This window comes from Paenibacillus anseongensis (assembly GCF_009757995.1).
Taxonomy (GTDB): domain Bacteria; phylum Bacillota; class Bacilli; order Paenibacillales; family NBRC-103111; genus Paenibacillus_E; species Paenibacillus_E chondroitinus.
The window spans coordinates 1-181,104 of record NZ_WSEM01000030.1; the positions used below are offsets into that span (position 1 = coordinate 1).

The 181,104-nt window shown below is 49.1% G+C and carries 157 protein-coding genes and 4 riboswitches; of the genes, 46 read left to right on the forward strand and 111 right to left on the reverse strand.

Going from position 1 to position 181,104, the window contains the following annotated elements; all coding sequences use genetic code 11:
- Positions 1 to 96: 96 nt before the first annotated feature.
- The 3 genes from GON05_RS28685 to GON05_RS28695 all read right to left on the reverse strand — a co-directional run bounded on the left by GON05_RS28685 (position 97) and on the right by GON05_RS28695 (position 2,761).
- Entirely contained in the window at positions 97 to 528 is a 432-nt protein-coding gene (locus GON05_RS28685; RefSeq protein WP_157324024.1) for a DUF1284 domain-containing protein, read from the reverse strand.
- A complete protein-coding gene (locus GON05_RS28690) occupies positions 525 to 1,097 on the reverse strand; it encodes an NUDIX hydrolase (RefSeq protein WP_157324026.1) in 573 nt (190 codons plus the stop codon). Before GON05_RS28690 ends, GON05_RS28685 begins: the two co-directional genes overlap by 4 nt.
- Positions 1,098 to 1,348: 251 nt before the next feature.
- Positions 1,349 to 2,761 carry a hypothetical protein gene (locus GON05_RS28695; RefSeq protein ID WP_157324029.1) on the reverse strand — a complete coding sequence of 471 codons (1,413 nt, stop codon included), beginning with the start codon at positions 2,759 to 2,761 and terminating at the stop codon, positions 1,349 to 1,351.
- A 186-nt stretch (positions 2,762 to 2,947) separates the two neighbouring features.
- Here GON05_RS28695 and GON05_RS28700 point away from each other — a divergent pair, with 186 nt between their 5' ends.
- Complete coding sequence (locus GON05_RS28700) at positions 2,948 to 3,163, forward strand: hypothetical protein (protein ID WP_157324031.1); 216 nt, start codon at positions 2,948 to 2,950, stop codon at positions 3,161 to 3,163.
- A gap of 8 nt (positions 3,164 to 3,171) precedes the next feature.
- Here GON05_RS28700 and GON05_RS28705 read toward each other — a convergent pair whose 3' ends face one another.
- The 4 genes from GON05_RS28705 to GON05_RS28720 all read right to left on the reverse strand — a co-directional run bounded on the left by GON05_RS28705 (position 3,172) and on the right by GON05_RS28720 (position 7,944).
- Complete coding sequence (locus tag GON05_RS28705; protein ID WP_157324033.1) at positions 3,172 to 4,041, reverse strand: polysaccharide deacetylase family protein; 870 nt, start codon at positions 4,039 to 4,041, stop codon at positions 3,172 to 3,174.
- A 77-nt stretch (positions 4,042 to 4,118) separates the two neighbouring features.
- Positions 4,119 to 4,379 (reverse strand): YqkE family protein, encoded by a 261-nt coding sequence (locus GON05_RS28710; protein ID WP_127458519.1) that lies wholly within the window; start codon positions 4,377 to 4,379, stop codon positions 4,119 to 4,121.
- Positions 4,380 to 4,435: 56 nt separating this feature from the next.
- A complete protein-coding gene (locus tag GON05_RS28715; protein ID WP_157324035.1) occupies positions 4,436 to 6,271 on the reverse strand; it encodes an APC family permease in 1,836 nt (611 codons plus the stop codon).
- Positions 6,272 to 6,368: 97 nt separating this feature from the next.
- Positions 6,369 to 6,529, reverse strand: a riboswitch (cyclic di-AMP (ydaO/yuaA leader).
- 185 nt (positions 6,530 to 6,714) lie between these two features.
- Positions 6,715 to 7,944 carry an NAD(P)/FAD-dependent oxidoreductase gene (locus GON05_RS28720; protein WP_157324037.1) on the reverse strand — a complete coding sequence of 410 codons (1,230 nt, stop codon included), beginning with the start codon at positions 7,942 to 7,944 and terminating at the stop codon, positions 6,715 to 6,717.
- 300 nt (positions 7,945 to 8,244) lie between these two features.
- Here GON05_RS28720 and GON05_RS28725 point away from each other — a divergent pair, with 300 nt between their 5' ends.
- Positions 8,245 to 8,397, forward strand: a complete 153-nt coding sequence (locus GON05_RS28725; RefSeq protein WP_157324039.1) for a hypothetical protein — start codon at positions 8,245 to 8,247, stop codon at positions 8,395 to 8,397.
- A 315-nt stretch (positions 8,398 to 8,712) separates the two neighbouring features.
- Here GON05_RS28725 and GON05_RS28730 read toward each other — a convergent pair whose 3' ends face one another.
- The 3 genes from GON05_RS28730 to GON05_RS28740 form a co-directional block, all read right to left on the reverse strand.
- The gene (locus GON05_RS28730) at positions 8,713 to 9,495 is read right to left on the reverse strand and encodes an EcsC family protein (protein ID WP_157324041.1); all 783 of its coding nucleotides are present in this window, start codon (positions 9,493 to 9,495) and stop codon (positions 8,713 to 8,715) included.
- Positions 9,496 to 9,628: 133 nt separating this feature from the next.
- Positions 9,629 to 11,293, reverse strand: a complete 1,665-nt coding sequence (locus GON05_RS28735) for an ATP-binding cassette domain-containing protein (protein WP_157324043.1) — start codon at positions 11,291 to 11,293, stop codon at positions 9,629 to 9,631.
- Positions 11,284 to 12,120 carry an ATP-binding cassette domain-containing protein gene (locus GON05_RS28740; RefSeq protein WP_157324045.1) on the reverse strand — a complete coding sequence of 279 codons (837 nt, stop codon included), beginning with the start codon at positions 12,118 to 12,120 and terminating at the stop codon, positions 11,284 to 11,286. The genes GON05_RS28735 and GON05_RS28740 overlap by 10 nt, the downstream gene beginning before the upstream one ends.
- A 124-nt stretch (positions 12,121 to 12,244) precedes the next feature.
- Between GON05_RS28740 and GON05_RS28745 the strand changes: the two genes are divergently transcribed.
- The 3 genes from GON05_RS28745 (at position 12,245) to GON05_RS28755 (ending at position 15,839) form a co-directional block, all read left to right on the forward strand.
- Positions 12,245 to 12,847 carry a biotin transporter BioY gene (locus GON05_RS28745; protein WP_157324047.1) on the forward strand — a complete coding sequence of 201 codons (603 nt, stop codon included), beginning with the start codon at positions 12,245 to 12,247 and terminating at the stop codon, positions 12,845 to 12,847.
- Positions 12,848 to 13,094: 247 nt separating this feature from the next.
- Positions 13,095 to 14,570: an S-layer homology domain-containing protein gene (locus GON05_RS28750; protein ID WP_157324049.1), complete on the forward strand. Its 1,476-nt coding sequence runs from the start codon at positions 13,095 to 13,097 to the stop codon at positions 14,568 to 14,570.
- Between the two features lie 87 nt (positions 14,571 to 14,657).
- Positions 14,658 to 15,839 (forward strand): YncE family protein, encoded by a 1,182-nt coding sequence (locus tag GON05_RS28755; RefSeq protein ID WP_157324051.1) that lies wholly within the window; start codon positions 14,658 to 14,660, stop codon positions 15,837 to 15,839.
- A gap of 871 nt (positions 15,840 to 16,710) precedes the next feature.
- On the opposite strand, the gene GON05_RS28760 is transcribed toward GON05_RS28755, so the two are convergent.
- Together GON05_RS28760 and GON05_RS28765 are read right to left on the reverse strand one after the other, a co-directional pair.
- Positions 16,711 to 17,412 (reverse strand): response regulator transcription factor, encoded by a 702-nt coding sequence (locus tag GON05_RS28760; protein ID WP_157324053.1) that lies wholly within the window; start codon positions 17,410 to 17,412, stop codon positions 16,711 to 16,713.
- Positions 17,381 to 19,630, reverse strand: a complete 2,250-nt coding sequence (locus GON05_RS28765) for a sensor histidine kinase (RefSeq protein ID WP_181646371.1) — start codon at positions 19,628 to 19,630, stop codon at positions 17,381 to 17,383. The genes GON05_RS28760 and GON05_RS28765 overlap by 32 nt, the downstream gene beginning before the upstream one ends.
- Before the next feature lie 248 nt (positions 19,631 to 19,878).
- Between GON05_RS28765 and GON05_RS28770 the strand changes: the two genes are divergently transcribed.
- Positions 19,879 to 20,289 carry a MarR family winged helix-turn-helix transcriptional regulator gene (locus tag GON05_RS28770; RefSeq protein WP_157324056.1) on the forward strand — a complete coding sequence of 137 codons (411 nt, stop codon included), beginning with the start codon at positions 19,879 to 19,881 and terminating at the stop codon, positions 20,287 to 20,289.
- 118 nt (positions 20,290 to 20,407) lie between these two features.
- Complete coding sequence (locus GON05_RS28775) at positions 20,408 to 21,253, forward strand: SDR family oxidoreductase (protein WP_157324058.1); 846 nt, start codon at positions 20,408 to 20,410, stop codon at positions 21,251 to 21,253.
- Between the two features lie 53 nt (positions 21,254 to 21,306).
- Here GON05_RS28775 and GON05_RS28780 read toward each other — a convergent pair whose 3' ends face one another.
- Positions 21,307 to 21,603, reverse strand: a complete 297-nt coding sequence (locus tag GON05_RS28780) for a Rieske (2Fe-2S) protein (RefSeq protein WP_127456847.1) — start codon at positions 21,601 to 21,603, stop codon at positions 21,307 to 21,309.
- 414 nt (positions 21,604 to 22,017) lie between these two features.
- Here GON05_RS28780 and GON05_RS28785 point away from each other — a divergent pair, with 414 nt between their 5' ends.
- The 3 genes from GON05_RS28785 to GON05_RS28795 all read left to right on the forward strand — a co-directional run bounded on the left by GON05_RS28785 (position 22,018) and on the right by GON05_RS28795 (position 25,229).
- On the forward strand, positions 22,018 to 22,809 hold the full coding sequence (locus GON05_RS28785) for a hypothetical protein (RefSeq protein WP_157324059.1): 792 nt from the start codon (positions 22,018 to 22,020) through the stop codon (positions 22,807 to 22,809).
- 111 nt (positions 22,810 to 22,920) lie between these two features.
- Entirely contained in the window at positions 22,921 to 23,616 is a 696-nt protein-coding gene (locus tag GON05_RS28790) for a response regulator transcription factor (protein WP_127456849.1), read from the forward strand.
- Positions 23,613 to 25,229, forward strand: a complete 1,617-nt coding sequence (locus tag GON05_RS28795) for a HAMP domain-containing sensor histidine kinase (RefSeq protein ID WP_157324061.1) — start codon at positions 23,613 to 23,615, stop codon at positions 25,227 to 25,229. The genes GON05_RS28790 and GON05_RS28795 overlap by 4 nt, the downstream gene beginning before the upstream one ends.
- Positions 25,230 to 25,318: 89 nt before the next feature.
- Here the strand turns inward: GON05_RS28795 and GON05_RS28800 are convergent, their stop codons facing one another.
- The gene (locus GON05_RS28800) at positions 25,319 to 26,248 is read right to left on the reverse strand and encodes a DMT family transporter (RefSeq protein WP_309491817.1); all 930 of its coding nucleotides are present in this window, start codon (positions 26,246 to 26,248) and stop codon (positions 25,319 to 25,321) included.
- A gap of 163 nt (positions 26,249 to 26,411) precedes the next feature.
- A riboswitch (FMN riboswitch) is annotated at positions 26,412 to 26,561 on the reverse strand.
- Between the two features lie 176 nt (positions 26,562 to 26,737).
- On the opposite strand from GON05_RS28800, the gene GON05_RS28805 reads away from it, so the two are divergent.
- Positions 26,738 to 26,914: a YjfB family protein gene (locus GON05_RS28805; protein ID WP_157324065.1), complete on the forward strand. Its 177-nt coding sequence runs from the start codon at positions 26,738 to 26,740 to the stop codon at positions 26,912 to 26,914.
- Positions 26,915 to 27,000: 86 nt separating this feature from the next.
- Here the strand turns inward: GON05_RS28805 and GON05_RS28810 are convergent, their stop codons facing one another.
- Positions 27,001 to 27,549: a CBO0543 family protein gene (locus GON05_RS28810; protein ID WP_157324067.1), complete on the reverse strand. Its 549-nt coding sequence runs from the start codon at positions 27,547 to 27,549 to the stop codon at positions 27,001 to 27,003.
- Positions 27,550 to 27,674: 125 nt separating this feature from the next.
- Entirely contained in the window at positions 27,675 to 28,580 is a 906-nt protein-coding gene (locus tag GON05_RS28815) for a DMT family transporter (RefSeq protein ID WP_157324069.1), read from the reverse strand.
- Between the two features lie 118 nt (positions 28,581 to 28,698).
- Between GON05_RS28815 and GON05_RS28820 the strand changes: the two genes are divergently transcribed.
- A complete protein-coding gene (locus GON05_RS28820) occupies positions 28,699 to 30,147 on the forward strand; it encodes an aminotransferase-like domain-containing protein (protein ID WP_157324071.1) in 1,449 nt (482 codons plus the stop codon).
- Between the two features lie 290 nt (positions 30,148 to 30,437).
- Complete coding sequence (locus GON05_RS28825; protein ID WP_157324073.1) at positions 30,438 to 30,944, forward strand: CBO0543 family protein; 507 nt, start codon at positions 30,438 to 30,440, stop codon at positions 30,942 to 30,944.
- A gap of 82 nt (positions 30,945 to 31,026) precedes the next feature.
- Here the strand turns inward: GON05_RS28825 and GON05_RS28830 are convergent, their stop codons facing one another.
- A complete protein-coding gene (locus tag GON05_RS28830; protein ID WP_127456857.1) occupies positions 31,027 to 31,764 on the reverse strand; it encodes a ThuA domain-containing protein in 738 nt (245 codons plus the stop codon).
- A gap of 213 nt (positions 31,765 to 31,977) precedes the next feature.
- Between GON05_RS28830 and GON05_RS28835 the strand changes: the two genes are divergently transcribed.
- On the forward strand, positions 31,978 to 32,919 hold the full coding sequence (locus GON05_RS28835) for a helix-turn-helix domain-containing protein (protein ID WP_157324075.1): 942 nt from the start codon (positions 31,978 to 31,980) through the stop codon (positions 32,917 to 32,919).
- Between the two features lie 2 nt (positions 32,920 to 32,921).
- On the opposite strand, the gene GON05_RS28840 is transcribed toward GON05_RS28835, so the two are convergent.
- The 3 genes from GON05_RS28840 to GON05_RS28850 are packed head-to-tail and all read right to left on the reverse strand — an operon-like array spanning position 32,922 to position 34,902.
- Positions 32,922 to 33,743: an SPL family radical SAM protein gene (locus GON05_RS28840; protein WP_157324077.1), complete on the reverse strand. Its 822-nt coding sequence runs from the start codon at positions 33,741 to 33,743 to the stop codon at positions 32,922 to 32,924.
- 26 nt (positions 33,744 to 33,769) lie between these two features.
- Positions 33,770 to 34,333, reverse strand: a complete 564-nt coding sequence (locus GON05_RS28845) for a methylated-DNA--[protein]-cysteine S-methyltransferase (RefSeq protein WP_157324079.1) — start codon at positions 34,331 to 34,333, stop codon at positions 33,770 to 33,772.
- Between the two features lie 23 nt (positions 34,334 to 34,356).
- Complete coding sequence (locus tag GON05_RS28850) at positions 34,357 to 34,902, reverse strand: bifunctional transcriptional activator/DNA repair enzyme AdaA (protein WP_157324081.1); 546 nt, start codon at positions 34,900 to 34,902, stop codon at positions 34,357 to 34,359.
- A gap of 155 nt (positions 34,903 to 35,057) precedes the next feature.
- Between GON05_RS28850 and GON05_RS28855 the strand changes: the two genes are divergently transcribed.
- Together GON05_RS28855 and GON05_RS28860 are read left to right on the forward strand one after the other, a co-directional pair.
- On the forward strand, positions 35,058 to 35,999 hold the full coding sequence (locus GON05_RS28855; protein ID WP_157324082.1) for a DNA-3-methyladenine glycosylase family protein: 942 nt from the start codon (positions 35,058 to 35,060) through the stop codon (positions 35,997 to 35,999).
- 28 nt (positions 36,000 to 36,027) lie between these two features.
- Positions 36,028 to 36,639 carry a DedA family protein gene (locus GON05_RS28860; protein ID WP_181646372.1) on the forward strand — a complete coding sequence of 204 codons (612 nt, stop codon included), beginning with the start codon at positions 36,028 to 36,030 and terminating at the stop codon, positions 36,637 to 36,639.
- A gap of 58 nt (positions 36,640 to 36,697) precedes the next feature.
- Here the strand turns inward: GON05_RS28860 and GON05_RS28865 are convergent, their stop codons facing one another.
- From GON05_RS28865 to GON05_RS28910, 10 genes are all read right to left on the reverse strand, one after another.
- On the reverse strand, positions 36,698 to 37,546 hold the full coding sequence (locus tag GON05_RS28865) for a hypothetical protein (RefSeq protein ID WP_157324084.1): 849 nt from the start codon (positions 37,544 to 37,546) through the stop codon (positions 36,698 to 36,700).
- A 99-nt stretch (positions 37,547 to 37,645) separates the two neighbouring features.
- The gene (locus GON05_RS28870; protein ID WP_157324279.1) at positions 37,646 to 38,869 is read right to left on the reverse strand and encodes a multidrug effflux MFS transporter; all 1,224 of its coding nucleotides are present in this window, start codon (positions 38,867 to 38,869) and stop codon (positions 37,646 to 37,648) included.
- Positions 38,870 to 39,541: 672 nt separating this feature from the next.
- On the reverse strand, positions 39,542 to 43,114 hold the full coding sequence (locus GON05_RS28875; RefSeq protein WP_157324086.1) for an OmpL47-type beta-barrel domain-containing protein: 3,573 nt from the start codon (positions 43,112 to 43,114) through the stop codon (positions 39,542 to 39,544).
- A 543-nt stretch (positions 43,115 to 43,657) separates the two neighbouring features.
- Positions 43,658 to 45,286, reverse strand: coding sequence for a helix-turn-helix domain-containing protein (locus tag GON05_RS28880; protein WP_157324088.1), 1,629 nt, complete (start codon positions 45,284 to 45,286; stop codon positions 43,658 to 43,660).
- A 2-nt stretch (positions 45,287 to 45,288) separates the two neighbouring features.
- On the reverse strand, positions 45,289 to 47,076 hold the full coding sequence (locus GON05_RS28885; RefSeq protein WP_157324090.1) for a cache domain-containing sensor histidine kinase: 1,788 nt from the start codon (positions 47,074 to 47,076) through the stop codon (positions 45,289 to 45,291).
- 103 nt (positions 47,077 to 47,179) lie between these two features.
- Positions 47,180 to 48,517, reverse strand: a complete 1,338-nt coding sequence (locus tag GON05_RS28890) for an ABC transporter substrate-binding protein (RefSeq protein WP_157324092.1) — start codon at positions 48,515 to 48,517, stop codon at positions 47,180 to 47,182.
- A 123-nt stretch (positions 48,518 to 48,640) separates the two neighbouring features.
- Positions 48,641 to 49,468 carry a carbohydrate ABC transporter permease gene (locus GON05_RS28895; RefSeq protein WP_157324094.1) on the reverse strand — a complete coding sequence of 276 codons (828 nt, stop codon included), beginning with the start codon at positions 49,466 to 49,468 and terminating at the stop codon, positions 48,641 to 48,643.
- Positions 49,469 to 49,487: 19 nt separating this feature from the next.
- Positions 49,488 to 50,432 carry a carbohydrate ABC transporter permease gene (locus GON05_RS28900; protein ID WP_157324096.1) on the reverse strand — a complete coding sequence of 315 codons (945 nt, stop codon included), beginning with the start codon at positions 50,430 to 50,432 and terminating at the stop codon, positions 49,488 to 49,490.
- Between the two features lie 178 nt (positions 50,433 to 50,610).
- Positions 50,611 to 52,056, reverse strand: a complete 1,446-nt coding sequence (locus GON05_RS28905) for a DEAD/DEAH box helicase (protein WP_181646373.1) — start codon at positions 52,054 to 52,056, stop codon at positions 50,611 to 50,613.
- A 165-nt stretch (positions 52,057 to 52,221) separates the two neighbouring features.
- The gene (locus tag GON05_RS28910) at positions 52,222 to 53,373 is read right to left on the reverse strand and encodes a serine hydrolase domain-containing protein (RefSeq protein WP_157324100.1); all 1,152 of its coding nucleotides are present in this window, start codon (positions 53,371 to 53,373) and stop codon (positions 52,222 to 52,224) included.
- Between the two features lie 200 nt (positions 53,374 to 53,573).
- On the opposite strand from GON05_RS28910, the gene GON05_RS28915 reads away from it, so the two are divergent.
- From GON05_RS28915 to GON05_RS28930, 4 genes are all read left to right on the forward strand, one after another.
- Positions 53,574 to 54,164 carry a P-loop nucleotide/nucleoside kinase family protein gene (locus tag GON05_RS28915; protein ID WP_157324102.1) on the forward strand — a complete coding sequence of 197 codons (591 nt, stop codon included), beginning with the start codon at positions 53,574 to 53,576 and terminating at the stop codon, positions 54,162 to 54,164.
- 112 nt (positions 54,165 to 54,276) lie between these two features.
- Entirely contained in the window at positions 54,277 to 55,299 is a 1,023-nt protein-coding gene (locus GON05_RS28920; protein WP_157324104.1) for a LacI family DNA-binding transcriptional regulator, read from the forward strand.
- Positions 55,300 to 55,440: 141 nt separating this feature from the next.
- Positions 55,441 to 56,106, forward strand: a complete 666-nt coding sequence (locus GON05_RS28925) for a PDDEXK family nuclease (protein ID WP_157324281.1) — start codon at positions 55,441 to 55,443, stop codon at positions 56,104 to 56,106.
- Positions 56,107 to 57,220: 1,114 nt separating this feature from the next.
- Complete coding sequence (locus GON05_RS28930; protein ID WP_157324106.1) at positions 57,221 to 58,129, forward strand: ArsR/SmtB family transcription factor; 909 nt, start codon at positions 57,221 to 57,223, stop codon at positions 58,127 to 58,129.
- A gap of 196 nt (positions 58,130 to 58,325) precedes the next feature.
- Here the strand turns inward: GON05_RS28930 and GON05_RS28935 are convergent, their stop codons facing one another.
- Together GON05_RS28935 and GON05_RS28940 are read right to left on the reverse strand one after the other, a co-directional pair.
- Entirely contained in the window at positions 58,326 to 59,507 is a 1,182-nt protein-coding gene (locus tag GON05_RS28935; RefSeq protein ID WP_157324108.1) for an MGDG synthase family glycosyltransferase, read from the reverse strand.
- Positions 59,504 to 60,187 (reverse strand): phosphatase PAP2 family protein, encoded by a 684-nt coding sequence (locus GON05_RS28940; RefSeq protein ID WP_157324110.1) that lies wholly within the window; start codon positions 60,185 to 60,187, stop codon positions 59,504 to 59,506. Before GON05_RS28940 ends, GON05_RS28935 begins: the two co-directional genes overlap by 4 nt.
- Before the next feature lie 251 nt (positions 60,188 to 60,438).
- Here GON05_RS28940 and GON05_RS28945 point away from each other — a divergent pair, with 251 nt between their 5' ends.
- Positions 60,439 to 60,708: an AbrB/MazE/SpoVT family DNA-binding domain-containing protein gene (locus GON05_RS28945; RefSeq protein ID WP_157324112.1), complete on the forward strand. Its 270-nt coding sequence runs from the start codon at positions 60,439 to 60,441 to the stop codon at positions 60,706 to 60,708.
- A complete protein-coding gene (locus GON05_RS28950; RefSeq protein ID WP_157324114.1) occupies positions 60,705 to 61,040 on the forward strand; it encodes a type II toxin-antitoxin system PemK/MazF family toxin in 336 nt (111 codons plus the stop codon). Before GON05_RS28945 ends, GON05_RS28950 begins: the two co-directional genes overlap by 4 nt.
- Before the next feature lie 40 nt (positions 61,041 to 61,080).
- On the opposite strand, the gene GON05_RS28955 is transcribed toward GON05_RS28950, so the two are convergent.
- The 8 genes from GON05_RS28955 to GON05_RS28990 all read right to left on the reverse strand — a co-directional run bounded on the left by GON05_RS28955 (position 61,081) and on the right by GON05_RS28990 (position 73,075).
- Entirely contained in the window at positions 61,081 to 61,602 is a 522-nt protein-coding gene (locus GON05_RS28955) for a hypothetical protein (protein WP_157324116.1), read from the reverse strand.
- A 69-nt stretch (positions 61,603 to 61,671) separates the two neighbouring features.
- Positions 61,672 to 64,347, reverse strand: a complete 2,676-nt coding sequence (locus tag GON05_RS28960; protein ID WP_157324118.1) for a YhgE/Pip domain-containing protein — start codon at positions 64,345 to 64,347, stop codon at positions 61,672 to 61,674.
- Between the two features lie 671 nt (positions 64,348 to 65,018).
- Positions 65,019 to 65,471, reverse strand: a complete 453-nt coding sequence (locus tag GON05_RS28965) for an SRPBCC domain-containing protein (RefSeq protein ID WP_157324121.1) — start codon at positions 65,469 to 65,471, stop codon at positions 65,019 to 65,021.
- Positions 65,452 to 65,778 (reverse strand): ArsR/SmtB family transcription factor, encoded by a 327-nt coding sequence (locus GON05_RS28970; RefSeq protein WP_157324123.1) that lies wholly within the window; start codon positions 65,776 to 65,778, stop codon positions 65,452 to 65,454. The genes GON05_RS28965 and GON05_RS28970 overlap by 20 nt, the downstream gene beginning before the upstream one ends.
- 409 nt (positions 65,779 to 66,187) lie before the next feature.
- Complete coding sequence (gene atzF / locus GON05_RS28975; RefSeq protein ID WP_157324126.1) at positions 66,188 to 68,026, reverse strand: allophanate hydrolase; 1,839 nt, start codon at positions 68,024 to 68,026, stop codon at positions 66,188 to 66,190.
- Between the two features lie 16 nt (positions 68,027 to 68,042).
- Complete coding sequence (gene uca, locus GON05_RS28980; protein ID WP_157324128.1) at positions 68,043 to 71,663, reverse strand: urea carboxylase; 3,621 nt, start codon at positions 71,661 to 71,663, stop codon at positions 68,043 to 68,045.
- Positions 71,664 to 71,686: 23 nt separating this feature from the next.
- On the reverse strand, positions 71,687 to 72,337 hold the full coding sequence (locus GON05_RS28985) for an urea amidolyase associated protein UAAP2 (protein WP_127456886.1): 651 nt from the start codon (positions 72,335 to 72,337) through the stop codon (positions 71,687 to 71,689).
- Between the two features lie 21 nt (positions 72,338 to 72,358).
- Positions 72,359 to 73,075: an urea amidolyase associated protein UAAP1 gene (locus GON05_RS28990; protein ID WP_157324130.1), complete on the reverse strand. Its 717-nt coding sequence runs from the start codon at positions 73,073 to 73,075 to the stop codon at positions 72,359 to 72,361.
- Between the two features lie 71 nt (positions 73,076 to 73,146).
- Positions 73,147 to 73,248, reverse strand: a riboswitch (guanidine-I (ykkC/yxkD leader).
- Positions 73,249 to 73,439: 191 nt separating this feature from the next.
- A riboswitch (guanidine-I (ykkC/yxkD leader) is annotated at positions 73,440 to 73,542 on the forward strand.
- An 87-nt stretch (positions 73,543 to 73,629) separates the two neighbouring features.
- Between GON05_RS28990 and GON05_RS28995 the strand changes: the two genes are divergently transcribed.
- Complete coding sequence (locus tag GON05_RS28995) at positions 73,630 to 74,988, forward strand: APC family permease (RefSeq protein WP_157324132.1); 1,359 nt, start codon at positions 73,630 to 73,632, stop codon at positions 74,986 to 74,988.
- Between the two features lie 59 nt (positions 74,989 to 75,047).
- On the opposite strand, the gene GON05_RS29000 is transcribed toward GON05_RS28995, so the two are convergent.
- The 3 genes from GON05_RS29000 to nadX all read right to left on the reverse strand — a co-directional run bounded on the left by GON05_RS29000 (position 75,048) and on the right by nadX (position 78,367).
- Positions 75,048 to 76,034: a Gfo/Idh/MocA family protein gene (locus GON05_RS29000; protein ID WP_157324134.1), complete on the reverse strand. Its 987-nt coding sequence runs from the start codon at positions 76,032 to 76,034 to the stop codon at positions 75,048 to 75,050.
- 94 nt (positions 76,035 to 76,128) lie between these two features.
- Positions 76,129 to 77,535: an NAD-dependent malic enzyme gene (locus GON05_RS29005; protein WP_157324136.1), complete on the reverse strand. Its 1,407-nt coding sequence runs from the start codon at positions 77,533 to 77,535 to the stop codon at positions 76,129 to 76,131.
- A gap of 25 nt (positions 77,536 to 77,560) precedes the next feature.
- Positions 77,561 to 78,367: an aspartate dehydrogenase gene (gene nadX / locus GON05_RS29010; protein ID WP_157324138.1), complete on the reverse strand. Its 807-nt coding sequence runs from the start codon at positions 78,365 to 78,367 to the stop codon at positions 77,561 to 77,563.
- 136 nt (positions 78,368 to 78,503) lie between these two features.
- Between nadX and GON05_RS29015 the strand changes: the two genes are divergently transcribed.
- The gene (locus GON05_RS29015) at positions 78,504 to 78,839 is read left to right on the forward strand and encodes a 2Fe-2S iron-sulfur cluster-binding protein (RefSeq protein WP_127456892.1); all 336 of its coding nucleotides are present in this window, start codon (positions 78,504 to 78,506) and stop codon (positions 78,837 to 78,839) included.
- A 265-nt stretch (positions 78,840 to 79,104) separates the two neighbouring features.
- Here GON05_RS29015 and GON05_RS29020 read toward each other — a convergent pair whose 3' ends face one another.
- The 12 genes from GON05_RS29020 to GON05_RS29075 all read right to left on the reverse strand — a co-directional run bounded on the left by GON05_RS29020 (position 79,105) and on the right by GON05_RS29075 (position 88,071).
- Entirely contained in the window at positions 79,105 to 79,662 is a 558-nt protein-coding gene (locus GON05_RS29020; RefSeq protein WP_157324142.1) for a stalk domain-containing protein, read from the reverse strand.
- 205 nt (positions 79,663 to 79,867) lie between these two features.
- On the reverse strand, positions 79,868 to 80,167 hold the full coding sequence (locus GON05_RS29025; protein ID WP_127456893.1) for a hypothetical protein: 300 nt from the start codon (positions 80,165 to 80,167) through the stop codon (positions 79,868 to 79,870).
- 23 nt (positions 80,168 to 80,190) lie between these two features.
- The gene (locus GON05_RS29030) at positions 80,191 to 80,661 is read right to left on the reverse strand and encodes a RidA family protein (protein WP_181646375.1); all 471 of its coding nucleotides are present in this window, start codon (positions 80,659 to 80,661) and stop codon (positions 80,191 to 80,193) included.
- 38 nt (positions 80,662 to 80,699) lie between these two features.
- Complete coding sequence (locus GON05_RS29035) at positions 80,700 to 80,984, reverse strand: 2Fe-2S iron-sulfur cluster-binding protein (RefSeq protein WP_127456895.1); 285 nt, start codon at positions 80,982 to 80,984, stop codon at positions 80,700 to 80,702.
- Positions 80,985 to 81,029: 45 nt separating this feature from the next.
- A complete protein-coding gene (locus GON05_RS29040) occupies positions 81,030 to 81,707 on the reverse strand; it encodes a GntR family transcriptional regulator (protein ID WP_157324152.1) in 678 nt (225 codons plus the stop codon).
- A 90-nt stretch (positions 81,708 to 81,797) separates the two neighbouring features.
- Positions 81,798 to 82,328: a chromate transporter gene (locus GON05_RS29045; protein ID WP_127456897.1), complete on the reverse strand. Its 531-nt coding sequence runs from the start codon at positions 82,326 to 82,328 to the stop codon at positions 81,798 to 81,800.
- Complete coding sequence (locus GON05_RS29050; RefSeq protein ID WP_127456898.1) at positions 82,325 to 82,918, reverse strand: chromate transporter; 594 nt, start codon at positions 82,916 to 82,918, stop codon at positions 82,325 to 82,327. Before GON05_RS29050 ends, GON05_RS29045 begins: the two co-directional genes overlap by 4 nt.
- Positions 82,919 to 82,970: 52 nt before the next feature.
- Positions 82,971 to 83,444: a GlcG/HbpS family heme-binding protein gene (locus GON05_RS29055; protein WP_157324154.1), complete on the reverse strand. Its 474-nt coding sequence runs from the start codon at positions 83,442 to 83,444 to the stop codon at positions 82,971 to 82,973.
- A gap of 28 nt (positions 83,445 to 83,472) precedes the next feature.
- The gene (locus GON05_RS29060; RefSeq protein ID WP_157324156.1) at positions 83,473 to 84,942 is read right to left on the reverse strand and encodes an aldehyde dehydrogenase family protein; all 1,470 of its coding nucleotides are present in this window, start codon (positions 84,940 to 84,942) and stop codon (positions 83,473 to 83,475) included.
- Positions 84,943 to 85,080: 138 nt separating this feature from the next.
- Positions 85,081 to 85,791: an iron-containing redox enzyme family protein gene (locus tag GON05_RS29065; protein ID WP_127456901.1), complete on the reverse strand. Its 711-nt coding sequence runs from the start codon at positions 85,789 to 85,791 to the stop codon at positions 85,081 to 85,083.
- Between the two features lie 125 nt (positions 85,792 to 85,916).
- The gene (locus tag GON05_RS29070; RefSeq protein WP_157324158.1) at positions 85,917 to 87,320 is read right to left on the reverse strand and encodes a hypothetical protein; all 1,404 of its coding nucleotides are present in this window, start codon (positions 87,318 to 87,320) and stop codon (positions 85,917 to 85,919) included.
- A gap of 4 nt (positions 87,321 to 87,324) precedes the next feature.
- Positions 87,325 to 88,071: a creatininase family protein gene (locus GON05_RS29075; RefSeq protein ID WP_157324160.1), complete on the reverse strand. Its 747-nt coding sequence runs from the start codon at positions 88,069 to 88,071 to the stop codon at positions 87,325 to 87,327.
- Positions 88,072 to 88,226: 155 nt separating this feature from the next.
- Between GON05_RS29075 and yyaC the strand changes: the two genes are divergently transcribed.
- Positions 88,227 to 88,832: a spore protease YyaC gene (gene yyaC / locus GON05_RS29080; RefSeq protein WP_157324162.1), complete on the forward strand. Its 606-nt coding sequence runs from the start codon at positions 88,227 to 88,229 to the stop codon at positions 88,830 to 88,832.
- A gap of 24 nt (positions 88,833 to 88,856) precedes the next feature.
- On the opposite strand, the gene GON05_RS29085 is transcribed toward yyaC, so the two are convergent.
- Complete coding sequence (locus tag GON05_RS29085) at positions 88,857 to 90,320, reverse strand: hypothetical protein (protein ID WP_157324164.1); 1,464 nt, start codon at positions 90,318 to 90,320, stop codon at positions 88,857 to 88,859.
- Positions 90,321 to 90,867: 547 nt separating this feature from the next.
- Here GON05_RS29085 and GON05_RS29090 point away from each other — a divergent pair.
- The 7 genes from GON05_RS29090 (at position 90,868) to GON05_RS29120 (ending at position 95,690) form a co-directional block, all read left to right on the forward strand.
- Positions 90,868 to 91,845 (forward strand): aldo/keto reductase, encoded by a 978-nt coding sequence (locus GON05_RS29090; protein ID WP_157324166.1) that lies wholly within the window; start codon positions 90,868 to 90,870, stop codon positions 91,843 to 91,845.
- Between the two features lie 172 nt (positions 91,846 to 92,017).
- Positions 92,018 to 92,398, forward strand: a complete 381-nt coding sequence (locus GON05_RS29095; protein WP_157324168.1) for a hypothetical protein — start codon at positions 92,018 to 92,020, stop codon at positions 92,396 to 92,398.
- Between the two features lie 79 nt (positions 92,399 to 92,477).
- A complete protein-coding gene (locus tag GON05_RS29100) occupies positions 92,478 to 92,900 on the forward strand; it encodes an SRPBCC family protein (protein WP_127456908.1) in 423 nt (140 codons plus the stop codon).
- Position 92,901: 1 nt separating this feature from the next.
- Positions 92,902 to 93,282: an ArsR/SmtB family transcription factor gene (locus tag GON05_RS29105; protein WP_157324169.1), complete on the forward strand. Its 381-nt coding sequence runs from the start codon at positions 92,902 to 92,904 to the stop codon at positions 93,280 to 93,282.
- A 797-nt stretch (positions 93,283 to 94,079) separates the two neighbouring features.
- Positions 94,080 to 94,259, forward strand: coding sequence for a hypothetical protein (locus tag GON05_RS29110; protein ID WP_157324171.1), 180 nt, complete (start codon positions 94,080 to 94,082; stop codon positions 94,257 to 94,259).
- Between the two features lie 108 nt (positions 94,260 to 94,367).
- Complete coding sequence (locus GON05_RS29115; protein WP_157324173.1) at positions 94,368 to 94,514, forward strand: hypothetical protein; 147 nt, start codon at positions 94,368 to 94,370, stop codon at positions 94,512 to 94,514.
- A 408-nt stretch (positions 94,515 to 94,922) separates the two neighbouring features.
- The gene (locus GON05_RS29120) at positions 94,923 to 95,690 is read left to right on the forward strand and encodes a DODA-type extradiol aromatic ring-opening family dioxygenase (protein WP_157324174.1); all 768 of its coding nucleotides are present in this window, start codon (positions 94,923 to 94,925) and stop codon (positions 95,688 to 95,690) included.
- 160 nt (positions 95,691 to 95,850) lie between these two features.
- Here GON05_RS29120 and GON05_RS29125 read toward each other — a convergent pair whose 3' ends face one another.
- The 9 genes from GON05_RS29125 to GON05_RS29165 form a co-directional block, all read right to left on the reverse strand.
- Positions 95,851 to 96,762 carry an AraC family transcriptional regulator gene (locus tag GON05_RS29125; protein WP_157324176.1) on the reverse strand — a complete coding sequence of 304 codons (912 nt, stop codon included), beginning with the start codon at positions 96,760 to 96,762 and terminating at the stop codon, positions 95,851 to 95,853.
- A 140-nt stretch (positions 96,763 to 96,902) separates the two neighbouring features.
- Complete coding sequence (locus GON05_RS29130) at positions 96,903 to 97,613, reverse strand: metallophosphoesterase family protein (protein WP_127458685.1); 711 nt, start codon at positions 97,611 to 97,613, stop codon at positions 96,903 to 96,905.
- A 394-nt stretch (positions 97,614 to 98,007) separates the two neighbouring features.
- Positions 98,008 to 103,167, reverse strand: coding sequence for a bacterial Ig-like domain-containing protein (locus tag GON05_RS29135; protein ID WP_157324177.1), 5,160 nt, complete (start codon positions 103,165 to 103,167; stop codon positions 98,008 to 98,010).
- A gap of 115 nt (positions 103,168 to 103,282) precedes the next feature.
- Positions 103,283 to 104,386, reverse strand: a complete 1,104-nt coding sequence (locus GON05_RS29140; protein ID WP_157324179.1) for a glycoside hydrolase family 88/105 protein — start codon at positions 104,384 to 104,386, stop codon at positions 103,283 to 103,285.
- 31 nt (positions 104,387 to 104,417) lie between these two features.
- Entirely contained in the window at positions 104,418 to 105,500 is a 1,083-nt protein-coding gene (locus GON05_RS29145) for a hypothetical protein (protein ID WP_246239549.1), read from the reverse strand.
- A gap of 16 nt (positions 105,501 to 105,516) precedes the next feature.
- Complete coding sequence (locus tag GON05_RS29150) at positions 105,517 to 106,392, reverse strand: carbohydrate ABC transporter permease (RefSeq protein ID WP_157324180.1); 876 nt, start codon at positions 106,390 to 106,392, stop codon at positions 105,517 to 105,519.
- Between the two features lie 30 nt (positions 106,393 to 106,422).
- The gene (locus GON05_RS29155) at positions 106,423 to 107,373 is read right to left on the reverse strand and encodes an ABC transporter permease (protein ID WP_157324182.1); all 951 of its coding nucleotides are present in this window, start codon (positions 107,371 to 107,373) and stop codon (positions 106,423 to 106,425) included.
- A 108-nt stretch (positions 107,374 to 107,481) separates the two neighbouring features.
- The gene (locus GON05_RS29160; protein ID WP_157324184.1) at positions 107,482 to 109,020 is read right to left on the reverse strand and encodes an extracellular solute-binding protein; all 1,539 of its coding nucleotides are present in this window, start codon (positions 109,018 to 109,020) and stop codon (positions 107,482 to 107,484) included.
- Between the two features lie 643 nt (positions 109,021 to 109,663).
- The gene (locus GON05_RS29165; RefSeq protein ID WP_157324186.1) at positions 109,664 to 111,181 is read right to left on the reverse strand and encodes an extracellular solute-binding protein; all 1,518 of its coding nucleotides are present in this window, start codon (positions 111,179 to 111,181) and stop codon (positions 109,664 to 109,666) included.
- Between the two features lie 162 nt (positions 111,182 to 111,343).
- On the opposite strand from GON05_RS29165, the gene GON05_RS29170 reads away from it, so the two are divergent.
- Positions 111,344 to 113,659, forward strand: coding sequence for a helix-turn-helix domain-containing protein (locus tag GON05_RS29170; protein ID WP_157324188.1), 2,316 nt, complete (start codon positions 111,344 to 111,346; stop codon positions 113,657 to 113,659).
- Between the two features lie 112 nt (positions 113,660 to 113,771).
- On the opposite strand, the gene GON05_RS29175 is transcribed toward GON05_RS29170, so the two are convergent.
- From GON05_RS29175 to GON05_RS29185, 3 genes are all read right to left on the reverse strand, one after another.
- A complete protein-coding gene (locus tag GON05_RS29175) occupies positions 113,772 to 114,056 on the reverse strand; it encodes a hypothetical protein (RefSeq protein WP_127456634.1) in 285 nt (94 codons plus the stop codon).
- Between the two features lie 249 nt (positions 114,057 to 114,305).
- On the reverse strand, positions 114,306 to 115,142 hold the full coding sequence (locus tag GON05_RS29180; protein WP_157324190.1) for a sugar phosphate isomerase/epimerase family protein: 837 nt from the start codon (positions 115,140 to 115,142) through the stop codon (positions 114,306 to 114,308).
- Between the two features lie 17 nt (positions 115,143 to 115,159).
- Positions 115,160 to 116,233, reverse strand: a complete 1,074-nt coding sequence (locus GON05_RS29185; RefSeq protein ID WP_181646376.1) for a Gfo/Idh/MocA family protein — start codon at positions 116,231 to 116,233, stop codon at positions 115,160 to 115,162.
- A 121-nt stretch (positions 116,234 to 116,354) separates the two neighbouring features.
- Between GON05_RS29185 and GON05_RS29190 the strand changes: the two genes are divergently transcribed.
- The 6 genes from GON05_RS29190 (at position 116,355) to GON05_RS29215 (ending at position 122,385) form a co-directional block, all read left to right on the forward strand.
- Positions 116,355 to 117,242: an AraC family transcriptional regulator gene (locus GON05_RS29190; protein ID WP_157324192.1), complete on the forward strand. Its 888-nt coding sequence runs from the start codon at positions 116,355 to 116,357 to the stop codon at positions 117,240 to 117,242.
- 107 nt (positions 117,243 to 117,349) lie between these two features.
- A complete protein-coding gene (locus GON05_RS29195) occupies positions 117,350 to 118,153 on the forward strand; it encodes a DUF2935 domain-containing protein (RefSeq protein ID WP_181646377.1) in 804 nt (267 codons plus the stop codon).
- Positions 118,154 to 118,556: 403 nt separating this feature from the next.
- Positions 118,557 to 118,892 (forward strand): ArsR/SmtB family transcription factor, encoded by a 336-nt coding sequence (locus GON05_RS29200; RefSeq protein WP_157324194.1) that lies wholly within the window; start codon positions 118,557 to 118,559, stop codon positions 118,890 to 118,892.
- 86 nt (positions 118,893 to 118,978) lie between these two features.
- Positions 118,979 to 119,485, forward strand: a complete 507-nt coding sequence (locus GON05_RS29205) for an SRPBCC family protein (protein ID WP_157324196.1) — start codon at positions 118,979 to 118,981, stop codon at positions 119,483 to 119,485.
- Between the two features lie 212 nt (positions 119,486 to 119,697).
- On the forward strand, positions 119,698 to 121,152 hold the full coding sequence (locus tag GON05_RS29210; RefSeq protein WP_157324198.1) for a stalk domain-containing protein: 1,455 nt from the start codon (positions 119,698 to 119,700) through the stop codon (positions 121,150 to 121,152).
- 129 nt (positions 121,153 to 121,281) lie between these two features.
- Positions 121,282 to 122,385 (forward strand): GerAB/ArcD/ProY family transporter, encoded by a 1,104-nt coding sequence (locus GON05_RS29215; protein WP_157324200.1) that lies wholly within the window; start codon positions 121,282 to 121,284, stop codon positions 122,383 to 122,385.
- Between the two features lie 18 nt (positions 122,386 to 122,403).
- Here the strand turns inward: GON05_RS29215 and GON05_RS29220 are convergent, their stop codons facing one another.
- The 3 genes from GON05_RS29220 to GON05_RS29230 are packed head-to-tail and all read right to left on the reverse strand — an operon-like array spanning position 122,404 to position 125,405.
- Positions 122,404 to 122,637 (reverse strand): hypothetical protein, encoded by a 234-nt coding sequence (locus GON05_RS29220; RefSeq protein WP_181646378.1) that lies wholly within the window; start codon positions 122,635 to 122,637, stop codon positions 122,404 to 122,406.
- 7 nt (positions 122,638 to 122,644) lie between these two features.
- Positions 122,645 to 123,853 (reverse strand): Ger(x)C family spore germination protein, encoded by a 1,209-nt coding sequence (locus tag GON05_RS29225; protein WP_157324202.1) that lies wholly within the window; start codon positions 123,851 to 123,853, stop codon positions 122,645 to 122,647.
- Between the two features lie 31 nt (positions 123,854 to 123,884).
- The gene (locus GON05_RS29230; protein ID WP_157324204.1) at positions 123,885 to 125,405 is read right to left on the reverse strand and encodes a spore germination protein; all 1,521 of its coding nucleotides are present in this window, start codon (positions 125,403 to 125,405) and stop codon (positions 123,885 to 123,887) included.
- Positions 125,406 to 125,567: 162 nt separating this feature from the next.
- On the opposite strand from GON05_RS29230, the gene GON05_RS29235 reads away from it, so the two are divergent.
- Positions 125,568 to 127,124 carry an ABC-F family ATP-binding cassette domain-containing protein gene (locus GON05_RS29235; RefSeq protein ID WP_157324206.1) on the forward strand — a complete coding sequence of 519 codons (1,557 nt, stop codon included), beginning with the start codon at positions 125,568 to 125,570 and terminating at the stop codon, positions 127,122 to 127,124.
- Between the two features lie 32 nt (positions 127,125 to 127,156).
- On the opposite strand, the gene GON05_RS39095 is transcribed toward GON05_RS29235, so the two are convergent.
- Entirely contained in the window at positions 127,157 to 127,408 is a 252-nt protein-coding gene (locus GON05_RS39095) for a hypothetical protein (protein WP_157324208.1), read from the reverse strand.
- 185 nt (positions 127,409 to 127,593) lie between these two features.
- Here GON05_RS39095 and GON05_RS40145 point away from each other — a divergent pair, with 185 nt between their 5' ends.
- Entirely contained in the window at positions 127,594 to 127,926 is a 333-nt protein-coding gene (locus GON05_RS40145) for a DUF5658 family protein (protein WP_220138862.1), read from the forward strand.
- A 58-nt stretch (positions 127,927 to 127,984) separates the two neighbouring features.
- On the opposite strand, the gene GON05_RS29245 is transcribed toward GON05_RS40145, so the two are convergent.
- A complete protein-coding gene (locus GON05_RS29245; RefSeq protein WP_157324210.1) occupies positions 127,985 to 131,224 on the reverse strand; it encodes a response regulator in 3,240 nt (1,079 codons plus the stop codon).
- Between the two features lie 10 nt (positions 131,225 to 131,234).
- Positions 131,235 to 132,533 (reverse strand): EAL domain-containing protein, encoded by a 1,299-nt coding sequence (locus GON05_RS29250; RefSeq protein WP_181646379.1) that lies wholly within the window; start codon positions 132,531 to 132,533, stop codon positions 131,235 to 131,237.
- A gap of 286 nt (positions 132,534 to 132,819) precedes the next feature.
- On the opposite strand from GON05_RS29250, the gene GON05_RS29255 reads away from it, so the two are divergent.
- The 3 genes from GON05_RS29255 (at position 132,820) to GON05_RS29265 (ending at position 135,773) form a co-directional block, all read left to right on the forward strand.
- Entirely contained in the window at positions 132,820 to 133,509 is a 690-nt protein-coding gene (locus GON05_RS29255) for a response regulator transcription factor (protein WP_307719948.1), read from the forward strand.
- 301 nt (positions 133,510 to 133,810) lie between these two features.
- Positions 133,811 to 134,641: a Ppx/GppA phosphatase family protein gene (locus GON05_RS29260; RefSeq protein WP_157324213.1), complete on the forward strand. Its 831-nt coding sequence runs from the start codon at positions 133,811 to 133,813 to the stop codon at positions 134,639 to 134,641.
- Positions 134,642 to 134,780: 139 nt separating this feature from the next.
- Positions 134,781 to 135,773 carry a zinc-binding dehydrogenase gene (locus GON05_RS29265; protein ID WP_157324215.1) on the forward strand — a complete coding sequence of 331 codons (993 nt, stop codon included), beginning with the start codon at positions 134,781 to 134,783 and terminating at the stop codon, positions 135,771 to 135,773.
- 191 nt (positions 135,774 to 135,964) lie between these two features.
- Here the strand turns inward: GON05_RS29265 and GON05_RS29270 are convergent, their stop codons facing one another.
- The 11 genes from GON05_RS29270 to GON05_RS29320 all read right to left on the reverse strand — a co-directional run bounded on the left by GON05_RS29270 (position 135,965) and on the right by GON05_RS29320 (position 148,041).
- Positions 135,965 to 136,105 (reverse strand): hypothetical protein, encoded by a 141-nt coding sequence (locus GON05_RS29270; protein ID WP_157324217.1) that lies wholly within the window; start codon positions 136,103 to 136,105, stop codon positions 135,965 to 135,967.
- A 19-nt stretch (positions 136,106 to 136,124) separates the two neighbouring features.
- Positions 136,125 to 137,798, reverse strand: coding sequence for a ribonuclease J (locus tag GON05_RS29275; protein WP_397369905.1), 1,674 nt, complete (start codon positions 137,796 to 137,798; stop codon positions 136,125 to 136,127).
- A 72-nt stretch (positions 137,799 to 137,870) separates the two neighbouring features.
- The gene (locus GON05_RS29280; RefSeq protein WP_157324221.1) at positions 137,871 to 138,566 is read right to left on the reverse strand and encodes a response regulator; all 696 of its coding nucleotides are present in this window, start codon (positions 138,564 to 138,566) and stop codon (positions 137,871 to 137,873) included.
- Positions 138,563 to 140,071, reverse strand: a complete 1,509-nt coding sequence (locus GON05_RS29285) for an ATP-binding protein (RefSeq protein ID WP_246239551.1) — start codon at positions 140,069 to 140,071, stop codon at positions 138,563 to 138,565. Before GON05_RS29285 ends, GON05_RS29280 begins: the two co-directional genes overlap by 4 nt.
- A 28-nt stretch (positions 140,072 to 140,099) precedes the next feature.
- Positions 140,100 to 142,400, reverse strand: a complete 2,301-nt coding sequence (locus GON05_RS29290; protein WP_157324225.1) for a histidine kinase — start codon at positions 142,398 to 142,400, stop codon at positions 140,100 to 140,102.
- Between the two features lie 74 nt (positions 142,401 to 142,474).
- Entirely contained in the window at positions 142,475 to 143,038 is a 564-nt protein-coding gene (gene kdpC, locus GON05_RS29295; protein WP_157324226.1) for a potassium-transporting ATPase subunit KdpC, read from the reverse strand.
- A 28-nt stretch (positions 143,039 to 143,066) separates the two neighbouring features.
- Positions 143,067 to 145,109 carry a potassium-transporting ATPase subunit KdpB gene (gene kdpB / locus GON05_RS29300; RefSeq protein WP_157324227.1) on the reverse strand — a complete coding sequence of 681 codons (2,043 nt, stop codon included), beginning with the start codon at positions 145,107 to 145,109 and terminating at the stop codon, positions 143,067 to 143,069.
- Between the two features lie 30 nt (positions 145,110 to 145,139).
- Positions 145,140 to 146,810: a potassium-transporting ATPase subunit KdpA gene (gene kdpA / locus GON05_RS29305; RefSeq protein ID WP_157324290.1), complete on the reverse strand. Its 1,671-nt coding sequence runs from the start codon at positions 146,808 to 146,810 to the stop codon at positions 145,140 to 145,142.
- A 48-nt stretch (positions 146,811 to 146,858) separates the two neighbouring features.
- Positions 146,859 to 146,936 carry a potassium-transporting ATPase subunit F gene (locus GON05_RS40150; RefSeq protein ID WP_379171775.1) on the reverse strand — a complete coding sequence of 26 codons (78 nt, stop codon included), beginning with the start codon at positions 146,934 to 146,936 and terminating at the stop codon, positions 146,859 to 146,861.
- 157 nt (positions 146,937 to 147,093) lie between these two features.
- Entirely contained in the window at positions 147,094 to 147,597 is a 504-nt protein-coding gene (locus GON05_RS29315; protein WP_246239553.1) for a hypothetical protein, read from the reverse strand.
- Between the two features lie 27 nt (positions 147,598 to 147,624).
- On the reverse strand, positions 147,625 to 148,041 hold the full coding sequence (locus GON05_RS29320; protein WP_157324233.1) for a hypothetical protein: 417 nt from the start codon (positions 148,039 to 148,041) through the stop codon (positions 147,625 to 147,627).
- A 295-nt stretch (positions 148,042 to 148,336) separates the two neighbouring features.
- Between GON05_RS29320 and GON05_RS29325 the strand changes: the two genes are divergently transcribed.
- On the forward strand, positions 148,337 to 148,858 hold the full coding sequence (locus tag GON05_RS29325; RefSeq protein ID WP_157324235.1) for a hypothetical protein: 522 nt from the start codon (positions 148,337 to 148,339) through the stop codon (positions 148,856 to 148,858).
- Positions 148,859 to 149,297: 439 nt separating this feature from the next.
- Here the strand turns inward: GON05_RS29325 and GON05_RS29330 are convergent, their stop codons facing one another.
- Positions 149,298 to 151,124: an APC family permease gene (locus GON05_RS29330; RefSeq protein ID WP_157324292.1), complete on the reverse strand. Its 1,827-nt coding sequence runs from the start codon at positions 151,122 to 151,124 to the stop codon at positions 149,298 to 149,300.
- A gap of 109 nt (positions 151,125 to 151,233) precedes the next feature.
- Between GON05_RS29330 and GON05_RS29335 the strand changes: the two genes are divergently transcribed.
- Complete coding sequence (locus tag GON05_RS29335; RefSeq protein WP_157324237.1) at positions 151,234 to 152,178, forward strand: helix-turn-helix transcriptional regulator; 945 nt, start codon at positions 151,234 to 151,236, stop codon at positions 152,176 to 152,178.
- Here the strand turns inward: GON05_RS29335 and GON05_RS29340 are convergent, their stop codons facing one another.
- The 25 genes from GON05_RS29340 to cdaA all read right to left on the reverse strand — a co-directional run bounded on the left by GON05_RS29340 (position 152,179) and on the right by cdaA (position 180,915).
- On the reverse strand, positions 152,179 to 153,681 hold the full coding sequence (locus GON05_RS29340; protein ID WP_157324239.1) for a response regulator: 1,503 nt from the start codon (positions 153,679 to 153,681) through the stop codon (positions 152,179 to 152,181).
- Complete coding sequence (locus GON05_RS29345; protein WP_221435274.1) at positions 153,678 to 155,459, reverse strand: cache domain-containing sensor histidine kinase; 1,782 nt, start codon at positions 155,457 to 155,459, stop codon at positions 153,678 to 153,680. The genes GON05_RS29340 and GON05_RS29345 overlap by 4 nt, the downstream gene beginning before the upstream one ends.
- Positions 155,434 to 156,252, reverse strand: coding sequence for a carbohydrate ABC transporter permease (locus GON05_RS29350; RefSeq protein WP_127456665.1), 819 nt, complete (start codon positions 156,250 to 156,252; stop codon positions 155,434 to 155,436). Before GON05_RS29350 ends, GON05_RS29345 begins: the two co-directional genes overlap by 26 nt.
- Complete coding sequence (locus GON05_RS29355; protein WP_157324243.1) at positions 156,249 to 157,187, reverse strand: carbohydrate ABC transporter permease; 939 nt, start codon at positions 157,185 to 157,187, stop codon at positions 156,249 to 156,251. Before GON05_RS29355 ends, GON05_RS29350 begins: the two co-directional genes overlap by 4 nt.
- A gap of 68 nt (positions 157,188 to 157,255) precedes the next feature.
- Complete coding sequence (locus tag GON05_RS29360; protein ID WP_157324245.1) at positions 157,256 to 158,593, reverse strand: ABC transporter substrate-binding protein; 1,338 nt, start codon at positions 158,591 to 158,593, stop codon at positions 157,256 to 157,258.
- Positions 158,594 to 158,760: 167 nt separating this feature from the next.
- On the reverse strand, positions 158,761 to 160,083 hold the full coding sequence (gene melA / locus GON05_RS29365) for an alpha-galactosidase (protein WP_157324246.1): 1,323 nt from the start codon (positions 160,081 to 160,083) through the stop codon (positions 158,761 to 158,763).
- Between the two features lie 32 nt (positions 160,084 to 160,115).
- The gene (locus tag GON05_RS29370) at positions 160,116 to 160,889 is read right to left on the reverse strand and encodes an SDR family NAD(P)-dependent oxidoreductase (RefSeq protein ID WP_157324248.1); all 774 of its coding nucleotides are present in this window, start codon (positions 160,887 to 160,889) and stop codon (positions 160,116 to 160,118) included.
- 36 nt (positions 160,890 to 160,925) lie between these two features.
- Positions 160,926 to 161,735, reverse strand: coding sequence for an SDR family NAD(P)-dependent oxidoreductase (locus tag GON05_RS29375; protein ID WP_157324250.1), 810 nt, complete (start codon positions 161,733 to 161,735; stop codon positions 160,926 to 160,928).
- Between the two features lie 20 nt (positions 161,736 to 161,755).
- A complete protein-coding gene (locus GON05_RS29380; RefSeq protein WP_157324252.1) occupies positions 161,756 to 162,745 on the reverse strand; it encodes a sugar phosphate isomerase/epimerase family protein in 990 nt (329 codons plus the stop codon).
- A 19-nt stretch (positions 162,746 to 162,764) separates the two neighbouring features.
- Positions 162,765 to 163,532 (reverse strand): SDR family NAD(P)-dependent oxidoreductase, encoded by a 768-nt coding sequence (locus GON05_RS29385; protein ID WP_157324254.1) that lies wholly within the window; start codon positions 163,530 to 163,532, stop codon positions 162,765 to 162,767.
- A complete protein-coding gene (locus GON05_RS29390) occupies positions 163,529 to 164,551 on the reverse strand; it encodes a zinc-dependent alcohol dehydrogenase (RefSeq protein WP_157324255.1) in 1,023 nt (340 codons plus the stop codon). Before GON05_RS29390 ends, GON05_RS29385 begins: the two co-directional genes overlap by 4 nt.
- 40 nt (positions 164,552 to 164,591) lie before the next feature.
- Positions 164,592 to 165,737, reverse strand: coding sequence for a mandelate racemase/muconate lactonizing enzyme family protein (locus tag GON05_RS29395; RefSeq protein ID WP_181646381.1), 1,146 nt, complete (start codon positions 165,735 to 165,737; stop codon positions 164,592 to 164,594).
- Positions 165,738 to 165,952: 215 nt separating this feature from the next.
- Positions 165,953 to 166,471 carry a TetR/AcrR family transcriptional regulator gene (locus GON05_RS29400; protein ID WP_127456675.1) on the reverse strand — a complete coding sequence of 173 codons (519 nt, stop codon included), beginning with the start codon at positions 166,469 to 166,471 and terminating at the stop codon, positions 165,953 to 165,955.
- Positions 166,472 to 166,580: 109 nt separating this feature from the next.
- Positions 166,581 to 167,321 (reverse strand): SDR family oxidoreductase, encoded by a 741-nt coding sequence (locus GON05_RS29405; RefSeq protein WP_157324259.1) that lies wholly within the window; start codon positions 167,319 to 167,321, stop codon positions 166,581 to 166,583.
- Between the two features lie 176 nt (positions 167,322 to 167,497).
- Entirely contained in the window at positions 167,498 to 168,085 is a 588-nt protein-coding gene (locus GON05_RS29410; RefSeq protein ID WP_157324294.1) for a TetR/AcrR family transcriptional regulator, read from the reverse strand.
- A 99-nt stretch (positions 168,086 to 168,184) separates the two neighbouring features.
- Positions 168,185 to 168,757, reverse strand: coding sequence for a TetR/AcrR family transcriptional regulator (locus GON05_RS29415; protein ID WP_157324261.1), 573 nt, complete (start codon positions 168,755 to 168,757; stop codon positions 168,185 to 168,187).
- Positions 168,758 to 168,818: 61 nt separating this feature from the next.
- Positions 168,819 to 169,922, reverse strand: a complete 1,104-nt coding sequence (locus GON05_RS29420; protein WP_157324263.1) for an NADH:flavin oxidoreductase — start codon at positions 169,920 to 169,922, stop codon at positions 168,819 to 168,821.
- A gap of 73 nt (positions 169,923 to 169,995) precedes the next feature.
- The gene (locus GON05_RS29425) at positions 169,996 to 171,264 is read right to left on the reverse strand and encodes an MFS transporter (RefSeq protein ID WP_157324266.1); all 1,269 of its coding nucleotides are present in this window, start codon (positions 171,262 to 171,264) and stop codon (positions 169,996 to 169,998) included.
- Positions 171,265 to 171,397: 133 nt separating this feature from the next.
- Positions 171,398 to 171,925 (reverse strand): CBO0543 family protein, encoded by a 528-nt coding sequence (locus tag GON05_RS29430; protein ID WP_246239555.1) that lies wholly within the window; start codon positions 171,923 to 171,925, stop codon positions 171,398 to 171,400.
- Between the two features lie 98 nt (positions 171,926 to 172,023).
- A complete protein-coding gene (locus GON05_RS29435) occupies positions 172,024 to 173,196 on the reverse strand; it encodes an MFS transporter (protein ID WP_157324268.1) in 1,173 nt (390 codons plus the stop codon).
- A gap of 248 nt (positions 173,197 to 173,444) precedes the next feature.
- Positions 173,445 to 174,944 (reverse strand): MDR family MFS transporter, encoded by a 1,500-nt coding sequence (locus GON05_RS29440; protein ID WP_157324270.1) that lies wholly within the window; start codon positions 174,942 to 174,944, stop codon positions 173,445 to 173,447.
- A gap of 210 nt (positions 174,945 to 175,154) precedes the next feature.
- Entirely contained in the window at positions 175,155 to 176,984 is a 1,830-nt protein-coding gene (gene glmS, locus GON05_RS29445) for a glutamine--fructose-6-phosphate transaminase (isomerizing) (protein ID WP_157324272.1), read from the reverse strand.
- A gap of 459 nt (positions 176,985 to 177,443) precedes the next feature.
- Positions 177,444 to 178,784 (reverse strand): phosphoglucosamine mutase, encoded by a 1,341-nt coding sequence (gene glmM, locus GON05_RS29450; RefSeq protein ID WP_157324274.1) that lies wholly within the window; start codon positions 178,782 to 178,784, stop codon positions 177,444 to 177,446.
- 27 nt (positions 178,785 to 178,811) lie between these two features.
- Positions 178,812 to 180,107 carry a CdaR family protein gene (locus GON05_RS29455; protein ID WP_157324276.1) on the reverse strand — a complete coding sequence of 432 codons (1,296 nt, stop codon included), beginning with the start codon at positions 180,105 to 180,107 and terminating at the stop codon, positions 178,812 to 178,814.
- A complete protein-coding gene (gene cdaA / locus GON05_RS29460) occupies positions 180,100 to 180,915 on the reverse strand; it encodes a diadenylate cyclase CdaA (protein WP_127456697.1) in 816 nt (271 codons plus the stop codon). The genes GON05_RS29455 and cdaA overlap by 8 nt, the downstream gene beginning before the upstream one ends.
- Positions 180,916 to 181,104: the final 189 nt, after the last annotated feature.

Below are 181,104 nucleotides of genomic sequence, written 5' to 3' on the forward strand. Positions count from 1 at the left end.
CGTTAAGTCTATTATTGGGGTCACTTAACGATGTGTCCACTTCTAATTCTAGCCGCAGTGGTTCCTCTAACTCTGGGTTTAGGTTCGGAAACCCCGTTATTTCGTAGCAACAGGCGGCAGCTCGCCGCCCTCCCCAATCAAACGCACGCCTTGGGCACATACGCCATAAGGCTCCCAGCGGCATGTGGCGCACAGCTGGCCAATGTCTTCCGGCTTCACATAACCAGCTACTTTGGAGCAGATCTCGGACCAACTTAGCTCCATCCCCACTTGCAAGCCAAGCTTGGCTACGATTTCTGCATCGCGATCATAGACTGTTCTGTTTTCGCAATGCGGCACCTCATCCGTCGGATAGGCTGCGCATAGATCATCGGGTCCAAGGACGACACGAATGGTCGTCTCCGGCTGCTCCCGCAGTGTCTCGTATACTTGCGTCATATTTTCACAGAATTCCTTGGAATATCCCATTCCCCGGTACCCTAACAAACAAAGCAGGTGATGCCCCCGGAGACCGATCGGCTTCGTCATACTTGGACCTTGGGGATGCGGTACAATCCGTACCCGTCCATTTTTACAATAGGCTCTTTATCTTCAACAAGACCAACGGTCTTAGAGTGCAGCGCAACATCGATCAACCAGCGCGTGAAATCCGCTACAGGCATCGTTTCCATCTCTTGAAGGCTGTAAAAGCCTGCTGCATCCACCTCTACCCCATCAGGAACAGGTTCACCGCTGACATAATCCAATTCAAAAGCTATGTACACATTATGAATGTTTCTAGGCAAATCTCGCACAGCGACCAGACGAGTAACCTTGGCTGTAATGCCGCACTCTTCCATCACTTCGCGCTCAATGGTATCCTGGATCAGCTCATGCTGCTCAATATAGCCTCCTGGATTCGTCCATCTCCCTTTTCCGGGCTCTTGCGCTCTGCGTACAAGCAATATTTTCTCATCCTTGGTAACGAGTGCACCTACACCAATACTGTAGTTGCCCCAGTGTACAAAGCTGCACGCCGTGCAAGCTCTTCTTATCGTACCATCCACATCGCGCGTCTCCATCGGAGCTCCACATGTCATACAAAACTTTGCTTCCATTCGTCTCATCTCCAAATTCATGTAGTCATCTGTATGTAAGCTTACTGCTTCCGATGAGGGATAGGCAAATCCGATCCCGTTCGTTCTGAGTTCATTGTAACCGCTTTAGGAGATACTATCTGCGCTAGTCTTGTGATATCTCCCAATTGGGCTAATTCATCCGTGTTAAAAAGCAGAAAAAAGCCCCCAACTGGACAATGTCATTTAAGCTAGGCTTAAATACATTCCCAAATGGAGGCTCTTGCTGCAATCTACACCAAAAACATAGCGACAATCGTCGTTACGGCGAGGCCAATTAACACAGGCAGCAGGTTCCGTCGCGCCAGCTCGAACGGACTAACCCCACAGATGGCCGCTGCCGGAATGAGCGCCCACGGAATCAACGTACCGCCGCCGACCCAGATGGCGGCTACTTGCCCGAGCGCGGTCAGCACTGCCGCACCGGAACCGATGGCGGTTGCGAAGAGCTGCGCAATCGAGCCCGCGAGGGAGATGCCGGAGAAGCCAGAGCCGTCTAGGCCGGTAATCGCGCCCACGACGGTGAGCGTCACGGCGCCGACCGCGCCGTTCAGTGGCACGACGCCTGCGAGCGCGACGCCGAGGTCGTTCACGATGCCGTGCGAGCCTGCCGGCAGTATTTTACCGAACAGGTCCGTGAAAGCAGCATCGCCGAGATAAAAGAACGCGGCGATTGGAATCACGGGACCGAAGACTTTGAACCCGAAGACGAAGCCTTCGATGAGGTAGGAAGTCGTTTGCTCCAGCCCTTGACTGCGGTGGGCCAGCAGCGTAACGCCGATGAGAATGAACACGGCGGTTCCACCGACAAGCGCGGTCGCATCCCCACCTTGAAGATTGAGGACGAACATCGCAACTACATCTAACGCGAACAGGATCGGAATGATCACCGCGAGTGTTTTTCTCATTTTAGAAGACAGATTGGACTTGGCATCTTGCTCGGAGGAGAGCAGCGAATCCTTATCCCCGTTACCGCTCGTCACAAGACCGTCGCGCCATGTCCCGTTTTTGATATCCCGACGCATCATCCAGAATGCGGTTACCGTAGTCACAAGCCCCATGACAATAACAAGCGGTACGCTTGCCTCCATCACCGCAGTTACCGGCAATCCGGCAGCATCGGCAGTTAATTTAGGCGCCCCTTGAATAATATAATCTCCTGACAGCGCAATCCCGTGTCCGAACAAGTTCATTGCCATGGCTGCGCCTAAGGCTGGTAAACCCACACGCACTGCCACAGGCAGCAGTACCGCTCCTATGAGCGCAACACCGGGAGACGGCCAGAAGAACCAGGAAGTTACCATCATGATAATCCCGATGCCCCAGAAAGCAAGCGCCGGCGTCCTTAGAAAATGAGTCAATGGAGCAACCATCGTTTCATTGATGCCCGTGCGAATAAGCACACGGCTCATCGCTACGATGATTGAGATAATCATAATCGTTCCCATCAACTCTTTGGTTGCATAAATAAAACTGTTGAACACCCCGGATACGGAACCGCTTAAGGTTTCCGTCGCTAGTAAACCCAACGCAAAAATCCCAACCACACAAATCATCGTGGTGTCTCTGCGTTTAATTAAAAAGGTAAGAATAAAACCAATAAATACTAGATATACCCAATGAATCGGCAGTAATTGAATGTCCATCGGGATCACGCATCCTCTCTGCCTATGCAGCATTTGGGAGTCCATTTCGTCAATTGCAAGAAATAGACTCTTTGGTGCTACATTCTATGCTGGGCGAAGAGTAGGCGTTCGTGGAGAACGGGAGTTTGTTGGCGCGTTGTGGTACAATTGAAGAATTATTTTACACATGCAAGGAGAATGCTGAGTATGGCCGGTAACCAACGATTAGTAACGGATTCCGATTTTCAGGAGGCTGTGGAAAAAGGTGTTTTTGTCCGTGTTTTCAAAGACGATCATATTGTCGACTCGAATGCGATCGTCCTTCGTTTCAGCGAAACGACCGTGGTTTTGCAATCTCGTGTTGCTGATTTAGCTTACTATGATCGGAATGAGTGCGAGTTTTTTGAGATGAAAAAAAGGTGATGTTTATTTCACTCTACGGGATAGGCTGACAGATGAACAAATCGAAAGCCCGCCTTCTGCATAACAGGTATGGCCTTCATGACACCTTCAGCCGTGTCTTTCTCCGGGTGGTTCATATGTGCCAAAACAATGGAGCCACTCCGAGCCTTAATAAGCGCATGGTAGACCTGCTCCGTGTTAAAAGTAGCTCCAGCGTCTCCAAGTACGTTGTAGCCCGCCAACTGGAAGCCCAGGTCGTGGGCAATGTCGACGGCGATATCGTCGTAGAAGGCCGTGCCTGAGCGGAAAAACAGCGGCCGCCTCCCTGTCCGCTTCTCGATCTCATCCGCATTTTCCGTTACTTCGCGAATCGCATCGCTCACATCTTTGGTTCCTGCGATGCCATATGCGGCTCTGCCATTCACAGAGAGCGGCCGATGCTCGGTCCCGTGGTTTTCGATTTCGAACAGCGGATTCGCCGCCAGCTTGGCAAAAATGTCCGGATTCGCAGCAAGCCATCTCGCATTAACAAACAAGGTCGCTGGAATTTGCTCCTTGATCAAATAATCGACCAACTTCTCATCGTAACCGCTGCCTTCTTTGCCGCCGCAAGCATCAAAGGTCAGGGCGATCACCTTATCCTGCGTCACAAGATGTGTCCGCACGCCAGGGATGTTCTCGCCCCACTTTGTCGGAACTGCCTTATGGTACCGTTCCACTAAGGTCTGGGCAAGCGAAGGCGACTTGGCAGGTGAGAGCGGTGCGTCTGTTGGTGCTGATATGTCTGTCGGCATCACTTTCGAAGAGGGAACTGGAGTGACGGTGCCTTGCACAACCGGCGTTGCAGATGCAACAGAATCCGGCCTTTCCGACACAGCCGCTTCGTTTGCAAGCTTCATCGACCCTCTCTCCACCCCACAACCTGTAAGCGTTATCAACGCACTCGAAAGAAAAAGGAAGCACACCAAGCGCTTCCTCATTTGTGTTTTCTCCAATCCAGCTTGCTCTTCTCGAGCAGGTGGCCAAAGTCATTCTCCAGCCGCTTCTCCTCCGCCTTGCGCGCAGCCTCTGCTTCAGCTCTGGCAGCATCTTTACGAGCCTGTTCCTCAGCTTTCATCGCATCCGCCTGTGCTTTCAGCCCGGCTACGATATCAGGGCTCAGCAAATCTTTGAGTGTCGCAGGTTTATCTTGCGCGCTAGGTTCAGCGGTTGTGTTTGACCATTTCTTTTTTGCCATAAAGGGTTCACCTCTGTTCCATTTCTACATCCGGTATACCCCTTTATTGTACACTTCTACTCATGCAAATGATAGGGCACCGTCGCAACGACGATATCTTTATCGGCTTGCAGCTTCGAGCGAATACGTGCGGCAGACTGGTTGTGGAGCAAGCGGTGCCACCATTTTTTCGGCATGAACTGGGGCAGGATCACCATGATCGATTGCTTTTCCGAAACATGGGTATCGACTCTTTCAATAAACTCAGCCAGCGGCTTCAAAATAGTCCGGTAACGGGATTTGAACACAACAAGCCGAACACCCGGATCCCACTTATCCCACTTCTCCTGCATCGCTTCTTCATCCTCATCCGAAAACGAGACGTAGAAGGCAATGACATTGGGAGATAACGATTTGGCATAGTTCAAAGACTGCGCCACTACGCGATGAATACCCGCTACAGGTACAATGATCACAGGTTCCTTAACGCATACCCGTTCTTGCGTGATATCAATGCGCAGTTGTTTGGCTACATCATCATAGTGATTGCTGATTTTGGTTATTCCCCAAAGCAATAGCGGCGTCACAATAATAACAATCCAAGCGCCTTCGCTAAATTTGGTGATACAGAAAATAATAAGAACGGCAAGGGAAACGATTCCCCCTAACCCATTAATAACGAACTTGCCGATCCAGCCGGCTGGACGTTCTCTGAACCATTTGCGGACCAAACCGCTTTGGGCCAGGGTAAAAGATAAAAAGACGCCAATTGCATAAAGTGGAATAAGTGCATCGGTTTTTCCTTTGAAAATGACGAGCAAAATACTTGCCAAAACACCTAACGTTACGATTCCGTAGTGAAACGACAACCGGTCTCCCCGGTACGAGAACATGCGCGGGAAGTTTTTATCCTGGGCCATAATGGACGCCAAGATCGGAAATCCGTTGAAGCTCGTATTCGCAGCCAATACCAGAATCAGCATGGTGCCAATCTGTGTGGCATAATACATGGCGCCACGGCCAAACGCCTGCTCCGTAACCATCGACAAGACCGAAGTGTGCCCATGCGGGTCAGGTGCAATTCCATAACCCAAGCTCAGCAAGGTGACGCCCCCGAAGACAATCGCCAGTAACGTACCGAGCGAAGCCAAGGTTTTCTTGGCATTCTTGACAGATGGCGTACGGAAATGCGGCACCGCATCGGAAATCGCCTCGATCCCTGTCACGGCCGAGCAGCCTGATGAAAAAGCTTTTAGAATTACAAACAAAGTCAATGAACTCGTCATCGAGCTGGGAACAACTTGGAATTCATGCATATTCATGGATCCTGTCAGCATATCGAAGATCCCTTTGCCGATCAGCAGCAAGATACACAGGATAAAAAAGTACGTTGGAATCGCGAACACCGTTCCGGATTCAGAAGTACCCCGCAAATTCAGCCAAACCATCAACCAGACCAGCACTAAGGCTATGGGGACAATGTAAGGCACCGTAACTGGGAAAGCCGACGTTATCGCCTGCACGCCTGCCGAAATCGAAACGGCAACGGTTAACGTGTAATCAATCAGCAGTGAAACCCCAGTGAGCCTTCCCGACATCATGCCCAAATTTTCCTTGGCCACCATGTAAGCTCCGCCGCCCATTGGATAGGCCTCGATCACTTGGCGATAACTTAAAACAAGAAGCATGATTAAAGCAATAATCGAGATTGCAATCGGCAATGAGAACGCAAAAGCAGCAACCCCAACAGTTGCAAGCTCTAGCAAAATTTGCTCCGTGCCATAGGCTACCGAAGACAGGGCATCTGATGACAGGATGGGCAGAGCCTTCCATACCTGCATTTTCTCAGATTCCAGCTCCGCTGATTTCAGCGGTTTGCCGAATACAATCTTTTTCAATGAGTCACTTGTCATGCTGTGAAATTCCTCCAAATAACCTAGTTTTCAGCTTGATTTCCCTTTTTTAGGCGCAAAAAAACACAAGGATAGACCTTGTGCTTAGCCACATGTTCTCCTTTCTCACGACCGCTTACGAGGTTAGCTGACGGGTTCGGGCTGCGAGAAATCTGCCCTAAAGGTAGCTGCCGCATGCGACAAAACACACCTTACTCACCCCGTTGAAACCTATGGTTCCCCCGCTTTTCTGATAAGAAAATTAAGCGAAATATTCAACTGTTAACGTACGAGTTGATACTACTCTCTTATTGGCTCATAGTAAAGGAGAGAATAATCTTAAAAAAGATTATTCCCTCCCCGCATTCATTTGATAATCCGCTTACAATGGTGTAATCCTTTCAGTATCTCTGTTTTACTAGCTTATTGTCTGATTCATTAGATTTTAGGGTGTTTTAGCAAAATTAATTTCTCACATGACGCTTTCTAGTGGCTTGTTTTTGCTTGAAAATCATCTTTTTGAAGATGAGTGGGATACCGCCAATGAGAAATAAATAGCGGGCATCGATTATTTTTTTGAGGAATGCGGCCAGCCTGCCTTTCACTTTTTTGACCTTTAGGATGCCAATCGCTTCTCCGCGACCCAGCGAGGCGACCGTGCCTTTGTAATCGTAGGCGAAAGGTCGTAATGGTTTTCCAGTCAGTGAATAGAGCAAATTTTTTGCTGTATTATAACCTTGTTGGACTGCGATTTGGGCATTGGCGGGGTATGGCGTGCCTTCCGGGCTCATGACAATCGAGCAATCTCCCGTAATAAAAACATCGGGAAACTGCAACGAACGCAAGTAGTCATCCACTTTGACTCTGCCGCGTTGGACGTGGAAGCCCGCATCTTGCAGCAAGGAATTCCCACGGACACCTCCCGACCAAATAACCGTGCCGGCAGGAATGAATTGGCCGTCTCCTAGCAGTACGCCGCCGGGCTCGCATGCCTTGATGGCGGTAGACAATTTATATTGAACCCCTTTACGGCGCATCACGTCCATGCCGTATTCCACGAGATCATTCGGCAGTCCGGGCGGCAAAGCAGTAGGCGATGCTTCGATATTGATGATCTGAACCAAGGAAGGATCGACGTCAAACATTTGGCAAAGATCAGGAATCCGGTCCGCCAACTCTCCAACAAACTCCGTGCCTGTGAAACCTGCGCCACCAACAACGATTGTCAAATATTCTTGATGCTTGGAATCCAATTTATATTTAGCGAACATATACTGTGTATGCTGACGAATGAAGCGAACACTGTTAATGCTGTTAATTGTCATCGCATACTCGCGCAATCCCGGAATACCAAAGGTTTCCGTCTCACTCCCAAGCCCCACGACCAAATAATCGTAGGTGAGGACTTCGTCCGACAGGACCACCTTTTTTTCCTCAGGTACAATCTGTTGAACCGTCGCTTTGATGAAATGAATTTTCCGCTCATCGATCAGATCCTTAATGTCTACACGCGCATTTTCATGATGATCCGTGCCAGCTGCCGGCATATGCAGATGTGTCGTCATGTAGTGATAGTCGTGTTTGTTCACCAGTGTGACCGCCACTTCATCTGCTTTGATCAGCTTCTGCAGCCTTATTGCCGTTACAAGCCCACCGTACCCCGCTCCCAGAATAACCACCTTCGGTTTACTCATCCGAATCCTCTCCTCCGATTACATCAACTTTTTTCTCTACCATCGTTGGTGAAAAAGATCGACCAAACCATTCACAGGTTGTCATGTGAAAAAAATCACATAGTCATTCAGGGCGTACACATGGTTTGGCTCATCATTAGTATATGTGCCTCTTTCTTAAAAATCACTGGAACATTGCCTAGCTTGGTCAAAAAGGGCTGCGGGGTGTGGAGTGGCATATCTGCGTGGGAGCGATGCGGGACGTAGGGCAAGAGCGCGGGGCGGGATTAAGGGAGCTCGATCGCGCGGCGGAGGCACGCTATGCGGAAACAGAGCGTTGTAGCGCCGTGGTGGGGGCGAGATGCGGGACTAAGGGAGCTGGATCGCGCGGCGGGTAGGCGCTATGCGGCACTTAGGGCGCTGGATTGCGGTGGTGGCGGGCGCGGGGGCATCAGTGCGCGGGGCTGGGGGTGATCCGGAACGTATGGCGAGAGCGCGAGGCGGGACTAAGGGAGCTGGATCGCGCGGCGGGTGCACGCTATGCAGGTCCAGGACGTTGGGCCGTGGGCGCGCGAAGCCTTGCCCCTTCTCATTGGATGAATTCCAATGGGAACGCCTTTATGAGGCCGGATTCCCGCGCTCCGTTGGATAAAATCCAACGAGGCACACCAAAATCAGCCCACAGGACGCCAATTTCCCCCTATGCATTGGATTTCGTCCAACCAAATCAGCATTTTAACGTGGAAATTGGCACTTCCATTGGATTTTCTCCAACGGGAATCCACCCGTTCACTGCTCACCCTTACCCTCAGCCTCCAACCTGGCTTTATCCTCTAAACGGCGCAAGCGAAAGCTGTTCATGCCCGCCACGCCCAACTCTTCCAGCAAGCCAAAATTCGCCCATGCGCCTACGACAGCTCCAATGCCGGGGACAAGCTGAAGCATTTTACGGAAATCAATGGTGTCCCGATATTCCTGCTGCAGCTGCTGCCAATCCACTTGATTCATATAGGCATCAGAAGGCGGAAAGCCGCTTGCGATCTTGTGCCAATTTTTGATCGTGTCTAGTAGAGCAGGCTTTTTCGCCGGACTGGAGAACGCGATTTGAAACACATACAAAATGAACAAGCGCTCTCTATAGTCCTTCGTGGAATAGCCATAGGCGTGCGCAAGCTCGAACAGAAATTTCAGCTTGATCCCGATGAGAATCGGGAAGTCCGCCAAGCCGAGCAGAATCCCACCCGCTCCCGTACCTGCTCCCTCGGCAGCGGCAATCTTTTTATAAAGTGACAGCAATTCCTCAGCTTTAGCATCACTTTCAGCCAGAGAAGCGCCTACAAGCGGGTCGTTCTGAGGGATATAATTCATCCCGAACAATGTCGTCTGAAACATCCCCTTGACAGTGGCCGTGATCGTTTTGTGCACCTTTTCCGGGATGAGCTTATTGATGTTTGTGGAGACGGTTTTCGAGGTTCTTTCGAGCAAATTCGGGGTCTTCTGTTGGCGTATTTCCCAGAGCTTCACTTTACGCAGCATTTGCTGCTCATAGAGGGTGTAATCAGAAAATTTCATGCTTGTCACCGCCGGTCGAGGTTCTTAGTTAAAGTATAGTATACGGGGTTTGCATCCTCAAGATTCCCCCTCCACCTACAGCCGCAGAGCACAAAAAGAGCAGCTCTTCCAAATTGAGCTGCCCTCCCTCCTATTAGTCACGCATAACGATCAGCACGCCAAAAACAACTACACTCCAAATGACGATCAGCGTATCCTTGGGCTGCCAGCTCAAGGTGCTTTTTTTCAGCAGCTGCTGCTTGCCGTCGATTTTTTTCATCTCCATCGCTACGGTCATTTGCTCAGCTTTGTGAAACATGGCGAGGAGGAGCGGTACAACCAGCGCCGGAATATCTCGCATGCGTACCATGCCAGGCCTGATCGCTGCTTTGCCTCTAGCCCTCACAATCGCCGAAAACCGCTGCCACTCCCGCAAAATAAGCGGGATGAACCGAAACAAGAGCGAGACCGCTAAAGCAAATGACTCCACGGGCAGCTTCATTTTGCGGAAAAAAGACAGCGCCCAGTTCAGTCCCTGCACAAGCTGGCCATACGGCGTAGACACGACCAGCCAATAGCCGGCCATCAGGATCAGGAACAGGCGCGTGAGTACGAAGCCCGCACTCCACGCGCGCTCGGTCGCGAAGCCAAGCGGGAACTGCCCGTCAGCAGGCCTCCACTCCAAGCCGCCCAGCAAGATGGAGAGGAACATGAAGATCAGGAACGGCACGGCGATCTTCCAACTGCCGCGAATCGCGGCGCGCGGAAGGCCAAGACACGAAAGGCCCAAGAGCAGCGCAGAAGCCGCGAGGCCGCTCCACACCTGCAGCTGCATCGTTCCGATGACCAGCAGCAGGTAGAGCAGCCACTTCGCGCGCGGATCCCGCGCTAGCCACGCGGCCTGTGGCGGCGCGGCTGGCGCAACGCGCGCGGGCTTCGGCGCTGCTGCTTGCGGCGCCGGCCCTGGGCTTGCGCTGCTGCTGCGCTCGCGCAGCGCTTGCAAGATCGCCGGCGCAGCCAGCTCCGGCGCAAGCAAGTCCGGCGCGATGGCGATGCCGCGGCGCGCAAGGGCTTGAGCGGCCTCCACGCAGCTCGGGAGGCCGACCCCCGCGCGCGTGAGCAGCTCCGGCGCGCGGCATAGCGCTTCCGGCGACCCGTCGAAGACGAGCTCGCCGTGGTCTAACACAAGGACACGGTCTGCCAGCGGCAGGAACGTGTCTAGGTCGTGTGTGGCGATGACGTAGCCGCCACGCTCTCTTTCGCGAATAATGCGCAGCAATTCGCGGACGGCTGCCGCCTCGAGGCCGGCGGTTGGCTCATCCATGAGGAGCCAATCCGGCGCCGTGGCGAAGGTGGTCGCCAGCGCGAGCCGGCGCTGCTCGCCGCCGCTTAAGCCAAACGGCGAGCGCTCCAGGGCGAAGGCGCCGCGCGGATCGAGGTCGGCGCAAGCAGCGCGGATGCGGTTCTCGCGCTCGTCCGCTGCGAGCCGATAAGGGCGCAGCGAGTAGGCGAATTCTCCGCGGATGCTGCTGGCGAATAGCTGCTGCTCCGGGAATTGAAAAATCAAACCCAGCCGCAAAAGATGCGCTTGGTCTACCTTTCTTTTATGCCACAAAGGCTGGTCATCAAGTGTGATTACTCCTGAGGCCGGCTCCAAAATACCTGCCATCACCTGAAGGAGCGTCGACTTTCCCGAACCCGAATGTCCGATTAATACCGTGACGGAATCGTCTGAAAGCTCGAAACCGATATCTTTCAATAGCTGCTGACCGGGATTGTCCGGGGCGTTGATTTGAATATTTTGCAGGACTATTGACATGAATTTGCCACCGCCTCGGCCAGCTCATCCATATCCAAGGGAAGCAGGCGAAGCTCGCAGCCGTACTTCAGCAGGCCGAAAGCTGTCTTCACCACATAGGGCGAGTCGAGCCCTAACTCGGTACAAGGCGACGTCTCCAGCGACTTATCTTCACTTTCTCCATAAAAGAAAGCCCGAGGTCCCCCATCAAACGTGATCCGTCCGTCACCAAACCCGATGACGCGCGTCGCATCCGCCACTTCTTCCAGCCGATGCGTAATCCATACAATGGTCGTGCCTCGCTGATGAGCTTCGCGCACAGCCTGTCGGACTCCCTGTCTTGCCGCAGGATCCAGCATCGCCGTCGGTTCGTCCAGCACCAGGATTTCAGGCTGAAGCGCAAGGGCAGCCGCCAAATTAACCAACTGCTTTTGCCCCCCGGATAAGGTGGAAAGCGTTCGTTCGAGCGGGAGCGACAAGCCCACAGCTGACAAGCTTTCGAGATACCAGGCTTTGCGTCCTTCTTGTGTTAAATCCTGTTTACCCGGTAGATAATCGAATTCTTCTTGAATCGTTTCTCCTATAAACTGAGCATCCGGCAATTGAAGCACGCCTCTAATTTGCCCAGATTCATTGCGGATCAGTTCACCGCTTGAGAGGGGGCTCAAGCCCAATAAACTGCTGGCTAAGGTGCTTTTGCCGCTGCCATTTGGCCCGATGACGACCATCCATTCGCCTTTATAAATATCTAATGTGACGTCCGACCATACCCGCCTTCCTTCTTCCGATTGTGTTCGATAGACGACGGAGGCATTCCGCAAAGAAGCCACAATTTCTCGATTTGCCATATATAAAATGTCCTTCCACTTTCATAAAAGATATGCTATGATCTGAATGATTTATTGTTAACCATTGATATAAATTGAAGTTGACAATACATAAACAATAACAGAAACAGGAGCGATGGACAATATGAAACTCACTTTGCGCGGCGTTGTTTTCAGTGCACTTTTTGCAGCAATTCTTGTCTTATTCAGCTTTGCAAGCATTTCACTCCCTTTTACACCTGTTCCTATTACTCTGCAAACGCTGGCGGTTATGCTTGCCGGCGGCTTGCTCGGAGCGCGTTACGGCTTCTTCAGTATGGCTCTCGTTGTGATCCTGACGGCTATCGGGTTTCCACTGCTTCATGGAAATGGCGGTTTAGGCATCGTGCTCGGACCTACGGGTGGTTTTATTATGATCTATCCGTTCTCCGCTATGCTGGTTGGTATGATCCTGCCGCGTGTTCGTGTGAGAGGCTTTATGGGCTACCTGGCTGCCTTCCTCGTGCTTGAAATTTTCGGATCTTTGCTTCTCTATCTTGCCGGAGTACCATGGTTGATGTACAGAGTGCCTTCTTATACGTTTGCAAAAGCGATGATTGCCGCTTGTTACCCCTTCCTCTTAGGGGACGCGATCAAAGCTGCGGTTGCGGTGCTCATCATCGTGCCGGTTCGACAAGTGTTTTCCCCAGAGCGGCTTACTGGTTCCTCTTCGCACAGCGTTGTGCAGCGTACGGATGTCAGAATGTAATTTTATTTTCAGCCTTACTGCTCATTCCTTGAGTAGTAGGGCTTTTTTGTGCTTGCTTGATAGATTGCCAGGAGATTTTTACGTTTTTGTAATGTGCAGGTCTGTTTTTTTATTCGATTGTAATGCTCTGACGTGTAAGCTTGATCTTGTAAGCAGGCACGACACAAGGAACACCATGCAAATGCATGAGGCATAAGGAAACTATGTAAACCTAGCAACGCCATTATAATGAACAGGAGTGTTATAGATGAAAAACAACAAAAAAGTAATCGCCGCTTTAACCATTACAGCAACTGTAGGCTTGTCCGCAATTCTACCTTTCAATGCTTTGGCCGCGAACCCTTTCGCTGATGCCGCTAATTCCTCCAAAGTACAAGCTGCTATTGAACAATTAGCTCAGCAACAAGTGCTATCCGGATATGAGGATCACAGCTTTCTTCCTGATCAGGCGGTAACTCGCGCTGAAATCGCCAAAATGGCCGCACTCGCTCTACACGTTAACGTGGACACAGCGGCAACGACGACATTTAGCGATGTAGCAAAAGGAGATTGGTTCTACGCTTACGCTGCTGCTCTTGAATCTGTAAGAGCTATCTCTGCCTCTAACGGTCAGTTCCAAGGTAGCTCAACAATCTCTTCCGAGCAGTTGGCAGACGTTATTGCGAAGGTGTTAAAAGTTGATGCAGCCGCAGTTCAGCAACTACCGAGTTATGCGTCTTTGACAGGTAGCTCCGTGACACGTGGTCAGGCCGCTCTACTCATTTTCGAAGCGCAGCAATTAGCTCCAATCCATGTGACTAAGCTGGAGGTTTTGAATGCAATTACCTTGCAAGTCACCTTCTCGGCACCGATCCCTACGGCAGAATTAGAACTTGAACCTGCTTCCAAAAACTTTGTTTTTGACAATGGTTTGGCTATAAATAACGTTCCACGTTTAAAAACAGGTTCCACTTCGACTTACATCGTTCCTGTTCCAACACAAAAAGCAGGCACGACCTACACGCTAACTTATAAAGGCGAGCTTGCCGGAACTTTTACCGCGAGCACAGAGAAAATTGCGTTGGCTTCGACGCAGCAAGTAGCAAATGACGTTTTTGAGGTTGAGTCTCATTTGACGGATGGCGTAGCGGACTACGGTTACGTTATTGCAGCCTATGCCAAAGGACGTCCAGGCTCCTTTATCGTGAATGACAAGAACGAATACAAAGGCATGACGTATCAAATTCTTTCTTCGATGCGGAACCGTGTGGTACAAATTACACCTGAAGGCGGTGCTCCAATGACTGCCACATATTTGCCTTTCACACAGGCAACCGATGGTCGTCAAGCTCCTAAATTCCTGCTGCCTAACGGCGAAACGTTGAAGCCAGGTGTGACTTACACGGTTTCTGCGGACTGGGCTACTTTGAAAAATGCTACATTTACAGCGAAAGACATCGCACCGCTGACGATCCAATCCGCTTCTACAGTGGATGCGAAAACGATTAATGTGACCCTTTCCCAGGATCCAAAGGATGAAATCTTCGTTTCACGCCGTGTTACTTTGACAGCGACAGACGGTACTGTTCTGACAGCTGAATACACGATTACCACGCGTAAAGGTGCTGTAGGTACTTTTGCTCTGCTAAATAACGGCCAACTTGTGCCGGGTATGACTTATACTGTCGCTCCAGAAGGCAAGTGGGCTACGGCTGCGGGAGTAAATTTGACTGCAGCGAAATAAATTTATGAAGTAAAAGCGTTGGGAAGGAGTGCCTTGAATGAGGTGCTCCTTTTGTTCTACCATTCATTCCAATGAGGTGATTGATCTATGCTTTTCAAAAATCGTGCGCTATTCTCCATGCTGACGATAGTTCTTTTCATGGTTGGCTGCAGTTCGCGTCCTGCGCCTGTTGCGATGCCAACGGCAACTGCAACGCCAACATCTACATCTACAGCTACAACAGCACCTACACAAACACCAACACCTACAACAGTGCCTGCTCCTGAAGCGACTGTGTCAAAAGCAAAATCGACCTTACTCGTAACTCATTCCAAAAGTGATTATATGTCTTTCCTTGATCCAGCCACGGGTCAATTCGAAAAGCTGACGGTTGGCAAGGCTCCTTTTGCCATTGCTGAAGGTCCTAATCATCGCGCGTATATTTCTACCGCGGAAGGTGTTGCTGTCGTAGATACGCAGCAGCGCAAACGTATTGCGTTAGTGCCTTATATGGCTGCTGACGCTATCGGCAAGCCTCAATTTGGTGAGTACCGTCCCGGCGGTATGGGAATTGCCATATCCCCTGACGGCAAATTCGTCTATGTCGGTGTGTACTTAACTGGTGGTGGCAGAGGTATGAAAAGCCAACTTGAGATCATGGATGCAGAGAAACTCGCCATGACTGGCAGTGTCTCTGTTGGCGTTCGACCGTTCGATGTGGTCACCAGCCTCGACGGCCGTGAGGTCTACACTATCGATCACGATTCCTACTCCGTGACCGCTGTCGATCCTGTGCAGCTCAAGGCTCGCACGCTGGAAGCAGCTCCCTTCGGCAAAGGCGGCTTCGAGAAGCCGCACTACGCGGCGGTTCGTGCCGATGGCCGCCTGCTCCTGCCGTATCAGGGGCGAGGCCTGGTCGTGCTTGACCCAACTAGCGGCAAGTACGAGACGAAGCCGTTGACAGGCAACACGCACCAAGAGGGCGTAGCATTGACTACGGATGGCAAGCAGCTGCTCATCATCGGGATTGGAGCAGCAGGAAGCGCAACCGGCAAGCCTAACTTGACAGTGCTCGACGTCGAAACGTACGCCGAGAAAATAATCCCGCTAGAGCGGATGCACCAGATGGTCGCCGCGAGCGCGGATGGGCGTTACGCCTACCTCACCGGCGGCGTCACTTATGCAGATACTGGCTGGAACGGGATGACTATGGTGGACCTCGTCTCTGGCGCTGTTCGCGATTTCGAGGTGCCGGATTATCCGCTTGATGTGCAGTTGCTTTCGGAGTGAGACTCTTAGCCAGTTTGCTGCACCACTCACACTTTCTTCTCCCGAGACGGCCTAAACGGCTGTCTCGATCATATCTAGTTACTTTTCTCGTGGTGAGACAGCCTTTTTGTGCTCTCTCGGCCAACTTTTGCTGCAACACCCACACTTTCTCCCCCCGAGACGGCCTAATCGGCTGTCTCGATCATATCTAGTTACTTTTCTTGAGGTGAGACAGCCTTTTGTGCTCTCTCGGCCAACTTTTGCTGCAACACCCACACTTTCTTCTTCCGAGACGGCCTATTCGGCTGTCTCGGCCGTATGTAGCTACTTTTCTTGAGGTGAGACAGCCTTTTGTGCTCTCTCGGCTCTTTTGCTGCAACACCCACACTTTCTTCCCCCGAGACGGCCTAATCGGCTGTCTCGACCCTATCTAGCTACTTTTCTTGAGGTGAGACAGCCTTTTGTGCGCTCTCAGCCAACTTTTGCTGCCACTTCCACACTTTCTTCCACCCAGACGGCCTAAACGGCTGTCTCGATCACATCTAGCTACTTTTCTCGTGGTAAGACAGCCTTTTGTGCACTCTCAGCTAACTTTTGCTGCCACGCCTGTACCCAAGTTCAACGAGACGGCCTCCCGGATGGGAACTACAGGGCACTATTTCTTCCAAAAGCACTCTTTTTCGAACTGAGGGGAACTACAGTCCGCTATTTGCACACTTCTGGTGGGAAACCCAGAAATTCCATGCAAATAAGACCCTCTAGTTCCTCTCCCTGCTCCAAACCCTCGATATTCGCCAAAATAGAGGACCATAGTTCCCTAACTCCTCGGCGACTTGCCGCTCTCAAACAAAAAACCCCCTCGTCTAGAAATCAGACAAGGGGGCTTCCGCGTTCACTCCTGCTTCGCCATATAACCTACCCCCGGGTAGGTTACAATGAGCTCGGCTGCAGCGCCTTCCGCTGCGCTTTTGATCTTCTGGCGAATGCGGGCGATGGTGACCCGCAGGTACTCGACCTCATCGCGGTACTCGCTTCCCCAAACCTCGCTGAGCAGCTGCTCATGGGTCATGACTTTCCCCGCATGCTGCAAAAGCAGTGCAAACAGGTTGTACTCGGTCTCTGTGAACTTCACCTCGGTGTCGCCCAGCCAAATACGGCGCTGGGCGAGGTTCGCGGTCACAGGGCCGAGCGAGATCTCGCTCGTGGTGACCGGCGGCGACATGCGGCCATCCATGCGCCGCAGCACGGCATTCACTCGCGCGAAGAGCTCGTCTAATGAGAATGGCTTGGTCAAATAATCGTCCGCTCCGAGATTAAGCCCCTGCACTTTGTCCGCTCCATTGCTGCGCGCGGTCAGCATGATGACCGGAACGCTGGAGTAGGAGCGCAGCCTTTTTAACACATCGAATCCGTCCATGCCCGGCATCATCAAATCGAGTAAAATTAAATCCGGATCGAACTCCTCGGTTTTCTCCAGCGCTTCTGCCCCGCTTTGGCAGGTCAAGGTTTCAAAATCCAATGATTTAAGATTCGCCGCGACAAAACGCACAATTTTCGGTTCATCATCGACGATCATGATTTTCTTCTTGTTCATGTCCGTTCTCCTCCCCTAGAAACCTCGGTATGGAGAGAGTAAATGTGCTTCCCTCACCAAGCTTGCTTGCCACATGAACTTCTCCGCCGTGCGCATCCATAATGCCTTTGCAGATCGCCAGCCCCAGCCCTGTTCCTCCGGATTGGCTCCTCGAAGAAACATCCACCCGGTAGAACCGGTCAAATAGCTTGTCCACGTGCTCCGCAGCGATGCCAATGCCATTGTCCTGCACGTCTAAATACACAAAATGCTCATCCACATGAGCCGTAATCCGGATAATCGGATGCTGCGTATTGTACCGAACGGCATTAGTGAACAAGTTCACGAGCACCTGCTCCATGCGCAGTTTATCCGCATAGATTAGCGGCGTATCCTCCGCCACGTTCACCTCAAATTGGGTATGCATGTCGTTCGCCTGCTGCGGAAGTCTTCGCATCGCGCTTTCGACAACGGCCTCCACACGAAGCGGCAGCGGGTTGATTCTCATCGCGCCGGAATCGATTTTGGAGATGTCTAGCCAGTCGTCAATCAGATCCTGAATGCGGCCGATATCTTCGTGAATGCCCTCTAACAGCTCCTGCTTAAAGCTTTCTTCCCACTTCGCATCGACTCGAAGCAGCGTTTCTACACTGCCGCGTATGCTGGTGATGGGCGTTTTGAACTCATGAGAGGCTAGTGAGATCAAATCATTTTTCAAAGCATCGATTTCATGCTCCTTCGTCATATCCCGCCACACATAACCTCGGCCAAAAACCCGCCCTTCTCTAGCCACCTGAAAAGCCGATACCATCATAAACCGTTCTTTGCCCTGACCGCTTTTTACCGTAAAAGTCCCCTGCACCCTCGGCCCCGCCGTCAACTTCTCCAGTTCATCCTGACGTTCAGGCAGCAGCAGCTCAATACGATCGAACAATGCCGATTCCTGCATAATCGCCAGTTCCGGCATCGGAATAGCGAAAATTTCAGCCATCCGATGATTGGCATACACCACTTGATGCGCCATATCGATCAATACGACGGCATCGGACATGCTCTCCAGCACCGCATTCAAAGTCGCATGCTCATCCTGCAGCCGCTGGGTCCTCTCCTCGACGCGGTCTTCCAGCTCACTGTTGAGCTGCAGCAGCGCGCCTTGATTCTCTTTGATCTGCTCCGCCATCTGGAAGAAATCGTCCGCCAGCAATTGCAGCTCCAATGGCGCTCCTTGCGGAACGACCTTGCTATCCGGCTCTACGAAGGTTCCTCCTGCCAGGCGCTGGGTGTATCCAACCAAAGCATGGATGGTACCATTCAACCTTTTGGCTAAGAAACTGCCTAGCAGCACCGTCAAAATAAGCGTAACCACCAACAGGAAAATCGTAATGCTTAGCGACTCTGTAAAAGCGGCATTAACCGCTGCTTTGGATTTGCTCACCCAAACGATCCAGTCGATGTCGGGGATGGCTTTGTAAGTAATCAGTTCTTTTTGCTTGGAATTGCTTAGCGCATAGGTTCCTTCGCCTTGCTTTTGACTCCGTGCGTCTGCAACGACAGGCTCTTGCGATAAATCCGCCAACGTTGCGGTCAATGTCTCATTCGGATGATAGATCGGCTTGCCCGCATGATCCAGTACAACCGGATACGCTTCTTTGCCGTAATCGTACTTCGTCACGAGCTCCTTGATCGGCGTAAGCTCCAGCACAGCGAGCACAAACCCATCGGGCTGTTTATTGCCTTTATAAATGGGTACCGCAATGGCGACAGCCGGCTGATTCAGCCCCTCCGGTCCTAGGAAAAGCGACGAGATGATGGTGTTTTGGGCGGTCTGCACCCGTTTGGTGTAGTCCCGATCTTTCACGTCTGTGCCGATCAGCGAATCATTGGCTGTGGTATGCGTAGCCTTGATAAAGCCATTTTGATCTACCACATATATGCCTGAGAAGCCCGCCAAATTCATCTGCAGCGATTGCAGCTTCAACGTCAAGCTCTCGCGCGTCCGAAAAGCCGCATCCGAGGCTGAAATCGTGGCCGCCAGTGTTTCAACCGCATTGCGGTGATAGTACATATAATCCTGCACAGCGTCCCCGAGACGATAGGTCGTCAGCTCCTGGTTCCTATTGGACTCCTGCGTAATATGGGTAATTTGATAAACCTGAAAGGTGCCAAGAATCAGAACCGGAATCATTGCCATGATAGCAAACGTTACCGTCAAATGTGATCGCATGGAATAATGCTTCATAAGCGTTCCCCCGCCCTTCCTTGATCTCTCTATTTTATCATTAGAAAAAATGTAATGAAAATGAAATGTGTTTTTCATCTGCTTTTAATGAACTGGGCCTATAATAAGTCTCAACCCCCCTTTAAAATATATATACTTAAGACCTGCAGCCCGTTGCTGTGGGTCTCTTTTTTTACTTCCAGCAGCTTGGATCCCGTGTATGACCTTGCTATAATGTATAGATACTAAACAAAAAGGGCGGCTAAACCATGAACCAAGATCTCCTCATCACGTACAAATTTCGCGAAATTAAAAATGCCCTCTCCTCCTATTTGACGCAGGTGCTTCCCCATTTTCATATTTCACCGATCATGATGTATGCGTTAGAGTTTCTTCGCAAGCATCCGGACTGCATCGCCGTTGATATAGCGAATGAATTTGGCCTGACTCGGGGAGCGATTACGCAACTGCTGGATAAATTAGAGGAGCAGGAGTTAGTGATTCGCAAGCCTCATCCTACTAGCCGCAGAAGCCTAATGCTGCAAGTAACGGACAAAGGAAATAAGCTTATAAACGATATCTTGGAAGCATATAATAACAAAATTGAACAACTCTTCACGCCCTATACTGAAGATGAGCTTGCGCAGCTCAAAAAGCTATTGGAGAAGCTGCCGCTATAGCATGAAAATCCCGACACGCCCGCGTTGGGATTTTTTAAATGTCTTGACTAATCAGTTGAATTAACATACTGTATAGTCATTAAACAGTTTAATAATTTAACATTCGGAGTGATAAATGATGAGCAAAAGCAAAGTTATCGCGATTACCGGCGCCTCCTCTGGCATCGGATTAGCGACCGCCCAGAAATTTGCAAAGTTAGGCTGGACGGTGTATGCCGGAACACGCCATGTGGACCGTGATCGGGAGCAGCATGGGCACCTTGCCAATCTTCATTTTATAGAAATGGAAGTAACAAGCCCTGAGTCGCTGGAAAAAGCATTTGCTGAGATCGACCGTAATCACGGTTACTTGGACGTCCTGTTCTGCAATGCCGGTTTTGGTTTTTTAAGGGCATTAGGACAAGCAACGATGGAAGATATTCATCGGGTTTATGACACAAATGTATATGGGGTTATGCATACGATCCGCGCTGGCCTTCCGCTTTTGCGTAAATCAGATGCCGGACATTTGGTAGCAACAACAAGCGTTGGCGGGCTGGTGGGACAACCTTTCAATGAAATTTACTGCTCGGCTAAATTTGCCGTTGAAGGCTTATTAGAAAGCTTAGCCACCTACTACAAGCCTACCTTCAACATTGATGTTACGCTGCTTGAGCCCGGCGCCATTGCCACTAATTTTAACCAAACGGTCCTTGGGCATGTTCAAGAAACCGGGGGCATTCTGGAAGATGAATATAAACCGATCATCACGCAATATTTGGACGCCTTCTCCAAACGGAACTCGGTGCCCCAAACGTCGGAGTCGGTCGCCGAAGTCATGGTGAAGCTGATGGACATGGAGCCGAAACCGCTGCGCATTCGCACCTCAGAGGCGGCGGAAGCTTTTGTAAAATATAAGGTCAGCCAAGACCCTACCGGTTTGGACGGGATGCTGAACACACGCAAGCTGCATTTGAATTTATAAAAAAATCAGGACCCGCCTAACCGTTCGACGGATAAGGCAGGTCCTTTTGTTTTTTACACATGCGCAATAAGCTGGCCTTCTTTGACGGTAACGTCATAAGCCGTAAGGCTTTTGGTCGGAACATTCAGGCATGCGCCTGAGTGTAGATCGAATGTCCAGCCATGCATCGAACAGACGAACTCCCCCTTTTCAGCCTCCACAATAGCGCCGGCATGCGGACATCGGCTGGATACGAGCCGGTACGTCGCTTGATCCTCGGCTTGAATTAACCAATACAAGTTCTTATCGAACACAACTTCTGCGGGCAGCTTGGTGAAACTCTCTACAGGCCCTAGCAGCACTTCTTTCATGTAGACACCCCTCTGTTCATTCTATTCCAGCATACAGTTTACTACATTTTCGACATGACATTTAACACCTTATTGGATGAAATCCAACGAATCGGCCAATTAAGCCGCAAAATATTACTTTTCATTGGATGAATTCCAATGGAACCACCTAATCCTACTTGATTTTGCCCCCTTCCATGCCATCTCGTTGGAATTTATCCAATGACATAACCAATAGGAATCTCCAAATACGAATTACATTGGATTACGTCCAATGAACCCCTGCACGCTCCATATCAAAGCTTCAGCACCCATAAAAGCAACACATAATTTCCCACAATGTTACGATAGGATGTCCATAATCTTACGGTACATTTAGGTTGTAAGGGAGAGGCACTCACCTACATACCCCAAAATTGAGAGGAGTTTTCTACAATGAAAACACAATGGAAACGTCGCGCAAGTCAAGCTAGTCTGCTAGCTTTTATGGTAACAATGGCTTTCGGAGCAGTAGGCAGCGCATCAGCGGCTGACACGACTACAACAGATACCAAAGCAAGCACTGCAATCACATCAGCAACACCGATAATGGCAACCAGTGCGGTTCAACTAGGCACAAGCTCAAGCGGCCTATTGCTGCAACCAGCTCATGAGCGCAACTATTTGAAGCTGCTAGTCAGCAACTATGCTCCTGAGAGCTTGGCCGACTGGAAACAAGCGTTAGAGGATCGGAAACAAGCGGAAAGCGAGATGCCGAAACCTGCTTTTTCCAAAACAATGGTAATTAAAAGCGCCGCTACGATTCAGCCGGCTACCCAAGGTACATTGGAAACTAAAATGTTCAAACTCGATCCTGCTCAGCCGGCTCCAACTTTACCTGACGGCGAAGCGGCTCAATTAGTCCCGAGTAAAGAACTTAAGACGTTCACCATTATCAAAAAAGACGGCGCGGACGCTACCGCGACCATCCAAGCACTTCCACTTGAGGGAACAGCTATCTCTGGTGATATAATTAAAGCGGAACCATCTGAAGCGTTCAAGCGCCAGCAAAAACTAGCGGAAGCTGTCGAAGTTGACGATGCAGCAACTATTCAAAGCCTGCTGCCTGAGCTGCTCACGGATTACAAGAAAGAAACAGAATCGCTGCGCAGCCTTGCAAAAACATTGAAAGAACAAGCTGCAAAGGCTGATGAGAAGTCAACAGAGAAAACGGAAGAATCGAACTAACTTTCCATATAGATAAAAAAACAAGTTGACCTTTCCGGTGGACCGAACGCAGAAATTGTGCGAACGGCTCCACCTTTTCCCCATCGCTGATTAGAAAGAAGGAGAAACTGCATGTATCGCATTCATTTAGTAGAAGACGAAGAGCATCTCAGGGGCGTTCTGGCCGCCTATTTGGAGAAAGAGGGGTGGCAAGTGCGTTCGTTCGCTGACGGGACCTCGGCAAGATCCGCCATATCCGAGCGGCCGGACTTGTGGGTCCTCGATATCATGCTCCCCGGCGTAGACGGCTATCAACTCATGCGCGAGATTAAGGCGGATCAGCCGGCACAGCCCGTTATTTTCATATCGGCGCGAGACGCGGATATTGATCGGATCGTTGGCCTGGAGATGGGTAGCGATGACTACTTGGCCAAGCCTTTTTTACCTCGCGAGCTCGTCATTCGCACTCGTAAGCTGCTGGAGCGCGTGTACGGCGGACACCCTGCCGGCCTGATGCCTGCGCAGCTGGAACGCCGCTCGAAGCTGAATGTGGCTCCTTATCTGATCGATGAGCAAGCACGCACCGTAACTGCTGAGGATGGCAGCAAGCTGGAGCTTACCTCCAAGGAATTTGAGCTGCTGCTCTATTTGGTAAGCCATCATGGGCAAGTGCTGGAGCGTGAACAAGTGCTCCAAGCTGTTTGGGGAATCGACTACTTCGGAACAGACCGGGTCGTGGATGATTTGGTGCGCAGGCTTCGCCGCAAGCTGCCGGAGCTGCGACTAGAAACCGTATACGGATACGGATACAGGATGGTGAAAGCATGACGTTCCGATTAGGACAATGGCCGCTGGCCATGAAGCTTTGGGGAGCATTCGCGGCTTTAACGCTGCTCATTTTTACACTGCTTGCCGTTCTGCTGCCTTGGACGTTGAAGGGATTTTTTACAGAGCAGCTGTATGATATTTTATTGGATACACAAAGCGGGCTTCGTATGGAAGCAACGACGTTGACGACACCGACCCTAACCCTGGCTACAAAGGGTACAACCACGCAAATGACGAATATCATAACGGACGTAAAAGCATTAACACCTATCAATCAGGCTGTCCCTGATGCTGATGCCTTACAAGCGGAAACAATGCCGGAGGCGACTAGCATACAAATGGGCAACGCTATGCCTATTATTCCATTGGAAGCCTCTATTGCAACGAAGGTGATGTCTCCCTTTACAGCAACTTTGAGCGCTCCGGCGATCCGGCATTTTACGATTAGCGGAACCCAAGAGTCACTGGCCCTTAGCAAGGCGTTCACGAGCGGCGAGCCGTTCATGCAAGCGATGGAACAGGATGCTTTTGCCCAAAAACAGCCCGTTGCCAAATATACGACCATTATTGATAAAAAAAGTATCTTTTACGTGATTCGCAAAGAGCTTGTTCAAGGCCAACCCAGCTTTATCGTTTCTTATGCCTGGGGCAATTATCGCAACGATCTGGTCATGACCATGTTCGGCAGACTTATGCTGATGATGGTCGGTCTCATCGTGATTTCATGGCTGCCTTGTCTGATCATCGCCCGCTACTTCACTCGTCCGCTCGTTCAGATGGAGCAGCACGTTGGACGTATGGCTGAACGAGATTGGCATGACCCGATTGAAACCGGGCGCAAAGATGAAGTGGGACGACTGGCCAAAGCGATTGAAGCGATGCGGCAGCGTCTCGTGCGCCAGGACAAGGCGCAGCAGTTCTTCCTCCAGCACACTTCTCACGAGCTGAAAACCCCGGTCATGGTGATCCGCAGCTATGCCCAGTCCATTCTCGACGGCGTTTTTCCGAAAGGGACCTTAGGCGAAAGCTTGGGCGTCATTCTGAAGGAGGGCGAGCGCCTCGAGAAGCGAATTCGCGACCTGCTGCTGCTCAACAAACTGAACTATGTCACCGCTCGCGAGAAGCCGTTCCGCCCTTTCGAGCTGCACGAGGTCATCGAAGATGTGGTTGAACGGCTGCGCTATCGCCGCCCTGAAATCGAGTGGGAGATAGAGCTCCCCCCTGCTACCTTGCACGGCGATCCCGATCAGTGGAAAATCGCCTTGGAGAACATGCTCGACAATCAGCTCCGCTATGCCAAAAGCGGCATCCGGATTCTCCTCACGCCGCCATCCCATGGCGATGGTAAGGAAGCTGCAGCCGGATTCTCGCGGCTGCAGATCAGTAACGATGGTCCGCCGCTCGATCAGGCGATTGCGGACAGCCTCTTTGAGCCCTTCCGCTCTGGCGGGGACGGCCAGTTCGGGCTTGGTCTTGCCATCGTGAAGCAGATCATGGACCATCACGGTATGATGGTGCGCGCCGCGAACGAGCGAGGCGGGGTTTCCTTTTACCTTGAGCCTGGTGAAACAGCGCAAGTGGATCGTAAACTCAAGGTTCCGAAGGTTTCTTGAGGTGCTTGGGTTTGAGAGGCAGGCAAATAAAAGAGGCTTCCCAAGGTCAAGGTCGTCATGTGACCGAGGGAGAGCCTCTTTTTCGAGCTTTATGCCGCCGTTTTGCTCTGATTGCGGCTCATGACCCACAGGGTGAGCCAAATCACGATGAAGCCGGCTAGCTGTCCTACCGTTAGCTTTTGGCCGAAAACAAGCCAGTTCACGCAGACGCCAACCGCTGGAAACGCAAGCTCCGCCAACGTTGCGAAAAACGCCTTGGTCGAGGTCAGCCCTTTATAATAGAGGAGCATGGAGAGCAAGCCCGGGAAAAACGCCTGGAACAAAAGGTTAACGGCAATAAGTATCAAACCTCCGCTAGTTCCGGTTACATGCCAAGCATCGCCGCTAGCCACAAGTACGACCGTCAGCAACGGGATGGCAAGCAGGAAGCGCAGCGAAGTAACAATGGGGAAGTCGAGCTTTTTCTGCAGCAAGTACTTACCCATGACCGTCGAGCCGCCCCATAAGCCTGCTGCAAGAATAGAGAATAAGCAGCTTATGGTTCCTAGATCTTTGAGGCCCATCTCTGGCGACGAAAAGCCGAATGTCAGCAAATACGTGCCTAGCAGCGCCACCGCAATATAAGCAAAAAATTTAGAAGGCAACGTCTCTTTGAGCATTACGCGAGCTAAAATAATAGCGAATAAGGGCTGTAATTTTTGTAAAAGCAGTATCGCGTTCGCATTACCATGCGAGAAAGCAGCAGTAAACAAGATCGTTGCTATCGCCGATCCGCCCCAGGAGATGAACAGCAGCGCGCCGATGACGCCCAGCGAAAGCTTACCGATCAAGGTTTTCCGGTACTTCACGAGTATTGGCACCGCATAGCAGGCAAGGAGCAGGTGCTCAATAAATACGATTTGCGCTGATGAAAAGCTTTTTAACAGCAAGATCCGAAATAGCGGGTCGAGCCCCCAAAGCGTAGCTCCTAACGCCACATACCAAACTCCGCTGATGCCCCCTGAGCGCGCTGAAACCACATTCGCGTGCTTTGTTCCTAACTTAACTACATTTTCCAATTCAAAAACCTCCTAAGGATTTTTTGAATTGAACCCTCTGAAAAGAGACAATGCCCCCGCTTCATGATCAGCGGGGGCATTGACAAACAGACCTGTCAAATACCTAAGTTTTTGACAAGCTGTTTTTCACCTTCTCCCATCCGGACTATAACCGTCGGCCCTGGATTCTCACCAAGTCAGTCCCAGCCTAACAGGCCGGGAGTCGCGGGCTTGAGATACATCTGCACGTATCCTCACCGCCGGTAGGGAATTGCACCCTGCCCCGAAGGTTCAATTATTCAATTTGTGGTCACTTACAAAACATAAGTGATATTTATTCCTGAATATTAGCACCATAAAATAAAAAAAGCAAGGATTTTTCATCCGTGCTTCCTTGCTTTAAGCTAAGCAATTGCCACTCATTTTCCGATATATAACGTGTTAGCCCATTAATCATAAAGGAGGAAACTCATGGATGTTCCTGCACTTTCCATGTCCGTAGCTCAGGGCAGCTTAGCTCAAGCTGTACAAATACGGGTTCTTAGCATGGCTAAAGATCAATCCACGCAACAAGCCCAGCAAATGGTTCAAATGATGCAACAAAGCGTTCAGCCAAATTTGGGTGGGAATCTGGACATTCGTGTCTAGTTTTACCCTTTGGAGAAGGAGAATGAAGAATTCTCCTTCTTTTTTGCTGTTGATGCTGTATAATCGTGACATCAAGCATGCTGCCTTTACTTCATTTTAGCAATCGGAATATGGAAATAGAGAATCAAGAAAACCACACCAGCCACACACAGCAGCCACGCCCATAACGGCCTCGTAAAATGCAATCGCAACCCGATGAACATGAAAACCCAGACCGCAATTGACCACCAAAAATTCCAGTTGTTATGATAGGTAAGCATTTTTATTAACAGAAATAGTCCTTCAACGCAGGTAAATACAGCCGACCAAATGGCGATATAAATGACTTGTCTCAGTGGACGCGACTTGAGAGGATATTTGTGCAAGTACACCATCACTATGCAAGGAAGATTACTAAAAGCAATCATAAAATCTGCGATTGTATGATTAGGCGTTACCGCGGATTTATGAAAAACCCATAATGAATAATTATAGCTTAGAAGGCTAACGAGAAAATCCACGCAGATGGCAAAAAGAATCGTTGGATAATAGGTCTTCCAATTTCTCCAATCCCCAAAAAGCCAAGCTGCAATCAAGCATAACAAGGCCATGATTACAGGTAAATATGAAACAATCAACTCTGTTATGTGACCCATCACTTAGCTCCATTCCATCATCAAACTTGTGCTGCCTCCATTCAACCCTGCGATCCTGTGGTTATTATTTCTATAAATGTTGTTTCGTATGAAGCAAAAAGCAATTAACTTACCTTTTTTCGCACTCACGCCGTTTTTCGTCGTTGCAGCAATGCTTTCAAACTATCCAAATTCGCACAAATTGTCCCGGCAATGACGGTTACCACACCTACAGCTGTGAGCCAAGTGATGCTCTCTTTATAAAACACGACCCCCACCGCCAAGGCAATCAATGGAGAAATATAAAGCCATGTCGCTGGAAATACAGGATTCGTTTTGGCCACTAACCAATAGAATAGACTGTGTCCCACCATGGAGCCAATCACGATTAAATACAGCAAAGAGCCGGCTGCTTTTGGAGAAAATAAACTCTGAACGTTCACAGGTTCTGTAAAAAATGAAAGAATCAGCAGCAGCAACCCTCCGCATATCATCTGCGCCGCGTTCAGGGCAATCGGCGACGACTCAGGAAATTGCTGAATAACCTTTTTGGAATATAGAGCTCCCATACAATAGAACAGTTCTCCGACCAGAATCGCCACGCTCCCGATCACCCAAATGATGTTTGCGGATACCGCAAGTTGTGGCAGCAGAAGGATGATAATACCTACAAAGCCGAGTATGCAGCCAAATACAGAGAGCCTTGTCGTCTCCAGACGCAATACGAAGGTTTGGAGCACGAGAATCATAATCGGCCCAGTAGCCGATAAGACGGCCGCAATCCCGGAAGACACATATTGCTCCGCCCAGTACAAGGTTGAGAATGTGCCGAATGTGAGACCGATGCCCGTAAGCAGCATCTCTTTGCGAAATAAAAGAGTCAGGGTCGCTTTTTTCCGCCACACTAACCAACAGAACAATAGCATTCCTGCAATAAAAAACCTCAAGCCTGCTGAGAAAAATGGCGGTGCTGAAGCATCCACCCCAACCTTAATCGCCAGAAATGTCGTACCAAAAATTAGACAGATAAGTAGATAATTAAAAATGATCATGACTGTTCTCCCCCTCTTGGTATGTATCATACTAGGTAAGCAACAGAACAGATGCATGACACTAGAACAGTTTTCCAATGATTGTTGTATCATAGAGTAAACAAAGGGGGAAAATCGGATGAAGACGCAAGGAACATCTGGAAAGGAAGCTACTCTGCTTTTCAGACAAACTTATGAGTATATGGTTACCCGCATGGATCGCGGCGAGTGGCAAGCCCATGACAAGCTCCCCTCCATCCGGCGTCTTGCCGAAGAGCTGCAGGTGCACAGGCTGACCGTTTTTCGCGCTTATCAGATGTTGAAACAGCATGAGAAAGTTTACGTCAAAGAGAAATCCGGTTATTACGTAAGCCCCTGCAAGACAGAGGAGCAGTCCCATACAGAGCATGCGGAAAAAGGTCGTTCGTTCACCGTGTCCAACGCTCTAAAAAACTCCCTGTCCGAAATTCAGCAAATCCCTGTCACGTACCAATTCTCACAGGCTTTGATCGATCCCAACTTGCTGCCGAATCTTTTTTTGTCCGAACATGTGAAAAAAGTTTTCGACATTTATCCAAAGCTCATGGGCACCTACTCCAACGCACAAGGGGATGAGGAGCTTCGCGAGTATCTCTGCCGATACATGGTTCGGCATCATAACCTTCAGCTCGCTGCAAGCGATCTTTTGATTACCACAGGCGGTCAGCAGGCCATCGACCTCATCTCGCGGATCTATATCCGCCCCATGGATCCGATCTTGGTTGAGCGGCCGACGTATAGTGCAGCGCTTGATATTTTCCGCCAGCAGGGAGCGCGGTTTATTCCTGTCGAGATCAGCCCGGACGGCTATGATCTGGCGAAACTCGAGAAGCTTATGGAGAAGCATAAACCACGGCTGTTTTATATGAATCCTACCTTTCATAATCCTACCGGGTACACGGTTCCGGCCGCACAGCGCAAGCAGCTCGTTGATCTGGCTGAACGCTATCGCTGTCTGCTGATCGAAGATGACGCCATTCACGAGATGTACTTGGACCAACCTCCTCCTTCGCCTATGCTGACTTATGACACGGAAGGCTGGGTCGTGTATCTCCGCAGTTTTAGCAAATATATCGCGCCTGGGCTGCGAATTTGCGCCGTCATGGGAGGCACGCATGTCATCCAATCACTCATTACGGCCAAATCATTAGCTGACAACGGCACACCGCTCGTCAATCAGAAAATGTTCCTGCATTATTTCGAATCTCCTAGAATGCAGCAGCATTTGGAGAAACTGCGTATTGCCCTGCAGATCCGAAAAGAAATTGTAGAGCAGGAGCTAGCCTCTACCGGATGGCGCTGGGTCAGCCCTCAAGGCGGCTTCAACCTGTGGCTCCAGCTCCCGGACCATATCCCGGCCCAGCAGCTGCTAGAGGAGTGCCTCCGGCAATCGGTCTCCTTCGTACCTGGTGTGATCTGCGATCCGCTCAGAGAGATGAGCTCCTGGATCAGGTTAAGCTATTCCTTCATAAATGAGGAGCATTTACGGGATGGCGTTAGACGGCTTATCGCTATCGCGGGGCGTTATGCGAGCGATGGGGAGTGTTAGTGTGAGGTTAGCATGAAAATCCAGAACGCAGAGGAACTACGGGGCGCTATTTGTTCCAGAAACCACTATTTGGCATATCTAAAGGAACTACGATCCTCTATTTTGCTAATAATGGCACTAATTCAGCTTGGTGATGAGAAATAAGACCCTGCAGTTCCATCAAAACAGGAAAAAGGATGGCTATAGCCAAAATAGCGCCCCATAGTTCCCCTGCCCCAGCACGTGTAAAATTTTACACTATTGCAGAAACTAACCCTACATTTACGACTCATGTCTAGGGGCCTTTTAACGTGATTTTAATTACGAATCTACTTTTCGTTATAGCAGCAATTGTTTCACGAGCCTATAAGCAGTGGAATAAATACTACGACGTCATGCTTTTTGTCTCTTTTTGCAATTTGCTTTACAATTTTCTGTGTCATGATCACATGATCTGGTCGTTTCACCCTGATTTATTGTTAAACCACAAAACGGCCGACCTTGTTAACACTTTCCTGCTGCTCCCAAGTACAACACTGCTATATCTAGCTTTCTTTCCTGCCGCCAAACGCACCCAGGTAATTTACTATTTCCTGTGGGTAATCGGTTTTTCGGCGCTTGAATATCTGTGGTATGCTTACGGCCGGATCACTTATCAGCATGGGTGGCACTTTATATGGTCGATTGCTTTTTACTTCTTCATGTTCTTGGCCATCAGACTGCTTCATAGTCATCGAGCTGCCGGGCTGCTTCTTTCTGTTGTGACCGCCACATTTTTGATCATTTATTTTCATATCCCTATCTGGAAACAAGAATAAACGTCTTCACCATCCTTCAAAAATACAAAAAAGGGGTGCCCCGCGAGTCTGCAAAAAGACCAACTGGGCACCCCTATTCGTATTAAGCTTTAACTTTCGCTTTAATTTCTTCAAGCGGCTTATGATTGCCGTATTTCGGATACTCACGTGTGGACGGAGCAGCCCACTGAACCGCATTGGAGATTACGCGGCGGATTTGCTCATTGTAGTAAGTACGGTAAGTCTCATGACCTGGACGGAAGTAGAAAATCTTCCCGTTTCCACGGTTAAACGTGCAACCGCTGCGGAATACTTCTCCGCCTTCGAACCAGGAAACCATGATCAACTCATCCGGCTGAGGAATATCGAAGTGTTCCCCGTACATTTCCTCAGCTTCAAGATCGATGTACTCCCCAATGCCTTCCACGATTGGATGACCTGGCGCAACAACCCAAATGCGCTCTTTTTCGTCCGCTTCACGCCATTTGAGGTCACAGGATGTGCCCATCAGCTTCTTGAACACTTTGGAGAAGTGTCCGGAGTGCAGCACGATTAGCCCCATGCCTTGCCATACGCGCTTTTGAACGCGCTCTACGATTTCGTCTTGCACTTGATCGTGCGCTTTATGTCCCCACCAGATAAGAACATCGGTGTTGTTCAAAACCTCTTCGGTCAAACCGTGCTCAGCATCGTCTAGAGTCGCATAAGTGACTTCTACATTCCCGCTGATGCCTTCGCCAATTGCTGTATGAATGCCGTCTGGATAGGCGGCGCGTACAATTTCACTTTCTTTTTCATGACGGTATTCGTTCCAAACCGTTACTTTAAGCTTTTGACTCATTGCTTATTCCCTCCAGGATCAAGATAGCGTATTCATTCATAATGTGAGTATAGTCCGTCCCTTCCCGAAATGAAAGGCAAGATTGTGCCTATTTATTATTCAATAGTGTCCTCGTTAAGTAAACAATGTTATACTTTCTCTTGATAAACCTTAACTGCTACGTCGTTTTACATATTCAAAAATGTCCTACCCTATAGCGAGGTATACGAAACCATGGAATCCGCACATAGTGCTTTCTCCGAAATTGTCAATGAAGAAGTCATTTATCAGAACCCGCTGCTTTTCCTAAAAATATGGGAGCTTGGCTCCGACTCCGCTCACTTCGGCGTCCCAACGCCTTGGCTTTGGCATTCGCATAAGCAGGTTGAGTTTCTGGTCGTCATGGAAGGCCTGCTGGCTATTCAAACCAAGCATGAACTTGCCGTGTTATCCGCAGGAGATGTGATCGTGTTGGGTTCCTCCCAGCCCCATCGGACGTACAAATACTCCGCCGGCCCCTTGCGGCAGATCGTTTTCCAGATTGATCTCAAGCAGCATTTTGACCTGAGTACGATGCCTTACCTGCATTGCTTCTCGGAGCTGACGCATCCGCTTGAGCAGTTCAACGAGCTTTTCCGGAGCAATCCGGGCGTGAAGCAAGCCGCTTATGACTTTATTCTTCAGATTTTCGAAGAGTCGCAGTCCCGCAAAATTGGCTACGAGCTGGCCATCAGCGCGGCGATCAAGAACTTGCTCCTGCTTATGTTACGCAATGACAATCGTGATTTGTCCGCACTTGCGGAGGATTCAGGCATCGCTCGCTTGCGCCCGGCGCTTGATCATATCGACAATCATCTTGGCGAGCGAATTACAGTTGAAGACGTCTGCTCCTTGCTCAATTTAAGCTATCATTACTTTATTAAGTATTTCAAAAAAGTGATGGGGATATCCTTCGTGGATTACGTGAATTACAAGCGCATCAAAAAAGCCGAGCGCCTCCTGCTAACAGGAGACCTCAGCATGATGGAAGTCAGTTTTGAGGTCGGCATCCTCAATATGGCGCAGTTCTACAAGCTGTTCAAGCGGCATAATCAATGCTCGCCCAAAGAATTCAAACAACGCATGCGCAGCCAAACGGGGGTCACCCCCGCCCCCCTGCTGGCGCAAGCGGATTAACGTCAGCCAGGCAGAAAACCCTGCTGGCTGACCAACACACGCTCCTGCGGAAAATGCCGCAGGAGCTGTTCGTGCACGCGCTTGTACGCATCCGGACTGTACCAGTCCGAAAGCCCCAGCGCGTCATAGATCGCGCGCACGCCGATGCGTGCCGTGCGCCGGCCCCCACTGCCATCGCCCATGAAGTAATCGTCGATGCACACCCGCTCCACGATGCCCGCCAGCCGCTCGGCGAACTGCTCCGAGCTCGGCAGCGCCGGCGCTATCGTGGCCTGCACGGGAATGCCGCGAGCTGCGAGCTCGCGGAGAGCTTCCAGCCGCGCCGGTATCGGCGGCGCGGACGGAGTGAACGCTCGGCGGACCTCCTCGCGGTCCGTCTCAACCGTCATGCTGACTCGGACACGGTCGCCGAGCAGCGCTAACAAATCCGCGTCCCGCTTCACCAGCGGGCTGCGGGTCTGAACGAACAAGAAGTCCGGCGGCTGCACGGACATCACCTCCAGGAGCGAGCGGGTGATCCGCTCCTTATACTCGCTCGGCTGATACGGGTCCGTCGCCGAGGACATGAAGATCGTGACCGGGCCTTTGCGCTTCGCTTTGGCCAGCTCGCTCTCCAGAAGCGCCGCAGCATTGGCCTTCACATCGACCCAGGTGCCCCAGGCCTCCGTGCGAAACAGAGCCACCGGCATCTGTCTCACGTAGCAGTAGGAGCACGCAAAAGCGCAGCCCGTATACGGGTTCAGTGTATGCGAATATCCCTCGAGGAAGCCGCTGGCTTTCGTGAGCAGCGTCTTCGCTGACTTGTGGTTCACCTCAATCTGCATGCGTACTCCTCCTCCTTTTCTGCTGCTTACAAACCTACCTTTTCCAGAACCAAAAGTTTCTCTTTATTCACCAATCCGCCGCGATAGCCGGTTAATGCCCCATCTTTTCCGACCACGCGATGGCACGGCACTACAATAAGAACCGGATTGGCGCCAATAGCGGTACCGACAGCTCTTACTGCGCTGGCTTTATCCAGCTTCTGAGCCATCTGTGAATAACTTACCGTTTCACCATGCGGTATTTCTTTTAATGCGCGCCACACGGATTGTTGAAAATCAGTCCCGCGCAGATCCAGCGGCAGTGTGAACGTTTTGCGTGAGCCTCGCAGATACTCCTCCAACTGCTGCACATAAGGCTCTAATGCCGCTTTATTCTCCATCCAGCTATAAGCTGGGAAACGATGTTTAGCCCATTTGGTTAATTCGGACCACGCTTCTGCATCAACGCCTCCCCGCTCAGCATCTTCCGCTTGATACTGCAAATAGATCAACCCATCGTCTGTTGCCGCGATCAAAAAGTGATTATCCATTAAACGAACTACACGCCAATATATGGATTTAGCCGCTGTCCTCGCTTCATTTGTTTGCATCCAAGAACCCTCCTCGGTTATGGTTAGATGATGGTGCAAGATTGACGAAATTCCGATGGCGTGACACCCGTTTTTTTCTGAAATACAGTGGCAAAATGAGCGGCATTCGCAATACCTACCAGCGCACCGATGACATTCACAGGCTTATTTGTTTCTATTAAAAGCTGCTTGGCTGCTTCAATTCGTTGATGTTGAAGATAAGTGAGAGGCGTAACGCCCTTCACGCGTTTGAATGTTCTTTGCAAATGATAGACGCTGGCATAAAATTGCTCGGCTAATACAGAAAGCGTAATCGGCTCGGCGTAACTTTCCTTGATATAGTCGGCTATCAGCTCGGTCCACTCTTCGTCCGGCAGCCGTAAGCCATCAGGCCTGCATCTTTTACAAGGGCGAAAGTGTTCCGCAACCGCTGTTTGGCGATCAGGAAATACCCGGACATTTTCCCGCTTCGGCACCCTCGATTTGCAGGATGGTCTGCAGAAGATCCCTGTTGTCGTGACCGCATAATAAAATGTGCCATCGTAACTCGCATCATTTCCAATAATAGCTTGCCAATACCTTTCTTGCATGGCTTCGCTCCTCTCCGTGCCTTCCCTCTACTAGCTCAGTATACCCAAACGGGTCTTCACTTGTAAGGGATGTGAGATGAGAAAGCAAGATTACGAAAGCCGCCTTCAGCGATAATAAAGGTAGTCCAACTAACCGATTATAGGAGATATGACTTATGCCGTCTTTTGACCCTTCCCTGCTAACCTGGAGCGAACAGACAAGCTCTTTCACCCTGCCACTGCCTGAACCTTTTCGATATGAGCAAAATCTTGGCTATTTGACCCGCTCCACCAATGAATGTCTATTCCTTGTGGATAACTCAGATATTTATAAGCTGCTTCTCGTTGGGGATAACCGCGTGCTGATCGCTGTCAACAGTGAGGATAACTTGCAGCTTCGTATTCGTATTCTATCCAGCACCGATACCCCTGTAACTCCAGCTCTTCTGGAACATGTCGCACGTTATGTGTGGGAATGGTTTGATCTCAGCACGGACCTTGCTCTGTTCTATGCGCTGGCTGAACACGACCCTCTGCTCGATCAAGTCACTCAGGATTTTTACGGGCTTCGCCTGCTGGGGATTCCGGATCTGTTCGAAGCGTTGAGCTGGGGGATTATGGGACAGCAAATCAACCTCGCTTTTGCCTATACACTCAAAAGACGACTCGTGGAAACCTTCGGTACCCGGCTGGACTGGCAAGGACGAACGTATTGGGCGTTCCCTGCGCCTGAGCGGATTGCCGAGCTTGCACCGGAAGCTTTGACCGCTCTGCAATTCACGGGTAAAAAGGCCGAGTACTTAATCGGCGTTGCCCGGATGATGGCGGAGGGTCGGCTGGACAAGGAACAGCTGCTGGAGATGAAAGATTTTGCGGCTATGGAGAAAGAATTGTTGAGTATTCGGGGCATCGGCCCCTGGACGGCCAATTACGTCCTTATGCGCTGTTTGCGCAACGCCGCCGCTTTCCCGATTGCGGATGTCGGTTTGCATAACGCGCTGAAGCATGTGCTTGGCTTGGACGAGAAGCCGACTCTCCCCCATATTCGCCAGCTAGCTGAAAACTGGAAAGGCTGGGAGGCTTATGCTACCTTTTATCTATGGCGTGTCCTCTACTAGTGCATGAGAATGAAGGAGCGAACTCACAGTGAAATTTCTAGGATTAGTGGAACAACTATTTGCCCAATACGGTTACTTGGTCCTGCTGCTCGGGCTGCCGCTTGACGTCATCGCGCTTCCGATCCCTCCTGGCAATACAACCATGACCTATACAGGGTATTTATCTTATAAAGGGGTGCTGAGATGGGCGCCGGCGATGTTATCCGCCTGGGTCGGTTCGACCATCGGTATGACGATCACCTATTGGATTGGGTATAAGTTGGGAATGCCGATTATCGAGCGTTTTGGCAAGTTGCTGTTCCTGAAACCAAGCCATTTGGACAAGACACGGAGCTATTACGAAAAGTTTGGCAATAAAGTGCTGCTTTTCAGCTTCTTTATACCTGGGATCAGGCAGTTTATTTTCTACTTTGTAGGCATCATTCGCATTCCATTCCGGGTTTTTGCGCTGTATGCTTTCACAGGTTCTGCCTTATGGGTCGTCGCTTTTTTCGGCATTGGCTACCTGTTCGGCGAACAGTGGCAGGCGATATTCATGTGGGTGGAGAAATTTTTGATCTATGCGATGATTGGCGCGTGCGCTGTGCTGGCGGGGATCCTGTTAGTTAAATGGCGAAACCGTTTGAAGACGGGAATTTAAACATATAAAAAGGTTGCCCCATCGTCACAGAGATCGATAGAGGCAACCTTTCTTTGATTTATTGTGGTGTTGCTGACGGTTCTGGCGTTGCTGTTGACTCCGGTGCTGCCGGATGACCTGGTTTTCCTTTGAATTTAAAGCCTTCATGACCCGAACCCGGTTTCATCGGGGGTACTCCGCCTTTGCGTTCAACAAAACTTTTCAGCTCATCCGTTAAATTATCTTTCAGCTTCGCGATCAGTTGATCCTCTGTGATGCCTTTATCTTGGGCGATTTCAGCAAGAGACTTCCCTGCTTTGCGCTGCGCAGCAAGCTCATCTTCTGTAATTCCCAGAATTTTCGCGATTTCTGCGGAATTGCCGAACATGCCGCCCGGCATCATGCCTCCATGCGGTTGTACGCCTTTGAAATCCATGACATGCGGTTTGGACTCGACCATTTTTTTCAAGCGATCCGCTAGGCCCGATTTCATTTTGTCAGCCTGCTCCTGCTTCAATTTCCCGGCTGTGACTGCATCATCAATCTTCTTAGTCTCAGCTTCCGTTAACTTGGCCAGAAGTGCATCTTCCGTCAGATTCGCTTTCTCTTGAGCGATTTGTACCAGTGTTTTCCCTTGTTTGATCTCATCTTTCAACACAGCCTGATCAATCCCAAGAACGGCAGCGAAATCGATGGCGCCTCCTTTACCGAATTCAAAACCGCCTTTTGCCGGCCCGTGACCTTGATTATTTGAGCCTCCGCGAAAATCTTTATGATGGTTATCCTTGAATTTGTCCTTCTGAGGTGCAGGCGTTACCGTACTCGTCTCATCTGCGAATACCTGGTTATGCTGAAGCGCAAGGCCACCGCCAATGAGTAGTCCTGCTGCGAGCGTACTGACCAGCACTTTCTTGTGAATAAGCTTCATCCTGTAACTCCACCTTTTTCATGAATTGGTCTAATTTTCTTCAGTATATCGGACAATTGTGAAAAAAATTTGAAGTCACAGCTCATTCCGTCAAAAAGTTTACGCTGTCTTTCTGCCCTTTGTCATGCCTACGAAACAGAGAATGGCCCCTATCTCCATACAAGCAATGATGATGCCTAGCGGTACTGCAGTCTGGCTGCCGCCAAGACCAACAAGCGGAGCAATCAGGCCCCCGATGATAAAAGAAAGCAGTCCCAGCAGCGCCGCAGCACTCCCCGCCGTTTTGCCCTGACTCTGCAGAGCAAGTGAGGAGGTTGCCACGGAGACAGGGCCTACGCTGGAAACGATGAAGAAAAAAGCGACAAGGATGGCCGGAAGCCCTGCCCCGATCAGAACGGCGACGAGCAGCAGCAGGCCGCCAAAAGCGGCCATGGCCAGCCCGCCTGCCAACAAGCGGTGGTCGCTTACTTTGCCTGCGAGCTTGCCCGTCACTTGACCGGCAAGGATGACGCCAAGCCCGTTCACGGCGAAGCAGACGCTGAATATTTGCGGGGAAACGCCGTAAATCTCCTGCAGCACGAACGGCGAGCCGGAAATATAGGCGAACATGCCGGCAAAGACGAGCCCTTGTGTCAGCGCGTAGCCCATGAACATGCGGTTTGTGAGAAGCCCGCGGAACGTTCGCAGCGTGTTGGCGAGGCCCCCTTTGGAACGACGATCCGGCGCATGCGTTTCCTTCAAGCCCCACGTTGCAGCTAGCAGCATCAGCACGCCAATGGCACCAAGAACAAGGAACACGCCGCGCCATGATGTGAACTGCAGAATCTGCCCGCCTGCAATCGGCGCAAGGATGGGCGCAGCGCCGTTCACCAGCATCAGCAGCGCGATAAACTTCGTCAGCTCCACGCCTTCGTACATGTCGCGCACGATCGCGCGGGAAATGACGATCCCGGCGGCGCCCGCCAAGCCTTGCACGAATCGCAAGCCCAGGAAAACGCCGATGGACGGCGCAAACATGCACAGAATCGAAGAGATCGCATAGAGGATCAATCCGATCAGCAGCGGCGCGCGTCTACCGCGCACATCGCTGACAGATCCTGCGATGAGCTGGCCGATGGACAGCCCCAGCATACAGGCGGTGAGGCTCATTTGTGCGAGTGAGGTGCTGGTATGGAGATCGCCGGCCAGATTCGGCAGTGCCGGCAGGTACATATCCAGCGAGAGTGGCCCGAAGGACGCTAGTGATCCGAGCACGAGCACGATCCATAATCGGCTGTAACGGCCTGTTGTCATGCCGGCTTGGGAAGCCAGTTGGTTGGACATTTTGATCACAACTTTCATTTAGTAGTTCAATTAAGCTAACATTGCGTTTAAATTTTGTCTAGTGTGAAGAGCAATAACCAGAGCACTGCCCACCCGCTATAATAAGAGCTAATGCGACGAAGAACGTCCCTATTCATCTTTAAGATGAATCAGGGGCGTTTTTTTATGATAAACGACCTTTCGTCCCTTCAGGGTGAACGCGTTGCCAGATAGGACGAAACAAAGCCAATGCCTTCTCTAGAGTGCACTTAATGCAATATGGAGGACTCAATTCGGCCACTGCTGCCGTCTACGTTGTGCAAAGTACAACGTAAAGGGCAGAGTATGGCGGTTTTCACGCTATTTTGATTGAATTCATTGCAATTTGTGCAATGAAGAGCGGAGTGATGGGGCTTGAAGCTGTTCTATGCTGTACAAAGTGCAACGTAGGCATGGGGGCGAGGGGCCGTAACGGGATACGGTGATACGGCGCGTTATGACTACATTGCGCAAGGCGGTCATGCAGAGCAAATTGGATTACTTAGCGGCAAGACGGTCAAACGCCGAGCCATTATTTCTTAGCGTGATACGCACATTCGGCGCGTAACAATAAATAAGGGGTAACCCCCCCTTGTCAACGCAAAGAGCCCCCAACACCCTCGGGGATGTTAGAGGCTCTGTCACACTGACTCCTTACTTCGTCACGTTCACAATCAGTTTATCGCTGGAAGTAACGCCACCCGCGTTAACCAACTCGCAGCGGTATTCATACACGCCGACAGAGCGACCTGCGATCGTGCTCACCGCGCTTTGAGCGCTAGGCGAAGCTGCGTTTAATGCCTTCGTTTCGATCAAAACACCATTTTCATACAAACGGTACTCCGTGGCATTCGTCCCCCACCACAAGTTCATCGATACCTTGTAGTTGCCGTCTTCATCCCAATTGTCTTGAGAAAGGACAGGCTTGCCAGGTGCTGCATCCGTAATTTTCACAACCAACGGAGCGCTTGTTGTTGTTCCAAAAGAATTAATAAGCTCACTTGTATACGTATAAGTGCCATTTGCTTTGCCTTTTACTTCGACTTTGGCCGTTTGAGCGGCCGGAGATGCATCCGTCAGCGATTGCGTCTGAATGAGCACCCCATTTTCGTACAATTTGAACACAGATCCGTTGTTGCCCCACCACATGTTCATGGTCACCGTGTAGTTCCCGTCTTTCAACCCGGTTGCTTGGCCGCTATTGTCCGACAACACAGGCATTCCTGGCGCCCCTAAGGACAATGGCTTCACAACCGTGATAGTTACAGCGCCTGTATGCACCGTTGTTCCATTTAACGTAACAGTTGCTGTTAACTGTGCAGTACCTTCTGCCACCGCGCTCACTTTACCTTGTGCATCAATAGTCGCTACAGCTCCATTACTTGTGCTATATACAATCGCAGCACCGCTAAGATCAGCCGCCGCTCCGTTGCTTAACACACCCGCTACTTGCGTAGCTGTTGTTTCGCCCGGTTTGAGCGAAGTCGTATTCGCCGAAAGCGTCGCTTGGCTAAGCGTTACTTTCGCGCTCACATTAAACGGTACAGTCGCTTGCGTAACATTACCCGCTGCATCGACAACGCGGTAGGCCACTGTGTGCGCACCTTGCGTTAAACTGCCTGCTGCAATGGATTGACCGCTGCTGATGGAAGCTCCATCCAATGTCAACGTCTGCTCGGCTACACCTGAAAGTGTATCTGCACCAGCTAACACAAATGTTAATGTTTCAGCATCCGTAACGTTTCCAACTGCATGACCCGACTGCATTAACACGGCCGTTGGAGCCGTTTTATCCAGCTTCACTTGCAAGGATTTTACAGCTTCCTCATTCCCTGCCGCATCTGTCGAGGAGTAAGCCACTGTATTCGTACCTTCCGTTTGAATCACGACTGGCGCCTCATAAGGAACCGCAGCACCGCCGTTCAAGCTGATCTTCGTTGTTAAAGCACCAGCCGTATCATCTACAGCCGACAACGTTACGGTCACATCTTCCTTATACCAGCCTTCACTATTCGCTGCGCTTGATAAGGAGGCAGTCGTAACAGGTGCTGCTGTATCGGCTGCAACCGTAAAGTCGCTTAAGCCTCTTGGTTTTAATTGGAATACACCTTTAAAAATAGCAGCAACACCTTTGATGTTCACCGTTTGTCCCGCTTGGTAAGGGAACGAGCTCAGAGTTAAGCCAGTTCTTACATCTACACGGATGTGATTGCTCACCGAACCTTTTACAGCATCAAATTCAAAAGAACCTGCCGGTGTAGCGCTGATGATATTGCTCACGGTAACATCACTAAGCTCTAGCAATTGTCCTTGATTGTCATTAGTTACTGCTGCTGCAGCTATTGGTGTTGGTAATGCCGCTGCGCCTGTTTTTTCGATAGCAACTGGATCCGCTAACTCCAGCTCCGTATTGAATACAGCCGTAGATGCTGTAACTTTCACTTTATCTCCCTGATGAAAACCACTCAGACTCTGGAACACGTAAATTCCGCCTGTTTCATCCTGCAGGTAGAATGCCTGACCGCCAAAAGCGCCCGGCTCCGTCGTTACTACACCCTCCACCGTTACCAAGGTGCCGGCTGCTTTGCTCCTAGCATCGGAGATATTGATCTTCGCCGGAATCGGGTTTTCCTCTTCGGGCAAAGACTCCGCAGGTACGTTGCCAAGGGTAACGCCTTCGGTTTTCAGGTTCGTAGAAGCTTGACGCAGGCGTAAATTCGCCGCAGCCGTCGTTCCCGGCTTAATGCGAACCATCAAGTCCTTCGTTGCATGGCCGTTGATATCCGAGGTCACGCTGAACTGTGTACTATATCCGTATGCGGTAGGCCATGTGCCGTCCGCATTTTGAACCATCGCAATTTGCGTGCCGCCGCTAACCAAATAAATACCAACGTTGAACCCCGATACCGTTGTAGACGGAGGCAGGTTGTCTACGACAACTCGCAGAGGGAAGTCCACGGCATTCGGCAGCGTTGCTTGATGCACGAAGCTGTAAGCTGCACTAGCCGTCGCAGCAGGACCGCCATAGGAGCCCGCTTTGAACGTGCTGCGGTCATACCATTTGTAGCCGGCATTAGGCGCCGCCCACGGCTCCGGCTGCGGCTCTGTAGAATTAGCCGGTGTCTCAAAAGGCAGCAGCGCCGTCGGCTGATCCAACTGCAGACCGCTTACTTCCGACAAGCTTGTGTAGCTTTCTTTTTTCGCCAACCAATTCACCATGTTCACAAGCAGGACGCCGTCGTCCACTTCTTTGAAACCGTCATACGTCGTCTTCTTCGCGCCTGTATCTTCACGCAAATACTTCGGCGTCGCATCTTCCACCGGGGAGGAATCGCCGATGAATCCGGCTTTACCTGCACCTGACTTGGCTACGGCGACAAAAGGGCCTTCCGCCACACCGCCACCATTATAGACACCTTGATCGACTGCGCTTGCCCAAGCCTCATTCGTTTGCGGCAAGTACACGATTCCTTTGGCCCTAGTCGGATCAATGATCGCCAGCGTTGAACCCGCATGCATCGCTACGCTGGATACACCTGTGGTGATACCGAACGACTGCTGCGGCGACACGATTTGGTTCGCATTAATATCGCCTAAAGCGTTGTAGCGGAAACGCAAACCGAATTGCGTTGCTAACCAATCTGAGCTAGCTACATCCTGCATCGCTGATGAGGCACTTTCTTCAGCGCTCATGCCGCTGGCGGGATTCGTCCACGCGCCACGACGGTAGCCGTTGAACACTTCCGAACCGTCCCAACGGTTCTTGTTGCGATCCGCATTGTAGTGATCGCCGATGAAGAAGATACTTCCGCCGCCTTGTACATATTGTGCCAAAGCTGCTTGTTCGCTCGTCTTATAAGGAACATTAGACTCAGCTACGACAAAAACGTCATAACCGCTCAAATCGCTAAGTGTGATAGGTGTTGTTTTACGCAATTCTTTTACGTAGTAGCCGTTATTCGCTAACGCGTTACCAAAATCGGAAAAAGCGCCGTCGATAACCCAGTCCGCCGCACCAGCGGTTTGTTCATGCGTGTTGTCGAACAGCACCTTTTTCCCTGCATTTTCGTTGACTACTTTCGCTTCAATGAATGGAGCCGGGTCACTTGGCCCTTCCGCCATAACTGCCTGCCAGCTGCTTGTAGCCAGCACTTGTAGAGGTAGTGCTACTGTTAAAGCCAGCGCTGCTTTTACCGCTTTTGCTTTCCATCCCGCTCTCTTACCCATTACAATTTCCTCCCTTATCATCAATGTGACAAGCCTAGTACCGCCCCTAATTTTACCATGGTTCAAAAAGGGATAGTGCATTTTTTTTGTAAAGTTAAGGAAATTTGTGTAAGTTCACAAATACTTTAACGTTCTCTATGCTTATATGTTTTCTGCCAAATGGTAGTCTTGCACTCCACAGGATCGTCCTCCCGTTTGCCTAATTGGGGAACTACAGGTCGCTATTCCTTTGAAAAGGCATATTTTTCGTCTGTATGGGGAACTATGGTCTGCTATTTCACCGATTTCAACTGAAAACTGAGCCATAGTGCCGAAATAGGGCCCTGTAGTTCCCCTCAGAAAGAAAACAGCTCGTTTTCCACCAAATAGCGGACTCCAGTTCCCTCAGTGAAAGCTTAGCGAGATTCTCGCTAGTTTTTTAAATTTGTTTTTGGCCGGAGAGGTGGTGATTGGCTATACGGTGCGTTGTGTGAGGTGGAGGTGGGCTATATAACAAAAAAAACCCAACGGCGTCTAATCCGTCAGGTTTTGTATGTTAGCTGGTTAAGGTTGAGCTCCCTTGGTCTGCCCACGAAACGCATTCGGTACAGTCCCTGTATGCGCTTTGAACAGCTTTCCGAAATAATTTTTATTCTCATAGCCGAGCATGTCGGCGATTTGTTCCACGGTTTTATCCGTGATTTCCAAAAGCTCTTTCGCTTTCTCCATCTTCATCCGCGTCACATACTCCACGAAATTCTCACCGGTTTCCTTCTTGAAAAGCCGGCTCAAATAACTCGGATGTAGGTGCAGATGCGCCGCCGCGTCTTCGAGCGATATTTTCATATGCAAATGATTATAAACGAATCGCTGACACTCAATAATCTCGCGGTTGTGCGACTCACGGTACACTTGCCCTGCCCACTGAATGGCCTGCTGCAGATAATCCTTCAGCCACAATTCCAGCTCTCGCACCGACGACAGTTCGTGCACATCATGATGCAAGAGTTCCGATGAAAACGTCGACTGGTAATGCTGAAGCGATTTGAGCCTCATGCGCACATCAAGAATCATCTTCAGCAGCCATTCTTTCACTTCCATGGGCCGAAACCGATGGTACTGGATGAAATCGATCCACTTCGAGACGTACATATCGATCAAATCGGATCGCTCATCGAACACCACGCTTCGAAACTCATCCAGGGTCTGGGCATACTCGGCCAGCAGCAATCCCCCGTCTCCGAAGCCTTCCCGTATATGCTCCAGCTTCATGACGGAGCTTTCCGGCAAGTAGAACCGCGAGCTCCGCCCTTCTATCATCCGCTTCAGCTGCTCCTTCAATGAGCGCACATCCTTGGCAGGACTTCCCGTAATAAAAGAGAACGCCACTTTCGCGTATTGTTGCAAACAGTTCTGCAGATGTCTCAGCGTCTGCTCAACCTTCTGGCTGTTGTTGACATGCATGCTGCCATATTGCGGGAACAGCAGTACAATTTCGCCCGTATCGTACGTGAACAACGTGATTTCTTTCTGATCGACGAGCAGCTCTTCTATGATATTTTGGATGGTGTAATCAAATAAATCCCTGGATTGGAAGCGCTGATTCGCTTCCTTCGCCCGGTTGGCGTACCCGAAAACCGGCAGCACCCCGTGCTGTCCAAGACGCAGACCGAACCCTTCCGCTTGCTGGCTCCATTCCTCCGAATCAAACAACGGCTCATTGACCGTACTTCGGATAAAATGGCGCTTGGACGAGCTGCGGTGCAGCGCGGCCTCCTTTTCGAGCTTGCGGCTTTTGGATAGAACGTGATCCTCCGCATCCAGCTGCTCCTTCAGTCTGCCGAGCACCTCCGAAATGTTGCTGATATTCATCGTTTCTTTCAGGATATATTCACTCACCGAAAGCTTCATCGCTTTTTGCGCATAGTGGAAATCATCATGGCAGGAGAGAATGACCGCCTTCACATGAGGATCTCCCTCACGGAGGGAGCGGATTAAATCAAGCCCATTCATTTCCGGCATGCCGATATCGCTGATCAACACATCGGTTTTGGCTCGGCGTCCGGCTTCCAAAGCCTCCAGAGGATTTTCAAAGGCCCCTGTCAATCGAAACCCCAGTTCTTCCCATTTGATTGCTGAACTCAAAAATTCAAGCACAGGTAAATCATCATCAACAATCATGACTGTATACATACTTAGCCCTCCTTTCCTGTCTGCTGCGGAAAGCGCAGAACAATCTGCGTTCCCTGATCTGGCCCGCTTGCGATTTCATAATCGAAACGATGGCCGTAGATGATGCGAAGGCGCTCTAGTACATTTTGTAAACCAATACCAGATAAGGACGGGCTTCGCGAAGCATGGTGATGCTTCGTGGGCCGTGTTACAAGATGTGTGCGAAGCTCTTCCAAACGTTCCGTTGACATGCCGACTCCGGAATCTCTGACTTCGATCTGAAGCCGTCCATCCTCACAGATTCTGGAGGCAATCGTGATCTCGCCAGGTTTGCTTTTTAGCCCGTGAAGATAGGCATTCTCGATGAGCGGCTGCAGCAGAAACCGAGGGATCTCAATGAGCAGCGTATCGGAAGCCGCCGAGATACGTAGGTTCACTCGATCTCCATGCCTGGAATTCAGCAGTCGAACGTAATGTTCGATGATCTCAATTTCCTCATGCAGCGGAATATATTCGTTATTTCGATTAATGGTCATCCGCAGGAGCGACGATAGGGAGGAAATCAATTCCGCGTTCTCGGAATCCCCCTTCATCATGATTTTCAAACGGATGGAATTCAGTACATTAAACAGAAAATGCGGATTAATTTGCGCCTGCAGCATCGCTAGCTCCGCCATGCGCTTGAGTTCCTGTTCGCGGCGGTTTTCCTCGAGCATTAGCTCAATACGGTCAATCATGCGGTCGAACACGTACCCCAGCCGACCCACTTCATCCACACCGTTAATGTTCGAGCGTTCGCCGAGTTGACCGGATTCAATCCGGACAACTGTTTGGACAAGCCGCGCAATCGGTTTGGTGAGTGTGCGCACCATATATAGTAGAGTAACGGCAAATAAGACCAGAAAAAATAGTTGAATGAGAAAATCTGTTTTCCGAAATGACTCAATCTTCTGTGCAGCTGTTTTATAGGAACTCATATTCACAAGCTGCCACTCCGGCGTTACATGACTGCTGAGCAGAATATAATCTTCTCCCGCCACCTTCACAAAAGATGAGCCATCCTCCTTGGGCAGCTGATCATAATAAGGGAATTTCGTACCGATCGTCGTGGAATCTTTATCGACGAGAATACGTCCCTCTTCATCAATAATCACCATAGACTCATTATTTTGATATTGGTTGAAAAGATCTTGCAGCAAGCGAAGCTCCAGACCAACAATCACATAACCGTAGGTGATATCGTTCTTGCGAAGCGGTTTGGCTGCCGACAGCAAATACGGCTGATTCGTGGATTCACTGTAATTGGGTTCAGCCCCGATCCACAATACATTGTAGCCGGAAACTTGTTCCACGGCGCTAAACCAGCTTTTTCTCATAAAATCCGTCGGATTAAAAGCAAAAGTCGTATAGGAGGCGACGTACTCCTTATTAGGCAGCAAAACCGTCACGCTCAGATTCCCGAAGGAGTCGATTACCGTTGACATTCTTTTCGCTATCGTCTGCTTGTATTGCAGGACATCTCCTTTATCCGTTGTCTCATTCGCTCTGCCTAATTCCCGGATAGACGGCTGCAATTCCTCATCAAATTGAATGAAGTTCATCACATAAATCATATTTTTGATCTGGCCATTCACAATTTGACTCACGATCCGCATCGATTCGCGCGAAGAGTCTGTCACCTGCGTTCTTACCGCATCTCTTGTAAACAAGGAGGAGACATTCATGGAAACAACCGATGGCAGAACGAGACAAACCAGAATCGTCAGCACCAATTTATTGCGTAAAGATAACCTGCGAAGCCAACCCGGCACAACGTTCTCCTGCCTTTCGAATGCACCTTTGGAAATGGGAAAAAGAGGAGCCTAGGGCCTCCTCTTTTCATTATAGCAATAATCTTGCGCGATTCGTTACTTCTTACTTCGCGTTGCTCTTACGGATATCTTCAATTTTCGTTTTCGCTGTTTGGATCGTTTTCTCCAAATCTTGTTTGCCTGTCAAGAACAACTCAACTTGCGTTAGGTATTCTTTTTCTTGTTGCAGCGCGTAAGTTGGAGGAACAACCAGTTTGGTAGCTTTGTTCACTTTCAAAGTAGCAAGCAAGGATTCTTTATCGATCATAGCAACTTGTTCTGGTTTACCGCTTTTCAGAATCGCATCAACGTTTTTCTCAACATCGGCTTTTTTCCATGCGGAGAAGAATAGACCTTGTGTTTGGATACCTTCTGTTGTGTACCATTTCACGAAGTCATAAGCTGCTTGTTTGTTTTTGGAGTTCGCAGCAACACCCATGAAGTCAGCGCCTACTTCTGTCAGACCGTTTGGATCTTTAGCGTCAAACTTCGGATATGGAGCAAACACCGTTTTGAATTTCGCATTCAGGGAAAGCTCGCCAACCATCCAGTTACCTGTAGCTAGCATAGCTGTTTTACCGCCGTAGAACACATCACGGTAAGCCATTTTTTGCGATACAACTTCAAAGTAAGGAACAGATGTTTTATCTACGTTCTCCATTTTGTTTCTAAGATCAAGGGAGTAACGAACTTTCGGATTGTCGATGTTTTGCGTACCATCGGATTTCACCAAGTACGGGTTCTCCATGTCATTGTTCAGACCAAGCAATGCGTAGTCTTTCCAGTTATGGAAGTAGGAACCGTAAGCTTTCGAAGCACCTTCACCTTTGGTCAACTTCTTAGCGTATTCTGCATATTGATCCCATGTCCATTCTGTTGGAACAGGAAGCTTAGCTTCATCGAGCTTGTCCTTGTTCAAGAGGACGAACCATTCAATCATTTTACCTGGCAGCGCATAGTATTTACCATTTACAATTGGATCAAGCTTGTACTCGTCTTTGACAACAATGTTATCTTTTTTCAGGTAATCATCTAGCGGCTCCAAGATGCCTGCGCCTACACGTTGAGCGAAATCGGATGCGCTGGAATACATCACTACGTCCATTTGCTCGCCGGAAGCAGCCAGAAGGTCAAGTTTTTTCATGCCTTCTTGGGAATCGCCTTTCTCGGACATGCTTTCATAGACAACTTTTACGTTCGGGTGTGTCTTGTTGTAAGCCTCAACCGTTGCATTCCAGTTCCCTTGCGCTTCTGTATACCAGCCTTGAACTTTAATTGTAACAGGACCTTTTCCGCCCGCAGCACCGCTATCTGCAGCAGGTGTTTCCGCTTTATTACCGCAGCCTGCAAGTGCAGCACTGATAGCAAGCACACCGCTTAATACTAGTAAACTCTTTTTCATAGGAACCCCTCCAAGTGAGCTTTGATTTGTGTGAAAACCTTTACATGACCGATCGTAACAAACTTCCGTGGAGCGCACGAGGCACTATTTTAACCTCATGCACTCTTATTTTGACTTTTTGGATTAACCCTTCACGCCGCCCATCGAAATACCTTCGATAACCTGCTTTTGTCCAATGATGAAGATGATCAGGAGTGGAACGATGGCCGATACCGATGCAGCCATGATTAGCGAGTAGAACTCGCCGTTCAAGTCAGCGAAAGACCGGATACCTAGCGGAAGCGTGAATAAGTCTTTTGTTCTTAGGAAAATCAACGGGTTCTGGTAATCGTTCCAAGTCCAGATGAAACGCAGGATCGCATACGTTGCAATCGCCGGGCGCACAAGCGGTGTACAAATCGACCAGAAAATTCTTAGGTGTCCCGCACCGTCCATCCGGGCTGACTCCATATACTCATCGTGAATACCGAGATAGAACTGACGAAGCATGAATGTTCCGAGAACAGAGAATGAACCTAATAGAATCAAACCAAAGTGACTGTCGAACAAACCGATCCAACGGAAAAGCAAGAACTGCGGAACGAGAATGGCTTGGCTCGGGATCATATAGATCGCCAGGATAAGCACGAAGAGCGCGTTACGACCGCGGAATTTGATTTTCGAGAAGGCATAGGCAGCCATAGAAGAAAGTAAGACAGATAATGCCGTTGTTAATACCGAAACCTTAATGGAATTCCAATAGTATAACGAAAACTTAGTTTCCCATACTGTTTTATAATTTTCAATGACATTCCAATGTTTAGGGATCCACTGAATCGGATAAGCGAACACGTCGGCTTCCGGCTTCATGGAAGCGGAGATCATCCAGAGGAACGGCGACATGAATAGTATGCCAATGACAAGCATTAGTAATGTAAGGACTATTTTTTTAAACTTTTGATTCTTGTCCATCGTGGTATTCCTCCTTCTCTTAGTAGTTCACCCATCTACGTTGTCCAAGCCATTGTACAAGTGTAATTAGAAGCACAAGGAGCAGAAGTACAATTGCCATAGCGGAGGCGTAACCGGATTGCAGGTTAACAAAGGCTGTTTCGTATAGACGATAAACGACTACGGTCGTGGAGTTCGCAGGTCCGCCGCCTGTAAGGACGGAAATAACGTCAAACGCTTTAAAGGTACCGATAATCCCCGTTACTAGCAGGAAGAAGGTTGTTGGCGATAAAAGAGGCACCGTGATGCTCATAAGCTGTCTGAATTTGGAAGCACCATCGATATCCGCTGCCTCATAAAGATCTTTGGGAATGGACTGCAAGCCAGCCATGAAAATAATCATGTTATATCCGATAGAGATCCAAATCATAAGTCCCATTACACAATACAAGGCAACATCTGGATCAGCCAACCATTTTGGAGGATTCGCAACGCCTAGATCCATCAAAATTTGGTTAAGTGGACCGTACGTCGGGTGAAATAGCACCTGGAACACGATCGCTACCGCAACTACGCTTGAAATATAAGGGATAAAATAAATAACTTTGAAGAAATCCTTCAAATAGATTTTTTTATCGATGACAACCGCTAGAAGAAGTGAAATGATGAGAGTTAAGGGAACGACAATCATCAAAATCATGTTGTTCTTCAGGGATAATAAGAAGACGGAATCGTGCACAAGCTTGATAAAGTTATCTAAGCCGAGAAATTTCACTTTGGAAAAACCGGCAACAAAGTTCCAATCCGTGAAGCTGAGGAAGAAGGACGCAATAATTGGAAATAAAGTAAAAACAAATAGTCCAAGTACCATCGGTGCAACGAAGGCATATCCGATCAGGTCCTCACGTATTTGTGCTATCGAACTTCTCCGTTTCACTTTCGCATTGGAAAGGGTGCTCGAATGTGTATGTGTATTGTTGGCCATATGATTATTCACCCCATGTGTTGTGTTTCCTATAGTCTACCCTGCGGAGGACAGGTCGGGTAAGTCAAATAATTTACTCGTTTGAGTAAAATTTTAACCTTCAATGAACCCTGGAGCCCCTCTTATGGACGAAAAAAATCCGCTAAGCCTTGTTGATGGCCTACCGGATATTCTCTCCTTACTTATTTGCTTCATGCACTTTCAGGAGTTTCCCTTTGATTGTTGTGTTCTTCATGACTTTGAGCACCATCGGACCTTTGCCGTTCAGTATATCCACATACGAAACGTTGTCTTGAATCGTTATGATGCCGATATCTTCTGCGCTCACGCCCTCAATTTTGGCTAACGTTCCCACGAAGTCCACCGCTCTGATCTTTTTCTTTTTCCCGCCGTTAAAATAGAGCTTCATGATTCCTTTGTTCAATTGGTCGCTTCTATCTCTCTTGATAACCGGCGTTGCTTGCATTTTCCGCTCAAAAGCCGGCATACCCTTGGCAACTTCCTCCTCCGTGGGAGCGTCTCTGCGCGGGATCTCGAATCCGAGATATTCTTCGATCTCAGGGATAAATTTCATCTCATTCGGAGTAACGAAGGTGATGGCTTTGCCCGTCTTGCCTGCTCGTCCGGTTCTTCCGATCCGATGCACATAACTTTCCTTCTCCATCGGCAGGTCATAGTTAATGACGTGAGTAATATCCTCCACATCAATCCCCCGCGCCGCGACATCCGTTGCCACCAGGAAACGGAACTCTCCTCTTTTGAATGCGTTCATAACCAGGAAGCGATCATCCTGCACCATGCCTCCATGAATTTTGTCACACGGATATTCAAGAAGATCCAACTCCCGGAAAACATCATCCACATGTTCTTGCGTCCTGCAGAAAATGATGCAATTCTCAGGATTCTCCGTCACGAAGACATCCTTAAGCACATTAAATTTCTCTGTTTCTTTCACAGTAATCAGCGCGTGTTCAATCTGAACCTTCGCCGCCTCCGGCGTTTGAATTTCAATATCTATCGGTTCTTTCATATATTGATGACATAATTGCTCCACGTCCTGCGGAAGTGTCGCTGAGAACAGCATCGTCATGCGGTCCGTCGGAACCTCATCAATGATCGCTCCCACCTGCTCAATGAAGCCCATCCGCAGCATCTCATCCGCTTCATCGATGACGAGCATCTTGACCTTCTCCAAATCCAGGGTACCCTTCTGAATATGATCCAGCACACGTCCCGGTGTGCCTACCACGACATGGCACTTCTGGTGAAGCTCCAGCTTCTGTTTGGCAAAGGGCTGTTTGCCATATAGCGCTACCGCTTTAATCCGTTTGAACCGCCCGATGTTCGTGATATCCTGCTTCACCTGGTCCGCGAGTTCTCGCGTCGGTGTCAGAATGAGCGCCTGCGGCCGATTCTCTTCCCATTCTACGAGCTCACAAATCGGGATCCCGAAAGCCGCCGTCTTCCCGCTTCCCGTACGCGACTTCACCGTGAGATCCTTCTCCTGAAGCGCGATGGGAATCACTTCGTGCTGTACGTCCGTCGGCTGCTCATAGCCCAAGCTCTGCAACGCCCGGACGATATCCTCACTCAATTGATAATCTGTAAAACTTCTTAATGCCACTAAATAACTCCCCTTTAGTTCACTTTCCTCCAACTATCTCATAAACGTGCCAAAAAAACCATCGGGAGCGGCAATGGACGCTGTCATGAATGGTTTTTTAACCCAACGTTAACCTTTGAAAAAGAAAAAGAAGCCGCCGCGGCAGCTTCTTCCTTGTTCTATCTTTTATTCGGTTACTTCTTTAAAAGCTTGCACGGCTTGCTCCAGCTTGGCAAAGTTCTCCTGATTTTCCGGAAGAGCTTTATCGGAACGAATGGCTTGCAGCACATGAAGAAGCAGATATTCGGGCATATTCGCATCAGGGGAGTTAGCGGTTAATGCCACGATCAGCTGCAGCTCAGGGACAACAAAAATACGTCTTCCGCTCGAACCAGACGCGTAGAACATGTCGTATTGCTTTTTACTTCCTTTGACGATTCCTTTGGGCAGCGTCTTGGACCACCACAGCAGTCCGTAGCCCCCTTGCGTACCATTGCTGTAATTCAACGTTACTCGCTTTTGCAGTGAATCGCGAATCCAGTTTGGTGGGATAATCGTTTGATCTTCCCATTCGCCTTGTTTCAAATACAGATAGCCAAACTTAGCCATATCTCTCAGCGTTAAAGCCATTGCCCACGCGCCAATGGAGCGATCTTTTCCATCCGAATTCCAGCTCACATTGGTAATGCCAAGCGGATCGAATAAACGGGACTTGGCATAATCGAACAACGATTGCCCCGTCACTTTGTGCATTATAGCCGACAACAAATGCGCGTCACCATTACTATAATTAAACAGGGTACCTGGTTCTGCATATCCAGGGCGATCCAGAATGTACTGCACCCAATCCGCTGAATACATCATCTCAGTTGAGGAGATTTCATTCGTATTATCCCAATTCAGGCCGGACGTCATGCTCAGTAAATGTCTGATTGTCATTTTGGACTTCAAAGGATCATTGGCAAGTTCAGGGAAAAAATCGCGAACCTTTTGATCCAAACTGATCAGCTTCCGTTCAGCTAAAGCAATACCAACCAGTGCTGATGTTACACTTTTGGTGACGGACTTCACATCTTGAGGTATATCATTTTGCGTACAACTATTATAAGCTTCTGCAACTAAATGGCCGTTTCGAACGACTGCGATGCTGCATACCTGTTGAGTGCTGAACATTTCAACTGTCTTAGCTAGCGTACCCGAGAACATCCCTTGCGCTTCCGGCGTGCTCGTTCTCCAGCCTGTAGTTGGCCAATACGCGGTAGATTCTTTGTCATTCGATTGGAATGGCGATATGGTATTGTTACCCGAATGTAACGTTTTTTCTTGGGTTCCGGACATCTCTATCTATCCTTCCAGTATGGTATTAACCCTCTCTCTTTCTATATAGGTTACTACTCAATTATGAAGCAAATATGACGTAAACCTTAATAAAACATTAATAAAAGCTGAAGATTGGATGAAAAAGTAAAGGAATATCCCTCTTATGTTACAATATTCGTAACTATTTCCCTGTCACAGGTTTCATATTGGAGGTTAACATGCGTAAACTCATTTTTTTCATAGGTCCTGCCGGAGCTGGCAAAACAACACTAGCCAAAGCATATGCCAGTAAGCGCGGAGGCGCCTTTCTAGACATGGACACATTGCTTCGCCCTGCTGCCGTAGCGCTGATGACATTAGCCGGGAAAGACCCCGAGGATCGGGACTCCCCTTTTTATAAACAGCATTGCCGAGATCTCGGATATCGCATCACGATGAACGCCGCGCTGGAGAATCTGACCTTAGGCTTGGACGCCATTGTCATCGGGCCTTTTACCCGTGAAATCATCGACCCGTTGTGGCTGAACCAGGAACTATCTACGATTAACGCCAGTACGGATGATGTCATGGTTAAGGCCGTGTATGTCTACCTTCCATCTGAGGAAGCCTATCACTCGCGCATTAGCGGCAGAGGTTCGACATTAGACATTTGGAAATTGGATAACTGGGAACAATTCAGCCCTTCCCTAACTCGTAGTGAAATTCGATGGCCGGTTGATCCAGCCTCCATTCTCTATCTCGACAATTCTGGACCGTTTACTTCTGAGAAGTTGGAAATGCTCGAAAAGTTCATTGACAGAGTGAATTGACATCGCATTTTTGTAAAGTTACGAAAACAGCTTATTTCAACTTTACAATAGTGCCAATAAAGCTTTACAATTTATACATCATTCACATTTGCTTAAAGGAGTATTGAGCTAAATGAACGCCAAAACCTCCATGCAAGACATTGCCAATCTACTCGGCATTTCCAAAAACGCTGTCTCCTTGGCCCTTAATCACAAACCGGGCGTCAGCGAAGAGCTGCGTTCCCGTGTGTTTGAAGCCGCTCAGCAGCTTAAGTACCGGACGGAATCCAAGACGAGGAAGAAGCAGAATCACCTGCTTGTCTTATTTCCTGAATCTGTTCAGAACGATAAAAATTTCTACTATGAAGTGTTCTGGTCCATTGAAAAAAGAGCCAAAGAAAACGGCTATACCGCCATCATTAGCGGGGTAACGAAAGATATGGAGCGTTTGTTGATTCTGCCCGATCTGTATCATGAGATTGCATTTTCCGGCATCCTGATCATTGGCGTATTCACTCCTGCGTATGTGAGCAAGCTCAAGGAGTTAGAGACTCCACTTGTGACAGTGGACCATTGCTACGACGGACTACAACTGGATTCCGTTGTGACAGCGAATGCGGAGGGCGCCTGCAGTATCGTCAGCCACCTGATTCGTAAAGGACACCGGCAAATTGGTTTCATTGGGGCGGGAAGTATGTCCAAAAGCTTCCGTGAACGCTGGTTCGGATTCACCAATGCTATGTCCGATGCCGGATTAGCGATCGATAGGAGCTTTTGTCTCATTGGCCCTAATGAAGCCGCAGCTCCAGATGATGAATTAGCTTCGTTCCTGGAAGCAATGAGCGGCCAATCAGCATGGCCAACTGCTTGGTTTTGCGCCAACGACCGACTCGCCATTTCGCTGATTCAACATTTGACCGCCAAAGGCTTTCACGTGCCGGACGCGATGTCCGTCGTCGGCTTTGGCGATATTGAAGCCGCGCAGATGGTCCGGCCTCGCCTCACGACCATTCATGTGCAGCGGGAACAGCTTGCTTTTGAGGCCGTTGACTTGCTGCTCCGCAGGATCGAAAAAGGCGGCGTCCCGTCTAAGATTTCGATATACGGTGAGTTGATTGAGCGGGACTCTTGCGTCAGAGTGGGAGTAGGAGTTTAGGAATATGTTGGCCAGAAGAGTTGAAGTACCGCATCTTCGCTGAAGATGCTATAGTATGTAATGACGAAGAACGTCCTTGAGCCGCATGGCTCGGGGGCGTTTTTTTTATTTTATAAGAGGTAGGAGGAGGCTGTTATATTGTTGGAATTTGAAAAAGCGCATCAGAAATTCTTGGATGACCATCTCACACATCGGATTGGCGAGCGAAAAGGACGTCTACTTAGAGGGCACAAATACGCGGAGAAGCTTCTGCTCCAAAACGTATGGTGGCCCTTATTCGGCAACTTCGACGACCTGCACCCGGAATACGAAATTTACGATTGGAATCGTAAGTCACAGTTCCTCGACTTTGCTTTTCTCCCGCCGCACGGGCGCTTCGGGATTGAGTGCGACGGTTTTCAAACTCACGTTAAAGACATGGACCGCGAGGGATTCAGCTATTCGCTTAATCGGGATACTTTCTTGACCGGAATGGGGTGGAAAATGATCCATTTTTCTTTCGATGATGTCAAGGATCGCCCGGAAGTTTGTCGAATGCTGCTCCAGTTGGTGGTGGGTCCTCATCTGCTTCGTAGTACCCCGCCCCCTTCTCTTTCTCCGGATGAAAAAGAGGTGATTCAGCTCGCTATTCGACTAGGCAGACCTATCCGACCTAAGGATCTCATCACGCAGTGCGGGCTCAACTTCCGCACTGCGCGCAAGCGGCTCCAGAGCCTGGCTGCCAAGGACATACTCCACCCAATCGGGCGCGGATCTGTCGTTCGGCAGTACGAGCTGCAGCCGGATGCCTGGCGTCATTTGCTTTAGGGGAATTTTACGCAAAGCCTCCATGCATGCATTCCGGCCTGCTTTCGCTGGCGCGGCTAGCTACGTTGCACTTTGTGCAACCATTTCGGGCAATAACCGCTGCCACGACTAGCTACGTTGCACTTAGTGCCATTTCGAGCAATAACCGTTGCCACAACTAGCTACGTTGCACTTAGTGCAACCATTTCGGGCAATAACCGCTGCCGCGGCTAGCTACGTTGCACTTAGTACAACCATTTCCCCCAAAATGCCACTTTTCAGCTCATTTCCAGCTTCTTCATTGCACTTCGTACAATGAAGGTCAACTTCTTCCGCAAAATGCTCACTCTACACTGCACATTGTGCAATATAGAGCTGCATTGCGCAGCTCGACAGTTGAGGAGAAGCTTCATCTTGCACTCACTACTACTCGCTTCTCCCAACGCCAGCTGCTTCGATGAATACAGCCTACGTTGACGATGCATTCTCTACCGTGGCTGTTTACGTTGCACTTAGTGCAATCTTTTCACGCTATATTCTCTGCCGCGACTATCTACATTGCACTTAGTGCAATCATTTCGGGCAATATCCACTACCGTGACTAGCTACGTTGCACTTAGTGCAACCATTTCCCCCAAAATGCCACTTTTCAGCGCATTTCCAGCTTCTTCATTGCACTTCCTACATCGAAGGCCAGCTCTTTCCGCAAAACGTACACTCTATACTGCACATTGTGCAATATAGGGCTGCATTGCGCAGCTCGACAGCTGAGGAGAAGCTTCATCTTGCACTCACTACTACTCGCTTCTCCCAACGCCAGCTGCTTCGATTAATACAGTACGTTGACGTTGTATTCTCTGCCGTGGCTGTCTATGTTGCACTTAGTGACACTTAGTACAATCATTTCACGCTACATTCTCTGCCGCGACTAGTTACGTTGCACTTAGTGCAATTATTGTGCAATATATAGCTGCATTACGCAGCCCAGCATCATTCGCCCCACATCCTGCTTACCTCACCTGCTAAATTTGTACGCCATTCATAACGAACAACCCGAAATAATCCCATGTCATATTGTTAAATTAACCTACAAGTTATACAATAAACAAAAACATTAAAGATTGAGGTTCCTTTTATGCAAATTGAAGTTTCCACCAAAAATATGGCTTTTCTCGAATGCTTCTCCTCCGAAACGCGCGTGAAAATGATCGAGTTGCTCGGGCAGGAGCCTCTCAACATCAAACAGCTCTCTCAGAAACTTGATATTTCTTCCGCGATTGTAACCAAACACATTCAGAAGCTCGAACTAGCCGGCATCATCACCTCCGAGAACACAACCGGTATTCGCGGCACGCAGAAAATATGCCACTTGAAGATCGATCAAGCCGTCCTGCAGTTCAAACCGAAGAAGCCGGTCGACCTTCCGACGAATACACTTGCCATCCCAATCGGCCAATACACCTCCTTCGAGGTGAAGCCAACCTGCGGGCTTGCGTCTCCGACCCAGCTGATCGGCGTATTGGATGATCCGCGTTATTTTGCCGATCCAGGTCATGTCCATGCGGGGATTCTATGGTTTGCCAGTGGCTATGTGGAGTACCGCATTCCCAACTTCCTTCACAGCAATCAGAAGCTGCGCACATTGGAAATTTCCTTTGAAATTTGCTCCGAAGCGCCGGGATTCAACGAGAACTGGCCTTCCGATATCTCGTTCTACATCAACGACGTCCCCCTCGGCATCTGGACGAGCCCCGGTGATTTCGGCTCCCAACGCGGCGTCTTAACACCGGATTGGTGGAGCAGCAGCAATACGCAACACGGCCTGCTCAAAGTCATTACGGTCAGCCCCACCGGCTCCTACCTGGACGGCACCAAAATATCCGATACCGCGATACAAGATCTATCCGTCACCTTCGGCAAGGATATTCAGTTCCGCATCGCATCCTTAGAGACCTCACCCAACTGCGGAGGCATCACCTTATTCGGCAAAAGCTTCGGCAACTACGCACAGGACATCATCGTCACCATGCATGAGGATAAATAGAAGCTGCGATCTACTACTAAAACACCTTTACAATAGATATATTGTCAAGCTAAGCATCTAAACAAATCACCAAACAGCTGATTTAAAAACGCAATAAGCACTTATTGACAGCAAACTTGACAAGTTATGAAATCGTGCATTTTTTAGCGAAAAATAGACGTTTTTGAAGGGTAAAAAGAGGGAGATACCCGCCATTTTAGCCGTTCGCGTAGGCCAAACGCATGTCGTCAGCCATCGGAACAAAATGATGGCGGGTCTCAAAAATAGCGCGAAGCATATGCTGAGCATCCTGATGCTGTTGGCTCATCTTCACGTTCTCTTTCAGCTTCGATAAAAGCGATTGATTCGCGATCACTTCTAGCAGCTGATTTTTCAGCTCCAGTGCATTTTTCACTTCGATCGCGGCCCCTAAGCTGACCAAGTACGCAGCGTTTTCCTGCTCTTGGCCAGGGATCGGCTTATACAACATCATGGGAAGCTCCAACGCCATCGCTTCCGAGATAGTAAGACCGCCCGGCTTCGTGATGATCAGGTCCGATAAAGCCATCAACTCATGGACATGGTCCACGAACCCTGTCACCTTCACGCGATGCCGCGTTTTCTCGCCGCCCAGCTCCTCTTCGAGGAGCTGTTTGAGCTTCTCATTACGCCCGCAGACAAAAACGAACTGCACCGGCTCCGCCAGCTCATCCGACTGCAGCACGGACTTGAACTGCTTGCCGATCAAGCCATGCCCGCCGCCCATGACCAACACCGTCGGCATCTCGCGATCCAACCCATGCTGATCTCGCAGCTCCGCCCGATCATATGCCTGTGTAAATGGCTTCCGAATCGGAATCCCCGTAACCACAACATGCTCTTCCTGAACACCATATCGAAGCAGCGCCTGCTTCACGTGGTCAGCGCCGACCAGGTAACGATCTGTTCCCGGATGAATCCAATAGCTATGATCCGTATAATCGGTCATGACCGTAACGGTCGGCACCGTCGTGAATCCGTTGCATTTTAAATACGACATCGCCGCCGCAGCCCCAGGGAACGTGCACACGACCTCTGTCGGCCCCTCCTCATCCAGCAGCGCCAGCATCCGATCCGTGCTGAATGATTTCATCTTTTTAAACATATGGGAAAAAGTATTATCATCACGCGTCTTGCGGTACAGATAGCCATAGACGGACGGCAGGCTTTTCACCCACTGCATATAGCAGTATTTGCCCACCCCATGCAAGTAAGGATGCGTCCACTCCAAAAAGTCGACCACCTTCACATCTACATCAGGCCTATGCAATCTCGTAGCCTCAAGGATCGCCTGAGCCGCTTTATTATGTCCATCCCCTAAACTGCCTGTCAAAATCAATAGTTTCTCTCTGCGTTTCATTGCCTTAATCCTCCTTCGAGATTGCTTTGCGGTGTCCGCACTTTGACTTTGATGCGCGACTCCGTCAACCAGCCTTTTCGCACACGATCCATGGCATAAACAACACCCTCCGCCACGAGGACAGCTCCTACAATATCGAGCAGGACATGCTGTTTCACGAACTGTGTGGAGACGATGATGAGCAGCGATATAGCGGTTACGATGATTTTGTAGCGCGTCTCGACTCGAGTCGTACGCAGGTAGGCTCTCATCATGAGATAAGAGGTCAGCACATGAGTGCTTGGAAAGCAGTTAAAAGGTTGATCCGATCGGTACACCCACGCCACTAGCTGCAGCAAAGGGTCAGTGCCGGTTACCTCCGGCCGAGGTACAGTCGTTTGATAAATGGCATATATGCCATAACAAATCAGCAATCCAATTACAAATTCAATTAGCGTTCTATAATAATTACGACGATCTTTGTAAGCCAAGTACAGAAACCCTACAAGCAGAAATCCATACCACGATAGATAAGGTACGACAAAACCTTTCACGAAGGGGATTTGCCGATCCAAATCGGTCACCAGGTTGTAAGCCATTCCACCAGCTTGATTCAGCTGAACATAGATTAGACCCACCAACGGGATCAGCAACAATGCGCTGCAGGCCAAACAATAGGACCACCACGATGTTAATCTCACTCCAATTCCTCGCTCTCCTTAACGTTATCTCAATGATAAAGGAGAAGCTTTTTTATCTAAACGCTCTAAGGTACTGTCTTTCGTTAGCCAAAAGTCTTGATAAAACCTAGACTAAAGGCTAAGTTCTATGTGACTGTAATCCTCTAGCCCATCTAAGTATCACAAACTCATCAAATGTATATCATATGTATATACATGGTAATGGAGGTGAGCTATAATTGACTCATAAAAAAGGAGAGGAGCCGTTCCTAATGACGACAGTCACCGTCAGCAAGTGGGGCAACAGCAGCGCGATCCGAATTCCGAACCAGTTCTTAAAACAGCTCAACTTGAAAGATGGCGCAGAACTTCAGATCCTTCTGACATCAGATAATGAAATTCTCCTTCGCCCTTCCGTAGAGCCTGATGAATCCAACGCAGATTTAAAGTCTCACATGAAAATGCTGCTTTCAAAAATAAAACCCGAATCACCGCGGCACGAAGAAGTGGATCTTGGGATTGAAGGAGACGAAATAATTTGACCATGCCATCACGCGGCGATCTGGTTTGGCTGGATTTCTACCCGCAAGCAGGGCGAGAGCAAGCCGGACGCCATCCCGCTATTGTACTTTCCGAATTTGAATTCAATGCAATTACTGGGTTTGCACTTGTATGCCCTATTACCAGCCAGTCTAAAGACTACCCTTTTGAGGTAACCCTGCCAGACAACCTCCCCTTCTCCGGTGTGGTCCTCACAGATCAAATGAAAAGTTTAGATGTAAAAAAGCGAAAAATTAATATTGTCGGCAGTCTCCCCGTTGATTCCGTTCCTATGAAAGAAATTCTTCGCAATACTCGCTCCATTTTGGCATAACAAAAACCCAAGGCATCGCCTCAGGTTCTCGTGTCTCTTGCTATCCATTCTTTCCGTTTCTCCACTTCGTAAACCGTACTCCAGCATATATCACAGCACTCAACACGCACATTAAAGTTATAGGGAGCACCCAATGCGTCGGTACAGTCTCCTTTGCCACAGCGGCTTTGAGGGGAATCTCCTTCGATTGGAGAAAACTAAGCTCTTGCACAGCATTTTCTGCCGGCTTCGTTGGCGAGCACAGCGGATTCTCCCAATCCCCTTCTTTCTTTTTTAAAAAGAACAAATACGATTTCCCGCGCTCACTCGTCCCCCAGGTGAAATCCTCCGCCACCGAAATGCTTCGATCCCCTACACCCTTGAAGCTCGTCAATACCGTTAACTTCAGTTCTTTGCTGTTCCTTTTTGTGATGACCTGGTCCACGTTCGCTACAATAACTGCATCGTAAAGTTCATAACTCTTTTCAATGGAAGGTGGCATCGCGCATGATAGCGCAAAAGCATGGGCAGGCACGAAAGCGGCCCAAACAACCAAGATGATGATCAGCATTCTTATTTTCATATCAGCACCGTCCTCTATCATCAAAGACGGATCAAAACGTTCAATGTTTCACAAATTGAGGAAATATTGTCAAGAAATTAACTTCGTCATCTTCGCCTTTTCAGCTACGCGCTTCGTATAGCCGCTCAGCGGTTTTTTCAGCGCTAATGCCACTATATAGCAAACCACGATAAACACACACAGACAGAGGACGTCTTTCAGCACCACCCATAAAAGCATCCCCCCGACGGCCTCGCGCATCACCCCAACCGCATAAGTAAACGGTACGAACGGATTCAGCTTTTGAAAAAAAGGCGACGCCGTGCTCACCGGGAACGTCCCTCCCGAACTCGAAAATTGCAGCACGAGAAAAATAATGGCGATGCCTTTGCCGATGTTCCCAAAAACGGAGACCAAAGTGTACGTGATGGTAATAAACACAATGCTTATTAACAACGCAAAAATAACAAACCAAATCTTATCCACAACATATGTACCCAATATAAAAATATCCCCAAGGGTGACAATCAGCGCTTGAAACAATCCAATGGTCAAGAAGATCATCATCCGTCCAAAATAAATATGATGCGTCTTGTACACACCGTCCAAGTTATCCACATCTACTCTCATCAGAGAGACAAGCAGCATAGCACCTACCCACAACGAAAGCGTTGTGTAAAAAGGCGACATCGCCGATCCATAGTTCGGAATGGGAAATCTTTTATCCTCTTTGATCAGCACCGGATTAGAGAGGAAATCGCTTTGCTTCTGAATGTCATTCTGAAGCAAACGAAGAACCTCGTCGACGCTGCCGCTGCCTTGAACTTTACGGATCTGGTCCGCTGCCTTGTGGACAGCCTCTTCGAAGGCCGGTAGATCGCTGCGCACAAGATTAGCCGCCAGATGAACGGCGTCCTCCACTTCGGGCAGCTTCGTCTGATACAGATCCGCCACTTTGCGGATTTCTTCCTCCGCCGCAGGCAAGTCGTTCCGTATAAAATCCGCTGCCGTATGCAGCTTCTGCTCGACTCGCGGCAGGTCGTTGCGAATGAACGGAGCCGCCTCATTGATGCCGGTGGTGAACGCATCCAACTTGCTTTGAAGCGTCGATGACGCTTCGTGCACCTTCGCCCGGATGTCCGGAAGCTCCTTCTGCAGCGTATCCAGCTGCGTCTGGGCAAAATGGATGCCGTTTTGCGCATCCGTCAAAATCCCTTTAATATTGGGCAGCTGTGTCTTCAATGTTTGAAGCGCGCTTCCTGCATTCTGGGCTACGGTCAGTATTTGCCCAAAGGCTTTCGTCATATTCGGCACGATCTCCGAATCGTATCTGGACAGAATGCCGCCCAGCGCGCTGCTTGCCTCTTTGGACAACGTGTTCAAATTATTCACGATGTCCTTTGCCGGCTTTTCACCGCGTCCGATGGCCGTTTGCAGTTTATTCAGGGCTTGAATTTGATTAGCCATATTCGTTCGAAGAGCCGTTAACCGCGAGATGGTATCCGCAAATGGGCTATTCGGCAAATTCGTGTTCAAACGTGTGAACACATCTATCGTGTTATCCAGCACTGCCGCGCCGGACGTGAGCCGTTCGGACAAAAAGCCTATAGCCGCCAGCGATTTTTGCGGGTCGATATTGACATCCTGCAGTACTCCCGTAAGCTGCGTGACAGCGTCCGCTGTTTGTTGCAGCAGGGTTAAATTTTGCTTTACCACCGGGATTAAAGTCTGGAATGCCGCCTCGTTTTTTTGCAAAAAATTCGTGAGCGCATCAGCGAAAGCCGCTCCCTGCGTCGCAATCGCGTCGATTTTCGGCAGCGTATCCAGCGCAGCGCTAACGATCTCATCAGCTTTGCGCGATTTATCAATGGCGGTATTCAGCACCTCTTCCACTTTGCCGAAATTCTGATCCAGCTCCGCCACCCGGCTCGCAGCTTTCTGAATCTCGGGCAGCTTTTGCTGAATAAGCAGCACTTCCTGTGCAACCGCCTGAATCTTCGGCCAGCGCTCTTCGATCTTCAAAACGGTATCCGCCGCGCGATTAATATCCGGAATTTTCTCTTCGAGCTGGACGATCTTCTGCCCTTTCTCTTTCAGTTCGGGCAGCTTTTGCTCTAACTCCAGCGCCTTTCCACCCATCGTCTCGATTTCAGGCAATCGATTTTCCAACTCCAAGATCTTCGATTCCATATTCCGAATCGTCGGCAGCTCCTTCTCAAAATCGATGCCGATCTCCTTCATCCGGGTCAGAATCGAGTTGCTCACCGTTTTAATAAAATTCTCACTGATCTGCTGAGAGACACTGGACGCGCCTTTGCTTGTAATTTTGGGCGCAACCGCATTGATTTTCTCATTCACGGTATAGACGATTTCAGGCTTCTCCATCTCGCCATCTACAATACTCGTAATTTTCCGCGAGAAGTCCTCGGGAATAATTAAGCTCGCATAATAATCCCCGCGTTCCACCCCATTCAGCGCCGTCGCTTCATCCACAAAGGTCCAGCCCAGCGTATGATTTTCTTTCAGATTATCCACAACCTCGTTTCCGATGTTAATGGATTTATCCTCAATTTTCGCCCCTTTATCGTTGCTTGTCACTGCGATTTTGATCCCCGATGTATTGGAATAAGGGTCCCACATCGCCTCTAGGTTAATCCAAGCATACACAGACGGCAATATGGCAAGCGCCACCATGAGGAGCAGGCCTGTAGGCACCCTCCATAAGTTGATTAGATCCGTCCGATAGATGCTGAAAATCTTCTTCATTGACGCCCCACCTATCCCTTCACATTTGGTTATTAATGTAACCTGACAGCCCCTTACGCATACCAAATAGTATCATATATATAGGATCTGCGTACATACTCCCATGTGGATAACTTAACCTGTGGATATGTGTACAGAATGCATGGAGCCTTATGCACAGTATGATTTGTGGACATGTTGATACTGTGGGTAATTTTGTGGATAAGTGGGTATAAGGTGTGAATAGTGCGTGAAAAAGAGGGAGGACAGGTACTGGTTGGCGATGAATACGGAGGAAAAAGTGGGTGAGTGTAGTGCGTCGGGAAAGGCGGTATGGCCAAGGGCGGGCTAAATGAGGGAGGAAGCGTTGGAAGAACGACGGAAGGAATGTTGGACGAAGCGCGGGAGGAATGACGGAAGGAATGTTGGACGAAGCATGGGAGGAATGACGGAAGGAATGTTGGATAAAGCGTGAGAGGAACGACTGAAGGATAAGTGTAAGGAAGGCGTAGTGAGATGATGGGGTAGGTGCAGAGCGAAGTACTGGGCGATAAGCTAGTGAAATGCTTGGCGGTGCACAAAAATACCCTATCAGTTAGTTTGAAAAAGAGGGAGGGATCCTGAGCTAGGCTATCTCCCTCATTAAATATGAAAAGCGCGCATAGTCATGCGCGCCACTAATGAACCTGTCATTAAGCTTCTTCAGAGGACGGAGCTCCCTCCGCTTCATCGGCCTCGGCCACCAACTGAATACGTGGCAGAAAATGCGACCAACCTTTTACATGATCTGCAATTTCCGTTGCAGGCAGATCGTAGTGCGTGAACTCTAAAAGAGTGCCATTATCTTTAGGTATTAACTTAAATTCAACAGTACTTGAGCCTGGAGGGACCACCTTGGAGCGCTCCCACCCCCATGTCATAACGACTTTTTCGTTAGGAGTAATCTCTTTGTACTCACCCAATGCAATGTCACTACCGTTCAAATCGATGCGAAATTTGCCTCCAATGCTCGGATCAAGCAGAACGTTGCGTCCCATCCAACGAACTAATTTATCCGGATCTGTAAAAAACGAGAACAAAGTCTCCGGACGGCATGCGATAAAAATTTCCTTCTTAATGATCTCCCTACTGCTCGTTGTTTCCATGTTTTCTTCTTTCCTCCTCTTCGGCAGCTTCTTTCAGGCGCAATAAGCTATCATCCCAGAAGCTCTCAATGTATTGCATCAACTCGGCGAATCCTTCCCTCCTAATGCCATAGAATCGTTTGGTGCCTGCCCGTCGAACAACGACGAGTCCAGCCTCTTCAAGAACCTTGAGATGCTGTGAAATTGCCGGTGCTGAAATGTCAAAATGCGAAGCAATGGCGCTGGAGGTCAGCTCCTCATCACGGACGAGATGTAAAATATCTCGGCGCCTTGGTTCAGTTATCGCTTGAATGGCTTTATCGATCATATCAATAATTTAGCACGCACTTAATTAAGTGTCAACTTAATTAAGTGCGTGCTAATGAATAAATAGACTCTCTAAGCTCTAAAGAAAGCGATCATGATCAAGGTAGACAGAATCTGTCGCTACAACAAAAACCCCTTCGCATGAAGGGGCTTTTAGCCGCTGTAACGTTGTTTTTCATCGCAAAATTAACAAACCGCCGTATTAACACGGACGGACTCCGCCTACAGTGGCTAACTAGTTAAAGGGCCATAACCCCACCAACAGCCGTTCAACCACCAACATTCCAAGTAGCCACCGTTCTGTAACGGACCCAGCAGCCGTTATATTCTGCTCATTTCAGCGATATTTGAAGTCTACCGGACTGAAATGACGGAATGACGTGTTGCTGCAACGATGTAAAACATCGTTATCAGCCTTGCAGCGGCACCACTTGGCGCCACCCGCCAAGCGCCGTCACATCTTCCGCGCCCGCGGCCGCGTAAGCCTCACACACAAAGCCCGGGACCTCCGTACCGTCCCGGAGCTCAACCTTACCGATCCCGAGCGGAGCTGGGATCGCCGCCACAAAGCCGCCGAATGCCTCCAGCGGCATTTCCCAAACCTCCAGGGCGATCGCTGCGCCGCCCTGCTCCTGCTTCACGAGCCCCGGCTTCGCCGGCGTGGTCGGCAGCTTCACGAGGCTGTACTTCGCCGCGGTTTCATCCTCACGGATGAACCGCGCTCCACAGCCTCGCATCTGCTTCTCCAGCGGGTAGCCACGCATGTGCAAGCCGCAGACCGCGACGAGCGTCGTCGCCTGCGCTGCCGCTGCACTCACTCCCGCATCGGCGCACACCGATGCGCCTTCGCTCGCGCTAGCAGCCTCGCTTGCCGCGCTCGCCCCAGCCAAGATCAGCTCGGCTGCGCCGCAGATCAAGCTCTCCTCTTCGGCAATCCCGAAGAGGGTAATGCCAAAAGGCGTCAGCGGAGCCGCATCGCCCGCCGGCACAGCAACCGCACACCAATCCAGCAAATTGCAATGATTGGTGTAGCGCCCCATCTCCCGATTCGTCTGAATCGGGTCAGCGAGCACCTGCTCGCGGGTCCATGTGCCCCCGCAGGTAGGCATAACAAGCACCGCGCCATGCAGCAGCTTGCGGGCTTCGAGCTTGAAGCGCTGCAGCTTATGCATCGCTTCAAACACCGATGCTGCGTCATACTCCGCTGCCGAGCCGGAGCGAAGGATCTTCTCCGTAACGGGATAAGCTACCCCCGGATTCGCCTCAATAAAGCTACCCAAAGCTGCCCATCGCTCAGCCACCCACGGCCCTTCATATAGAATCGCCGCCGCTTGGGCGAACATTGTAACATCTACATAGGCGATAGGGAGGTTCAACTCTTGCAACTGTTCCACAGCTCTTCCCCATGCCGCTTCATACTCTGCAGCATAAGGCCCGTAGAACCCAAGCGGACCATCCGGAAGCAACAGCGTCTGCGGAGGTTGAGACGCGCCTCGACTCACGCTGCGCGACCACGGGTCATCGGCGTGAAGGCCACGCGCTACGCCGTCTACGGCAAGCGCGTCATCCAAACTGTGCGCAAAGACGGTTACACAGTCTAAACTCGCACAGGCAGGCACGACCCCTTTGGTTGGCCAAGCACCGAGACTCGGCTTGTAGCCAACCAGCCTGTTCAGCGCAGCCGGCACGCGGCCTGAGCCTGCCGTATCCGTGCCAAGCGAGAATGCCGCTTGGCCACGGGCCACAGCAACGGCGGAGCCTGAGCTCGAGCCGCCGCTGATCAGTTCGGGGCGCAGCGCATTGTGCGCGTCGCCGTAAGGGCTTCGCGCGCCGACAAGCCCTGTCGCGAACTGATCCAAATTCGTTTTGCCGACCGGAATTGCTCCTGCGGCAATCAATCTTTCCACAACGCCCGCGTGCTCTGATGGCGTATAAGCATACTCCTCGCAGCCTGCTGTCGTCGGCACCCCCGCTAGGTCAATGTTATCCTTGATTGCAAAAGGAATCCCCCACAGGGGCGCATCCGCCGGATTCAACTCAGCCAATCCGTCCAAAAACGGCTGAATGAGCGCCATAGAAGGCGGCGTAATCCAAAGATTCATGCCCGCGTCGTCCACTGCGCGCTGCACAATAGCCGCCATGACCTCTTTCGGTGTCAATTCTTCTTTAGCATATTTATCCTGCAGCCAAGAAATCGTAAGTTCTAGAGGAAGTTCCGTATCAACGCCATTCTCCCTAATCTTTGTCATCTACAAACACCTCTCCTTAAGCAGATTGGGCAATTCCAAGAATAAGCTGACCGGCATGAACTTGATCGCCTGGCTTCACTTGAATCATCGAGACATAACCGTCGCAAGGAGCATGCTGCGGGAATTCCATTTTCATACTCTCGAGAATGGCTAATTGATCACCTTTCTTCACTTGCTCCCCTGGTGAAACAAGCACTTTCCACACCGATCCAGGCATAATTCCGCGCACAGCGACTGTACCTGCCGGCAGTTCATCCTCGGGTTGTTCACTTGCCGTTTCCTGCTCAGAGACGTACTCCGCCAACCCTTTCGCCTTCCAGCTCTCCCGCTCTTCGTTGAACGCGATTTGCTGCTGCTTGCGGAATGTCGCTGCACTTTCTTCAATAGAACTCAAGAATCGCAGATATTCGCCTAAATCAAAAGTCGTCTCCTGAATGTCCGCTTCATAACGGCCTCGTGGGAAATCTTCGCGGAGCTGAAGCAACTCCTCGGCACTCACTTCATAGAACTGAATTTGGTCAAAAAATCTCAGCAGCCACGGCTTACCAACCTTAAAGCTCTCCGTTGAACGCAACCGATTCCACATCTGAATCGTACGTCCTACGAATTGATAGCCGCCGGGGCCTTCCATTCCATACACACACATGTAAGCTCCGCCGATGCCTACGGCATTTTCAGGCGTCCACGTGCGTGCCGGATTATATTTCGTCGTTACCAAGCGGTGACGCGGGTCAACCGGTGTGGCTACAGGCGCACCCAAGTAGACATCCCCTAAGCCAAGTACCAAATAATTGGCATCAAAAACAATCTTTTTCACATCATCAATCGAATCTAATCCATTAATGCGCTGGATGAATTCCAGGTTGCTAGGACACCATGGAGCATCGGGCCGAACTCCTTGTTGGTAGCGCTGAATGGCCAGCTGAGTAGCCGGGTCGTCCCATGAAAGCGGCAAGCGCACAATGCGCGACGGCACACGGAACTCTTCAAGGGGAGGCAGAGCGGCGTCAATTTCTACAACTTTTACACATGCCTCACTCACGGTGATTCGGGTCGGGTCAATATGAATTTGCAAGGAGCGAATGCCCGGCGTCAGATCCAACACCGGAATCGAGCCGCTCTCCACGATCGCTTGCATCAAAGCCTGCACTTGAAAGCGCAGCAGCAAATCCAACTCAAGCTCACCATACTCTACAAGCAGGTTTTGGTCGCCACAGCAGCGGATCGTGATCGGGAATCTGCGATTCGCAGTTTCATGGAAAAGGCGCGGATACTCCGGCGTAATCTCCTTATTAACAGCAGGCAACGCCGCACGGGTAAGCCGTTCATAATTCCCCTCGCCAATAGCTCGCAAATTCCCCTCCTGCCCCTCACGCAAAACCTCCGCTTCTTGAAGCGTCAGCAGGTGGAACCGGATCGAATCACCTGGGTGCAATTGCCCAAGCTTCCAAAACTCCGCCGAAGCCGTCGTTACCGGACAAACGAAACCACCGAGACTCGGACCATCCGGACCAAGCAAAATCGGCATATCGCCCGTTAAATCCAACGTGCCGATCGCATAGGCATTATCGTGAATATTGGATGGATGCAGTCCCGCTTCGCCTCCATCTTCACGTGTCCAAAGCGGAGCCGGCCCTTTCAATCGAACACCCGTTCTCGAAGAGTTAAAATGCACTTCCCAGCTTGTTTCCGTCAACTGCTCCAAGTACTCTGCGCGCAGGAATTCTCCCGTACAATGCGGTCCAGGAATGACGCCAATCGTCCATTCCCGTGTCATTTGCGGACGATGCTGCGCAGCAAGTTCAACTGTTTCTTGGACAGGACTGTCGCCTGCGTTCACACCAAGCACATCGCCTGTACGCAGCGCGCGACCGCCGTGTCCACCGAAGCCGCCCAGCGTGAAGGTCGAGGAGCTGCCGAGAATTTTCGGCATATCGAAGCCACCGCTGACCAATAGATAAGCCCGCATCCCTTCTTTGGCCTCGCCGAAGCTCAACACTTGCCCGCGAGCTGCAAATACCGGCTTATAGAGTGCAACGGCTTCCCCATCCAACTCCGCCTGCATATCCGCGCCGGTGACGCAGAACCACAAATCGCTGCGGAACTTGTAAGAACCTCCGCGCAGCGTCATTTCAAGCCCAGGGGCGTCATCCGCGTTGCCGAGCAGCTTGTTGCCGATCCGGAACGAGAACGGATCCATCGGCCCGCACGGCGGCACACCTACATCCCAGTGGCTGATGCGTCCAGGGAAGTCCTGCACCGTAGTCTGGATGCCGCCATCCATGACTTCCAACGCCCGTTCAACGGGCTCGAAGGTATTTAACAGCTGCGTGAAGACGTTGCCGTCTACACAATCTTGTTCTTGCAAAAGCGCCTGCAAATATTGCAGGTTCGTAGTAATGCCATACATACGCGTCTCAGACAGCGCCTCGATTAACTTCCGTATAGCGTCCGTACGATCCGTACCGTGGACAATGATTTTAGCCAACATCGGATCATATAAGGTGGTAACCGTTAAGCCGTCCCTCACCCATGTTTCATTCCGCGCCCCAGGCGAAAATACCGCCTGATCCAACTGCCCCGCACTCGGACGGAACTGCTGCAAGCAATCCTCCGCGTAAATGCGCGCTTGCATGCTGTGACCGATCGGCTTACGAATGAGCGACTGGATGTCGGTCAGCTCATTTGCCGCTTCACGCACCATCCATTCAACAAGATCAACTCCCAGCACTTCTTCCGTCACACCGTGTTCGACCTGCAATCGCGTGTTCACTTCCAGGAAATAAAACTCGCACGTTTCCGGGTCATACAAGTATTCCACCGTACCTGCGCTGCGGTAGCCGACTTCAGCCGCCAAACGCTTAGCCGAAGCAAACATCGCCTTGCGCACATCGTCCGATAAATTCGGAGCAGGGCTCTCCTCAATGACCTTCTGGTTGCGGCGTTGAATGGAGCAATCGCGCTCGCCAAGCGTAACAACTTCTCCGAAGTTGTTGCCGAAAATTTGCACCTCGACATGGCGCGCTCTGGCGATATATTTTTCAAGGAACATGCCGCCGTTTTTAAAATTCGTCTCGGCCAAATGGCGCACGCCATCATAAGCGGCCCTTAGTGCCGCCTCATCCGCACAGACGCGCATGCCAATGCCGCCGCCTCCCGCTGTGCTTTTGAGAATCACCGGATAACCAATCCGCGCAGCTTCCGCGAGCGCAGTCTCTAGCTCTGTGATGAGCGGCGTTCCCGGCAGCATCGGGACACCGGCTTTTTCCGCGATTTCGCGCGCTGAATGTTTAAGCCCGAACATCTCCATTTGTTCCGGTGTAGGTCCGATGAACACAATCCCCTGATCGCGGCATGCACGGGCAAAATCCGCATTTTCACTCAGAAAACCATAGCCGGGATGGATCGCTTCGGCACCGGTTTCCAGCGCTGTTTTCAAAATCAACTCTGTATTCAAATAGCTTTCCTTTGCCGGCCCCTCGCCGATCAGAACAGCCTCATCCGCTCCATCCACATGCAGACTATCTTGGTCTGCTCCCGTATAAACAGCAACCGATGCCACTCCGAGCTTGCGCAATGTGCGCTCAATGCGTACAGCGATGGCACCGCGATTAGCGATTAGTACTTTCTTGAACATCGTATCCACACCCCTTTGAATTTCTATTTATCCCAAATTAGCACCTGAATCGGCGTTGGATTGTAGGCATTGCAAGGATTGTTAAGCTGCGGACAGTTACTGATTAGCACCATGGAGCTTCCCAGCGATTGAACTTCCACGTAGCAGCCGGGCCCAGAAACGCCATCATCGAACTTCAATCCTCCCTCTGCTGTAACCGGCACATTCATGAAAAAGTTAATATTCGGCGCCAAATCCCGCTTCGTATAAGCCCCATCGTGCTGAGCAAGCTGCAGCATAAAGGTGTCCCGGCAATTGTGCATTGACAGCTTGTCGTGCGAGTAACGCACCGTATTGCTTTGAGCGGAGCAGGAGCCGCCTACGGTATCATGCCGTCCACACGTATCCGCTACGATTCGGAGCAGCTCCTTGCCAGATTCGGCTCGCAGCACAGAGCCTGTGCTTAAATAAATGTTGCCTTGGCCTGCAATTGTCGCCACAGCGCTGTAGTGATCCTCTGGATTTTCAGCATCGTAAAACAACGTATCCGCCGCCTGATTCCCCTCCAGATCGACAATGCGCAGCACTTGACCAGGCTTCAGCACATGCATCCAGCCGTCCCCCGCTTGAATAATTTCGCTATATATCGCCTCCTCGGCTTTGCGAGGGCTTTCCACACGATTAAATACCGCCATATCCGTTCCTCCTCCGTTTTTTTAAGTAAGCAGTGCGTGATATTCCCATGTATTTTCAAAAGCCCGGAGATTCTCCGAACGATAATTGACACAATAATCGTCCATTCCTACAGGATCAGCCTGAAGGACCTCGATATGAACAGGCACCGATGGATAAGTGGTTCTTGGATCAAGTGGATTTGGTGTATTGGAAAGAACGAGCAGCGTATCTAACTCTGTCCGAAGTGTGACAGTTGCACCCGCCGGGCAATGTGTCAGGCTGAAATGCATATCACCCTGTTCATCGCAGAACACTTTCGAGAATAAGTTGAGGACTGGCATCATATCCCTCATGCCTAACCCGTTGCGAACAAGTTCCACAGCAAAGTTCTCCTGCCCGCTCCGCAGCCACTCATTTCGCAGCTCTTGATAATTGGTCGCGCCATATTTGGCATCCGTCGCCGCTCGGCTCGTGTATCCGCTTAGCGGATCATGCCAGCCTATGCTGTCTTCCACGATGCTTGCGAGCACTCTTCCATTGTCACTCATCAGCACATGTCCTCGCGTGAGATGGGCGGTGTACTGCGCCTTAAGCGTATCCGGCATATTGTAGCGCTCCGTCAAATCCCGTGCATGGAACAATTGGATGGACACATTCGCTCCCGCCTCCAGAGCCGTAAACCGGATCAATTTCCCTTTACCAATCACACCTGACCACTTGCCTCCCGGGCCTATTGTCTTGTTCCACACGTTTGCCATCGTATCCATCTCCTCCTGAGTTTGCTTAAACAAAAAGGGAGACATCACAAGACGTAAATCGTCTTGGTGATATCTCCCAGGTTTTTATCCTTCCGTGTCGCTCCTTGCGTTAGGAACGGTTTACTCTCGGACCAGCCCGGCGGTGTGCCGGCGGAACCCTAGTAAACAATCGTATTCGTTTGTGTTATTAAACATAACATCGACTATGGGATGTGTCAATAACTTCTATTAATTTTACCTTTTTCATGCAAAATACTTCTCACACGCCATACAATGTGTTATATTAACTTACACAATAGACATATAGTTAACATTAAAGAGGCACAACGGTTATTTTTTAATTTATAAGTAATGATTTATGACATACAAAGTTTTCTAGGGTTCCGCGATGGCATAAGCCTCGGTCTGGTCCGAGAGAAAACGCACAGCTCACCCTGTGTTCACGGAGGGACAAAAGCCCGGGAGATATCTGTTTATTAGATATCCTCCTTGGCTTTTTTGCATACCAGCCCCTGACAGCGACCACAGCACCAATGATAAGGGAGTGTTCCATCATGGCCAACGAAGTCAAACTACGGAAATCCTTAAGCTTGTATCAAGTCGTCTACATGGGGCTTGCCTGGATGACACCTATGATTTATTTCTCCATCTATGGGATAGCTTACGAGAATGCACATGGCATGCTGACACAGGCGTATCTGCTTGCTTTTATTGCGATTTTCTTCACAGCTTACAGCTACGGCGTCATGTCCAAATCGTTCCCCACATCAGGATCCGCCTACACGTATACGAAAAAGAGCATCCATCCCTACCTGGGCTTCCTCGTTGGTTGGGCGTTGCTGCTGGACTATTTCTTCTCCCCTATCATCGCTTGTCTCACTTTCGGCATTTATCTGCATGCACAATTCCCGTCCATCCCGGCTTATGTCTGGATTATCGGACTGAATATCATCCTTGGTATCGTCAATATCATCGGCATTAAATTCTCAGCAAATATTAGTAAATTATTCGTTTGGATTCAAATTTTGTTTATTGGCGTGTTCTGTTTCTTCCTTATCCGTAATTTAACAGGGGACGTTAATCCGATGGGATTATTCCTTCAAACGGACGTGCCGTTCTCTACAATCCTGGCGGGCGCCTCCATTATTTGCTTCTCCTTTTTAGGCTTTGACACCGTCACAACCATGTCCGAAGAAACTGTGAATGCACAGAAAACGATCCCTCGCGCCATCATGATCATTATCCTTACAGCGAGCGTTCTTTACTTAGTGCCGTCCGTTTTGACTCAGTTGATTTATCCACACCTAACCTTCGTAAATGTAGATTCGGCAGGCTTCGAGATCGTCAAGCTTGTTGGTGGGGCCGCACTCAGCTCTGTGTTCATCACTGTGCTCATACTCGCTATTTTTACACAAGGCTTATCGTCCGTAACGAGCGTTTCCCGCCTTCTCTATGTCATGGGGCGCGATTCCATTCTGCCTAAGCGAGTGTTTGCCTTTCTTCATCCGAAATTCAATACACCAGTTATCAACATCGTGATCGTGAGCTGCGTCTCTCTGCTGGCCCTCGTGATCTCCCTGGACAATGCCGTCAAATTCGTGAATTTCGGGGCATTAACAGCCTTCTTCTTCGTAAACATCTCTGTCATCGTGCAAAAATACATCAAAGAAAACCAACGCTCCTTGAAGCAAACCATCTTGTATCTGGCGCTTCCTTTGGTCGGGGCCGGCTTCATTGGTTATCTACTATCACTGCTAGACCGAGACGCCTTATGGATGGGCGGTGTCTGGCTCATGATCGGGATTGTGTATCATCTGATTCGGAAAAAAGTTAGCTCCGAAGCGGCTGGTACCGTCCTCGCTCCTATGGCTATTTCGAACAAACCCATGCGTACCACCGGTTCTATTAAATAAAAAAACCGAGCGAACTCAGGACCTTTTCCTGATCATCGCTCGGTTTTTTTATTTGCCATTTATTTGCGGTCTGCCGGGAATACAAGTCCCATTTGTTTTCTAGCTTCGTCCATAATGGCCATCGCGATGCTGGAATTGGCATGGGAGTTCGTTTCGGACTCCGACGCTCCGCTTTGGATGAGGCGGATGAATTCTTCTGCCTCGTATCGCATTGTTCTAGCGCTCTGCTCGCGTGTAAGATTCTCTACGGAACCGTCACGGTAACGGATTTCAACTTTCTCTGGCTGGTTGATTTTATCAATAATCATCGTTGCGTGCTCACCTTGGATTTCTGCGGGCAAATAGGAGCTTGCAATTTTGGAGTGCATAATTACTCCATCCATGTCTTTGTAGCTCAGCAGAAGGCTGCCTTCCCCATCGACACCGGATTCCAGCAGCATGCCGCTTGCCTGCACGCTATCGGGGGTTCCGAACAGCACAGCCAACGGATAAATGCAGTACACACCAAGGTCCATCAAGGAGCCATTGGAGAAAATGGGATTGAATGCATTCAGCACAGTTCCCTGCTTGTAGGCATCATACCGCGAGGAATATTGGCAGTAGCCTGCAAAATAACGGCGAATAGGTCCAAGCTTGTGCAGATTTTCTTGAATAGCTTTGAAATTCGGCATCAACGTGGACTTGAGCGCCTCCATAAACACAACCTTGTTGCTGCGCGCTGCCTCAATCATGGCGGATAACTCCGCCGAATTGGATGCTGCCGGCTTCTCGCATAGGACATGCTTCCCGTGATTCATGCAGTGCACGGCGTACTCAGCGTGAAGCGAGTTCGGGCTAGCGATATAAACAGCGTCGAATGTATCGCTTTGAGCAAAAGCATCCAAATCCGTAAAGCGGTTAGCCACCTCGAATTTATTGGCGAATTCCGCCGCCTTTTCCTCCGTGCGCGAGTACACGGCTGTTAACGCAAATTCTCCCGTCTCGCGGGCTGCGTGAATGAACTCTTCTGTGATCCAATTTGTTCCTATTACTGCAAAACGTATCATAGTGTCTCCTTTGTGATTAGGTTGCGGGATTGATGTCTTTTACTATACCTTATCTAAGTTTGTTGATAAAGAAAAAAGCACCCCGGGCGGGGTGCTATCTGAAATCAGGCGGAATACGGCGTGAAACACCGGTCAAAATCGCTGCTTCAACTACCGCATTTCTCACTTTGGTGACAACTTGCTCATTAAAAATACTCGGGATGATGTATTGGTCATTCAATTCATTCTCGGAAACGACAGAAGCAATCGCGCGTGCTGCCGCAAGTTTCATCGGTTCGTTGATCTCGCGTGCACGGCAGTCTAGCGCCCCCCGGAAAATCCCTGGAAACACAAGCACATTATTGATTTGGTTCGGATAATCACTCCGCCCCGTAGCAAATACGCGCACATGAGGAAGCGCTTCTTTCGGATCAATCTCCGGCACCGGATTGGCCATGGCGAAGACGATGCTGTTTGGAGCCATCTTTTGCACATCGCTTCCGTTCAGCAATCCGCCTCTCGACACGCCGATGAATACGTCAGCGCCGCTAATGACATCGCGCAAACCGCCAGGATTAGCTTCAACTTGCGGCTGCTCGGCAAGCCATGCCCACATCGGGTGGTGCGCATATTCGCCTCCGCGAATGATCGCCCCTTCCCGATCAACGGGAACGAGCCGCTTCACTCCGGCGGCAAGCAGCATTTTACAGATAGAGACGCCTGCTGCACCAATGCCATTAACGACAACACGAACCTGGTCCATTCGTTTGCCAACAACTTTGAGCGCATTCAGAAGTCCCGCAATGACAACAATAGCCGTTCCATGCTGGTCGTCGTGGAAGATAGGAATATCCAACTCTTCATTGAGCCTGGTCTCAATCTCGAAACAACGTGGGGAGCTAATATCCTCCAAATTAATGCCGCCAAAAATAGGACTAATCGCTTTAATCGTGCGAATGATCTCTTCCGTATCCTTCGTGTCCAAACAGATCGGGAAAGCGTCAACTCCTGCTAATTGTTTAAAAAGCATCGCTTTACCTTCCATAACAGGTGCAGCTGCATGAGGGCCAATGTCGCCCAAGCCTAGTACAGCCGTGCCATCCGTTACAACAGCTACCGTATTTCTTTTGATCGTTAGAGAGTACGCTTTCTGAGGATCTTCATGAATGGCTGTGCACACACGGGCCACTCCCGGTGTATACACGATGGACAAATCATCCCGGTTTTTGATTGGAAGTGTTGGCTGTACAGAAATTTTGCCCCCAAGATGCGCAAGGAACGTGCGGTCCGATACATTGACCAGACGGATGCCTTCGAGCGACTTAATCGCTTCTACAACGGCAGTCTCAGCCGTATCAGCTACTTGAACTGTGACATCGCGAACCGTTACTTCTTGCCCTGGGCGAATAATATCAATGGATGTGATATCTCCCCCTGCTTTACTAATGGCTGAAGCAACATCGCCAAAGCTCACTTGGTTGAGAGTTAATTCCAGACGTAGAATGATACTGTTATAGGCCATATTCAGATCCCCGTTTCTACATTTTTTATATGCCGATGACAAAAGGTGATGTTAAATCTCTCAGCGTTTTGATGACACTCATCGCTACAATATATCCGGTTTTGGGATTGCCGGCGGAAGGGGTATTTCTGATTTGCAAATGGATTTGACCGAATTTCCCCTTCGCTTCGATTTCATGCGTATTGTGGCTGATGTGAGGATCTACGAACACTTTCACTTTGGTCCGGTCAAATCCTACACCGGCTAAACTTAGTGCAGCGGAAACATTGACACTCTCCGGAAACAAGCGAGCGGAATCACGAGCCACACCGTCGAATGCGCAAAATGGCTCCGTTAATTCAGCCAAATTCACCTGCTGCTCGATAACCGTGCCAAGCCAAGCCTTGGGAGGTTTTCTTGTCACTAAAGTAACTTCGTCCATCGGACCTACACTTCCTGCTGCGATGCGATCTAAACCTCCAATTGCGGCTGAAGGAACCATCACTTTTCTGCCTGTTTGCCGTGCTTTCTCCAGAATTTTAAGGTGCAGCGGCTCGTCCGCTAACGCACCAACGCTGACCAAGATGAGGTCCGCTCTGTTGTCTAACGCTTTTTCACCATAATGCTTTACCGCCTCGTGTCCGGCGCTCTCCACCACAACGTCCAGCCCCTGACGGAAAAATACTTCCTCATTAGCTGTCATGACGTACCCATGAGAGCTCGTATCCGGATACTTCCTTTCGTCACGAACGAGTATCGCTTTTAGTTGCACCTGCCCGGCGTTTCCCTGCAAAATAGCTTGAGCCACATCCTGGCCTATGGTCCCATATCCGATAATGCCAACGTTTAACATAAGTAAGGGATCCTCCTCTTGTGGTATTAAATGATCTCGCCTTGTTCCTCTATCATATCAAAAATATTGTATTTGGTATACCATAAACCAATTAGTTGTGATATACTAACTCTACTAAGACATGGAGGGATGCCAAGTGCCATCAGTGACTTATCAAACATCTGGAAAAACGATAGAAGTCGAACAAGACGCCAATCTCTTAAGAACATCGATCCGTTATGAAGGGTCTGTACCTTACAAATGCGGCGGTGGCCTTTGCGGAACTTGCCGTGTACAAATCGTGGACGGACATGAACACCTCAGCAAAATTATGAAAAAGGAAGTCGACCGCCTCGGCCAGGAAAAACTCGATCAAGGTTTCCGTCTTGCCTGCCAAACCTTCGTCACCGGTGATGTAACCATCTCTTGGGGCGAAGAGGATCTCAACCGACTCGGCAAAATCGCTCAGCGAAGAATTAACGCAGCTCAATAGATGGAATGATGGTAGCAGTCCTTGGGGACTGCTTTTTTTGTGTTGGCTAAACAATAGCAATACTAATTCCACAACACGAAGCCATTGTTCCCCCGGATTAGGTGCTTGCACCATGTAGATAACCACGCTAATGCCTTTGCAAGCCAAAGACAACCGGTCGTAAATCAGTTGCCTTTAGTTGTAATTGAACTCTAGTTCTCATAACTAAAAATCTATACTATCTTTTATTTCAATTTAACTATCCATTAATTTGCAGCAATTTAATTTACCTTACTACTAGATCGTAACCAACAATATATGGTTTAAGAAAATCAAAAGCATTTAAATCATTGGGTGCAGTTTTCTGATCAATTACAATACCACTCTTAGGACTAATAACTAAAAAAGATTCATCCTTTTTTAATACTAATGCCGGCAAGTACGTCTCTTTCCCTTTTAAAGAAAGTAAAGTTCCATCAAAGTATACGTTATCCGGAAGTTTAACATTTCTATCTGAGATACATATATTTCTTATTAATTTAGGATTATTCCCCTCTGTCGGCACACATGCTTCCTCTGCATTTTTATTCATTATTACATATTGATGTTCTGGATCCCATTTTACCTCCTTACCCATAATTTCAGCCATTGTTCTTAGAGGAACGTAAGTGGTACCATTATAAATAAAGGGAGATGAATCTTCAGGAAAAACGACTTTCTCGTTATTATTGAAAATACCCTTGATTGTGTAATAAGCCTCTATCATTGTCCCTCCAGCAGCATAAGCTTGAACAGAACTAAATAATAGAACCCCAATGATAAATCCGAATAATATTTTTTTCACTAACATTCTCCTTTTTTCACAAAATTAATATAAGCTTATTTTTAAAATTTCCGCCTTTCAATAATACCATATTATGTAAAAACGCAGCAGATGGGGGCGGTGCATTAGCATGTTACAAACAACAGCAACATTCTACAATATCGATTTATAAGGAAGTGTGAATCACACAAAAAAAACGCAAGCTCCAAGAGCCTGCGCCTTTTCCCTACGCCGTTTTAACAATTTTACTATCCTTGTCGATGTCCAATTCATAGATCTCTTTCTCTATTTGAGCGGTGGAATCGAACTTGGGAAATACTTTGAGCGGAATGCTGTTATCTGCGAATTTCTCGGAAACCCCTTGAATGATGATTCTCGCATCGTCACCAACGATTTTGCATACTTCAAAAAGTGTTTTTTTCTTGCCGAAAAAATAATACTCGTATGCGGCCACTAACTCTAAATTCGGATTATTAGTCACCGTACGGTAACGGTCAGTTGTGGATACTAGAATATATTCGCTCATATGAAGCCCTCCGCTCAATTTTTTTATTTAAAAGCCACAATTAGTTCTACTTCAACTGCCGCCCCTCCGGGCAATGCAGCAACGCCTATAGCGGAACGGGCATGTAAGCCCTTATCCCCAAATGCCTCAACTAGCAAGTCAGAAGCGCCATTCAATACAAAAGGCAAATCCTGAAACCCAGCTTCCGCATTGATGAAGCCTTCCATTTTAATAATACTGGTCACCCTATTCAGGTCTCCCAATATAGCCTTTAATGTGCTTAATTGATTAATCACACATTGCCTGGCTGCTTGATATCCTTCTTCTTTCGAAAGCTCGTGTCCTACCTTGCCTTTATATTGAAGCACTCCACCCACCTTCGGAGTTACACCACTCAAATAAATCAAAGGCGGTACCATGGTGTAGGGCAGATAATTGCCACTTGGTTTAGGCGGAGAGTCCAGCAGAATGTTCAGTTCCTCGAGTTTGGCTTCAACTTGTCCATAGGTTTGCACAATAAGTCATCCCCCATATTTACTGCTGCCTCACTGTCCTATTCCTGACAAAGCTCAATATCTTCCGAAATATATAACTGGCATGCTAAGCGGAAGCCCTCATTAATTTTATCGCCCAGCATCTTATTTTCTTTCCAATTAGGTTCTTGAAGCTTATCGCCACCGGTAACCACTTTCACCATACATTTCGTGCATTTCCCCATACCACAGCCATACTTCAGATGAGGGAATTTCTTCACCCCCGCTAAAACCACCAAGTTACTATTCTCAGTAACCTCTTGCTGATAAACTTGGCCATTTTGGTGCAATGTCACATTAGGCATTTCACAACCTCCATACAGCAGCATGAGCGTAGGCAAATACGGCAATTATTCTCTTTCCAAAGCTTCCATGTAAGCTTTCTTCGAGTTTTCAACGTGAATTTTCGTTAAATTTTCTGCAAACTCCGCTTCACCGTTCAGCACAGCTTTGACAATATCCCTATGCTCCTCCATCGCTTTGCGTTGGCGTCCAGGGAGTTCATAGCCAACATGAACGAAGGCGCGAATATAGTCGGATAAACCATCCAACATTTGCGTTAATCTCGGACTCTTAGCTGCCCGGAATATAATTTCATTCGCTTCAAAATGGTATTTCCAGTCCGATTGCTCAAACGTCGGTTTTGCTAATGCGGTGTCAATTTCGACAACGATTTGGTTCAGTTCGTCCCGTTGCTGCTGTTCCAGCTTCTTCACAGCGAGCTTAACGGCTAAACTTTCCAACGAAGAGAGAATCGTGAAGATTTCAATGATTTCTTCCGGAGAAAGTCTGGAAACCACCACTCCCTTACGGGGAAGCGTCTTGACGAAACCTTGTGATTCAAGCCGGAATAAGGCTTCCCGGATGGGCGTTCGGCTGACGTTTAATTGATCGGCCAACTCTCTCTCGATAATCCGGTCACCGGATTTGTATACTCCTTGAACAATAGCTTGTTTAATATATTGAAACACTTTATCCCGAATCGGGCTTAATTCCTCATCTTTCCAAACAACTGGATTGTCCGGCATATGGTATACCTCCGCGAATGCGTTTTCTTACAGTGTAATCGATACACCATAACCAATCAACTTTTTAAAATACGGAGGTCTACCGCCGAATCAGCCCAGCACAAAAGCCCCATACACTAAACCCAATCCTACGACAGCCGCTGGATGTACTTTCCATTTCTCCAAAGCCATAAAGCTTGCCGCTGCCAAGAATGCTGTCTGCCAAATACCCGCCGATTGATACGCACTGTTGAAAAACTGCAGCGCCAACGTACCGAGAAGAACAGCGACGATCGGGCGCACGATCAGCGTCATCGCCATGACTTGCGGGGCTCCTTTGAAGAAGTTGATGAACTTGAACAATAGGACCATCGCTAGCGCTGTAGGAAGAATGGTGGCGATTAACGCAACAACCGCGCCAAGAATGCCGCCTACCTGATACCCGATATATCCGGCAAGCTTGGTGGCGATTGGACTTGGCAGTGCATTGCCGAGCGCCAGCACATTGCCGAACTCTTCCACGTTCATCCATCCGTAGTGGTCAACTACTTCGGCCTGAAGCAGCGGGATAATCGGCGGTCCTCCACCGTAGCCTAATATGTTCGGAACAAAGAAGGCCCAAAATATTTCTAAGAGCTTCATGCTGAAAAACCCCTGTCTGCATCGCGTTGCTGCTGGTTGCGCTTCTTTTTGTTAGCCAAGTAAGTTGACTCCGTGAACGCATAAGCAAGCGCGATGCCAATCAGTAAGCCTGGATTCAAGTTAAGCAGAACCAGCGCAATAATCGAGATGAGTGTCCACGCCAGCGTTTTGCTCTTCACCCAACTTTGCCAAGCTTTTTTGAAAAAGTCATAAGCCATAACCGCCATCATCACACCGATAACGGGCTGAATGCCATGCGTCATGCCGCCTACAATTCCGGAATCCTTTAACTTATAGATGAGGCCAAGAAGTAAAATCATTCCTACAAGCACGGGAATGACCATAGCGGCTATTGCAATAAATGCGCCTAAGTAGCCTTTCACCTTGTAACCGATATACCCCGCCATTTTCGTAGCGATCGGCCCGGGCAATGCATTTCCCATCGCAAGTACATCTGTAAATTCATCGTCCGTCATCCACTGGTACTTCTGAACAGCTTCCGCATGAACCAAAGGAATCATGGTAGGCCCGCCGCCGTACCCAAGGAGACCAATTCGAAAAAAACCGAGGAACAGATTCCAATACACCATCTTCCCTCTTCCCTCTCCATGTGCAGCTAGTTTCACAAGGAACGAACCGCGTTTATTTTTTAATATCCGCTTGGGTCATTACTTCATATTCGCTGCCCAAATGCTGCTGCAAAGCCTTTAACGCCGCGGTGCCGACCGCTGTATCCTGCTCACCGTTCCCTCCGCTAACGCCGACGCCTCCAATGACTTCGCCATTCACGACAATCGGGAATCCGCCAACGAAGATCGCAAACTTACCTGGCATCATCACGTGAATGCCGAACGCTTCTCCGGTTGTTGTCGCAGGTCCTCCCGGTTGGTTGAACAGATGCGTGGAACGCTTGTGGCCGCTTGCCGTAAATGCTTTGGACGTTGCGATCTCAGGACCGGTAATCCGCCCGCCGTTCATGCGCTCCAGGGCAATGATGTAGCCGCCGTCATCCACGATACAGATGGATTCCAAGGCTTTAACGTCTTCCGCCGCTATTTTCGCTGCCTCTATCATCACTTTTGCTTCTTCGAGCTCCAGCTTTAAGACCGATTTCATGTCAGATCCTCCGTTATGAATCTAGCGTTTAGATGCCGTGGTAGACTGTTTTGATTTGCGTGTAAAAATCAAGTGCCGCACGACCGGACTCGCGGTACGTTGCTGTACTGGACATTTTCACGCCACCAAATGGCGCGTTGTAGGCATTCCCCGTCGTAGGACGGTTAATTTTCACCATGCCGGTCTCGATGTTCTGGATAAAATGTTGAATCCGGCCGGACTCGGACGTGCAAATCGCTGCGGATAGTCCGAACTCCACATCATTGGCGATGTCCATCGCTTCTTGGAAGCTGCTCACACGGATCACCGAGATGACTGGTCCAAAAATCTCTTCCTGCGCGATGCGCATGTCAGGTGCAACGCCGACGAATACGGCTGGCGTTACGTAGTAGCCATTGGCGTAATCGCCGTCGGTTAGCTGCTCACCGCCTACGACCAGCTCAGCGCCTTCCGCTTTTCCGATGGCGACGTAATCGAGCACATTGCGAAGTTGGCTTTCATTCGCCAGCGGACCGACGTCAACGCCTTTGCTTAACCCGTTGCCGACTTTGAGCTGCTTGGTCTTTTCTACAAGCTTCTCAACAAATTCATCATGCACCGCGTCCATGATGATAACCCGGCTCGTGCCTGTGCAAGCTTGACCCGTTAATTCGAATCCGCCCTTCACGGCGAGCTCGACCGCGTGATCAATATTGGCGTCATCCATCACGATCAGCGGATTCTTACCGCCTAGCTCCAGCTGCACGCGAGTGGATAATCGTACCTGTCGATTGATCTTCTCTCCTGCCCCCGTGGAACCCGTGAAAGTAACCGCTTTGACGGCGGAATGTGTGACTAGCGGCACGCCTGTTTTGGAAGCGGAGCCTGTCACGAAGTTGATTACGCCGGCTGGGAGATCAGCCTGATGAAGCGCCTCCACTAACCGATAAGCAATCAACGGCGTGTTCGATGCCGGTTTGAAGACCACGGTGTTACCCGTAACTAACGCGGGAGCGATCTTGCGTACCGGAATGGAAATCGGGAAATTCCAAGGCGTAATAACGGAAATAACACCTAACGGTTCTTTGCGTGTGTATACGAAGGTCGTTGCATCATCCGAGGGAAGCGTTTCGCCGGAAACGTTTAATCCTTCAGAAGCGTAATACCTGAGCGTTTGGGCGGAACGTTTCACTTCCATCCGGGAGCTGGCCACCGTTTTTCCTTCCTCGCGAGTCAGTTCTTCCGCATATTGCTCCAAACCTGCTTCCAGCAAATCCGCTGCTTTGTACAAGATTTCCGCTCGCTTGGTAGGGGGAACGTGACGCCAAGTTTTGAAGGCCTGCTCAGCTGCCTCCATAGCCTGGATGACATCCTCTTCGGTCGAAGCTTGAAATCTTCCTACGGTATCTTTCACATTAGCCGGGTTCATAGTCGTGAAGGTTTCACCGCTTGCGGCTTCTACCCATTCCCCGTTAATCAAGTTTTTGAAAGTCTGTACGGCTGTTTCTGTTGCTGCCATGTCAATCCCCTTTCTCTTTAACGACCAATTTCGGCTCAAAAGCAGGGTCTGTATGCCAGTTAGACCAATTCCCGAGAATTCAACTTCCCGGGAACGGTTTAACTTCTATTTTCTATGAACATTTATAAGAGATAAGGACTATTCCAGGCAAAATTCGCGGGAGATCGCTGCGATGTACATTCTGCGCATTTTCGTAGCTTCTTCTACAATTTTGATACAGCGTTGTTGATCTTCAGGTGTTCTAGCGTATTCAAGTACGATTTGGTAGCCACGCTCGCCGTGGATCTCATCGGAAACGATATGTAAATCGAAGAATTCCACTTCTTCATCTGTAAAACCGTAGTGATTGCGAAGCGTTGGCGTTTGTCTGCGGTAGATGGCAGGCACTTGAGATTCAAGTCCAACAACTAGCGCTGCTGTTGCGAATAAGAAATTTTCTTTGAAAGCCATCCGGTAACACCAGGATTGCAAACCGATAGTTTCAGGGAGCAGGTGCTGCATGGATTCCACGCGTTCGCGGGTCGTTCCGCAGGCTTCACCAAAACGAATTAACAAATCGGTGTGACGGTCGCCGCCGAGTTCCTCTTCCCACATGTTTTGCAGGATGAAGTCTCTTGCATCCTCATGCGGACAGTTGGCATAGATGTAAGCCAAGTACTCTGCGAATGGACCTACATACGCGTAATGCTGTTCTACCCATCTGGCAAAATGCTCTTTCTTCAATTCACCATTGGCCCACATTGTTGTAAAAGGAGCTTTTGAAACGGCATTGCCTTCAATGGCTTGCTCAAGTGCATAGCGGAATTCCTCTTTGTTCATCAAACGGGATTCAGTTGCTGCTGTTGTCATATAAAACTCTCCTCTCAAAATGTAAAGTGTCGTAGTAGATCAACTCGTCGATTGTTTTGGTATTTGGTATATGGTATACCAAAATGATTTCATGGACTTATTATTACTTAGATTGGGCTGCCCTGTCAACCCACTTTTTTTAAGATTATCAGAAGAATCATCGACATCATTAAATACACAATGGTGAACGGTGCATTCCAGTTTGAAACCTTATACGAGCTTTTCCCTATCAAGTTAGACATCATCCCGGCAGTAGCGTTGTAAGGCCCCATCAAAAACGCCGTGGCCGCCCCCGTAAGCATAGCGATCGCCATCAGCTGCACGGAAATACCAAGCGCCTGCGGATTCAATGACTCCGCTGCCAGAGCCAATCCAACTGCAGGATGCAGCCCGATAAATGCAAGCGCTAACGGAATTAGCGGAATCATGAGCAAAAAGAGATCAGACCCGATGGCATGTTGAATAGCCATGATCCCTTCTTTGATCGCATGATTGCTGCCTGTAGACTTAATAGCTGAAATCATAAAACCGGCGCTTAAGAAAACGAAGAATTGATCCTTCATTTTCAGCACATGAGACGATAGCAAGGTTTGGCTGCTTGTAATAAACGCCATGCCCTTCCCTAACATCAAGGACCACACGTAAGCGAAGGGAATAACGATGATCGAGACCAACAGCAGGAATCCCATATGCGTAAATCGCTCTAATACAAAAACAAGAACATTAAGGACAACGATCGCGATAAGAATTTGCCAAGGATGGCTCCCTTTGACCTCGTTAGACTCATTTGGTTGATGAACAACCGCACTTTCCCTGGCAGCGGAAATTTCCTCAAGTGTAGTCAGACTGATCTTTTTCAGCCGGCGGTTAGCGACCCACGTCCCCATCAGCCAATCCAAAGCCAGACCTAATAAGCTGAACGGGATGACGATAGGTAAAATCGCACTCCAGCTTACACCTGTCATTTCTACAATAATCCCGACAATCGGAGCTACTGGTGTCCACAGAATTGGCATGCTGTAGCCATGTGTAATCGCCCGGCTAATAAATCTGTCTTTTTGCTGAATCGGATAATATTGCAGGGAAGGCTGAATGCTGTGGTACATCATCGGCAGTGTGGCCAGGTTCATAAACGAACTCAATATATAGGATAATAATGAAGTAATACAATACAGCATACCGGAGTGCTGCACCTTGCTGTAGAGAATCGCTTGTACTCTCACCGCGTAGTGTCCGAGCTCGATGGGCAGGGCAATCATCGGAATCAGCACAAATAAGCTTAATACGTTCAGCATACTGCCGAAGCTAAGGAAGTAATCCGTCCATGAGGCTCCGTTCAACGCTAGAAGAATGGCGCCCGTGCTTAGGAAAATTGTGCCTAATAGCTGCACGAATGGCTTGATCGAGCGAAATGCGATGACAATAATGACAAGACTAAGTCCGGACTGGAGCCAAGTCAGCCACTCGCTGGGATAGATTTCTGAGACAAGATAGGCGGCGATCGCTGCAATAAACAGTGCTTGCTTCATAAGTTTATATCATGTCTCTAACGGCTTGAGTCAACCGCTCAAGGGCCGTCTCAACAATCTCCTCTCCGATGTCCCGGCTGGCTTTCGTCGCATCGCCGATGCAGCCGTTTCGTGTCATTTCTTCATAATAATAGAAGCCTTGAAGGGGACTGCCCGGACGAAGCTTCTTCCACCGTCCCTCTTGAATGTCGCCTTTTTCCAGTTTGTCCTCTCGAACGAGATGAGGCGCCAAATACATCGCTTCGGACACCTCGCGATCGCAGCTGTGACCGTACAGCTTGGATGTAAGCCGCCTGTCCATCACGTCTTTCGCAGAAGCCGTCGTTTTGGCATAAAAGAGGGACACTCCCAGCTCCGCTGTCAGCGTATCTGCTGCCACGCCGAGGGTCGCTTGGTTGCCGCCATGCGAATTGATGACCAGGAATTTCTCAATTCCTTGGCTTTTTAATGATTTGATCATATCGCGCAAAATCGCAATAACGGTTGTAGGTTCCAAGGAAATTGTACCCGGAAAATGAAGATGATGCGGCGAAACGCCCATATTAATGGTAGGCGTTAGCAGTGCCTCCGGGTATAATCTTGCCGTTAGCCTTTTTCCCATCTCTTCAGCTAGTACAGCATCGCAGCTTTCAACCATATGAGGGCCGTGCTGTTCATGTGCGCCTAGTGGAATAATGGCAATTTTGACCGTTTTGAGCGCTGCTTCTACCTCTGGCCATGTCATTTGTGTTAAAATATAAGCATTCGACATCGCTTTCACTCTCCTTTTTCTACTTGTGTATATTGTATACCAAGATTATATTAGGATATAGTATAATTTATGATTTTCTATCCGTTCAGGATGTCTACTCATACTGTACAGCTGCTCGGCGTATATTACTTACGGAAGAGAGGTGATTTTACCCCATGATGCGCCATATTCATTACCTTGATAAGAAATCTGTTGCCTATTTGTCTGAAGCTTTAACGAATCATTATTTATCAAAACCGGCCTACACGGAAATTGTCATTATATGCGTCGGCACCAACCGTTACACGTGGGATTCCCTGGGCCCGATGGTCGGGAGCCGGTTATCCGAGCGGTTCGAAGGCAACCGTCATGTTCATCTTTATGGAACGCTGGAGAAACCCGTGCATGCACTCAATTTACAGAAGACGATCGCTCACATAACCAAAACACATAATCAAGCTTACACGATTGCTGTTGATGCCGCTCTTGGCCAGTTCTACAAAATCGGAACGCTCCAACTAGTGGAAGAACCGCTTCAGCCCGGTGTCAGCTTAAATAAAGAGCTCCCCCCTATCGGTCATATTCATCTCAAAGGGATTATTAACAACCACAGCTTGCTCAACCATAAAGTCATGGAGCACACAAGTCTTACGTTTATTGATGAAATGTCAGCGGTGATCTCGCGTCTTTTGGTAAAATCCTGTCAAGACATCATGCCACAGCTAATGCCTGCTCCTCAATTAGGGAATGAAGCGCCTAACCATCTATCGTCAGCGACGTAAATGGCTTGGCGCTTTTTTTTTAACCTACCATATTAAAACAGCTAAAATCGTAGAAACACTTAAGCCGATAATAACCGGCAGGAAGTTCTTCCGCGCCAAATCAATCGCCGAGACACCGGCGAATCCGGCAACCGCTACGAGCGATGACCACGCAATCAGCGTCCCTCCGCCTGACCATACCGACCCCATTTGGCCGATAGCCGCCAACGTGGAAGGATCCATACCTACCGCCGGCGCCAAAGCACCGGATAGCGAGCCTGTGAGAGGAAGACCGGAGAAACCCGAGCCTTCTAATCCAGCGATAATCCCCATAACCAACAATCCAAACGAAGTGAGGATGCCGCTTGACGGGATCAGATGCTGTACAGACATCACCAAATCGTAGAGAATCGCCGGCGCTTTATCGCCTTCGCCTAGGGAAAGAATGCTTTTGGAGAAATCTGCATTCCCCAGGAAGAAGAATCCTGCGATCGGAATAACCGGCCCCATGGCTTTGAATGCAAAAACGAAGCCTTCTGTCAGATGATCGCTGATCTTATCCAAGGCTTGAACTTTGGAGAATAATGTACAAGATAAAATGAGCAGGATAACCGCCACACCGCCGATAAACGCGGCGCCGTCTCCTCCTTCAAATCCGCTCATGCCTTTGTGTCCCAGCTTGCTTAGAATCATGACCACCATTACGGCAAGCATGGAAAGTGGAACAAGCACGGCGAACACTTTGGACCATCGAATGACGGCCGGACTAAGCGTTTCTACGGTTGCAGCCGCTTCAGGAAACTCGGAAGCTGTCTGTACAACACGAATAGCTTGTACTTGATTTGAGGTTTCGGCAGACGTGCTTTCCGGCTTGCGGATCGCCTTTCTGTTCATCAGATAAGCTCCGGTAAGCGCTACGCCCCCCGTGATGAGAGACAAGATCATCGCTTTGTCCGCTACGGAAGCCGTATCAATGCCTGCACCCTTTGCGCTAAGCATCGGCGCTACTTGCATGACATAGTCAGAGGATAATGCCATGCCTTGTCCAGCAATCGCAATAGCCATACCGGCTCCCATTGCTGGTAAGCCTGCACGAATGGCTGCCGGAATCAGCAGCGCTCCGATTAACGGAACGGCTGGCGTCGGCCAGAAAAAAAGTGAAATGACATATGTAACAACAGCTAAAACAATGTAGGCAATGTGACCATTGACCATTAGCTTCTGAATAGGCGTGATCATGCGCTTGTCAGCGCCGATATCCCTCAAAGAAGCCAGCAAAGCGACCATAAACGTAATAATCAAGAAAATCGTAAATAATTCTTTGGCTGCAGTCAGATTAGCGTTGTAGACTGCTTTGAACCCGCTGATCACATCCCCCTTATAAATCCATCCGATTAAGAAGGTACCAATTAAGGTGGGAATGACGACTCCTCGTTTTAACAACATGACGACGATAACGCTTAATGTCACTAAAGCATACACAACATGTGATGAAGTAATCATCCGCATCCCCCGTATTCATCATTTTTTGACCTTCGAAGAAAATTATACCGCATTTTCTTCTGTGTGAATAGATATTTGGTGCATTGTATACAAAAAAATACTAAAAACAGGTCTAAAAATAATGAATTTCGCGGATATAGTGTTATAAAACATGACGTATGTTGTTTTCGGTACTGCAATGCTTGCTAAGAACTACAATTTTCAGCCTAAAACATTTCATTAATTACGTGAAAGATCTCTTCTTATGTGGTTATCACCTCAATTTTTTAAGTTTCACCGTTATTCCCAAAAATAGTGTAAGCGATTTCAATGTCATTTTAACAGATTTTTACGGAGAGCGAAAGAACAAAAATGTATTTGGTATACAATTCCAAAATATCGGGTTAGTTAGTAACTTCTTCTATAGAAGGTTACTTTTCACGCACCAACTGTAAACATTTTCACTACTTTCACTGATGTAGAAACTTCTATAAAATAGAAACTATCATCACGACGTACAAGTCTTCAGCAATTAGTACTTACTAATATCAAGAGGAATGTGGGAGGATGAATCATGAAGTATTCGTATTTAGGGAAATCCGGCTTAAAGGTTAGTCAATTATGTCTGGGAACCATGAATTTTGGACCAGAAACTGAGGAAAAAGAAGCTTTTAAAATTATGGATGCCGCGCTGGATGCGGGTATCAATTTTTTCGATACAGCTAATGTGTACGGTGGCGTTGAAAGAAGGGGCTGGACGGAAGAAATTATCGGCCGTTGGTTCAAGCAAGGCGGTGGACGCAGAGAGAAAGTTATTCTTGCGACTAAAGCCTATGGCGATATGAATGATCCGCATGATGGACCTAACTCAGAGCGTGGATTGTCTGCTTACAAAATCAGACGTCATCTGGAAGCTTCTCTCAAAAGACTGCAAACCGACCACATTGAGCTTTACCAAATGCATCATATCGATCGCAACGTGAGTTGGGATGAGCTGTGGGGTGTGTTCGAATCCGCGGTGAACCAAGGCACTGTCGACTATATTGGCTCCAGCAACTTTGCAGGCTGGCACATTGCCTGTGCTCAAGCTGAAGCGAAAGCCCGCCATTTCCTAGGCTTAGTTTCCGAACAGCATCTGTACAACCTTCTTGCCAGATTGCCTGAGTTGGAAGTGCTTCCTGCTGCTGAGAAGCTGGGTCTTGGCGTCATTCCGTGGAGTCCGCTTGCCGGAGGCTTGCTCGGCCGTAACGCCTTGGCAGGTACTGGTGCCCGCAGCACCCGTTCTGCCGAGCGGGTTGAGAAGCATCGCAGCCAATTGGAGCAATTCTCCGCACTCTGCAAAGAAATCGGCGAAAAAGAAGATGTTGTTGCTTTGGCTTGGGTTCTATCACATTCGGCTGTTACTTCACCGATTATCGGACCAAGAACCATTGAGCAGCTTCAGGATTCCTTACGCGTACCTGAAGTTTCACTAAGTGAAGAGACTTTGAAAAAGTTGGATGAAATCTTCCCTGGTCCCGGTAAAGCGGCGCCGGAAGCTTACGCTTGGTAAATAACAGCGGCTGCTCTCTTAGAGGGTAGCTGCTTTTTTTTCTCTTGACGCGAAACCAAAAGGTTTCGTATAATCCAATATGTAACCATTTGGTTTCGTATTTCATGAGCGAATGTATTTTAGGACAACCTACAAGTAAGCTAGGCATGGTATGGAAAGGCAGGCGCAGGCGATGCAAGAAGCATTACTAAAAAAGCTGCACTATAAGCAAGGACGAGCTCTCGTACTCCATGCGCCTGAAGGCTATGCGCTCGGTATTGAAGAGTCCGGGGAGCCGAATGGGACTTACGATTTCGTCCAGCTTTTTGTGAAGGACGCAGCTGAAGTTGAAGAATGGGCGCCTAAGGCGATCCAGTATCTGAAAGACGACGCTTTGTTCTGGATCACCTATCCGAAGCAAAGCTCGAAGATCAAGACGAACATTAACCGTGATAGCTTGTTTGCCTTGGTTTCAAGCATCTCAGAGTATCGCGCGGTTAGCAATGTGGCTGTGGACGAGACATGGTCCGCGCTCCGTTTCCGTCATTTGGATAAGGTGAAGAGCAAGGGTTAACAGCACATGATTCAAGTGAAGTGCAAAATCAGCAACAAGTCCAAAATAACAACACATCATTTATTGGAGGAATTTTAAAATGAGCAATCAAACAAACACACTACCGGACATTGTACAAACTGTCGTTTTTAACGCGCCGATTCAAAAAGTATGGGATGCCGTTGCGACTTCCGAGGGCATTGCGGCTTGGTTCATGCCGAACAATTTCAAACCGGAAGCCGGGTATGAATTTCACTTGGAAGCCGGACCTTTCGGCAACTCCCCTTGCAAAGTGACGGACGTTACGCCGCCTAACCGCCTTTCTTTCGCATGGGGCAAGGACTGGTCGCTTACATTTGAATTGAAAGATGTAGATGGCAAAACCGAATTCACTCTCATCCACTCTGGCTGGGATGCGGACAAGGTTACGGAATTCAACCAACCTCATTCCGTTGTACGCGAGATGATGGCGAACGGCTGGGCTGGTATCGCGAAGAAACTTACGGCTTACATCGAGGCTTAAGATGTCAGCCCCCTCCCCCTCGCAGAAACATGATGTGTTTCAAGCGATAGCCGATCCGACGCGCCGGCAGGTGCTGCAGCTGCTTCGCGAGCAGGAGCTCCCTGTGACCGTGATTTCCGGTCATTTTCCGATCAGCCGCACGGCGGTGTCCAAGCATTTGCGCATCCTGGCCGACGCGGGGCTGGTGAAAGAGCGGAAAGTCGGCCGCGAAACCCGCTACCGGCTGGAAGCGGAACCGCTGATGGAGCTCAAGCGCTGGCTTTCCTATTATGAGCGTTATTGGGAAAACAAATTAAACGCACTCAAAAGATTCGTCGAGTCCGACGACGAGGTAGGCGGCAACCCCTTTGCCGCGTTGGAATTGGTGGATCCGACCGATTAGAAGAAAACCTGGCCTGCTGTGGCCAGGTTTTTTTGCGTTTAGGCCTTTTCCCACCGCACCTAGGATTTGCACGCGGCAAGTTGCGCCAAGGATTCGCGCGCGGCAAGTTGCGCCTAAGTCTCTACGCTGCAGTTTGTGCAATGAAGAGGCTGGAATTTGACACGATCACTCCTCTACAATGCACTTTGTGCATTGTAGAAGGCGAAAATCCCCCATTTCAGCCTATTTAGGATGAAATGATTGCACTTTGTGCAATGAAAAGGCGGAATTTGACCCGATCACTCCTCTACAATGCACTTTGTGCATTGTAGAAGGCGAAAATCCTCCATTTCAGCCCGTTTGGGATGAAATGATTGTACTTTGTGCAACGTAGAGGCCCTAACTTGCCCAGATTACCTCCCTACATTGCAGTTTGTGCAATGAAGAGGCTGGAATTTGACCCGATCACTCCTCTACAATGCACTTTGTGCATTGTAGAAGGCGAAAATCCCCCAGTTCAGCCTGTTTAGGATGAAATGATTGCACTTTCTGCAACGTAGAGGCCCTAACTTGCCTAGATTACCTCCCTACATTGCAGTTTGTGCAATGAAGAAGGCGGAATTTGACCCGATCACTCCTCTACAATGCACTTTGTGCATTGTAGAGGGCGAAAATCCCCCATTTCAGCCTATTTTGGATGAAATGATTGCACTTTGTGCAACGTAGAGGCCCTAACTTGCCTAGATTACCTCCCTACATTGCAGTTTGTGCAATGAAGGCAAACGTGGATCTATAGCAGAAAGTAGCAGGAGGAATCGATGCTAACTCCAAGTAGTAATCTATCTACTCCTGTGCCCAGTTCCAAGTTAACGCTCCATGTAGAAGGTTCAGCTAAGGTAGACGAAAGAGCTATCGTTAATCTGCGCTGTTTGGTGGCAGAGAACGGAGTAACGGTAGAGGCTACAGCTAAATTGCTGGAAATGGACGAAAACTACTAGAAATGCTGATATTAGTGGTAGAAACCAGAGTTAATTGAGCGAAAGTGGATCTATTGCGGAAAGTTGCAGGAGGAATCAGCGCTAACTCCAAGTAATCTATCTACTCTTATGCCCAGTTCCAGCTTGACGCCCCATGTAGAAGGTACAGTTAAAGTAGATGGAAAAGCTACCGTTTATCTGCTCTGTTTGGTGGCAGAGAACGGAGTAACGGTAGAGGCTACAGCTAAATTGCTAAAAATGGACGAAAACTACTAGAAATGCTGATATTAGTGGTAGAAACCAGAGTTAATTGAGCGAAATGGATCTATTGCGGAAAGTTGCAGGAGGAATCAGCGCTAACTCCAAGTAATCTATCTACTCCTGTGCCCAGTTCCAGCTTGACGCCCCATGTAGAAGGTTCAGCTGAGGTAGATGGAAAAGCTACCGTTACTCTGCGCTGTTTGGTGGCAGGGAACGGAGTAAAGATAGAATAAGCACAACTTAGACGAACACTGAAAGGTTCTCAGCTAAGAAGGCCATACTATACCTGAGATTAGCTCCTCTCTCTCCACTTAATAACTTACAAAAAGTAAATAACTTACTTGACCAGACGGACACTTACGGCGTAATATAAGTTACATAAAGTAACTAGGTTATTAAATGTAACTATAAGGAGCGATGACGATGATTTCACCTATATTTGTTGGGCATGGGTCCCCCATGATGGCTATTCAAGATTCGGCGTGCACCGAATTTCTTTTGGATTATGGCAAAAAGGTATCGCCCAAAGCGATCGTGATTTTTACAGCTCACTGGGAAACGGAAGTCCTTACCATCTCCTCCACCGACGGTGTCTATGATACCATCTATGATTTCGGCGGCTTTCCGAAGGAGCTGTTCCAAATCAAGTACCCGGCAAAAGGCAGCAAAGCGCTCGCCGCTCAGCTTGCCGAGCGCTTCCAAGCCAAAGGCATCCAAGTAAACTTGGACGCCGAGCGCGGACTTGATCACGGCTCATGGGTGCCTCTGCTGCGCATGTTCCCTACACCTGTCTGCCCAGTGATCCAAGTGTCCGTGAACCCCTACCTGCCGCCTGCTGAGCAGTATCGCATAGGGGAAGCGCTGCGCGGCCTCGATCAGGAAGATATCCTGATTATCGGAAGCGGCGCCACCGTGCACAATCTGCGCGCGCTCAACTGGGAAGCCACGGAGCCGGATGCTTGGGCGGTCGCTTTTGACGATTGGCTCGTGCAGAACATGAGCGCTCAGAACCTGAACGCGTTGTTCAACTACGCCGCCGAAGCCCCTCATGCGCGCATGGCTGTGCCTCGGCCAGAGCACTTTATCCCGATCTATATCGCAATGGGCAGCGGCGACCCGGCTCGCACGCCTCAAGTCATTCACCGCAGCTATGAAGTCGGCTCACTGAGTTATCTGTCCGTATCCTTTTAACCGGAGTAGAAAAAAAGAGACCCACAGCAACGGGCTGCGGGTCTTAAGTATATATATATTAAAAGGGGGTCGAATTTCATTATAGGTCCCGAACCTTAATCCCAGATGAAAAGAAGATTGCATTTCGATTACAAAAGATGGTTATTTTGTTTACAAGCTGTTATTTATCTTTTACCGGAATATAGATGTCAATCTGAAACTGATCATGCTTGTCGGCATGGCAGCGCTCATCATACCACTCAAACTCCACGCCGCCTGCGTGCTCTAGGCCCGAATGAGGGAACCATTCCTCGAAGATAGACTTCCACGTGCTCTGAATCGAGGCGACGAATTGATCCGGGGTCACTTTGGGCGTCGTAAAAACAGCATACCTGGCCTCAGGAAACTCACGGCACACCAAATCAGCAGGCACACCCTCGAAGCTTGTAGCCTCCATCCCGATCAGATACGTTAATTCCCCAGTCTCCATATTAAAATCCGTGCAAAGGCCAAGCTCCACCGGTGAATCCGTATGAACGCGATTGCCTATGCGGCTTCCCTTATTCTCTTCCAGATACGTGTTCCAAAAAGCAGGAATGTCCCGGTGATTTTGCCCCTCCTTGCAAGTCGTCCTCAGTTCGTATCCAATTAGCTTAAAAGCCGGTTTCGTTCTCAATTGATATTCCATGCGTATGCCTCCTAAATAGGGATTGGGATTTAATTTCCTTTGCAGCACATTCGCTTTGGCATATAACGGTGTCACAATACCTTGCTTCCGATAGGCGAGCGGTGTTCGCTCAAACACCTTTTTAAATGCTCGAGTGAAGTTTTCATGGGATTGAAACCCATGGTCGAGGGCAATATCGATCAGCCTTTGATCCGTATGCGCGATTCGGTAGGCGGCTCTCGCCAATCTTCTTTTCCGAACATACTCCATCACCGCTTCTCCTACCATACTCTGAAAAACCCTATGAAAATGGAATTCAGAGAAACAGGCTACACGAGCAAGCCCCTCCACGGATAAAGGCTCCGCAAGGTGGTCTTCAATATAATCCAATGTCGCCTGGATTTGGGTATCATACTCGGTGCCCATCGTCTATTGCCCCCTCCTGCTGCTATCCACAGTGTACGTGATTGAACGTCTTGCTTCTTGATCTTTCTTGCTAAAAGGGAATCCGGGGACGACTCCGATCATTCCGTGCGCCGATCATGATTAGCGATGCTGAGCAGCGACTATTTCCAGCTGCCTCTTGAGGCTACGGAATACGTCGTGTACTCGTTTTTCCCCCTGATTTCCAAACAATTGAGTTGAAAGCCGTACGGGCAGGCGCCGTCAATACCGATTTTGTCGCGGTCAAACCACACATCCGCTTTGCCATGAATATCTTTGGCTGGGGTGTGGCCGAAAATTACCGTTTTTTTCACAACGGTCGGCTGCTGAACAAATGGCGCACGAATCCACATAAAGTCCCGTTCCGGCTGCGTTTTCCAATCAACGAATGCGGGATTTAGCCCGGCGTGCACATAAATATGATCCTCATCCTCGTAATAAAGCGGAAGGTTGTTTAGAAAGGTTACGTGTTCCAAGCACTTGCCCAAAATCCGCTCTTTGGATTGCTTAATATCCAGATTGTCCTGACCGCAGAAGCTTCTGAACGTTTGGATACCGCCATGTTCGAAAAACTTCATCTCCGTCAAAGGATCTACTTCGCTCAACACTTCTACGAACCGCTGGTCGTGATTACCTTTGAGCGCAATGGCACCCTCTTCACGCACTAAGCGCATGACGTATTCTACCGTTCCCCGACTGTCCGGACCGCGATCCACATAGTCTCCCAGCAGGACAAGTTGGTCTTCCTCAGCATTGAAATTGACTTTAACTAATAATTGCTTGAATTCCTCCAAACAACCATGGATATCGCTTACGACTAACGTTCTTTTCATCTACTGTACCCCCTGATGTCAGGCTTCATTCCCCTACGAGTCTCTCTAGTATTCTATTTTATCATAGGGATTACCTGTTTATGGCGGTGAAGATGTGAAAAAGAGGGTATGGGCAAGCGCCTGAGCCGTATGTTCCATTGGATGATTTCCAATGGGAAGGCACTTTTGAGGGAGATTTCTCTCTCCTCGTTGGATGAAATCCAATAGCGCCCGGTGAAACCGGGTTATTTGGCACCGAATTCACCCCTCCCATTGGAATTCATCCAATGGATTGGACAATTCCGACCTCCAAATAGCCTTTCTATTGGATTTCATCCAATGAGAGAGGAAGCTGGTTCAAATGGCTAGCTTGAAGGAGCTTTTTAATGAAAAAGACGCCCTCGCGGGCGCCTTTTCAATTCATAAATTGCAGCTTCTGCAGCAATCTTTTCAGCATGACAGCGGCTTCCCCGCGGGTCGCAGACGCGCCAGGCGCAAACGTCGTATCCGTTACGCCGTTCACAATGCCTACGCGAACCGCTTCGGCGACAGCTGCTTTAGCCCATTCATGAATGGCGGGACTATCGCCAAACTGAGCCAACTGAGCCAGATCCATAACCACAGGCTGCTGCCCGGCAAACTTCATGGCACGTGTGATCATGACAGCCATCTGTTCCCTCGTGATTTGCTCACCAGGTCCAAACGAGCCATCTTCAAAGCCCTCAATCAGCCCAGCCTTTGCTGAAGCGCCCACCGCCCCAGCGAACCAACTGTTCGCAGGTACGTCCGAGAAAGCGCTGGCGCCTGCTTCATTTAATCCCAGTGCGCGGACGAGCAGCGCTGCAAATTCAGCGCGCGTAATGGACGCGTTTGGCGCAAAGGTGCCAGCTGCAACGCCTTTGACGGCAAGTTTGGAAGCCAGCAGCTCCACATCCGCTTGGGCCCAATGGCCTATCAGATCCCCAAAGGTCTGATCTGAAGAGACGACAGCGTACACACTGTTCCCCGTACGTTTCATCGTAACTTCGGTTTGACCATTAACGACGTTAAAGATCGCCGGGACAAAGGTCAGCTCCCCTGTCGCTGGATTCAGCCATACGGCTGATACCCTATCAGCGTCAACCGCTGACGACAAGGTCAGCACTCGGGTGACATACGTGCCACCAAAATCAGACACAACCACCTTCTTGCCGTTGCCCTCAGCAACAATGCTGAACTCTACCGGTGCGGTTAGCGGCGTGACGCCATCTTCTTTCATTTTTGCTGTAATTGGGTCAGCAGCAGCGCCAGTTACCTGCTCAAGGGAAATGTGGATTTTCACATTCGCCGCATCTGTCCCTAAACTCGCAGCTAAAGCCTCTACATCCAGCGCTTTGAGAGGCAGGTTGTAAGTCATGCCGCCCGATCTAATCGAGAGTTCCAAATTTGGCATGGCTGCCGCCACTGCGCTTATCGAGCTTGCAGGCAATTCCACAGCAGCTACAGTCCCATCGCCTTTTACTTCAGCAATAATCGTATTCCCGTTCGCTTTCTTCAGAAGATCGATTGCTTTATTTAATTGATCTGCTGCGATTGAGAATGTTGATACTTTTTTCCCGTCTATCGTAGCTACAGCAGGTACTCCTATTAGCTCCACACCACCTGTTACCTCTTTCACCGTGATGCTAGGAGATGCGCTGCCAGGAAATGAACCGCCCCCTGAATCCGACCGGGATGGAGCACTCGGACTAACCAGCTTCAGGAAGTTGCCCCTGATGATATTGCCCACCGCATCTCTTTGATACGGAAGTGCAGGAACCAGACTCGCAAAATTCGCATCCGTCAGCTGCGTGCCAGATTTGTTCATGCTTTTAGAGCCATCAAATAGATAGTTGGTGTCAGAACTCAAGGCTGCCGGATAATTATCTTTAGCCGTGTAATCCTTTTGATAGGAAGTAAAACCATCGATACGAAAATCGGTTTGAATGCCCGTGTACGTCGTAAAGTTCAAATTGCCTTTCGTATTGTTAAAAGCGATATTCCCGTTTTCCGCCCGCACTCCCGGATTACTGTTGCTCGCAAAGCCATAAGCGCCATTGCCAAAAGCAATGCTGTTTCGGATCACATGCGGCACATGGATGCCTTCGCCACCGAGTTTGAAGCCGTTTTTATCCCCTGCACCTACCGTGCCGTTCGTTAATGTTCCATTGTGATAGGCAATGCTATCCTCGATGACAACAGGACCAATTGCTCCTGTCCCGGATTTCGTGTATAAATCCCATCCATCATCGATATTGTTATGGGAAATATCTCCCCGGAAAACGTTGCCCACGCCCGAAGTCAATTTTGCAGCAAAACCGTCGGCATTGTTATTCGAAGGGTCCACATTATCAAAAGATTCACAATTCAAAATGAGATTGTAGGACGGCCAAAGCGTTTTATCCGAATCGGACTCATCGGTACGGCTAATTTGCAAACCGGTATCGCCATTATCGTAAAATCGGCTAAGCTCCACGATGTTATGGTTTCCGCCTACCGTAAAGCCCTTGGTATTGCCCGCAGACCTCGTGAAATCAATGCCTTTCACATGCCAGTAATTCCCGCTAAGAACGACACCTTCGGTCTTCTTGTCAAAATCGATCACCGGCTTCGCACCTGGTGCCGCGATCAATGATTTCATGGCATCGACCGTGCCGTCGTTGCCTTTTTTGATCTCCAGCTTGGCGCTGCGTACATATCTGCCGTCCAGCAGGATGATAGTCTGGCCTGATTTCACGTAATCAATGGCCGTATCCAGATCGAGAGGGTTGTTGATTGTACCGTCTCCACCCGCAGTTCCCGTCGGCGATACGTAGATGTCACCGTTATCCACATAGGTTTTCATATCGACGGTGAAGTTTTTGACAATTTTGCCGTAGTTCGTCAAATACTGTGTATCGTCGGGCACGAATGCCGCGCTAAAGTTGGTATACGTGTTAGCCGTAACCGTTGTATTAAGCACAAGCGGCTGTCCCGCTTGAATTTGGGCATTTTGCGTAAGGAGGCTCGAGCCTTGCTTAATCGTCACCACACCGCTGACATTGGATTTCAGCCCAAACGAATACGCGGTCGTTGAAGTTCTCGTTAGCCCGGTCAGGCTCATATCCGGATCGATGGCTGCCGGGGCAGGTTCCTTCTTGGGCGCATCCGTTTGCGCAGCGGTCACCTTCAGGTCTATGCCGCTCACTTCGATCGTCGCCAGACGAGCGGTGAAGAAGCCGACATACATCTTGTCGCCATCCTGCACCGTCATAATATTCGGCGCGAAAATCTCTTCGGCCTTATCGGAGTTTAATCGACCCGTGAAGCCGCTGTTCGTTTTCGTCAGCGTCAGCTTATAATTAGCCGCTGGATAGGTATTCGCGAGGGCTGGTTTCACCGCGCTCAACATCTTGCTTTGGACACCTTGGCTGCCTGTGCCATTCGGTGCCGTAACACCGGTTCTGACGAACAACTGCGTACCGTTCTGTTTCGTTGTGCCACCGCTGTATCCGCCAACAGCAGCTATGTTGGAAGCAAATACGGCGGAGTCTCCGGCCGTTCCGATCGCATCTCGGGCCATGATGCCGAACGATTCTTGACCGTCATGCGGATCTTTCGCATAAGCAACAACTTTGATATCCGCGGATAATTCAAAGTTGTCTTTGACCGCATCCAGCTCCGTATAGTAAAAGCTAATCCCATCGTGGTCGCCCGTCACTTTACCGCCGCCTTCCAAAGCGACAAGTGTAGCAGATTTGCCTGGCTCAACGACCGTAACCGTATTGTTCGTGTTTGAGGTGGATTGTCCGAAGCGGATGACTTTCCACTCTTGCTCTCTAGGTTCAACGACGGATACTTGCAACACAGTGGGTGGAATGGCTGCATTTACAGGCGTAATCGTAATGGGATAAACACCTGCTTTTGTACTGTCAAAAGCTGAAGTATCTAATGTAAGCTGGGCATCCGCCAACGGCTCCTGATCCCCGCTGTCATAAACCGCCTTCACTTCTAAACCTGCCGGATCAAAAGACTCCCCAATCGCATAGGTTGTTTGCGGATATCCGGTAACTTGGCTTCCTATAATCGTTTGTTGTTTTACTAGGATAGGAAACTTAACTGTCTTATCGGGATCGGGCACATTTTTATAAGTAACCGTGATGTCCTTCGTACCTGCCGTAGACATATCCGGAGCTGAAAGCGTGTAGTCGCTTCGCAATAATCTAACGGTTGAAGCATCGCTATACTTCGCCTCTACCACCAAGCCGGCTGGGTCAAAAGTTTTGCCAACGAAAAATTGGGTTTTCTGCGGCAGCTGTTTGATATCCAAGCCCGTTAGGTGGGCGTTTTTCACAGTGACATCGAATGTCGCATAAGTGGTTGTAGTTACTGTGGACCTAACCGTAACGGTATGGATTCCCGGTGTCTTGAGTGTATAGGTTGCATTCGATACGGTTGCAGCCGCTGGCGGAAGGGAAATTGCATATTGCGAATCGGCCATCTCGGCCCAAACGTCGCCTCCGTTGAATTGCCCCAGCACTGTCAGGCCTTGCGGATCGAAGAATTCCTCCGGATAGTAGTCGGTTTTGGCCGGCTTGTACTGGATATCCATGGCCGTCATAACCAAGTCCTTCATGTTTAAAGGAATGGTGGCCGTTTGACCGTTGAAATGGATCTTAATGAGATTCGTTCCCACCACACTGTTATCAAACCCTGTCACAAGATAATCCCCTACTGAAAGCTCCTCTTCGTGATTATCCGCATACACGGCTGTTACTTTTAAGCCAGTAAGGTCGAGGTTATCTTTGATGAAGTAGTCCTTTTTCATAGAAGTTGTATTCAATTTCAGCTGTTTGGGGGCTCTCTCATCCACTTTAATGTCAAAATTGCTGAACGTGATCTCTGCATCTCTGGCAACATATAACCCGGCGTATAGCTGATCATTGCCATCAAATAGATGATCTACTGTTAGGATTTGTGTGACTCCATTGACAGTTAACTCGAAAGCGTCACCGGATTTTTTGATTTTAAAGTTATATACCTCTTTAGGTGCAGGAGCCCTCACTCCGCTAAATAGTAATTTCTTGTTCGTATTTGCAGCATCAGAAGTAGTCCCGTTAACGCCTTGTTTATAAATAGCTTGCACCACATTCGGCGTATTGTCTTTATCCCCCATGCCTCCAACGGCTATATAGTTCGATGATTGTTTGGCATTACCTTGCGCAAAACTTCCACGCAGCATCAGTCCGAACGATTTCTGATTGGGTGTGGATGGGGGATTTTTACTATTAAAATTAACGACAGTCGCTGTTGCACGAATCTCAAGGTTGGCATCTTTCTCTAATTTTTTAAAATAATAAGATATCCCTTCTTCTGCGCTAGCCAGCTTGCCGTCTTTTGCTAGCATGGTAACGGAACCGTCTGCATTCATGGTTGGCACTGGTGTATTTATACTACTAGTCCCTGCGCCGAAGGCACTGAATTCCCATGGAATTGCATCCGCAGCTAACGCCACCGGAAGCATCGAAAACATCAAAACCACAGACATGAAGACCGAAATCATACGCCGTTTATTCAAAGCTATATCTCTCCTTTTATCTGATAATGAAAATGTATGCGTTTACATAACAGTGAGAAAGAAACAGACGAATAACAGGTGATGCTCTGCTCTTACGTCTGTTTCTCTTAGATGCTTATACCGTCTGCTTAACGAGAGACTCGACTTCCACACAAGCCATAACAAAAGCCCCTACGCCATGCAGGTCATTTTCGCTAGTTGGGCGTGTTACGTAGTTTTCGTAATCGCCGGCTGACGTACCGATGCAGATCAAAGGCAAGATGACCCGCTCCTGCTCATCGAATTTCAGTGTACGAATCAAGCCCTCATAACCCTTCACTGCTGCAGCCGCACACTCCCCGCCGACAACCCCGTGCTTAACCGCCTTGGCAATCGTATAGACGAACAGACTTGTACAAGAGGATTCCAACCAATTGTCCGGTTGATCGCCTTTGTCTACGACTTGATACCATAGTCCGCTCTCCGTATCCTGGTAACGAATCAAGGCATGAACGAATTCACGCAAGGAGTCCACCAGCACCTCGCGCCCTGGCTCATCCGCAGGCAGTTCATCCAGGAACTGCGCGAGAGCAAGACCGTACCAGCCTAACGAACGGCCCCAGAACTCGGGTGAACAGCCAGTTTCGGCGTTGGCCCAAGGCATTTTGCGACTCTCGTCCCATGCATGATAGAGCAGCCCTGTTACGTCGTCTTTCATGTATTTGCGCATCAGTCCTTCTTGATGCAGCACGGTATCGCGCAGCGCGAGATCACCGTAAGCATTCGCGTATTTCAGCGAGAAGACACCCGCCATATACAAACCGTCGAGCCACATGTTGTAGGCATATTTGTCTTTGTGCCAATACCCGCCCTCGGACGTCAGGTTGATCGTGTTAAGCAGACTTCTCAGCTTATCGGCAGCGATCCGGTATTTTGCGTGTCCCGTCTTCTCTTCCAAACGGAACAACAAAAGTCCGGCCTGCACAGCATCAAGCTCATCGCGAGCAAAGTAAAGATTGCCGTTATCATCAATCAGGCCATCTACATAAGCCTGGATGTAAGCGTCATAGCGATCGTCCTTTTCAGCGGCCCAAAGCATTTCCATCCCGCATAAAAATACACCTTGATGATAATGCCAACGCCCGGCAGGCGGCAGCTCCATCGGTGTATACTGGCTCATAATGGAATCACAGGCAGCTCGTGCCCATTCCATCGGTGATTTTGCATAAATATCCGTCATAGTAAGTTTCCCTCTCTATTCCTATATAGATTTATGGATTTCCAGTCAACTTGTGGCAAATAGAGCGAATTAGCAGCGCTTGCGTCCCAGCGTTCATATCGCCTTCGACCTCGCCGCCGCCAATGTGGACGGCCTTCGGCATGTCGGGATAGTACTCGCCTGGCTTGACCTGAGCGACGTTAGGCGCTGTCGGAGAATGAGCAAGCTCACGGGAGAAGCTACCGTCAGCGCGCAGCAGTCTCCGCATATTCGTGAGTGTAATCTGGATGATTTCGCGCAGCTCTTCCTCTGGAATCGACAGCTTCATATACGAAAGCAAGTGAATCGGATTGCGGATATAACACATATCCGCTGCTTCCTCCTGCCTTAGCGCTGTGAGGATGCTTTGGTAAATACGATCTTCGCGCGGCAGTGGAACCCCGAAGTGATCATAAAAAATGTGCAGCTTGAACGTCCCCGATATCCGCACATAGTAGGAACCTTCCCCCCACAACCCGGTATGCGGGTCCTGCTTCTCCGCAAAGAAGTCAAACGCCGTCTTCGCGTAAGCCGCCCTGCGCTCATCCGGCTCTACCTGCCGCACGTACACGCTGGAGGTAGACAACCGGTCGCAGCCGCGCCAGCTGTTCACGAGCGGCACCGACTGCAGCCACGCCAGATAGCTCTGCGGCGAGTCCATATAAGCCGGCGCTTGCTGCGCCTCATAGGGCAGCGGATACAGCGGCTGCCCGCCGAGTTTCCTTAGCGCGTTACGGCTGTAGGAGATGGCTCGCGCCACCATCACTTCATCTTCGCGCATAAGCGGGTTCGCATCGTAGAAATACCCGGATACAGGGTCCTGCCTTTTCTGGAAAAAGCGTATAAGCCCTCGCTTCATCTCTTCCGGCAGGCTGCTTAGTAAGCCGAAGCGCTCCATAATATTGAGCGCTTGCGCCGTTGATTCAATGTCTGGAACGCCGCCACTACCGGGCAGCTGTTTTGAACTTTTTGCGTAATAGAAACCGCCGCTTTCCGCGTCGTGCTGTCCCCACAGCCAGTCGTGAAACCCGGCAAACAAACCGTCCATGTCCGCAAGCAGCTCGCGGATCTCATCGATATGCTTAGGCATCTGCATGTTGAAATCCTTTCTTTTACCCTTTGATGGAACCGATCATCGCGCCTTTCGCAAAATGCTTTTGCAAGAACGGATAAACAACAAGGATGGGTAATGTCGCTACAACGATAACCGCCATCTTGATGGACTGAGCCGGCGGCGGCGTCACGCTGTCGAGATCCACACTATGATCCATTCCGCTTGCCAGAACGACAATTTGTCTCAAAAGAACTTGAATCGGCCACATAGCGCTCTCATTCAGATAGAGAATTGCACTCAGGTAGGTATTCCAGTATGTCACGGCATAAAAGAGGGAAATCGTAGCAATCGCCGGCATCGACAAAGGCAAAACAATGCGGAACAAAATGCCGAAGTCGCTGCAGCCATCGATTTTCGCCGACTCTTCCAGTCCCTCCGGGATGTTTTGGAAAAAGTTTTTCAAAATAATCAAGTTAAACGCTGAAACAGCCGACGGCAAAATTAAGGCCATGTACGAGTCGATCATCCCTAATTCTTTTACAACCAGGAATGTTGGCACTAAACCGCCGTGGAACAACATCGTGAAAACAACCATGAACATGATCACTTTGCGGCCATCCACATCTCTGCGGGATAAGCCGTACGCCATGAGGGCTGTGATGAACATCGAAATGACCGTTCCTAGCAGCGTCGTCCAGATGGAAACGCCCATCGCTTTAAAAATCGTATTCGTCGAAAAAATAAACCGGTACGCCTCAATACTCCATTCCGTCGGAATAATAACGAACTTCTTCGCCGCCATCTCCGCGCTGGTCGTAAAGGATCCCGCCACAACATGCACAAAAGGAATCACTGTAATCAAGCCAATAATCGTCAAGAGCAAATAGTTAATGATGCTAAACATTCGCCCGGCTAATGTTCTATCTTCTACCATGGTGCAGCCTCCTGCCTTTCTATGCCTTGCTTAGTACACGCCTTCTTCGCCCATTTTCTTCGCAATGCGGTTGACAATCATCACCAGAACAAGCCCGATGAACGATTTGAACAATCCGATTGCTGCGCTGTAGCTGAATTGGCCTTGTTTTAAACCCGCTGTATATACATAAGTATCAATGATCTCCGCAACATTTCGGTTCATAGAGTTAAGCAGCAAGTACACATGTTCAAAACCGAGTTCGAGAACCGCACCAATTTTCAAAATTAACAAAACAATAATGACACTACGTAGTGCCGGAAGCGTAATGTGCCACATTTGGCGCAAACGTCCTGCACCGTCCATACGTGCTGCCTCATACAATCCAGGATCAATGGAGGCAATCGCCGCCAGATAAATGATCGTCCCCCAACCGGCTTCCCGCCAGATGACTTGAAGAATGTACATCGGTCTAAACCATTCCGGAGCCAACAGGAAATTGATTTTCTCAAAACCGAAATATTCAATAATGTCGTTAATAATCCCGCCGTCCATCGTCAACATAACGAAAGAGATCGAAACAATGATGACCCAAGACATAAAGTGCGGCAAATAGACGATCGTTTGGAACGTTTTCTTAAAAAATTCCCCTCTCACCTCATTGAGCATCAAGGCCATGATAATCGGGATCGGGAAGTAAAACAGGATGTTCATCACAAATAAAATTAACGTATTGCTCAAAATATTTAAGAAGTCCGGTTCTGTAAACAACCGCTGAAAATGCTCAAAACCCACCCACTCGCTCCCGCTAACCCCTTTGAACGGCTTATAGTTCTGGAACGAGATGATCAATCCATACATCGGGACATATTTGAACACGATAAAATATAAAATCCCCGGCAGCAGCATGACATAAATCCACTTGTTCCTCCATAGCCGCCTGCCTAACTCACTGCTCTGTTTCCTTTCCACCACACTTTGCACAGCATGTACATCCTGCATAATTCTCTTCCTTTCCCGATGTTTCCTAAAAACGAGAAGGCTGCCCCTGATGATCAGCAGCCTCCCCGATAAGAAACCAGTATGATTTCCTTGATTCCTGTCCACGGCTTATTTTTTGTATAGGGCGTTGTACTCTTCGATGATTTTGTTGCCTCCGCGGTTTTTCCAATCCTCGATGGCTTTATCGAATCCAGCCTTATCAATGCTGCCGTAGATGTATTTGTTCGTTGCATCTTTGATAACGTCTTGGAGCTGAACGCCTTTTTCCAAGTTTGTTTTGGAGTCAAGCGCTGCAACAGGGTCTTGCACGGCGAACTTCAGATTCGCAATTTTCAGCTCATCCGCTTTGCCTTGCGCAGGGATCGTTGGAATGCCGAGCAGTCTTCCTGATGTATCTTCATCGCCGATGGCTGCGTCAGTGAACGGCTTCACTTCACGCGTCCATTTCTCTTCATCCAGCTTTTTCGCTTTACCGTCGACTACACTGTAGTTGACATCTTTGATGCCCCAGTTTGCCAGGTTCGCTACTTCAGGCGTCATCATTTTGTCGAAGAAGGCGAGAACTTTTCTCAGCTCAGCTTCGTTTTTGATCGCAGATTTCGGGAAAAGCACGACGTTCGCGTAACCTGGAAGCGCCCATGCAGCGAATTTGCCGTCAGGTCCAGCTACCATGCTGTGTACGTCTACAACGGCTGTCGGCACGTTTTTGACCAGATCCTTGTTCAGGGACGAAACGTCTGTCATAGCTCCGATGTACATTCCTGCAGTACCGTTCGTGAACAGCTTTTGTTGATCGGTTTTACTTGTCGCTGCGAAGTCTTTATTCATCAGGCCTTCGTCACGCAGCTTTTTGAAATAATCCATCGACTTCACATATTCAGGGAACATGAACTCCGGCTGCAGTTTGCCGTCTTTCACGCCCCAGTTGTTCGGAACGCCCAACCAAGTTGCTGCTGTTTTGAAAGCACCGTAGATGAGATCGTTACGGTCTGTTAGACCGATGGTGTCCTTTTTGCCGTTGCCATCTGGGTCTTGCTCCGTGAAGGCTTTTGCCATCGCGTACAGCTCATCCATATTGGATGGCGGCTTCAAGCCCAGCTTATCGGCCCAGTCTTTGCGATAGATAAGACCTTGACGGGCGATATCTACGCCACGGTATAGCGTGTACAGCTTGCCGTCTACTTTTGTATTGTCATTCGTTGTGGACTTCAGCTTGCTCAAGTTCGGGAAGTCTTTGAGCAGCGGACCGATTTCCCAGAATTGGCCGTCGCGGATGGCGGATTTCATTTGAATGAAAGTCGCTTGGTTTTTCAAATACGTCACTTGCGGCAGTGCGCCGGTAGCGAACGTTGTGTTTAGCTTCTCCTCGTACGTATCAGCCGGGAAGAATTGATAGGTCAGCTTCGTGTTCGTTAATTTTTCCAGTTCTTTGATGATTGTATCTGGTGGCGTTTGCGCTGTGTTCAGTGGCGCCATAATGGTGATTGAGGCTGGCGTTGTATCAGCCGTTGCTTTTGGTGCTGCTGTTGTCCCGGCTGCTGCCGTCGTAGCTGCAGGAGTGGCCTTGCCTCCGTCTGAGCAAGCTGCAAGTGCGAAGCTGGATACCAGCAGAATGCCGAGCGGAATCGAGACGAAATTTCTCTTCATATTTGTTAGACCTCCGTGAATTGTTTGTTTGCTACAAGTTCCACGTTACAAGGTCTTAGGTAGGTACCGAAATAATCATTTACTCATTTCGGCCTGGTTCTTCTAGGATGTGAGATGATGATTATTGGGGAGGGAGATGATTATCCAACTGCCCCTGACTCTCCATGCTCTTTCTCCACCTTCCCACCTTTTGGGGCAGATGGATGTAGGTGCGGGACGGAGTGAGGATGGAGAGAGTTCGGTGAGGCTGGTAGCAGTAGATTAAGGGGAATGTGGATGCGGGTGGGATGTGAGAGTAGCTAGATGGGAGAGAATCTTATGGGGATGGATACTTTAAATCAAGGTGAATGTGGGTGCGGGGACAAATGGGGGATGCGGTTGCATAACAAAATCTGCAAGGGGGCTCGGCGCGCTTTCGACGAATTTCCGGCACGAGGTAGCCTTTTCGGGTCGCTCAGCCAGACTCGGCGGGCTTCCCAGACCTGAGACGGCCTTTTAGGCTCGCTCGCGGGAGGATCGGCGCACTTTCGACGAATTTCCGGCACGAGGCAGCCTTTTCGGATCGCTCAGCCGGGTTCGGCGGGTTTCCCCGCCGTGAGACGGCCTTCAAGGCTCGCTCGCGGGAGGCTCGGGGGGATATTTATCACTTCTTCGCATATGCCTCATTATACTCCCCAATAATTTGGTCGCCGCCGCTACGCTTCCAGCGCTCAATCTCCTGCGCAAAGGCTGCTTTATCGAGTTTCCCCAGCATATAATTGTACGTTGCGTCGGAGATGACTTTGTACAGCTCGACGCCACGCTCGTCGTAGGTTTTCGACTCTAACCCTAGCGTCGGGTCCTTAACGATATATTTCTCGTTATCCAAGCTGAGCTTATCCGCCAGTTGTGACAGGGACTCGCTCTCCGCGACCTGCTTCACCTGCGGATTGTTCAAGTCCGCGATCATGAGCGCATACAGCGCATTCACTTCGTTCACGCGAATCTTGGATGTCTCCTCCAGCAGCTGGACTTTGTCCCCAATGGTGGTGTAATGACGTCCCTCCAAGCCATACTTCATCAGGTTGGCGACATCTTTATCCATCGACCGGTCAAAAAATTGCAGCACCTGCTTCAATTCCGCCTCCGTGCGAATCGCTTTTTTGGAGAACAGGTACAGCGCGCTGTAGTTCGGAATCGACCAGATCTTGAATCCCGTAGGTCCTTCGATATGATTCACGAGGGTGAATTTGGCCGAAGGGTTCACAAGCTGCACCTCGTCCGAAAGCCGCTGCACATCCTGCATGCTGCCAATATAGACGCCCGCAATGCCCCGAATCAGCTTATCGCGCTGTACTTCTTTACTGGTGACGGCAAAATCCGAGTTAATGAGCTTTTCATCGTACAGCTTTTTCATGAAATTCATCGTATCCACATAAGCCTGCGTTTCGAACTCCGGCACCAGCTTTCCATTCGCAACGCCCCAGTTATTCGGAGTGCCGAAGTAGGAGCTCAGCGTCTTGAAAGCGCCAAAAACCAAGTCATTTCGGTCCGTCAGCCCGATGGTATCATCCTTGCCGTTGCGATCGGGATCGCCATACGTGAAGGCTTTTAACACTTGATACAGCTCATCAACCGTCGTCGGCTTGGCCAACTTCACATTGTTCAGCCAGTCCTCACGAATAATAATTCCTTGCCGGGAAGACGGCCGCTCGGTGTACAAGCCATAGATTTTTCCATCGACAGCCGCCTGTCCCAAAATCTCCTTATTGAGCTGCTTCAAATTCGGATAAGCCGACAAATACGGTCCGATATCCCAAAAGGCGCCGGAGCGAATCGAATTTTTCATCAACATATAGTCCGTATACTTCACGTAGGTTGCTTTTTTCAGCGAGTTCGTGGTGAGGGCTGTGTTCATTTTATCGGTGTATATGCCATCTGGAACCCAATTCAATTCCAGCTTCGTATTCGTAAGCTTTTCGATCTCCTGAACGAGCTCGGGGATAGGCGGATGCGGAAAATGAAGCGGTGCCATAATCGAAATAACAGGACGATCACTGCTCGCCTCATTGGCTCCCGTAGTGCTTCCTTTTGTGCAACCACTGATCAAAACAACCAACAACAGCCCGAAGATAAAGAGACGACCGTGCTTAAAAGCTTTCCTGTTTACCTGTGTGTACATGACCCTTCCCCCTTGATGCAGCAGCGTTTTGCGGTCATAATCAGAGAAAATGATTATCCGCCAGACAGATGATTATTGCTCTTAAGGACAGACTTGACTACAATACATAGATACAGAACTTAGATACAGAATTGATTATCCTAAGATAAGGTGTTGGCTGCGATGCCCAATTTAAGTTTTCTCAGCAAAATGACCATGTTCGGGTTCTTGCTCAGCACGCTCCCTGTTATTTTTATCGGCGCTTTTGCCTTCATGACCTCGTCGAATGAGATCCAAAAAAATGTCAACGAAGGAAAAATGCAGTTAATCACCCAAATCAACTCCAATGTAGAGCAGAAATTAACGACTGTCAACCATACACTTAATCAGGTCATCAACTCCACCGTGCTCAAGAAGGCGATGGATATGCCTTTAACTGTAAACGATTTCATGATGTATGACGATCTGCGCAGCGAAATCCGGTATATGCAATCTTTTGACACGAAACTGGAAGATGTCATCTTGATCAATGCCCGCGAGAACTGGATGATTAAGAACTCGGGGTTGTATCGTTTTGACGGCTACCCCTTTTACGATAAATTGCTGAACCTGATGAACACACAGGAGAACAGCACCTGGATTTTGAACCCGTCGAAGTGGTTTTTTACGGAGGAGAATGCTCGGAGCGTAACCTGCGATTACAGCATCTCACTGGTCAAAAAGCTGCCAACCACCGGACTGGAGAAATACGGCTTCGCAATGGCCAACATTCCAGCATGTTCCCTGCAGGATTTGATTCAAAGCGATACCAAACATCTGGAAGATATTCTGATTATGGACGAGCATCACCAGATTCTCATGCATCCGGATGCCAGCCTGATTGGCAAACCTATTGCGGAGGCCGGCCTGAAGGACCTGAGCCATATAACCGAGCCTACAGGTCAGTTCACAGCGGATATCAACGACAAGCGCTATTCGGTCAGCTATCTGCACTCGAACTTGAATAATTGGACTTATTTGTCCTTAACCTCCATCGACAGCTTGACCACAGAATCGCGTAAAATTGGAGTCTACACGATCTATGTCTGCATCCTGATGCTACTTCTGTCCATGCTGCTCGCTTGGCTCGGTTCGCGCAAAATGTACTCGCCCATTCAGCTCCTGCTCAATCAAATCGGGGGCCTCGTTACCGTGAACCAGAAGCGGAAGGCTAACGAGTTCCAGATGATCAGCGAGCACGTCCATACGTTGTTCCAATCCAAGTCCCAGCTGGAACGAGAGGTTCACCAGCATATCGGCCAGGTGCGGACCTTCTTCTTGATCAAAGCTTTCCAGGGGCATATTAAAACGAGCGAGCTGCCCGATAAATTAGCCCAATTTGGCTATACGAAGCATATGGAAGAATGGAAAACGATGTCCGTTATTACCCTGCAGATCGACTCCATCGACAATACCCGTTATGAAAAAAGGGACATGGAGCTGCTGCTTTTCGCCGCGCACAATATGATTGAGGAGCTCATTCCTTCCGATCAGCGGCTCGCTCCCGTCATTATCGATCAGACGGTGGTGACCTTGATTGGAAGCCCAGACAGTGAAGCTGCCGCTTTCCGCAACAAGGTCTACGCTCTGACGGAGCAGATGCAGCAGCACATCTTCAGCTACTTGAATCTGCACGTCAGCATCGGGATGAGCCTTCCCATCCATGCTTTTTCGCAAATGTCGATCGCCTACAAAGAAGGGCTGGAAGCTCTGAAGCATCGGATCAAGCTCGGCGAAGGGATCATCATTCAATACGAGAATATTAACTCGGGCAAACATTTCTTGAATCTGAACTATCCGAAGCCGCTCGAAAATGAATTGATGGACGCCATCAAAGTTGCCGAAAAGGATAAGTCCAAAGAGCTGCTGCGACAGCTCCTGCAAGCTGTATTCGCTGCTCCGCTTTCGCCGCAGGAATATCAGATTCCGCTGGCTCGGCTGCTTAACAATCTGCTGATGGTGATGCAGGAATCCGGCATTTCCTTGAATCAGATTCATCCGAACAAGGGCTCGCTTTTCGAGGAACTGTTGAATTTGCATATGACAGCGGAAATCGAAGATTGGTTCTGGACTGAGGTCATCCACCCGCTGATCCGCATCTACCGCGACCGGCAGGATGCTCAGTATCACAATATTTCAGAGAAAATTATCGATCTTGTGCAAAAATATTACGATACCGACCTCACGCTGGAGGACTGCGCATCCAGACTGCATTACAATGCGAATTATTTAAGCAGCATTTTCCGCAAAGAAACGAATTGCTCCTTCAGCGACTATTTGTCCGCCTACCGATTCAACATGGCAAAGAAATGGCTGTCGGAGACGGATATGCCCATCAAGGATATCTCGTCCAAGCTGCGTTATAACAACTCGCAGAACTTCATCCGATCCTTCCGCAAGCAAGAGGGTATTACCCCGGGGCAATACCGCGATAAGCAAAAAGAAGGCGCTGCTCTATAACTCCGAGCAGCACCCAACGCCAAAAGCCTCCGGAGCCACCAAACATTGTTGGTGGTTTCGGAGGCTTTTGCCTCTTCGTTAAACTAGGTGAGCTAGCTGGCTGTCCAGCTTTCTACTCGCTTGGATCTACAGCTGCCTTAAGCGCGGCACGGTTATTCCATAAGAACGACACAACGCTGTTGCGTTCCTCAAAGAACGCTTCTTTTTCATCCAAGTAGTCTTTACCGCGACCATGTACGCTGAAACGATCATCGTTGTAGTTCATCAGCGTCCACTGCCCCCCACGCTTGTTATCAGCGAACACAAGGTATAGTTTCTGGCCAGAAGGATCCCACTTCGCATACGACGAAAAGTTGTCCAAAATCAAGCCAATGTCATCCTTCTTTTTAATTTGCATGATCTTATCTCCTTTTCATTTTGATTTAGGCATATTTAGTAGAACAGGAACATAGTAAACGAGAATGCCTGAAAATGTTGTCGGACTGTGTGGATGGTTCATGGGAACCTTTGTCGAATGGCAATCTTTCTGGCATTTCGTGAGACTGTCAGGTCTGTAAAAAGCGAAAAAAGCCGTGGACATGACGTCCTCCGGCTTTAATTATTTCCATCCACGCGTATCCCGCCATGGAATTAACCACACAAAAGCTTACAGCCCCGCCGCCGCATAAACTTTATCAAAGCCCGCTTTGGAACGTTGAACCAAACTCTCCGGAGAATCTGTAGGAGGCGTAGCCATCAAAATCTCCTGCGAAACAGCGCCTTTATAGCCGATTTTCGCCAAACCTTGCAGGAAGCCTGCCAAGTCGATCACACCTTCGCCTGGGTACACACGTCCGTTATCGAGCACTTCCTCCACCGGAACGTCCGGCGCGTCGTTGATGTGGACGTGGACGATCTGCTCAGGACGCAGCTTCTCGATGTCAGCTACCGTTAACCCGTTCGTGTACCAGTGGTACGCATCGAACAGCAAACCGACGTTGCTCTCGCCGATCGCATCAATCCAATCCAGCGTCTCTTCGAGCGTCCAGATGAACGGATGTTTCCAGCGTGTGCGCAGGTGGTGCGGCCCCACAAACTCAAGGCCAAGACGGATGCCGTAGGCGCCAAGGATTTGCGCGCAAGTGCGCAATCTGCGCGTAGCCAGCGCCATGAAATGCGCAGCATTCAGATCCGTCGATGGCAGAACGTACGTGCAGCAGCTCGTACAGCCAAGCGCTGCAGCAGCTGCGGCTGCTTGAGTCAGCTTCGGCAGATCGGCGCGGAAACGCTCCTCGGACCCGCGCCATTCCACCGGTAGACCGATGGAGCCAATAACAAGCCCATGCTTGTTCAGCAGCTCGCGCGCACCGTCTACGCTATGACTCTCCACTAGGGCAAGTGCGTCGATATCGACGGCTGCAAAGCCGTATTTTGCCGCTAGCTCGATGAACTGCTCATTGCTCTCCAGCTTGCCAAGTCCTGCTCCCGTTAACCCTCTAAGCATCGTGTTTCCCTCCCGAATTAGATGTCCCAGTTTAGTTTCACTTCATTCCCTGTGCGGGAGGATTCATAGATGGCATCAAGAATTAAATTGTTCGTGTAGCCGGATAAAGCGGATGTAATTGGTTGTTTGCCTTCCCGAATGCACGTTAGGAAATGTCTGCTCAAACGCAGGCGCTCTCCTTCGTCATTCTCAGGCTTTTTCAAATCTGTCTCGATAGCCCGATTGAACTTCTCAGTCAGCAGTTTCCCGGATGCTCCTTTATAGCTCGCGCCGCCGTCAGAGCCCATCAGATGAATGAACGGCGTGTTATCCGTATCCATATGAACCGCCCAGCTCACTTCCAACGTCAAGGTGCTGCCGTCTTCCATACGGATGAGGGCTGTGGCCAAATCTTCCACATCATACGTGCCGTTCCAGTTTGGCGTCCCCCACGTACCAATCCCCTTCTTGCGAGGACCGAATTCGGCATAAGTAGCGCCAAAGACGGAGACAGGTTTCGGATTGCCCATCAAGTAGAGCGCTAGATCCAACATGTGAACCCCAATATCAATCAACGGGCCTCCGCCCGATTCGTTCATTTTCGTAAACCATGTGCCCCAGCCCGGAATCCCTTTGCGGCGGAACCAGCCTGTTTTGGCTGTGTAAATTTTCCCGAGCTCACCTGCTTCAACCTGCTCTTTGATCAGCTGCGGGACAGCTTCCCAGCGCATTTGGTGGCCAATCATGACCACTTTATTCGAAGCTTCGCTAGCTTTCAGGATCTGTTTAGCTGCTGCAGCATTAATGCCCATCGGCTTTTCAATCAACACGTGCTTGCCGGCTTCAATAGCTTGTACAGCAAGGGACGCATGATATTGGTTAGGCACACCAATAATGACAGCGTCTACATTACTGCTTTGAATAAGCTCTTCAGGGTTAGCTGCTACATGAGCAATGCCGTATTCTTGAGCTTTTGCTTGCGCTAGAGGCAAATAGGCGTCCGTAATCTCTGTAATTTCACAGGAATCCGCCAATTTCGAAAACTCGCGTATATGCACGCCGCCGATGTTACCGGCACCAATAATACCAATTCTAATTTTATTGCTTCCCACGTTCTGTTCCTCCTCATAAGTACATCCTGTACGACCTGCTTTTATGATAAAATAAAGGCAGCAGAAAAACGCACCTATATTTCGGAAAACGTCCCATTTCTTCGAAGGAGATTAGCCGAGTATGACGTACTTTCCCGACTATTTGAAAACGTACCCAAACATGCACTCATCCTTCCCTTTTCATATCAGCAAAAATACGCTGGGGCATGGCTTTCGCGCACACCGCCACGATTTCCTCGAGTTCTCCTATGTCATCGAAGGCACCGGGTCGGAAAGCATTAATGACGTCAACCATGAGATGAGAGCGGGCACTTTCACGTTCGTGCTGCCTTATCAGGTGCATGAAATTTTTACGGATCCCGGACAGAATCTGGTCCTGTATAACTGCATGTTCAGCATGGATTTGTTGATGGAATCAGGGAGCGATCCCGGTCTGTCGGGGCTTTTGGGTGAGATGACGGCCTTGCCCGCCTATGTCCAGCTGCATGGACAAGATCAGCAACAGATGCTTGCTCTCCTTGAGGAGATGTACCAGGAATATAACGGCACGGAACGATACAGACAGACACTTTTAAAAGGCAAGCTGAAAGAAATTCTCATCCGCTTCGACCGCCATCGTTGGAAACAAGCTCCCCTTGCGGAGGCAGCAGCGATCCCGCTTCACGGTGCGAAGACGCATCATTCCGTTTGGCCTATCATTCATTATATCCACCGTAACTATCAGGAGGAGCTGGCCTTATCGGACCTCGCTGCGAAGTTCGCGATGAGCGCCTCGCGGATCTCTGAAGTGATCAAGCAGACGACTGGCCAAACGTTCGTCCACTTCTTGCACGACCTGCGCTTGCGTCATGCTTGCAGCCTGCTCGTGTCCACGGAGATGAGCGTAACGGAAATTGCGCTTGAGGTTGGATACGGCTCGTACAAGACGTTCTCCCGCATTTTCCGGGAAAGCAAAGGCATCGTACCCAAAGATTATCGCAAGGCGGAGCATCATCGCCGGGTAACGTGAGCTAACGTGAGTAGGGAGTCGTCCCAGTTAGGCCCGAACTGGTCTATCTTCTCCTCCGAGCGATTATACTTAACATAGTATATTTGAGTGCGAGGAGAGTGCTGATCTTGTCCAATGCGTTTGTAGCACGTTCTTTGGAAGAAGTGCGGTTCTGGTCCCGAATTATGAAGGAACATTCCCTTTTTCTGAAGCTGGGTTTCCGCTGCGAAGATACGCAGCTCATTCAGGAAGCGAATCAATTTTACAGTATTTTTGAGCAAATTGAAGCTAGAGCCCATTCGTATACCGAAGCGACGGATCCCTCGCAAATACAGCGTTTTAACCTGGAAGCACACTCAGCCGCAACGCACATTTGGGCTTTTAAAAGAAAAGTTCTTGGACTGATCATTCAATGCAAGCTGCCAGGGGGCAATAACTTTCCCTTACTTGTTGATCATACGAGCCGAGAAGCCAACTATTTCAGGAATCGGTTGGAGGAATTAAACACGGGAAGACTGGACCCGTTACCTGACGCGATCATTCATGAAAATGTTTTCTTCCTGCGCATTATGGCGGATCATGCCAAGTTCATCGGACATCTGCTTGACCCGTCAGAGCGTCAATTAGTCGAGCAAGCCCGCAATTTCAGCCACGATTTTGATCAGCTGCTGTTTCAAGCTATCGACTTGAGCGGCATGAAGCCGCAATCGCAGACCGAGCCGCTTCTGGACCAATTCCTGGATCAGAACCGCGTTTCCGTCGTCTCGCTCCGCGACTTCAAGAAGACAGCCAGAGATTTAATCGAGGCCTGCAAAATCAAAAGCATCATCCACCCGCTGCTCGCGGATCACGTGTTTCGGGAGGCCGAGAGGTTTTTGTTTATCATTGATGCTTTTGAAGTGGCGCTCACGGGGAAACAACCAGGTGCCTAAAATAATACGGCCGCCATGGAAGGTAGGTATACCTTACCTTGGCGGCCTTTTGAATTTGGCGCGAGAGGAGCGGCGAAGGGGAACTGCAGGTCTCTATTTCAGCAAAATTAGCTATTTTTCCGATCGAAGGGAACTGTGATCCTCTATGTTTCCATAATCAGGTCATTTGGCTCTGTATCAGCTGAAATAAGATCCCCCAGTTCCCCCAAACTGCCACCCCCGACTTATCGGGCTTAGATAAGGTCCTGTAGTTCCCTCCCACACACGTTCGATCGTTACTTTTCCACCACCCACACGGGCCCCGCCGAAATAAACCGCCACGCATCAGGCCATACTACTCCAGTCCCCTATGCTTTTTATATATTCCTTGACAGGAATATTCCAAACCAAGTATATTTAGTGTATGAATTCGACTATGAGTGCTCTCGCCGAGCCCAACCGTCTACACATGGTCGAACTCTTGCGTGACGGTCCCCTCACCGTAGGGGAAATCGCCGATCGACTTGGGCTTAACCAACCCCAGGTTTCCAAACATCTCCGCGTCCTCAGCGAGGCCGGAATCGTGGAGGTTCAACCGATCGCCAATCGGCGGATCTACAAGCTGCGGCCCCAGCCGCTTCAAGAGCTAGATGCCTGGGTGAAGTCTTTCCGCCAGATTTGGGATGAGAGCTTCGACCGCTTGGACGCCTATTTGCAAGAACTGCAAAGCCAAGAAAGCAATTCGGAGGACAAGCCTTAGGCTGTCGCCGCAAGACTGCCGCGGGTCCCGCTTTTCTGCCACTTTTACAAATCGATACTATTTTAAACTTATGGAGGTACTCACCCATGTCCGAAACTACAAATGCCCGCTCGCTAGTTATCACACGCACGTTCAACGCTCCTCGCGAGCTCGTCTTCCAATGTTGGACGAAGCCCGAACATCTCAGTCACTGGTGGGGACCGACAGGAATGCAACTGGAAGTATCCACGTGTGATGTTCGCCCCGGCGGCATGTTCCATTTCAGCATGAAATCCCCTGACGGCTTTCAAATGTGGGGTAAATTTGTATATAGCGAAGTTTCCCCTTCAGATAAACTTGTCTACACGAACTCGTTCTCCGATGCGGACGCGAACACAATCCGTGCTCCGTTCAGCCCGGTTTTCCCGCTTGAAATTTTGAATATCGTAACCTTCGAAGAGAAAGATGGTAAAACGGTTGTCACCATTAGCGGCGGCCCTGTTAACCCAACCGAAGAAGAAGCTGCTTTCTACACGTCTATGATCGAGAACATGGAACAAGGCTTTGGCGGTACCTTCAATCAACTCGACGAGTACTTGGCGACACTTGCTTAATTCCCTATGCACCGGCTCACCTGAGCCGGTGTTTTCTTTTACCTGCACCTTTGGTTGGCGCCTTTGCCCACACCTCCGCCTGCTGCTTTACCAACCATCCCCTCCTCCTGGAATGTCCGCCAGACGTCACAAAAAAGCCCATCTCAACCGAATAATATAGGAAGCCGGTTATTTTTCGGCAGCATTCGACTGAACCCAAAGGAGACTACCTCATGTTTCGCCATAAAATCATGAAACCCACTGCGGCGCTTCTGCTGACAGCTGCACTTTTTGCCGGCGCAACACCTGCGTCGGCGCTATATTCCCCTTCGGTGAACGCCGTGACCAAGCAAGTAACCGCTCAGGGCAAAACCTATAACGTAAGTGTCGTTACAGTCGATTTGACCGACCCGACCCTGGAACTTGCTCCAGCCTTGGCTGACGGAGGAATTGGTCATGACGCTCCGTTACAAGCGATCGCCGAGCGCGAAGGAGCCGTTGCCGCGATTAACGGGACATTTTTCAATGCCTATGAGTCTAACCCTTATATCCGCTACCCGAACGGGACGATGGTGGAAGCCGGTGAAGCTCTTCACTCCGGAGAAAATCAGACCTTTATTCTGAATCGGGATAAAGTGCCGGATATTCAGTTCGTGGACCTCGACATCGCCGTGCGGGTCAGTGAAGGGAACGGGACTTACCTCATTACCCCTTGGGGGGTTAACAAGTATTACGGTGAAGGCAGCACCGACCAAGTGATCTGGTACACTCCGGACTTTGGCAGCTGGATCAACTTCCCGAACGGGACCAAGGTCGTCATCGAGGATGGGCTCATCACTCGCATCACGAATGATTCCGTACAAGTTCCTGCCGGCGGTTACGTGCTGTTTGTCGGCAACAGCGCCAACAACCGGCAGCACATCCTGCCGAATCTGGACGTCGGCGATCGTGTCACGAAAGAGCTGCTGGCCAAAAGCGAAGGCGGCAGCTCTCTGAACGCCAAGTCGTGGCTCGCGGCGATCGGGGTCGGGCCGAAGCTGGTCACCGGCGGCGCTGTCGATCTCGACGTCACGCGGGACGGCTTCTCCGACCCGAAGGTGACGCAATCTGCCGCAGCGCGCAGCTTCATCGGCATCGACGGGTCTGATCGTCTCGTGATGGGCACCGTGCCGAGCGCAACGCTTTCCCAACTCGCCGCCATCACCCTTCAGCTTGGGCTGAAGGAAGCCATGAATATGGACGGCGGGTCCAGCTCCGGTCTGTACGCCAACGGCACCATGCTGACCTATCCCGGCCGCGAGCTGAGCAATGCGCTCGTCGTGCGTAAGCTGGACAAGCCGAAGGTGCAAATCGATATCAACGGGCAGCCTGAGTATGACTATAGCGGCTTCATCGTCAATGAGACGACCGTTGTTCCGATCCGTCCCTTCATCACCGCGATGAATGCCGGTTTTCAGTGGGACGCCGCAACCCGGACGGCGACCATTACGAGCGGAGGCGTGACGATGAAGCTGAAGGATGGGAGCTCCACAGCGACAGTGAACGGCAAGTCGGTCTCCGTGCCGGTGCCGCTCCAGATTATGGGGGACAGCCGCATGTACGTCCCGCTCCGCCTCGTCGCGGAGTCGCTGAATAGCAAAGTGGACTGGAACAGCAGCTTGTACAGGGCATCCGTGCGCCTGCCATAAGGAAGACACCATAAGACCTGAGGGCAAACAACCTTCAGGTCTTTTCCGTCCCCACCACGTTTAACCCTTCCCAATCAGGTAAAAATAGGAAAGATCACTGAGATGCTACAATATCGGGGGAACTTTCGAATGTTGGAAAAAGGCCAAATATCAAGCAGACAATTCGGGGTACTTTTATGCCTTTATACAATTGGAAACGCGATTATTTACTCGCCACCCCAACTCATTTTTTTGGCCAAACAGGACGCCTGGCTATCCATCATCATTGGCTTACTCGCTGGCATGCTCCTCATTGTTCTCTATAGCAAGCTCGGCGGAAAATTTCCTAACCTGAATTTTGCTCAGTACAGCGAGCAGATTTTAGGCCGTTTCTTCGGAAAGTTGGCGGCCTTGGCCGCATTATCTTTTGTCTATATCAGCACCTTGTACCCGTTGTGGGGGATCAGCGATTTTCTTGCGACCAGAATGCTGTCCAAAACGCCAATTGAAGTCATCATCTCCATTACGGTCATCATGGTAGCCTTCAGTGTCATTCTAGGGCTTGAAACCATTAGCCGTGTTAGTGAAATTCTGTTTCCTTGGACCTTGCTGTTTTTATTTCTTGTCATTTTGATGCTGATTCCACAGATGAAGCCCACCAACTTTCTTCCGATTCTGGAAGAAGGGATTAAGCCGACCATTCGAGGCAGTGTCCAGTTTCTCAGTTTTCCGCTCACAGCTGTTTTCAACTTTCTCATGCTGCTGCCTTATGCCAATAATGTCAGCAAAGCGAAGAAAGCTTATTATCTAGGAACCGTTATCGGCGGTACTGTGATATGGGTGGTTACGATGACGAATATTGCCGTTTTAGGTGTTTCTTTAGCTTTGGGAAGCATCTATCCGACTTATGATATGGCGCAAAAAATCAATATTGGCGATTTTCTACAGCGCGCCGAGGCCATTATTGCGATTATCTGGTTTGTCACGCAATATTTTTATACGGTCATCAACTTTTATATTACGACTCTCATTCTAGCTCAGCTGCTAGGTTTAAAAGAAACCCGCCCGCTTGTGCTCCCGATCGGCGTTATTTCAGTCCCATTAGCTAATGTTTTAATCCCCAATATCCCTTACTCCTTTACTTTCACGAACAAAGTTTGGCCCGCTTACGCGTTCACCGTCACCCTGCTGCTTCCGCTGCTCATGCTGTTGATTGCCAAGCTGCGCCACCTGCCGAAAAAGCCGGAGACATAATCCCATCCGGCTCTTTCATCAACTCATCATCTTCTGTAGGAGTTCGCCCATAGGCTTAAACACATACGATATGTACACTAACGGGCTTTGGAGATGCGAACCCAATGCTTTCGCTACGCAAAGCGCTGTGCCGAGCACAAGCAGCACAGAAAACGACCATAATTCCTTCTTCAGACGCTTTCGCCTCATTCTGGGGACTTCAATGAGCACGATGGCAGCAACCGCCAGGAGGATGAAAGGGAGAAGTGCCACGGGTCAACTACTCCTTTGTCTTTTTCTTTAGTTCTTCAATGAAAGAGCTGCTTACTTTCCCTGTGCGACGCAGTTTGGCATCCACTTGTACAATCACCTCTGATTTTACAAAATAACTCGGCCAGTCCGACTTCATCTGCTTCCAAGAACCAGGGTCTGATCTATGCAGAATTTCACCAAAGCCGAAAATGTCCGCTTCAAGCTTTTGCGCTTTGGAAACCGCAACCTGCAAGCCTTCCTTCAGCTTTTTCTCCATGACCTGTTCCAACAGATAAATCGACTCTGATTTTGTTAAATCAATGCTTCCTTCGACCTCACCAATATCCCCTTCCACTTGCAATTTGACGGTAAATACCGGTTTTCCCTCTTTCATAGCTGCCGTAACTTTGGATTTTGTTCTTAAAATATGGATGGAAGCTTCTCCGCCATCAGGCAACAGCACATCTCCAACGGTGCTTTTCACATTTCCGCTTATGTAATTGTAGCCTTTGCTCTCTTGCTCATTCAGCCAGCCTACTAACCGATCCCCACGAAAAACACCTAGCTGGGTAAAGACTAAGCCGACAGGAGCATCCGTCATCTTCAGTTTATTATCTTTGCGGAGGACGGCTAATTCCCCATTGGATTTAAGCCCTGTCAAGACAGGCTCTTTGCCGAGAGCAACCAGATTGGCCACAAATTCATCTACATGCACGGCAATCGTAGGCGCCCAAAGATTTTGGGAGGTTTTTAAGGAGGAATACAGCTTATTCGCCGGGATTTTCTCCGTTGGAGTCAATGTGCTTAATATCTCTTTAGCCTGTACGTCTTTGGCAATCGCAACGAAGTAATCAGGACGCATTTGCTCATTACGCATAAAGAAATCTAACACGTCCCTTACCCCTTCCCTTGCCAACTCCTCACTAATCACTAACATTCGCAAATGAGAAAGGTATAGCTCCCTTGGGGCATGGCTCGTCATCTTGCGAAGTGCTTCGTATAAGGTGGGCGACACGACATGGAAGTTCGTAACGGACGTCCCTCGTTCTGAAGATGAGCCCATCCCGATTTCACCGACATTCGCCACTTGGGCGCTTAATTCAATTTGGTTATCATGTTTATCTATGCCAAGCGCCATCACAAAGGAGAGCTGATTTAATTCCTGTCGGTTCCAACACCCCGTCGTTATGCTTAATAGAAGGATGAGCAGGAGAGTAACCCGTATCATCTTGCGCATCAGGAAAACCCTCCCCTTCTTCTGATTCGAGCTAATCGATTGGCTTCCTAGGCTTGCTATCTTTAATGCGAGTCTGATTAGTTCCTTTACCGATTAACGATGGCCGGCGCTGCATAGCCCAGAGCGGCAAGCGAAAGATCGCATCCTTCTGGTCTGTTGCATGAAAGGGACCAAAGGGGGACATGTAAGGAACTCCGAATGAGCGAAGGCTGCACAAATGAAACAAGATGCACATACATCCCAGAAAGATGCCATAGATGCCAAAGGAAGCCGCAATAAACATCAACAGGTACCGCAGCAGGCGAAGCGGAATGCTGATGGAGTAGGCGGGCATGACGAAGCTTGCGATGGCCGTGATCGAAACAACGATAACCATCGCCGCAGATACCAGGCCCGCTTGAACAGCGGCTTCTCCAAGCACCAAGGCTCCGACAATGGAAATGGCGGAACCGACCATCCTTGGCATTCGAATGCCGGCCTCACGCAAAATCTCAAACGCTGTTTCCATCAACAGCGCTTCAATAAACGCCGGGAACGGAACCCCTTCCCGCTGGGTTGCCAGACTGAGCAGCAGCGTAGTTGGAAGCATCTCTTGATGATAGGTGGTCACGGCAATATAAACGGATGGTGTCAAGAGCGAGATCAGCATCGCCACATAACGCAGCATTCGAATGACGCCAAAGTCAGACCGTTGGTAGTAATCTTCTGCGGACTGCAGAAATTGAGTAAAAATAACGGGGACTAGCAGAACAAACGGTGAGCCGTCCACCAGAATAGCAACACGGCCCTCTAACATGCCTGCAGCAATCGTGTCCGGCCTTTCAGAGTTATAGATCGTTGGGAACGGACTGAACGTGTCGTCCTGTATCAGTTCTTCAATTTGACCTGTATCCATAATGGCATCAATGTCAATCCGCTGAATACGGTTCCTGACTTCGTCCACGACTTTGTCATCCGCAATCCCTTTGATATACATGAAGGCAACATCTGTTTTGGATATCCGACCGACGCGGAGGCTTTCCATCCGAAGGGAGGGATGCTTGATTCTTCGCCGGATGAGTGACGTATTGGTACGCAACGTTTCTGTGAAGCTTTCGCGAGGCCCCCGGACGACAGCTTCCACATTGGATTCTGTAATTCCGCGTGACTCCCATCCTCTTGTGCTGACGATGAGCCCTAGGCGGCAGTTATCCAGCATGATAGCGGCATCCCCGGATAGGATCGCATCGTACAAATCCTCCATCTGCTCGGTTTTTCTCACGCCGCCTAACGAAATAATATACCGTTCCAGAGCGCCCGGGATATCTGCTATCAGGCTGCCATCCGCATTCCGAAAGTCCCCTGTGAACAGCATAAGGGACTCTAATAATTCATGAATCGAAGTATGGTCGGCCAATCCATCTGTGAAAACAATGGCAATCGGCAGCTCGCCCGATCGTCCGATGCCGAGCTCTCTAATGATAATGTCGCTGCTTTCCCCCAGAGTCTCGACAAGCTGTGCTATATTTTCAGGCAGATGCGGGGTTAGCGATGGAGCGGCAGTCGTAGACATAGGATCACCCTGTTTTTGGTTTAGCTATTTGTACCGTTCCCTTATTTTGGATGCATTATGTATCACACCAAGTCACATTTTTGCTCGCAGATTCATTGAGTTTTCCATCCCATAACGCTTATAATAAAACGAGAAAAAGTTTAAAAGAAAAGGTGTCATTTCATGAGCATATTAAATGTAGAAAGATTAAGTCACGGCTTTGGAGACCGCGCCATCTTCAACGACGTCTCGTTCCGCCTGCTCAAAGGGGAGCACATCGGACTCATCGGTGCTAACGGAGAAGGTAAATCTACTTTCATGAACATCATTACAGGCAAGCTTCAGCCGGATGATGGCAAGGTTGAATGGTCCAAGCGCATGCGCGTTGGCTACCTGGATCAACATGCTGTTCTTAGCAAAGGCATGAGCATCCGTGATGTCCTGAAGGGAGCCTTCCAATATCTGTTCGACATGGAACAAGAAATGAATGACATGTACGGCCGGATGGGCGATGTAACGCCGGAAGAGCTTGAACAGATGCTCGAGGATGTGGGTACGATTCAGGATACATTGACGAACCAAGACTTTTACATGATCGATGCCAAAATCGAAGAAACCGCTCGCGGATTGGGCCTCACCGATATTGGCCTAGACAAAGATGTGAACGATTTGAGCGGTGGTCAACGGACGAAGGTGCTTCTGGCGAAGCTTTTGCTGGAAAAACCGGACATTTTGCTCCTCGATGAGCCTACCAACTATTTGGATGAGCAGCATATCGAATGGTTGAAACGTTATTTGCAAGAATATGAGAATGCCTTCATTCTGATCTCTCACGACATTCCGTTCCTGAACAGCGTAATTAACTTGATCTACCACATGGAAAATCAAGCTTTAAACCGCTATGTGGGTGATTACAATCACTTCCAGCAAGTACACGAAATGAAGAAACAGCAGCTTGAGTCAGCTTACAAACGCCAACAACAAGAAATTTCCGAGTTGAAGGATTTCGTAGCCCGTAACAAAGCGAGCGTGGCGACGCGAAATATGGCGATGTCCAGACAAAAGAAACTCGATAAGATGGACGTTATTGAAATTGCAAAGGAGAAACCGAAGCCGCAGTTTAATTTCAAAGAGGGCCGCACGTCAGGCAAGCTCATTTTTGAAACGACGGATCTCGTGATCGGCTACGATCAACCGCTATCCAGACCGCTTAACCTACGCATGGAACGCGGTCAGAAGATTGCCCTGGTCGGTGCCAACGGGATCGGGAAAACGACGTTGCTGCGGAGTATTTTGGGTGAAATCCAGCCCGTATCCGGCTCCGTCCAAAAAGGCGATAACCAGCAAATCGGTTACTTCCAACAGGAAATCAAAGACTCCAACAACAACACTTGTATCGAGGAAGTATGGAACGAGTTCCCTTCTTTCACGCAATTTGAGGTGCGCGCAGCACTAGCTAAATGCGGTCTCACCACGAAACACATTGAGAGTAAAGTTGTCGTTTTGAGCGGCGGCGAGAAGGCGAAAGTCCGTCTCTGCAAGCTGATCAACCGCGAAACGAACTTGCTGGTGCTCGATGAGCCGACCAACCATTTGGACGTAGATGCCAAGGATGAGCTCAAACGTGCGCTGCAAGCCTACAAGGGCAGCATTCTTCTGATTTCCCACGAACCGGAATTTTACCGTGATGTGGTGACGGATACTTGGAATTGCGAGTCTTGGACGACGAAAGTGTTCTAATCGAGCAAGAGTCCATCTTTGAGTAGATTGTTCTACTTGAGGATGGACTCTTTTTTATTATTTTGCTTCCGAATCTGCCACCGCTGCTTCCGAACCCGCCAAGCCCCGCTTAGCATCCACGTTTGCATATAACTTAGGTGAATAAGTATGCAGCGAAGGAAACGGCTCGCTCCAAGGATCAGCGTACGATGTATCGAATACGTCCAACGCAAGAAGAGCGAGTGCACCCGCCTGTTCAACCCATTTCGCAGCTTCCTCACCCTCTCTTCGTCACCGTTCACCATCTCGCATTCATTGTAAAAGAGATCCGTCGCCGGATAATCAGTCCTCAGGCGGAATTCCTTCTCCGCTTTCCGCTTGATTTTGCGCTAAAGTCCCGGTCAAGTCATAGGTTGCTTTCGCATGATACAAAGTGTATCATAAATATAAACTTACACATTCATGCGACGAAAGCGAGGACATCCAGCCTATGCCTGTCATCCGCCATTTCTTCCAGAGCAAGCTACTCCTATGGCTGCTATTCTTATGCTTAAGTGATGCTGTATTCACGGACATCGGCTTGCATCTATCCTTTATTGAAGAACTGAACCCTCTGATACGAAGTGTATATGAATGGCATGTCGCCGGGTATTACTTCCTTAAACTCATACTTCCCTTGCTGCTCATGGCCTTCTACCCTTATATCCGGAAACGCGCCTGGGTCAAGCCCTGCCTATCCCTCACGGTAATCATCTACGGAGCCGTTAATGTATATCACTTCGTCTGGTTATCCTATGGACTCACATACCTTGCTACTAACTAGCGGCAACGAAAAGAACCCGGCAGTAACTTTCTGCGGGTTCTTTTTTTAGTTTTTTTCCTTATATCGTTGCTACAATTCGATCGATCTCCAGCTGCACGCGCACAATCCCTTCTTTACAAGTCTCCAAGTTGATTTCTTGCTCCATCTCTTTCTCGAGCACCAAGACAGCCGCTAACAAGGACTCGGCATAGAAATTCGCGGCCACTCCTTTCAGCGTATGCACCATGCGGCGGGCAACAGCATCTTCTTGATGGATGATAGGTGGCAGCAGCTTTTCCGTGAAACAAGCATAATCTTGTTTAAACTTCTCAATCATGTATTGAAAAATATGGACTTTCTGATCGATATTCCGCAGCACGCGCTCCGGATCCATCCCCTTAATGTGCAGTAACCACTGCAAATCCTGCCACTTTTCGAGCATATCGGCAAGCTGCTTCTCATTGACAGGTTTAACCAAAATGCCATTGAGCCCAAGCTTCAGCATTTGCATCGAGTCTTTCACGAATCCGTTTGCTGTAAGCGCAATGATCGGAATCCGCTGCATCGGCTTCAGCTGTCTCAGCTTTTGCGTTGCCTCATAGCCATCCATCTCCGGCATATGAATATCCATAAGGATAAGCTTCCAGTCTTGCTGGCCCACCCGTTCCAGAACCTCATAGCCATTCTGCGCAATGACCGCCTCATACCCCAGTTGCTGAAGCAGCTGCGTAATGACCAGTTGATTAATTTCATTGTCCTCCGCCACCAAAATGTGCCCCTTGGAATGGAAAAGCGCCCCTTCTGCCATAGCCTGCTCCTTATCGCGATCACATCGCTTAGGGGACGGCTTCTGCCCGCTCAGAACCTGCAAAACTTTGCGCAGTGACAACCTGCTGACCGGTTTTACCAGAACTGCATCCGCCTTCAACGCTTCAGGCAGCTCGCACATTTCTTCTCTGCCTTCCAGTGTCGTGAGCGCGATCACATGGGTTCGCGAGCGGTCTACCGCATTCAGCACACGCTGCCAAATCGCTTGATGCTGCATGGGGTCCATTTGCATATCCAGGAAAATATAGCGGAATGCAGCTTGGCCAGCTCCTCCCTCTCCTTGTTCCAATGCCGCTAATAAGTCGGATACCGACAGAACTGTCTTCGCCTCCAGCTGGAAGGAGCCCAGCAACTCGGATACGTGCCGAGCAGCAATGGGGTGATCCTCGGCAACGAGCACATGCTTGTTTTCTTGAGGCAGAAGATGCTGCCTGTAAGCAAAGTACATGTCATCCTCCGTCTGCTGATTTCGTCCGAACAATAGACTGAAGTAGAAGCGGCTGCCTGCCCCTAACGTAGTCTCAACCCTGAGCACGCCTCCCATGGACTGCACCAAATGCTGGCAGATCACAAGCCCAAGCCCTGTGCCTCCGTATCTCCGGCTAGTCGATGTATCCGCTTGCGAGAAGGGCAAGAATAACTGTGACAGCTGCTCCTTAGAGATTCCTATCCCCGTGTCCTCAACGGCAAAAGATATAATGATGCCTTCCTCGGCATATTCCTCAAGCTGCACTTGAAGCCGGATGTGGCCTTGCTCTGTAAATTTGATGGCATTATTCGATAAATTGATAAGGACTTGCTCTAGTCGGAAAGAGTCCCCGCTGACGATATCCGGCAAATCCTCGGAAGTATCCAGCAAGATCTCGATTCGCTTATTGCCGAGAGAGACGCTTGCCAGGTCGGCGACCTTTTGTAGTGATTCTTCCAAGGAGAAATCAACTTTCTCCAAAATTAATTTCCCCGCTTCAATTTTTGAAAAATCCAGAATATCGTTAATCGTCGCCAGCAGAACACTCGAAGAGGCGTCCATTTTACTCAAATAATCTTTCTGTAAAGGTGTTAACTCGGTACGCTGCAGTAGAAGGGACAGCCCCAGAATACCGTTAAGCGGCGTACGAATTTCGTGGCTCATCCTCGCCAGGAACTGGCTTTTGGCCCGGTTGGACTCATCCGCCTCTTCGCGCTTCTTGAGATCCGTAATATCGTGAACGGTCCCGGTGACCGCAATAATTTCCGTTCTTGTTTCATTGAAAAGGGGGGATAACGTGACATTATAGGTATGCTCAGCACCATCCGGCTGCAGAAAATGAATGGCGAATTGCTGCGTTTTGCCGTTGATGATCGATTGATTGAAGGATCGCTCCCATTTCGAAGGATTGTCCATGTGAATGACATCGGTCAATTGCTTTCCTTTTACCTGGTCAGGCGTCAGTTGGTAGGTTTGATACATTTTAGAGTTGGCAGAGGCAACGCTTCCATCCAGTCGAAATCTAAGAATAAAGTCCTCTGAATTTTCCACCAAGGTCCGGAACTGCTCGTCTCTAACCCTAGCTTTCATCTGGGCTGCACGATGCTCCGACACATCTACCGCGGATCCGATGACCTCGCTAACCGCCCCAAATTTAAAGATAGGCTGCAAAGTAACGAGGATCGTGAAGCCCTGACAATCATATTCATAGCTGACTCTCTCGCCCGCCCAAGCCTGCTCATAATAGGGCTGCAGAAAATCCAGAAACTTAGTCCCTAATATGCTGAGATCCTGAGCCCTTTTCCCAATAAACTGACTCGGTCGCAAACCTAGCTGATAAAGTAATTGACCCTCAATCAATATATAGACAAAATGACCCCGGTGCTTATGAAATTTAAACGTAAACCCCGGCTGTAAGCGCAGCATATCAATGAGTTCCTGCTCCACCTGCCGGATCTGCAGCTTGTACTCGCGGGCACGAATCAGATAGCCGAGAAAACAGGCCACAACCACCACGCACACCATTTGGTAGGTGAGGTATGTTCCTATGACTTGAAGCGATGTACGGTACACGATCCACATCATGCCATAGTAGAACACATATAGAAAAGCTCCTCCAAATAACCATTTGGACCAATAAGTACGCATTTTTGAAAAAGTAAAGTTGGTGCCTATAACGGCCGCCAGTCCAATAAGGAAAATCGGCAGCTGGATAGAGTGCTCTATCGCAAAGCGCCAGATCGATAGGATGAAAAAGGTAATGAGGATTGAAGGATATCCTCCCAAATAGGCGGCAAGCAGGAAACCTACACCGCGAAAATTAAGACCTATATGGCCATCAACCGTAATACCAAAACTAACCAGAATCACAACAAGGATGCCATGTGTCAGACCCACATAAACTTTGTAATACCACGTCGGCCTCTGATCCAATTTTGTTAAAATGAAAAACTGCTCAACGAATAAGACAAACACGGTAATAATTGCAAAATTGGTAATCAAATCGCGCAGCAGAACAATCACCAGCCTATATTTAAATAACGATCTTGTTTGGTTTGTTTCGCGTATCTGTGTTCAGCATGTGCTCTATACTCTCCGCTAGTACCGGTTTGCTGAAATAGTAACCCTGCACGAAACGGCAGCCGCAGTCCCTCAGCACTTGAAGCTCTTCTTCGGTCTCCAGCCCCTCGGCCACTACGAGCAGATTTAAATTTTTGGCCATTGTAATGACGGTGTTCACGATAGCCGCATTCACTTCCCGATGTTTCAATCCCTTAATGAACGACTGATCTATCTTCAACTTATCGATCGGAAAATCCTTTAAATAACCAAGCGAACTATAACCGGTGCCAAAATCATCCATCGCGACGCGCACACCGAGCCTTTTCAGCTGACCGAGCGCATCCGCCGCCAAATTAACATCCATGCTCATGCTCTCCGTGATTTCGAGTTCCAGGTACTTCGGTTGTAAACCTGTCTCCTCTAAAATCTTCTCGATCATCGCGCTAAGTCCGCTATCATTGAACTGGCGTCTGGATAGGTTGACGGCCATGAATAAATGGGGAAGGCCATCTTGCTGCCATTTCACGCTCTGTGTGCAAGCCTCTCTCAGCACCCATTCTCCGATCTCATGAATCAGGCCGCTTTCCTCCGCTACTGGGATAAAATCGCAAGGCGGCACTTGCCCCAAAGATGCACTGTGCCAGCGAATTAAGCTCTCTAAACCAACGATCCGGTTCGTATATACATCAACAACGGGTTGATATACGAGATGAAATTCCTCATTCGTAATCGCCTTACGCAAATGAAATTCGATATCCATTCGTCTTTGAAACTGGTCGTGCTTCGCCTGCAGCGAGCCAGAGAGCGCAGCTTCTACGATTCCTAAGGATTTGACTGGAAACTCATGCACGCTCTGAATGCCGTTTCTTATGGCCATTTTACAGCGTTCCAGGAAATAGATGATCATCGTTTCATGGGACATTGGCCCAGTAAGCATTTCTATATGAAAATAATCCGCAGCGCCTATCCTTATAGCCTGAATGGTCTGCATGGAACCTTCGGATGTATGTGTACTAAGCACTACAATAGGAATTGGACGATGATTCATAATAAGTTGAAGCGCATGAATCCCTGCCATGTCTGCCATTGCTAAATCGATGACCACCAAATCCGGCCTTCCAGCAAGCATATAATCCAATGCGGCATTCCCGTGTTTCGCCGTACCTGTCATGATGAACTGCTCATCTTTCTGAAAGATGGGCAGCAACCTCTCGCTCAACTCATTAGAATCACTTACAATCAGGACTCCATACCTATTTAAAAGACCCACTTCATTTACACCTCCTACAAGCAATTTCCACAATAAACCGTATTATCTCCTATTGTACTTTCCACTTATTAGGTAACTTACCTAAATGGTACGTTTTCTCACCTCTATTCGCTAACAATTTGCTAACAAATTCCCGATAAAAAGTGTATAAGAGCGATTTACACTTAATTTTTGACACCTTATAATAGGTTGAGCAAGTAAATTGTTAGGACTTTTGATCCCTCTGTTCATTCAGGAAAGAAATTAGAAAATAAACTTAGTTTGGGGGAGTTTATGCTTGGACAGAGTGCTTTTAATTGAGGACGATGATATTATAGGTGAAATGGTCTGTATGTATCTGACAGAAGAGAACTTCCTAGTGCTTAGAGCCCATAATGGTCAGGAAGGCCTTGCCGCCCTTCGCGAATTCGAGCCGGATCTTATTCTATTGGACCTCATGCTTCCTGACTTTGAAGGCACGGACTTATGCAACTCCTTGCGAAGCTTAACGCCCGTTCCCATCATCATCATCTCTTCCAATTCCAAAGTCAGCGAGAAAGTTGAAGCGTTTACAGTAGGAGCTGACGACTACTTATGCAAGCCCTTCAGCATGCATGAGATGAAGGCTCGCATACAAGCCCTTCTGCGTCGATTCAAACAAGCTCATCCACCCGAAGAGCAGCTTGTCCAGCAAGTTGTTCCCGTACCGTCTGTTGATATGAACATTAATTTGGAAAAAAGAACGCTTTATGTGCGAGGCGAACCCATCGACATGACCTTCTCCGAATTCGAGCTTATTCGGCTGCTGTACGAGCACCCTGAACGCGTGTACCGCCGGGAGGATTTGATTAACGCTTTGCGTGGCTTCGACTCCTATGTCAACGATCGTGCTATCGATGTACATATTACAAATTTACGCAGGAAAATTGAAGTCAACCCCAAAGAACCGAAATATATCAAAACAGTCTGGGGTGTAGGCTACAAATTTGTTTTATAAGCAAGAGGCTGTCTCCAAGGTCCGAAATGACCCGGGGATAGCCTCTTATTTGATTTCCTTCAAATTCCCGGAGTGCCCAATTTGTCGGATAACCATGCAATCTGTTGAAATATGAATGCCATGAAACTTTTTCCATATTTTTAACATAAATTGGTTGACATAGAAATCATTAATCATTTATTATTGGATTTCTGAGACCTTTATTTGCTAGGAATAGTCAGATATACATCAGATGGCAACGAACTAAACAGGGATTCACAGTGCGATAACCATTACTAAAGGGAGTAACAGGTGAACTCTTATGAATAGTGATAAATTAATTTTGGATTTGGGCAGTCATAGCGCCAAAGTATTCAAGAAATCAGATATTGGTATCGAACAAGTGGATGTTCTTACATGGGAGCTGTTGGAGAGCGAGATTTGCCTTCCATCCATTGAAGATAAGCTTAAGTCCTTGCTGTCCACACAAGGCTCCTTCTTGGAAGGCGCCCCCCTCGGAAACATTGAGGCCTTCGGGACGGAAGCGATGCGAAGGTCGCCGCACCTCTCTGAACATATGGAGGAGATTTGCAGGAATCTGCGAATTGCCTATCGGACGATCAGTCAGAAAGAAGAAGCGGAGCTGCTGCGCAAAGCGATAAGCGAATCGGATATCCCCAGCCATCTTGACGTCATCAATGTCGGAGGCGGCAGCATCCAGATTATTACCAAGGAGTGCGAAGCGCCTTATCTCATTCCTTTCGGCATTTCGGATCTTAATCAAGAATTCCAGTTACTCGGAGCACCGCATCAAAGGCAGATAACGACCTGTATTAAATGGCTCTCCTCCCGCTTACCCGCATCACTGGGGCCGTTCGCTTACACCGGCGGCGAGAAAACGTATCTGCGCCATTTCGAGATCGAGCTTGAACAGGATCTCTACTGCTCAAGGAGCGACTTTACTCAACTTACCAGACAACTGGCTCTTCTCGAGCTTTCAGCTTTAGAAAACAATTCCCCTTTCGATCCGAAATGGATGCGCGGCGCCATCGCCTCGAATTGTGTCGTCCTTGCCGGGCTAATTAAATCTGGCGCCAGCAAATTCATGCCCTCCGACCTGAATATCGCCCACGGCTTCATGAATCAATTATAATCGCGCTGCACGGCCCCTTTTTGACCAAATCTTTGTGTAAATTTGATGTTATCAAAACCTACCCGTTCACTGCGTATTATATAATACAGTGTACATTAACTAGTTATAATTACATCTACTGATAGGCGGGTAATTCCATATGGCACAAACGATGAAAGCAGCGCTGATTAAGACATACAGCGGGGTTTCAGGCATCGAATTCGGCGAAACGTTAATTCCCCAAATAGACAGTAACGAAGTACTCATCAAAGTGCATGCGGCCTCTATTAACCCCGCTGACTTATTATTTCTTTCAGGCAATTATGGCATCAAACGCGCATTGCCATCGGTTGGCGGAATGGAAGGGTGCGGAACGGTCATCGCAACAGGTAATAGCCTCGTAGCCCGCATGCTGAAAGGAAAACGCGTAGCCTTCGTATCCGAAGTCTACGGCTCCTGGTCGGAGTATACGAAAGCAAGCGCCATGACCTGCATGGTACTGCCCGACCACGTATCGGACGAGCAGGGCGCTGTCTTCTTCGTTAATCCGGCTAGCGCCATGGCGATGGTGAAGATTGCCAAGCAGCACAAGTCCAAAGCCATCGTGCAAACAGCCGGAGCCAGCGCACTCGGCAGAATCCTGGTGAAGCTCGGCAGAGAGAACGGTCTGGCCGTCATCAGTGTTGTCCGCAAGGATGAGCATGCGCAGCTCCTTAGAGAGATAGGCGGACAGCATATTGTGAACAGCAGCTCTCCCGCCTTCGAAGACGAACTCAGACGGAAGTCTCATGACCTTGGAGCTACCGTATGCTTCGATGCCATAGGCGGAGACCTGACGGGGACCGTACTCTCGGCGTTGCCGGATGGCTCCACGTTGTTTCAATACGGCCTCTTGGGAGGAAGCACAACAACGATCAACGCAGATGATCTGGTTTTCCGCCGCAAGCGGATCACAGGCTTCTGGGCGTCCGACTGGGTGAAGACCCAATCCATCTTTGAGCTGCTCTCGCTGCAGGGCTCTATGAAGAAGTCGGTCGGATCGCAAATCCAGACCGAGATTAGCCAGACGTTCTCGCTCTGCCAGACGGTAGATGCCATCCAACAGTATGCGGCTAACATGACCTCAGGCAAAGTGCTGCTGCGGCCTGTATAGAATTGAAAAGACTGTCCATTGAGTAGAGCGATCTACTTGATGGACAGTCTTTTTCGTTGGGTGAGGTGACGCGTGCCTATTCGCGTAGCCTAGGAACTACAGAGGCTGCTGCTGGGCCAACTTAGAGGATCTACGATCCGCTATTTCTGTGAATAGCGGGGGTTGGCAGCTTGTTGGGGAACTACAGGGCGTTATTTCACAATATTGGGCTGGGTTGCAGCCAAAATTGAAGAAATAACGGCCCCTAGTTCCCACTCCGCGGCCAAAAGGGCGCATTTCGTAGAAATAACGCCCTGTAGTTCCCAGTCGCGGGGGTGCTTAGTGGCCGACACCAGCTACGACCCCCTCCCGCTAGAACTCCGTAATAATCGTGAGAATCACAGGTCTGCGGCCGGTTTTCTCATAAAAGAAGCGCCCGAGCACTTCTTTTACATTAATTTTCAGCACATTCCATTGGTTCAACGGCTCCTGCCCTGTCTGCAGCCTGTTCACCGTATCCGCGGCCAAAATGCTCGCTCGATCTATGAGATCCTCAGACTCACGCACATAGACGAATCCTCGCGAAATAATATCGGGTCCGGCTAAAATTTTGCCATCCGTTTTGCTGAGAAGGAGAACCACGATAAGGATCCCATCCTCCGAAAGCTGCTTCCGGTCACGTAAAACAATATTCCCCACATCGCCCAAACCATCGACCAGGGTGTTGCCCGCCGTGACCTTGCGGCTTTGCGTCGCCGCTTCATCCTTGATATCTACAACATCCCCATTGTTCAGGATGAAAATGTTAGCAGGCTCGACGCCAACAGACTCCGCCAAAATGCGGTGCTGATGAAGCATCCGATATTCGCCGTGAATCGGAATAAAATACTTCGGTTTCATGAGCGTCAGCATTAATTTAAGCTCTTCCTGGCTGCCATGGCCGGAGACATGCATGCCGGTCACTGAGCTTGAGCCGTAAATGACCTCCGCGCCAAGACTAAACAAATTGTCGACCGTCTTGGAGACGTTGCGCTCATTCCCAGGAATCGGAGATGAGGACAGAATAACCGTGTCTCCCCGATGAATTTCTACATTCCTGTAATTATTACGAGATAGCCGGGATAACGCGGCCATTGGCTCTCCCTGGCTGCCCGTGCAGAGAATGGCAATCCGCTCGGAAGCCAAGCTGCCGATCTCTCCTGCCTCCACCAGCATCCCGTCAGGAACCGTCAAATAGCCCAGCTCGGAGGCTATTTTCACGACGTTGACCATACTGCGGCCCAGCAAGGCTAATTGACGATTCGTCGCTTGCGCGGCATCGATCACCTGCTGAAGTCGGTGGACATTGGAAGCGAAGGTGGCGATGAACACTTTTTGCTTCGCTTTATGAAAGGCCTCCTCGAGATGCTTTCCGACATGGCTTTCCGAAGGCGTATAACCCGGACGCTCCGCATTCGTGCTTTCGGATAAAAGCAGCATGACCCCCTTCGAGCCAATGTCCGCCATTTTATGAATATCCGGATACTGATTATTGACCGGTGTAAGGTCGAATTTGAAATCTCCCGTATGGACAACCGCTCCCTCGGGCGTATGAAAAACAACCCCAAGACAATCGGGGATGCTGTGATTGGTTTTGAAGAAAGTGGACGTGATGCTGCCAAGGTCAACCGTGGAATTGGAGTTGATCTCAATCAGCTTGGTACCCGCTAGCAAGCCGGCCTCTCTCAGCTTCACTTCAATGAGCCCAATCGTTAAGCGTGTTGCATAGATCGGCACATTGATTTGTTTGCGGATGTAGGGAATGCCCCCGATGTGATCCTCATGCCCATGCGTAATAACCAGAGCACGGACCTTATCGCTATTTTCAATCAAATAAGTAATATCAGGAACAATGAGATCAACGCCCAGCAAAGTTTCGTCCGGGAATTTAGAGCCGCAGTCGATCACGACAATGTCATTGCCATATTGAACGACATACATGTTTTTACCGATTTCATTAATACCGCCTAAGGAGAAGACCGATAATTGCTGATCCAGCTTGGTCACCTTACTTACCCCCTGTGTCGCTTTCATTTGCGTTAATTTCCCACAAGTGATGTAAGGCTATACAAGAAGGAGCTATTCCTGCCAAGCAAAACGATAACCAATTCCCGGCTCCGTCAAAATATAGCGGGGCCTTGTCGAATCTTCTTCAATTTTTTTCCTCAAATGGCCGACGTATACCCGAAGATATTGGCTGTCGGATTCATACTGCGAACCGCCCCATACTTGTTTAAGCAATTGGCGATGCGTCATTACGCGACCGTTGTTGAGGGCTAGTACTTTTAGCAAGTCATACTCTGTAGGCGTCAATTTGAGCTTCTCACCATGAAGTTCAACGACCCGTTGGGATAAATCAATCACCAGATCGCCTAATTTCAACACAGGTTCATCTTGCGTCTTCGCGATATGGCGCAGCGCAACCCGCATACGTGCCATAAACTCTCCCATGCCAAAGGGCTTTGTCACATAATCATCGGCTCCCCGGTCTAAGGCAGCTACTTTATCCTGCTCCTGGTCTTGGGCGGTAAGAATAATGATCGGAACCTGCGACCATTCACGAATATGCTGCAGCACGTCCATCCCTGTCATATCCGGTAATCCGAGGTCCAGCACGATGAGGTCGGGCCGAACCATCGTGGCCTGCAATAAGCCCTCTTGGCCCGTTGCGGCTTCCGTTACATCGAAGCCATGCGCGTTTAACGTTACTCGCAACAGCTTGCGAATTTGCGCCTCATCATCAATAATTAGTATTTTCGCCCCAGTTGCTGTCATGCTCCATCCCCCTGTTTCTCAGCGAATTGTAACGGCAAACTGATATGAATAGCCGTTCCTTTGGGCTCATTTCTTTGGGCTACGATTTGCCCGCCATGGGCTTCTACGATGCTTTTACAGATCGCAAGCCCGAGTCCGGTACCGGGGATATGTTTGGTTAATTGTCCCCGATAAAACTTTTCGAAAATCCGATCCAAGTCCTCTGCCGCAATGCCCGCTCCCTCATCTCTGATGGTCAATTCAAGCATTTCGCGGCGCTGCTCCGCCTCGATCACAATTTCGCTGCCCTCCGGCGAATACTTGATGGCATTGCTGATCACATTGATCAGCACCTGCTCAATCAGCACATCATCCAGCGGAACGGAAGGGAGCTCCGGAGCAAGCAGAATGCTTACCTTCCTATGCTGCAAAGCATCCTTCAGCTGGGCAAGGGCAACACCGACGATATCCTCAATCCCGCACCATTGCTTATTTAACCGCAGCATGCCGCTTTCAATCCGGACCATGCCAAGCAAATTCCCTACTAGCCTATTCATCCTTGTTGATCCTTCACGAATTGTTAGCAGCAGCTCACGCCGGTCTTCAGGGCTAAATACAGCTTCGCTTTCCAGCAGCCCTGTCACAGAGCCTATGATCGTAGCTAATGGTGTTCGCAGCTCATGAGAAAGCGAGTCCAGCAGCGCCGTTCGCAGCTTCTCAGACTCGGCAGTCAATTGCGCCACCTTCGCTTCATTAGCCAGCTTGACGCGAGAAATCGCAACAGCCACCAAATCCGAGAGCGCTTCGATGAAACGGATTAGCTCCGGCATCTCCGTTAACGGCCGCTCACCAACATACACAGCTAATACGCCGTGAACTTGATGATCTGTCTCAAGCGGGACATAGAGCGTTGAGGACTCCCTCAACGAGTGTGTACCACGCCCCGCGCTCGCATGATGATTGTAAACCCACGCCGCGATAGACAAGTGGGATTCATCTGTCACCCATTCCATCCCATCCTTGGAATAGGCTCCTACTTGCTGTTCGCCCAATGGATTGGGTAATAGAATAGCAGCTTTTGCGCTTAATGCTTCGGAAACATGCTGTACAATCTGATTAAGAAGTCCTTCTAAATCAGAAATGGCCGTAATTTTACGGCTTAACGCATACAGGGCAGCCGTACTGGCTTCACTCTGCTGTGCTTGATGAATCTGATTGCGAAGCTTCGAAGCCAAGCTCGCCGTGAGAGCAGCAACCGATATAAAGACAATAAATGAGATCAAATAACGCAAATCCGCAACTGTAAGGCTAAATACAGGAGGGACAAATAAGAAATCTAAAGATAATACGCCGATTGCCGCTGCAAAAAAGGAAGGCCCCCTTCCCCAACGCACAGCACTAAAAAGAACTGGAAGCAGATAGAAAAGAGAGACATTCACCAAGCCTAAAAAGTCGCTGAAAGCTTTTAAAAATAAAGTGACCACAGCAATAAAAAGAGCTGTCATCACGTAGGATTTCCATCTCATCCAACTATTTGTTTTATTCATCATGCTCTCATTTTACCTTATTTTCTGCGGATTGCCATAGATCGTAATCGGCGACAATGAGCACATCCATTTGGGAAGCAAGCGGCAGCAGTTTCTTAACTGTAGCGTCTTTCCATACGATCATTTGCGTGGCCCCTGCCACACTTGCTTGAGAGGCAAACACAGCCGGGACGGCTTTACGGCTCATCACTTCTTGATACACAAATTCGCCCCCAAGCCTAACCGTCAGCTTCTCTAATGTTTCCAGCTTAGGTTTCCAATGCTCGCCATTCCCCACTGCGATAAAGCTTACGTACCAAGCCGCTTTGAGCCGGTGTGCGATTCGAAACCCCCGGCGAATCAGGCGGTCCGCTTGTGAGATCTCCGTGATGCAGACATAAATAACCTCTTTTCTCCGCCATGGACCTCGAAGGGAGTTCTTGCGCTCCATAGATTCCAGACGTTCATCTACATCATCAGCAATTTCACGTAAAGCCAGTTCCCGAAGAGCAATCAGATTACCCGTTTTAAAAAAGTTGTTCAATGCCTGATCCACTTTGATCATCGCATAAATCTTGCCTTCTCTCATGCGAAGCTGCAAAGCTTCAGGAGCCACGTCAATTAATTGCACTTCATCGGCCGCCCGAAGAATGCTGTCAGGCACCGTTTCGCGAACCCGAATTCCGGTAATTTGCTCAACGGCATCGTTTAAGCTTTCCAAGTGCTGAACGTTAACCGTTGCAATGACGGATATGCCTGCTTCCAGGATGTCCAGCACATCTTCATACCTCTTTTTATATTTACTGCCGGGTACATTCGAATGGGCTAATTCATCCACTAAAATGACTTCAGGCCGCGCCTTAATAATGGCTTCCGTATCCATCTCCTCAAGCCTTACGCCTTGATAGGCGATTTCTGCCCGAGGCATAATGGCTAGCTCGCCAATCTGTTCGATGGTTCCCTTTCTCCCATGCGTTTCGAGCAGCCCGATCTTCACATCGATGCCCTTTTTGAGCAAATCGTTGCCTTCCCGCAGCATGGTGTATGTTTTCCCTACCCCTGGGGCGGCGCCAATATACACTTTGAACCTGCCGCGTTTGATTTTCTCGATCTTTGCCTGAACCTCTTGCCTGCTCAGACGCTTATATTTGTACGGCTCCTTCGATACCTGCATGTGGGCAGGAAGAATACGCTCCCCATCCCGTGCGGCACGATCAGCAACCAGGAACACATCGACATTCTTGACTCTTTTCAAAATGCCATTGATCACAGATCCTTGCCAAAAGGTTTGCCACTTGGTTTGTTTGGAATGCCCCAAGACAATACGGGTTACTTTATGATGGATGGCATAATCAACCAAAGCTTTAGGAATACAACGGCGAAATCGTAGCGGAAGCTCCTCGAACTTGCCGCCGACTTTCTCGACAAGCTTCATAATCGATCTGCGAAAAGCAGAGGCTTCCTTCGAAAGCGGTTTATTGAACTTACGCAGCGTCACAACATGAAGATCACCGTTCAACCGCTTCGCGATCTGTTGGCCTCGCCGCACATAAATGGAACCGTTCCAATGATACTGGGCAGTTACCAGGATGCGCTCTGTGGCGCCTGAAGGCCCCAGAATCCCCATCTGTTCGCGATGCGCTTCCAGTGAATCGTTAACGTCCTCTGCAACGAGACGCAAGGCTAATTCTCTTAATACGCCTAAGTTGCCTCTTTTGAATAAAGCGGTGTCTTTATTTCCCTTGAGATGCCCTTCTTCCAGTCGATTCAGAATCATTTCTGGCGTAGCATCAATTAAGCGAACCTCATCGGCAAGCTCCAGTGTATCTGCGGGCACACAATGCCCCACTTCAATCCCGGTCAACTTATGCGCAACTTCCATCGCGGTTGCCAACTCATACACATTCACAGTGGTTATCACACTAATATTGTTAGCGAGCAGATACTTGATATCATCCAGGCGCGTAGGAAAACGGGCATCCGGTCGATTCAGATGGGCTAGCCCGTCTACAAGCACAACCTCCGGGTTTCTCTCCATTAAAGCATCCAAATTTAAATCCTTTTGCTCCGTGCCGTCTTTCATCCAATGAATGCTCGGTACTCTTTCCAAATCTCCTAATTGCTCCACGGTTTCCGGCCTTTGCAGCGTAGATACCGCGCAGATGACCACATCAATCCCCTGCTGCCTGAGATTATGCCCTTCCCGCAGCATATGGTACGTCTTTCCTGAGCCGCTGACTGCACCGATATAAATTTTCAGACTCCCGCGATGCAATTTGGAGATCGATAATAGAATTTCTTCCGGCGTTTTCCTTTTAAAACCATCCAATCCAGCATCCTCTCCTTTCTCCTCAAAATGACGCAGAAACCACTCTCGACCTATCGAGAGTGGTTGTCAGCCCCTTACAACTTCACTTGTTTTAGCAGCTCTATATTCAGTTCCGTTACATTCACCCTTGGCTCACCGAGAAAACCGAGCTGTCTGGTTTTTGTAAACTGATCAACGAGACCGTTAAGCACGTTCTCTGCGATTCCTGTTTCTTTACTGATTCTAGGTACTTGGGCTTTGGCCCCTTCCGGTGACAAATCCGGATCGAACCCGGAGCCAGACAACGTGACTAAATCAGCTGGAATATCGGTTAATGCAGGATTCTCTTTCTTCAAAGCATCGATCTTTTCTGCCAAAGACGCTGCATAATCGCTTGAAGCTACCGCCATGTTAGAGCCGGAAGAAGCTTTGGGATCATACTTGGCTGTTGATTCCCTTGGGTGGAACAGCTTAGGGGACTCGAAGCTCTGAGCCAGCAATTCCGAGCCGATGACCGTTCCGCCGGATTCAATCAGACTTCCATCCGCTTGCTTGGGGAATAAGACTTGAGCCACGCCCGTCGTAACCAGCGGATAAATGAGCCCGCAAACGATCATGAACAATATAGATACACGAATTGCTATAAAAACCGATTTCATGACGCTATCTCCTCGTTTCTCTTTCTCTTTAAACGATATTTAATCCGTGAAGTATCATATCGATAATTTTAATCCCGATGAACGGTACGATAACCCCGCCAATCCCATACAGCAGCACATTGCGGGACAATAAGCGATCCGCTGACATTGCGCGATACTTAACGCCCTTCATCGCAATTGGAATCAGCAGCGGAATGATGATGGCATTGAAAATTAACGCGGATAAAATAGCCGATTCCGGCGATGCCAGATTCATAATATTCAAGGCCTGCAGCTGCGGCATAGCCAGGATAAACATCGCAGGAATGATCGCGAAATATTTGGCGATATCATTGGCGATGGAGAAGGTCGTTAAAGCTCCTCGTGTGATCAGCAGCTGTTTCCCAATGGAAATGACGGAAAGCAGCTTGGTTGGATCCGAGTCCAGATCGATCATGTTGGCGGCTTCCTTCGCTGCCATAGTACCTGAATTCATCGCCAAACCTACGTCCGCTTGCGCCAGAGCAGGAGCATCATTCGTTCCGTCGCCTGTCATCGCTACAAGCTTGCCTTCTTGCTGTTCCTTTTTAATCGCAGCGATTTTATCTTCGGGTTTCGCCTCTGCAATAAACTCATCTACGCCTGCTTCAAGCGCAATTGTTGCAGCCGTCAGCGGGTTATCCCCCGTACACATGACGGTTTTGATCCCCATCGAGCGCAGCTCGGCAAACCGCTCTTTTAAACCCGGTTTTACGGTATCTTTGAGGTAAATAACACCGTAGATTCGCTCATTAATCGCTACAGCAAGCGGAGTTCCTCCGGCCTTAGCAATTCGGTTCGTAATCGTCTCCAGATCATTAGGAATTTTACCGCCTAAAGCTGTTACATATTTTTTGATCGCGTCAACAGCGCCCTTACGTACTTTAGAGCCTCCTGCGAGATTAAGCCCCGACATACGCGTCTCAGCCGTAAACTCGACAACTTCCGCACCTTCGTAAGCATTTGTTTGCCAGGATTCGCCAAGTTTATTGGCAAGCTCAACAATGGAGCGCCCTTCCGGTGTTTCATCTTTGACCGAAGCTTGAAGAGAAGCAAACGTGACGTCTTTGGCTGTCACCCCACTTACAGGAACGAATTCGGACGCCATGCGATTCCCGAAGGTGATGGTTCCCGTTTTATCTAAAATCATCGTATCAATGTCGCCTGCGGCTTCAACCGCTTTACCGGACATCGCAAGCACGTTAAACTGTGTGACACGGTCCATTCCGGCGATACCGATCGCGGATAAGAGACCGCCGATGGTTGTCGGAATCAGACAGACCAGCAGCGCGATCAGCGTGGAAATCTCCAGTTTCACATTCAAATACTGGGCCATTGGCACCATGGTCATAATGACGATTAAGAAGATCAGCGTTAATACAGCAAGCAGTGTTGTTAGAGCAATTTCATTCGGCGTTTTTTGCCGTTTCGCGCCTTCAACGAGTGCAATCATACGGTCTAAGAAAGATTCGCCGGGATCAGTCGTCACTTTGACAACGATATAGTCGGACGCTACCCGTGTACCGCCGGTTACGGAAGAGAAGTCGCCTCCCGCTTCCTTAATAACAGGAGCCGATTCACCAGTAATGGCGGATTCGTCAATGGAAGCCAAGCCTTCAATGATCTCCCCGTCGGAAGGGATGATCTCACCGATTTCGATGCGAACGATATCCCCCTTACGGAGTGTAGTAGAAGACACTTCCTTGTAGGAGCCGTCCTTTTGAACCAGACGAGCTTTCGTATCGGACTTCGTTTTCCGTAGAGAGTCAGCCTGCGCCTTGCCGCGACCTTCCGCCAGAGCTTCCGCGAAGTTCGCGAAAAGCAAGGTAAAGAGCAGAATCAGAAAGACCGCGATATTATAAGCCCTGCCTACTTCCGTCGAGCCAAATAGGTCAGGTGCAAGTGATAACAGAAAGGTAATGACGGTACCTACTTCTACGACGAACATGACCGGATTTTTAATCATTACCCATGGATTTAATTTCTTAAATGAATCCACGATAGCTTGATTCACAATTTCTTTTGTTAATGTTTTTTTACGTTCCACTGCCATGTAAATCCTCCCTCTCTAGTACGTCTATCCTCAACGCGCTGCCAAATGTTCAGCAATCGGTCCCAATGCCAGCGCCGGGAAGAACGTTAGAGCACCGATAACTAAAATAATCATGATTAAAATCCCCATAAATAAAGGTGTATTCGTCCGAAGCGTACCTGTTGTAACGGGCACAACACGCTTAGTAGCAAGTGATCCTGCTATTGCGAGCATGGCGATAATGGAAATATAGCGTCCAACCAGCATGACAAGGCCAATGCTCATTGCATAAAAGTTCGTTCCAGCGCTCAAACCGCCAAAGGCAGATCCGTTATTGGCTGCACCGGAGGTGAAGGCATACAGAACTTCAGATAGGCCATGCATCCCTTGATTCGCTATGGATGTGACCGATTCAGGACGAATCAACGCCCAAGCCGTCGGTGCTAAAATGATGAGCGGATGCGTCAGAATCGCGATCGCAGCCAGCTTCACTTCTTTGCCTTCAATCTTTTTACCCATAAATTCTGGTGTACGTCCAACCATTAGCCCGCAAATGAATACGGACAAGATGAGATAAAGCAGTCCGTTTAATAAGCCGACCCCTTTGCCTCCAAATACGTTATTTAACATCATTTCCGCAAAAGGAACAATGCTTCCTAGCGGTGTAAGCGATTCATGCATCGCATTAACAGAACCTGTTGTAGCTGCTGTAGTAACGGTTGTGAAAAGGGCCGTTTCGGATAATCCGAAGCGAACTTCCTTGCCTTCCATATTGCCATGAACGCCTAACGCATCTACGGCAGCAATACCTTTATACTCCGCGTAGAACACCGTACTAAGCATGACCAAGAAGATAATTCCCATAGCAGCGAATACGGTCCAGCCTTGCTTCTTGTTCTTAATCATCAGTCCGAATGCGTAGACGAGTGAAGTAGGCAAAAGCATCATACAAATGATATGAATCATATTGGTAAATGGCGTTGGATTTTCAAAGGGATGCGCAGCATTCGTCCCGAACCATCCGCCACCGTTGGTGCCGATATGCTTAATCGATTCAAAAGAAGCAACTAAACCGCGAGTAATCGTTTGTTCTGCCCCTTCAATGGTTGTCGCTTGAACAGCGCCCAGCAAGGTTTGAGGCACACCTTGGAAAACTAGAACTAAAGCAACAATGAAGCTAAGCGGCAGAAATACGCGAGTAATCGCCCTTGTCATATCCACATAAAAGTTTCCGAGATTGTCTTGACGGCCAACTAATCCGCGGATAAAAGCTACAGCTACGGCGAAACCGGTTGCCGCCGATGTAAACATCGGAAACGTAAGCCCTACTAATTGTGATAGATAGGACATCGTGTTTTCACCACTGTAAGCTTGCCAGTTCGTATTTGTAATAAAAGAAATAGCTGTATTAAAAGCGATTGTTGGGGATACATTATCAATTCCATCGGGATTAAGCGGCAGATACTTTTGAAGCCGAAATACGGCGTACATGAGGATCATCATGACAAAGTTGACGATTAGTACAGCTCCTAAGTACTTCTTCCAGCCCATCGCTTCCTCTTCTTTCACACCCATTAGGCGATAGGACACACGCTCGAAGGGGCCGAACACACGATCCAAGCCACTTTTTTCATAACCAAACACTTTCACCAAGTAGCTGCCCACCGGCTTCACCAAAAGCATGATAATTACCAGTGTGATGACTACTTGCAACAATCCCATACCCATAGTAGGTTCTCCCCCTGCTTTACATAAGTTCTGATTTATCTATTAAAATTTCTCCGGCTTCACTAAAACAAAGCCAAGATACACCATGATCGCTAGCGCAATTAATCCAATCACAATCATTTGGTTGCCTCCTAATAAGTTTTCATGCAAAAACTCGCATCGAAAGCATCAGCTTACGCTTTTTCGCAAAATTTCATAAAGCCCCAAAACCCCAGAAAGGTTAATGCCATTAATAAGACCATCGTTACATCGTTGTACATCACGCACCTCCTCCAAGTCAGACAGATCCTAATTTATTGGTTTGTAATAGAGATGATAGAAGGAACTTCACATCACCGTTTTTGGAATAAATAACATAGTCAGCGCCTAGCCCTTTATAAATCAATCTGGGATTTACACTTTGGGTAATCACATACATCGGCCCTGACGTCCAACTGCGGCATATCTGAATATAGCGGCAGCATAACGTCAAGCTTTCTTCGAATAGAATAATGCTCCCAACCGGATAATCGGGAATATGGGGTGAACCCGGTAGTGACGTATCCACCTGGATGATCTTTTTTACTCCCTGCCCTTCTAGCTTGAGTTTTTCCATCTTGTTGTTCGTTAATGCAACATAAGGAAACCCAGCCAACCTGATCTGTTTCATAAACTCCTCGCCTGCCTTGGTTGGAGCAGCTATTAGCAGCAAATCGCTTTGCATGGCCTTCATCGCTTCCTTTCCTGACTCATTGTAACGCCGAACGGTATAAAAATGAGGTAAAGAATCCATAGCCTGCATATAAAAAAAACATAAAAATGCGCATGCTTAGAAAGAAACATAGGCCTCTGAATGGTCAAAAATATAAGAACGATTCGATAGAACATCCAATTCTTTGTTGCCTATAGATTTATGTTGAAGCTTCTCTGACAGGTCTGTTAATGCCGACTCGATCACATGAGTCCTTACTTCTCCCCATGCCTCTTTTTTCTGACGGACATAGTGCAAACCATCCTCAAGGGATAGCCCTTTGAGCTTCTGAAAGACAACAGCCCATTGAACGAAGTCTCCCTTCAGATTGCCACACGGAATTTCATAATCTCCTAAACCGCTTGTTCCCAGGCTTGTTGAGATGGAAAGCATGCCGCAATGGCAGTCGCGGCCATGTCCAGGCAGCAGTTTGTCGGATAACTCATCATCAAAGCGATAGCATTCAATTCGGGTAATCTTGCATTCGGGAACCATGTGTAGATTCACTCTCCTCATTTGATGCTCTGAATCTTACGCCTTGGAGATCCGCCTTGTAAAACGTGCCGCGACCTTCTTTTTGCCGTATAGACGAATGGATGCGCTTTCAAATAATTCGTGCATGAATTTTCCCTATTCAAGCTTCGGTTTTCTTCCATTTACGCCATTTTTATCGTTTTTTTATGGGTTTCCCCACGTTTCTTTACCCCATTTTTATTCCTCTCAGCCTTACAATTGAGGAGCAAACACACACATTATTGCTGTAGGTCTTACGTGCAAAGGAGAAGTGACGATGGCTTCCGCTCCCCGTTATTATTTAGGGTTAATCCCCGAAATGTTAAATCCGATCCCCTTAACTTACGAGTGGTTCGGTGTCTTATGGTTAGAAGAGGCTAACCGTTTCCCTGTTATTGTTGGGTACTGGTTCTCTAAGGAGAAGTCAAACATTATTCAAAAAGCAGAGCGAGCCGGTTATGCCAATTGGACCGAAATGTCGGAGCACTACGTGATCATGAACATGTACAGGTCCATACGAAATAAACAAAAGGAGCAGGATTGGGAAAAGCGCTCCAGACTATCAATTCGCATGAATTTCACAGCACCTTGGAAGAATGTCCCCTCTGGCTTGTATGTTGTCAAATCAAGAGATACCTTTCCGCTGCATGCTTCCGCCATATCGAAAAAAAGATTCTTCCTTTGGTTAGAACACGCGGCGGTATGTGAAACCGAACAGGAGCTTCAAGCGTTCATCCGGAGGGTGCAAAGAGAGCACCACCTTGGGAAAAGAATCAAAACAGGGAGCCCTACGATGTAGGGCAACCGCACCATCCCAGAAATAAAAAAGACACCGTCCACATGGACGATGTCTACCTCTACCTCTACCTCTACCTCATCCTCCGTCAACGACGAACGAGCTCCATCTCCACTTGCCGATATCTCGATTGCAATCCCTATGTTGTACTTTGTGCAATATTATAACCGCATTTTGCCCTCCGCACTCCCCTAAATTGTACTTAGTACAACATAACGGACTACAAACCGTTTTTTTCGGGCAACAGCACCAAAATGAGTGTACTTTGTGCAACGAGGGCTGCGATTGCAACCAAAAAACCGCTCTCCTGTTGCACAAAGTGCAACGAAGCATCCCATGGCACCACAGGATGACCCGTGTTAGCCCTTAAACTCATTCTTATATGTTAAAAAAACGTACAGAAATGGCGTAATACCGCCAATTCCTGTACGTTTATGAACATCTACTTTTTCAAATGATACGGCACCGTCGTCACGATCAGATCCCGCCTGTACAGCAGGAAAGCGCGGATCAGCAAGCTAGACTGATTATGGAGTATATGCTGCCAGTTTCGTTTAGGAATAAACTGCGGAATCAAGACAGTTACCCGGAAATTCGACTCGTTCGCCTTATGCTCCACGGTATCGATGAATTTCGTTAACGGTTGAATAATGCTCCGATAGTGGGAATGCAGGGTGACTAACCGCACATCCGGCTGCCAACACTCCCATTTCTCTTGGAACTGCTTCTCGGCCTCCCGATCAAAGGCCACATACACCGCAATAATCTGGTCTGGCGCCAACGATTTCGCGTAATTCATGGAATTTTCCACGACATGAGTAATTCCCGCGACAGGCACGATCATCACATTCCCCTTGATCTCGACGGAAGGCTCACATGTCGTGATTCGGAGCTGCTCGCCGACAGCCTCATAATGCTTTTTGATTTTATGAAACGTATAAACAATTAAGGGGAGAAAGATAAACACAGGCCATACCTGCCCCAGCTTTGTGATAAAAAAGATTAGCATGACGGTGAAGCTTATTAACGCGCCAATCAAATTGACCGTCAGTTTCACGATCCAGCCCTTGGGTTTTTCGCGTACCCACTTTACCAGCATCCCAGTTTGCGCGAGCGTAAAGGGGATAAATACACCCACGGCATACAGTGGAATGAGATGCTCCGTTCTGCCTTTAAAAGCGATAATCAGGATGATGGACATAATCGCCAAAAATATAATCCCGTTGGAATACCCCAATCGATCCCCTCGGATCGTAAACATTCTAGCGATATATTTGTCCCTGGCCAAATTAACAGCGAGCAAAGGAAAGGCCGAATACCCCGTATTCGCGGCAAGCACAAGTATCATTGCTGTGGTGCCTTGGATGATATAGTACATGTAATTCCTACCGAATGTTTGGGAGGCAATCTGCGAGACTACGGTTTCCTGAGTTTTTGGAACGATGCCATAGGCGTAAGCCAAATACACGATGCCCGAGAACAAAATGGCAAGCAGCAATCCCATTGCCGCTAAGGTTTTGGAGGCATTCTTTGGTCCCGGGTCTTTAAAGTTCGGAATGGCATTGGAGATGGCCTCAACACCTGTTAAGGCCGAGCTGCCCGATGCGAAAGCTTTCAATAACAAGAACAGAGTAATCCCGGCAACCGGCGTCCCTATAGGAGCATGCATCTCAGGTGTAACTGTGCCTGTTACCCCTTTGTACAAGCCTACACAGATTAATATAATCAGTGCCAAAATAAATAAGTAGACGGGATAGGCCAAGATGGAGGCAGATTCAGTGATCCCTCTGAGATTCAGAATCGTGATGGCGACAACGAGCAGGGTAGCAATATTCACATTGTAGGGGTGGAGCGACGGGAAGGCAGAAGTAATTGCGTCTGTCCCCGCTGAGATGCTGACCGCTACGGTTAGGATGTAATCCACCAGCAAGGAGCCTCCTGCGAGAAGGCCGGCGTTTACACCCAAATTTTCCTTGGAAACGACATAGGCCCCGCCCCCATGGGGATAGGCGAAAATAATTTGCCGATAAGACAAAATGAGAGCCAGTAATAGAATGAGCACACCCACGCCGATGGGTACCGAGTACCAAAGAGCCGCGGTGCTTATGGTGATAAGCACAATCAGTATCTGTTCAGGTCCGTATGCGACTGATGATAGAGCGTCAGAAGACAGGATCGCTAGCGCCTTTGTTTTATTCAGCTTTTGCTCCCCTAATTCGGCTGATTTCAAAGGCTGACCGATAAGTAACCTCTTCAATGCAGAAAACATCATACCACCGCCAAATGTTTTGAGTTCATCCTCCCTTAAATTACCCCCTAAGATAGAATAAGAACCACAAAACCTACTGCCAAGTTTCTACAAAAGTCGAACAAGCTATATGATAAAATGGTACCGAGTGACTACCCAGTCTATCTATTGGATGGTGATGACATTGACAGGCATCTCCCCGATTCGGCATACCACCTATCGTGATTTGGCGCCCAGCGTCCATTGGGCCCAATTGCACCAAAGAACGCCTCAATTCAAATGGGCGCGGCGCATTTACGATTTTCAGTTTCTCTATGTCATTCAAGGCGAACTGCAGGCCACTTTATCAGGAAAGTCGATGTTGGTTCCTGCGGGGAGGCTGCTCCTAATACCAGCCAATGTGTATCACACCATCGAAGTATTAACAGCGCCGCACGTTCATCTATTGGGGATTCATTTCGATTTCTTCAGCGATCTGCGTGTGAAGCAAGGGGATCTTGTCGTGGATGAAAGCCATCCTCTTATGGATTGTTTTTGCGCGATGCCTTATATCGACGGGGCACCTCTGTTTCCGTACGGTTATTCCATCTCGCTGCCGCCGGCTGTCGTTTCGTTGATGGAAGCGACCATCCATGAAATGACCGAGCAGAAACAAGGCTTCGAAATGGTCTCCAAAGGGCTGATGCTCCAAATGCTCACGCTGTTGATCCGTCATCAAGCTGAGACGAACCGCACCCTTCATCCGAAATATCAAGAAAGCTTACTGCATTTAGCTCATGAACTCAAAACGAGTTACCGAAAAAAGTGGACCAATGTCGAAATGGCCGCTTTCATCAACGTTCATGAAGACTATATGAGTAAGCTTTTTAAAGATATGCTGGGCATGAGCCCTAATAAATACCTGCAATCCGTCCGGCATCAGCAGGCCAAGCGGCTACTGCGCGAAACGGATGATAAAATCGAGCGAATCTCGCTTGAAGTCGGCTATGATGACTTTCACTATTTCAGTCGTATATTTAAAAAGTGGGAAGGCATGTCGGCCCAGCAGTATCGCAGGTTCTCTCAATTTATTTGACTAAGCGTGACTCTTTCGGTAATCCGACGGATAGCTGGAACAGTTCTCGACGAACAGCTTGGTAAAATGCCGCGTGCTGTAGTAGCCGACCTTCTCCGCGATTTGTTTCACTTGCAAATTCGTATTCAGCAGCAGCTCTTTGGCCTTCAGCATGCGAATATTCGTTAAGTATTTAACGAAGGGCGTTCCGGTTTTTTTATTAAACAGCATGCTTAAATAGTTGGCAGACACATTGAGCTGCTGGGCAATTGAGCCGATCCCGATATCGTCCATGTAATGCTGCTCGAGATATTGAACGACCTGTTCGACCAGATCCGCCGTGACCGGCTCCCGGGGCTTGATCTCCCGCAGCTTGCTTTCCCCGATCTTCCGAAGCTCCCTGATCACTTCAGCCTCTGAGCGTGAGGCATCATCTGCCTCTGGGGCGCCCAATGCCTGCACCATGTACAGGTGAACAGCCTGACGTGTTTGCTCGTTCGAACTTCGTTTGCCCGCTAGCAGCAATCCCTCCAGCTCACTCACCGCCGTTTGGTAATTCAAATACGCCCTGAAATACATATGCTGCTTAATAGCGCAAAATAGTTGACTGATTTTCGAGCTTTCAGGAACCTGAACCTCTGCCTCCAGCTCCATGTACCTGATCCGTTGGCCGATGCCGCGAACCACACGCAGATGGCTCCATTCCCCAAGCTGAGCGAGTTGGGCATTCAATTGATCGAAGCCGCGGCATTCTCCAGTCTGCAGAATCGATATTGCCAAGCCGTCTTGGCGATAAGGTTCAGCCACACCTGCCAGCTCGTCAAAAAATTGCTGCACCTGCTCCCTGCAATCGAACCCTTTCGCCGGATCCCAGGAACCGATCACCGCACACTCACCATCAGGCAGCGACACCATGGCGAAATTCATGCCATATACGAGCAAACTTGTCATACGCTCACGCAAGTCATCATAGAAGGCGCAGGTCATGTCCGATAAGGCTTTCCCGGTTTTGGTCGTGTCAAATATACAAACGGCTCCGATGAACCAGCCTTGCACATAGACACTGTCCAGCTCCTCAAACTTCAAGGTCGTGAGCCCATTGCAAAGGGCAAACAAGCTATTTTCGAATTGCTGGTTAAGCATTTGGATGAATTCTTTGTTGTGCTTGGCGGTATTCGTCAGCGCCCTCTCCAAATCCAGCGGATTCACCGGCTTCAGCAAATAGTCAGACGCCCCGAGCTGCAGAGCCTCCTGCACATAAGCAAAATCTGAAAATCCGCTCAAGATGATCCATTTGGTGCGAGGCGAGATCGCTTTGCCCAGACGCATCGCCTCCAGCCCATTCATACGAGGCATCCGGATATCAATAATCGCAACATTCGGCTTATGTTCGCTAACCAGCTCAAGGAGTTCCTCGCCATTGGCTCCTTCGCCAACAATCTGCCAGGAGGATTCTACATCCTGAACCATACTGCGAATGCTCGCCCGAATCAGATTCTCGTCATCAGCAATGATCAACTTCATCCTCGCCTCACATCCTTTAAAGGTATTAGGATTTGAACACTGGTTCCTTGATCCTTAGCACTATGAATACTCATGGATGCTCCTTCGAAAGACAGCTGCAACCGTTCCCTAACATTCCGAATGCCTAAACCCTCCTGCACCTTGCTGGACTCAAATCCCACCCCGTTATCGCTGATATGTATCGCTAATATTTCTTCCTTCTCGCCAGGGACCGACTGCATCTGGATGTCCATCCTTAGCTCGCAGCTATGATCGCATGGCTCAATGCCGTGAATGATAGCATTCTCAATGATCGGCTGCAGCAGCAGCTTCGGAATTAAGAGCGACAGGGCATCTGGATCGCAGCTAATGTGCACCTGAATTTTCTCGGCGAAACGAACCAGTTGAAGCCCGCAATACTTGTTGATAAAATCAATTTCCTCCTGCAGCTGCGCCCAATCGTTATGTTCCAGGGTGTAGCGCAGCATTCCGCTTAACGATAAAATAGCCCGCTCCAGCTGCATGCTCTGGCCCGTTCGATTAAGGCCGATGAAGCCATTTAACGTGTTGTACAGAAAATGCGGCTGGATTTGCGATTGCAAAGCCCGATACTCTGCATCCCGTTTCCCGAGCACAGCCTTATATTCCCGATCAATCAGCTCACCGAGCTTGTAGATCATCGTATTCAAATTGCTGCCCAACTGGGAAATTTCATCATTCCCCTTCACCCGATACAACGTATTCATATCCCCGCGCTGAACGCGCTTCATCACTTGAATCATCTGTTTGAAAGGCGTAACAATCCAATGGGATACTGTAAAATACAAAATCAACGCGATCAGCAAGCCGCTAGCCGCAAAAGCCGTGCCAATCCAATAGACCCGCTTCAAATGGGCTTGGATAAAAGCCTCCGGCGACAGGATCGCAATCACCCAATTCGAGCGGGAGATCGTTTCGCGAACGACCGTGTAGGAATCCTTCACGTCCATGACCGTCCGGCTTCCGGAAGCAATTTGGCTCTGCATGTCGCCCGAAATGGGCTGATTCGAATAGATCAATTGCTGATTATCATCAAGGATGACCACCTTAGCCCCCTTGCTGAGCCTAATGCCTTTCATCATTTGATCCAAAAGCACTGTGTCGGCATCCGCCATAATAATACCCAGCGGCCGACCTGAGTCCGGGTCCTTAATCAGACGTGTTACAGAGAAAACCTCACTATCGGCGTTATTCAGATAATCCTGCTTATGCACACCGGTGAACGCTACGTTCCCGTCCGCCTTCACCGCCTTGATATACCAATCCTGCTCTTTAAAAGGGAAACCTTTCACCGCTTGATCCGAGAAACTAAGGGGCGGCGTAATGTAAACAGAACCATCCATCGGCAGAAGAATGGTTCCGAGTATGTCCTTTCGCATATTTTTCAAATAGCTGGGGAGGGTCTTATTCAGGACTTCTTCAGCCTCGTATTGCTCATACGGGGTAAGGAGCTTCCACTGTGAAGTCGATTTCAATTTCAAAGCAAGCATTACTTCATTGTTCAAATAAGGGGTGACGGTCATACGTTCCAAATCGTCCAAATACGTTTGAATATCGAACGTGAGAGCAGTTAAAGTCCCCTCTAGCAGAGAGGACTCTTGTTCTTTTATTAAATCGAGGTAATAGGAAGGTAATTTCACGACAATACCGACAATCGGGATGACAATGGTAATGAAAAATAGCAGAGATAATCGGAATCGAATCGATTGTCTGATTGTATCAACCTCCTGGCGATTAACCTTTGATCGCGCCGGAAGCAAGTCCCGAGACAAAGTAGCGCTGCAAAAATAAATACACAATCGTCATCGGAATCGCGCCCATGAAGGACCCGGCAGCCACCCAACCTACATTGCTCGTGTACTGCCCAAAGAATGATGAAAGCGCTACCGTGATGGTCCGCATCTCTGGTTTTTGCAAGAAAAAGATTGAGAATTGATAGTCGTTCCATACAGCAACACCGGACAAAATAATGACGGTTGCCGTTACAGGCTTCAGCAGCGGCAAGATCACCGTGAAAAACAGCTGGAACCTACCCGCGCCATCAATCATCGCCGCTTCATCCAGATCCCGGGGAATCGTGGAAATAAAGCCGGTGTACAAGAAAATCGTCATTGGCAGATTGAAGGTAATGAACAATAGAATGATACCCCAATACTGATTCATCCCGCCAATATCTACCATAAATTTATACAACGGAACCAGAATAGTCAATGGGGGAACGATCAAAGCGGATACGAAAAGCGCATAAATGAACTTATTCCAGCTCGTTTGGCGCCGGGCAAGCGGATAAGCGGCAAGGGAGCCGATTACGACAATCAGGACGACCGAAATGACGGTCACGATGAAGTTGCTTCGGAAAGCATCCGTCAGATGCGCTTCCTTCCAAGCATCTCGAAAGTTATCGAAGTACAGATAACCTGGAAACATCCATTTGGAGCTTAGATCGTCGAAAGCTTTGAGTGAAGTCGTTATCAAAATATAGAAGGGCAAAATATGAGCCAAGCAGATGACGAGGGAGAGCAGCGTTAACAGGCTTTTTCGTTTGTTCTTCATGCATTAACCTCCCTCTTTCTAAGAAACAGCAAGGCTGTGATACTCACGATGGAGATCATGATGAACATCAGAATACCGATCGTAGCGGCATATCCGGCATCTTCCCGTCCAAAATAGAGCAAGTACATGATCGAGGACAACGACGCGGAGGCATAACCTGGACCACTGTTGGTCAATGCGACGATGACGTCGAACAATTTCAGACCGCCAATCAGATTGAGCACCATGCTGACCGTAAAGGCCGGTGCAATCAGCGGCCATGTCACGTGAGCGAAACGCTGCAAGGGACCCGCTCCGTCAATCGTCGCTGCCTCGTAATAATCTCTTGGAATGGACTGCAATCCGGCCAAATAGAGCACCATCGCGATCCCCAAGTATTGATACGTGTTGACGAATGTAATAATCCAGACGTTCAGATTCGGATCTCCCAGCAAGTTCGAAGGCTGATCATGGAACAATAAAATAATGTCATTGATTGCGCCGCCTTGATACTGGAAGAAGAAATACCAGATATACCCCATAATCAAGGAGGAGATAATGACCGGTAAATAAATGACCGTACGGACAAGTCCTCGGGTTCGGATATTCAGATTTAAGAATAAGGCGTATAACAAGCCGATCACATTTTGAAAAACAGCGCTGCCGATACCATAGATCGCCGTATTGCGGATTACCTTAAGGATCTCGGGATCCGTGAACATCCGGCTATAATTGGTGAAACCGATCCATTTGTAGTCCTGATTGTAGCCGTCCCAATTCGTAAATGAAATTTTGATCCCTTTAAAAAACGGATAAAAAATAAAAATGAAAAACAAAAGAAGCGCCGGAATATAGAGCAAATTCAGCAAAGCCCCGCTGCGCACGAGGCGGCTAAAGGTTGTTTCCGTTTTTTTACCGGCACGGGTCTGCGCAAGCACTGTCCTTGATTCAGCCATAAATTCACCTTCCTCCTTCATGATCATAGACAAAAAGGGAGGGTGGCTGTCACCCTCCCTTTCCACGACTACTGATTGCGCAGACGTAAATATTCGGATTTCATTTTGTCAGAGAATTGCTGAGGAGAAACCGTTCCAGCAAGCAAGGCAACGCCTGTTTTACACATCACGTCCCACATGCCGTTTGGCAGATACACACGGTCGAAATAAGGGAATACACGGATATTTTCAAATTGCTTGTAGTATTCAGAGAATTCATGTTTGGATTCGATGTTTTTCAGGCCTGCAGGCAGCTTGGTCGCATTAGCGATTTTGGACATATTGTCTGCTTTAGCAAAGAAGGCGATCAGCTTCTTGGACTCTGCCAAGTGCTTCCCATCTTTCCAGGCGCCCATCGTGTACCGCTCACCGCCCGAGAAGGATTGGCTGTCTCCAGCGACCATCGAGGTCAGCGGGGCAATACCGATTTTGGCAGCTTTATTGTATTTGTACACTTCGTCCGCGAAGGAAGGTGCACCGAATACGAAAGCTACTTTGCCCTGTGCAAACAGTTGCGGCATGTCACTGTATTTGGCTGTCAGCACATCTTTGTTGATGTACCCCTTCTTGCTCATGTCCTGCAGCTTTTGCGCAAGCGGTGTCCATTTGCTCCAGTCAAACGTGCCGTCAAGCAGCGTCTTGGCATCATTCGTCGCAGGGGAGATAAACATCGATGTGGCGTACAGATCGGAGAAACCGCCGATCATCCCGTTATCCACACCTGACATGAAGAACGGTGTCACCGCTCCGTTGCTGGATGATTTGATTTTCTCGGCTGCCGCCATCAGCTCATCAAATGTTTTTGGCGGGGTGATGCTGTATTTTTCAAGAATTTCAGCGTTATAGGAGATTCCGTCTTTGGCTTCGCTCATGACAAGCGCTTCTACTTTGCCGTCTTTATCCGTAACAACAGGTTTGATTGTGTCCGTCATATCTTTTGCCCATGGCTCATTGCGTAGATCCGCTAGATACTTGCCATAACGGATAATCGCCCAACCATGCGTATCGAAGACGTCCGGCAAATCGTTTGCCGCCATTTTAACCTTCAGAATGTTCTCGTATTCGGCGCCGGGGAATTGGAATTCAACGGCCACGTTCGGATTTTCCTTGGTAAAATCAGCCGCAATGCCCTTCATCATTTCTTGATTCGGCAGTTCGGAGATCGTACTGTACACCGTAAGTTTGATCTTATCCCCACTAGGTTTGGCATCCGGGGTACTTGCCGCCGTCGTCGTTGTCGGTTTCGTAGTCGCCGCCGCCGGACTTTCCGTCGTAGATGTTCCCGAGCTTGGTCGGCTGGAACAGCCCATGAAAACCACGGAAACGGTTAGCATCATGGCAGCAACGCTTAAAAATGTTTTTTTCATTTTTACGAATCCTCCCTTTGCATGATTGAAGTGATGACTTGCCCTCTGTGAATACGAAAATGTTTCACACCTTAATCATATCAATTTTGGTTGCGCTTACAAGTGTGCTAAATCTACAGTGGAAGCGCTATTTTCCATGGGAGGATTTCGGATGCCGTTCGCTTGCCTTAAGTGAGATGCTTAAATTGAGGCAGCCACTCTTTATTCGCCGCGAACATGCGATCAACCATTTCCTGAATCTCAGCCAGACTGAGAACGGCGGAAGTTAAGGGATCGAAGCAAATGGCGTGATAAATCATGCGCGGGTCCCCCGTGAGAGCCCCTTGCACCGCTAATTCCTCGCAGCGAGCGCTTGTATTGACCAGAATAGCCAAGTGATCCGGCAGTGCCCCGACGTGGATCGGGCTTAACCGTCCCTTGGACGCCAGAACAGGAACCTCAACGCAGCAGCCCTGCGGCAAATTATCGATGTATCCCAAGTTCCGTACATTGCCATTAAATTCAAATAGCGTACCGTCACCGATTGTCGCGTTGAAGATATAGGACGCATACTCCTCGCCGCGCTTCAAATCGATAGGACTGTCACGCCATACTTCCATCTGCTTATGCCAGCCTCCGCGCAGCTTCTCCGCATAGTTGATGATCTCTCCATAATGCCCGGGATTCCAACCTGTACCATGGGTACAGTATTTCTCGATTAAATCCGGTCGCTTGCGGAACCAGGCATTATATTCCGAATTATGGCCACTCGATTCCGTCACGTAGTAATCCAGATGGAGAAACATTTCGTTGCGTACCTGCTCCTCATTGTAGATCTCAGGCCGCTTCATCACCGCTTCGCGAATAAGCGGGTAAGCGTCCTTACCGTTCCATTTGTAATCCAAATAGAAAGCTTGATGATTGATCCCCGCACACCGGTAGGTAATCTCCTCCATCGGCGCCCCGATCCAACCGGCCAGCATCGAAGCCGTCCCTTGCACGCTATGGCACAAGCCCGTGACTTGCACGTTGCTTTGGCCTTGCATTGCTCTGATCAGCATCGCCATCGGATTCGAATAGTTCAGGAAAATCGCGTCGGGACAGTAGCGCTCAATATCCCTGCAAATCTCCAGCATCACCGGAATCGTGCGTAAAAAGCGGAAAATACCCGATGGACCTCGGGTATCGCCTATATTGATATCGACGCCGTAAGTTTTGGGAATCTCGATATCGGTACGCCAGATCTCCAAGTCGCCGACCAGGATGGTACAGACCACGCCATCCGCTCCGGTTAGTGCTTGCGCCCTGTCCGTTGTTGCCTCTACCTGTGCCCTGTATCCTCCTGCGGCGATGATGTTATCAACCGCTGTCTTGGCGTAAGCCAGCCGCTCCTCCGAGATATCCATCAAGGCGATGGTACACGCCTCAAAGGCGGGAAAGGTCAGTAAATCTCGAACCAGATTTTTCGTAAACACCAAACTGCCTGCGCCGATAAAAGCAATCTTCGTCATCGTCACGATCACTCCTCGCTCATTTATCCGGATTACAAACCAAGTCCACCATCAACCGTAAGCTGCTGGCCCGTAATTTGTCCTGCCTGATCAGAGGTGATAAAAAGAACAGCGGATGCAATATCTTGGCCATTTTGCATTCGACCCATAGGCATACGTTGGGTTGCTTTCTCCAAAGACTTCTCGTCTTCCCCCGTCGAAACAAGACGAGCCAACTCTCCTTCGGAAGCGACCCAGCCAGGATGTATGCAGTTCACACGAATCCGGTGTTTGGCTAAAGCCCCTGCCAGATTCAGCGTCAGCGTGACGATACCTCCTTTGGAAATCGAATAGGCCAATGTATCCGGCGATCCCTTCCTTGCGTGGAGGGAGCCAATATTGATGATATTGCCTCCCCCTCTGCGAATCATGCCAGGCACCGCCGCTTGGCAGGTCAAGTAAGCTCCTTTGAGGTTAACCCCCATCACAAGATCCCAGAACGCTTCATCCGTCTGGGATAAGTCGGCTCTGGGGAAGATGCCGGCATTATTCACCACAATGTCCAGGCCCCCGAACGATGTCTCTGCGAAGGCCACCATCCGCTCCACCTCTGTGCCCTTGGACACATCGCACCGGAAAAATTGCGCTGGGCGGCCTTCCTTCCTCCATGCAGCAGCAACGTCTTCCCCATGCTCATCTACGTCAGCGATCACAACGTTCGATCCTGACAGCAGGAACTGCTCGGCAATGGCAGCGCCGATCCCTTTGGCTGCTCCAGTAACGAGCACGGTTTTGCCATCATATTGAAAGCTAGCTGTATCTTTCATCGTACTCCTCCTTCGTCGCTAGAACCTGAATGCCCTCTAGAACTCGTAAGCACCCTCGGCGGCCGCTTTCTCATAAGCCATCCGCGGGATTTGTGTGGCCAGCTTCCCTCCGCTGATATCCATCATCGTGCCGGTGATATAACCGGCATAGTCAGATGCGAGGAAGCAAATCAGGTTAGCAACATCTGTCTTCTCTCCCCAGCGGCGCAGCGTCAAGGTGTCCAGCAAGCGCTGCTGTTGGGGCTCCTGAAGCTCAGCGAAATGGTTCATGTCCGTCGGAATCATCCCGGGAGCGTAACAGTTCACCGTAATGTTCCACGGGCCCAGCTCACCGGCCAGCACACGGGTGAATTGCTCCACACCGGCTTTGGAGGAGGCATAGGCTGCACTGCCATAGCTCGGCACGATGGCGGCGAACGAGGCGGCGTTCATGATCCGACCCGATCCTTGCTTTTTCATTACAGGCGCAACCGCCTTACACATCAGAAAAGTCCCTTTCAAATTAATATCAAGGTTCAAGTCCCAAACCTCTTCGGAAAGGATATCCACAGGTGCTCCTCCGGCGACTCCGGCATTATTCACTAAAATATCAATACGGCCATACTCATCCAGGACATGTTGCACGACTTCTTGAATCTGCGCATAGTTGCGCACATCACATTGGTACGTACTCCCTTTGCAACCACTGTGATCAAACTCCTTCTGCACGTCCCCCAAATTCGACTCATTGATATCGGTGACAACGGTCGTCACGCCTTCCTTGGCAAGCGCCAGAGCAATCACTTTCCCGATCCCCCGGCCGGCACCGGTAACGATTGCCACTTTTCCAGATAGGTCAATATGCATCCTGGTCCCTCTCCTTCCCGTTACATCGTCTGCGAGGCGCTGTAATGCGTTTGCAGCAAATTTTGCAAATAAGACAAGCTCGTCAGGAACTGTCTCTGTTCATAGGCGATAATGTCTTCTTCCGGTGCACCCTTTTCAAAAGGGGTTCGCCAATCTCCAGTGGGTCTGGCATTGGCCTGTGCAAAACGCAACAGGTTGGCAAGCTGCGCTGCTGACCGCTGCGGGTAGTCCTGCCAGTAATCCTCACAGAGTACTCTCGTATGGCGCGCTTCAAGCGCTCCGAGCTCCATCGACATATTGACCTTCGGACAATACTCTTCAAACACCCGAAGCAGCGCAGCGAAATCCACGACGCCTTGGCCTAACGGAGAACGTACGAGGCGATAGCCGTCATCGCTCATGTAGATCCAATAATCCTTCATGTGCACATGCTTAAGATGCGGTCCTATCCTCCTTGCAAAATCTAGCGGCTCCTCCGCCGTCGCCAACGGATTGCCGGTATCCAGCGTAATACCGAAGTAGGGCGAACCGATCTCCTGACAGAGCCATAACAGTTCCTCGGAAGCCAGATCTTGATGATTCTCCACCGCCAGTACGACGCCTGCCTGCTCCGCAGCTCTCGCCGCCTCTCCCAACCCGGATAACACTTCCTGCAAAAATGACGGCCACCGCCCGGCCATTCTGCGCCGGTCACCGCCAAAATCCGCACCGCCTACGACCGTGCGAACGGTTGGCGCGCCTAGCCTCGCAGCTGCTTCTATAGCTTCCTTAAGCGGTTTCGGATCGTAGCCACCTGAGGCTACTACGAGATATTGCCCTCTAGTCTTAGCTTGGCGAGTTAACCCAGCTGTATCTTCGCCCTCAAGCAGCGACAACGGAAGCTCAATGCCTTGGAGACCATACCCGGTCGCCTGCTCAAGCAATTGAGATGCCGTAATACGCTGGCGTGTCGAACGAGGGTGGATGCCCATCATAAACGTAGTGCCGTACACAGCAAGTCCGAGTTTCATCCGAATTCACCTTTCCCTTCTATCTCGCCGTCCAACCGCCATCCACAACCATGGAAGCCCCTGTCATAAAGCTGGACGCTTCCGATGCCATGTAAATAATAGCCCCGATGATTTCCTCAGGCCTGCCCCAACGTCCCAAAGCAATATTTTCGATAAAAAAGCGATTTGCTTCCGGATTATTCATCACCACCGTGTTCAGCTCCGTCGCAATCGGTCCCGGGCAAAGCGCGTTCACCGTAATGTTATAAGGCGCCCACTCCAAGGCCAGCACCTTCGTTAGCTGAATAAGGCCGCCTTTACTGGAACAATAAGCGCCTCTTTCCGGCAGTGCGATGCTCCCGAGCATAGAGGACAGGTTGATAACCCTGCCGTAGCGCTGGCTTTTCATCGTTTTGGCGACTGCGCGAGCGCATAGATATGGCGCTTTTAAATTCGTGTTCTGAACGAGATCCCAACTCGCTTCATCAAAATCCTCGATCGGCTTCCGTACATTAATGCCTGCATTGTTAATCAAAATATCAATCCGTCCGAACGCCTGGACGGAATCCGCAACCATCGCCTCAACCTGCTCGGCTATCGTAACATCCACCGCTAAGCCAAGCGCCCGTCTGCCGGTTGACTCGGCAATCGCGCGTGCTGCCGCTTCCGCCTTCTCCTTCTCACGGCTCGTCACGATCACATCAGCCCCAGCTTCTGCCAACGCCTGAGCCATCACATAGCCCAGCCCCCGTGTCCCGCCTGTAATTAAAGCAACACGGCCATCTAGTTTGAAGAGCTCCAAACTCATTGAACAGATTCCCCTTTCTCATCCAGTGTCATAAGTATTTTCGCGATCTTCCCCGGATTCTTGATGAGCATCTCAAAACAAGCACTTCCGCTTTCTAGCGGAGCCAGCTTTGTCCACGGCGACAAGCTGACACGCCCCTCGCTAATCCACTGCAGCGCCGTCTCGAAATCGTCCGAATGGTACGCGAAAGCTCCCGTCATCTGAATCTCGCTGCGGATTATTTGATTAATCGGCAGGCGGCTTGTTTCTTCGTGTAGACCTGTGAAAATGACTCGCCCACCCGGGCGCACCGACTCCACGCAAGTTTGGCGGGTCAGCTCCATACCGACGGCATCAATGGCCGCATCGAAGGTATGCCCCTCCACAAGGCTGCTTACGCGAGTTACGGTTACAGCTCCAAGTTCCTTGGCAATTTCAAGTCGCTGTTCATTGATATCAACGACTACGACCTGCTGCAAGCCGTACACCTTCGCTGCCTGTAGAGCCAGAAGACCGATTGGCCCCGCTCCCATTATCAGGAGGCGATCGGTTGGCAGCGGTCTGAGCAGCTTGCAGATATGCACCGCACAGGCGAACGGCTCCGCGAAAGCGCCTTCATCAAAAGAAACGTGATCGTCCAGCCGGTACACGTTCTTCTCTGCAATCGCGACATACTCTGCGAATGCTCCAGGGCGGTGCGCGCCAATTAATTGGCGCTCTGGGCACAGCTGAGCTGCCCCTGTCGTACAGGCGCGGCAGCGACCGCAGGACACGAGCGGGTTGGCCGTCACCCGATCACCTCGGCGGAATCTAGCTTCCCCGTCCCCGCCACTTCCAACTTGTTCCACGACGCCAGAGAACTCGTGTCCCATGATGAGCGGCGGCTTGCGCAGCGAATTATGCCCCAAAAAGCCGCTCAATTCGGAGCCGCAAATGCCCACCCGCTCCACACGAATCAGCACCTCATTTGGTCCCGGGATCGGCTTCGCCACTTCCCTTATGTTCATCGTGCTGGGCCCTTCATACACCAAAGCTTTCATGCGCTATCCTCCTTCGGGCAACATGCATCGCCTCGCTTAATCAATGCTTCTCGCGCTTTTCCCAGCCCTGCTTGAATAGGGGGAGCCAGTGACCGGGGTCATACGGATGCTTCGCAATCTCCTCCAGATTAAGGTCAATGCCCAAACCCGGCCCTTCAGGCGGGAGCAGATATCCGCGATCCACTTTCAGCGGAGGTGTGAGCAGGTGTTCTTCCCACGGCTCATTAAATTCGTCGAAAATTTCATGAATGAAGAAATTCGGCGTCGCCATATTCAAATGCGCACAGACCACCGAGCAGATTGGCCCCTGAGCACTATGCGGAGCGGTAACCCCGCCATGCGCATGAACCATCCCGCATATTTGCTTGGAAGCGGAGATGCCGAGGTATTGCGGCTCCAGTTGAACGATATGCACCGCGTCATGCTGCAGCAGCTCGGCAAACTGTTCGCGATTGTAATAGTCCTCCCCGCAGGCAATCGGCACGGGACTGCGCTTCGCTACCTCGACCATGGAGGAGATTCGCTGCGGAGGCACCGGCGCCTCGAACCACGTAGGCTCATAAGGCAGCATGGCTTCTGCGAATTGAAGAGCTGTATGTACACTGAAGCGGTTATGGCCTTCAATGAGAAGGTCAACTTCTGGACCTACCGCTTCACGAACCGCCGCGATAATTTCAAGCCCTATGCGAAAATCCTTCCTATCCACGGTTCGCCATGCGTTACCAAAAGGATCAAATTTTAGCGCCGTGTAGCCTCTAGCCACAACGTCCTTTGCCTTCTCATGAAAGCTTTGAGGATCACGCGGCCCCCGGTACCACCCGTTCGCATAGCAGCGCAGCTTTTCGTGACATTTGCCGCCCAATAGCTTATACAGCGGGAGTTCAGCCTCTTTGCCGATAATATCCCAGCAAGCGGTTTCAATAGCTGCCAGCGCCGAGCCCTGAATTTGACCGCCATCCGAATACACGTCGCGCGTCATCTTGAGTGCGATGGTTTCCACATCATGAACGTCCATCCCGATATACAGATGCTTCAGCTCATGAATCGCCGCTTCCACCGTTTTGGCGAACCCATTAAGGGTTCCCTCACCGATGCCATAAATGCCTTCCTTCGTATGCAGTTTGACGAAAAGCCAATTTTTCCATGAGTTCCCGACGATGAATGTCTCCACATTGGTAATGATCATTCCGCAACCTGTCCTTTCACTTTCCATAATAGAGAAATAAGCGCCCTTACAAGCTTTCATATGCATTGTAACAAATCCATTTGCCCTGATATTTGCCTAAAGGAGAAAACATGTTGGACTTTTCCGATAAACGACAAAGAAGAGGGCAGCTGGATGCGCTAGCCCTCTTGCGTTATGATTGTTCAATCAATTTATAGTGTTGAAAAAAATGTTAATTATTTCTTTATCATCAAATCGGGCATATCCAGTGCCAAGGAAACGTTGCACAGCATCCCCCGCGCCAAAAACATCGTCGTCATCTCTTCCGCCTCTTGGAGTCCTGCCTCCTCAAAAGCCTGCATCACGAACTGCCTTACCTCATTCATCCCCCGCTTCATAACAGCACGGATGGGGGCTTCCTGGATCGTCTGCGCCTGCATCTGCAGCAAAATCTCATTTCGGTGCGATTGCGTAATCTCTTCGTAAGCGCGGATGAAGCCAAGTTCCAGCAGTTCTGGGGATGTCGTTTCCTTCACGCGTTGGAAAGCTTGAAGGATGCGCTGCCACGAGAGCTCCAGGGCAGCTTCCAAGAGTGACTCCTTAGTGAAAAACCGATACACATAAGGCTGTGAAATGGAAGCACGTTCTGCCACTTGCGCAGTTGTCGCACGATAATAACCGAATTCGGCAAATACTTCGACAGCGGAATGAATAATATCATTGCGTCGATCGGTAGACGTTACACCCTTCACCATTTGCCGTGACCTCCTCATCTGTTAAAAAGTCCGATTAGTGATTGGTCAATCACTAATCGGACCTAGTATAACCCACATAGTTGGAGATTGCAACTCTAACTTGCCGCTTTTACACCATGCCGCCGTTAACCCGGATGGTTTGTCCGGTGATCCAACGCGACTCTTCGCTGGCCAAGAAAAGCACGGCGCCTGCGATATCTTCCGGTTCTCCCAAACGGCCAAAGGCGTTTAAATTCGCGATCCCTTGAATCTGCTCCACTGACTTACCGACGGTGAACAGTTCGGTATTTACCGGCCCCGGTGCTACCGCATTAATCGTGATCCCCGCAGGTCCCAATTCTTTGGTGAGCTGACGTGTAATCTGCTCAACAGCCCCCTTCGTGCCTGCATAGGCACTATAGGTAGGAAACATCATCCCGGCAACGGATGTTGAGAAATTAATAATGCGGCCGCCTTTATTCATATGCTTAAGCGCCTGCTGGATCGCAAAATAAGTGCCTTTTACATTGATTGCATACTGCTTGTCAAAGTCTTCTTCCGTCATCATAGCCAGCGGCTTTGTGATCATAATGCCTGCGTTATTGACAAGAATATCGATTTGTTCGTACGCGGCTAATGTTGTCTGAAAAAGCTGCTCAATATCGGAGACTCGGCTAATATCCGCCTGGACAGGCAAAGCTTCTCCGCCGTTTTGCTTAATGCTTGCCACCACTTCTTCTGCTTTAGCAGGATTGCTGGCGAAATTAATGACGACCTTCGCGCCATGCTTGGCGAGAAGCTCGGCTATTTCTCTTCCGATCCCTCTGGATGCTCCTGTTATGATGGCTACTTTCCCGGATAAGTTAGACATGCGATGATTCCTCCTCATTACCTTCATTCTTTGGCTTATGAGTCTATTATATGTATAACGATAACAAATTACAACTGACAAAATTATATATTTGTCATTACTTACGTCAGCTCGCCCTCGCCCCTCTATGCAAAAAAAGACCCAGCGGAAGATCGAATCACCGCCAGGTCTTTCTATCAGTTGCGAATCCCCGAAAGGATTAATTCCCACACCAAATCAAACTCTTGCTCAATCGTTGAAGTGGACCACTCATAGGCATGAGCGGGATGATGGAATCTCGTTGTCGCGAAAAAGATCGCCCTTGCCATAACCTCAGGTTCGCCAGAACGAAACTCCTTCGCGTTCATCCCATCTGCGATGATACCCGTCATCTGACCGATTAGGTGTTGGACATGCTCAGCTATCATTTCAACAGCATCCAAAGTCACCGCCGAGTACATGCCGAACATTTCCGGATCCTCGATCACATGCTTCCGTTTACTTTGGATCAGTGCCTGAAGCCATGTGCGCAGCCGATCTGCCGCACTGCCATCCAATTGATTCGCAAGCTCCTGCAGAGGCTCCGCAATCCTATGCAGCCAACGCTCAGTCACGGCTTCGCGCAAAGCAGCTTTGCTCGGGAAGTGTCGATACAAGGTCCCGTGACTGACTTGCAGTGCTTTGGCAACATCTACGACAGATGTTTTTTCTGGGCCATAACGCCGCAGAACCTGTTCCGCGGCTTCCAGAATTGCTTCCTTTGTTAAGGGTTGATCATTCGCCATATCCGTCTTCTCCCTAAGTATGATTCTCATCATAGCACAAGGAATAAACAAACTTAAAGTATCAACTATGGTTTTCTGTCATTTGTTTCAATTCATCCGTCAATCGAGTATAGATAACGTTGTATCTACGATGCCTTGGAGTTTCTCTGCATCTTCCGTCGTTTTGACCAGCACCCGCAGTCCAAGCAGCGTATTATTTAAAAACTGTGCAAGCTTTCGAGCATCCTGCCCAGCGTCTATTTCTCCCGATTTGATACCGAGTTCAACAAGCTCTTGCAAGCGTGCCTCCGTCTTGGAAAAGCTCTCATTGACCTTAGCCGCGGCTTCCTCATCATGGATGGCGAGTTCCACAGCGGTGTTGACCATTAAACACCCTCGGGGTTTATCTTCTTTTTTACCAATCACTCGTTCAAAAATTTCTCTGATCGCCTTTTTCGGTGATGTCTGACCATCAGCATGGTAAATCCGAGTACCGACCACTTCTTCGTAACGGTCAATCACTTTCATAAAGAGATCATGCTTGTCTCCGAAGGTATCATAGATGCTTCTTCGATGGACACCCATTTCGGTAACCAGGTCCTGCATGGATGTTTTTTCATATCCTTTTTCCCAGAAAACGCCCATCGCTTTGCCCAGTACGGTATTCACTTCAAACTCTCTGTTCCTAGCCATACGCTACCCCCTTCATACAGAGATTAGTATAGCATTTGGGTCCGTTTGACACCTACTTCAGCTACATCAGGTCTTTCAGTCGATCCGCTGTGTACGGAATTAGCTCATTGTCGCGACCTTCGCGAATCTTTGCCGCCCAGGCCGGATCTGCCAACATCGCGCGGCCAATGGCAGCCAGATCAAATTCCTTACGATCAAGCCGCTCCACCAGCTCGTCGATCATTTCGTGCTCATCCTTCTGGTCAAACGGCTCGGATTCAAGCCCCACCGAACCGACCGTGATGGTCGGCTTGCCGGTCAGCTTCTTGGTCCAGCCTGCAAGATTCAGGTCTGAGCCAGGAAACTCCGGCTCCCAGAAGTGCCGGCTCGAGCAGTCGAATATGTCCACACCCGCTTCCACGAGCGGTGCCAGAAACTGAGCCAACTCCTCCGGCGATTTTGCCAGTTTGGCGCCATAGGAACCTATTTTCCACTGCGAGATTCGCAGAATGATGGGAAAATCAGGTCCGACCGCCTGCCGACAAGCTTCAATAATCTCTACCGCAAAACGCGTCCGCTTAACGAGGTTGCCGCCATAGCGATCCGTTCGTTGATTCGTTTTTTCCCAGAAAAACTGATCAATTAAATAACCGTGACCGCCGTGCAGCTCAATGCCATCAAAACCAATCCGCTTGGCGTTCGCAGCGCCATCCGCATAAGCCTTAATGACGTCCGCAATCTCTGATTCCGTCATCGGCTCGCCTGCTTTTTCCCCCATTAAGTCAATGCCTGAAGGGGAGATAGAAGCAGCCTCCAGATTCGGCTCTGAGCGAGTCCTCCTGGTAATCCCCACATGCCAAAGCTGGGAAATAATTTTCCCGCCTGCCGCATGCACTTCCTTCACAACATGAGCCCAGCCGTTCAACGCATCTTCCCCATGCATGTGCGGGATGTTCGGGTCACCTGTCGCAGCAGGATGGTCGATGATAGCTCCCTCTGTCATAATTAGACCGACACCATTCTCTGCGCGTCTTCGGTAATAAGCAGCTACATCGGCCCCCGGTATGCCATCTGGAGACATGCTTCTTGTCATAGGAGCCATAACAATACGGTTAGCTAAGGTAAGTTGGTTGAGTGTGAAAGGTTGAAATAACGGTTGAATGGATTGCTTTTGGCCAATACTCATGGGATCCCTCCATCTGTCGTGTTTCATCACGATCGTCACTGTTACCTTTTCCTTAGTTTGGCTTAATTATTTGTTAAGCTGCTGCTACAGCAGCCGCTTTTCTGCTGCGAATTCTCAGTGCTACAATCGCTGCAAGCAGACAGACGAAACCAGCGGCAACAAACGGCACCGTGTAGCTGCCGAGGAGTTCACGCAGGAAGCCTGCGCCGTAAGCTGCAGTAGAAGCACCCGCTTGGTGGGCGACCAGAATCCAACCAAAAACCATGCCTGCTTTCTCTTTGCCGAAGGCATCAGAGGTCAATTTCACTGTCGGTGGAACCGTTGCGATCCAGTCCAGCCCATAAAACACCGCGAATACCGTAAGCTGCGTATAACCAGTACCAAGTGCATAAGGTAGAAAGATTAATGATAGACCGCGCAGGCCATAATACCAGAACAGCAGCCATCTGCTATCGAAACGGTCAGATAACCAACCCGAAAACGTAGTCCCCACAAGATCGAAGATTCCCATCAACGCGAGTAGGCTTGCAGCGGTAACAATCGGAATATTGCTGTCTCCGCAGGCTGCAATTAAATGTGTACCAATCAGTCCATTGGTTGAGAATCCGCAAAAGAAGAAGGTCCCGGCCAGCATCCAGAATGTCAGATTCTTCATCACTGAGAATAGTGTGCGGATCGGAGTAAGCAGCAAATTCCCTTGGAAAGGTGCTGGCTTCACAACTTCCGTAGTACCAAGTGGAGCTAAACCTTTATCATAAGGATGATTTCTCATCCAGATCCCAACGATCGGCAGCAGGATAAGAAGGGCCGCCATAATGACATAGACGGCATTGCGCCAGCCACTTTCACTCGTAATTTTCGCTAGCAGAGGAAGGAAAAGAAGTTGACCAGTTGCGGCACTCGCTGTAAGCATGCCGATTACCAACCCTTTGTGCTTCACAAACCAGCGATTGGCGACGGTTATTCCCAAGACATTAGCCAAAGCCCCCGTGCTAATACCGCCGAGTACCCCCCACAGCAAAATGAGCTGCCATACTGCAGTAATGAATGGTGTGAGTCCTAAAGAGATCAGCATCAGTATAATGGCGAAGACCATGGTTCGGCGAACTCCGAATTTAGCCAGCATAGCGGCCGAGAACGGACCAATTAGCCCATATAATAAAATACGAATGGAAATAACGCCTGATATGGATGCTCGCGTCCAGCCAAATTCTTTTTCAAGCGACTGAATTAATACGCTCGGAAAAGAGCTGATTCCTGCCGAGACGAGCAGCGATAGAAACACAATACCTATAACAACCCAACCATAATAAAACTTGGAGAGTTTATTTTCCTTCAACATCTCTTCTCACCCTTTCTGGTTATTGAGAATGTTCATTCTCAAAAATATAATCTGTATGTTACACTACAGGTTTCAATGTTGTCAATGAAAAAAACATCCCGACGAATGGCTACTTCATCAGGATGTTTTATGGTCAACCAGCAGCCTTAGCGGTTAGTTCCGCACTGTCATACTTAGCTTCGTCCATTTGTAATAATCCGTCATTCGGCAGTAATCTTCTAACTAGACCTACAAATCCTCGTATTGTAAATAACGTGAAATTGAGGGATGCAAAAGTATGCAAAACTGTCCATGAATTCCACTTGAATAACTTCGTTTTCTTTTCTAAAGCCCACTGCAACAGGGACATAGGGACACTGAAGAACAGGCTTCTGAGCATCAGCTCCGCCGGTTTACTGTTATAAGTCGTTCTTACCCAAATTACGCTTAATAGGGGGTAGAATAAAAAGTCGTAAAGAATATTCGTTTCAAAAATTTTAGGGAAAGGGCGTGCTGGGTAGGCAATGCTCTTCTTTTTGATGAAATAGGAATCCAGCGTAACCGCAAGCACACCTTTTGCAAAGAACACGATTAAGAGCATAAGCAAGTTTTTACGTTTCAAAACAAAGGGCACAGCTGCCGCGCAAGACAGAAACAGCATCCTTAATAATAATTTCTCCAACGTGATAACCTCCTAATAGAATAAATCTCTTAACCGTAGTGTGCTATCAAATGCGTACAAATATGAGTTGAGACAGAAATAGTTTTCACCATTAATGTTTAATGGGATGTAATTGTTGAATAATACCGTTTAAATTTGACGGAATAAACCAGTACATAAATAACGAGTAGAGCCGCAACCGAATTTAGAATAACCAATGAAAAGTTTAAGCTAAAAAATTGAGTCAACACTCCGACGCCAATTGGAGGAATGATGAACCCCGCATAGGCGCACAAATAAAAGGCCGAAATGACGCGTGGGCGTTCTTCTGGCTTCGGCAGTTGGCCGGCAAACCTCAGAGCAGCTTGGAAAGACCATCCAGCTCCAATTCCTTGAATGAGCATGCCAGTCCCTAGTAAAAATAAATTTTCTTTCTGCCCGGAAAAAACAGTAATCCAGGGTCCGACGGCTAGGAACACGATACCAATACGCATCCGCGTAACCGGATTTTGCAACCAAGGAAAGAATTGCATCAAGCCGCCAACACCAAGAAGCATTAGCATTAACAATCCCGCTATAGAAAGATTAGACGTGTGAATGACGCTTTTGACGAAAGAAGGAATAAGAGAAAGTACAATCCCACCTAACATGAAAAAAATAAATGCAGGAAGGCCGATTATTGAAAAAAAGTGCGTACGAATATTGTTGGGAATGCCCAGTGAAATCTTCGCTTTTGCCGGCTTTTGGGAATCTTCAGCCTTCGGCAACAGTTCCAGGAGTACCAAAGAAATCACTAACAGGACGAGCAAAAACCAAAATGGCATCCGCAGCGGCTGAATGTGTATATATTGGACGACCAAACCTGAAATAGCTGGACCCAGGCCAAAGCCAAGATTAACAATGACCCCCGAGAATTTGATTGCCTTACTAATTTTATTGGAAGAGGTTTGTTTTAATAGAAAAGCAGTTGCCGTACCTGTAAAAGTCCCGTATGCGACACCTTCGAGAATCCTTGCCGTATAGAGCATCCAGACGTTCTGGCTTACTATAAAGAGCAGCGTTGCTACAATGGATATCCATATACTTATGCGAAGTACTCTTTTCAATCCCCACGAGTTCGCTTTGGCTCCCACAATAAGTAAAGTAGGCAGCAAAATAACAGCATATACAGCAAACAAAATGGTGATTTCCAGACTGCTCAAATGATAATACTTCCCATATACAGGGAACAAGGATGATATAAAGGTAGCTCCGCACGACATCATAAGAATGATCCAGAGCATTTTTTTCATATTTTGTGTTTCTCCTCTCCATAACTATTAATAGTTAAATATCCTAACCTTATCCACCCACAGTTTTAGAGTCCTCATCGCATGATAGAGACAGGTCTGTATCATATTCAATTACAAATAATACAGACAGATCTGTACCATGTCAATGGGTATTATGTACAGTCGTCTGATGTTCTTTAAAAAAAGCCTTAGCCTACTAACGGCCAAGGCTATTTCCATGCGGGTGAATCGAAATAGTTGATTCACGGTTAGTGTCCCATCATCATCGCGGGGTCGGGATTTTCTCCGCCAGCGGTTCCTTCTTCTTTGAGTTTTTTCGGTTTTCGTAAAATGAGCGAAAGAACCACACCCGCTGTCGCAATACACGCGGACAAAAAGAACGTGTCGCCGTAACCTTGCACCACCGCATTTAGCGGATTCGCTCCCGCTCCAGCACTTGCCGTGTACGATGTGATCTGCGATGTCAGGTAACCCGTCAAGCCGGCTACCGCGAACGAGACCACGACCTGCTGAGCGGCAGTTGTCAGCGGTGTGACACGGCTTACTAGGCTTCGAGGCGCAGAGTTCAAGACATGGGTATTCAGTGGCATCATGGAGAAGCCCATGCCTAGACCCATGATGCAGATGCACAGGATGATAACCCACAGCGAGGTATTCACTGAGATGCCGGACAACATGAACAGAGCAACAGATACGGCGGCAAGTCCGCCGAAGGCCAGAGGACGCGCACCGATTTTATCGAACAGCCGGCCGCTGATTGGCATTCCGATTCCCGCGAATATGGCCTGAGGCATCAGAATCCAACCTGTCTCAAGAGCGGTATAGTGCATAACGCCTTGTAAATACAATGGCACAATCAACATTGCGCCGAACAACGCGAGCTGTACGATCCATGTTAAAATGATACTCCGTGTAAAGTCCGACGACCTGAATACTTTCAATTCCAGCAGCGGTTCCTTCTGTGACAGTTCCACGAAAATAAAGATAATGAGCGCTATGCCTCCAACCGCCAAGCCCGTAATCGTTGAAGCGGAGGTCCAGCTAGTACCTCCTTCACTTACACCATACGCCAACATTGAGAAAGCAATCGGAGCGAGGCACATACCCAGGACGTCGAGATGCGGCGCCTTGTGACGGACGGATTTCGGCAAATATTTATACCCGAGAATAAAAGCGATAATGCCGATTGGCAGATTGATAATAAATATCCAATGCCAGCTAACCGAATCGACCAACCAACCGGATAACACCGGGCCAAAAGCCGGAGCCATCAGCATGGGAATGCCGAGCACGCCCATGATGGATCCGCGTCGCTCTGGAGGCGCCAGCTTGAACACCATGGCCATCCCGATAGGAGACACCATGCCTCCCCCTAAGCCTTGAATGACACGGTATATGATCAGTTGTTCCGGCGTTTGCGCAATGCCGCACAGCACAGATCCGATCGTGAACAAGGCAATAGTAACCATAAAAATTTGCTTGGAACCGAATTTATCGGTCATCCAGCCTGCAAGAGGGATAACGGCAGATAAGGCCAGCGTATAGCCGGTGACGGTCCATTGGATGGTCTTCAGATCGGTGTTAAAGTATTCAACGAGTTTTGGAATCGCATTATTGACCACTGTGCTGTCTAGAATAACCATAATCATACCGACAATAATCGCCATCAGCGGCGGAAGAATGGCTTTCAGCGAGAAGTCGTCGTTCCCTCCAGCCGACGTTGGTTTTGCTTGCGTAGGAGCTGACATAGGTCCCTGCTTTCTGCTCATCGAGCTCTAGATGATGGATAATAATGACTGAAACTATTCATTCTGTATTGTTCGATAGACTCGGAGAAAAGGGCGTTGTTGGACTCTATTTTAATTTGTCAATTAAGCTAGCGATTATACCTGAAAACAAAAAGAAACCATCACCTTTTGATAGGTAATGGTTTCTTATTTGATATGATCGTAGAAGGTTTACTCCACTGTCACACTCTTCGCTAAATTCCGCGGCTTATCAACATCATTCCCACGCGCCAAGGACGCATAGTAGGAAAGCAATTGCAGCGGAATAACCGACAATGCCGGAGAAAGAACATCCAGCGTTTTCGGAATCACAAACGTGCTGTCTACTGACTTGAGCAGCTCATGCTCGCCTTCAACAGCGATCCCAAGCACATTCGCGCCGCGCGCTTTTACTTCCTTAATATTGCTAACTGTTTTCTCCAACAGTTCAAGCTGTGTACCCAACGCAATGACAGGAACGCCATCCTCGATCAGTGCTAGCGTACCGTGTTTCAATTCACCTGCCGCATAAGCTTCAGAGTGAATGTAAGAGATTTCTTTCAGCTTCAGAGATCCTTCTAACGCTACCGCATAATCCAAACCTCTACCAATGAAGAAGAGGTTATCATGTTTAGCCATCTCTTCTGCTACTACTTTCAAATCTTCCGCTTGAGCAAGAATTTCTTCAACTTGTTCAGGCAACTGTTTCAAAGCAGTAATCATCTCAGCAATTTCCGACTCCGTTTGTGTACCGATGGTTTGTGCCAAATGAATACCAAGCAGATAGAAAGCAATCAACTGGGATGTGTAAGCTTTTGTTGATGCTACGGCAATCTCTGGCCCTGCCCAAGTTGTGATAATATCATCCGCTTCACGCGCAACCGAACTGCCGACTACGTTGGTAATCGCCAATACGTGCGCACCACAACGTTTTGCTTCACGAAGTGCTGCTAGCGTATCCGCTGTTTCACCGGATTGGCTAACAACAATCACAAGCGTATCCTTCGTGATAATTGGGGAACGATAACGGTACTCGGACGCAACATCTGTCTCAACCGGAATTCGCGCCATTTTCTCAATTACGTATTTCCCAACCATTCCTGCATGATAAGCAGTTCCACAGGCCACAATATGCACTCTGTTAATGTTGCGGATTGCTTCCGCAGTAATCGACAGCTCATTTAATGTTACTTTAAGGCCATCCGTTGCAATACGGCTTCCCATTGTGTCGCGATAAGCTTTAGGCTGATCGTAGATTTCTTTCAACATAAAGTGATCGAATCCGGCTTTTTCCGCCGTAACAATATCCCAATCGACATGAAACATTTCCCTGGAAATAAAATTCCCTTCCAAAGTCATTAATTCGACACCATCTCGCGTCAACAGCGCCATTTCGCCATCATTTAGAATGAACACATTACGCGTATATTCGAGGATAGCCGGGATATCAGAGCCAATGAAGTTCTCGCCTTCACCGATACCGATAATCAAAGGACTTGCTTGACGAACGGCAACTAGACGATCCGGTTCATACTCTGTTAAGACACCCAATGCAAATGCGCCTGTCATTTGTTTCACGGCTTTTTGAACGGCTTTAAGGATATCTCCTTCGTATAGATCAGCAATAAGGTGTGAGATCACTTCTGTGTCTGTTTCGGAGACAAACTGGTGGCCTTTCGCGGTTAGCTCTTCTTTCAGAGCAATGTAATTTTCAATGATCCCGTTATGCACAACGGAGAACTTCAACGAATTATCCGTATGAGGATGCGAATTCACATCAGACGGCTTACCGTGCGTCGCCCAACGGGTATGTCCGATCCCAACGCTTCCGTTCAGAGGGGTTTCCTCAAGCTTGGATTCAAGATTCGCGATGCGGCCTTTTGCCTTTTTGATTTCCAGACCATTAGCTGTATACACGGCTACACCTGCAGAGTCATAGCCCCGATATTCAAGCTTTTTCAGCCCTTCCAGCAAAATTTCCTGAGAATTACGCTTTCCAATATAACCAACGATTCCGCACATAGTGTAGTACCTCCATAGTTTTATGAGCCTATTCAACAAGGCTATTTTTCAAAGATCCAAATCCATATATTTAAAGATTACCTATAAGTTCGCATGAAAAAGAAACGGACGTTGGATACTTGTCAGCCCGGTCGCCCAAGCGTTTTTGCTCTCCAACTTAACGGCATTCCTAATGCCGGAAGGTCCCCGCCGAATGTTTCGAACACCTTCACCTCGTCAACTCACCTGCGTAGTAGTAGCTTATACTACATTCCCGTTCCGCCTGCGAGTTCTGGCGCTATTTGTAACTGATTAACCTCTACCCTGCCTTTCCTTCTTGAGTAAATACATCATATTCATTTTTCAGTCATCGTGCAACTTATTTTTTCTATCAAAATCCCCCTATTCGCCCAGAAAAGCACACATTAATGCTAAAAAGCGCGAAAGGGGAACTTCAATAAACGTCAACTCAGCGAATCGTTATACCAATTGCTCTTGGATAACCTTCGCAATATCATGCACATAAGCCTCAACTTGCTCTTTATCCGGTCCTTCCGCCATAACGCGGATTAAAGACTCTGTTCCCGATGGACGCACGAGAACCCGTCCGTTATCGCCAAGCTCAGCTTCCACCTTGCGAATAGCTTCTTCAACGACCGTATTATTCTTCAGCTTACTCTTGTCTGCTACACGAACATTAACGAGCAGCTGCGGGAATTTACGCATAATTCCTTTTAGCTCACTCAATTTATGGCCTGAAGCAACGATCGTGTTCACCAACTGTAAGGCAGTTAAAATGCCATCTCCCGTCGGGATGTAATCCAGGAAAATAACATGCCCGGATTGCTCTCCACCTAGGTTATAGCCGCCTTTACGCATCTCTTCCATCACGTAGCGGTCGCCTACTGCTGTTTGCAGGGCTTTAAGACCCGCTTTTTCAATCCCTTTGAAAAAGCCGATATTCGCCATCACCGTCGTCACAATCGTGCCGTGGTTGAGCTTGCCTGCGCGGTTCAACGCATCTCCCAGAATGCTTAAGATGAAGTCGCCGTCGACCTCCTCGCCTTTCTCATCAATCGCGATCAAGCGATCCGCGTCCCCGTCAAAAGCAAGACCAATGGCTGCGCCATGTTTCACCACTTCTTCACGAAGCTTCTCAGGATGCGTGGAGCCGCAATGTTCGTTGATATTGCGCCCGTTCGGCTCAGCGCCGATGGTGATGACTTCCGCTCCCAGCTCGCGGAAGATCGCAGGAGCCAGCTCGAAGGCTGAGCCGTTCGCGCAGTCAAGAACAACCTTGTATCCGGTGAAAGACTCGGATACCGTCTCTTTCAAGAACGCCAGATAGGCTAGCTTCGCATCCGGGGCGTCTGAAACCGTACCGATCTCGCCGCCAACCGGGCGAGGCAACTCGTCTACAGCTGCGTCAAGCAGCTGTTCAATCTCAAGCTCCGTCTCGTCCAGAAGTTTGAAGCCGTCGCCCCCAAAAAACTTGATCCCATTATCCTCAACCGGATTATGGGAAGCGGAGATCATAACGCCTGCATCCGCTCCGAGCTTCTTCGTTAAATAAGCCACCGCTGGTGTGCTTACAACACCGATGCGAATAACCTCAACACCAATAGATAGCAACCCTGCTACGAGGGATGCTTCCAGCATAGGACCCGAAATGCGTGTATCTCTCCCGATCACGACTTTCGGATGCTTAGCCTGTCTTGTTAATACATACCCGCCGCAGCGGCCAACCTTATACGCTAATTCTGGTGTCAACTCGCCATTGGCGACGCCGCGCACACCATCTGTACCAAAATATTTCCCCATGTCTCTATTCTCCTCTTATTCATCCCATTATGGATTTGCTGCTTTTGGTGAAGCACTTGGTGATGCACTTGGTGCTCCATTTGCTGTTGTATTTGCTGCTGCTTTCTCGCTGATTTCTACAGTTGCTTTCACATCTTGCGGTAACCCAAGCTTGACATACGTTGGAAGGTTCAGAGTAACCTTCAGTTCGTGCTTCCCTGGTGGTAAATTACTTACATCCAGAATAGCTTGAACGTCCTGCACCTTTAATTGATCGATGATGGTAGGAGCTCCTTCAACCGTTATATTCAGCTGCGCCGATTCCGGCGTCGTCACCTTCGTTACATAGTTTTCATTTGCACCGATGATCGTAATCGGGACATTCTCCAAAGCTCTGGTAATAGAAGGAACAATCTCTACTTTCACAGTCACTTTGGCGGGATCCAGTTGTGTTACTTTATTCCTCAAAGGAATGTCCAGTGAATATTCTTTTGTTTCCTTCTGATCTTGAATATTCAGCTGCGGACCCTGATAAAATTCCATCCGATCCACAACATCCTGAGTGCCATATACCGTAACTTTATCTGGACTTTGCGTCACCATCGAAATAGCAAATCCTTTCGGAGGCTCTCCACTTATCTTCAATTGCAGAGGTATCGTCTGGAACGGACTTGTTATCGGCACCTCAACATCCACGACGGGCGGATTCATATTCACAGTGACTTCTTTGCCTTCCTTATCAAAAGCTTGCAGCTTCACTTGCTTTGTTACGGCAGACTGCGCCTTATCCACGGAAACCTCACCGCGCACATTCTCGATCTGCTCAAGCTTGCTTGTTTGCGCAGTAATGTACACCTTGTTAGGCTTCACAATCGGTTGGCCGGCTTTCAGTCCTGCTGATGGCGTGCCCTTAACGTTAATAACGACAGGCACTTCTTTCATTTGCAGCTCTTCAATGATCACGTGGACTGTTTTGGGAATGATCTGCACTTCGACATCGGTTGGAAACCCTACCGGCTTCAGCGCAAGCTGATGATCCCCTTTGCCTACTTGGGTTAAATCAAGCTCAATTTGATACGTATTGCTAGCTGTTACTTTCTTAACGGCAGACTCTTTGCCGCTCAGGATGATCTGTACATTCGCTGGCGACATCGACGAGATATGATAATGAGTTTCATCATATTTCGTTGTGATGGCCACATTATTAATCGTTTCATCCCGTTGCCTCAGAGGTGAACTTCCCGATATATTCGTCTCCTCCATATGCACGACAACCCATAGCAAAATACTAATTACAAGCGCAACGATGCGCACCACATTCGTATTACGCAACCATTTATCCATTCGAACGCCCCCTCCATTTCAAGAAAGGGTTCTTCTCATTTGTTTTTGCCTTCGGCTTCAGCTCTTCGAACAGTTTCGCGATCAGGGATTCCTCTTTAATATCCCGCACAATGTGACCGTTCATCGTCAAAGAGATCTGGCCAGTCTCCTCGGATACAATGATACACATCGCATCTGAGACCTCACTCATCCCAATAGCGGCTCGATGCCGCGTGCCAAGCTCCTTGGAGATGAATGGATTTTCAGACAACGGCAAGTAGCAGCCCGCGGCCATTAATTGCCCTTGACGAATAATAACCGCTCCATCGTGCAACGGCGTATTCGGAATAAAAATATTGATCAACAGCTCTGCGCTGATTTTACTCTCTATGGCAATACCGGACTCCACGTAATCCGTCAAACCGGTTTCTTTCTCGAACACAATCAAGGCCCCTATCTTTCTTTTGGCCAAATAATTCGCAGCTCGTATGACTTCACTGATCCGTTTATTGACGTCCTGATCCTCTTCGCTTGAGGAGCGGCTAAACAGCTTTCCGCGACCTAATTGTTCCAAGGCTCGTCTAAGCTCGGGCTGAAAAATAATAATAACGCCCAATACCCCGAACGTAAAGGTTTGATTCATCATCCACTGGAGCGTACTGAGTTTAAACCAAATACTAAATACCCATGTAATGACGACAACAAGAATACCCTTCATGAGCTGAATGGCTCTTGTCCCACGAACTAACAGGATTAATTTATAAATCACATAGCTAACGATCAGAATATCAACGATATCCTTAGCCGAGATGCTCGTGAGTAAGTCCATTTATTATTCTCCCCCAGGCGACTGAACACAGTGATCTCTCTATACCTAGAATCATAACATAATCCTAAGTATACTTCTATTTTTCTCTCTTTATCTGAGTGTTTCCCAGTTGATTTGGTTCAATGTACCTAAAAAAAACTACAGCGGAATAATTATACAACTGAAGGTTTTCGCCCTCTGTTTATCGAA

What these genes read in the sequence shown, in the direction of transcription:
- GON05_RS28685 (WP_157324024.1), bottom strand. Translation starts at nt 528, where the DNA reads ATGACGAAGCCGATCGGTCTCCGGGGGCATCACCTGCTTTGTTTGTTA.
- GON05_RS28690 (WP_157324026.1), bottom strand. Translation starts at nt 1,097, where the DNA reads ATGGAAGCAAAGTTTTGTATGACATGTGGAGCTCCGATGGAGACGCGC.
- GON05_RS28695 (WP_157324029.1), bottom strand. Translation starts at nt 2,761, where the DNA reads ATGGACATTCAATTACTGCCGATTCATTGGGTATATCTAGTATTTATT.
- GON05_RS28700 (WP_157324031.1), top strand. Translation starts at nt 2,948, where the DNA reads ATGGCCGGTAACCAACGATTAGTAACGGATTCCGATTTTCAGGAGGCT.
- GON05_RS28705 (WP_157324033.1), bottom strand. Translation starts at nt 4,041, where the DNA reads ATGAAGCTTGCAAACGAAGCGGCTGTGTCGGAAAGGCCGGATTCTGTT.
- GON05_RS28710 (WP_127458519.1), bottom strand. Translation starts at nt 4,379, where the DNA reads ATGGCAAAAAAGAAATGGTCAAACACAACCGCTGAACCTAGCGCGCAA.
- GON05_RS28715 (WP_157324035.1), bottom strand. Translation starts at nt 6,271, where the DNA reads ATGACAAGTGACTCATTGAAAAAGATTGTATTCGGCAAACCGCTGAAA.
- GON05_RS28720 (WP_157324037.1), bottom strand. Translation starts at nt 7,944, where the DNA reads ATGAGTAAACCGAAGGTGGTTATTCTGGGAGCGGGGTACGGTGGGCTT.
- GON05_RS28725 (WP_157324039.1), top strand. Translation starts at nt 8,245, where the DNA reads ATGCGGAAACAGAGCGTTGTAGCGCCGTGGTGGGGGCGAGATGCGGGA.
- GON05_RS28730 (WP_157324041.1), bottom strand. Translation starts at nt 9,495, where the DNA reads ATGAAATTTTCTGATTACACCCTCTATGAGCAGCAAATGCTGCGTAAA.
- GON05_RS28735 (WP_157324043.1), bottom strand. Translation starts at nt 11,293, where the DNA reads ATGTCAATAGTCCTGCAAAATATTCAAATCAACGCCCCGGACAATCCC.
- GON05_RS28740 (WP_157324045.1), bottom strand. Translation starts at nt 12,120, where the DNA reads ATGGCAAATCGAGAAATTGTGGCTTCTTTGCGGAATGCCTCCGTCGTC.
- GON05_RS28745 (WP_157324047.1), top strand. Translation starts at nt 12,245, where the DNA reads ATGAAACTCACTTTGCGCGGCGTTGTTTTCAGTGCACTTTTTGCAGCA.
- GON05_RS28750 (WP_157324049.1), top strand. Translation starts at nt 13,095, where the DNA reads ATGAAAAACAACAAAAAAGTAATCGCCGCTTTAACCATTACAGCAACT.
- GON05_RS28755 (WP_157324051.1), top strand. Translation starts at nt 14,658, where the DNA reads ATGCTTTTCAAAAATCGTGCGCTATTCTCCATGCTGACGATAGTTCTT.
- GON05_RS28760 (WP_157324053.1), bottom strand. Translation starts at nt 17,412, where the DNA reads ATGAACAAGAAGAAAATCATGATCGTCGATGATGAACCGAAAATTGTG.
- GON05_RS28765 (WP_181646371.1), bottom strand. Translation starts at nt 19,630, where the DNA reads ATGAAGCATTATTCCATGCGATCACATTTGACGGTAACGTTTGCTATC.
- GON05_RS28770 (WP_157324056.1), top strand. Translation starts at nt 19,879, where the DNA reads ATGAACCAAGATCTCCTCATCACGTACAAATTTCGCGAAATTAAAAAT.
- GON05_RS28775 (WP_157324058.1), top strand. Translation starts at nt 20,408, where the DNA reads ATGAGCAAAAGCAAAGTTATCGCGATTACCGGCGCCTCCTCTGGCATC.
- GON05_RS28780 (WP_127456847.1), bottom strand. Translation starts at nt 21,603, where the DNA reads ATGAAAGAAGTGCTGCTAGGGCCTGTAGAGAGTTTCACCAAGCTGCCC.
- GON05_RS28785 (WP_157324059.1), top strand. Translation starts at nt 22,018, where the DNA reads ATGAAAACACAATGGAAACGTCGCGCAAGTCAAGCTAGTCTGCTAGCT.
- GON05_RS28790 (WP_127456849.1), top strand. Translation starts at nt 22,921, where the DNA reads ATGTATCGCATTCATTTAGTAGAAGACGAAGAGCATCTCAGGGGCGTT.
- GON05_RS28795 (WP_157324061.1), top strand. Translation starts at nt 23,613, where the DNA reads ATGACGTTCCGATTAGGACAATGGCCGCTGGCCATGAAGCTTTGGGGA.
- GON05_RS28805 (WP_157324065.1), top strand. Translation starts at nt 26,738, where the DNA reads ATGGATGTTCCTGCACTTTCCATGTCCGTAGCTCAGGGCAGCTTAGCT.
- GON05_RS28810 (WP_157324067.1), bottom strand. Translation starts at nt 27,549, where the DNA reads ATGGGTCACATAACAGAGTTGATTGTTTCATATTTACCTGTAATCATG.
- GON05_RS28815 (WP_157324069.1), bottom strand. Translation starts at nt 28,580, where the DNA reads ATGATCATTTTTAATTATCTACTTATCTGTCTAATTTTTGGTACGACA.
- GON05_RS28820 (WP_157324071.1), top strand. Translation starts at nt 28,699, where the DNA reads ATGAAGACGCAAGGAACATCTGGAAAGGAAGCTACTCTGCTTTTCAGA.
- GON05_RS28830 (WP_127456857.1), bottom strand. Translation starts at nt 31,764, where the DNA reads ATGAGTCAAAAGCTTAAAGTAACGGTTTGGAACGAATACCGTCATGAA.
- GON05_RS28835 (WP_157324075.1), top strand. Translation starts at nt 31,978, where the DNA reads ATGGAATCCGCACATAGTGCTTTCTCCGAAATTGTCAATGAAGAAGTC.
- GON05_RS28840 (WP_157324077.1), bottom strand. Translation starts at nt 33,743, where the DNA reads ATGCAGATTGAGGTGAACCACAAGTCAGCGAAGACGCTGCTCACGAAA.
- GON05_RS28845 (WP_157324079.1), bottom strand. Translation starts at nt 34,333, where the DNA reads ATGCAAACAAATGAAGCGAGGACAGCGGCTAAATCCATATATTGGCGT.
- GON05_RS28850 (WP_157324081.1), bottom strand. Translation starts at nt 34,902, where the DNA reads ATGCAAGAAAGGTATTGGCAAGCTATTATTGGAAATGATGCGAGTTAC.
- GON05_RS28855 (WP_157324082.1), top strand. Translation starts at nt 35,058, where the DNA reads ATGCCGTCTTTTGACCCTTCCCTGCTAACCTGGAGCGAACAGACAAGC.
- GON05_RS28865 (WP_157324084.1), bottom strand. Translation starts at nt 37,546, where the DNA reads ATGAAGCTTATTCACAAGAAAGTGCTGGTCAGTACGCTCGCAGCAGGA.
- GON05_RS28870 (WP_157324279.1), bottom strand. Translation starts at nt 38,869, where the DNA reads ATGTCCAACCAACTGGCTTCCCAAGCCGGCATGACAACAGGCCGTTAC.
- GON05_RS28875 (WP_157324086.1), bottom strand. Translation starts at nt 43,114, where the DNA reads ATGGGTAAGAGAGCGGGATGGAAAGCAAAAGCGGTAAAAGCAGCGCTG.
- GON05_RS28880 (WP_157324088.1), bottom strand. Translation starts at nt 45,286, where the DNA reads ATGTATACAGTCATGATTGTTGATGATGATTTACCTGTGCTTGAATTT.
- GON05_RS28890 (WP_157324092.1), bottom strand. Translation starts at nt 48,517, where the DNA reads ATGAAAAAGAGTTTACTAGTATTAAGCGGTGTGCTTGCTATCAGTGCT.
- GON05_RS28895 (WP_157324094.1), bottom strand. Translation starts at nt 49,468, where the DNA reads ATGGACAAGAATCAAAAGTTTAAAAAAATAGTCCTTACATTACTAATG.
- GON05_RS28900 (WP_157324096.1), bottom strand. Translation starts at nt 50,432, where the DNA reads ATGGCCAACAATACACATACACATTCGAGCACCCTTTCCAATGCGAAA.
- GON05_RS28910 (WP_157324100.1), bottom strand. Translation starts at nt 53,373, where the DNA reads ATGTCCGGAACCCAAGAAAAAACGTTACATTCGGGTAACAATACCATA.
- GON05_RS28915 (WP_157324102.1), top strand. Translation starts at nt 53,574, where the DNA reads ATGCGTAAACTCATTTTTTTCATAGGTCCTGCCGGAGCTGGCAAAACA.
- GON05_RS28920 (WP_157324104.1), top strand. Translation starts at nt 54,277, where the DNA reads ATGAACGCCAAAACCTCCATGCAAGACATTGCCAATCTACTCGGCATT.
- GON05_RS28930 (WP_157324106.1), top strand. Translation starts at nt 57,221, where the DNA reads ATGCAAATTGAAGTTTCCACCAAAAATATGGCTTTTCTCGAATGCTTC.
- GON05_RS28935 (WP_157324108.1), bottom strand. Translation starts at nt 59,507, where the DNA reads ATGAAACGCAGAGAGAAACTATTGATTTTGACAGGCAGTTTAGGGGAT.
- GON05_RS28945 (WP_157324112.1), top strand. Translation starts at nt 60,439, where the DNA reads ATGACGACAGTCACCGTCAGCAAGTGGGGCAACAGCAGCGCGATCCGA.
- GON05_RS28955 (WP_157324116.1), bottom strand. Translation starts at nt 61,602, where the DNA reads ATGAAAATAAGAATGCTGATCATCATCTTGGTTGTTTGGGCCGCTTTC.
- GON05_RS28960 (WP_157324118.1), bottom strand. Translation starts at nt 64,347, where the DNA reads ATGAAGAAGATTTTCAGCATCTATCGGACGGATCTAATCAACTTATGG.
- GON05_RS28965 (WP_157324121.1), bottom strand. Translation starts at nt 65,471, where the DNA reads ATGGAAACAACGAGCAGTAGGGAGATCATTAAGAAGGAAATTTTTATC.
- GON05_RS28970 (WP_157324123.1), bottom strand. Translation starts at nt 65,778, where the DNA reads ATGATCGATAAAGCCATTCAAGCGATAACTGAACCAAGGCGCCGAGAT.
- atzF (WP_157324126.1), bottom strand. Translation starts at nt 68,026, where the DNA reads ATGACAAAGATTAGGGAGAATGGCGTTGATACGGAACTTCCTCTAGAA.
- uca (WP_157324128.1), bottom strand. Translation starts at nt 71,663, where the DNA reads ATGTTCAAGAAAGTACTAATCGCTAATCGCGGTGCCATCGCTGTACGC.
- GON05_RS28985 (WP_127456886.1), bottom strand. Translation starts at nt 72,337, where the DNA reads ATGGCGGTATTTAATCGTGTGGAAAGCCCTCGCAAAGCCGAGGAGGCG.
- GON05_RS28990 (WP_157324130.1), bottom strand. Translation starts at nt 73,075, where the DNA reads ATGGCAAACGTGTGGAACAAGACAATAGGCCCGGGAGGCAAGTGGTCA.
- GON05_RS28995 (WP_157324132.1), top strand. Translation starts at nt 73,630, where the DNA reads ATGGCCAACGAAGTCAAACTACGGAAATCCTTAAGCTTGTATCAAGTC.
- GON05_RS29000 (WP_157324134.1), bottom strand. Translation starts at nt 76,034, where the DNA reads ATGATACGTTTTGCAGTAATAGGAACAAATTGGATCACAGAAGAGTTC.
- GON05_RS29005 (WP_157324136.1), bottom strand. Translation starts at nt 77,535, where the DNA reads ATGGCCTATAACAGTATCATTCTACGTCTGGAATTAACTCTCAACCAA.
- nadX (WP_157324138.1), bottom strand. Translation starts at nt 78,367, where the DNA reads ATGTTAAACGTTGGCATTATCGGATATGGGACCATAGGCCAGGATGTG.
- GON05_RS29025 (WP_127456893.1), bottom strand. Translation starts at nt 80,167, where the DNA reads ATGAGCGAATATATTCTAGTATCCACAACTGACCGTTACCGTACGGTG.
- GON05_RS29035 (WP_127456895.1), bottom strand. Translation starts at nt 80,984, where the DNA reads ATGCCTAATGTGACATTGCACCAAAATGGCCAAGTTTATCAGCAAGAG.
- GON05_RS29040 (WP_157324152.1), bottom strand. Translation starts at nt 81,707, where the DNA reads ATGCCGGACAATCCAGTTGTTTGGAAAGATGAGGAATTAAGCCCGATT.
- GON05_RS29045 (WP_127456897.1), bottom strand. Translation starts at nt 82,328, where the DNA reads ATGAAGCTCTTAGAAATATTTTGGGCCTTCTTTGTTCCGAACATATTA.
- GON05_RS29050 (WP_127456898.1), bottom strand. Translation starts at nt 82,918, where the DNA reads ATGGTGTATTGGAATCTGTTCCTCGGTTTTTTTCGAATTGGTCTCCTT.
- GON05_RS29055 (WP_157324154.1), bottom strand. Translation starts at nt 83,444, where the DNA reads ATGAAATCGGTCTTAAAGCTGGAGCTCGAAGAAGCAAAAGTGATGATA.
- GON05_RS29060 (WP_157324156.1), bottom strand. Translation starts at nt 84,942, where the DNA reads ATGGCAGCAACAGAAACAGCCGTACAGACTTTCAAAAACTTGATTAAC.
- GON05_RS29065 (WP_127456901.1), bottom strand. Translation starts at nt 85,791, where the DNA reads ATGACAACAGCAGCAACTGAATCCCGTTTGATGAACAAAGAGGAATTC.
- GON05_RS29070 (WP_157324158.1), bottom strand. Translation starts at nt 87,320, where the DNA reads ATGAAGCAAGCACTGTTTATTGCAGCGATCGCCGCCTATCTTGTCTCA.
- GON05_RS29075 (WP_157324160.1), bottom strand. Translation starts at nt 88,071, where the DNA reads ATGTCGAATGCTTATATTTTAACACAAATGACATGGCCAGAGGTAGAA.
- yyaC (WP_157324162.1), top strand. Translation starts at nt 88,227, where the DNA reads ATGATGCGCCATATTCATTACCTTGATAAGAAATCTGTTGCCTATTTG.
- GON05_RS29085 (WP_157324164.1), bottom strand. Translation starts at nt 90,320, where the DNA reads ATGCGGATGATTACTTCATCACATGTTGTGTATGCTTTAGTGACATTA.
- GON05_RS29090 (WP_157324166.1), top strand. Translation starts at nt 90,868, where the DNA reads ATGAAGTATTCGTATTTAGGGAAATCCGGCTTAAAGGTTAGTCAATTA.
- GON05_RS29095 (WP_157324168.1), top strand. Translation starts at nt 92,018, where the DNA reads ATGCAAGAAGCATTACTAAAAAAGCTGCACTATAAGCAAGGACGAGCT.
- GON05_RS29100 (WP_127456908.1), top strand. Translation starts at nt 92,478, where the DNA reads ATGAGCAATCAAACAAACACACTACCGGACATTGTACAAACTGTCGTT.
- GON05_RS29105 (WP_157324169.1), top strand. Translation starts at nt 92,902, where the DNA reads ATGTCAGCCCCCTCCCCCTCGCAGAAACATGATGTGTTTCAAGCGATA.
- GON05_RS29110 (WP_157324171.1), top strand. Translation starts at nt 94,080, where the DNA reads ATGCTAACTCCAAGTAGTAATCTATCTACTCCTGTGCCCAGTTCCAAG.
- GON05_RS29115 (WP_157324173.1), top strand. Translation starts at nt 94,368, where the DNA reads ATGCCCAGTTCCAGCTTGACGCCCCATGTAGAAGGTACAGTTAAAGTA.
- GON05_RS29120 (WP_157324174.1), top strand. Translation starts at nt 94,923, where the DNA reads ATGATTTCACCTATATTTGTTGGGCATGGGTCCCCCATGATGGCTATT.
- GON05_RS29125 (WP_157324176.1), bottom strand. Translation starts at nt 96,762, where the DNA reads ATGGGCACCGAGTATGATACCCAAATCCAGGCGACATTGGATTATATT.
- GON05_RS29130 (WP_127458685.1), bottom strand. Translation starts at nt 97,613, where the DNA reads ATGAAAAGAACGTTAGTCGTAAGCGATATCCATGGTTGTTTGGAGGAA.
- GON05_RS29140 (WP_157324179.1), bottom strand. Translation starts at nt 104,386, where the DNA reads ATGACGGATATTTATGCAAAATCACCGATGGAATGGGCACGAGCTGCC.
- GON05_RS29145 (WP_246239549.1), bottom strand. Translation starts at nt 105,500, where the DNA reads ATGCAGATGCCTAAGCATATCGATGAGATCCGCGAGCTGCTTGCGGAC.
- GON05_RS29150 (WP_157324180.1), bottom strand. Translation starts at nt 106,392, where the DNA reads ATGGTAGAAGATAGAACATTAGCCGGGCGAATGTTTAGCATCATTAAC.
- GON05_RS29155 (WP_157324182.1), bottom strand. Translation starts at nt 107,373, where the DNA reads ATGCAGGATGTACATGCTGTGCAAAGTGTGGTGGAAAGGAAACAGAGC.
- GON05_RS29160 (WP_157324184.1), bottom strand. Translation starts at nt 109,020, where the DNA reads ATGAAGAGAAATTTCGTCTCGATTCCGCTCGGCATTCTGCTGGTATCC.
- GON05_RS29165 (WP_157324186.1), bottom strand. Translation starts at nt 111,181, where the DNA reads ATGTACACACAGGTAAACAGGAAAGCTTTTAAGCACGGTCGTCTCTTT.
- GON05_RS29170 (WP_157324188.1), top strand. Translation starts at nt 111,344, where the DNA reads ATGCCCAATTTAAGTTTTCTCAGCAAAATGACCATGTTCGGGTTCTTG.
- GON05_RS29175 (WP_127456634.1), bottom strand. Translation starts at nt 114,056, where the DNA reads ATGCAAATTAAAAAGAAGGATGACATTGGCTTGATTTTGGACAACTTT.
- GON05_RS29180 (WP_157324190.1), bottom strand. Translation starts at nt 115,142, where the DNA reads ATGCTTAGAGGGTTAACGGGAGCAGGACTTGGCAAGCTGGAGAGCAAT.
- GON05_RS29190 (WP_157324192.1), top strand. Translation starts at nt 116,355, where the DNA reads ATGACGTACTTTCCCGACTATTTGAAAACGTACCCAAACATGCACTCA.
- GON05_RS29200 (WP_157324194.1), top strand. Translation starts at nt 118,557, where the DNA reads ATGAATTCGACTATGAGTGCTCTCGCCGAGCCCAACCGTCTACACATG.
- GON05_RS29205 (WP_157324196.1), top strand. Translation starts at nt 118,979, where the DNA reads ATGTCCGAAACTACAAATGCCCGCTCGCTAGTTATCACACGCACGTTC.
- GON05_RS29210 (WP_157324198.1), top strand. Translation starts at nt 119,698, where the DNA reads ATGTTTCGCCATAAAATCATGAAACCCACTGCGGCGCTTCTGCTGACA.
- GON05_RS29215 (WP_157324200.1), top strand. Translation starts at nt 121,282, where the DNA reads ATGTTGGAAAAAGGCCAAATATCAAGCAGACAATTCGGGGTACTTTTA.
- GON05_RS29225 (WP_157324202.1), bottom strand. Translation starts at nt 123,853, where the DNA reads ATGCGCAAGATGATACGGGTTACTCTCCTGCTCATCCTTCTATTAAGC.
- GON05_RS29230 (WP_157324204.1), bottom strand. Translation starts at nt 125,405, where the DNA reads ATGTCTACGACTGCCGCTCCATCGCTAACCCCGCATCTGCCTGAAAAT.
- GON05_RS29235 (WP_157324206.1), top strand. Translation starts at nt 125,568, where the DNA reads ATGAGCATATTAAATGTAGAAAGATTAAGTCACGGCTTTGGAGACCGC.
- GON05_RS39095 (WP_157324208.1), bottom strand. Translation starts at nt 127,408, where the DNA reads ATGGTGAACGGTGACGAAGAGAGGGTGAGGAAGCTGCGAAATGGGTTG.
- GON05_RS40145 (WP_220138862.1), top strand. Translation starts at nt 127,594, where the DNA reads ATGCCTGTCATCCGCCATTTCTTCCAGAGCAAGCTACTCCTATGGCTG.
- GON05_RS29260 (WP_157324213.1), top strand. Translation starts at nt 133,811, where the DNA reads ATGAATAGTGATAAATTAATTTTGGATTTGGGCAGTCATAGCGCCAAA.
- GON05_RS29265 (WP_157324215.1), top strand. Translation starts at nt 134,781, where the DNA reads ATGGCACAAACGATGAAAGCAGCGCTGATTAAGACATACAGCGGGGTT.
- GON05_RS29280 (WP_157324221.1), bottom strand. Translation starts at nt 138,566, where the DNA reads ATGACAGCAACTGGGGCGAAAATACTAATTATTGATGATGAGGCGCAA.
- GON05_RS29285 (WP_246239551.1), bottom strand. Translation starts at nt 140,071, where the DNA reads ATGAGATGGAAATCCTACGTGATGACAGCTCTTTTTATTGCTGTGGTC.
- kdpC (WP_157324226.1), bottom strand. Translation starts at nt 143,038, where the DNA reads ATGAAATCGGTTTTTATAGCAATTCGTGTATCTATATTGTTCATGATC.
- kdpB (WP_157324227.1), bottom strand. Translation starts at nt 145,109, where the DNA reads ATGGCAGTGGAACGTAAAAAAACATTAACAAAAGAAATTGTGAATCAA.
- kdpA (WP_157324290.1), bottom strand. Translation starts at nt 146,810, where the DNA reads ATGGGATTGTTGCAAGTAGTCATCACACTGGTAATTATCATGCTTTTG.
- GON05_RS40150 (WP_379171775.1), bottom strand. Translation starts at nt 146,936, where the DNA reads ATGATTGTGATTGGATTAATTGCGCTAGCGATCATGGTGTATCTTGGC.
- GON05_RS29315 (WP_246239553.1), bottom strand. Translation starts at nt 147,597, where the DNA reads ATGCAGGCTATGGATTCTTTACCTCATTTTTATACCGTTCGGCGTTAC.
- GON05_RS29320 (WP_157324233.1), bottom strand. Translation starts at nt 148,041, where the DNA reads ATGGTTCCCGAATGCAAGATTACCCGAATTGAATGCTATCGCTTTGAT.
- GON05_RS29325 (WP_157324235.1), top strand. Translation starts at nt 148,337, where the DNA reads ATGGCTTCCGCTCCCCGTTATTATTTAGGGTTAATCCCCGAAATGTTA.
- GON05_RS29330 (WP_157324292.1), bottom strand. Translation starts at nt 151,124, where the DNA reads ATGTTTTCTGCATTGAAGAGGTTACTTATCGGTCAGCCTTTGAAATCA.
- GON05_RS29335 (WP_157324237.1), top strand. Translation starts at nt 151,234, where the DNA reads ATGATAAAATGGTACCGAGTGACTACCCAGTCTATCTATTGGATGGTG.
- GON05_RS29340 (WP_157324239.1), bottom strand. Translation starts at nt 153,681, where the DNA reads ATGAAGTTGATCATTGCTGATGACGAGAATCTGATTCGGGCGAGCATT.
- GON05_RS29350 (WP_127456665.1), bottom strand. Translation starts at nt 156,252, where the DNA reads ATGAAGAACAAACGAAAAAGCCTGTTAACGCTGCTCTCCCTCGTCATC.
- GON05_RS29355 (WP_157324243.1), bottom strand. Translation starts at nt 157,187, where the DNA reads ATGGCTGAATCAAGGACAGTGCTTGCGCAGACCCGTGCCGGTAAAAAA.
- GON05_RS29360 (WP_157324245.1), bottom strand. Translation starts at nt 158,593, where the DNA reads ATGAAAAAAACATTTTTAAGCGTTGCTGCCATGATGCTAACCGTTTCC.
- melA (WP_157324246.1), bottom strand. Translation starts at nt 160,083, where the DNA reads ATGACGAAGATTGCTTTTATCGGCGCAGGCAGTTTGGTGTTTACGAAA.
- GON05_RS29370 (WP_157324248.1), bottom strand. Translation starts at nt 160,889, where the DNA reads ATGAAAGATACAGCTAGCTTTCAATATGATGGCAAAACCGTGCTCGTT.
- GON05_RS29375 (WP_157324250.1), bottom strand. Translation starts at nt 161,735, where the DNA reads ATGCATATTGACCTATCTGGAAAAGTGGCAATCGTTACCGGTGCCGGC.
- GON05_RS29380 (WP_157324252.1), bottom strand. Translation starts at nt 162,745, where the DNA reads ATGAAACTCGGACTTGCTGTGTACGGCACTACGTTTATGATGGGCATC.
- GON05_RS29385 (WP_157324254.1), bottom strand. Translation starts at nt 163,532, where the DNA reads ATGAGTTTGGAGCTCTTCAAACTAGATGGCCGTGTTGCTTTAATTACA.
- GON05_RS29390 (WP_157324255.1), bottom strand. Translation starts at nt 164,551, where the DNA reads ATGAAAGCTTTGGTGTATGAAGGGCCCAGCACGATGAACATAAGGGAA.
- GON05_RS29395 (WP_181646381.1), bottom strand. Translation starts at nt 165,737, where the DNA reads ATGATCATTACCAATGTGGAGACATTCATCGTCGGGAACTCATGGAAA.
- GON05_RS29400 (WP_127456675.1), bottom strand. Translation starts at nt 166,471, where the DNA reads ATGGTGAAGGGTGTAACGTCTACCGATCGACGCAATGATATTATTCAT.
- GON05_RS29405 (WP_157324259.1), bottom strand. Translation starts at nt 167,321, where the DNA reads ATGTCTAACTTATCCGGGAAAGTAGCCATCATAACAGGAGCATCCAGA.
- GON05_RS29410 (WP_157324294.1), bottom strand. Translation starts at nt 168,085, where the DNA reads ATGGCGAATGATCAACCCTTAACAAAGGAAGCAATTCTGGAAGCCGCG.
- GON05_RS29415 (WP_157324261.1), bottom strand. Translation starts at nt 168,757, where the DNA reads ATGGCTAGGAACAGAGAGTTTGAAGTGAATACCGTACTGGGCAAAGCG.
- GON05_RS29420 (WP_157324263.1), bottom strand. Translation starts at nt 169,922, where the DNA reads ATGAGTATTGGCCAAAAGCAATCCATTCAACCGTTATTTCAACCTTTC.
- GON05_RS29425 (WP_157324266.1), bottom strand. Translation starts at nt 171,264, where the DNA reads ATGTTGAAGGAAAATAAACTCTCCAAGTTTTATTATGGTTGGGTTGTT.
- GON05_RS29435 (WP_157324268.1), bottom strand. Translation starts at nt 173,196, where the DNA reads ATGAAAAAAATGCTCTGGATCATTCTTATGATGTCGTGCGGAGCTACC.
- GON05_RS29440 (WP_157324270.1), bottom strand. Translation starts at nt 174,944, where the DNA reads ATGTCAGCTCCTACGCAAGCAAAACCAACGTCGGCTGGAGGGAACGAC.
- glmS (WP_157324272.1), bottom strand. Translation starts at nt 176,984, where the DNA reads ATGTGCGGAATCGTTGGTTATATTGGAAAGCGTAATTCTCAGGAAATT.
- glmM (WP_157324274.1), bottom strand. Translation starts at nt 178,784, where the DNA reads ATGGGGAAATATTTTGGTACAGATGGTGTGCGCGGCGTCGCCAATGGC.
- GON05_RS29455 (WP_157324276.1), bottom strand. Translation starts at nt 180,107, where the DNA reads ATGGATAAATGGTTGCGTAATACGAATGTGGTGCGCATCGTTGCGCTT.
- cdaA (WP_127456697.1), bottom strand. Translation starts at nt 180,915, where the DNA reads ATGGACTTACTCACGAGCATCTCGGCTAAGGATATCGTTGATATTCTG.